Here is a 230,686-nt window from a genome sequence, read left to right as displayed (position 1 = left end):
GTGCTTGGGTATTTATGCCGTGTACCCATACACCCGCCAGCAACCAGAAAAGATTAAGATCTTTATCGAGCATCTATATCAGTGTTTTCAGCGTCGTAGCCATCAATTCTAGTGGCTCAATTTTTCACAAAGGAGTGATTCTCCTTTGTTCGAAGGAATTCGCTCTAAATTTTAAACTCTCCAATCTATCGACTTTCTTCATTAACCGACAATGTCACAGTCATATAACGCTGCTATAACGTCATGGTGTTCACATGTTGTGGTTTTGTTTTAACTGAATACTCGCTCGAGGTCTGATATATATAGCCTTGTTGACTCTTTCGACTTTCTTTTTCTTCGATATTGTGCACATTTGTTAACAATGCACTTTGCTATTGTTTCTTTTTGGAAACGATAAGTTTCTTTGTTGATTTTACAGTTCTAAGAATTTTAACTGATTGAATGTATGGGTAATTAGTGTGGTTAACTTTATCTGGGCGTCGTTATCGGACTTTGGTGGCATGGACGTACAGATTCGGACTATTTATATTGGCTGGACATAATAACTAGAGATACGGATATGAAACAGAAGCAGCTCATCGACGCGTTTGTCACCATTGTCGGGGAAGAAAATGTCCTTACCGATCAAATCAAAACCAAGTATTACCGCAGCGGTTTTCGCTCAGGAAGCGGCACGGCGTTGGCGGTGGTTTTTCCTAAGACTCTGCTAGAACAGTGGAAGGTCATCCAACAATGTGTGAACAATAATTGCATCATCATCATGCAAGCAGCCAAGACGGGTCTGACCGAAGGCTCTGCGCCAAGTGGTAGTGATTACGACCGCGATGTGGTGGTGATCAATATTACCAAGATGAAGCAAATCTATCTGTTAGACGGCGGTAAGCAAGCGGTTTGCCTTCCGGGGGCAAGTTTACATTCACTAGAAAAAGAGTTGCGAGCAGTTAATCGCGCGCCGCATTCGGTGATTGGTTCTTCTTCTCTGGGCGCAACCGTTGTGGGCGGTATTGCAAACAACTCTGGTGGCGCTTTGGTTAAACGTGGTCCTGCTTATACAGAGCTTGCCATATTCGCTCAGGTCGACAAGGACGGTAAGCTCAATCTTGTAAACCACCTTGGTATTGAAGGATTAGGCTCGACGCCTGAAGAGATCTTACAGAACATCCAGGATGGTAACTTCGACCCAGATAAAGTGATTCATGATGAACGCATGGCGTCGGACAAAGAATACGACGAACGTGTTCGTGATGTGGCTTCTGATATCCCATCGCGCTTTAATGCGGATGAGCGTCGTCTGTACGAGGCGAGTGGTTGTGCAGGTAAACTGGGCGTGTTCGCTGTTCGAGTCGATAGCTATCCTATTCCTGAGAAAGAGCAGGTGTTCTATTTAGGTACTAACGATCCAGATAAACTTACCAAGCTAAGAAAAGACTTCCTTACTCAGTTTGAAAACTTGCCAGAAATGGGCGAGTACCTTCATCGTGACATCTTCAACATGGCAGAGAAATACGGTAAAGATGTCTTCCTTTCTATCGATCTATTGGGTACAGACAATCTACCTAAGATGTTCTCGCTTAAAGCTAAGGTCGAAAACTTCCTAGAGCGAGTTCCGTTAGTCAGTAAATACCTGCCAGATACTATTCTCTATTACGCAAGCAAGTTGTTCCCGCAGCATCTTCCTAAGCGGATGTTGGAATACCGTGATAAGTACGAGCACCATCTTGTGCTTAAAATGAGTGACGGCGGTATTGCCGAAGCACAAAAATATTTTAAAGAAGTTTGGGGTGCTGAGCACGATAGTGACTTCTTCGAATGTACACCAGAAGAGGGCAAGAAAGCATATCTACACCGTTTTGCTGCGGCAGGTGCAGCCATTCGTTACGAAACCATTCACCGCAAGGAAGTGGAAGATATCGTTGCTCTTGATATCGCGTTACGACGTAACGATGAGGAGTGGTTAGAAACATTACCTGAGGAAGTGAGTAAGAACCTAGTTAAGTCCCTCTATTATGGGCACTTTATGTGCTATGTTTTCCACCAAGACTATGTATTCAAAAAGGGCACCGACACCAAGCTGATGAAGAAGCTAATGTTGGAACACCTGAACAGTCGTGGTGCAAAATACCCAGCTGAACACAACGTAGGGCATCTGTACGAAGCGGAAAACTCGCTGCAAACGTTCTACCATCAACTTGATCCGACCAACACCTTTAACCCAGGCATAGGTAAAATGGACCGCTACAAGCGCAACTGTAACTGTTGTGCATAGCGTTTTCATTGAGAGAGCTGATAGGGAGTCGCTAATATAGCGGCTCTATTTTTATGGGCGAGGTCGTTAAGATTGCGTGTGAGTTTTAATCGAATCGCTCAACTCCCATACATTAAGTAGTGTTTTTAACCATCTGAATCAAAAAGAATAAATTTATTGTTGACCTAGAAATATAATCCGTTAAAGTACACCTCGTTCTCACGGCTAAGGTCGTTAGAGCAGGTGGTGTTGCCATCGCATTGATTGCGTTGCCCTGGTGGTGGAATTGGTAGACACAAGGGATTTAAAATCCCTCGACGTTCGCGTTGTGCCGGTTCAAGTCCGGCCCGGGGCACCATCCGCAAATTGAGTGTGTGGATTTTATATCCCACCGTCGAGTTGACCGACCGAGTGTCGGACCATCAATTCCGGTCGGAGAACCATCTCTCATAAAGTGAGATTAAATAATCTCAGAGAATAACAATTCGGTAAGGCGCCTTGGCAGAGTGGCTATGCAGCGGATTGCAAATCCGTGGACCTCGGTTCGACTCCGGGAGGCGCCTCCATTCTTTTCGAAAGCTCGTCATTATGACGGGCTTTCTTCGTTTTAGCGCAATAGAATTGACGCGCCTCACTTCCTCTTTCTCCTGTTTATTAATTATCTCCTCCCTCGTTATTTGATCGGGATTCAATAATTGTGTTCAATTAGTCATTGATTTTATAAATGTTACGCAACTCAATAATTGTAGAGGTTGATTGGTGATAATTTCTCCATGATTGTAGTCCGAACTTTTTGTTGTACAACCGACGGTTAGTTGGATCTCTTCTACCTGTCATGTTAGCTCTCTAAGTTCGAACTTCGTTCTAAAACGTGAGAGAAAAATAATGAAAACATTCAACCTTAAACCCACACTTTTACCTTTAACTTTGCTGCTCAGTTCGCCGGTTATGGCGGCACAAAATGGAACCATGATGCAGTATTTCCATTGGTATGTGCCAAATGACGGCACACTCTGGACACAAGTTGAAAACAACGCACCAGCGTTATCTGACAACGGCTTTACCGCGTTATGGCTGCCGCCTGCCTACAAAGGTGCCGGTGGTAGCAATGACGTAGGTTATGGTGTTTACGATATGTATGACTTAGGCGAGTTTGATCAAAAAGGATCGGTACGAACCAAGTACGGCAGCAAAGACCAATACCTCGATGCTATTAACGCGGCACACGCAAACAACATTCAAATTTATGGTGATGTGGTGTTTAACCACCGTGGCGGTGCGGATGGTAAATCGTGGGTCGACACCAAGCGAGTCGATTGGAACAACCGAAACATTGAACTCGGCGACAAATGGATTGAAGCTTGGGTCGAATTTAGCTTCCCAGGACGTAACGATAAATACTCAGACTTTCATTGGACGTGGTATCACTTTGACGGGGTCGACTGGGATGACTCGGGTAAAGAAAAAGCGATCTTCAAATTCAAAGGTGACGGCAAAGCATGGGATTGGGAAGTCAGTTCTGAAAAAGGCAACTACGACTACCTCATGTACGCAGACCTAGACATGGATCACCCACAAGTCAAGCAAGAGCTGAAAGACTGGGGCGAGTGGTACTTAGACATGACGGGTGTGGATGGCTTTCGAATGGACGCGGTTAAACACATCAAATATCAGTACCTACAAGAGTGGATCGATTACTTACGTTGGAAGACAGGCAAAGAGCTGTTTACTGTGGGTGAGTACTGGAACTACGACGTGAACAACCTGCATAACTTTATCACTAAGACTTCTGGCAGCATGTCATTGTTTGATGCACCGCTACACATGAACTTCTATAACGCTTCACGCTCGGGCGGCAACTTCGATATGCGCCAAATCATGGATGGCACCTTGATGAAGGACAACCCAGTGAAAGCGGTAACATTGGTCGAGAACCATGATACGCAACCACTGCAAGCGCTGGAGTCTCCGGTGGATTGGTGGTTCAAGCCTCTTGCGTACGCGTTCATTTTGCTTCGTGAAGAAGGTTATCCGTCAGTGTTCTACGCGGATTACTACGGCGCACAATACAGTGATAAAGGACACGACATCAACATGGTGAAAGTGCTGTATATTGAGCAGTTGGTGAAAGCACGTAAAGATTATGCTTATGGCAAGCAGCACTCCTACCTTGATCATTGGGATGTGATTGGTTGGACACGAGAAGGGGATGCGGAACACCCGAAATCAATGGCGGTTATCATGAGTGATGGTCCTGGCGGAACAAAATGGATGTACACCGGTTCGCCGAGCACACGTTATGTCGACAAGTTAGGTATTCGCACCGAAGAAGTCTGGACTAACGCTAGTGGATGGGCGGAGTTCCCAGTAAACGGAGGTTCGGTATCTGTTTGGGTTGGCGTTAAATAATCTTGATTGCAGAATCGCAGGTGTGACCGATTTCGAAAATAGTGCGCATTTAATTAATGTCTCGTTTGATATTCATGAAACATATGCGTAACTTTATACCTGAGCATTATCAGTAGGCAGATTAAGGAAAGGAATCTATGGCTGACGTTTTGATTGTTGCGATTGTATTCAGTGCAATATTTGGTGGTGGTATCGTTAAGCTGGTTCTTAACCATCGTAAGGAAGTAAAAGCGTTAGAGATCTCTGAACGCAATCAGATGAGTGAAGAAGAGCGAAATGGTTTGAACAAGCAAGTCGCAGAGCTCAAACAGCGCGTTGAAGTATTAGAGCGCATCGTTACCGACAACAAATACCAACTTGATAAAGAAATTGCGTCCTTGTAATTCTGAACCAAGACGAAAGAGCCAGTTTAATACTGGCTCTTTTTGTATCCGTCCTTTAATCCCTAGAAAGCGAAGCAATGGATTACCGTTCATCAAAGAAGTCTTTATTTCGAATGTACTTACTCATCAAGTGATAAGAAAAAGGGCGTATCAACCAACTCACCAAAGAGCGTCCAAGCCGCATCAACGTTGGTGTGTTCTCGTAAATCCTACCGTTATAAAGCCAAAGCATTTTGCCCACATGCCAGTAGAGAAAAGGCACCGGAGGCATAAAGGTCACAATATCGATGTCGCAACAGATTCGATAGGTTTTGTGGCTTAAACGATAGCGTTTCTTGAATGTCCAATCACCAATCGCTGGTTGACCAAATGTCACGACACGTTTGATGCTTTTCGGGTACTTTCTTTCGATATAATCGGCAAACACGCTACCAATTGCGCCGCCCGATGAATGCCCAGTAATGGTGATGCGCTTGCCTTGTAGAATTAGAGGTACAATAGTGGCTTCTAATCGTTCAATTACACTCAAACCAAGACGATCTTCATTTCGAGAAGGTTGACTTTCTTGAAATAACAAATGGTAGAAGCCGGCATGGATTCGATAGTTTAGCCCCAAGCGCTTGCAGCTGCGTGTCCACATCGCGAAGTTCAACAACCAATCGGTCATGCTATGCGAACCTTTAATTACCACGACGACTTCCGTACGCTTCTTGCTCCATAAAACACGGACCATGGTTTTGCCAAACTCGTTTTTAATGATGCGCTGCCCATTAGGATCAAACCCATAGCGGGTCTGTTTAAAGACTCTGGGGTAGGCGAGATTACAAAGGACGGCGTAGCGTTCGTACTGATATCGTTTTAAAGGCTTCACATTATTTTTCTGTCTCTTGGTCAACGTAAACTCTAGATGTGAAATATGAAAAATAGATGAAGATGAGAAATGAACAGAGGTTGGCGAAGCGTTTTTACTCAAGGGCTTGTGAAAGCAGAGTACTGCGTCAGTATTCATTCAATGTAGGAGGGTTTTGAAGTTTTTTGTTTGTACAAGCAAGACCGGGATTAGGGAAGATGCCATTCGCTGTGTATATGAATTGCGCAAAATGATCGTAGATTGTGCATGTGAGTCGCCTTTTTAACCATATGAATGAAAAAGACAAAATATCTGTTGATCTAAAATCTGAATCCGTTAAAGTACGCCTCGTTCTCGCGGCACAGGTCGCTAGAGCAGGTGGTGTTGCCATCGCATGATTGCGTTGCCCTGGTGGTGGAATTGGTAGACACAAGGGATTTAAAATCCCTCGACGTTCGCGTTGTGCCGGTTCAAGTCCGGCCCGGGGCACCATCCGCAAATTGAGTGCGTGGATTTAACATCCCGCCGTCGAGTTGACCGACCGAGTGTCGGACCATCAATTCCGGCTCGGGGCACTATCTCTCGTAGATTGAGATTTTTAAAGTCTCAGAGAACAAAAATCGGTAAGGCGCCTTGGCAGAGTGGCTATGCAGCGGATTGCAAATCCGTGGACCTCGGTTCGACTCCGGGAGGCGCCTCCATTCGATTGAGTACCATCGCATCTCATTATCGAACGTACGATTTAGGTTAGTGTGTTTATTTAAATTATTTGAGGCTGATTTAGCTTCTAGAAAATTTGAATAGAATCTGTCGCATTGACCATCGAAAGGGTTAACCCTAACGAAAACCTCAATGTTTCTTCGTAGAAACGACAAAATGGCGCCTTGGCAGAGTGGCTATGCAGCGGATTGCAAATCCGTGGACCTCGGTTCGACTCCGGGAGGCGCCTCCATCTTCTCTTTAATACATAATCACTTCTCTTTAATACATAATCACTTCACTTAAGACCTCTGACCATTCACTCAATAAGTCAAAATTTAAGACGTTTGTTCATAAATTTACTCATCAGTAACCGATATTTATTGCGTCAAATTCGACGTAATCCTCATTTTCGACTTAACACCACAATTTTATGTTCCAGTTTTGCACATTCAACTCTATTAACAGAACGTTGTTAATTATAAACTTGGTGCATTACTAAAGGCTAATTGATAACATCATATATAACGTATTGTTAATATATGACATTGTTAGATTTTGGCTCAGGACGAGCCCATTGTTGTTTTAGGGAGAAAAACACGTGTTTAGTCGTAAAAGCAGGCGAATGCTAGCCTTGGTGTTAAGTGCTGCGTCTTGTTCAACTTTCGCTGCTTCAATGGCCAGTTACCCAGAAGAGTGGCTCGATTGGCCTGTTGTAAAAGAGTCACAAAACCTACCAGCAGACACGGTTCTACCTCCAGATACCTCTCTTTTTATACAAGAATCTGTTCGAGCTTATAGCTGGATCAATAATGGTCAGGGTTCGCCACTGACGATCCGAGTTAATCCAGCAAAACTAGAACAATATAAAACCCACGGACCATATATCGATGGTCCAACAGCCGTTGCCATTTCTGAAGTCGATGGCATCGTTTGGGTCACAGAGCACATTGGCGGTATGGCGATATACGGAAGTTATGATCGTCAAGGAAAAGACATCAGTCATACTCATCCATCTCTCGAACCTTCTTTTTGTCAAAGCTGTCACACGACCTATCAAGATATCTGTATCAACGGAACGTGTGCAGAGCCTGTCTTAGGTGTGTACAAAGACAAGTAGTAGCAAAAATGAGCACGCGAGTTTTTGGTTGGCTTACGATTAACCAGATGTTGTTTGTTTCGCATCTGGTGTTAGTGATGTCGATTATCTTTGGTTTGTCATTGACTCGGTTCCAGAGCGAATGGGATATGCGCATTGAACATGCTGCGACCATGGCAAAAACTCACCTTTCTTCTCAAATGACCTTTTTATCTGGATCGATCGCAGGGCGGAATTACGCAAACTTAATGATGCCATCTACTAAGGCAAATTTGAGTGCTATCGATGATTTGCTTTTCGTCGAAGTGTCTGGCGTATCGGATTACAAAACTCAAGAGGTAGCTGTGCGTTACCTCGCTCAAACCAACCAAGTATGGCGGATTGATGTCAGTGATTACGAAGTAGGTAGCTTAAAGGGACAAAAAGATAATCTACTTCGTATGCTTTCAATGACGCCTGATGAAGATGAGATAAAACGGAATAAGCTCCAATATCTGGTAAACAAAACGAGCATCGACCTCGATGCGTTGCAAGATAGCCAGCGTTTAAATAGGGAGACAGAATTACCTTGGAATAAGGATGTGCTACGTCAAACTGACTTCTATTACGATTCTACCTTGTCAGTGCTGCATGTTTGCCTACCACTTCGTAACAATAACGGTGGCTACATCTGGGCAGTGTTGGATGCAAGCCAGCTCGACCATATCAAGTTAAACCTCATCAAAGAGCTAAGTCGTGAAGCGCTCATTGCCATCTTGATTTCAATGATACTTATCTATGTCGTTACGATGTGGATCGTTAGCCCATTAAAGCGTTTGTCTACTTCGATGAAGAAAGACATTGAGAAAATAGATCAATCCCATATTCCGGAAATCCGACGTTCTGATGAAATTGGCGAGTTGGCACGCTCATATTCTAGCTTGATCACCAAGATCAAAAATCAACTTCGTGTGCTTCGTCAACAAACAGATACTGATACGCTGACAGGGGTTGGTTCTCGGTTTTTGTATAAACGTAGCGCGCCGTTCTTTGTTCGAGATTCACTCAAGACTATGGAGTACGTCTGCTTTGTTCTGTGTGATATCGATAACTTTAAAAAGTTTAACGACACCTATGGCCATACCGAAGGGGATAACGCACTTTGTGACGTGGCGGAAGTATTCCGTTCACAGCTTGGGGCAGACCAGCCGTCTTATCGTTTGGGTGGGGAGGAGTTTGCTCTGCTCGTTTATGGTAACAATCCTGACGTCCTGAATTCTAAAGTCGAACGTTTAAGGCAGGCTGTAGAAACACTCTCTATACCACATATGAAGAATCAACCATCTGGTGTAGTTACTATCTCTGTTGGCGCTGTTCCAATAACACTCTCAGCACAAGAACCAACCTTTGAATCCTGTCAGGCAGCACTAGAGCGTGCTTTTGAAATTGCAGATAAAAACCTATACACCGCCAAAGACACTGGCCGAAATACGGTGATCATGGCGAAGCCTATCCAAATTTAACTGGTATTTGTCCAGTTTTTCACCGGCCCACGCTGGCCAAACTAAATTCAAAAAATAGCAAAGAGAAAGGAGTCTCCATGCATCATCTTGGGGAAGATAAACAGTTTTGCGGCTCACAAACACGTTTATGGGTGGATACTGATATCACCATTGGTCACAAGAGTGGTTTAAAGCCATGTGATGTCGATGACGGGTATGCACTGGGCTTGTTACTTCGAAGCCAAGAAGTGGATATTGTTGGAGTAAGCTCTACATTGGGTAACTGCGACGATATTGAAGTGACGACTGAAATCGCACAGTCTTTTATCCAAAAGTTTGGTCCGACATATCTGAGTGTTTCAAAGGGAAGTGCAAGCTTCTTTGACTCTGCTGTGGGGGTTCCAAAAGCCGTTACCGATCTTGCTGATCAACTAAAACAAGAGCCTCTGACTATTTTGGCAATTGGTGCGTTAACCAATATTGCACTGCTGATTAAACATTACTCTGATGTGCTTCACAACATCGAAAAGATTGTTTGTGTTGCAGGCCGCCGCAGTACCGACCAGCATTTTGTCGCGAGCAAACATCAAACGCGTCCATTTCGCGATCTCAACTTTGAGGTCGACGAAGCGGCTTTCGAAGTACTTTTAAGTAGCGATGTACCTTTAACATTGGTTCCTTTTGAGGTGTGTGCGGATGTCTGGGTGAACTTTTCTGAACTAAGAGCCATGAGCCACGCCAGCAGTTTAAGTCACTTTCTGGAACAACACTCAATGATTTGGTGGACAGAGTGGAAGCTGATCTTTGGTGCAAAAGAAGGGTTCATTCCTTTCGACATGGTTGCTGCAGCTTATGTGGTAAATCCAGAATGGTTTGTATCTCATTCTTGGGAGGCCAAGCTGGAGATCGCGGCAAGTGATACGGACAAACACAAAGAGAAAGCCTATCTGGTTTGCAATGAATCGATAGAGCAGGGACGAGAGGTCGACTATGTAGTTGAAGTATCGCCAGATGCTGAACCGGAAATGCTCAAGCGTTTAGCGGAGCGCGACATTGGTGCATTTGTACTTGGGTTATCTCATATCAATGTCATTGTCGATGATGTTGATGCTGCGGCTGATTACTACCAGCGAGTACTCGGCTTTGAACGCGCACTTGATGCTCAGCGGCAAAAAATGGATTACCGCGGTGTGAGTATGGCCGAGTTTAACCAAGATGCAGGTTTAGCTGGACAAGATGTTGTCGTTGACGTGCTGTTTGTGAAGCATCCTTATGCGTCGGTCTATCTTGAATTGATGAAATATCACACACCAATCGGGACAAAAGACATCCCCCCTCAACCAAAAACTTATGACTTAGGCGGCCCTCGTCATGTCGCGCTAGAAGTTTCAAACTGTGGTGAAGTCTTCCGTTACTTAAAACAACAAGAAGGGGTAACCATGATCAATACGTCGGATGAATATCATCCTGAAAAGCTCGACGGATTCCCTATTTCCTTCTTCTACTGGATAGACAAATACGGCATTCAATGGGAAATGGAAGAAGGGCGGAGGGTAGGTACGTCTCGAGGCATTGTCTAATTGACTGAATTTAAATAATTTTTTGAACAGAGAAGGCAAGCATTTTGGTGCTTGCTTTTTGTTTGTTATTAAGAAATATGACAAAAAGGGTGATCTTATTTTATTCGGGTTACATTAATTTTGTTTAAGTTACGAAAGCAAAGGTTTAAATACGGGTTAAAAAGTGCTCCTACCCCTTTAGGGTAGTTTAATTCCGTAATTGATTTACATCATGTATTAATTTTCTTTCACAATTAACAATGCAGACAGTTAAGAACCTAACCCTTAGGAAGTACAATGAGCAAGTTGAAGCTAGTAGTCGTCGGTAACGGTATGGTAGGCCACCGTTACATCGAAGACTTAGTCGAGAAAACCGATGTCTCTAATATGGATATCACGGTTTTTTGTGAAGAACCTCGAGTCGCATACGACCGTGTGCACCTTTCCTCTTACTTTTCTCACCATACTGCAGATGAACTTTCTTTAGTAAAAGAAGGCTTCTACGAGAAACACGGCATCAATATGTTGATCGGCGAGCGCGCGATTAACATCAACCGTGAAAACCGTATTGTTTATTCAAGCACAGGTCGTGAAATTAAATATGACAAGCTGATTCTTGCTACTGGCTCATTCCCATTTGTACCGCCTATCAAAGGTCATGAAAGCAAAGACTGTTTTGTTTACCGCACTATCGAAGATCTAAAAGCGATCGAAGCGTGTGCGAAGAAAAGCAAATCTGGTGTGGTTATCGGTGGTGGTCTTCTAGGCCTTGAAGCTGCAGGCGCGTTAAAAGCTCTGGGTGTGGAAACTCACGTGGTTGAGTTCGCACCAAAACTGATGGCTGAGCAGCTTGACCTTGCTGGTGGTAATCAGCTTCGTCAAAAAATCGAGCGTATGGGCGTGAACGTTCACACCAGCAAAAACACGCTTGAGATTGCAGCAGAAGGGGAAAGCGCACGCAACGTTATGCGTTTCGCTGACGGCACTGAACTAGAAACAGACTTCATTGTATTTTCGGCAGGTATCCGACCTCAAGACAAACTGGCTCGTCAGATGGACCTAGACGTTGCGCCACGTGGTGGTATTGCCATTAACGACTACTGCCAAACGTCTGATGAAAACATCTACGCTATCGGTGAGTGCGCATCTTGGAACGAAATGTTCTACGGTCTTGTGGCTCCTGGCTACAAGATGGCGACGGTTGCAGTGGATCACCTACTTGGAAACACGGAAAGCAAGTTCGAAGGCGCTGACATGTCTGCGAAGCTAAAACTGCTTGGTGTGAAAGTTGGTTCTATCGGTGATGCGAACGGTCGCACTGAAGGCTGTAAGAGTTACGTTTACCAAAACGAAGAACAAGAAGTTTACAAACGTCTTATCGTATCGGAAGACAACAAGAAACTGCTAGGTGCAGTAATGGTTGGCGATACGTCTGACTATGGTGATCTTCTACAGCTTATGCTGAACGAAATCGACCTACCAGAACACCCAGATGCGTTGATCCTACCAGCACACGCAGGGGCTGAAAAACCTTCTTTGGGTGCAGACGCATTGCCGGAGAGCGCGGTTATTTGTTCATGTTTCGACGTGACAAAAGGCAAGATCGCACAAGCAGTTGCTGATGGTCACCACACATTGGGCGACATCAAAGCAGTAACAGGCGCAGGTACAGGCTGTGGTGGTTGTATTCCTCTAGTGACCTCTGTTCTAAATGCTGAGCTTGCTAAATCTGGTATCGAAGTGAAGAACGACGTGTGTGAGCACTTTGCATACTCACGCCAAGAGTTGTTCCACCTAATCCGCATTGAAGAGATCAAAACGTTTGATGAGCTTCTAGAGAAATACGGTAAAGGTTACGGCTGTGAAGTTTGTAAACCACTGGCTGGTTCTATCTTGGCTTCTTGCTGGGGTGAGCACATTCTTAAGCCACAACTGGTTAAGCTGCACGACACGAACGATAACTTCCTAGGTAACATCCAAAAAGACGGTACTTACTCTGTTATCCCACGTATGGCGGGTGGTGAAGTAACACCTCAAGCATTGGGTGCGCTAGCGAACGTTGCTGCAGAATACAACCTATACACCAAAGTAACCGGTGCTCAACGTATTGGTCTGTTCGGTGCTCAAAAAGACGATCTTCCAGAGATCTGGCGCAAGCTTATCGACGCTGGTTTCGAAACAGGTCAAGCGTACGCAAAAGCACTTCGTATGGCGAAGACATGTGTTGGCTCTACTTGGTGTCGTTACGGTGTTCAAGATTCTGTTGGCCTAGGTTCTTACATCGAGAATCGTTACAAAGGCATTCGTACACCTCATAAGATGAAGTTCGGTGTTTCTGGCTGTACTCGTGAGTGTGCGGAAGCACAAGGTAAAGACCTTGGCATTATCGCGACTGACGCCGGCTGGAACATGTACGTATGTGGTAACGGCGGTATGAAACCTCGTCATGCAGACCTACTAGCGAGCGACTTAGACAAAGAGACTCTGATCAAGTACATCGACCGTTTCATGATGTTCTACATCCGTACTGCTGCGCCACTACAACGTACATCAGTTTGGATGGAAAACATGGAAGGTGGCGTTGACTACCTACGCGAAGTGATTGTTAACGACAAACTTGGCATTAATGCTCAGCTAGAAACTGATGTTGCGAAACTAGTCGATGAGTACGAGTGTGAGTGGACTGCAACCATCAATGATGAATCACAGCTGACTCGTTTTGCACACTTCGTTAACTCAGACAAACGCGATGACAATGTTGTGTTTGTACAAGAACGCGAACAGCACCGCCCAGCAACCTTCACGGAGAAGCACCCTGAAGCGAAAGGCGACATCCTACACGTAGCGATTACAGAAGCATAAGGGAAGGTTGATTATGTCATTTGAAAAGATTTGCCAAATCAGCGACATCGTACCGGGCACAGGTGTTTGTGCACTGGTTGATGGTCAACAAGTAGCGGTATTCCGTCCAACTGAAGCGGAAGAAGTGCTAGCGATTAGCAACACAGACCCTTTTTTCCAATCAAACGTGCTCTCTCGCGGTTTGATCTGTGAGCACCAAGGCGAGCTTTGGGTGGCAAGCCCACTTAAGAAACAACGCTTTAACCTGAAAACAGGTGCGTGCATGGAAGACGAACACTTTAACGTGAAAGCGTACAAAACGCGTGTAACAAAAGGCAAAGTCGAAATCTCAGCATAAGAGCTTGGTTAAATTCCCTTCTCTTCGGGGGAGGGAATGAACCGAAATCTAGATTTAATAGGTAAAGGCTTTTCGATGTTCACCTGCGGGGGACAAGGAAGCAAGGTGTTACTGAGTTAACGGGAAGCCTTTCTCTATTCAATCTTTAATTTTTAACTTTCAACTTTTGAATAAGGACACATTCATGTCTACAGACTTTAAACCTGCTGAATTCGTACAAACCATGATTAATGTGGGTGAAGCGAAAACAAACACCAGCACTCGCGATTTGCTACTTCGCGGCACAATGGCAGGTATTATCCTGTCACTTGCGGTCGTTGTTGCGATTACGACTATCGTTCAAACTGGCGTTGGTATTGTAGGTGCACTTGTCTTCCCTGTTGGTTTCGTGATTCTAAGTGTGATGGGTTACGACCTCGTTACTGGCGTATTCGGTCTTGCTCCTTTAGCTAAGTTTGCAAACCGTCCAGGCATCACTTGGGGCCGCATCTTCCGTTGTTGGGGTCTTGTCGGTTTGGGTAACCTTATCGGTTCTCTAATTGTTGCTTACCTAGTTGCTATCTCTCTAACAGGTAACTTCTCTCTAGAATTGAACGCAGTAGCGAAGAAATTTGTCGCTGTTTCTACCGCGCGTAGCCTTGGTTTTGAAAACATGGGGATGGACGGATGGATCACGTGTTTTGTACGCGGCATCTTCTGTAACCTAATGGTGTGTCTGGGCGTTATTGGCAACATGACTGCCCGTTCAGTATCTGGTCGTGTGGCAATGATGTGGTTCCCAATCTTCATCTTCTTCGCATTAGTATTTGAGCACACAGTAGTAAACATGTTCCTATTCCCACTAGGTATGATCCTAGGTGCTGATTTTGGTATCGCGACTTGGTTGAACTTCAACCTTATCCCAACCATCCTAGGTAACATTGTTGGTGGTCTAGTGATGACTTGTATTCCACTGTACCTAACTCACGCAAAAACTGCGCCTTCTATCAATGCTGAAGAAGAAGTAAAAGCACAACCTGCAATGGCTAAATAACCATTAACGGGTAACTCGCTTAATATGGTCCCGCTTCTGGATGGGCGGGACCATTCACCAACCTGGATTTCAATTTTTAACTTTCGCTTTCGCGACATATTTATTGGTTTAGCTATAAAAAGTAATAACTCCTTAGAGTGGTTTTAACCCTAAGTGCATAACGCGAGTGTTACTCTTTATATCTAAATTTTTCGATAGGCGTTGATATGACTACTGTTAACTCATCTTTAAACAGCGGCTTTGTTTCTCTTGTTGGTGCCGGTCCTGGTGACCCAGATCTGCTTACCGTAAAAGGCTTAAAAGCCATTCAAGCGGCTGAAGTTGTGGTTTACGACCGATTGGTGTCGAAAGACATTCTGGAATTGGCTCACGCATCAGCAGAGATGATCTATGTTGGCAAGAAGTTGGACTTTCACTGCGTACCTCAAGATCAAATCAACCAAATCTTGGTGCAGAAAGCGCAAGAAGGTAAACGCGTTGTGCGTCTAAAGGGCGGTGATTCATTTATCTTTGGCCGTGGTGGTGAAGAGCTAGAAGAGCTGGCAGAATTTGGCATCAAATACGAAGTGGTGCCGGGTATTACGGCGGCGGCGGGTGCAACGGCTTATGCCGGAATTCCATTAACGCACCGTGACCATGCACAAAGCGTACAGTTCATCACGGGTCATGTACAAAAAGATGGGCGCGAAATTGAATGGCGTTCTCTAGCACAATCCAATAACACACTTGTGTTCTACATGGGTTTGAAGCAAAGCGGCCACATTATGGATAAGCTGATCACTCACGGGCTAGATCCTGAGATGTCATGCGCCATTATTGAAAACGGTACGCGACCAGAGCAGCGCGTGTTCCAAGGAAAGTTGAACGAGCTATCGAGCATGGCAGAGCAAGCCGTGAGCCCGGCATTGATTGTGGTGGGTAGCGTTACTCAGCTGCACAACAAATTGGATTGGTTCGGCAAGTAATCAAAGACGTAATCTTAAGCACTAGATCGCGCAAGGACTGCGTTTCTGCTGCATCTCCCTTTTACGCATTGGCATTTCATCGATCAGATTGTTGATGAATTGCCAATCGGTTTTCGCTCCCCAGCGGTGTTTCTCTTCACCATCTTTACCTAATAGAATCGCCGTGTGTTGGCCTTGTTTCACTTCGTAAAGTTTGGCTAGCATCTTAAGGTCAAACTCTTCTTTCAACCAAGACGGTTCTGTATACCCATCTTCAGCAATGACGAGCGTTATCACGTCTCTGTCTTCAAGTTCACACTCATTCATTAAAGCCTCTAGCAAAAACTGTTTCACATGATTGTCGTTTTCTGGCGCAAAATATAAGACGCTGCGGTGTGGCCAATATTGAGAGTGGGCAGGGTAACCAAACGCGGCACTTGATATGAGGCATGAAAGCAACAGGGCTATAGTAGGCTTGTTCATGGTTTCCCTCCTTGAAACGCGAAACTCCGATTATCAGGTTATACGATAAGTTTAGTGGAATTAGTTCATTGTGCTTTGGCGCAAGTTCGCTTAGGGTATGGCACAAACAAATAAGGCATAGAACTTGATGAATTCGGAAAGCAAACAAAAGATCGCCATCTTGGTTGATGTGCAGAATGTGTATTACACCTGCCGCGAAGCGTACCGCAGCAATTTTGATTACAACCAGTTTTGGTATGTTGCGACACAAGGGAAAGAAGTGGCGAGTGCAAAAGCTTATGCGATTGCGAGTAATGACCCGAAGCAGCGTCAATTTCATCATATCCTGCGTGGTGTCGGCTTCGAAGTCATGCTTAAACCGTTTATTCAGCGACGTGACGGTAGTGCAAAAGGCGATTGGGATGTGGGTATTACACTTGATGCCATCGAAGTAGCACAAGACGTAGATGAAGTCGTATTGGTCTCTGGTGATGGTGACTTTTGCTTGCTGGTTGAGCGAATTCAGCAGCGCTTCAATAAGAGAGTCACAGTGTATGGTGTACCTAGGCTTACGTCTCAAACCTTGATCGATTGTGCCGATAACTTCGTCGCTATCGATGAAGACTTTCTTCTCTGTTCTCGCCTAGCTGTATAGCTTCGAGAATCAAAGAAAGGGCGAGTCACTTCAGGCTGTACGCAAACGTACAATGACTCGCCCCTTATTTCTGATTCAGATGATTTACGAAGGAATGATCATTTGTCCTAGTAAGTAACCCAAACAACACGCACCAATCACGCCGATTAAACCCACAGACATGAATGAGTGGTTGAAGTACCACTTACCAATCTTAGTTGTACCTGAGGTATCGAAGTTCACAGTTGCGATATCCGAAGGGTAGTTTGGAATAAAGAAGTAGCCGTAAACCGCTGGCATCAAGCCGATAAGCAGTGCTGGCTCCAAACCTAGACCTAAACCGACTGGCAACATCATACGCGCTGTCGCTGCTTGAGAGTTCACCACAACCGATACGATGAATAGTGCAAGAGCGAAGGTCCAAGGGTAGCTAGTTACCATCTCTACGATGCCGGATTTAAATTGAGGCATTGCGTATTGGAAGTAGGTGTCTGACATCCATGCGATACCGAAGATCGCAATCGCCGCCACCATACCGGATTTGAAGACCACGCCGTTTGGAACATCACGTGGATCGGTTTTTGTCGCAAGCAGAATGATACCGCCGAAGCAGAGCATCATCATTTGGATAACCACCGCCATACTGATTGGTTTGCCGCCGTCGACAATAGTTCGAACTTCCGGCCACATAGCAATCACTACAATCACGAGAATCGATAGAATGAATAGCAATACTGAATTACGTGCGCTTACGGGCAATATTTCATCGAGCGAAGTTGCGGTTGTATTCAGGATCTTGTCTCTCCAAACCGGATCTTTTAGACGTTCTTGGTATTCTTCATCGTCTTCAAGTTCTTTACCGCGTTTTAAGCTGTAAAGGGACATCAGCAAAGTACCGAACAATGTGGCAGGCACAGTAACGAGTAAAATAGAAAGTAGGGTGATCTCGTGTTGGATATCAGACAATTGTGCAAGGTAGTAAACCACTGCTGCTGAAATCGGTGACGCAGTAATGGCGATTTGAGAAGCAACCGATGCTGCTGCCATAGGGCGCTCAGGACGAATGCCGTTTTTAAGCGCAACGTCGCCAATGATTGGCATGATAGAGTAAACCGCGTGACCAGTACCAAGTAGGAAAGTCATAAAGTAAGTCACGAACGGCGCAATAAGAGTGACGCGTTTAGGGTTCTTACGTAATACGCGCTCTGCCACCTGCAACATGTATTTTAAGCCACCTGCGGCTTCAAGAATGGAGGCACAAGTGACCACCGCGAGGATGATCAGCATTACCGTCACTGGCGGAGACGTTGGAGGCATCTTGAAGATGAAAACCTCAATGAACAAACCAATACCAGAAACGACACCAAGACCAATGCCGCCATACCGTGAGCCGATATACAGCATCACGAGCAAAAATAGAAACTCAAGATACAACATGTTTAATTTCCTTATTAGAAACAGGGACTTCTATTGTTTCGGTATTCAAGGAAAAAATACTTAGCTTTGTTCACATTCTGTTTTATAGGAAACAGCAATGTCCAATAATTGGGAATAACTCACGCTGAGCCGTGTCAGTGTTAATGGTGCATTGAAAGGGTGTTGTTGGAATGTTTGAATCGTCCGTGTCTAAGGTTAAACCTGACCATTTTGGTGCAAGGATTTTCAGTCGTTCTGAGCGCTTTTTAGTCTAGGTGATAATTTAAACGATAGGCGTTAGATTTTCAGGTGATGTAATGCCAAGTTAACCTTTGTTAAAATAAGAAAAGCCGCGTTATGCGGCTTTTCTTATTTAAGCTTCATCAGTGGTTTGCGTTTCAACCACATTTTCAGACGTTTGTTCTGCCGTCTGGTTTTGCTCTTCGGCTTCCATCTTCGCACGCTCTGCTTTTGAGATGTAGCGAGGCTTGTTGCTCTTATGAAGCTTTGCATTTTGTTTTTTCAACTTCGCTTTTAAGATCGAGTTGATTTTCTTCTTGCGGTTCATGGTGTTGGTCCTTTAATTTAGCGGGGCAGGATAGTGATTTTTCCACCAAGTTACAAGCCTAATGGATTCCTTATGAAAACACTTATTACAGAACGCCTGACACTTCGCCTTGTTAGTGTAGAAGATGCGTCTTTTATTTTAGAACTCTACAATCAACCTGACTTTTATCGTTTCGTCGGTGACAAGCAGATTCGCACCTTAGAAGAAGCAAAACGCTACATTCAAGACAACATGTTAAGGATGCAAGAACTCAAGGGCGTCAGTTTGCTGGTGGTAGAAACCAATCATGATAGACAACCTATAGGCATTTGTGGTTTGGTCAAACGCGACACATTAACGGCGTTTGATATTGGTTACGGTTATCTACCTAGCGCTTATGGCAAAGGTTACGCAAAAGAAGCGGCAAGTGTCATGGTTGATTTTGCTCGGGGCGAGATGAAAATAGAAAACTTGGTCGCCATCACCAATAATGACAATAATCGTAGTATAAGTTTGCTAGAAAAGTTGGGCTTTCAGTTTGAACGTATTGAGCAGACTTACGATAATGGCCGAACTTTACAACTCTACACCATGACGCTGTAATCAAAGGGTGAACAATGAGCGACATTTTACTGGGCAAACTCGCCACTGAATTTAAAACCGTTAAAGCTATGGTTGAGGTCTATTGCAAAGATCACCATGGTACGAAAGGTGAGTTGTGTACAGAATGTCGTGAATTATTAGAATATGCAGAAGTGCGCCTTGATCGTTGTCCTTACGGAGAAGACAAGCCGACTTGCAACAAATGTCCGATTCACTGTTACAAGCCAGAGCCTAAAGAACAAATGCGTTTAGTGATGCGTTATTCAGGGCCGAGAATGTTGCTTAAACACCCAATCTTGGCAATTCGACACTTGATGCATGAGAAACGCGAGGTGCCTGAAAAACCTGCTGCCAATGCGTCGAATCGCCACAAACGGATGAGTGCAGAGCGCGAGGGTAAGAAATCCTAGCCAACATAAGAATTAAGAAGTTGTCACTACCGTTAAATTCTTAATCCAATACTTTTGCGTGTATCTGCGATAACACAATGCTAGTTTCACCACTTCTTCGGCGATCATGAGCGCATAAACGTATTTGAATTCCCAACCTAATACAAACGCAGCAACCGCACACAAAGGTAAGCCTGTCATCCACATCGCGATAAAGTCCATACGCAAACAAAATACATTGTCTCCGCCAGCACGGATAATACCGTTGATGATAATCATGTTAAGCATGCGTAGCCAAATCGCGCTGCATAAAATCACCACCGCAGGTGCTGCAAGTGGGTAGAGCTCAGGGTTGTCTAAGTTCAAAGCAGCAATGATTAATTCTCGGTTTAGTAGCAGTAACGCACCAATCGAAATACCAAACACAAAAACCGCTTTAATGAAGAAGCTTGCCATGTACTGAGCTTGTTCAAAAGCATCACGCCCTAACGACTGGCCAATCATCACAGAGCACGCGACCGATATACCAAAGAAGATGGAATAACATAGCGACTCAAACGGGCCTAACATGCTGAATACCGCAAGTTCTGTTGTGCCCATATGCCCAAAGATCATTTGATACACCATAGTGCCAATTGCCCAAAGCAATGCACCTAACGTCATTGGAAGCGCCAAACGGCGATAAGAGAGCCACAAAGAAGGGCGCTCAGAACCTTCTTTCACTTCTAGCAGCCAATGTTTGCGCCAACGCATGTAGCCTAACATCGCAATCACTTGGAATAATCGAGAGATCGTCGTTGCTAACGCCGCACCTGCAACGCCCATTGCTGGTACACCGAAACCACCTTTGATGAGCCAGAAGTTAAGTGCGATATTCAGAACAATCGTCACCGCCCCCAAAAGCAAAGGAGTGACGGCGTCACCAGAAGAGCGCATGCTCGCTTCTAAAACAATGATGATATGAGTGAGTAACAGAACAGGAAATGCATACCAAAGGTAAGTGGAGCCGAGTTCGATGACTTGCGTATCGTTGGTTTGTAGACGCATGATAAGTTCGCTACCGACTGTGATTATCAGGGTAACAGGAATCAAGACTTTTAAACCAAATCGAATCGCTATACCAGTAACGGTTTTGGCGCTTACCGCGTCTTCACGTCCCCAATATTGAGCAACGAGTGTGCCGTTTGCCGATGCTAAGCCAGCCATAATCATGATTGCAACAAAGTGCCATTTTGAGGCAATTCCCACAGCTGCGGTTGCTTCTTTACCAAAGTCACTAACCATGAGAACATCAGCCAAGGCGAGAATAGCCACCAACGCACTCTGGATCGCGACAGGGAAACCCAAGCGGACGATCTGCTTAAGTAGCCCGCTAGATAAAGAGTTGTCGCTGTTTTTGATGCCAATATTGTTCGTCATAGTTGCTCCTCGAAATTTGTGAGGAATATAAAGCCAATAGGGACAGAAATACATGTGCGAAAAACCACAAAACCTGTGCAAATCCGTCATCGAACAATTTTCCATCAAAACAGAGTGGCACGACGATGTGCATTTAGCACCCGCATGTAAAGAACGATTCCTGACTCTAACTGAAATCCCCGAATGGAAACGAGCTGATATCTTTATGGCGGGGCTTGCTGAACTGCGCGATGGTTACCATGTCGAGCGAGACAAAGTGGGCGTTCATACCTTGCTGTTTACCATTGAAGGTGGCGGTGTTTTGATTACACCGGGTTTCGTTAAAGAAATTGAGCCTTATACGCTGACTATTTTGCCTGTAGATACGTGTTTTCGATTTGAAATGAATCCAAGCAAAGGGCTCTGGAAGATGGTTTGGCTTCTGCCACAAAATACCGAGGCTTGGCAGCATCTCTCTGACTTGGGGCAAACCGTGTTGCCGTTTAGGGGCTCTGAGCAGGTATGGTCACTGATGACCTTACTCTACAACGAAATAGGGGGACGAGCGGGGTTTCGTCAGTTGTTGATCAGTGAAGTGCAACGATTGGTAAAAAGTGTTGAAACCCCAATCAGTACATCGCTATCGCGCGTTCAAACACTCTTTAACGAAGTTGAAGGTCAGTTACACTTGCCGTGGACCATTGCCGAAATGGCCAAGCAGTGTTTTATCAGTGAAGAACAGTTCAACCGTTTATCTAAACAGCTTTTCAATATGAGTCCGAGAAGCAAGTTAATTGAGCTTCGTATGCACAAGGCCGCAGACTTATTGCAGTATCCAGCTTGGTCAGTCGCTATGATTGCGAACCGATTGGGTTATCGCGATCCTTACAACTTCACTCATCGATTTAAAAAGTTCTACGGCACTTCGCCAACACGTTATCGCAAGAGACTATTGGAGAATCAAAACCAATGAGTCGTTTTGATTTCTAATGATCACCTAATAATCGATAAAGTAGAGAATTCAGAAACAAAAAAACGAGGGCATTGACCCTCGTTTTTGTTTGTCTTTTTGCAGAGGTTTGAATTACAAACCTGCAGCCATTTGATGCTTTGATTTTGTTGCAGCGATGAGCATGTAGATGCAAGTCGCAAGCAAAGCTGCAAATAGATAGCCCAACAAGCCGTGCATTTGGCCCATGAACTTATCAGCAACCACAGGACCAGCAACTGAGCCGATGCTGTAGCTAAACAACATCACTTGTGTTGCGGATACAATGAAACGCTCTTCTAAACCTTCACAACCCAAGTTGATTGCAATTGGATACAGTGCAAATGTTGCCATTCCCAATAGGAACAGCGCTACTGCTAGAACCACCGCTGAGGTAGAAACAAACGTCAGACCAATAGAGAAAATACCCAAAATACAGAAGAACGCCATCAAGACTGTACGAGCCATGTATTTGTTTAATGTGGTCACCATAGGTTGAACCAACATGCCGCCAAGGATGACAAGTGCCATTAGGGTACCAATATCTTGGTGACTAATTTTACGGTTTGCTAGCTCTACAGGCATTAAACCGTAGATTGCACCCAAGGTTAAGCCAGAAACAATACAACCAATGATTGCAGCATGGCTTAGCTTAGAAATTTGTTTAAACGATAGTGCGGTTGATTCGTGGCTGTTTGGTTGTTCACAATCGATGAACAACAATACTAGCATTGCCATTAGGATCAACGTTGTGATTGCGATAAAAGGTACACCGCCGCTTACACCAAGGATACCAATACCGAACTGACCAAGTGCAGAACCACCGTACAAAGAAAGCATGTACAGGCTTAAACGTTTCGCACGAGACGATTCATCACCAGACATTAGCCATGATTCAACAATCACAAACACGCCAGCGACCGCCATACCTGCGATAAAGCGGGCAACAAGCCATACCATACCGTTTGGAAGAATAGGCATTGCCATAATCGTTAAAGAAAAGGTCGCCAAACATCCAACAAACGCTTTGCGGTGCCCAACGGTTCGCACGACACGCTCAAAGAAAATTGCACCAACCAATAGGCCGCCATAGAACACACTCGCCAACCAACTCGCGTAATCAGCAGAGATGTTGTACTCACCAAGCATGAGGGGAATCAAGCTCATCAAATAGCCTGATGCCACTGCATAAAGAGACAGTGCTACGACCGGAACTGTGACTCGTGGTGATGCTGCGGGAACGACTGTGTTTTCCAATGTTTTGCGCCTATTAGTTAAGTAAATTTAAGGGGTTATTCGGCGCGAATATGAGGCTAATTAATAGGCAAGTAAAACGATATATTTCAGTCGTTTCGATAAAAGATATTTATCGAAATTCTATGAAGAAATGCTGCATAAAAACGCCAGCCTGTAAACGAGGCTGGCGAAGTGGATTATTTACTAAGTGCTTGATTTAACCACTGAACGAATTCAGTTTTCGGTAGTGCTCCGTTGATCATGTCAACGCGCTGGCCATTCTTGAAAACCATAATGGTTGGGATGCTACGAATACCAAATTGAGCGGCAAGCTGCTGTTGCGCTTCGGTATCAATCTTGACAAAACGAGCGTTTCCGGTCTGTTCTTGTGCCACATCCGAGAAAACAGGCGCAAAACCAACACATGGATTGCACCACGGTGCCCAAAAATCCACCACAACTGGCGTGTTACTTTCTAGCAGCGCCGAGAAGTTATCGACAGTACCTTCTATCGGTGCACCATCAAACAGGGCGTTTTTGCATTTACCGCAACTTGCAGCTTCTGCAACTCGCTCATTAGGGACACGATTTAAACCGCCACAAGACGGGCAACGAGTTTTAAACGATGACATGACTTCTTCCTTTATGACAACTTGATGAAAACATGACTTACCAGTCAGCCTCATAATTTGTATACTTATTTTTTAGCCTGCCGAATTATAAGACGGCAAGTCTGTATTTGGACCCGAACAGGTTCTAAGAAATTTCATTAAAATACAACAATAAATAGGTCTGCGATGACAAATTACTACGCTGAAATTACCGGTTGGGGAAAATGTCTTCCACCAGCCACGCTCTCTAACGATGACCTTAGCACTTTCCTTGAAACTTCAGATGAATGGATTCGCACCCGTACTGGTATTGAAAACCGTCGCATCAGCCACGTAAACACGTCTGACATGGCAACGGTAGCCGCGCAACACGCGATGGCTCGTGCAGGTGTAGAAGCGAGTGACATCGACCTGATCATTGTTGCGACATGCTCTCCTGACTCTCTTATTCCAAACATTGCTTCTAAGGTTCAGCAAAACCTTGGTATTCGCTCTGCTGCTGCATTCGATTTAAACGCGGCATGTACTGGGTTCGTATACGGCCTTGAAACAGGCACACGTTTGATTCAATCGGGCAACTACCGAAACGCAGTCATTATTGGTGCTGAGCGTCTTTCTTTTTACATTGACTGGGCAATGCGTGACACTGCTGTGTTGTTCGGCGATGGTGCCGGGGCAGTTGTTCTGACCCGTACAGAGCAAGAAGCCGGTCTACTGCAATCGCAAATTGGTTGTGATGCAAAAGGGCGCGACATCCTTTCCGTGCCTAAGTTTGGTACATGCATGGATCGCTTTGCGGAAGACAACGGTTACTGGGACTTCAACTTTGTAGGTCAAGAGATCTTCAAACGTGCCGTAAAAGGCATGGGTCTAGCGGCGAAAACGGTTTTGAAAGCTTCAGAACTAACCACAGATCAAATCGACGTGGTAATCCCGCACCAAGCAAACATCCGTATCATCCAAACACTGTGTGACCTTTCTGGTATCCCGCAAGAAAAAGCGTTTGTGAACATCCAAAACTACGGCAACACTTCGGCAGCGACGGTGCCAATTGCATTGTGTGAGGCGCTAGAACAAGGCCGTGTTAAGCCAGGCGACAACATGCTATTAGCAGCGTTTGGTGCTGGCCTAACATGGGGTGCTGCGGTGCTGAAGTGGGGTGACCGCGTAACGCCAATTGCAGAAAGCGACGCTGTGTTACCTGAGAGTGACAAGTCTGCACTTGAGTTACTAGAGCGTGCTATTAAGCTTTGTAACGAACGCCCACGTGGTGAAGACGCATAACTAGCGCGCGCGGTTAACTGGTCAAAACAAGCAATAAGCGAAAGGGAGCACAAGGCTCCCTTTTTTGTACCTATTTCTTCGCAGGTGTTAAGACATAAAACCAAGATTTGATGAAGAGAAACTTCGAATGTTTGGGAACACATAATCTAACGCTGCATTGTCACCAATCCCCATCCATTGTGCGAGTGTAGCGCCAACTTGATCCGCTGCTATTTTCGGAATCAAACGACCTTTGGAATAGTCATCTTCGCCCCCTAAGACCAGCTCAGGCCAAGTTCCAATAGGTTGGGAACCTTTTACGGCTCCGCCAATTAATAACTGATGCCCGCCCCAGCCATGGTCGGTACCGTTACCATTATTTGTCATTCTTCGCCCAAAGTCAGACATCGTAAATGTCGTGACATTGTCACTCAATCCCAAGCGTTCGATAGCTCGATACATAGCAAAGAGGTTTGTGGCGAGATCGCCAAGTAATGCAGGGTGCTTAGACAGCTGTGAATCATGGACGTCATAACCGGTGTGCTTAACAAAGAAGACTTGACGTTGTTGATTCAACACTCCTTGACTCGCAATCAATTTATAGACCGTCTGCATTTGTTTCCCCAATGTACTGGAGGTAAACAGAGGGGCGTTATCGACATCATTTAACTGTTGAGATAAAACACCGCTCATGGTCATCGACTCATCTACCATGAGATTGAAATGGCCACTGAATGGATTGTTTGTCGGTGTCGATTGAAGTTGGTCGTAAATCTCTTTGTATAAAGGATTGCCCAAGGCACTTAGCTGTACTGCTCGGTCTTTTTTCAATACCGTTTGACGTTGTTCTAATCCTCGCAGCCAAAGTGAATCACCATGCACGCTATAAAGAGGCGTTATTTCAGAAGAAGGGCTCATTACATCCAACATTCTGCCTGCCCAGCCAAGGTTGGTAAATTCGTCCATGCCTCCGCGCAACCAAGAGTTTGTTTGAGAATTATGTGAGAACAGTTGGTCTGGTAACGGGACATCACCCGATTCGATCGCCTGTTTCGTCATTGGTTGTTCTAGAATTCCGCTATTGAGCACGACGGTGGCGTCACCGTTATCAAACATCTCAGATAGTCGTGCAAGTTTAGGGTGCATTCCTAAAGGGACGTTATTACCTTTGTTGTCTTTTGCATTGAGGCCAATCGGAATGACCGTATTTTTAGCGACAGACAGTTTGCCTCTGACATTCGCATATTGGTCATAATGAAAATCAGACAATGGCAATATGGTGTTAATCGCATCATTACCACCCGCTAAATAAACACAGATTAACGCTCGAAAATCGTTGTTTGGTGAGGCAAGTGTGTAACCTGGTAGCCCAACCGTTGCCAATGCACCAAGAGAAGCGGTTCCTTTGATAAAGTTTCGACGTGAAGTATCCATAATTCGCTCCTAATCTTGAATATAAAATTCATTGCCAGATACCGCAGTGAATATCACCAAGGCAAGTTTGGTTTTGGGTACATAGTTGGTTTGATAGTTGTCGAGGACATCGAGCATTACTTGCTTCAATCCAGTAGACGCTGTGTTAGCAAAGAAACGCGCATCAATCGCGTCTACTAGCGCGGGGTGGTTGTCTAACAAGCTGTAGAGCTCGTCCATATCAAGCGTATAAGTGGCGCCGGATTCTTTGCGTACGCTATAGAGCATAAAATTGACCAGTTCACTGTAGACAGACCAGTCAAACAGTTCATATTCGGGTGAGACCATACCTGTAAAGACGAAATCCGATGAAGGTTGGTAATTGGGAGAATAAAAGTTGAATACAGAAGGAGAACGCAAAGGTCCTTGGTTTGCAATGTTCATTAATGTCACTGCGCCATCGTATCGCGTGGCGGTTAGGGTGAACCCCGCAGCGCGATGAAAGTTAGTAAGTACGAGGATTGGTTCTTTGACTTTCATGGGGCGATGAGCGGTTAAACCTCTGGCTTCGTCATCGAGCAAAACGGCTTTGATCACGGCATTCAAGTCGCCTTTCACTCCTTTACCATTGTTGTTAAACACTGAGGCGACTCTTGCGATGTATTCTGGCGTTGGGTTGGAAGTCACAAATCGTTGAATCAACAACTTAGACACAAATGGCGCAATGTTGTCGTGCGCCATCAAGAGATCAACAACTCGATTTAGTTCTTCCTCTGCTGTCAATCCGGTTGGGATGATGGTGCCCAATACCGTTTTTTCGCCCGTATCGTGACGGCCGTTAATGACGCGCATTGGCTTCACAAACAAAGTATCTGACTTGTTCCAACCTGTAAGGGCACGAGCCAATTCTTGTATGTCTGCTTGCGAATATGTTGCAAGCGGTTGTCCGGTTTCTTGGTCAAATCTAACACTACCATCAAGGTTGAGTTGGTATAACCCAATAGTGAAAAGCTGCATCAATTCGCGAGCAAAGTTTTCATCAGGTAGGGCGCCTGTCACGGTATTTTCTTTTGCACTGCCCATCATTGAGAGATAGTTGCCCATCACTGGATGTTTCGCCGTATGTAAAAGCAAATCTCGATAGTTGCCAAATGCATGCTCAACCAACAAATCGTAATAATTGATTAAACCATCGGGTTTGCTAGAAAGAATTCCTCCATAGCGGGACACGACCAAAATTTGACTAAGTGCGTATGCCATTCGCTGTCTCAACTGATCATCCGCGGTGAGAACGGTTTGATACCACGCATTTTCTCGATTAGCTTGCGCACCTTTGCTAAACGACGTGGAGTAAAGATCATTGTGAAAAGTGGGAGGCAAAAGAATTTGTTCTGTAATCCAATCTTGGTAACTGCTTCGCTTAACCTGTTCGATTAACTGAGGTGTTGGACCAAATGTGGTTTGATAGATAAAGCGGGCATCGGCTAAATCTGGGTCATCTTCATCAGCTGAAACCGGACCAACAAAGAAGAGCAGCATTGCGACAAAGCCAAGCACCCAACAAGAAATTTCGTTTTGTTTCTGACGTCTCATAGTTAACTCGCTTACCCAAAGGAACGACTTAAATCCATTTAACGGGAGTCATGAAGCTCGAAATGAGCTAATTAATAAATTTAGTGAAATCAAGCAGCTGCAAGACGGATTATAGACGGTAAAAATCACTATCAAAGCTATCAATTACAGAAAATAGTCTGGCTAGGTCTTAATTTAAGATAAGAAAAAACGGATAAGTGACTGAATAGTATTGCTACCAATCCGTTGTGATCGAACTCAAATAAAATGTGAAACTTTTTTGAATACGTAGAAATATTGGACGGGGTAACATGTCAGAAATTACGTCTGACTTCATACTGATATAACAGTTAGTTTGATGATTGTGAGCTTTTAAGACAATTGGATCTATAAAAAACATGCCAGAGTGATTACTTTACTGATCGATTTATTAATTAAGTTGCATAAAGCGTGAATAAGCTCACGATTGTACATAAATTACACAAACAAATGCGACCAATAGCTAACATTTACCGGGTCGATTAGTTCGACACAGTTCAATCCGCAGCTAGTAAAGAGGAGAGGTAGTAGCTGCACCATAAATGTTGGATAGGAGAGCACACATGGAAGCTCGCAAAACTATGCTTGCTGTTGTTATTGCATCTACGGTCGCTGCGTGTGGCAGTGATGACAATGATGAGAGCGCCAGTCAAACGTACACACTTAATGGTACCGTCGTGGATGGGTACATCTATAACGCTTTAGTCTGGATGGACGTCGATAGAGATGGTGAGCCAGACGCCGATGAACCTCAGGCAAACACTGGCCTTGATGGTACCTACTCATTTCAAATTTCAGAAGCACAAAAGGACGCCTTAGTGGGTGTACCAATTTTGGCTCAGTTAACGAACGACTCTGTCGATGTGGGAACTGAACCCCCAACCACGATGGAAGAGTTAGAGCAGAAAATCGCTGCCAATGAAGCAGAGAAGGTCTTTGAAGATACTGAAGAAGGGCACGCCATTGTTCTTGGCATGCCCCCTTTAACACAAGCCGACTTTGATGATCTTGAAGATGGCGAACTTGATGGTCAGGTTATTAACCCTTTTACTACCCAAGTTCATGAAGAGCTGACGTCTCGAATAAGCGCCGTTCTGGAAGATCAAAACCTCGATGAGTTGAGTGATGAGAAAATAGCAGCGCTGCTTGTTTCGCTTGGGAGCCTAGTGAACCAAGCAATTGACGATGCAGTCGACGAGTTAAAAGAAGAGCTTGAAGATAGCACCTTGACCGATGAAGAGCTTAAAGCCCGTTTGATGGGGGATTTTATCGCTGAAGGCGACACAGGCGAAATCCTCGAACTAGCTGAAAGTAAAGTCGACGAGCGCGTATCGGATGAACGAGTCGCCGAGGAACTGGAAGATGAAAACCCCGATGGTAAGGTGACCCATTACTCGTATACCGACAGCTACTACGGTGTGCCAGATAACATGGATATCGCTTTAGACTTTACCGTGGAAGGCAGTGAAACGGAAATTGTCGATGAAACCGCGAACACATTGACCTATCAAGCGACTGCTACAGAGTATTATCAACGAGCCGGTGTAAAAACGGTGTTCAGTACATTCACAGAGGAAGCGGTGCAGAACCTTGATGACGGTACTTTCACGGCCAAGATAACGTTTAAAGCAGACTTGAACTTCGATGGCGAGTTTGATTTCACCAGCCATGTATATGATGTCGGTGTTGCAGATGAGGGCGAGACTCGCGGTCAGTGGGAGTTTACTCGTTACATTGATGAGTCTAACCCCGCAGACTCTGGTGGTGACAGCGTCACTACCGATGACCCAGAGCGAGAGTTAAGCTACAGCACGGTTGATTTGTTCGCAGAAGCCATCATGGCTGGTGACATGTCCGGTGTGGACTTGTTGCAAACCATGGTTGAGGTAGAAGAAACAACGGCAGAACATGATTATGAATCTCGTGAATTTAAAGAGTACGACCTAGACGCTGCAGTTCCTCTAGAAGCGGCCACCTATGCGCAAGTTCGTGAACGATGGGACTATGTGGATGGTGGTAACAAAGAAGTCATCATGCACGATTGGGATGCAGACGGTTCAGTTAATGAAACGACAACAAGTATGAATAATGCCGATGGCTCCGAGTCATACACGAAAGCAGGCCCAGTTTGGAACTGGGATGGTTCAGTTAGCTTCGAATACCAAGTCAATTATTGGGAAGAATATACCTATACCAAGGGTGTCAACGACGACAGTCAGAAAATCGAAACGAGTGTCGGTGGCAAATATATTCTCGATGAAGCTAACGCGGTCAAGAAAGTTGATGAAAATGGCGATGGTATGATGTTCAACCGTTGGGACGAAGTGAAAACTTATTGGTCAGAGACAGATATTCGTACTCATGTTGAATGGCAACACTTTGCAATTGAAGGGTATGACTACACCTTTAATGATGGTGGACAAAAATACAGCACTCTAATCAACGACAATTACACCGGTTATCCTGAGTACGTTGGTCCTTATATTGAAGACTTAGACGATCTGGTCGACGGTTGGATCGAAGAAGGACTGTCCGAACAAGCGATATGGTTGCGAGTCATTGGTGAGTCTATTCGTGGCGTGAGTCGCAGTGAGGGTTACGATTACTGCGAGGTCAATGCGACTGGTGCATCAGTCAATGCCGCGTTGTTGGCGACAGAGCTGACAAACTGTGGTGGCCTTCAACCATTAACGGTGGATGACGTTGTCGATTCAAGGCTGACGAGACGCAAAGGAAACGGAGTCGAAGTTCGTTTCTGGGACATCTATGAAGGTGGTATGGCCGATCGCGAGACTTGGAAAGCCGAAGGTAATACTGAAAACCTCGGTTGGGATTGGAGTATCACCTCAGAAGGTTACTTAAGGTTAAGCAAAGGAGACGATTTTGTCCGTTTGATTGCGCCTTACTTCAAAGGTGAATATGGCGCTGCAGTTATTATCTTTGACGAGTACTCAGATACAAGTATGAACGAGATGTGGAGTACGTATTTTGTCGATACTGTGGATTTATACATACCACCGCAACCTGAGTAAAAAAGCCAAGTTGCTTGTAGTATCGATAACGAAATAAGCACAAGAGCTTAAACTAAAAAGCCGCTCACTCATTGCATTAGCACGAGTGCGCGGCTTTTTGTTTTAACGAATTAGACTCAATGGCTTATTTTCTCGCGAGCTTATGATGCGCTCTAGAAAAATGATCGGCACAGAATGCACCAACAATGGAAAGCTCACCAGCCAAGCATAGGCCGGCAGCGACTTCTGCTAACGCTTTTGCTTTGCCATTGCCGTGCAAACCAAGTATATCCAAACACGCTTTCTGAGTTGGTAGGCCAGTACCGCCACCAACGGTGCCAACCATGATGTTTGGTAAAGTGACTGACGTATACAGGTTGCCGTGGGAATCCACATCCATTCTAGTAATACCAACCGCAGATTCTGCAACGCACGCTGCATCTTGTCCGCAGGCGATGTACAGAGCGGTGAGGGCATTGGCGTAGTGCGCGTTAATACCGATAGTGCCGCTTAGTAATCCACCTACAGTATTCATTTTGCCAAACTTCACCATCGCATCTGGTGTGGTGTGCAGGTATTTCTCGACCAAAGCTGCAGGAATCGTCACTTCAGCTGAGACTTTTTTACCGCGAACAGAGCGTAAAGTGTGGGCGTTGGCTTTCTTATCACCAGATAAGTTACCGTCAAGGTAAGCATCAACCGGCGCGACTGGACTGTGTTCAAGAATGTAATGGAAGACTTTGTGTGTCGCGATGGTCACCATGTTCTGACCAGATGCGTCGCCCGTCACGTATTCAAACACCAAGTAAACATGATTGCCTTCGATGTTGACGTTGATGTCTTTAAGCTTACCGTGCGTGGTGGTGGATTCTGCTTCTTTACGGAAGATATCGTATTGAGTCACCACCCAACTGACGAACTGCGCTGCTTCTGCAAGTGATTGGAAACCAAACACCGGAGTACGACTCACGCCTTCGCTGATCAAAAGCGTACTTGCGCCACCAGCTGCGGTAATCAAGTTCGCGCCTCGGTTATAAGAGGCAACGAGAGCGGCTTCTGTTGTTGCGAGTGGTACTAGGTAGTCGTCATTCGCGAACAAGCCGTTAATGCGAAGAGGCCCAGCAACACCGACAGGGACGTTAACGGTACCAATAAAGTGTTCAATGTTGTTGGCGTATTGGTCGTAATGCGATTGTGTGAAAGGATCCAGCAGAAGATCTTTGTCCGTCATCGATTCGAGTACTTTCCAACGGCGTTCAATGTGCTTTTCCGTCAGACCCGCACTGAGGCAAAGTTTCTTTTCTGGCTTGTGGTATTTCGGTTCTAATGCCGATTGTACTTTTTCGCAGGTTTCATTATCAGAGAGTGCAGAGCTATTCCTTGCGCTGTCTAAATTTAATTTCGGCATACAAACGTTTCTTTATTCATTTGGTTTGGAATTGTAGTGATACAAAACGTGATTACAATCCCGCGTATACGTTTTGCAACAAAAGGCTGCTTAACTTCAAACTCACTGAAATCTTACTTGGCGAATAAATAGCCCTTTAAATGCGTGGTATAAAGCGTCTGGTTTTTGCGCCATTTTTCTCTATCTTATTGAAAATAAGAGAAAAATAGGACTGATTTGAAAGGTTGAAATCGAGCAATGAAGAGCTCAAATAGAAATTCCTTCTTTCTGTAAAAATTGTGCAAAGTGGGTGAACTACTCTAATTTGAGACTTCAAATAATGAGATTGGAATGTGGTCGGGTGGCGTAAAATGGTAAATAACTTGGTTTGCGCCACGGCATAATAGCCCCACGTTTTCAATTGAGGGTAACGTATGATTGTTTACTTTCGAGTTCAGGACGTAGAAGTGCTGTGTGATGAAATAGACCTCGCAACACTGATGCAAGCCAAGCTCAAACAATTACCAACTACCAAGCCTCAAATGGACTGAGCAGTATAACGTCACGAAGTGCTGGATGCGTTCAGCGCAATAGACTGTTTATACACTTTAGGAGATAACCCGGACACTCTTTTAAAGGCGCGCGAAAAGTGCGAAATACTGGTGTAGCCAAGTTGATTGGATATATAAGTGAGAGAGTGTCCTTCTTCCATCAATTCGCAAGAAACAGAGAACATCAATGACTCTTTAATATGCCGAAAAGAAGTGCCTTCATTCTTTAACTTTCTTTGAAAGGTTCGGACAGAATAGCTCAGCAACTGAGCCGCTTCTTCTATCGACAAATTACGCTCTCGCACATAAGGGCGCAGGAGTTCAAACACGCTATCGGTAAAACTTGTATGCCACTGGATCAGACTCGGTTCAGCGCCTAACTGTGAGTCCGATATTTGGATTGGTACGTTAAGAATGTCCGCGGGAATGTAAACACTGGTCTTCTCTTGACCCACAAATATCTGGCACTGGCTAGGAACAACACTTTTTACGATATCACTGTTGCTGCCTTGCAGGCGTACCTTGCTTGGATACCAAGCGGTTTTGGTCAAAATGCTAATGAGCTCAATGATGTAAATCACAGCAAATGCTTCAGACCAGTTAGCGATTTGTGTGTCTTTTTGTTCCGAATATCGACAGAACCAGGCATGGCCATGATGGGTTTCAAAAGAAACGTTACTGCCAGGCGAGTCTAAACTGAAGATTTCATCAATGTGCTGCATTGACTCACCGATGGTTTGAAATGGCAAAAACTGATGCAAGACATTGGGTATAACGCGGCGACGAAAGACTAACACCAATAAGTCGGTGAATTTCGTTACGCCAAGTTGGGAAGAAGTAAGATGAATCAAACGTTTTATTGATTCAGACGGAATGTAGTCGCTCTCGGTTTGGAATAAGTCCGCAGGTAAGCCAGCGTCACTAAGGAGCTTATGCTTGTCCAAGCCATAGTCGGCAAAGACTTCGACCAGAATACGAGCATAGTTAGTCTGAATGACAGGTAAATGAAACGTTTGATTTGGCATTGTGGTGATACTCCTTTATCAACGACTAATCTTAGCGCATAACGGACGGTTTTTGATACAGCTCGCTATTTATTATTCAATTAATTGAAGGTTGGGCAGGACGGTATATTATTAAAATGTTCAATCTATTCAATGGCAAGGGGATAACATGTCCGAGAACGAAAAACAAAAACAGCCAACGGAAGTGGCGGAAAACAAAGAGACGAATAAAAAAGACAAAGTAAAGATGGTCACCAACTATTTGCTTTTGTTCATTGTCGTCATGCTCGGGTTCAGCATTGTGTCAGACCGCATCATTCCAGTGACTGACAATGCGCGCGTTAAAGGCTATATCGTGCCGATAAAACCTCAGGTTTCTGGCAACGTTTTAGATATTAAGGTTCGTCCGAACCAACTTGTTGAAGAAGGTGATGAGCTCGCCGTTCTCGACAAGTCAGATTATGAAATTGCAGTGAAGCAAGCCGAAGAGAATCTTGAAATCGCAGGGCAAAACGTTGGAGCGCAAACCGCGTCAATCGCTTCGGCACAAGCAAGGTTAACTTCAGCGATTGTTGAACGCCAAAACACAGAAGCGCAAGCCAACCGTGTTCTTGCCATGGCAGAGAAAGGCGTAGTGTCGAAATCGGATGCAGACAAAGCGAGAGCATCACTGGCAACCGCAAGAGCGAACGTAGTAAATGCGGAAGCGGATCTTGAAAAAGCGAAGCAACAACTGGGTGCCGAAGGCGAAGATAACAGCCAAGTAAAAGCGGCATTGCTGGCACTTGAGCAAGCTCAGTTGAACTTAGAACGTACTGTTATTCGTGCGCCAACTCAAGGCGGTGTTTCGAACTTCAGTTTGACCGAAGGCTTTTACGCTTCTGCAGGTCAGCCAATCATGACGTTTGTGTCGACAGAAGACATCTGGATTGAAGCGTACTTCCGTGAAAACAGTTTAGGCAACGTCAGCATTGGTGATGAAGTAGAAATCGCCCTCGATTTTGTTCCTGGCAAAGTCATCAAAGGCAAAGTCAGCAGCATCGACTGGGGTGTTGATTGGGGACAAAACCAACAAGCGGGCAAGCTCGCGCAAGCCAACCAACAAACAGGCTGGTTACGCCAAACGCAAATGTTACCAATCGCTATCGAGTTTGATCGTGAAGAGGTAACAGGAATGCTACGCGTTGGCGGGCAAGCAGACGTGATTGTCTACAGCGGTGACAACTTCGTGTTTAACACCCTTGGCAGACTTTGGATTCGTCTACTGAGCGTACTGTCTTATGTCCGATAATCTGAGCATTGATAACGCAACTCAACGCCGGATTTTGCGCTTCACCATTGGTGTCGGTCTGGCGGTGTTTCTCGCTGCTTGGATTAATTGGCAACTGGCGTTTGTCGCGCCGGTATTTACCGCGAAGTTCTTGGTCGATAAGCCAAATCTTCACAGAGAGACGATTTACGAGTTGCTGCTGGCATTGATTGCCACTATGGGATTGGGACTGCTTCTTTCAGGAGGCATTACTCAGTACCCAATTGTTCTACTGATTGCCGTCGGTTTGATGATGGCATGGGGTTACTACTTGTTTACTGACCCCAAATGGAATCTGTTCGCGACCATTTTGTTGATTGCGGTATTGATGTTGCCATTTATGGCAATAAATAACCCAGCAATTTCTGTTGTGCTCGCGAGTGGTTTGGCAATTTCTGGTGCGGTATCGGTGGCGATTTTTGCTCTGGTTCATATTTATCTACCAGAGCCAGACAGTGAGTTCGCTGGCTATGCGACTCCGCCAATTGGCAGAGAACAACGTTGGCATGCGTCATTTCGAGCCATGTTGATTTCGTTTCCTGTGGTGTGCTTCTTCTTTATCTTTCAGATTTCAGAAGCGCTACTCACTATGATGTTTGTCGCGTTGCTGTCTTTGATGATTACGTCAGAGAAGTCAGTCAAATTAAGCGCGTTCTTAATCATCAGTAACGGTATCGGCGGGATACTTGCCATCTTGGCTTTCTCGATTCTCGCCATTGTGCCAAGCATATTCTTTTATACCGCCTTTATTGCGTTATTGGCGGTATTGATAGGGAAGAAGATTTACACCGTGCCAGAGAAGGCACCGATATTCGCCACGGCGTTCAGTACCTTGCTTGTCTTAATCGGCAGCACGCTAATGAGCTCTGGCGATATCGACAGCAATACATTTATTCGAATCTTCCAATTGGTGTTGGTCGGGACATACATGATCCTCGCATCACTCTTTTTGGAAACCAGACAATGGAAGTTTTTGCAAACATAACACTTAACAGACAGTGAAAAGGTAACGCTATGAAAGCTTCAAATGATTTCTCTAAACAGGCGATAGACGCCGCTATCAAGATCGGAGCCGTAGCGTTACTGATCTGGTGGTGTTTCTCTATCCTTAGTCCGTTCATTATGTTGGTCGTGTGGGGCGGCATTATTGCCATCGCGCTCTACCCAGTCATGATGTCCCTTCATAATCGCTTAGGTATCTCAAAAGGTAAGGCGAGTGCGCTCATCAGCACTATTGGTGTGCTGTTACTTTTAATCCCACTTATCGCGCTCTCATCTGGTCTTTATACCAGTGGTACCGAGGTCGTCACTGGGTTGCAAGATGGCACTTTAGTTGTGCCTAAGCCACAAGAAAGCTTAAAAGAGATCCCTGTCGTGGGCGACAAGCTGTTCGTTGCGGTTAACTACGCATCGACCAACATGGAAGGCTTCCTAGTTAAGTATGGCGAACAAGTAAAAGGTTTCCTTTCTCAAGCAGCATCTATCGTGGGCTCGGTAAGTGGTGGTTTCATTCAGTTCATCATTTCGACCATGATTGCTGGTGCGTTCATGAGCAATGCTGAAGTTTGCCAGAAAGGTTTTACCAAGCTAGCAGACCGCCTCACTAACAAGAAAGGCGAAGCGTTGATTGATCTTTCTAAGTCGATCGTTCGCAGTGTGGTTCAAGGTGTGATTGGTGTTGCACTGATTCAATCTGTCATGGCGGGTGTTGGTATGGTCGCGGTTGGCGTTCCTGCTGCTGCGCTTTGGATGGTTGCCGTGATTCTGGTTGCGATTATTCAGCTACCACCAATTCTGGCGTTGATTCCTGCGATTATTTACGTGTTTAGCGTCGAATCGACACTGGTTGCTGGCATCTTCCTCGTCTGGTGTATCTTGGTGAGCGCGAGTGATGCGGTACTGAAACCTGTTCTTCTAAGCCGTGGTTCTGACACGCCGATGCTTGTGACACTGTTGGGTGCACTGGGTGGTATGGCAATGTCTGGTATCGTAGGTCTGTTTGTTGGTGCCGTGGTTCTGAGTCTGACTTACCAATTGATGGTGAACTGGTTAGATGAAGATGACGCGGAAACAAACAAAGCACTGAGCATTGAGCAAAAAGCGAAGGAGGAAGACAAAGTAGAGGTGGCATCATGAAACCGATGACCAGGGAAGATAACTTCTACTTTTTGTTTTTCGCACTCATTGCGTTGTTTTTCGGCTGTGCTGTGATGCATCAGTTTTATCCAGATGGGCAGGAATTTGTTCTTGCTCTTTTGGTGGTGACACTAGGCGTTTCGATTGCAGGCATCAACAAGAAAAATAAAACAAACCGAACATGGTATGGCGTGTTACTGATTGTGGCCGTCATCTCCTATGGGATGTCGTTTTTAGAGCATTTAGATCTGTCCATTTTGACGCTAAGTGCACTATTGGTGTTCTTGTTTTCGCACATATACTCGGCGCTAAAGCAGGTAGTATTAACCAAGTCAGTAACGACAAACCACATCATAGGTTCGATTTGTATCTATCTGCTCTTAGGGCTGGCGTGGGCGGTGATCTACTTGTTGGTGTTGGAGTTTTTCCCAAGCTCTTTCACTGGATTAGAAGCAAAACCTTGGCTGTCGAACTTGTTTAACACCTTGTACTTTAGCTTTATCACGTTGACGACGGTGGGCTATGGTGACATTTCACCGACGGTTCCAGTGGCTCAGTTCTTCGTTTTCTTCGAGGCGATAGTTGGGAGCTTTTACTTGGCCATCATGGTGGCAAGTTTGGTGAGTATTCGTTTGGCTCAAGCACAGAGTGAGTAAACAAATGAATGGTTTGAATGGCGGAGCTGAAAAGTCTCTGCCATTTTTGTTTTAAGAGGAAATGAACTTAGCTATTAAATGCACGAGCGACGCGACCTTCGCAACGGATTGTGTAGTTACCTACATAAGCAGGAATGAAAGCCGATTGCCCTTTGCCAAGCACCAATGTTTCGCCGCTTTCTGCAAGTAGCGTTACGTCCGCATCGATTGGCATCAAGATTTCTGCACTGCTCATCTCAACTTGTTGATCTTTTGGCTCTTGGAAGACAGAGAACTTGAAGTCTTGTACAGGGACAGGGAAGTGATGCTCACAGCCTTTGATTTCTGCTTTGGTTAGCAGCGTATTTATTGGCTTTGGAATAAAGTCGGTACACTTAACCAGTTCTTCCACATCCATGTGTTTTGGTGTTAAACCAGCGCGAAGTACGTTATCTGAGTTCGCCATGATTTCCAGACCAGTACCTTTAATGTATGCATGAGGCGTTCTTGCGCTTAAGAACATAGCTTCACCGGGTTTTAACGTAATAACATTCAGCAGTAATGGGGCAAACAAACCCACGTCATTCGGGTATTGCTTAGCAAGGTCTAAAATCAATTCGCACACAGGGCGTGCTTGGTTGGCTGCTGCGTAACTTAATAAGTGATCCACGGCGTTAATCTTGCGCGCTTCTTCCATAGAAAGAATCTCCACGAAGAACTGACACAAGCCGTCTTGATTTGGATTGCGCTCAAATTGTTCTAGGTAGCCGTTGATTTCAGGAATGTAACACAGGCGGAACTCAGCGATGATTTCATCAAATGGACGAAAGCCGTTCATCGCTTGGTATTCAGTAAGTGCGTAAACCAGTTCTGGCTTATGGTTGGCATCTTTGTAATTACGATTGAATGCGTTCAGCGGGACACCTAACTGTTGTTCTTTTGCATAACCTAGCTCCGCATCTTGCTTGTTTGGGTGCACCTGAATAGACAAGGCTTTATCCGCCGCAAGAATCTTGAAGAGGAAAGGTAGATCACCAAAGGCTTCTGCCGTGCTTTGCGATAGAAACGCTGACGGATCCTGGTTGATCAATTCTGATAATGAAACATTTGTACTCGAAGCAGTAGTGTTTCCTTGTGTAACGATAGAGCAACCATTCGGATGCGTGCCCATCCAAACTTCGGCTTGAGGTTGTTGAACTTCGTTAGCAAAACCAAACAAATCGTGGATAGCAGTGCGACTTCCCCAGTCGTAGTTTTGGATTTTATTGTCCATTTTGAAGAAGCATTTTGATGAAATAGTATTCGAATTCATGAATTTTACCCGTAGAAAACCCTCCGAACTGAATCGGAAGCAAAAAATAGTGGAGATTGGACGGGTGAGCGGTTAACTCACCCTAAGAGGTGTAGAAGTCGCTTCTACAATCAGATGTCTACAACCTAAGCTTGGGAGCGAGCGGCTTTCTCGAAGGTTGAGCCTGCAAGAACGGTAACAACAGCAAGCCAATAACGGCTGCGCATACCGAGATGGTGATAAAGAATCCAGTCCAGCTGTATTCTTCAAGAATCAATGCCAATGGGTAGCCAGAAAGTGCGGCACCCATGTAAGCAAACAAACCAACAAAGCCCGTTGCTGCACCAGCAGAATCTTTGTGTGAACATTCCGCTGCAGCCATGCCAATCAACATTTGTGGACCAAACACAAAGAAACCAATTGAGAATAATCCCGCCGCTTGGAACGCGAAGTTGGTTAACGGCATCAACCACAGTGCGGCGACAGATAGGAATATACCTGCGGCAAACAATAGGTTCATTGGGCCTCGGTTACCACCGAACAATTTATCCGAGCCCCAACCAGCCACTAGAGAACCAACAAAGCCACCGATTTCAAACATCGACAGCGCAGCGTTAGCATTGATTAGGCTGTAGTGATGTTGTTCTGTTAGGTACAAGTTACCCCAGTCATTGATAGCGGTGCGCACGATGTAAACCAGAACATAGCTAAATGCGAGCAACCAAATGTACTTGTTGTTGAACACGTACTGTTTGAGGATTTCTTTATAACTCAGACCTTGTCCGTGATTTTCTTGAGCGAGTTCTAACTTGTCATCTCGCCATTGACCAACCGTTGGTAGCCCTTGAGTGGTCGGTTTATCACGCAAACGCCAACACACAACCACACCAAGAATCACGCCTATTACGCCCGGTACGATAAAGCCTTCTCGCCAGCTGTAATGGAATGTGAGAAACCCAACGAGTAGGGGAATTAACGCGCCACCTACGTTATGAGCCGTGTTCCAAATTGCCCACAAAAAGCCACGTTCTGAGCGCGAATACCAAGTGGTAAGTAACTTAGAGCACGAAGGCCAGCCCCAACCTTGGAACCAAGCGTTCATAACCCACAGGGCTGCGAGTGCAACCAAAGAGCTAGAGAAGCCAAATGCGATATTGATAAGGCCCGTCGCGATTAAACCGACACCCATGAAAAAGCGAGGGTTAGAACGGTCGGAAATGGTGCCCGAAATAAACTTTGATAAACCATAGGTAATGTAGAAAAGCGTACCAATCATACCGATATCGGCTTTATCAAGACCCAGATCAGCGATCATCGCGGGTGCGGCGTAGTTGAAGGTTTTACGAGTGAAGTAAAAGCCCGCATAACCAAGATACATGCCCAGCATGATGTGCAGACGCCAATAACGATAGCGTTCATCCACTTGGTCTTTGCTAAGGGGAGCTTGGTTGTAGCTCGGAGACTGAAATAATCCAAACATACTCGTTACACCTTAGGTAATGTGATGGCGATTTGAGTGCCTTCCACATGATCGTTCAAAGAGTAGATATACATTTTTCCGCCAAGCGCTTGCACGCGCTCTTGCATGCCACGAACGCCCATGCCTTTCATGCAGTCTTCGGTTTTGAAACCAATGCCGTTGTCAGCGATGTTCAACGAAATGTTCTCGTCAATAGACAGCTCGATAACAATAGACGTCGCACTCGCATATTTGGCAGCGTTGTTTAAAGCTTCTTGGCACAAACGGAATAGGGTGACTTTCAGCGTGTCGCCTAAAGACTCATAGTCACCTTGCCAATCAAGCACAACGCGAGTGCCATGATTGTCGAACTCCATTTCACGGGTTAACTGGTGAACGGAGTCTTTCAAATCCAGATCGTCGAGCATTTTCGGACGCAGTTTGCTCAGCAAATGTTTGGTGGTGTCATAAACATTGAGTGATAGGTTTTCGATCATGTCGGCACAGCGTGTGTTCATTTCGGCATTATCAACCCGCTTAATGATGCTCGCTTGGGTACGAATAGCTGTGATGTTCTGACCAATCTCATCGTGCAGCTCCCTTGCCACGTCACGACGTACCGACTCTTCCGCTTGAATGAGTTGTCGGGACAAAGTTTGGTTTCTCGACAATTCGCCACGCAGCTTTTGGTTAAGATCTTTTTGTTTCTGCACCGCTAAACCGAGCATGATGCCAGTTAATGTTTGTGCCGAAAGGGACAACAGCAGGTCAGTGATTTCTAGGTTCGATACACCACTTCGCGCAGCGATCAAGGCAATACTGTTTAACATGGTCGCAAGCAGTGCACCTTGCCAGCCGTAGCGCAGTGCCAAGACGATGATTGGGATCGCCATACAGAAAGGTGCAAATCGAGCCAGTTCATCAGGCAAGCTGGTTTGAACCAAAATGCTGGCAATCAACAGCACGCTATAAAGCAGAATATGACGAACTTTGAATTGAACTTCGTTGGCTAACAAGTTCGAGGTCAGCGGTGACCAAGGGCTTTGGAAGAGATAATTCCAGAGCAAGTAACACATCGGCAGCACCAACAAACCGCCCGCAATGCTCGCTAACCATGCCATATAGGCAGATTGAACATGATAGCCAACCGCAAGTACGTTAATGCAAGACGTCACGAGCAACACGACCGCCATCACCGCTAAATGTTGGTTCTGATCGCCTTTGTAATAACGCTTAGCAAGGTAAACCACTGGAATACTCAACACGCTGGCCACCAACACCATCAACCATTGTGGCTGTTCAAGAAGTAGAGCGAGTGCAACGGTCAGCCCCCATTCGGCAAGGTAAATCGTTGCCCAATACTTTGTGCGCGTGTGCAGTGTTAACCCCAAACGCAACGCGAAGGGGAACAACAAGATCGCAAGCTCGGCATCGTTCACAAAGTAATAGGCGATCACCCACAGACAGAACCACGAGCATCCTGTCATGAATAAACCGCAAATGGAGGTGATGGTGTAGCTACGCATTAAAACGACTCTTGAGAGAACAGTTTGGCGAGCTCAACGTTGTTCTTTACGCCAAGCTTATCCATGGCGTTTGCACGGTGAACGTGAACGGTTTTATGGCTTAAGCCAAGCTCAGTGGCGATAGACTTCACATCCAAACCACGAGCCAGCAATTGGCACACTTCGTTTTCTCGGCGTGTCAGTTGAGTCAGCGTCGCCGCTTTGTCACTTGGTGTGGCGAGCTTCAGCGCAATATCCGGCGTTAGGTAACAACCGCCTGAAGCACTGGTTCTGACTGCTTGAATTAACTCGTCAGGGCTACAACGTTTACTTAGGTAACCTTTTGCGCCGAGTTTAAGTGACTTTTCAACCATTGCCGGAGAGTCATGCACGCTTAGCATGACACAAGCAATGCCTGAAGGGATTTCGGAGAGTAGGGTAAGCCCACTTTCGTCTGCCATCGAGATATCTAGAATAACCACATTTGGCTTGCACGCAGGTAATCCCACTCGAGCTTCTGCTACCGAGCTAAATTCACCTACAACATTCATGTCTGGCTCAAGGCTCAACAACTGAGCAAATCCAGAACGAACAATGACATGGTCATCAACAAGCGCTACGTTAATCATCTTAAATACCAAACTTCAGCAATACACAAACGAAAATGAGCTCTCAAAGAGCCCAACAAAAACCTACTATGATACTAAATTGACCAAGTTTATTTAATGATCTAGCGCGCTTTGACTTGCAAAGCGCGCTGTTTGATTAAGCTTGGTTTTCTGCGAGTTCAAGCTTCTTCTTGTTTTGACGGATCTTTTTCTCTTCCGCGATAGCAACGAAAGCCAGCAAAACAATACAAATCATTGCGGAGGTATCTAGGGCAGCAAACGTGCCTTTCCAACCCGTTAGACCAAAGATTGGCGTGCCGTCTGCAATCATACCCAGACCCAGTTTCGCGAAACTGTCACCAATTAGGTAAGCGAATGTGCCTTTTACGCCATCTGCAACACTGATTGCTTTTTTAGGAACAAAGCCAACCGCAGCAACACCGATAAGCAGTTGAGGACCAAACACTAGGAAGCCTAGAACAAATAGCGACGCTAGGTACATGAACTCGCTCGTTGCGTGTTGGTAGAACTCAAGTGATACGATGATCAAACCCAAAGAAACACAAGCCACTAGCGCACGGCGACCGTTCGCAAGGTCAGACAGGTAACCCCACATCAGAGTCCCCACAAGCGCACCCACTTCGAATAGGGTAAAGCCAGAGATTGCTGTTTCTTTTGATAGACCGAGTTCTTGGTAAGCGTAGACCGTTGACCATTGGTCGATGCCGATACGCACGATGTAAAGGAAGATGTTTGCAAAGCAAAGTAGCCAGATAACTTTGTTTTTCAGTACGTACTCAACAAAGATTTCTTTCTTGGTCATTTGATTTTCTTCAGCCGCTTCGTCTTCTTCGCTGACTGCTTCATCAAATAGCTCTTCAACTTTACCTAGACCATATGCTTCTGGAGAGTCGTTACCAAAGCGCATGCCAATGAAACCAACGATGATCGCAATGATAGAAGGGAACACGAACATGCCGATTACGTGACCGTCGAACAAGTAGTTTGCACCAAACAGAGCTACACCTGCGGCACCCGCACCACCTACGTTGTGAGACATGTTCCAAAGACCTAGATAAGAACCACGCTTGTTACGCGGCGTCCACTTAGTGATGGTCGAGTAACTAGAAGGACCACCAGTACTTTGGAAGAAACCACTCAGTGCATAGAATGCGACCATCATGAACAAGCTCGCGCTACCGCCACCCATGCTGAAGCTGAAACCAAGCATCGCCAGACCAGAAAGGAGAAGCATAAAAGGGAGGAATTGCTTGGTGTTCTTACCATCGGCGTAGTAGGAGACTACGGTCTTACCGATGCCGTAAGTGATCGAGAAACCGAGACCAATCAAGCCTAGGTCTGTCATCGACAAGCCGTAAGTTGAAATCATGTCATTTTGCGCGACGTTGAAGTTTTTACGGATCAGATACATGGTCAAGTAGCCAATAAATACCACTAGGTAAGATTGGATAAATGGCTTAAACCACATTTTTCTACGTGCTTCGACAGGAAGGTCGAGGGTAGGCTTTCGGACTTGTTCAAGGAATCTTAACATCGTGAACTCTCTTGTATTAGTGTGATGCACTTGCGTGCTCGCTTTCTTTTAACTGTCGACGATTGTAGAGAGTCCTCTTTTGAACCACATGAGAGGAGGGCTTAGATCGACTAGGAAAAATTCCTAGAAAACGATTGCTGATTTAGAAAGCGTGAAAATCATCACATTCATAGATATATAAATAGCGTTCAAAAAGCGGATAGAACATATCACGTGGCGTGAATTGGCAAGTATTCGAACAGGCAATGATCTATGTTGAAGACCAATGTGTGTTGGCTCTTCTGCTCAGAGTGAGTCGCCTCTCATTATCAAATTGCACTTGGATTGTGACTAATGACAGCTCGGAAGTTTGTGCATAAACTAGAATAATCCTTGGTATTTTAAGATGATAGCTTGCATGCCCAATACAGATATTCCTTTGGTTCACTCGGAAGAAGTAAAGCTTTTTGCCACTATGCTCAATGAGCTTGATGGTGATATTCACTCATTACTTGAATCCGCCCGAATGCCACAGGATATCTTGTCTAACCAACCCCTTGACGCGTTTGTTCCCGAGAGCGCGCTAAAAGCAGTCTTCCAAACGTTGGGGGAACGTGCATCACCAGAGAAGTTTGCCTTGCTTACTTGGACGCTTTGTCACGACATCTATGTGCCTAGGTTTGCGAATCAAATTACTCAAACTCACTCGCTAAAAGCAGCGCTAGAAGAGGTATCCCAACTGCTTAAACAAATCTCTGATAACGTCAGTATTTCTGTTCAATCGCGCGGCGGGAAATGGTGGCTAGTGAGAGAAAAACAGAACGCAGAAAGGGACTGGTTCCGTTACGCAGAAATGTTTTCCGCGATGTTCATGAATGAGTTGCTCAAAAAGCTTGTTGGCGCCCAATGGCGATTGGCAGAAGTCGGAATTCAAGATGTAGAAGCCGAACCTTTCAATTTTTTGCCGGGTATGAAGAGTGCGCAGTTCTTTACTGGTCGACCGGTTACTGCAATCTCAATTCCTAATGAATGGATTAACCAGCCGATTGCTTTCACACCATCTCAAACGGCGCCAAATACAAGTTTTCGTGGTGAGGATGATAAGTTCAGCGATGCCTTAGCAAGGGCGCTCACGCCTTATCTCTCGATGGGTAAGATCTCTATCCAGTTTGCTGGCGAGTTGATTGACATGAATGCTCGCACCATACAAAGGCGGCTAGCCAATGAGGATACGACGTATAGAGAAGTGATCGAAGGTTTGGTGCTGAAACAAACGCTAGAGCTTTTAGCGGACCGAGACCTGAGTATCACCCATATTGCGCTCAAAACAGGCTACTCCGATTCTGCTCATTTCACCCGTGCATTTAAGCGAATGATGAAAGTCACACCTAAAGCGTACCGTCAATCCTTGTCATAATTATTAGGGTCTGTTTATCTTTCGTAGTTAAATTTTGTTCGGATGGGGACGCCTAGTCAAAAGCGTTTTAATCGCGGCGAGTCGATTGAAGCCTAGTGGTTCTAAGTAAAATTGACTCAACAAAGAGTAAAACGCTTTTAGTCGGGGGCGCCTAGCCGAACCCTTTGGGCAGCGTTTGTAGGTGCTTTCTACTGCGTTATCGGCTTATCAGGTAGAATAACTACATATCAAAGCCTCTTCCTTGCATAAAACACCTACAAACTGCTGCAAAAATCATCACGAAAGGTCAACAGACCCTGACACATAAAACCTCTGAATAATCGGAGGTTTTCGTCTCAACTCACATTCCTATAACAATATCCGCATGTTGTCGTGTAAAGGCAATTAAACCACCTTGAAAGTCGTCATTATGACTTCTATGTTTTTAACGTAAGTCGTCTGTTTCATATGTATTTTTATCTGATCAGTTGTTTTTGGTGAACACTGAAATAGATGCCCTCATAACACCGCTGTTTAAACAGGGAGGTTATAGGAAATGGACCCCAACAATCCAAAAACATAGGTGTAATAATGACAATTTCTAAGAAGAACCTTTCTTTAGTTGCGCTATCTTGTGCGTTCGCCCTCAATGCCAATGCAGCCTCAACGCTGTTTACCAACGTCGATGTTTTCAATGGCACGGATGAAAAGCTACTGCAAAACCAGAACGTATTGGTTGTCGATAACTTAATCAAAGAGATTTCGGCTAAACCGATAAAAACCGACAAGCAAACCACAACGATTAATGGCGAAGGCTTAACCATGATCCCTGGCTTGATCGACATGCACTCACACATGTGTATTCAGGAAGGCATGTTGGTAGGTCGAGATGGTTACGACCAAATGGCGATGGGTGCACGTGCTCACGTTTCCATGATGCAGTACCTCGACCAAGGCTTTACGACGGCTCGTGACGCAGGCTGTAATATTCTTGGTATGGCAAAAGCCATCAACAATGGTTTGCTAGAAGGCCCAAGACTCTTCCCAGCAGGCGGTTTCTTGAGTCAAACAGGCGGCCACGCTGATACCGGCAGCTTCAATGATGTACCAGGACGCATTGACGATCTCGAACGCCACGGCTTTGGCTATATCGTTGATGGTGAAACAGAGGCTCGTCGTGCTGCGCGTCAGAACCTTCGCTCGGGGGCAACTCAAATCAAGATCATGGCTGGCGGCGGTGTCGCAAGTGAGTTTGACCCAATCCATATGACGCAATTCTCCAAAGAAGAAATGGAAGCGATTGTGGGTGTAGCGGAAGATTATGGCACTTATGTCATGGCCCACGCTTATCATGACCGTTCGGTTAATCGTGCCATTGATGCTGGCGTGAAAGTTATCGAACATAACTTCCTTATCTCTGAGGAAACCATCAAGCGAATGAAAGAGAAGGGCGTAGCGCTCTCTGCTCAAGCAGTGATGTCTCTTGAAGCCTTTGCAGAACCAGAAAAGATCACCTTCTTCAGTCCCGATCAAAAAGCCAAAGCGACCAAAGTAAACGAAGGCGCGAAACAGATGTTTGAGTGGGCGCGTAAATACGACTTGTTGATTGTAACGGGCGGCGATATGTTTGGCCCGTCTTACAATACGCGCCAAGCAGACAACATGGTTTGGATGGAGAAAGTCGGATTTACCCCTTATCAAATCATGAAGATGGGCACATCGAACGCAGCAGAAGTGCTTAGTTGGTCGGGTGGTATGAATCCATATAAATACGGAAAGCTCGGAGTTGTAGAGCCGGGGGCTTATGCCGATGTGGTGCTGGTGGATGGAAATCCTTTGCAAGACATCACAGTTCTTAACGATTACCAAGATAAATTCAAAATAATTATGAAAGACGGCAAGATCCACAAGAACACCTTGTAGTAAACTCTTTCGACTATTTGGGGACGAAGGCTGTCCCCAAATTTTCTCTAAAAGACAAAGAACGATTCAAGGGAACGTATGAAGAAGTACCTATTAGCTGGCTTAGTTTTGCTGGCTTCATCAAATGTATCCGCCGACCAACTTAGTTGGCAGCAATTATTGCCAGTCAATGTTCCTCAAATTGAAGACCCATTTGTAAAACTTACCGATCAACAGCTTTTCGAACTTGGTTCTCTTGCAAGATACCGCGATTCTCAAAATCTTAATGAGCAACAGAAGCAAACCATGAAAGAGTTAGAGGACAGTTTAAAAGCTGACGACTTAGACATTGAATGGTTGTTCAAAAAGCGAAACGAAATTACTGAACATCGTCGTATGTTGGCATCAATGCCAAACGCAACACTTACCGAAAATACTTATGAAATTCCAGGCTTTGTAACGCCAGTAGAATTTAACAATGACGTTGTCACAAAATTCTTCCTTGTTCCCACCATGGGCGCATGTATCCATACACCACCACCTCCAGCAAACCAGATTGTGTTGGTTGATTACCCGAAAGGTTTGAAACTGACTTCTCTTTACGAACCAATTTGGGTGAAAGGGGATCTGCACGTGAAAAAGACCAAAGCAGACGTTTCATACTCTGATGGTGCTGCGAACGTAGAAACTATCTACCAAATGGACGAGGTTTCTATCCGACCTTACCAATAAGAGTCTATTATCGAAATGACATAAAGCAGTGAGCTGTCGCTTAATGGCAATTTTCAAAACTCTGAATCATTAAAATCTCTTTCTAGAAATCAATTTAATGAGAACCCAGACATGAAAGTAACTGTTCCCAAGCTTAGTTTTATCGCTCTTTCACTTGTAATGGCGTCATCGGTAAACGCGGCGAACTTTGGTAGCCCTGATACGGTAGACAATACTATTGCAGAAAATGCTCGAGAAAAACGCTCATGGCGTGAGTCATTAGCTGAAGAACACAATGTTACTTTCGGTCTGGATTATCAATTCCTTGGACTAACGGCCTCAACTCCTCAAAGTGGTGGTGAAGATACGGCAAGTGCTGGTGTTGCTCGCTTTTATGGTAGCTGGGATCTGATCGGTCTTGATTCTGGCAATACAGGCGGTCTGGTTTGGAAAGTCGAACATCGCCATGCTTACAACGATTTGTCACCAAAAGAGTTCAGCTTTATCGGAAATGGGCTTGGTTATGCAGGCATGATTGGTCCAGCATACAGCGATCAAGGAGCTCGTCTAACCAACCTATACTGGAAACAAAAACTGAATGATGGCAAAACTTCCTTCATGGTGGGTTTCCTAGATACGACTGACTACGTTGATGCCTATGCATTGGCAAGCCCTTGGACCGGATTTACTAACCTTGCATTCAGTACTGGTGGAGGCTCGATTGGTCTACCGGATGATGGGATTCTCGGCTTAGCCGTGGGACACATGCTGACTGATAACTTCTATATGGTTGCAGGCGTCGCAGATGGTAAAGGGCGTTCAGATGAGCCATTTGATGGCTTCGATACCTTATTCAACGATCATAAATTGTTTACCACGTTCGAGCTAGGTTGGACGGCGTCACAAGACCAAATCTATACCGATAATGTTCACCTAACGGCTTGGCATTTAGATGGCGACACGCAACATAACCTAACGAATAAAGACAGCGGACAGGGTATTAACTTTTCAGCAAGCTACTTTGCTACAGAGCAATTAATGCCATTTGTTCGTGGTGGCTTTTCGGAAGGTGATGTGGCGCTTTATGATCGCTCCCTAACGGTGGGGATTGGTTATTTTGGTTTAGGTAAGCCAACCAACAACCTCGGCTTCGCTGTTAACTGGAGCCATGTTAACGATAACCTAGAGCAAGCCTATGGTGTGGATGACTCTGAACAGTTCACTGCCGAGCTTTACTACAACATGCAGTTAAACGACTACATTCAAATTACCCCTGATATTCAATACATCAAAGACCCAGCATTTTCGAACAAAAGCAGCACTTGGGTATTAGGTCTTCGCGCGAGAATATTCATCTAGATGATTATGTTTATTTGCCTTACTAAGAATAACTGTATATAAATACAGTTATTCTTGTTTTGGGTTAATTTTGCTATTGCGAAAAGAAAGGGAAAGGCAATGAACATCGCGTTAAGAGACAAAATCATTCAGGTGTGTAAGAAGAAAATAGAGCAGAAAGGCGACAATGTTGGTGTGTCCTTTTATGCCTTTTTCGCCAATAAGAATGACAATCCTGAGTTATTGATGGAAGCGGCGACTTGGTGGATTCAAACTCATCAACTCGATCACTTCGAAAAAGCGACCAAGATTATTCAATTAGTCGAATCCGAGATGTAGAAAGGGGCACATTACGTGCCCCTTTTTTATTTTCAGCCCTAAACCTTAGATTTTTAGAATCAGCGATTAAGCTTGTGCGAACTTATAAGTACGGTAACCGCCAAGTAGGTTACGTGCTTTAAACCCTGAGTTGACCAGTTGACGATAAGCGACGTTACCGCGCAAACCGACCTGACAATAAATCACGATCTCTTTGTCTTTCGGCAGTTCACTCATACGTTGGCGAAGCTGGTCGACAGGAATATTGATCGCGCCTTTAATGAAGCCTACAGATTCCAATTCTCCCGGATTACGAACATCAAGCAGCACCTGGTTTTCTGACAGGTTGTCAATCTCATCAAAATGAATCGCTGTTGCGTCACCTTTAATGATGTTGTTCGCAACGAAAGCCGCTTGGTTAATCACATCTTTCGCTGAGCCATAAGGTGGCGCGTAAGTTAGCTCAAGGTGTTGCAGCTGTTCTACCGTCATGCCAGCACGCTGAACAACTGCCATTACGTCAATACGTTTATCAACGCCGTCTTTACCTACTGCTTGCGCACCTAAAATCTTTCCGGTTAATGGATCAAACAGCATTTTGAACGACACAGTTTCTGCGCCAGGGTAGTAACTCGCGTGGCTAGCTGTGTGGACATACACTTTTTCATAAGCGATGTTTTCACGTTTAAGCTGCTTCTCGTTTTTACCAGTAGAAGCAACGGCTAAATCAAAGATCTTACAGATCGCCGTGCCTTGTGTACCTTGATAAGTTTCTTGGCGGCCAAGCATGTTGTCTGCTGCCATACGACCTTGACGGTTTGCCGGACCTGCCAACGGAACAAGTGTTTGTTCGCCAGTGACAAAGTCTTTCTCTTCAACCGCATCACCAACGGCATAAATAGAAGGATCGCTGCTCTGCATATACTCGTTGGTGTAAATACCGCCTAGCGCACCAATTTGAAGACCGGCTTCTTGTGCAAGTTTTGTCTCAGGGCGAACACCGATCGCCATGATTAGGATATCGGTATTAAGTTGGTCACCATTGTTTAGAGACAGTGTCAGCTTTCCTTGAAGGTGTTGGTGCGTGTCATCTTCACCCGCTTCGTTGTTAGCGACAGATTGGTTCGCAATATATTCAACAGAAGATAGAGCAACGCCTAAGCGCAGGTCGATGCCTTTCTCTCGGATTTCAGCATGAGCAAAACCAGCCATTTCTCGGTCAATGGGCGTCATCACTTGATCCGCCATTTCAACCAATGTGGTTTTTACGCCAAGCTGGTGGAAGGCTTCCATCATTTCCAAACCGATAAAACCACCACCAACGACTGTAGCATGTTCCACTTTGTTGGTTTCGATCGTCTTAATGATGCGATCCATATCTGGAATATTGCGCAGCGAGTGCGTTAACGGGTTATCAATACCCGGAATAGGCGGCACTACTGGACCTGCACCAGGGCTGAGTAGAAGAAAGTCGTAGCTCTCTTGGTATTCAGAGCCATCAAGCAGGTTGTTAACCGTAACCGTTTTGTCTTGGCGGTTAATAGAAACCACTTCGTTCATCACACGAACATCAACATTGAAACGCGCTAAAAAGCTTTCAGGCGTTTGAAGAAGCAGTTTGCTGCGTTCTTGAATATCGCCACCAATGTGGTACGGCAAGCCACAGTTTGCAAATGACACAAATGGACCGCGTTCAAACATAATGATTTCTGCGTCTTCACTAAGACGACGAGCGCGAGCTGCTGCAGATGCACCGCCAGCAACACCACCAATAATCACGATTTTGCTCATGGATTTCTCCTACTGAATGATCGAAAACGCCTACACCTTACTTAAATAAATTAGCTGTGTCTAATGTTAATTTAGCTACATTAGCATTGACTTAATAATATTAATTAGTAATATCTAATAAAACTTAACGTATTGATGAAGGGACATAAGAATGGGCGACAGTATGCTACAAAGCGCGACCGAAGCGAGTGAGCTACTTAAAATTATGGCTCATCCAGAGCGCTTAATCGTGATGTGCAAGCTGATTGAAGGCGAAAAAGGAGTCGGTGAACTGTTTGAAGGCTCAACATTAAGCCAATCAGCCTTTTCACAACACCTCACCGTATTGAGAAAACACGACATCATCAAAGCTCGTAAGGTATCTCAGCAGGTATTTTATTCGATTTCTGATGGGAGAGTCGCTCCGCTGATCGAAGCGTTTAACCAAGTTTTCTGTAAGCAATAATTCAGACTTTATATTGGTGGTTGTTATGTTTGAAGTTCCTTGGATGTCGCTTTTAGGCGGCGTCATGGTTGGCGCATCAGCGGTAATATTGATGCTATTCACAGGTAAGACAGCGGGAATCAGCGGGATCTTAAATGGCGCGATTGAGAATGCAGACCGCGTTTGGCGAATTGTCTTCTTAATTGCGATGGCATTGGGCGGTGTGTTTGCTGTTTATGCCCTTGGCGGGCATGTACCAACTGAGTACAGCAGTTCTCTTGTCTTAGTTGTCGTTGCAGGTTTACTTGTTGGGGTCGGTACTCGTATCGGTAATGGTTGTACGAGTGGACATGGCATTTGTGGAATGGGGCGCTTCTCTGTCCGTTCTGTTGTCGCGACGTGTACTTTTATGGCGATAGCCATGCTAACCGTCTTGCTAGTATCGTGAGGAATAGTGTCGTTATGAAAACTGACGTAATGAAAAATGCTAAACAAACTTCCATTGTCGCATTTTCTGGTGTGCTCTTCGGCATTGGTATGGTGATTTCCGGTATGGCTGATCCGGCAAAAGTGATCGGCTTCCTAGATATTACCGGCGCATGGGACCCAAGCTTAGCCTTTGTTATGGGCGGAGCTCTTGCGGTGTTCGTTCCTGCTTACCTTTTATTAATAAAGCCAAGAAGCGAATCTGTGTTTGGTGATAAGATTTTATGTCCAACTTCTAAAACGATAGACAAAAAGCTAGTTGGTGGTGCAGCTCTGTTTGGTATTGGGTGGGGCTTACTGGGTGTGTGTCCTGGCCCTGCGGTTGCCAGCCTTTTTACTGGCAACATACAAGTTCTGCTTTTTATAGCGGCAATGTTGGTTGGGTCATTCACCGCTAAAAGAGTGGTTCGTCATTAAAAAGAGAGCGTCGTAGACACCGGGCAATGGTCACTCAGTTTGTAGTCGAGCACATCTTGTGTTTTGAAAACGGTTTGAACACCAGACGACGCCTTTAAATCACCACTCATAATGATGTGATCGATCACCGAGCGGAATTGGTGGGTTTTATTCGGATTACGATTAGAACGCACTTTGCATTCAGCTTTGGTGTTTTTGGTCACTAACTTAGCATCGGTATTGTCCGATAGCACTTCCCATAACCAATCTCCGCGATACCCCAAATTGTGGTTAAAGTCGCCAAGCACGACATAGTGTTGTTTATTGTCCTCGCGCGCTTTTATCCATTTTGCTAGTGCCTGTCCTTGTTGTTTCACTATCTTACAATCGCGGTTATTGCGATACGCACCACTACAACCCGCTTTTAGATGTACAGAGAGTAAGTGAGTTTCGTTGTCTTGGTTAGGATTCAAAACAAGGTAGCTGGCGAAGCGGAGCTTGCTGTTGCCTCGTGTGATAGAAAAGTCAGGCTTGTCCAATACGTTTACGCCATTGCGTACCGCGAAACCTGTGTACTGGTTGGTATCGTTGAACTGAAGATGTCGATTAGAAGTGCTCGCACGATCAGACAAATAAATAGTGAAGTCTTTACCAACCGTTTTTTGGATTGCAGCTGCACTTTCGACTTCTTGAAAAGCGAGAATATCAACTTGTGTGTTATCCACATAGTGGGCCAGTTTTTCAAAATCTTGTGGTGTTCTCGAAACTTTACCACCACTTATAGATAACCATTCTATATTCCAGCTGGTTAAGTTGACGGAATTTTGAGCAAATGAAAAAGAACTAAAAAGTAATATCGTCGTAACAAAAAGTGATCGCATTTTGGTCTATCGCACTCCTATCTTTCAGTGCATTCCTTTCCATCCTTTATCCTATAAGACCTCTAAAAAAAGCAAGTGGATTTCGCTCCAATTTTGCAATTTTCACAGTTTTCTTCGCAACTGAGATCAACGCCAATAAGATCGATTTGTTCTTGTTCGCTACCCATTTTTTATTGATCAAAATCAATGTTTTCAATTGGTGCTTCTCGTTAAATACGCCACAATATATTGTGTCATCAGAATAAGAAATAACCCCATATAGTGTATTTGTGGATAAGTCTGTGAGTATTTTGGGGTAAGGAGAAAAAGTGAAACCAATCGTAATCAAGCGTGACGGCTCAAGAGCTCCGTTCAACAGGGATCGTATTCAAGCAGCAGTAGAAGCTGCAGCGGAAAACAAAGACAAAGATGTCGCCATTTATGCACTAAATGTTGCTCTGGCAGTTGAGTTACAGCTTCAGGATCACGATGAAGTTCACATTCATGAGATTCAAGACTTAGTCGAAAATGAACTCATGCAAGGTCCTTACAAAGCCCTAGCTCGTTCTTACATTGAATACCGCCACGATCGCGACATCGCTCGTGAGAAGCAAAGTGCACTAACTCGCGAAATCGAAGGTCTAATTGAAGAAAGCAACCTAGATCTAATCAACGAGAACGCGAACAAAGACGGTAAAGTGATTCCGACTCAACGTGACTTGTTGGCTGGTATCGTAGCGAAACACTACGCGAAGACACACATCCTTCCACGCGATGTGGTTCAAGCGCACGAAGTAGGTGATATTCACTACCACGATTTGGATTACGCTCCGTTCTTCCCAATGTTTAACTGTATGCTTATCGATCTTAAAGGCATGCTAACGCACGGCTTTAAAATGGGTAACGCTGAGATTGATACTCCTAAATCAATTTCGACTGCAACAGCAGTAACGGCACAGATCATTGCTCAAGTAGCGAGCCACATTTACGGCGGCACAACCATCAACCGTATTGATGAAGTTCTAGAACCGTACGTAATCACAAGCTACGAGAAACACCTAGAGATCGCAAAAGAGTGGAACATTGCTGAGCCAGAAGAGTTCGCAAAAGCGCGCACAGAGAAAGAGTGTTACGACGCGTTCCAATCTCTAGAATACGAAGTAAACACGCTACACACAGCGAACGGTCAAACACCATTCGTTACGTTCGGTTTTGGTCTTGGTACAAGCTGGGCATCACGCCTTATCCAGAAGTCTATTCTGAAGAACCGTATTGCAGGTCTAGGTAAGAACCGTAAAACAGCGGTATTCCCTAAACTGGTATTCGGCATCAAAGATGGCTTGAACCACAAATCAGAAGATCCAAACTACGACATCAAGCAACTTGCGCTTGAGTGTGCGTCTAAGCGTATGTACCCAGACATTCTTAACTACGACAAAGTAGTGGAAGTAACCGGTTCATTCAAAACACCTATGGGCTGTCGTAGTTTCCTTGGTACTTACGAAGAAAACGGCGAGCTGATTCACGAAGGTCGTAACAACCTAGGCGTAGTAAGCTTGAACCTTCCTCGTATCGCTATCCGTGCAAACGGCAGTGAAGCGAAGTTCTACGAGCTTCTAAACGATCGCCTACGTCTTGCTCGTAAAGCACTAGAAACACGTATCTCTCGTCTAGAAAACGTGAAAGCACGCGTTGCTCCGATCCTTTACATGGAAGGCGCATGTGGTGTTCGTCTGAAAGCGGACGACTCAATCGCAGATATCTTCAAGAACGGTCGTGCGTCAATTTCTCTTGGTTACATAGGTGTACACGAGACAATCAACGCGCTATTCGGTACAGAAGCGCACGTTTACGACGACGCTGTTCTACGCGAAAAAGCAGTAGCTATCATTAAGCACTTGAAAGACACAGTAAACGGCTGGGCAGAAGATACCGGTTACGGTTTCAGCCTATACGCAACGCCAAGTGAAAACCTATGTAGCCGTTTCTGCCGTATCGATGCGAAAGAGTTTGGCGTAATCAAAGGTGTAACAGACAAGGGTTACTACACTAACAGCTTCCACCTAGATGTTGAGAAAACAGTAAACCCATACGACAAGATAGACTTTGAGATGCCTTACCCAGAAATCTCAAGCGGCGGCTTTATCTGTTACGGCGAGTTCCCGAACATGCAACGTAATGTTGAAGCACTAGAAAACGTATGGGATTACAGTTACACCCGCGTACCTTACTACGGTACAAACACACCAATTGATGAGTGTTACGAGTGTGGCTACAACGGTGAGTTTGACTGTACAAGTAAAGGCTTCACTTGCCCAAGCTGTGGCAACCATGACTCAACTAAAGTGTCAGTAACACGTCGTGTTTGTGGCTACTTAGGCAGCCCAGATGCACGTCCGTTTAACTTCGGTAAGCAAGAAGAAGTTAAGCGTCGAGTTAAGCACCTGTAAGGTTCACTTAAGCTCAAACCCAATAATGAAAATCAACCTGTCGTGGGTTGATTTTCTTTTCTAGCCAGCAAAACAAGGCACGATTATGAACTACCACCAATATTATCCAATTGACGTTGTTAACGGACCAGGTACACGCTGCACGCTATTTGTGTCGGGCTGTGTACACCAGTGCCGCGGCTGTTATAACCAGTCGACGCAACGCTTGGGCTCTGGTGTGTTATTCACGCAAGAAGCGGAAGACAAAATCATTGCAGACCTAAACGACACGCGCATCAAACGCCGTGGTTTATCTCTGTCTGGTGGTGATCCTTTGCATCCAGCGAACGTGCCGCACATTCTTAAGCTTGTAAAACGCGTAAGAGAAGAGTGCCCAGGCAAAGATATTTGGGTTTGGACAGGTTACACGCTTGAAGAATTAGACGATGCACAGCGCGAAGTGACTCAGTACATCGACACATTAATCGATGGCAAATACGAGCAAGATAAACGAGACCTCAATCTAGAATGGCGAGGCAGCTCGAATCAAATTATCCATCGATTCACTGAGCTTTAAGCGTGAAACACAAGAAAGCTAAATATGAAAAGGGCACATTCGTATAATTCGAATGTGCCCTTTTGGTGTGAGTCCTTTTAAAGCTTTGCTCGATAGATGAGTCGCGCTGTTGTGATCTTACTATAGCACAACACTTCAGTTACGCTGTCACAGTGGAATCATCATCAACCATGTTATTAATCCATCGCTTAGACTGAATTCGGTGAGTTGTTAGAATGCCTTTTACCAATTCTTCGACCAGTAGAGACATCAGCACCCAATGCAGTGGTAAACCTAACACCATTCCAGTGTAGTAGGTAAGCGGAATACCAATCGCCCATTGACCAAACGTGTCGATGAAAATGCTATAGCGAATATCAGCGCCACTCTTTAATACGCCCCCAATACCAACCATGTTAAACACACGCAGTATCATGCCTAACGCAAGTACTAAACATACATTCAGCGCCATTTGTGTGTCTGTGAGCGGGCTCATTTCCAGTAAATTCAATATTAAAGGCGAGCTAACCCATACAGCAAAAAACAACACAGTTGCGAGCACGGCGCTGGTTAAGACATACCACCAAGCGGTCTTCTCAACACGGTCATATTGCTGAGCGCCAATGTCATTCCCAAGCAACACAGACGCGGCAACAGCGAATCCCATAAAGGTTGAAATCAATACGCCTTCAATCGGCGATAGGAAAGAGATGATCGCCAGTTCGGTTACGCCTAATTGACCGTAAATGATGCTGTAGATAATCAGGCCGCCGGTCCACAACGCATCGTGGATCAGCATTGGCATAGAGACTTTGAAATATTTGTTCCGATACTTCTTTATTGTACCTTCACGCCAATCTGAACGGGTAGGGAGCAGATACGCGTATCGACGACAGAAGAAATAAACCAGAATCGCCGTTTGAAAGAATCGAGAAATCAAAGTCCCCACAGCTGCGCCAAACACGCCCCATTGTGGAAAACCAAGTAAACCGAAGATCAAAACTGCATTGAGGAAGATGTTTACAACAATGGCAGCAATACTGACGTAAGTCGGCATCTTAGCTTCACCGACTGATCTCAACACCGATTCAATGGGAACAACGACAGCTGTGCCAATCAAACTCAATCCAGTTACCACCAAGTATTCCCTCGCGTACCCAACATACTCGGGGTCGTCCGCCATAAAAGAGACAATCTCTTTGTCGTAAACCACATACAACAAGATAAACGGCAAGGTCACGACCAACGAAATAAACCAAGATTGAGCGAGTGTTCGTCTTATTCCCGCAAGGTTCCCCGAACCATAATATTGAGAGGCTAAAACCGTTACAGCCCCACACAAACCAAACACCACAGCAAGGTTAAAGAAAAAGATTCGGTTACCGACACCCACCGCTGCGGTAGCGGACTCACCAAGTTGACTAACCATGAAGATATCCACGGCTCCGAGCAACGAAAACAGCATAGATTGGAGCGAGACAGGAACGCCAATCGCAACCAGTTTTTTCCAAAATGCTTTGTCTATGTATTGACGTGTTAAGAGCATCGCATTTCTCCTCTAAGAATAATGCGAGTAGTTTATCCACATGATTTAGCGGTGTATTTTTCAAAGACATCCAATAGTTTTGCGAAACTATCCAGTCTCTGTGGGAGTTACTCTAACTCCGAGACGAAAGTACCTTAGTGAGTCGATGAATCATGGAAGAAAAACAAGAACGCTACACCATTTCAGATAAAACCTATCAAGAATTCATCGATCATACCCGTGTACTTGCGCTTGAAGAACGCGGTATTGTCCAATGTGGAATCGCTACTTGCCGAGATTTTTTTTCCGTTTATCGCAAAAACCAAAAAAAGCACATGTTGTTATACACCGTCCGTGGAAGAGGTTGGCTAGAGAGCGGGGCATGTCGATATGAGTTAGAACCGGGGTCATTAGTAATTGTTCCAGCTGGAACGGAAAATGGATTTGGGATGGAAGATGAAACATGGCAAATCGCTTGGGTTTTCCTTTCACAAGATAAAGAATGGCCAATGGTTAATGAAGAGATCGAATACCAACTGACCCCTGCACCAGAAGTGCTGTATTCCTGCATTCAAACGCTACTGCGCAGTATCAACTTGCCTATTGACTACGGAGGTGAGGTAGGAGCTCACAGTGTTGCTCAATTAGAGCTTATGCTAAATATGCCACACTCAGATTCCCTTTCGCGTAATCAATTAAAACTACGACGTGTGTTCGATCTAGTGCAACGGCAACTTCATAAAGATTGGACAGTTGAACAACTCGCAGCGTTATATCCTTGTTCTGAGCCGCACCTTCATCGTTTAACTCAGCAACAATTTGGAAGAAGTCCGATAGCACATCTCACACGCATGCGGATGGAATATGCAGCTCGATTGTTGCGTTCGACAGAATGGTCAATTCAACACATTGGTGAAATCGTGGGGTATCCTACTAGTGCGAACTTCAGTACCCGTTTTAAAGCCTGGTCGAGCATGACCCCACGTGAATTTAGAAAGAATGGTAAACTTGACTTAAACTCGGATGAGTGAATCGTTCTTTTTATAACCGATTGAGATCATAAAACGCGTTCGTTCCCAGTATTTTGTCCTCTAATTGATGAAATCCGTTAAAAATCCTTTCGCCATTTTTAACGAAAGTGTTACCGTGAGGTTCGATACTTGAATTTCAAAGGGTTATGACTTTCATGCTTTCTAATCTACCAACTCCTGTATTAGATCCTATTTTATCTCTTTCCGTCGCATACCGCGGCGATGAACGCCCTAACAAGGTTGACCTTGGTATTGGCGTATACAAAAACAGCGCTGGCGAAACACCAATCATGAAAGCCATTCAAATGGCACAAGAAGTGGTCGTTGAGAACCAAAAGACTAAGTCTTATGTTGGTCTTGCAGGCTGTGAAGAATTCAACCAAAGCATGATCGACCTCCTTCTAACGGGAACATCAGCCACAGATCGCGTTGCTGCTATTCAAACGCCTGGAGCAAGTGGTGCATTGCGTATGCTGGGTGACCTAATGAAGGTCGCACAACCAGATACAACGGTTTGGATTTCAAACCCTAGCTACGTAAATCACAAACCAGTGATGGAAGCGGCTGGGCTGAAAGTTAAGTTCTACCATTACTTCTCTTCAGAAACCAAGCAAGTCGATACAGCAAAAATGCTCGAAGACCTTTCTAAAGCTGGTCCTTCTGATGTAGTACTTCTGCATGGTTGTTGCCACAACCCAACGGGTGCAGATATTGATTTTTCAGCGTGGCAGACAATCACTGAGCTTTCTCAAAAAAATGGTTTTACGCCATTCGTAGATATTGCTTACCAAGGTTTTGGTGACGGCTTAGAAGAAGACGCAAAAGGTCTTCGCTTTATGGCTGACAACGTTGAAGAAATGCTGATCACGACTTCTTGTTCTAAAAACTTTGGTTTGTACCGTGAACGTACCGGTGCAGCGATTGTGATCGGCAAGAATGCAAAAGATGTGGCGAATGCGAAAGGTAAACTGCTTACGCTAGCACGTTCAACATACACTATGCCGCCAGATCACGGCGCAGCATTAGTAAAAACTATTCTTCAAGATGCAAGCCTCACTTCCGTTTGGAAACAAGAATTGAACGAAATGCAGCAGCGCTTGTTGAATCTTCGTCAAACTTTGTGTAACGAATTGAGAAACAACCATAATACAGATCAATTTGATTTCATTGAGAGTCACAAAGGCATGTTTACTGTGCTAGGCTTTAGTGAAAACCAAATGGCGCAACTGCGTGAAGATTATGGCATTTATGGTGTCGGTGATGGTCGTATCAACATCGCTGGTTTAACCGAAACTCATATTCCTTACGTTGCTGACGCGATCCAAAAAATATCTCAACGTTAATTGGGAGAGTTAATGAAGAACTGGAAACTGATTCTGCCGCTAATGATGAGCGGCGGTCTTATTGCTTGTACGTCGACACCGACGACCACTGAGCCTGTTGAGCCAGAAAAACCAGTCGTGGAGCAGCCGGTAGAAAAACCGGATGTAAAACCAGAAGTAGACCCAAAACCCGAGGTGAAGCCGGAACAAAAACCGGAAACTAAGCCCGAGAAGAAACCCGATCCTAAACCGGCAAAACCACCGCAGGCAAAGAAAACACCTGATGGCATGTTGATCCTTGGTTCGGAAGAGTGGGTTTATGTACCAGACATTGACCAAACATTTAAAGGTCGCGTCGATACCGGTGCAACCACATCATCAATCAGTGCGACAGAAATAGTGCCGTTTGAACGAGATGGTAAAGACTGGGTTAAGTTCAAAATCGATATTAATGGTAAAGCGAGCAAAGAGTTCAAGTTACCTGTTGAACGTTGGGCAAAAGTTCGTCAATCCTCTTCAGAAGAAGTAGATAAGCGCGCTGTTGTTGTGGCTTACATTCAAGTTGGTGACCTAAAAGAGAAAACGGAATTCACACTGGCTGAGCGAGGCCACATGAATTTCCCAATCCTACTTGGTCGAAGCTTCTTCCGCGACGTTGCTGTTGTAGACGTATCTAAGAAGTATGTTCAAAACAAGCCAAGCGGCAAGTAAATCTTTGCTTCACGTAGCACGCAAAAAAAGCCTCTCACCCGAGAGGCTTTTTTACATAATATCAATACGTTACTGAACTTTAATATCGAACAACTTAGTAGGCAAAGCGTGCTGATAAAACAAGCTGTTGGCCGTAAGTACCGTTATTTTTTAAATCCGCACCCAACGACAGTTGTTGCGTAGAGTGAAAGCGTGCACCTAGGTTATAGATAGTCTTAGAGTCATCGTTGTCAATCAGTTGGCCAATACGACCATGTAGTTCAATGTTCTGCATAAACCAGACTCGAGTGCCGATGTTTACTTCTGTTTTCCACTCATCACCGTCGCCATTGTCTTGTTTGATGTTGTGAACCAACATTTGACCATAAATATCAGCAAATTGGCCTGCAGGACCATTGAAGCCAATACCGCCTGCAACATCCCAATCACCACTGAATTCACTATCAGCACGTCCAATAAAATGCGTATTTTCAGTAAAGTAGGTTGTGACTTCCCCACCAAACGTACCTGGGCTGGTACCCATGCGGAATTCCATTGTGTTGTAGTTGAAATTGTTTGCGTGAGCAGAAAGTGGCAAAACAGCGCACAAACCAAAGGCAGCAACCTTTAGAGCTTTACCTAGCATGGGTGTCTCCGGGCAAGAAAAATAATACGAACGAAAAAAAGGTCTGCAAAATGCAGACCAATATTTACAAAATATCATTTCAGGTGTTTCCCGTCACCTTAAACACTAGGACAGAGTGCTTATGATCATGGTGATGACGCCCAATTAAGCGGCAAGAGAGCAGTGCTTACATCACCACTAAGTGTTCAACTTCGATCTCTGGCTTACTACCGCCTTCAAACTCACCAAATAGACGAACTTTTATAGTCTGGTCAATTGGTGTCGCTAGACGGATGTCGTCGTCCAACTCAACCATGATCTCGCCAGAGCCATCGCTAAAGATAAACTGGTCTGAGCGTGTTTGACGAAGTAGGTTGCCTTCTACAACCACGTCTTTCTCAGTGAACATGCTTGAGTCTTTAATCAATGCATCGACTTTTTCAACCGTTACAGGACCATTAAATTGAATGCTTGATTGACCGTGGTTGTGGTCTTTAGCCATTGCAACAGTAGGAGCGATAGCAAGTGCAGCGATAGTAGCGATAACAGTGTTTTTCATAATTTGGTTTCTCTATTAAAGTGTTCGTTTTGATGGTGCTATTAAAACAAACCTTATTTGAACCATTACTGATTCGAACATTCATATTCGATTCATTTTCTTGAGTCCTATGCTGAGATAACGTTATGATTGTTCACCTTCTTTTTTCTCTTAATAAACGTTCATGAAATCACCAATCCCTTCATTAATGGTTCAAGGCACAACTTCAGATGCCGGAAAAAGCGTCCTTGTGGCAGGTTTATGCCGTGTATTAGCTCGTAGAGGGATAAAAGTTGCCCCGTTCAAGCCGCAGAACATGGCTTTAAACAGTGCAGTAACGAAAGATGGCGGTGAGATTGGACGTGCTCAAGCCGTTCAAGCGCAAGCCTGCAACGTCGAGCCTACGGTTCATATGAACCCTGTGTTGATTAAGCCAAACAGCGATACGGGCGCTCAAATTATCTTACAAGGTAAAGCATTGTCCAATATGGACGCTGTCGGCTTTCACGATTACAAAAAAGTCGCAATGGGCACGGTATTAGACTCTTTCTCTAAACTGACCGAAGAATTCGAATCCGTGATGATTGAAGGCGCTGGCAGTCCAGCAGAAATCAACTTAAGAGAAAATGATATCGCCAACATGGGATTTGCCGAGGAAGCAGACGTTCCCGTCATTATTATTGCAGATATCGACCGCGGTGGCGTGTTTGCCCATCTTTACGGGACGCTAGCGTTGCTATCCGAATCTGAACAAGCGCGCGTTAAAGGTTTCGTAATTAATCGCTTCCGTGGCGACATCAGCTTGCTTGAATCTGGTCTTGATTGGTTAGAAGAGAAAACGGGCAAACCTGTACTCGGAGTATTGCCGTACCTTCACGGGTTAAACCTTGAAGCAGAAGATGCTATTACGGATCAGCAAGAGCTGTCTTCACAAGTGAAACTCAATGTCGTGGTACCAGTTTTAACGCGCATTAGTAACCATACTGATTTTGATGTGTTGCGTCTAAATCCAGACATTAACCTTCGCTACGTTGGCAAAGGTGAGAAGATCGATAAAGCCGATCTCGTTATCTTGCCGGGTACTAAATCAGTCCGAGACGATTTGGATTATCTACGTAGCCAAGGGTGGGACAAAGACATTCAACGCCACATTCGCTTGGGCGGCATAGTCATTGGCATCTGTGGCGGCTACCAAATGCTTGGCAACGTAATTGATGACCCAAATGGTGTAGAGGGCCGGCCTGGTCGTAGTGAAGGCCTTGGTTTGTTAGACATCACAACAACTCTAACCGATAGCAAACAGCTTACAAACACACGAGCAGAGCTTTCTCTTAACGGCAAAAAAGCTAATGTGAAAGGTTATGAAATCCATGTGGGAAGAAGTGAAGTGCAGGGCGCTCAACCTATCAAGTTAAATTCTGGCGAAGCAGAAGGCGCGCTTAGTGAATGTGGCCAAATCATGGGAACCTACCTACACGGCTTCTTCGATGAGGCAGATGTCTTGAGCCTTGTTTCAGAATGGGTAAACGGCACTCAAATCAAACAACAAGACTTTGAACAGCTCAAAGAACAGGGCATTAATCGAATTGCAGATGCGATAGAACAACATATGAATCTTGACTTTCTGTTCAAATAAAACCAGTTTTTAACTGTCTGAAGCATAAATAAAAGTGGAGATTGCTTTCCACTCATTCATCTTCTGCCTGTCTAGCACCGGAGTGTTTTTATGAAAGCATGGAAAATTCATGCTTGCCTAGTGGCAATATTGAGCGTTTCATCAGCAGCAAACGCGGCAACTGACTTAAAAATTTATGCAGCGTCGTCAATGACTAATGCGATTGATGATATTGCTCAAAAATTCGAGCAAAAATACGATGTATCAGTCACACCTGTATACGGTGGTTCATCATCCATTGCTCGCCAAATTCTAAATGGCGCACCAGCCGATGTGTTTATCTCTGCAAACACTAAATGGATGAATTACCTAGTAAAATCAAAATCCGTAAAGAGTGACAACGTCACTACTTTAGTGCAAAATTCCCTCGTTGTCATTGCGCCGCAAAATAGCAGTATTGCAACATTTGATTTCTCTGATGCTGATGCTTGGAATGAGGCACTGGACGGCAACCGCCTTGCTCTAGGCAATCCAGTGTCCGTTCCTGCCGGAATGTATGCAAGAGAGTCTTTAACTAACCTTGGCGTGTGGAAAGTACTAGAACGTCAAATTGCTCCAGCAAAGAACGTTCGTCTTGCACTTGCGCTAGTAGAGCGAGCGGAAGCCCCGTTGGGAGTGGTCTACAAAACGGATGCACAATTGACAACTAAGGTGAAAATAGTTGGAGAATTTGCAAGCGATACCCACGCAGACATCGTTTACCCAGCCGCGATTGTGAAAGACTCAATACAATCAAAACAATTCTTCCAGTACTTGAAGTCGGATGAAGCAAAACAAGTCTTTGCTCATTACGGTTTTCAATAAAAGGGATCAGAGTGTCAGAACTTGAATACCAAGCCTTAATGCTAAGCCTAAAAGTCGGCACCTATGCCGTCGTTTGGTTGATTCCAATAGGCGTAGCTCTCGCTTGGTTACTGTCTAGAAAAGAGTTTATCGGTAAGTCCATATTAGATAGCTTGATTCATCTTCCACTCGTATTACCTCCTGTGGTTATTGGTTATTTGCTACTGATCTCTCTCGGTCGTCAAGGATACTTGGGTGGGTGGCTATATGAACACTTTGGTTTAATATTCAGTTTCAACTGGAAGGGGGCCGTCATCGCCTGTATCGTCGTGGCCTTACCATTAATGGTCCGTTCGGTCCGATTGAGTTTAGATACGGTTGACCCCAAATTAGAACACGCAGCGTCAACCCTCGGAGCGTCGCCGTTAAAAGTCTTTGTCACAATTACGCTTCCGTTAACTATTCCTGGAATCATCACTGGTACCATGCTCTCGTTTGCACGCAGTTTAGGAGAGTTCGGTGCCACTATCAGCTTCGTTTCGAACATACCAGGGGAAACGCAAACCATCCCACTAGCTATGTACAACTTTATAGAAACGCCTGGTGCTGAAATGGAGGCCGCGCGCTTGTGCATCATTTCTATTGCCTTAGCTCTGTCGACGTTAATGATCTCAGAATGGTTAAATCGTAAAGCCGCAGCGCGTCTGGGGGCCAAGCGATGAGTATAGAAATTCAATTTAAACAATCACTTGGTGAAACCAACTTTGACATTAATCTATCGTTACCGCGTAACGGAATAAGTGCGCTATTTGGTCGTTCCGGCGCCGGAAAAACGACTCTAATTAACGTTATTAGTGGATTAGTTACACCACAGCAAGGCAAAGTGGCGATTGGCGAGCACATCCTTTTCGATAGTGATGCGGGTATTAATCTACCGACGCATAAGCGCAAAATTGGTTATGTATTTCAAGATTCTCGCTTGTTTCCGCATTATTCAGTAAAAGGAAACTTGCTCTATGGTGTTGTAGAAAAAGATGAAGAGTATTTCGATAAGGTCACAGAATTACTTGCTATTAAACCACTATTAAAACGCTTCCCAGTTTCTTTGTCGGGCGGTGAAAAGCAACGTGTAGCCATTGCGCGAGCACTACTTTCTAAGCCTAATCTGCTTTTGATGGATGAACCTTTGGCTTCCTTAGATATGCCACGTAAGCGAGAAGTCATGCCATTTTTAGAAGAGTTGTCTGAGCAGGTCAACATTCCGATCGTGTACGTTACGCATAGCTTGCAAGAAATCCTACGCTTGGCCCAACACCTTTCGATTCTCGACAAGGGACGAATCATGACGTCAGGTAAGCTTGAAGAAGTGTGGGCGTCTCATGCGATGCGTCCATGGCAGTCATTTTCCGATCACAGTAGCTTGTTTGAGGGCAAAATTGCGACCCATCATGACAAATACGCGTTAACGTGCGTAAAGCTCGCACCGAAGGCTTGTTTGTGGGTTCAAAAGGTCGATGGTGAGCCAGATACGTCAATTCGCCTGCAAGTGCGTGCCAATGATGTCTCTATAGCTTTGGAAAAACCAGTTGCGACGTCTATTCGTAATGTACTGTCAGCGACCGTTGCATCCATTGAAGAATTCAATGCTGGCGAAGACAAACAAAGTATTACGGTATCGCTGAAGTTAGATACTGACTGCCACTTATGGGCGACCATTACGCCTTGGGCGTTGGATGATTTGAATTTAAAAGTCGGTGACATGGTGTATGCACAAGTAAAAGGGGTCAGTGTAACGCAGAGAGATATCTCGTTGGCGCATCACTAGCACGTAACCAGATTATACGAAATAAAAAAGGCCGCAATTGCGGCCTTTAACTTAACTGAAGTAAATGGGAAGAATTACTTCACAAATACTTCTTTAAATTCACGCTTAAGAAGAGGATCGCGACGCGCTTTCTTAAGTTGCTTAACCATGTCTTTCACACAGTTGTGAAGAACATTGTCAAGAAGTTGAGAACGGTAGTCTTCTTTGTCTTCATCTGTCATATTTTCAGGCAGATTAAGCGTTGGGAATTCTTCCATTACGTTTAGACCAGCGAATGCTTGGCCAACCGTTACTAGAGCGTGGAATTGCTCAAAGTTGTCCAGAATGTTTTGTGCACTTGCAGGCATTTCGTCCCAAGACGCACGAACAGCTTCTTCAGACACTTCATGGATAGAGGTAACCATCTCGAACATTTGCTCTGGAACTTCGTCAAATTCGATAACTTTACGTAGTTCAGGAGAAATGGTTTCTAGATCGATTTTTTTGCTTTCGTTGTTAGTTGCTTCTGACATGGTGTGTCTCTCGTTACAAAAGGCGGGAATATTAATACCAAATGCATCAAATAGCTACCATAAGAAGCATTTGATTCCGTGACCACTCAACAAAAAAATATAGCACTAAATGAGTGGCGTAATGCAACAATCTCGTGAGTATGATATATGTTTAATAAAGACTTACAAAAGAATGGGACGCGCTATGCAACCGACAGGGACATCGATGCGCATTCTACTGGTTGATGACGTTCAGCTGGATCGAATGCAGTTGGCTATCCGTTTGAAACAACAAGGTCATATTGTTAAAGCCGTTGGAAGTGGTCTAGAAGCATTAAATACTTATGAAAGCTTCGACCCAGAACTGGTTCTGCTAGATATCGCTATGCCAGACATGAATGGCTTTGAAGTATCACTTCATATCAGAGAAACGTTCCCGGACTGGATCCCAATCATCTTCCTCAGTAGCCATGAGGAACCAGAAATGATCGCCAAAGCTATTGAGGCCGGCGGGGATGATTACCTCATCAAACCTGTCGACAAGCTTGTTCTTAATTCTAAGTTGATGGCAATGCAACGTATTGCTCACATGAGACGAGAGCTGAAACAGGCGACCGCACAACTAGAAGAGATGAACTCAAGATTACAACAGCAAGCCAATGAAGATGGTCTAACGAAGTTGTATAACCGCCGCTATATCGATCAAAAGTTTGAAACCATGATTGCTTGGCATGGCCGTCATCATATGCCAATGGCCCTCATCTTACTCGACGTTGATTTCTTTAAGCCGTTCAATGACAACTATGGGCACATAGAAGGGGATCGCTGTCTGCAAGCTATTGCGAATCAACTCAAAGCAACGTTCTGTCGTTCTGGAGAGTATGTCGGGCGTTATGGTGGGGAAGAATTTGTCATTCTGCTCAATAGCACGGATGCGAAAACTGCAGAAAGGGAAGCTGAACGCGTGCAAGAGGCCATGTACTTCCTCGACTATCCACATGCATACTCTAGCATTGCAAATAGAGTGACGGTGTCACAAGGGGTCTTTGCCTTTCAACCCACAGGTAAAGACAACATAGCAGAATTGTACGCAACGGCAGATAGAGCGCTTTATTCGTCAAAGTCTCTAGGAAGAAATACATACACTGTGGTAAATGCTAGTTGATTCAGAAGTTTAATTGCAAAACCATCGCTGTGACAATGTCACTTATCTCTAGTTTTTGTCACGCAAATCCCGTACAGCAAACGCTACAAAAAGAGTTTGAGCGCAACTTCGCGATTGGCATTGTGCTCTCTGACAGTGATGTCTTTACCTTAGGCTTTCATGATTTCGACCCCAATAAATATCTTAATATTGATAATGAAGATATTGGTACCCAAGACTCTGTCGACCTGAGAAAACAGGTTGCGCTGTCCACACTTCCTTATCACTTATCTCTTTCTGAAGATAAAACTGCCCCAGTTAAATATAATCTCAAAGGTCGATTATATGCGTTAGGTATCGACCAAGATGTGACCGTCAATGAAGACAAAGTGCCCGATCGAAACAAAGAGCTTATCTTAGGGTCTTACACCGAAATTGAACAACAAAACCAACTCACAGAACATCTATCATTGAGTGGCGCCGCCGGAGCTCACCTGATGTATTACCGCAACGAGTATTCCTACCGTAGTGATGCGCTCGATAACCTTAAGCCATATATAGAGGGAGTTTACCTCAATACCGATGCTTGGGCGTTGGTCGGAGAGGTCAATGCAGAACTCAAGTACCTCGAAAATGAAAATTGGGGGAAATGGTACGTTTGGTCGTCGCCACATTACTTTTATGGAATGGGTTGGGGTGAAGGAAATAATGGCGATATAGGAAACCCAGAAGGCTGGTATTGGGTGAACGGCGTCAAATTGTTTTACGACATCACCAAAGTGGGCAGAACCGTCCAGTCTGTATACACCAGTTTCAATCGAGTTGATGTTGGCGGTGATACGAGTAAACCGATGAATACCTCACACTACTATGAAGCAAGCTTTGGTTGGTTAATGACACCACCGTTTAAAAGCGAATGGATTGATAACATAGGTCTCGGCCTGTCCGTCAATTACGGCAGTGCACTAAAAGGCGGAAGCCTTGTTTTGTTCTTTAATCAGGAGTAATTCCGCAATGGCAAAGAAAACCATTGCATTTCCTCACTCGGCGAGCCAAAATCGCGCCCCATTTTGCTTAATAGGAACATAAGCACATAAACCAAGTCATGGAACGACAATAACAAACCTATAAAAGTTATGCGTAAGTTGGCTTGTTTGGCGATGTGTTTCGCTTCTACTTCATCTTATTCCAGCACCGTTGAAAAGCAGCTGCAAAAAGAGTTCGATTATAACTTCGCCTCCAGCATTGTCCTTTCAGACAGTGATGTGTTCACCTTTGGCTTCTCAAACTTTGACCCTAACGAATACCTCAATCTCGATGATGATTCTTTAGGTGATAACGAATCCGTCGACCTTCGGAAGAAAATCTCCGTATTGTCGTTGCCATTCAGTATTCCGGCGAGCAATTACCGTTATTCCCCATACCAGACAAACGTGAACGGGCGAGGCTACCTGCTTTCTTCTCAACAAAAAGTGTCCGCGTTAAATGCCGACATTCCTGACGACCTTGATGAGCTTGTTTTGGGTGGCTACTTAGAAGTTGAGCAAGAGGCTTATTTGAATCGCAATATCACGTTGGGCGCAGCGGCGGGAACGCACATCATGTACTACCAAAATGATTACGCTTATCGTAGTGATACGTTGGAGGATTATCGTGACCAAATCGATGGTATTTATGTCAATACCAACGCGTTAGCAATGGTCGGCGAGGTCAATGCGACACTAAAATACAGCCCTTATGGTCATTTTGGTCAATGGTACTTTTGGTCTTCACCACATTACTTTAACGGCGTTGGTGTCAATCTCGGAAAAGGTGACAACGTAATTAACCCTGAAGGCTGGTATTGGGTTAATGGCGTAAAGGTCTTTCACCGTCTAGCGATATGGCAAAACATGGTTCAGTCGTTTTATACCAGCTTCAACCGAGTTGACATAGGTGGCGATACCAAGAAACCGTTAAACACGGATCACTACTATGAAGCGAGTATGGGTTGGCTTATGACACCACCGATTAAAATCCCATTTGTGGTGAACATAGGTGTAGGGATGAGTCTCAACTATGGCAGTGCGTTTAAAGGGGGTAGTTTGGTCATGTTCTTCAACCAAGTTTAACGCTTTTCAGATTTCAACGACTCTTGTAAGCAGAAAATAGGACAATTAAGCGTGGCAGAACTTCACACAGTTTCGGCCCGCTTTTTTGGCTTTATACAGGGCGTCATCAGCAAGTTTAATCACGTCAGTTGGGTTTCGTGCACTACGGCTGTCTGCAACCCCAAAACTCGCAGTGACAGATACGGTCTTTTTCTTTGAATCAGCACTTCCGCGCTTTTTGCGGCCTTGTTTGTTGTCATCAGGTCGACTGTCTTGATCGCGTAGAATCATTTCATATTCAGCAATCAATTCGCGAACTTCTTCCACATGAGCTTCGCAGTCTTCGGTGTACTTACCTTTAAAGACAATGGTGAACTCTTCACCACCAAAACGATACACCTTTGCTCCACCTTGTGTCTTCATTAGGCGCGAAGCCACCATCTTTAACACATCATCACCGGTGTCGTGGCCGTAGGTGTCATTAAACTTCTTAAAATGATCAACATCCAGCATCGCAATGGTGAACTTACGTCCCATATGCTTAAGGTCCAGATCCAACGCACGACGGCTAGGAATGAGCGTTAAGCTATCAGTAAAAGCCAGTTGATGGCTCGCCGATGTGGAGTAAATGATGATCAATAGGCCCGTTAGTGTAAACATGGTGCTAGAGATATATTGGACGTCGAAGAAGATAAACGTCGCCGAGGCTAACACCATCGCAGAGTAAGTCATCGCATGAATGATCTTATTCTTCTTCAGCACCAAAATGCCAAGGAAGCACACAATACCAACGCAATAGAGCACAAGTACTAGAGGAAGTTTGGAAACCTTGGGAACAATAAACAAGATGCCATTGGTCCACTCATCGAATCCACCTTCTACGTAATAGGTCAGCGTCACATAGGACCAAAAGACAAACATAACCAGCACAAAAATGTAGGCTAACGTGGCTTTGGAATCGAAACCTTCTTTATTGAACAGAAACACCGCTAGGAAAGAGACGGGTAAAAGACTCGCTAAAATGGTGAGCTCTAAAAGCGCAGTTCCCGTTTGAAGCGGAACTTGTAGGCGATGTTGGATTACGAAGTAGGCAAGTAGCATGGCAATGCAAACCATAGACTCGCGACCTTGCTTGAATGAGTAACACATTAACAGCGCACAGCCCAACAAAATATATGGCAAATTCGAAGCAATGCCCCAGTTAGACTGAGTCATCTGAATGATGCTATCCATACCCAAGCTGATCATACCCAACAGTATTATTGGAAATAGAAACCGAAAGCCTGGAGAGGTCATTAAAGATGAAGCCATCTACTACAAATCACCTGCAAATAGTTGAGTATATCTAAAGAGTTACATTAAGCATTCAATTAATACCGTGTGTGGGCAGTATATATTCTGACGCTTTCAAAACTAACAAGAATACGTGTATTTGCGAATTTTCCAAGTGTTTTACAGTCGATGATTACAAAAAGAGAGAGGTTGATTAAATTAAGACCAATCAACAAGTTGCACGATAGTTGTGACTGCTATAATTTCGTAGTGTTGAGCAAAGGAGAAAAATCGATGCAAATCAGTTCAGATGTACACAATTATATGGAGACCCTCGTAGGGCAAGAACTCTCTTCAGAGCGATACGTCGATCAGTTTGATCATGAACAGTTAGCTGACATCGCTTGCTTGGCGCTGATCCAATTAAAACCAGTTTATATCCGCCATGATATCGATTTTCTGTCTGCTCTACCTGAGCGTAAACTGACGCAGTTTAAAGATAGTGTCTATATCGCGGTAGAAAATGCAGCAGCAATGGTGCAAGAAGATCGACGCACGAATCGTAACAATGATGTACCTGTAATTTTCTCGCATACCAGTTATGATGAAGACAAAGAACTGGATTGGTTTGAGAAGCCAATTCTCAACGTCAACATTAAGTAATGAGTGTCTTAATCAGTCTTAAATAGATAAGGCATGCCCAAGGAGGAATTGTGGGATTCTTTTCGCGCTTGTTTGGTGGTGGTGATAAAACTGCCGCAGTTAAAACCGTAGACCCCGTCGAATATAAAGGCTTTTTGATTTACCAAGAGAGTATTTCAGAAGGTGGTCAGTACCGCATTGCAGGACGGATTGAGAAAGAGTTCGATGGAGAAGTGAAAACCCACCGCTTTATTCGTTCCGACTTGATAGGGTCAGAACAAGACGCCAACGAGCTGATGCTGAAAAAAGCGCAGATGTTCATCGACCAAATGGGTGAAAAAATCTTCAATTAAGAACTCACTGCAACTTGATTCGAATCATCTCCAAGAGAGCCATTAGTGTATATGCTGATGGCTCTCTTTCTTTTTATGGCTTAATTACCTGTTAAATTAACCACTTAACATTCATCTGGTTAGACCTCTGTCTAGTGGCGCTAATCGTTGTTATTTTTCAGTGCGAAGTAGAGAATTATTCATTACTTAGCGTTATATGTAATGAAATTTAGTATTTTTATTACAAAATACTTGAAGTCATGATGGACGTTCGTTAAAAACAGAAGAATAACAGGGCTGTTAGTCAAGATTTGACTGTGCAAATGGGTGACCCAAAACACCATCATTCGTTTGCGTTTTCTTGCGTAGTAAACAGATAGAAATAAAAAAGAATTAGAGTAGAGCAACGCTCTGTTTTGGGACTAATTATTGATATGTATACAAGGAGTATGCGTTTTGCAAATCGGTGTACCTAGAGAAATACTCGCGGGTGAATCGCGAGTAGCTGCATCACCTAAATCGGTTGAGCAGTTAATTAAGTTGGGGTTCGATGTCGCAATCGAATCACAAGCGGGGGTGCTAGCCAGTTTCGACAATGCGGCTTATGAAGCAGCAGGGGCGACAATTGTATCTAGCGACGAAGTATGGCAATCAGGCTTAATTCTTAAAGTGAATGCGCCTCATGTTGATGAAGAAAATGGCATCGATGAGATCGCGTTGTTACAAGATGGCGCAACATTGGTTAGCTTTATCTGGCCAGCGCAAAACGCGGAGTTAATGGAACAGCTCTCAAGCAAGAACATCAACGTTCTCGCAATGGACTCCGTTCCTCGTATCTCACGTGCGCAAGCATTAGACGCACTCTCTTCTATGGCTAACATCGCCGGTTACCGAGCAGTGGTTGAAGCTGCTCATGAATTCGGTCGTTTCTTCACTGGCCAAATTACTGCCGCTGGTAAAGTACCACCGGCTAAAGTGTTAGTTGCAGGTGCAGGTGTCGCAGGACTAGCAGCAATCGGTGCGGCTGGTAGCCTTGGTGCAATCGTTCGTTCGTTCGACGTTCGTCCTGAAGTGAAAGAACAAGTCGAATCGATGGGCGCTGAGTTCCTGACGGTAGATTTCAAAGAAGACTCAGGCTCAGGTGACGGTTACGCTAAAGAAATGTCTGATGAGTTCAACAAGAAAGCGGCTGAGCTATACGCTGAGCAAGCGAAAGATGTTGATATCATCATCACTACGGCGCTAATTCCTGGCCGCCCAGCACCGACGTTGATCACCAAAGAAATGGTCGACAGCATGAAAGCGGGCAGCGTGATCGTTGATCTGGCGGCTGCCAATGGCGGTAACTGTGAATATACAGAAAAAGACAAAGTCATCACGACATCCAATGGCGTAAAAATCGTTGGTTACACTGACATGGTAGGCCGTCTGCCAACGCAATCTTCTCAGCTCTACGCAACCAACCTTGTAAACCTTCTAAAACTGTTGTGCAAAGAGAAAGATGGCAACATCGATATCGACTTTGAAGACGTTGTGTTACGTGGTGTGACCGTCGTGAAAGAAGGCGAAATCACTTGGCCGGCACCACCGATTCAAGTTTCTGCTCAACCACAAGCAAAAACCCAAGAACCGGTCAAAAAAGAGCCGAAAGTTGAAGAGCCAACTTCACCAGTTAAGAAATTCGCACCACTGGTTATTGGTTTGGGTGCGTTTGGCTGGGTTGCATCAGTCGCTCCGGCTGCATTCCTATCACACTTCACCGTTTTCGTATTGGCGTGTGTGGTAGGTTACTACGTAGTTTGGAACGTGACTCACGCACTGCATACACCACTTATGTCGGTAACAAACGCGATTTCCGGCATCATCGTAGTGGGTGCGCTACTGCAAATTGGTCAAGGTAATGGTGTAGTTACCTTCCTATCATTCATTGCTGTTCTCATTGCAAGCATAAACATCTTTGGTGGCTTTACCGTGACCAAACGTATGCTTGAAATGTTCCGCAAAGACAAATAATAGGAGTTACCAATGTCTGCAGGATTAGTACAAGCGGCATACATTATTGCTGCGCTATTTTTCATCTTAAGTCTCGCGGGACTTTCTAAACAAGAATCAGCACGAAATGGTAACTACTACGGTATTGCTGGTATGGCAATTGCGCTTATTGCGACAATTTTCAGCCCAAGTGCCGAAGGCTTTGCATGGGTCATCATCGCGATGGTGATCGGTGGTGGTATTGGTATCCACTACGCGAAGAAAGTAGAAATGACAGAAATGCCAGAATTGGTTGCGATTCTACATAGCTTCGTGGGTATGGCCGCGGTACTTGTTGGTTACAACAGTTACCTAGAGCCACCAGCACCAGTATCAACAGATCTTGCTGGTATTCACGCAGAGCACGTTATCCACCTTGTAGAAGTATTCCTTGGTGTGTTCATCGGTGCGGTAACCTTTACTGGTTCTATCGTAGCGTTTGGTAAGCTTCGTGGGATCATTTCTTCTTCACCACTTAACCTACCTCACAAACACAAGATGAACCTCGCTGCGATCGTTGTTTCAACACTGCTTATGATTTACTTCGTAAAAGCAGACGGCAGCATGTTCGCACTGATCTTGATGACACTGATTGCTTTTGCATTCGGTTACCACTTAGTGGCATCAATAGGTGGTGCAGATATGCCGGTTGTTGTTTCAATGCTGAACTCATACTCCGGTTGGGCGGCTGCGGCAGCAGGCTTCATGCTAGCAAACGACCTATTGATCGTGACTGGTGCGCTGGTTGGTTCTTCAGGTGCCATCCTTTCTTACATCATGTGTAAAGCAATGAACCGCTCGTTTGTAAGCGTAATTGCAGGCGGCTTCGGTCAAGAAGTAGTGATTTCAAGTGACGAAGAACAGGGGGAACATCGCGAAACATCAGCTGAAGAAGTTGCTGAAATGCTGAAAAACTCGAAGTCCGTAATCATCACCCCAGGATACGGGATGGCAGTGGCACAAGCTCAATACCCAGTACATGAGATCACAGACAAGCTACGAGCTCAAGGCATTGAAGTTCGCTTTGGTATTCACCCAGTAGCTGGCCGTCTACCTGGTCACATGAACGTTCTATTGGCTGAAGCGAAAGTACCGTATGACATCGTACTAGAAATGGACGAAATCAACGACGACTTCCCAGCAACAGATACGGTTCTGGTCATCGGCGCAAACGACACAGTAAACCCAGCGGCACTAGAAGATCCAAACAGCCCGATTGCTGGTATGCCAGTATTAGAAGTTTGGAATGCGCAAAATGTCATCGTATTCAAGCGTTCAATGAATACAGGTTACGCAGGCGTTCAAAACCCACTGTTCTTTAAAGAGAATACATCGATGTTGTTCGGTGATGCGAAAGAGAGCGTAGAAGCAATCTCTAAAGCACTGTAAGCGTAGGGGACATCAGCATCTGCTTCGAAAGGAAGTATTTGCTTTAAAACTCATCAAGGCCAGCATTCGCTGGCCTTTTTTTGTGGGCTTTCAATGTTATAGTACTGCAAATCCTTAAGCTGCCTAATGTCATTTGTTTTTAGATTGATGTATAGTTCTGGCTAATGTAACAAGTACCGGTAACAGTTTGATTAAACAGTTTTTGCTCCGTTCTGCCTTAATGCTGCCACTTTTCTCGGCAAGCGCATTTGCAGATTCATTACCAGAACGAATAGATACGTTTACAGAGCTATTTAATTATGAAGTGGCTCTTAAATCGTATGATATACGCATACTGCAATCGAACTACCCAACCAAATTGCTTTCACCGGACTCAATGTTGCCACAAACGGCCGATTATCCGCTAAAAGACATTCAACAGCTGTATCGCTTGGCGAACACATGTCGCGGAAAACTGCCGTTAAGTCCTTTAATTACGGAACCTTTGGTGTTTACTCGAGCCTTATGTAAAGGAACGCAACTCACACCACGTTGGTTTTCTCGTAGTGGGTTGATTCACCCAGGAGGCGGCACTTACGCAGCTCGTTACGCTGAGAAATATCCAGAACTGCGCCCTAAGCTTGCACAGTACATGCACATTAAAGAGCGCACTAACGATGATGGCGATGAACTGCTAGAAAGCTTGCAAAGCATGGATGATGATGCAATAAACGCACTCATCGCTGGTGCGAGCATGTTCATTGAAGGGAAGGAGCTTTGGCTACGCCGCGGTGATCACTACTTCGTTTTCTCTAAAAATGTTTGGCAAGAAAACGTTGCGAATGCTGGTCTGTCTTACGGGCTCGCATCAGAAAGCCGAAGCTGCTTTGTGAAACGCGGTAACATTTGTTGGGATGTAGAAGATCACTCGCAAGTGTTGCGGATCAGCATGATCATTCTTGTGATTGCCAACATCTTATTGGTGATCGGCTGGGCAGTGTACCGCTGGAACAGCAAACGAGAAGAAATGCGCAGTCGCATGTTGGTACTGCAAATTCTTACTCACGAACTAAGAACGCCGATTGCGTCTTTGTCTTTAACCGTTGAAGGTTTCCGTCGTGAGTTCGAACATCTTCCAGAAACCGTTTACGACGAATTTCGTCGATTATGCGAAGATACGCGCCGATTACGCCAGTTAGCAGAGGCAAGTAAAGATTATTTGCAATCTGATAACCAAATGCTTGCAACAGACTGGGTTCCTTCTGTTGCAGAATGGCTAGAATATAAGATTGAAGAAGAATTTGATAACGCTGTACTTTTCAAAATAAACGAAGATGTAGCTGCTAAAGTTAACGTGTATTGGCTCGGAACCTGTATCGATAACTTGCTACGAAACGCATTGAAGTACGGTAAAGCACCGGTCGAACTATGTGTAGAAACCAGTGCGGATAAAATCATTATCCAAGTCATAGATGCCGGCAGTTTAACTGCAAAAGATTGGGCAAACCTAAGAAAGCCGTTCGTAAGTAAGAGCGGACTAGGGCTTGGATTAACAATAGTTGAATCAATGGTAGGCCGCATGGGCGGAAAAATGTCCCTAATGGGACCACCTACAACCTTTATATTGGAGATACCTTGTGAAACAGACACTGCTTCTCGTTGAGGACGATAAAAACTTGGCTGACGGCCTGTTAGTAAGCCTGGAACAAGCAGGATATGAGTGTTTACATGTGGAGCGTATTTCAGACGTTGAGCCACAATGGAAAAAGGCTGACTTAGTCATTCTGGACCGCCAACTACCAGACGGCGACTCAGTACAATCTCTTCCTGAATGGAAAAAAATTAAAGATATCCCTGTAATCCTTCTTACTGCACTGGTTACTGTAAAAGATAAAGTTGCGGGTTTAGATTCTGGTGCGAACGATTACTTAACAAAACCATTTGCAGAAGCGGAACTGTTTGCGCGTATCCGAGCACAACTTCGCGCACCAGATTCAGCGGAACAGGGTAATGCAGACAAAGTGATGACCAAAGACCTTGAGATCGACCGCGCAACTCGCGAAGTCGTATTCCAAGGTGAAATGATCACTCTGACTCGTACCGAGTTCGATCTACTGCTGTTCTTGGCATCTAACTTAGGACGCGTATTTACACGTGATGAATTATTAGATCACGTTTGGGGTTACAACCATTTCCCAACAACGCGTACTGTAGATACTCACGTACTTCAGTTACGTCAAAAGCTACCGGGTCTAGAAATAGAAACGCTACGTGGCGTTGGTTACAAGATGAAAGCGTAACGGCAAAGAATGAAAACACTACTTCCTGTAGTTCTCTCATTGCTATTAGTGAAACCAGTCCAAGCTACGGACTGGTTTCAAACTAATACACCACTGACACAAGCTCACCAGCATCTGCTCGAAGATGACCTTGGTGGCATGTTCAATTCCCTTGTCGAACTATGGCAAAGTGAACCAAACAAAGAACTCACACCGCACCTCAATGATTTATTAGCACAATCACTTTCTAGAGACTGCGGCAAATCATTAACAGGTGTCACGCTTCCTGATTGGATAAGCGGCATTAACGTTATTCGACAAACCATCCAAAGCCCAGGCAGAGATACTTATCGACTTGTCGTTAAGCTGCGTGCAACAACGGATATTGAAGACATCTCTTTCCGCCGTTGGGTCGACAGTACGATCTCTGCAGACAGCTCATTCAATTTTGAAGAGCAACCGGAAGGCGCAGAACTGGCAAATGAACGCAGCTTTTTAAAACGCTACAATCTAACAGGCAAGTTGGATGCGGGCTTATATCACTTATCAGTGACGACAAAAGACAAACGTACTTACCGTACATGGGTGATCTTAGGCGATTCAAACTCGACACAATATGTTCGTTGGACTTCAAAAGAGAACTGGAAAGTAGAGAAGAGCGCGTTACGGAACCCACATTGTCCGCTACCACAGCTAGAAGTCGGCCTTTATGATTATGTCGAAGGTCAATATGACCAAGTATGGAAAAAGACATACGAATCTAATTACCCAAATTCTCTCGAATTAGATGGAATCCCTAATGACCGATATGTGTTAGCTGTGAGCATTAACAGTCGACGTTGGCAAGGTGACATTATTGTTGAGCAGGCTCAAACTATTAGCCGAACTTATGATGTTTCTCTCGAAGAATAGCTAAAGAAATTACACTTGTGCCGATATAAGTTCAGGACGAACGAAATCACAAGTGTAGTATGAAGACACAATTCAAAATTTTAACCACGACCATCACAGCAGCGTTATGCTCTAGCGCTGCTTTTGCTGGCACTTACGCAATCGAAGCTCGTAGTGACGCAATGGGTGGAGTCGGCACCGTATCAGCCTCTTACCTAACTGCACCATTCTTTAACCCGGCATTAACGGCAATCTACCGTCGTAATGATGATGCAGGTATGATCGTGCCAAGTTTTGGCGTTAACTATAACGATCAAGACGGTTTAATCGACGAAATCGAACGCATAGGTAAGCTGACCGATCCAACAGAAATCGTAAATTCCTTAGACGCGATTAACGGGCAAAAGATGGATTTTGACCTTGGTGGTGTCGTCGCCGTTGGTATTCCTAATAAATTCTTATCTGCAACAGCTTACGGAAAATTATATACCGAGTCTTTCGTTGAACCGACTATCGACACGGCAAGTGGTGACCCGTTAAATGATAGCTACGTGCGCGGCGTCTCTATTGGTGTGGCAGAAGCGGGGATCTCCCTCGCTAAATACACCAACTTCATGAATCAGCATTTGTCGTTTGGTATTACACCAAAACTACAGCGCATCTACACTTACTCTTACGCAACAAGCTTTGCTGCGTTCGATACCAAAGATTTGCGTGAAAATGAAACTGCAGAAACCATGTTTAACCTTGATGCGGGTGCATTGTGGTTCTTTGGTCCTTACCGTTTAGGTATTTCAGCGAAAAACTTAATCGGTCGCGACGTGAAAACAAAATCTTTCACCTACAACGGCGATACCATTCAATCCTACGAATACAGCATGCGACCAGTCTACACCGTAGGTGCCGGATATGTCGCAGATTACTTCAGCTTCAGCGTTGACTACGATTTGAATGAAGAGAAGAAGTTCTCTACCTTTGATGACAACACGCAAATGGTTCGAGCCGGTTTTGAAATTGACGTACTTCGTCAGCTAGCACTGCGTGGGGGATACATGAAGAACCTTGCACGTTCAGGTGACGAGGGAACGATCACGGCGGGTATTGGTTTGTCACCTTTGAACTTAATCGAACTTGATATTGCAGCGCAATATACCAATGAAAACGCAATGGGTGCTTCGATTAATTTCCTTGCGACCTACTAAGCGAGCCGTTATAGTCAGCTCCTCATATTGAGGAGCTTTTTTATGTTTGACGATTTACCACCTCTGTCTCATCAAGAACAGCAACAAGCTGTAGAACGTATTCAAGAATTAATGCAGAAGGGTACCAGTACCGCAGAAGCGATTAAGATCGTAGCCCAGCAAATTCGAGCAGAATACGCCGCGAAGAAACAAGACTAAGAAATTACAAAGAGCAGGGCACAGACCCTGCTTTTTTACGCCCCTCACATATATCGCTAAATCAAACAACTCCCCTTCTTTTCACCACACTACCTTAAACAAATTCAACGTTACCACGTAACCAAGCAGTTCAAAAGTGGAGTAGAAACACCTGCCATAATAAGTTAGTAAAATTTTACTAGACACCATTAACCATCACTTTGAAATGCAGGTAAAAACACTGCGCAAGCACAGCAAGTTAAACATAATCCTTTAAATACAAACACTTAACTCAGGATAATCATTCAAGCAATAAAACACTCCCACCTCGTTCTGTAATTTAATTACAGTAACGAATTCAATGGCCATATCCAATAGTGAAATATTCTGCAAAAACATAAAAGAGACGCCGTCACTTTGATTGGCAGAAAATTTAGACATATAAAATGGTACTTATGAAAACAGTGAGTACTTGCGGACTAAAACCGAACCAAATCTGAAACCGTACTTAAAACAGAAAAAGAGAATGAGTAAACGGTGTTTTTCAACGTGAGATTTAGATGGAATGAGCGCAACTTTTTTCAAAAAATGATCACTGGCCTACATTGGAGATATAAACGCAATTTTACTTACGTATTACACTGTAACGTTATAAGGTAAAAGTGAGATGCTGAATGGGGTGAACTATTGATGAGTAAAGTTTGCAGTTAATTCTTAAGCCTTTTGCTGCATGGTAGATACTTAGTTCGTTAGTGTTGAGGGCCAAATAAAAACGGCAGGAGAGACGAGTTATGTATAGTGTGTCTAAACAATATGTAAGTAGAATCTAATAAGCGCTTAAACCTTTCGATCTAGTTCAGACCTGCACTAATGATGATTTACACAACGTGCGCTGAACCGATACCTTAGGCACGTCTATTGACCTAGACGGCTTCGAAAATGTTACTACATACGTTTCCATGATCAGTGAGAAGCCAACTAAAAAGCCGAACCCTTGGCGATGGGGTTCGGCTTTTTTAACTCTATGGTATCGAGAACCGAGTAAAACTAGTTACTACGGGCGCAGACAAAACCAGTAACCCAAAAAAGGAAAGTGACAGTGAAGTTTCCCGAAATCGATTATCAATTCTGGTACACGACCTGGTATGAGACCGTAGGAAAAAAGACAACTTATTCCAACGTTAACTCTAGAAAATACATGCATTTCAATGGTGACTTAAATGCCTGTATGGACGAAATTTTTTCCATGATCAGTAAAAAGCAATTCGACAAATCAACGATACTTAGAATCGTTGATCTCATTTATTGCTGGGGTGGTCCATCTGGAAGGTTGTTTTATGTACCAATGAAAGGGAAAGATGCCCCACGACAAGTGCTAGAAGATGATGTAAGAGCATTTGAACAGTACATGCTTGGGGTCCAACTCGCAGTCGATGGCAATATCAAGTGCATAGATGAGTTCTGTAAGCTCGACGGAATTGGCAAATCGTTCGCAACTAAGCATGCTTATTTTTGGAGCCACGACAGTGCGTTCCCTTTAATGATCGTAGATTCCAAGATTTCCGGTGCCCTTGGATTTACAACAACGCAGCAACTCGAAAAAGCATACTCCAATGAGCAGTTAGTGACCGCATTTAGAAAGAAGGCAATGGAAGAGTTCGGAGAGAATACTCCTTCAATGGTAGAACGTGCTCTATTCGCGTTCCATAACAACTATTTCTTGAATGACAATTCGAACTGGAAAAACAAAACTACGCATCGTGATAGTCATGTCGCCACCGGTTTGGCAAAAACATTGTTTGATACTGAAAACAGCTAAACCTTTTTGTTTTTAAGGCAAGTCACTCTGGGATAAATAGCTTATATTGGTAATTCACTATCCGTGGTAAATCGCCAAAACCATATAGAAGTGTAGGGTGCTTGGGTAGAACTAGCCCAAGTTAAAGTCTTATTCACTTGTGATGTTTGCGCTGATGGGGATGAATCTGAAATACCAGATGGTTACTCATCAAAGGACTGCAAGACGTTCGAGAAAGCGTATTGGTTCTAAAAGCTTCGCGTAATGTTGGCGCATAAAGGATTAAACTCGACCCCACACTAATGACGATTTACATAGCGGGCAGGGAGCCAATACATTTGGCAGGTCGATTGACCTCGACAGGCTTCCAATTCGTTTTCATCGACGTCCACCAAAATCAAGAAGCCTACAGAGAAGCCGAACCTTAGCGATGGGGTTCGGCTTTTTAATGCACAACCTGATAAGCACCCTGTTTTATAAACCTAGAACTGTGATGAAAGCTGCAATAATTACATGGATATAAAATTAAAATCTCATTGAAACAAAAATAAGAGGGTTAAATTTTGCGTTTACACAGTATTACTATAAATAACTTCCGTAAGTTGAAAGACTGTACTATTACATTCAAAGATACGACGTTTCTTATCGGTTCTAACAACGCAGGGAAATCGAGTGTTTTTGCAGCACTAAACAGTCTACATGGCGACAAAGCAATGCAAAGAGAGGATTTCTCTAAATCGTATGATGAAGAGCGTGAAGATTATACATACGAAAAAGAAATCTCTATCATTGCGGAGTATCAGGACGTTAGCCCTGAGACTGAGAAAATGCGAGGGTTTAAAGGACGTGTCGTCGATACAGAAGACACTATGGTAGGAGAGACTGGGCGTTCAATCTTTTACAAAAAAGTATGGACACTGGATGCGACTAAACCAAAATTCTATCTAAAAGAATACCCAAGAACGGTAAAAGCGGAATATTCGGCACTAGACAAAGTAAAGGATCTTGTGTGTGATGCAATTCCAGAGGAGCGCCTTTTAGAGGTGTTTACAGCCAAAGAGTTTGATAAAAAGCTTAATGCCGCTGCTATTAGCAAAAAGTTATTTGAACTAGATGAATATTGGGACATTTCTTCCAATGAGGAAGCTAATTGGGTCGAAAATCCGGGTGGTATTGCTGGTAACGTACTAAAAGGATTGCCAAAAGTCGTAATCATTCCAGCTGAATCTTGCGTTACTGAACTAACAACAAAAGGAGGCGCATTACAGACTACACTCGAAGAGCTCTTCACTTCTGTACGTGAAAAGTCTCCGCATTATGCAGAAGCTCAAATCCTATTGAACAAATTGGCAGAAGAACTAAACCCGAACGATATCGAAACTGATTTCGGCAAATTGATGCGTGATTTGAATGAAATGGTTACTACGCTATTTCCAGATTCAGCGGTTCACGTCAGTGCCGATTTAAACCAACCAGATAAAGTAATTAAACCTGAATTTAATGTAGAGTTGGAAAGCAATGTAAGGACAAGTGTGGGCTACCAAGGACACGGTATGATTCGAGCCACAGCTTTCCAGTTATTGCGTTTTGTTCGAGATTTCTTCAATAAGAATGCACAGACTAAAAGGCATACTATTTTTTGTTTCGAAGAGCCTGAACTGTTCTTACATCCAGCTGCAGCGAATCAAATGAGAGATGCATTGTATGATCTAGCTGGAGAACATTGTCAAATCGTTGCTACAACACATTCTCCGTATATGGTTAACCTTGGAACAGATAAAAGTGTAAGCCTGACTAAGTTCAAACTTGAAGATACATTCTCAACAACCAACACATTCAATCTGACAGGAGCATTTGAGGCTTTGCAAGGAGATGAAAAGCAGAACCTCAAAATGCTCTTAAAAGTTGATGATTACATTTCTCGAATGTTCTTTACCAACAAGAGTATTTTTGTTGAAGGAGACACAGAAGAAGTTGTAGTTAGAGAAACCATTAAACGCTTAGAGAAAACAGACAAAGCACAAGTAATCGGTAATTGTGAGTTTCTTCGTGCACGAGGTAAAGCAGTAATGATTTCTTTAGGAAAATACCTTAATGCCTTAGATATCAATTACATATTTATGCACGACCGAGATAAAGGTACAGCTAAAGCTGAGTCCATCAATCAACCTATTCTCGAAGTTACTGGTGAAGAGCGCAGAGTAATGATCAATGAGTGTATCGAGGACTTACTTGGATACCAAGCCCCAAGCTATGAAAAACCATATACCGCATTTAAGTTTATAGACGAGAACTGGGGGGATAAGTTCGACCAATTACCTCAGGATTGGACAAATACCTTTATCAAACTTTGCTCTCCGTACATAGATAACCTTAAACCTTAAACTTAGTTTTACTTGGTATCCACTCGGCGGCTTTCATTCGACGGCCGCCTTTAAAAGGCATCACATTTTCTTTAGCAGGATAGACCTTTGGCTGGTCTATATGCCCAAACTTCTCGACTAACTGACGATGCTCGTCACGCCAGAACACAAAACTTTCCAATTCTTTAGGGCTAAACTCACGGCCAGACGGCGTGATGATGATAGCTCGTTGTTCACAAACACGAAAACCAGACCAACGAATATCATTGGGCAAGTAACCAAGTGATTTGATGAGTAGAAGTTTTTCTGCCATTGGATTAACAGGCATCGTGCCATCAAGCCAACGAACAACGGTTGGCTTGGTTACGTGAAAGTAATCTGCGCCTTGCTTAATAGATTTAAACTCACGCCAAAAGAGTGTGCGGAATGATTCGTGAAACATGATAACGCTCGCATATTGGATAACTGACTAAAAATATTTTTCTTGTTGTTTTCGCCGTAACCGAACGCATCATAATGTGGCGGGCGGGCATTTAGGCGTTTTTAATGGACTGTGTAAAACAATCGTCAGCAATAGTACAAATGACTTAAACGTTTAAAACTAGCAAAATTAAAAATTACGACTTGGTTATCAGACACTTATGAAAGGCTTAATCAAATAGTTAGCCTTTGTTAACAAAACTCGATTTTGTCAATCCCATTTTAAAATGTCCTCTTTTCTCCCAAGTAGAAATGTCCCTTTATGAGCTAAATAGAGTAGGTGAGTTAGGTTTTACTGTTAGAAGCTTTGAAGGTTTCTGGTGTGATGAGAACTGGGTTTATCGCCCTCAGTTGTTCCTGAAGCGCTCTTTGTTGAGCTCTGCGTTTAGGCGCTTTTTTGCTCCTGGTGCGTTTCTGTTGTCGATCGAATTCTTCTTGCTGTTGCTGAGCAAACTTTAGGACTTGGCCTAATCGTTTGTTGTCGACAATTTGGGTTTGCTGAACATGCTCAAGCTTATCGAAAATTTTGAATTCTAACTTTCTGTGGCCATACACAATCGCAATGTCTCCGTTGGGATAGTCTAAGACTTTGACATGCTCGTGAACTAAGCGAGTATTTTCTTCATTTGGTTCAATGAGATAAACCACTTTGTCATATTGAAATGTTAGCGATTTAGAGAGCTTACGTATTTCCTGCCAACTGAAAATATCGTCAAGTTCCTGCGGGGTTTCGCGCACTTTTCGATGCATGTTTTTCGGATACATTGCCGGCTTAGCAAAGCGTCGATTGAAATCAGCAATGAAGTAGGGAAGCCAAGCATTCGCTTCTTCGATGGTGTTGATTCCCTGCAAGCGCATCTCTTTGACGAGTCGGTCTTGAAGCGTCAAGTTTACTCGCTCCACACGACCTTTAGCTTGTGAGCTATTCGCACATATCAGTTCGATGCCTAACTCTTTTAAGGCTCGGGCATATTGAGTTTGACCGACTTGTTTTTGCTTTTCCTGATTCACTCGAAAAATCGAATGCTTATCGCTGTAGAACGCTACAGGTTTGCCGTGTTCATTAAGATATTCTCTCGTTGTTAACATGTAATCAAAGGCCGATTCGGTTTCGCTGAACCTTAAGTTCATCAGGCAGCCAGTCGCATCATCAATGAAGACCAGTAAGCAACATTTGTCAGCGCGTCCTTCAAACCAATCATGGTGAGAGCCATCAATTTGAATGAGTTCGCCTAAACAGTCACGTCGGTAACGGGGTTGGTAAATTCGAGGTTTTCTCTTGGAATGTGGAACCCAAAGAGCATCAGAGATCATCCATTGGCGAAGCGTTTCTAAGGAGATATTAAATCCGTGAACCTCTGTAAGCTTTTCATGTACGAGCGTTGGGCCAAAATCTAGATAGTATTCTGAGATAAGTTTGAGTACGTGGAGCTTGGTGTCATCGCTGATGCGATTACTCGAAGGTTTACCGCGGTTGCCATGAGCTAGGGATTCAACGCCAAGTTCCTTAAAAGCTTTAAGTATGCGAGACAAGTGTCGATAGCTTATTCCAAGAATGGATGTGGCATCTCGGCGCTTTAACTTATTGTTTAATACATCTTGGATAATGGAGAAACGTTGCAACTCATGGTCGTTCATCGTAACTAACATCCTAAATACCTCCAAGCAAACATAGGACAGATTCACTTGGAAATATTAGGACATTATCGCTTTGGGTTTACAGATTTAGTGCGCATTATATCTGTTTATGTTCAATTCAGTTGCATATCTATTATTTATAGAATGTCCCGCTTTTGAGGGACAATTCAATGAAGTATCACGAAATGACAAAAAACTATATTTTTCGTGAGTTTGAATGTGGTTTAACCGTCGAACAAGCTGCTGAACTTTGTTTAAAAACTGTGAGAACAGTCAAAGAATGGGACAAGGGAAAAACCATACCACCAGAGTGCAAACGGTTAATGCGGATGACTAAGGGTAGGGAACTTAGTTCATCGGGACAGTGGGAACACTTTAAGATGCACCATGACAGATTGGAGTTACCAACAGGTCAACTTGTTACAGCTCAACAAGTTTTGACAGGGATTGCTTTATTAGAAATTGGGGCTTTGACTGACCTAGAGGCGGCTGGGCAAGTACTGAAATATGCTAGGGCGCTTAAAGAAATGATGTAAAAAAGGGCTCCATAATGGAGCCTTTAAATCACGCGTAATGGGCATTACATATAGTTAAAAATTCACTTTTAACTTGGTCATAAAAAGGGTTGTTCAAAAATCTGGTTCTTTGCTTAATGGCAGTCTTCACACAAGCAAGGTTGTTTTCATATTCTTCTATTTGTTGCTTGGCTTTCTTACCGACGTTTGCTTGATATATCTTAGAACGCTGGTTTGCAATCATGGATATACATAGTGACACACAAATGTTTGATATGAAGCGGTTTTCTAGATCATGCCCCCTATAGTAAAAGTTTACATTTTTCTCGTCAAAACCTTTACTTTTTATTAAAACTAAGAAATCTTCGTAATCACTGTCAAAAGTAAACAATTTATTAAGCTCATTTAAATGAGCTTCTACTTTAGATTCAAACCTAGATAAAAGTACTGCAAATTTATTTGCATTAAGCTTTCCAGAAAAAATACTCTCCATAGAAACATTTAACTTTTCGAAGTGCTTTTTGTAATCTTGATGCTGTTTTTTGTAGCGAAGGTATATTATTTTTGTGTAGAGTTCAAAAATAGCTCGAGACCATGCTTCTACATATGAAATTATGCAGAAATCAATATGTAATGAAGTGCAAGCAGATGATTCGCATATTTTTTCAAGCTCTGTAGTCGTATAATAGTGATTCTCTGCTGAGTGAGTATAAGTTTGAAACGTAAAGTCGCTGTTATAAAATTTACCTTTCTTACTTTCAGGCTCACAACCAAACAAATGGTCGAAATCGCTATCGACACAAACAATGAGGTTTTTTCCCAGACTCAACCGACCTTCTGAGACCGAGTTAATAAGTGTAGCCTTGCCGTTAGCTTCACTATCAAGAGAAGGGACTTTAAATTCTATCTTGATGTTTTTACTCGCTATTACATCATTGTCAAGGACGTTGCTCCACAGCCTTTGATCGTCATAGGATTCGACATAAGCAACAATAACTTCTCTTTGATCAGAACCAAAACGACGTCTAGCCGCTATATATGCTGAAGGAATTTTCATTCAGCATCCTTATCATTCATTATGGTTACATTGTCTAACCAACCATCCATAATGAGAGCTGGCGAGTGGGTTGCAATCAAAAACTGAGCTTCAGGCGCGATGAAGGTAAGGTCTTTTATTAATCGTTCTTGCCACTCTATATGAATCGCTGTATCTGGTTCGTCAAAGATAAATAAACTAGTTTTATCTTTATATAAAAAGGTTACAAGAAATAAATATATTAAAGTTTTCTCGCCTCTAGAAAGGTTATACCAATGAATTCTTTCATCTGTTCTATTAATTTTTAACTCTAATCTTTCAGAAGAATCTTTACTAATACTTTTCCCTAATGGTTTGAAATAAGAATTTAGTACAGAAAATAGCTGCTTCAAGCTTTTACTTGATTCTTCATGGCGCTTAATTATCTTTAGTATTTCTTTTCTGTTCAGATTATCTTTTGCATTAATAATCTGTTCAGATAACAACTTATTATTTCTCGCTTCATAAACCTGTAATTTATCCAGCACATAAATTAGTTTTTGATCTAGTTCAATACCATATACATTCCAATATTGGCCATCAAAATCAACTGACGAATTAGACATATTATGCATACATCTTCTTTCATCCTGAAATAAAAATGGTGCATCTATAGGGCTTGTTCCATTATAGTCTTCAATAGAAATTATTCCGGTATCTTTACTTTCGTACAGATTATATCTTGCGCTTTCTATCTTACTCTCATAAGCATCTTTAACCGCTTGGATACCTTCATAACTAAATACAGTTCCCTCAACGTATTTATCTAGGTCTTCAGCAATATCGATAGATTGTTGTGTGTGCGGCAAACACGCTTTTGATAAGTAAGAACCATCAGAAAAACGAACAGTACATGCCCAAAACCTGTGTTTGGATGTTGAGTAATATTCCTTGCTTAACGTATCAAAAAGGATATTAAGTACTGTACTTTTACCGCTACCATTGTACCCCAACAGAAAAGTTACATTTTCCTTTAAATCTATGTCTGTTACCTGTCTTTCCCATAGATTATAGATTGTAAAACTTTCAATCTTGTTCACTAGCTTCAACGCCTTATCGTTAGTCGTTTTTAAAAATTCTACACTATTCTAAAATCTTTTAAACGCGAAAAATGCCCATAAGAGAGCTCTTTTCGCAAATTGTCTCCATATGTATGACGAAGTGCCAACAAAAGCATCACTCAATATGTAATAAGTGTTTTAAAAGTAAGTATTGTGGACGAATTTACCCCCGTAATACAGATACGGGGGTTTGGCCTTTACCTCCCGCGCTCGCTGCTTAGTCTGCGCGACTCTCGCGGTCGGAACAGGCCAATTGTGTTAAACAACCTCTAATGATTCAGGCCAGATGAAGTAGGGGCCGAAACGTTTACTGTATTTGAACTCACCACCAGAAGATTTACCCGCATCCGTCAATGAATGTTTTCCTTCATCAAACGATAGATAGCCTTTGGTTACACAAAGCTTAAGGAAGTCATCGGTTTTAAGCTTGTGCTTCTTAGCTAACTTGGACGAAGTGATCTTGCTTTGGTCTTGTTCTGGCTCTGATTCTTCGCTGTTCGCAGTCTCAACGACAGCAGCTTGAACTTTCTCGAGTGAGATTCGAACCTCGTCACTAATACGAATAATGCGTTGAGCCTCTTCGTATGAGTCTTTGTAAATCTCTGCATCTTCGTCACGGTCAATGAAGATACCCATTTCATTGTTGTTTACCTGACTAAACTCATACAGGTTTAAGCTCGTGATGATACATGAGCTTTCGTTCATGTAGCATTTGGCGTGAAGGTTCTTACAGAAACTCGTACGCACGAAAGATAACCCCTTAAGCCAGTTAATTTCATCAGGTTGAAGTTCACTCTTGCCATAGACAATTCTGATATCGATCTTTAAACGATCTTTGTCTTCTAGCAGTTCTTTGATGCGGTCGTTTAGCTTTAGAAAAGGGCTGATTAGAATCAGTCTCTCTGATGCGTTCTTGATGAGTTCTTCGAGGTAGTAGTTTGTAGCACTTGTATTTAAAAACTTAGCCATTTCATATCCTTGACATATAAAACCTAGCGCACAAGAAGCTACGTTTAATTGGAATGGAGATCAAGGACTACGAATGAGAAACGAAGCCTAACTCAAGGTTCGATGGGTTGCTGTAGCAAAACGCACCTCTCTCGTGGTTAGGCTCTGGAAGGTTGGCTTAGCAGGAAGTGGGGAGTGGTCAGCCATTTAGGTAAGGAGGCTAACCGCGCCGATTAGCTATTGATGCAAAAATATGGGTTCCGTGGGCGGCTTGGTGCTTCGCTTGCACTTCGTGCTTTGCTTATCCCTGCGGGGCAACGTCACCAGTGACAGGTGTTATTTAGTGCATTGATACCATGCGACCCGTGTTTATATTCTTGAGTACACCAATTGTTAGGCTTTCATCTTCACACATGGCCGATGCAGCTTGTTTTACATCGGACTCTTTATCAGAAGGCACCCAAATCGTTATCTTCTTAAAACCATTTTCCTTCATGCGTTGTTCGTACCGTTTGTTTCGATTCATACGTTAGCCCTCATTTAAGTTGAAAATATCAACACCACTTTGAACACCCGTTAGCTGCATTTCTTTGTCGGGTTCGTTTGCGTCATAGTTAATGCTTGGTGGACAAGTTAGCAGCGCGTTGATGGTGCTAGATTTCACCATCACTAAGCATTCATCTATCAAGTCAAACTCATAACCAAACTTAACTAACGTCCCTGAGCGTAAGTAATAGGTATCTCGACCTTTATCGATACGAAACAAATAATCATGTTTATTTGCTACTGAGTTGATACCCGTAAGATAGAAAGACTTAGCATCGTTGAACATGGGAAAGGCTTCAAAGAACGGGTTTACACCATGAGGAACAGTCGTATGACTAGCTTGAGTATTAGCATTGCCAGTATCCACCCCAGAAGTGTCCGACCGAGCCAAACCAGTATCGGCTTGAGGTATTGATAGAGTAGTCGAAGTAGGTAAAGAGGACGTTGAAGAAGTTTCAACTTGCGCAGGAACTGTTTGAGCCGAATCCACATCACTATTAGATAATACATACAAATCCCAGAAAAATTTTAGAATGGCCAACACGCCAATGAGCATGGCCAAAAGGAACTTTGGCGACTTTAAGATAGAGATATCTGACTTAGTTTCATTGAATCCACCCGTACCTGTAGATTGATACAGTGCGAACACATCGACCGGAATCTTCTTACTGCTGCAACTGGCGTAGTCAGCTTTGGTCGTCGGGTCTGTCTTGGTGGCTTTAGGGCGATGGTTATAGATGCGAGGCTTGCGCTTACGAAAGAAGGTGTCGGTAGAACGATGCGAATAAGCTTCACCCGCACAGCCTTTTAACCATGTTGGGATAGCGCTGTAATCCGGTGTCAGCATGATCACATCCCATTGGTATTTTCGGTGACGCATGAAAGCACCGTAAAAATCGAACGGGTAGAGCAGACGGTTGTTCTCGTCCAGCTGCGTACGCTCGCAATCGTCTAAGTCACTCTCATCGAGTGAATCAGGGTCAATAGGGAGCCAACGAGAATGGAATAGCTCACTAAAACCCTTTGGTAAGATGTCTTCGAACTCTGAGAACGGACGAGCTAAGAACTTCTCACGTTTAAAACCTGCTTCTGGACAGTATAAGTCCTGGCACTCATCGATAACAACCAATGCTCCCGTTGGCATCCAGTTAAACCAGTTCTGCCAAAGGTGAACGCCCTCACTTGATCGGGTAAAGATCCTTATAAGCTTGGCACTGGCCGGAAAGGTTTCCCCGAGTATTTTCTCGATAGATTCTTTAGGACGTAAGCCTTCAATGTTGGTGACAACCAAGCGGCCTTCACGCAGTGCAGGGAGGATTTCAAACCAAGTCGCATAAGCAGACTTGTAAGAACCATTAGAGCCGTGACGAAAGATTACAGCCATAATCACCACCCCATAATGCGAAGAACAAAGGCGGTAGCCAATCCATCGATAACAATTCGAATGGCATCGACAACACCGAGTTGATAGGCCGCGTGTCTGAGGTCTGGCGCTAGGTTGTTAAACGCTGCGTTAAGAACGGTATAAACTTCGTAGTCCGTCAGTATCATTGAAGCAATTTCGTAGGCCATCTCAACCATAGAGATTTTGATGGCGAGATACAGTTTGATACCCCAGTACCAAGCATAGGTAAAGACTTCCAATATTAAGTCGGGAATAGACATGAAGAAGTCGAAGATAGAGCCAAACACGTTTGCTATGTATTGAAAGGCTTCGTAGATGAAATCCATGTTAACTTCCTTTGCGTCCTGACGATAAGATAATGAAAGCGGCCATCAACATAGCGGCAAAGATGATCACATTACGAATGGTGCTTGTGTTCGTGCCGAGTGTGTTGAATAGGTTAAAGCGCACATCCACATTCCAAGATGCGCGTGAAAGCGTGAAGGTTTCACCGGAATAATTGCCATCATTGAAGCTCATTTGGCCGAGATTAATAGGGGATTTGGATTGCATGTCCTTGAGATTCGTCTTGAGTTTATCGATGTCATCAATCAGGCCGTCAACCGCCTCACCAATTACCGTACCGTGTGACCAGCCATCGCCCGTTGTTGGAGCATGAAATTGACCACCGTCATTGAGTCCGTTTATCGCATCTTGAATACCATCCAGTGATTGTCCAAGTTGATTGCCGAGTTGTTCCGTGGTGCCTTGAAGTTCGCCAAGTTTGCTAACAACGTCTGAGTTATCCCCACCAGTAGAACCTGAGCCGTCAGCACTTCCAATGGCTTCTTCAATTCGGCTTAGAATGGTATCGAGAGAAGCGGTTTGATCTTCAATGGCAGTCTTAACAGCATCAACGGATTTGGTCGTAGCTTGAACGGCTTTCTTTGTGTTGGTGACTTCTTTCTTAATGTTATTGGTGTTGGTTTTAATGCTGCGAGTATCACTACGAATACCATCACGGAAAATACGAGTGTTCTGGGAACCGCTTGCCATGCGTTGCTCGATGTTCTCTAAGATTGGCGTGACTTGGTATTTGATAGCGCCTGTATTGTCAGCCACCAAATCAAGTTGCTTACGCATGGCATCTAAGAACCAATAGGTGCCGGATGTGTGCTTTTCAATTTCAGATGTGCTGGCAATTAAAGGCGACAAATCTACATTGCTGCTAGAACCACTAGGCGTCTTACGATCAATCGAGTTCATGGTATCGAGTAAGTCTTTTAGCGTTGAGTTGGTTTCATAGAACTCATGCGTAATGCCACGAACGCCTGTTTTGATTTCGTTTCGATAGTTATTGGTGCTGACTTGTTCAGTGCTCAAATGGGAATAGATATCCGTCAGCCTGTTAGTAACCGAGGCATTCATTTCGATAATCTCATTGGTATTGCGGTTTAAAAGGTTGTTAGAAATCACCTGTTTTTCTTGGATTGAGCGCAAGTGGTTTATCGGGTGCGAACTGTCAGGATAGGCGGCACCAGAGTTACCGCCATTACCACCGCCACCATGATCGAGGTCATCACCGCCATTGTTATCACCATCAGCCCCGTCACCTGTTTCACTTCCTGTATCACCACCGGAATCGGTACCAGAATCACCGTCAGAGTTACCATCATCAGGTTCGGTCCAAGGAGTGTCGCCAGTGTACTCACCAATGCTAGAACACGTTGCGCCTGTATATTTAAAGTCGCCTTGCCAGAAAGCCGAACCGTTGACTTGAATGGTTATGCCTGTACGACTCAATTCGCAGCCAACAGAACCAGAGCCTCGACAATAGCCAGTGGGAGAATCACCCCACACAGTGCCATCCCAACGCATACCGCGAGGACTCGTATCTTGAGCCAAGATTTCGCAAGTAGTGCGGCATTGGCCTTGATACATTTGTTCACCGTCAGGGCACTCATCAGCAAAGGCCAGTGGTGAAAGAAGTAATAAGAAGGGAGCTATAAAACGCATGGAATCACCTTATTACTGAGAAGAAAAAAGGGAGCTTAAAGCTCCCCTTAACCAGATATAACGCCTGTATAGACCCCGTATAAAAAGGATAGAGATATTAACGAGGCTAAAGCGATAGAGAGGATCATTATTTACGTAGCCACGCAACAACCATCCCCAAACCGAAGCCAAGAGCAGCGATACCGATAACGCCAGAAGTGGTCAAAGACACCATCTGTTTACCGCCATCGATAGCACCGTTAATGGCTTCAACGTTAGCGTTACCTTCTGCAAAAGCTGGAACAGAAAGCGACATTGCCACACCCGCTTGTGTGTATTTATTAGTGAAGAAGCTCTGTACTTGATTCATGTATTTCATGCTGTTTTCCTATTATTTTCCAAAGTATTTAAGTACGCGGCCTAAGACATGACCGCCGATGAAAGTGACAAGGGACTGGCCTAAAACGTATTCGTACAGTTCCTTGTCAAATTCGAGTAATGACCAATCAAATTGACCATCAACTAACTGCGCAACTTGTTCTTTTGACATCAAAATGAGCTCACAACTGCCATTGGTTGCTTGCTGCAAGACACCATCGATAACCGTTACGCAAATAGACATAGAATCTCTTAGTTAGCCTTCATTGAAGCTTCAAAGTGCTTCTTAATTTCTTGGTCGACAGGGATAAGCGCTGTCACGATGGCACCCGCCAAAGGATCTTCTGGATTGATTTCAAGTTGTAGCTCGTACTCACGACGAGGAACGAGAGCACCGGTGCGCTCAAGGAGCAGGGCGTAACTGTGTTCAATCATCAAAGGTTGATCCCATTGTGGATTCACATCACCAGACTCACCGATGGTGCGACGTTTGAATTTCTCCGAGTTAATTTCACGTAGTGGACGCGAGATATTCAGTTGAGCACTGTCACCACGTGCCGAGTTCCAAGTAATGTCCATGCCAAGAACGAAAACAGATTTAGCCATTTGTTAAGTCTCCAATATGTGAGTCACCAACTTTCCGTAGGTATCGGGGAAGGTGAATTTGGTTCCATCACGGACAAGGGAACCGACAACGGTTTCAATGTCTCCTTCATGGAATTCGATTAAAGAGTTGAGGATTTTCCCGTACTGGCGGCGCATCCAGTGGGCTGAAGCCAATAGATCTAATGCCGCGCGTTTAGTCGGGACAGGTTTGGTATTGAATTTTCTTGCAGTAGAAATCGATGCTGCGAAATCGTTAATGGCCGCAAATGCGCCAGCTGGATTCAACAGAACATCGATGTTCCATTTTTTGAGTTCGACTTCTGAGCGATACCAGACAAGACCCGTGTTCGCGAGTTTCTGCTCAAGTGCCTTGTTATAGACACGCCAATAGATGCGAGAAGTACGAGAGCCAACCGAGTATTGCTCTTTGGTGTAATCAGGGCGGCCATCACGATAGCCCGCAATCGTATGATCAACATGTAGAACTGGATTACGGCCACGTTCGGCAGTGCGGAACGCGTTATCATTCCAAGCTTTGCGCGCGTATTCACAATCAAAGATACCGTCATAGTCATCATAAGCGAGGTCAACACGCGCCAGTGTTTGAACACCGAGAACGTTAGTTAGCCAATCATGCAGTGACCAAGGTTGACGACGAGTAAAGACGTGTTTGCAACCCGTACCATTAATCTGAAAGTGCACCGTGTCATTGTTACCGCCGATGCCAATAAAACCACAGAAGTCTTCGCCGTCTGATGAGGTCAACTTCATGGATTCCGAATAGAACTGAAAACCGAGACCACGAGGTGCAGAAAGCGACAAACCAAGCACCTGATTAGTGAAGATGCGCAAGCAATCTTCCAAGTAGTTGCGGTAGCAGATATCAAAGGCGCTGTTGTACGCTTCAATCTCTTCAGCCGTCTTGGCAATGGTCGGATTAAACTCAGGTGGAGCAGGGAACTTAGGTGCCTTACAGTGACGTTGTAACAATGATTTAGGCGCTAAACCTCTGTATTCTTCATGCTTATGAAGACGTTGAAGCGCGTTATGACAGTGACGTAAGTCCTTGACTGCAAATGTAAAACATAGGTAGTCAATATGAACAGACTGCTCTTCAAATTTCTTGAGGATGTTAGTTGCAGTAGTCATCGAAGACTCCTAAATCTACACGTTCTTGGTAAGTCGTGTTGGTGATCAACACCAACTCATAAGAGACAAATTCAGACGAAGCCCAAGACTCAAGATGAGACATCGACTTAAGCAAATCCCATTCTTCATGGCCTTTGACCAACACAGAAACCGTGTAGTCAGGGAGCAAGTCGTAATAGATGGTTTGAGCTTCGTTCATGGGTTAAGCCTCTGAATTAGGCTTGGTGACGCCGTCACATTTTTGATTGTTTTGGTTTTCAATCTGTGAGTTAACAGCGTGAATCAACCGACGAGTCATTTCGCAATCGGCCAAAGCTCGGTGCGCGGTTAAGTCAGACACATCAACGTGTTGTTGAGCACAGGCGTTGGAAAGTGATTGCCACTTGTAATCTTCATGGTGTTCATTCCAAACACCGAAGAACTCTGCGTACCAAAACATTGCGCACTGAGGAACACAAAATTTGAAAAACAAATCGTGAACGGATTGGACGTAAGCAGCGTTACAGTGATTGTCCAAAGATTGGATGATTAAGCGCGTATCAAAATCTGAGTTGTAGATGATGATTGGACGACCGTTAAGAAGCGGAAGAAAGTGATTTGAAAAGACCAAGTGAAAGTCGGGCGCGTCTTTAACGTCTTCATTGGTGATGCCATGAATAGCTGTTGCGTCAGCAGGAATAGAACAAGTTGGTTTAACCAATTCGTTCACAATAACTTTGCCAGAATCAGCACAGATAGCAGTGAACTCAACAATTTCTGCGTCAGAGCCTAAGCCAGTAGTTTCTGTATCGATGATGATCGCATTTTCAGTAGACAGTTTTTTCATAGCAACACCTTGACTGTTAAGAGTGACCACCAAGGCCAGACGAGAGCGTCAAGGGCAAGCGCCCGAACCAAGGTAGTCATAAACTTTGAGTAACCAAATTTGGTTATTAGGCTAATCACCAATTTTGGTTAGCGCAAGTCACCAAAAATGGTGATTGATAAGCTAAACTGTGTGAAACGGAGGAAACTGCATGTACCAGAATCAACTATTAGATGCCTACAAAAAGGCTCAAAGTTACGTACAAGACAAGCAAATTGCAGCGGATATGAATGTACCGCCGCAAAGAATCAGTGATTTTCGCAAAGGAAAGCGCTATATGACTGATACACAAGCAATTTTTCTAGCAGAACAATCAGGTTTAGATCCTGAAATTGCTTTGTTGGGCTGTCACGCTGATCGCAACGAGAACCCACAGATAAAAGCAGTATGGGAAGGCATAGCAAAAAAGTATAACGGGCTTGGATTAACAGGTATTTCAATGGCTTGTACAGGATTTGCCGTAGCATTTTCAAGCCCAGTGGAATCCTCGATTCAGTGCGCATTATATGTGTTATGTTAAATGAAATGCAGACGTACGCCAAATCTTCTCTACATTGGTCTCCTATCCCTTTCAGATTTCAAATTCAGACATCGTTTGTTAGGTTCATTAAACATAATGGTGATTTACCATAAAATAGCTAATATGGATCTATCAATCTACGATTGCTCGCTCTGCTATTAGCTCGTTTGTCTTTTAGCTTACTAATCACTGCTTGTTCTTTGGTATGTTTCATACGCATTACAACTTTTGCGGACACAAACCACAGATACAAAAAGAGCGTCTGTTTGAGACGCTCTTTAAAATCTTTTGCTTAGTTTAAATTAACCGCCGGCCAACTTAACTGTCATGCCTTTCTTTTCAAGATGAGCTTTGATTTTATCACGAGCATCACCTTGAATTTCAATGGTTCCATCTTTTACTGAACCACCGCAGCCACACACTTTTTTCAGTTCTGCGGCTAACAACTTTAGCGGAGCGTCATCTAAATCCAAACCTGTGACGATACAAACGCCTTTTCCTTTGCGACCTTTAGTTTGTCGTTGAATACGAACAACACCGTCGCCTTTAGGACGTTCGACTTTTTCTTCTTCAGGTTTGATTCGACCAGTTTCTGTTGAATATACGAGAGACATACTCTTATTTCTTTTGCTGTTGTGCTTGCATCGCTTTTTGCTTTGCAACTAAATACGCTTCGATATGACGTTGAATTGCGGCTTTCGCACCTTTAATCAACTTGCCATTGAACATACAGTACCAAGCATTTAGCTCTCCTGTATCGTTCTTTATCGTGTAGCCATTAAATACTTCAGATTGAGGGTTGCCGGTGCTTTGCGTTCGTTGACCTAAAGAAGAAAACTCTTTGGGGTCGATAATAGACGCGGTATCACACCACCAATCAATGCTCTTTTTTACCGCCGTTAAACTGCCTTGTAAAACGTGGTTTTTGATTTTAACCTTCCAAACGCTACCATCGGATCCGCCTGATTGCAGGTTAAAACCTCTATAATTTGAAATTGCCATACCACTGAGCCATCTATCTAATGCTTTGATACAATCATAATTATAACCGAACAATATTCAAACACTAATGCCTTACAAAAGTTCGGTTATTCTTATTTCTACCACAAAACGAATGACGGTAACGTTAGTTAGCTTGCAGTATTAATACAATCAGCTAAAAATTCGTGGAACTGATGACCATTATTTTGCAGCATTTTAGGGAACATCGAGATCGGCGTCATACCTGGGAAAGTATTTACCTCATTCAAATAGATTTCATTGTCTTCCGTTAAGAAGAAATCGATACGCGATAAATGGCGAAGATTCATTTGCTTAAAGACTGTCTGTGAAGCTTCAAGAATCGCATCCACCTGCTCTTCTGTTAAGTTCTTTGCTTCAACTTCTGTCAGCGAATGACTCGCACTGCTGTACTTCTCATCGTAAGAATAGAAGGCACCATCAGGCGCGATTACCTCACCTGGTTTGGTAATGTGCAGTTGGCCACCCATCTCATAAGCTGCGACTTCAAGCTCACGTGGTTTCACTGACTTTTCAATCAACACCTGCTCAGAAAAACCGAAGGCATCGTTGACTGCTTGTCGTAATTTTGACTTTTCAGTGACACTGTAACACCCAACAGAAGAACCTTGACGAGCAGCTTTGACAAACACTTTTCCCCATTTATCAAATGCTTGTTGCGCTTGCTCGTGGGCGTATTCATCATTACGAGTCAGAAATAAGTATGGAGTGTTTGGGATACCAATTGCATCGTACCAAAGCTTAGATGTGATCTTATTGAAGCTGTTGCTGCTCGCCTCAGGACCGCAACCAAGGTATGGAATGCCTGCGATTTCAAACATGGACTGAATATCGCCAGTTTCACCAGGGAAACCATGAATACAAGGAACGATAAAATCGACGGCTAAACTCGAGGTATCTGAACAAAGTTGTTTTGTGTTCAAGTCTAGGTAAACCAACTCATTTTGGTTTGTTACCCAACCTTCATTTTTGATTTCTACGCGCGTTACTTTAACGTTTTCAATCAAATTTAATTGCTGCTCGACGAAGTTTGCAGACAATAATGAGATCTCGTGTTCCGATGAACAACCACCGCATAGAAGAAGAATATTTTTAATCATGAATCAATCTTTCCGTGATTTTAAAAAGATACTATTCAGTATGATAAACTTTTGGTTAGCAACGTACAGTAATTTTACTGTGAAGAATGCTGTTCGAATAGGATTTAACCAAAGAAAGAAGGGAGCAATTTGCTCCCTTCTTTTTGTGTTATTAGTTGAGTTTATTAAGTGTTGGGTATGCCGAGTTTTTAATGGCATCGATACTCTTAACAAACGGCTTCAACTGCTGAAAATGCCCAGGAAGCGTCGATATTGCTTGTTGTGCTTCAGCGCTAGTGGCGTAATCGCCGTAAAGCACTGAGAACCACTTAGTGCCATTGACTACTTTGTAGTTTTCCCAAATAGGTTGGCTGTTCTGTGGAAGCTTGCTCGCGAATTGGTCTACTTTCGCTTGGCTGCCGACGGCAACAACTTGGATGGTGTAACCAAAGCGTTGAATGCTCGCTTGCTTTTTACTTGGTGGAATGATCTTAACTGGCTTCGCTTGATCTTTAGGGGTTAATTTAACCACCTTCTTCTCTTCTGGCTTCGCAGTCATTTTGACAACGGTAGGCTCTACGTCTTTTTCTACCACTGCGTTTTCAGAAGACATAATTGGCTTAGAGACAGCCTGAGATTGGTAGTCTTCTTGGTAACTTTCTGATGTCACGTCAGTGATGTAAGTTTCCGAGGCACAAGCAGAAAGTAGTACTGACAAGCCGATGATTGCGATTTTTTTCATGAAGTAACAAACGCTCTGAACAAATATTACGATAAATCATGCCGATAGCAGGCTATTTTATCAAGCACCAAACACAATAATCTTTGAATTTGATGTGATGAGTGACACAAACTCTACAAGCATGGTTTAGATTTGCACCAATGTCTGGCTTATTCATATTTAAACAGAAAGTTATTCGTTTATGATTGTATAAGGACTAACCACTCGCTTTCGACGTCTATGGCCAAGGAGTAACAATGAACAAACTACAAAAACTCTTCAAACCGAATTCTGTTGCAGTGGTCGGCGCATCACAAAAAGAGCTGCGAGCTGGGCAAATTGTGATGCGTAATTTACTCCAAAGTGGTTTTGGCGGTGCCATAATGCCAGTCACACCAAAATACAAGTCGGTATCTGGTGTCATTGCTTATCCGAACGTAGCTTCCCTACCCTATACACCTGATATCGCGATCCTCTGTACAAACGTTTCTCGTAATAAACAGCTTTTAAAAGACCTTGATGCTCGTGGTACTGCATTCGCTATTGTTATTTCTGACGACGCTGAAAGCATCGATATTTCAGAGCTGAATATTCGTGTTTTAGGTCCAAATAGTCTTGGCATTATTCTGCCTTGGCATAACTTCAATTGCTCTTTTTCTCCCGTTGCTGCACGACCAGGAAAGATAGCTTTTATTTCACAGTCGGCAGCAGTATGTACAACCGTTCTTGATTGGGCCAACGACAAGAACATCGGTTTTTCTTCCTTCATTTCTATTGGACAAGGTCAAGACATCGATTTTGCGGAACTTCTCGACTATTTAAGTATGGATGGAAAAACCGAGGCAATCTTGCTCTACGTTGATTCAATTAAAGATGCTCGACGTTTCATGTCCGCTGCTCGAGCTGCCTCACGTAACCGAAGAATTTTGGTCTTAAAAGCTGGCCGCTCTAAACAAGCTCGCTCTTTAGATGAAGAAAGCATCGATGCGTTAGATATCATTTATGATTCTGCGATACGTAGAACTGGTATGTTGCGCGTTGGCAATACACATGAATTGTTTGCAGCTGTAGAGACGCTCACTCATTCGGTGCCACTTCGCGGAGAGCGCCTCGCCATTGTGACGAATGGTGGCGGGCCCGCAGTGATGGCCGTTGACACGTTACTAGAACTAGGGGGAAAACTCGCCTCTCTTGATGAAGAGTCAATCAACCAATTACAAGCCGCTTTGCCCAGTAATTGGCGAGGAATCAACCCTATCGACTTAGCTGGAGACGCGACGAAAAAGCGTTATGTCGATACGATCAATGCCATCATGAATAATGATTGTACTGATGCAATCTTGATCATGCACAGCCCTTCAGCGGTATCAGATTCATTGGATACCGCGAATGCCGTTATTGAAGCGATTCAAGCACACCCAAGGCACAAGCATTTCAATATCCTGACAAATTGGTCTGGCGAACAAACCTCTAGAGAAGCACGTTTGGCGTTTACTCAGGCCGGTATTCCCACCTACCGTACACCTGAGAGTGCGGTCGTCGCATACATGCACTTAGTCGAGTACAGACGCAACCAAAAACAGCTGATGGAAACACCAACGACGGCAGAACCACTGCACTCAGGCAGCGTCAATCTTGCCCGTGATTGGGTTAATGACCAACTACTGGATAAAAAATCAGTAGTTCTCGATACGCACCAGACAAGTCCATTATTCGAACAGTTTGGCTTTAAGATGCTACCGACTTGGATTGCCTCTGATGTAACAGAAGCGCTTCATATGGCAGAAAATATTGGGTATCCAGTAGCAGTAAAACTGCGTTCTCCCGACATTCCTCATAAATCTGATGTTCATGGCGTTGCGTTGAACCTAAGGAACAGCCAAGAAGTATCAAGTGCAGCACAAGCAATCCTTGATACAGCGAAACTGAGTTATCCATCTGCAAACCTTCAGGGTCTTCTCGTACAAGGCATGGCTAAGCTTGGTAGTGCGGAAGAACTGCGGGTAAGTATTGTAGTAGACAGCGTATTTGGGCCCGTAATTCTGCTTGGTCAAGGCGGTTCAGATTGGAACATCACCCAAGATGCTGTTGCCGCTTTGCCTCCTCTAAATATGAATTTGGCACGCTACTTAATCGTGATAGCACTCAAATCTGGCAAAATACGATTACAAAAACACAAAGATGCCATCGACATTACCGAGTTGTCTAAATTCCTAGTTCGAATCTCACAAATGGCGGTTGAGCTACCTGAAATAGAAAGACTGGATATTCATCCAGTACTTGCATCAGGTAGTGATTTTACCATCATTGATGCCGACTTAACGCTCAGGAAGTACCAAGGGGATGCTCAAGAACGTTTGGCTATCCGCCCTTTCCCTGCAGAGTTTGTGGAAACCGTTACGTTAAGAGATGGGCAACCAATCTTACTTCGCCCAATCTTGCCAGAAGATGAACCCATCCATGCACAGTTTATTAATAGTGTGTCAAAGGAAGACTTGTACAATCGCTTCTTCTCGGACGTTGGCGAGTTTAATCATGAAGCGCTTGCGAATCTAACTCAGATTGATTACGACCGTGAAATGGCGTTTGTTGCTGTTGCTTTTGATGAGAATGGACCTTCTATCATCGGTGTAGCAAGAGCGTTGATTACACCTGACAATAGCGATGCTGAGTTTGCAATATTGGTTCGGTCTGACTTGAAAGGTAAAGGGCTCGGTAAAGTTCTGATGCAGAAAATCATTAGTTATTGTCAAGTCAAAGGGACCAAACAGATGTCAGGAATGACAATGCCGACTAACCGAGGCATGCTTTCTCTAGCACAAAGTTTAGGCTTCGAACTTGATGTTCAGTTTGCTGATGGCACTGCAGATATGGTTTTGCCATTAAATTAGCCTTGCTATGCCGATATGGTTTAAGAGCTCAAAGTTGTCACAGCGGATAGAGTATGTGCACAGCAAACCTCGAATCTGACAGAAAAAACAAGGGACGTTGTGCGCGTCCCTATTGATTTCTATGCGTCTGCGTTATTAGTCATAAGCATGACAATGTCACTTTAATTTCCAGTTTTTCTTCAAATACTGAACGCACCATGACTTCGCTTCTCCCATGGCGTTTCTGCGCCAAGCAAGGATTATCTCGATGGGTTGCTCTTCAGTACCTTCGATACGTTTTAGTAGCCCACTCTCAAGCATACTCTGTGCGACTTGACTAGGAAGCGTCCCTATACCCAGTCCAGAAGCCAATGCTTCTACTTTTGCAGGAAAGTTGGTCACTGTCAGCCTGGGCTGCTTTTGCATAACATTGATAGACAGCGCTGGTTGCTCTCTTGCCGTATCGGCGATTGCTATCACTCGGTACTTTTCTCTCGCCGCATCATCGAAATCGCCATTGCGCTTATGTACGTAATGATCAGCCGCGGCAACCCAAACCATGCTCATTTTGCCGATCTTTTCCGCTTTCACATCATGAGGAAGTGTATCAAGTGCTGGGCACACTAATAGATCAGCTCTGCCTGTATTTAATGATTCCCAACTACCCGCAAGTATCTCTTCTTGCAAGCGCACTCTCGTACTACTCACATTGGCCAAAGCATCCACCATCGGGAAAAAATTGGAAATGGGAATGATGCCATCAAAAGCGACAGTAATGTCCAACTCCCACCCGTTAGCCAGCAAGGTCGCATCATTTACTAACTTTTCACTTGCTTGAAGAATTGCTCTACCACTTTCAAGGATCAGTTTCCCGGCTTCTGTAAAATGTGCTTTGTGCCCTGAACGATCGAAGATGATGATATCAAGGTCTTGTTCAAGCTTTTGGATCTGGTAACTGAGAGAAGAAGGAGCACGTTCCAGCTCGTTCGCAGCGGCAGCAAAACTCCCCCTTCTATCAATCGCATCGAGGATATGAAGTGCTTCTAAAGTGATTGGGCTTTGCACATGAATTTCCTTTTATGTGATTTTAATCACAGTAGTGGCATTTGAAATACCATGTTAAAAAATGACTTTAAACAATATAACAGATTGATAATTAAAGACTACCTTTGGCGTAGCACAAATTACTTTTGACAAAAACAACATTAAACAGCAATGGTAATGATAGTAATTACCATTTAGATAAACTAAGATACCGCACGTTGTTATTGCCTATTATGGATTTAAGGTATTGAAGCCAATGTATAAAAAATCAATTTTGTCAGCCTCTATTCTAGTTGCCCTTTCTCAAGGTGCTTACGCAGATGATACTTCAACATTTAATGAAGTGGTTGTATCCGCTACCCGTACAGAGCAAAACATCAATGATGTTTCAGCTTCTGTTGAATCGGTATCTTCTCAAGATATCGAGCGCTCTCTTTCTAAAGATCTGTATGATGCAGTTCAATACACTCCGGGCGTTGAAGCTACCACTTCAGGTCGCTTTGGCATCTCTGGCTTTAACATTCGAGGCATGGAAGGCGACCGAGTAAAAATCGTCGTTGATGGTGTTCAGCAAGCTACTCCATTCAACCCAGGTGGTGGCGCTGTACAAGCTATTTATCCAAACGCGATTGAGCTTGATACACTCACAAGTATCGAGATCAGCAAAGGCCCATCTTCAACCCTTTACGGTTCAGATGCAATGGGTGGCGTGGTTGTTCTAAAGACGAAAGATCCATCAGACGTTTTGAAAACAGACGGTGATGAAAACCGTTTTGGTATTAAATCAAGCTACTACTCTGTTGATGAGCAATTCAAGAACACATTAACTTGGGCAATGCGCCAAGGTAACCTTGAAACGCTATTAATGGGTACATACGCTACCGGTAGCGAGCGACAAACTTACGGTGACGGTTCTGATATTGATGGTAGTGATCGCGGATTAGAAAACCCTGCAGACAAAGACCTAAACAACATTCTTGCTAAAGCCTACTACACACTAAATGATACGAACAAAATTGGTGTCGTCTTTGAGCGTTACAATTACCAGTACGATGAAAACAATCGCAGTGGTAACTACACACTAAACTTTGGCCCTATGCCTGGTGTCACTTATGCTGATGCAAAAAGCAGTGATGAGACGACACGTACGCGCTACGGCATTAACTACGAGTTAACGAAAGCTAACCCAGCCTTCGACGGAATGAAGCTAGACTTGAACTATCAGGTTACAGAAAGCGAAAACTCTAACTTCTCTAACGTGACTGATCATTTAGGCTACATTGGTTACGAAGGTGACCGAACTCGCCTGCGCCAAGCTGAAGATAAATCGCTCCAGTTTGATGCACAGTTCGATAAAGTGATTACCACGGACAATGCTATTCATGAGCTAACCTACGGTTTGAACTCTGTACACACTGATTTTCAGCTGACTAACGTTGATATCTTCCATGACAATGGCACAACAAAACCTGGTTCAACCACTATCCCAGACGCAACAGTAACTGAATGGGGCGTTTTCCTTCAAAACAACGCATTCTTACTAGAAGATATGCTTGTTCTTAACGCTGGTATTCGTTATGACTCATTTGAAGCAGACCCTTCTTCAGATGAAGGCTTCACAACTGAACGTAAGAAAAACAGCAACGATGCTTGGACGGGTAAACTTGGTGCGGTATATCACATTAACGATAAGCTAAGTACATTTGCTCAAATCAGCCAAGGCTTTAAAGCGCCAACGGTCGAGCAGCTTTACTACGAATACGACACGGGTGCTGAATTCGTTCCAAACCCAGATCTAGAAGCGGAAAAGAGCCTTTCATACGAGATCGGTTTCCGAGGTCAAAACGACTTTGCTCAGTTTGAATTGACCGGCTTTATCACGCAATACAAAGACTTTATTGACGCTGAAGACCTGCCAAGCATCGATCCAAACAAAGATCGTATCACTATCGTAAACCGTGACGAGGTGGATATTTCTGGTGTGGAATTTAGTTCAACTCTACTGCTAGATGAAAGCTTCTCAGCACCTAAAGGTATGTACACTAAGCTGTCTGTGACTTACCTAGACAGCGAAGACAAGTCGACAGGTAAACCTCTTGATTCTGTAGCACCGCTTTCATCAGTCATTGGCTTAGGCTACGACAATGTTGAGCACAACTTTGGTGCACTAGCCTCACTAAAACTTGCGGCGAAGAAAGACGACTGGTCTGATGAAGACCAAATCGATTCATCAGGTTACGGTGTAATGGACATTACCGCTTACTACATGCCAGTGAAAGACCTGACAGTATCGGCTGGTTTGTTCAATGCGTTCGACAAGAAATATTGGACATACCAAGACGTTCGCGGGCTTGATAACACCGACAACACCGATTTTTACAGCCAACCTGGCCGTAACTGGGGTGTATCTGTAGACTACCAATTCTAATTTACTTTTTAGCGATATAATGAAAAGCGCCTGACAGTGTCAGGCGCTTTTTTATTCTATGTAAACTCTTAAAAGCTGTAGGTTTAACGCATTTTTGATGCTTTACAGACTTTTCTAAGTAAAACATTTCTTCCGCACTACAAAAACAAAAAAGCCAGCATTATGCTGACTTTTTACCAGTACTTTCATTTCTAAAATGTTAAGAAAAGAATGAAAAATGAAAGATTATTGTTTTGCCATCTCTTTCTTCACCATAACTGCTGCAGCAACGATGAATGCGATGATTAAACCAAGTTCCATGAACTACCCCGAATAGTTTAAAGAAAATTTACGACCTAAATTAAGAGTCGGGCATAGTTTAGCACTTCTATAATTACGTGCTACCTTTTAACCACAAATTTACGATTTTTTCCGATTTAGATCAAAAAAGGTGCGATAACGCACCTTTTTGTTACTATTTTGTAAAATGGTCACTTTTAGGCGTCTGGGTAACCTTGTGGGTTATTTGACTGCCAACGCCACGTATCACCTGTCATTTCTTCAAGTGTTCGCCCTGCCTTCCAACCCAGCTCATTCGCTGCTTTTGAAGGGTCAGCCCAACACTCAGCAATATCACCAGGACGACGATCTACCAGCTTAAATGGAACCGGTTTACCAGAAGCAGCTTCAAACGCTTTCACCATTTCCAGTACGCTATAACCATTACCTGTACCTAGGTTGTAGATATGAAGGCCTGCTTTGTTACCTACTTTGTCTAATGCCGCAACGTGACCGTCAGACAAGTCCATAACATGGATGTAGTCACGAACACCCGTACCATCTTTTGTTGGGTAATCGCTACCAAATACCGACAAAAATTCACGACGACCTACAGCAACTTGAGAGACGAAAGGCATCAAGTTATTTGGAATGCCTTGTGGGTCTTCACCAAGCTCACCTGTTGGGTGCGAACCTACTGGGTTGAAGTAACGCAGCAACGTGATACTCCAGTCAGGGTTCGCTTTTTGGAAGTCAGTTAGACATTCCTCGACCATCAGCTTACTGCGACCATAAGGGTTAGTTGCACTTGTTGGGAAATCTTCTGTAATTGGCACTGTTGCAGGATCGCCATATACCGTTGCAGATGAACTAAACACGATAGATTTCACACCAGCGTCACGCATGGCATCGACCAATACGAGCGTACCGTTAACATTGTTGTCGTAGTATTCTAATGGTTTCTCTACAGATTCACCCACCGCTTTGAGACCGGCAAAGTGAATCACTGCTTCAATGTTATGCGTCTTCATCGCATCGACTAATGAGGCTTTGTCGCGAATATCCGCTTCAATAAATACAGGAGTCACACCGCAAACTTTCTTTATACGTTCTAGTACTGTCGGTTTGCTGTTGTAAAGGTTATCGAGAATAACTGGCGTCATACCAGCTTCGATCATTTGAATACAAGTGTGGCTGCCAATGTAGCCCATACCACCCGTAACAAGTACTTTCATTTTATCATTCCTTCTGACGCGAATCGGGCTAGTTTAAAGGTTTCTAGCCCGTTTTTAAACAGTCTCTGGGGATTCGCAACCCATTAAAATCGCTTGGCCTTTACCCGCTTTCTTTGCTTGGTACATGGCCGTATCGGCGCTTTTCAATATTCTTGTGGCATCACGTTCATTCACACCGACCAACTTAACACCGATACTGACACCGACTTTCAGTAAGGAGCCTCTGTATTCAATCGGCGCACAAATACTCTCGAGTAAGTGCTCAGCGATGCGTGTCACTGCTTTTTGATTTGCAGGATTCACTAACATCACAAATTCATCACCAGACAATCGCGCAATGAGATCGCTGTGTCGCGTGGTGGACGTCATACGCTCAGCAACTTGCTTAAGCACTTCATCCCCGGCATCATGCCCGTAAGTATCGTTGATGGCTTTAAAACCGTCCAAGTCGAGATAAAGTACCGCAAATTCATCTCGTAAGTAGCCTGATCTTTGTACCAATTCTTCCAGCTCCAAATGAAATTTGGAACGATTAGCAAGGCCGGTAAGTGCGTCATGATGAGCAAGGTATTCAAGCCTTTCCATTTCCTTTGCGCTCGAAAGATCAGTCAAGATGATCACCATATCATACGCATTATTATCTTCACTTTTCACAATGCGATTTACTTTTGCAAACAGAGGAATGAGTTGCCCGTTGTGGTTTTTCTCAATGACTTCCCCCTGCCACATGCCGTAATTTTCGATCGACTCTAAAATGCTTGGCATCATCGCTTGTAACTTGCGCCAACGAATCGATTTGATAAACGGCTTTCCAATCAACTGTTCCATCTCAAGGCCGGTCAGTTTCGTAACGGCGGGGTTTACCATCGTAATAATGCCTAAGTGATTAAGAACCACCAAACCATCCTGACTGCTCTCAAACACACGTCCTGCAACTTTTTGACGATTCATCGCCTCTTCGATGGCGGTTATATCTTGAATCGCAAACAACAAATATCCGTGTTTAGATAGGCGTCGACTCGTAAGGCTCAATTGTTGCTCGTTCAAATCACTTTGTAGATGTATATCATCACACTCTAACCCGCGGCTCAGAATCTGACTAAGTTCGTTGGGGGTTTTGGTTTTAATCAAGTCGCAGATGTTCGCCGTTTCCAAATTATGGAACGTTTCTTTAAATATATGGTGAGTCATCTTGTTGCAATGAATGACCCTTCCTAAGTTATCCGTCACAATGAGCGCGTATTGAATCGAGTCAATCACTTCTTCTGAAAACGACTTACGGCGCTCAAGTATATCTAATGTGTGTTTACGCTGTTTCTCACGTTTTTGTAGCTTATCGACCATGAGGTTAAATGAAGCAACGAGATCCCCCACTTCATCTTTTGCTCGATGATTAATACGTCCGCTCAAATGGTGACCGTTAGCAAAATCCTGTAATGCTCTGTTCACTTCAATCAGTGGACGAAGAACTCGTCGTTCGACACCAAAGTAAAAAGTCACACCACCAGCGAAGAGAATAACCAAGAACAATAAGCCATCTTGTAACAGCGCGTCTCTTACTTGCATCATCGGCAATTGAGATAACGTTACACGAATACTACCGATAACTTGCCCTTCATGAATAATTGGCTCTAATACATAAAGGAAATGAGCCGATAACGCATACCCTAAGGAATGCAAGCGGCTGCGCTCTTTAACTGAGGGGCTCGGTGCAGAAAAGCCATCAAGCGCAAAAACGGCAAACGGCTGATTGTTTTTGTCATACAACTTGACGAGTGATACGTTTGGCTCCATCAAAAAATCAGCCAAAATGGTTTGTGCTTTTTGCTTGTTCTTTGTGGCGAGCGCATCTTTAATGGAATGAGAGACATCATTAATAAGAACTTTCGTCTGCTCAACGAGCTCATGTTTGGCGGACTGGTACGTGATGTATGACGTGTAACTCTGAGATGTAACAAAGATGACCGTGATGAAAGCGAGTATCGGCCATATTAGCTTTGCTCGTATTGACATATATATTCCTGTCGCAAAAGACAACCCAAAAGACACAATGGTTGCTATGCAAGCTATCACACAAAAAGAAGAGTCAAGACTAACACGACAATCGATGAAATGAACCTGTAATTCTCAGATATTAGACTGATAAAACATGATTTTCTTGAAACTTCGGATCATTTCAAATTACTAAACGATCTTTATCGATTATCATCTGCTAGTCTTCTACCTGAAAAATGAAGTTAGTCACTGAACTTAAACGTATTTTCCTGCATTTTACATGCATAGTTCGGATTTATAGAAACGTATGACATTGAATAAACAGCAACTGACACTTAACTGCGACATGGGCGAAAGCTTTGGATCGTGGAAAATGGGCGCCGATGAAACGGTTATGCCACATATTGATATGGCTAACATCGCGTGCGGATTCCACGCCTCCGACCCAAATGTCATGCATGATACGATTACCCTAGCCAACCAGCACGACGTAGAAATTGGAGCTCACCCTGGCTATCCCGACATTCAGGGCTTTGGCCGTCGTAGTTTGGCTATGAACAACGATGACATTACCAACATGGTGATTTATCAAGTTGGCGCGCTGCAGGCACTGTGCAAAGCGCAATACACCGACATTGGTTACATCAAACCTCATGGTGCGTTATACAACGATATGATGGCAAATGACGGTGTTTTCTTGGCCTTAGTCAAAGCGGCCGCATTGTTCAAAGTCCCTTTAATGATCCTTGCTTCACAAGAGAATGAAAAATACCTTGAGATTGCTGATGATTTCGATGTTCCTTTGCTCTTTGAAGCGTTTGCAGATCGACGTTATCAAGACGACGGTTTACTCACTCCTAGAACCCACCCTAACGCGGTATTAAACACAGAACACGCCATTCTTGAGCAAGTTAAAATGCTGGCAGAATCAGGCAGAGTAAAAACGGCTTCAGGCCAATACATTCTCTTAGAGGCCGATACCATTTGCGTACATGGAGACAATGAAGAATCGATCACGTTGATACAAAAAATACGTCAGAGTCTCTACACTGGAGGAAATTAATGAATCAAGGGCAGTTTTCTATCTCACCGATATCAGAGTGCAGTATTCTTATTCGCTTCGAAGAACCTATTACCGTTGAGCACATTGGCGAACTCGCACATCAGATTGTTGACAAGTTAAATATGATCGTCATGAACGTGGTCCCATCTTACCGCACCATCTTGATAGATTATTTGCCCTTTCGAATTCAAGAAGCGTCGATTTTAAATGAGCTTCAACATCTCATCTCTCGTTTCGACGTTCAGTCCATGGACAACAAACAGCCAAATTACATTTCTATCCCAGTCTACTATTCGGAAGAAACCGCTCTTGATCTTAAGCGGTTTGAACTCAAAGGGTTAACGCTGACAGAGCTTATCGAACAGCACACGCAAGTGGTTTATACTGTCTCTGCAATTGGGTTTGCCCCTGGCTTTGCATTCCTTTCTGACGTAGCAGAACGCATTCAAATACCAAGGCATCAAACCCCAAGAACGCACGTTCCTGCTGGAAGTGTCGCAATCGCTGACTCTAAAACAGCGGTGTATCCTTCTGATAGCCCTGGAGGTTGGAACGTCATCGGCAGAACCCCTATTTCCCTCTTTGTGGATACCCCTCCCTTTATCCCTTTCGAAGTAGGAGACAAGGTCACATTTGGTGCAATATCAAAACAAGAATTCCTCAACTTAGGAGGTATTCTATGAGTCGAATAGGATTATATGTAGAAAAACCAGGGGCGCTCTCTCTGATTCAAGATTTTGGACGCTTTGGCTTAGCTCATATCGGAATCACTCAAGGTGGGCCGGTGGATGATTACGCATACAGTTGGTCTAATCATCTACTCAATAACCCTGTCAATTGCTCAGTCATCGAAGTTACTCTCGGTAACGCGAGCTTTATAGCATTATCGGATTGTCACCTAGCAATTTGTGGTGGGGATTTAAATGCTTCTGTTGAAGGTTCACCTATCGCCAATTGGTCTGATTTCACATTAAAAAAAGGTCAAACACTTCGATTTGGTATGGCAAAAAATGGACTGCGCGCTTATCTAGCAGTCAAAGGTGGTTTTAGCGTCAGTACGCATCTTGGTAGCAGTTCAACGGTCGTTCGTGAGGGGCTCGGAGGTTTGCAAGGAAACGGTGAAGCGCTTCAAGTTGGTGATATCGTTGAATGTCACCCTCATTCACTGCCGAATACTAAACCTAAGCAGATGACGTTCCGATTCAAACCTGATTACAACCTACCGATTAAGCTAAGAGTGATCGAAGGCTATCAACACGAAGATTTCTCCCAACAATCTGTCAACGATTTCTATTCCAGTCGTTTTTCGATTTCAACGAATTCAAACCGTATGGGCTATAGATTGGAAGGCAAAACGATCATGCCGCCATATGACGGTATTTTATCTGAGGGCATTGCACTAGGCTCAATTCAAATCCCAAATGATGGTAATCCCATCGTGTTGCTGAATGATCACCAAACAATTGGGGGGTATCCAAAATTTGGCTGCGTTGCGAGAATTGATTTACCTCGCTTAGCACAAGCAAAGCCAGGTCAAGCAGTGAGTTTTGTTAAGGGAGATAGAAAAGGCTTGCAGGATGTTTGGTGTCAGTGGGCTCAGTTTTTCGGGTACTGAGCCCTAACTTCGTTAAACATTATCCATGAGGATATTTGCAGTAAAGTCAAATTTACATGCCGTAGCGCTCAGCTAATGCTTGTGGGTAACCACGTTGTTGAGTGAGCTTGATAGCAAACTGTTCGACTTCTTCTGCGGTCCACTTGACCGCATCAGGATGTTGACTCTCAACATGGCTACTTGGCTCGATATCAAACCAGTATTGCGCCATTTTTTGCGCTGCTAGTAAGGTCGATGAAGCTTTAACCACCTCAACACGTGCATAATGGTTATCTTCAAACGTAACATCAGCAGCACGAAGCACAGGATCAGTGCCCGGTATCTGCTGAGCACCAAATAAAGCTTTACCACCTTTTATCGCGGTATTGTAATCTGGAATAAATTGCGCCATATGCTGAATCGCATTGTCAGTGCGCTCTTCAAGAACCTCTTGCCGCCAACCGTTGCGTATCTTAGAAAGTAAGCGTGTTGGTAACACCGGTTGCGCAGACTCAGCACTACTCTCGACCAAACCATCATCAAACAATGTGATGCCTTTCGTCATACCATGCAATTGAAAGTAGCCGTTACCGTAAGGCGTCAGTTGCGCCATACCTTTGTCTGTTCCCCGAGGGCCATGGAAGATAACTTCTGGCCACTGCTGATGACACGCTTCCCAACGAGTCACATAAGCCGCTTTAAATTCAACAAGTCGATCTCGTTTTACGCCGATGGAATCATCAACTTCACCGGTTTCGAAGCCGCAAGCATTGATGAGATAGTCGCAATACAATTGCTTATCTATTCCGTCTTGTTGGAAGCATAACGACCATGTATCACCATTCCATGCCGCATCTTTCAGCTCAGCTTGAGTATATACCTGAACATTCGGAAGCTGTGCCAGCGTCATGTTGGCAACAGCAGCTAATCGGAAAACACTCCAACCATACTCTTGTACTGCGACCACTGGGTACTTCAACGTGTCTAGATCAGCATGTTGTGCAAATGGAATACACCACTCATCGATCGTTTTAGGGTTCTCTGGTTGAATACCGTCAGCTAAAGCTAATAACGCTTCTTTTGAATAGAGCTTGTAATACGCTTCTGGATCTCCCAAAACTTGATTTCGGGGGTCTTGCTTAACAAGAGACTGATAGGCGCTTTTGATGGTCTCTAAACGAGGGATGAGCGTAGTAGGGTCTCCACCATCGGAGTGAGGTACTGCAATGACGGTTGGTCGAATATTCAATGAGTGAGGATACAAACGAATTGTATCAATAGACTGCGTTAAAAGATCTAGGCACTGTTGCTCAGAAATTTCCCGATATAGGTTACCACCAGCATGTAAATGACAGATGGGTGGGCCATTAACGAGCGAAACACCCTTCTCGATCACTGATACCTGAAAACCTAGCTCTGCAAAATGGATAGCAGCGGTTGCCCCTGCAACGCCACCACCGATTACTGCGATATGTTTATCTTTACGATTTGGAAACTCAGACTTCATTGCTTCACTGAAATTTTTATAAGGAGAAATCTTTACTTAATGTTGATTCTACTCGCCTTTGAGCATGATTAAAATCACAAAAAGTTCATGGGTTTGCATTTGTTAACGGTATACGTCAAAAGTTACTTTTAAGAGCAAAAAATTTCGAAAAAAAATGCTTGACGAGGTTGTTGAGAAAGCGAATTTTTAGGGGCATGTGCATAATAATTTTGCTCCAACACCCATGGTGTAAAGCCTGCGGAAACACCCTACTTTTCGACCACTTCAGTTATCCAAAAAGTTATCCACTGTTTTTGTGGATAACTAAAATAAAACTGTCATAGAGCGCTTCCGCTGTGACTAACTCACGTTGCATTAAGTGTTTACAGGGGTTAACAATCTTTTCAATAAACTCATCACCACTAAGGCTAGAACAGCAAACGTACCCAGAGGCAAAGCTATCCACAATTCTGGGTGGATCTGTGGGTTCAGATCAAAGCCATATTTCATCACAGCAGCGACACAAAGCTCTGCAGCTATGACGGCTACACCACTCGCAACAACGGCCATGATCCCATACTCCGCCCACAACGTGGTGTTGATCCGTTTTTTACTTGTTCCTAAGGTACGATACAAGCGAATTTCTTGCTGTCGTTGAGAGAGGCTCAGCCTTAACAGCGTAAAGATCAGTAATAAACCAGCAACAACACCCAATAGAGCAAGAATAGTAATAGCAGAGACGATTTGTTGTACGAGTTCTTGTATCTTGTCTCCCATCGTACGAATATCAAGAACCGAAACCGTTGGATGAGCGCGAGACATTGAAGTTAGTAACGAATCATCATCTTCACTAATACGATAACTGATCAAATAGGAGCCAGGTAAGCTAGCCATGACATCCGAAGAAAAAATGAAGTAGAAATTGGGCTTCATATCTCGCCATTCTACATGTCGGATACTATCAACCGTTGCATCGAAATTCTGGCTGTTAATCACAAAGCGAAGTGTATCACCCAGCCCTATCCCTAAGTCCTCTGCAACTTTAGCTTCGACTGAGACGCTGTCCTTATTCGTCCACTCACCAGAAAGCACTTCGTTGTATTCAGGTAACACATCGCCCCATGTCAGGTTGAGTTCACGACGAATCGCATCAGACCCTTCGCCTTGATACTCGATTTCCTTAACGTTCTCGCCATTAATTTCGGTCAATCTACCACGAATAATTGGGAACGCTTGTGACCGTGTCACTTGGTTTTTATCTAACGTTTCCAGATAGCTATCTAACTCATAGTCCGCAATATTTAAAGCAAATACATTCGGGGCATCAGCTGGAAGAGTCCTCGCCCAGTCAGCCAGAATATCGCTACGCACCAACCAGATAATAGAAAGCAACATTAGAGATAAAGATAATGCACCAAACTGAAGTCCACTCGTAAGAGGCGTTCTGTTGATACGACTTAAAGCCAGTTTCATTGCAGGGCGTGTTGATAGACGTGCAAATAATTTGGTGAGTCCAACGCTCACCGCCGCCAACACAATAAATAATTTCGCAATACCAGCTAAGACTATCCACACCAACGTGTTATTGGCATAAATAACCAATAGAGGAACCACTGGGACCAAAACTAACAACATACGCTTCCATGAACGTTTTGCAGTCCCTTGCTGGAGCACTTCTAAGGCGGGAGTTTTGATAAGGCCAAGTAGTGGAATCCCAAGTGCAGGCACCGTGATCAATATGGCAGAGGCGACAGACACAAGTATTGGTGTGACGCCGTAACTAGGTAATGGATTTGGCAGCAAGTCTTTCAGTGGGATTCGCAATAGGTACTCTAACCCACTGCCAAGCAAGATGCCGACGACACTTGCACTCACCAACAGAATCGTAACCTGTATTAAAAGCCATTTTTCGATCCAGCGACGACTTGCCCCTAAGCTCTTTAACATCGCAATAGTTTGCGTACGGCTGTTCACGTAACTTTGACACGTTAATACTAATGTAGTTGCCGCCATTATGATGACAATAGCAACGGTAAGAGATAAGTATTGAGTCGTGCGGTCGAATACTTCATTACTGCGACTTGCGGTGTCTTGTGTTCGCCAACGGTCACTGGGTGAAAGCTGGGTGCTGTCTTGCAATTTAGTAAGAGTCGCGTCGTCACCTTTCAGAAACAATCGGTATTGTACTCGACTACCAACTTGTATTGCGCCCGTTTTGACCACGTCTGACGAACTTATGTAGGCGGAAGGCATTTGTTGGAAAGGATTAAAACTCAGCCCCGGTTCCATTAATACAGCGCCTGAAACCGTAAAATCAGCATCGCCTATCGTGACAATGTCACCTTTACTCACTTCTAGCTGGGCCATAATACGTTCATCAAGCCACAGTTGGTTCTGCGTTACATGACCTGACTCATTACTATCCAGTACTAGGTCACCCATAAGTGGGTAGTTTTCATCAACCGCCCTTACGGTAATCAACTGCATCCCATTCTCACTAAAAGCCATGGTCGCAAACCGCGTCATAGTTGAACGTTCTAGCGCTTGTGTGCTCGCTAGAAGCGGTTCTGGGATCGGATTGGCAGAGACAAAAACAGCGTCAGCAGTTAACGCATCCTTACCTTGTTTAATGATCACCTGCTCCATTCGCTCCGCCAGTGCCGATAATGCGAAAATGCTCGCGATCACCAATACCAATGCCACACTGATGGGCCATAAGTTACCTTGACGTATTTCACCTAAACTCCAGCGGATAAGACTCTTATTTGGTGATTGTTTAGGGTTAACGTGCCCTTGGTCGGAACCTTGTTCGCTTGAAGAAATTACGGACATGCCACCTCCTCTATCATTTCACCCGCTTCCATTCGATAAACACGGTCACAACGGCTTGCTAAATGACTGTCGTGGGTGACAAGAATCAAGGTCGTTCCATGTTGCTCGTTGAGGTCGAATAACAGCTCGATGACTTTCTCTGCGGTTTGATGGTCTAGGTTACCAGTTGGTTCGTCAGCAAATAACAACTCCGGCTGGGTCATAAACGCTCTTGCAAGTGCGACGCGTTGTTGCTCACCCCCTGATAGTTGGCTCGGTAAGTGGTCAAGTCGCTTTTCCAAACCAACAGCGGTTAACAATTCAGTCGCTCTTGCATCATTCTCAGCCTCACCACGTAGGAGACAAGGAAGAGTGACATTACGCAACGCGCTGAGACTTGGGATAAGAAGAAAGCTTTGAAATACGAACCCCAACGAATCTGCTCGGATTTTAGCGCGAGCTTCATCGTCCAATTTGGAAAGCTCATGCCCTAATAATGTAATTTCACCCGATGTTGGAGTATCTAGGCCAGCAAGCAGTGTCATCAGCGTCGATTTACCCGCTCCCGACGTACCCACGATGGCGATTTTTTCTCCCTTTCTAATGTCGACGTTTACATTTTTAAGGATTGTTAATTGTTCTTGATTAGTAGAAACTTGTTTAGAAACCAAATTCGCTTGAACAATAGGTGCTTTAAGTACAGGTGTTTGCATGATTCGTATACTTTCCTTAGTTCTCTTTCTTAGTCTTTCCGCGACCGCTATGGCGAGCGAAAAGCTTCTTGTATTGGGCGACAGTCTGAGCGCTGGCTATCAAATGCCGATCGAGGAGAGTTGGCCTAGCTTACTCCCAGACGCGTTATTAGAACATGGCCAAGATGTAAAAGTTGTTAACGGCAGTATCTCTGGTGACACCACGGGAAACGGCTTGGCCCGCTTACCCCAGTTATTGAAGCAACACTCTCCTGACGTTGTACTCATCGAGCTAGGCGCTAATGACGGACTTCGAGGCTTCCCACCTAAGCTTATTACGTCGAACCTATCGAAAATGATTACCATGATCAAAGATTCTGGTGCGAATGTGATCATGATGCAAATCCGTGTACCGCCTAATTATGGTAAACGCTACAGTGACATGTTCTACGATATCTACCCTAAGCTCGCAGAACATCAACAAGTTGAGTTGATGCCTTTCTTCCTAGAGCACGTAATCATCAAACCAGAATGGATGATGTCCGACGGCCTACACCCTAAACCAGAGGCTCAGCCTTTTATTGCCGACTTTGTCGCGGAAGAATTGGTTAAACATCTCTAATTTTACTGGTCTAGCTCAATAAGTTTTACCTAACTTTACGTTACTCTTATCTGAATCTTATTCACCAAGGTCACATAATAAAAATGCAAATAGAACCGTTAATTCAAGGTGTTGTAGCTCGTTCGTCGCATCCATATGGTTGCCGTGCTTCCATCAAAGAGCAAATTGATTTCGTAAAACAAGCGCCACAAATCAAAAAAGGCCCAAAGCGGGTTTTGATCATTGGTGCTTCCTCCGGCTTTGGATTGGCCGCTCGTATCGCCCTAACCTTTGGTGGCGCAGAAGCTGACACGATTGGCGTATCTTTTGAACGCGGCCCGTCAGACAAAGGGGTTGGTAGCGCAGGTTGGTACAACAATATCTTTTTTAAAGAAGAAGCAATACATCATGGCCGTACAGCCATCAACATCGTTGGTGATGCCTTTTCGGATACAGTCCGTAATCAAGTGATTGAAGCGATTGAAACCTACTTTGAAGGTGAAGTTGACTTAGTTATTTACAGCTTGGCTACGGGTGTTCGCCCTATGCCGAATTCAGAAGAGTTTTGGCGCAGTGTCATCAAACCTATCGGCGAGTCAGTCACTGGCGCTTCAATTATGCTAGAGAACGATCAATGGGTTGAATCGTCGCTTGAACCAGCAACCGAAGAAGAAGCGGCAGCGACCATCAAAGTCATGGGCGGTGATGACTGGGAAAGTTGGATTGATGCTTTAATCAACTCAGAATCGGTTGCTGACGGCTGTAAAACCATTGCTTTCTCTTACATGGGCCCAGAAGTAACTCACCCTATCTACCTTGACGGTACGTTGGGCCGAGCAAAGGTAGACTTACACCAAACCAGCCATTCGTTGAATTTGAAAATGGCTAACTTCGGCGGTAGCGCTTACGCGACGGTGTGTAAAGCTTTAGTCACCAAAGCGAGTGTATTCATACCGGCGTTGAGCCCTTATCTACTAGCGCTTTATCGCGTGATGAAAGAGAAAGGCACACACGAACGATGTATTGAGCAAATGCAACGTTTATTCACAACTAAGCTGTATGACCAAGAAAAAGTACCCGTCGATGGTGAACGCTTGATCCGTATTGATGATCTTGAGTTAGATCCACAAGTTCAACAAGAGGTCTCTGCCATCCTTGAACAAATGAACGCAGACAATTTTAAAGAGCTTGGCGATTATGAAGGCTTCAAAGATGAGTTCATGAAGCTGAACGGGTTTAACTTTGAAGGCGTGGATTACTCACAAGACATCTCTTTAAAAACATTAAAAGCACTCAAGCCGTAGCCAACAGCCTGTCTCATAGATGAGATAACGGTAAGTAATTCAAAGTCCTGATATGTTTTCAGGACTTTTTTTTGTTTCGAAATCTCCCCCCCCTATACTTAATCTTAACGAGTGGTTAAATAGCAGCCTCAACACAAGAATAAAAACAAACCTCCATTCACAGGAAGTGAACGTTCGGGAAGGATACCTTATGGGAACATTGCAAACTTTAGATTATAAGATCCCGGAGTCCATGCAGAAAAGTTGGCAAAACATCGTCAACCTTCTCGCACAAATTGCTAATGTTCCGACCACGCTCATCATGCGCATCCACCCTAACCATATCGAAGTCAACACCACCAGCGAGACACAAAATAACCCTTACAAAGTCGGTGATAAAGAAGGACTTGGACACGGCCTCTATTGCGAACATGTCATTGAACACAAAAGGGAGCTCATGGTACCCAACGCTTTGCTCGATGACGAATGGAAAAATAATCCTGATATTAAGCTTGGTATGATTTCTTACTGTGGCTTGCCCCTTTACTGGCCAAATGGGGAAACGTTTGGAACGATCTGCATGCTCGACTCCAAAGAAAATCAATACAACGCAACTTATCGGCAGCTTTTAAATACTTTCAAAGAGTCCATCGAAGCGCAGCTTGCGGTCGTTTTTCAACAACACAAGCTGATGAGACTAAACAGTGAACTTAAAAACCGAGTCGAAACTCGGACCACTGACCTAGCACAACTCAGCTATTCCTTAACCAAAGAAATCGACCGCCGTAAAGCCGCAGAAAAGCAAGTGAGTTACCAAAAAACACACGACCAAGGTACAGGCTTTTTAAACCGTTCCGCATTAGAGAAAGTCCTCGATAGCACGTTAGAAACATTGAATCATGAACACGAAGCGCTTGCCGTGATTAACGTAGGATTCAGCAACGCACGAAGCATACAGACAAAATTTGGCTTTGAAGGTTTTGATGAGGTACTCAAAGAATTTCGCTTTCGCTTGGGCCATAACGAAACCAGTTATTTTGTCACGGGTCGACCAAGCTCCAATGACCTTGTGATTGTCGTATCGGGAGAAGGTGTCGAAAACAAAGTCCAGAAACTGCTAGAAGATATCACACATGTAAGTGTTGGTAATTTCTACATCGAAGATACCGAGGTCCATTTACACTCTTACATTGGGGTTGTTCAAGCGCACAGAAACAGCCATTCCAAACAACTGCTACAAAACGCTTGCTACGCGATGCTGCTCTGTAAAGAGTCAGGTGAACCCTACAGTTACTTCTGCGAAAGCCATACACAAGAACTCAATAACCATAACCAACTAGAAAGCTACCTACTCCAAGCAGTTAGAAACGACGACTTAATGCTTTATTTTCAACCCAAAGTACTGCCCCATACTCACAAGTGGATCGGTGCAGAAGCCCTACTGCGATGGCGTCATCCAGTATTAGGCGATGTTTCGAATGAGGCTCTCATTCATATGGCAGAACAAAATGGTTTGATATTTGAAGTCGGTTCGTTTGTACTACGCACCGCCATCGATAAAGCTAAGCAATGGTCTGAGTTAGTGGATAACTTTAAGATTGCCGTTAACGTATCACCCATCCAATTGCAGAACGTCAACTTTGCGGAACAAATTGAACACCTTCTTGAAACCTTCCATCTGCCCGCTCACTTTCTAGAACTTGAAGTCACCGAAAGCGCTCTCATTGCTGATGAGGTTGTTGCTCGTAATACATTGAATAAACTCCACAACTTAGGCGTGACACTGTCACTTGATGATTTTGGAACAGGATACGCGTCGTTCAGTTACCTAAAGAAATACCCGTTTGATGCGATTAAAATCGATAAAAGCTTTGTTCAGCAAATGGATAAGTCCGATGATGACCGTGCCATTATTTGTTCTATCATACACATCGCTAAAAAGTTGGAGTTACAAGTCGTCATAGAAGGCATTGAGTCCGCCCAGCAAGAACAATTTTTAATTGGCGAGGGCTGCGACATTGGGCAAGGGTTTCTTTATGGCAAGCCTATGCCTTGTAACGAATTTGAGCAAAGTTTGTTTAATCAAAACCTCTTGGGTGGTCAATACACCTATTCTTCCTAAGCATTTGCTTTACTCTGCTTGCGGTGGTTTCTATAATCGCCGCCCGCTTCCAATAAAAAGGCCAATATCTTCATGGATCAGTTGACTGCCACGCTAAAAAAAATCGAAAAGCAGAACTACCGCGCTTACCAGCAAATCAAGGGTCAATACGACTTCGATGATTTCAATCTGTACATTGATCATGTACAAGGCGACCCATACGCTTCTGCTTCTCGCTTGCGTGCAACTCGTGCTTGGTCACTCACTGGCCTTGAATGGCTAAAAGATGAATCTCCAGCTTTCCAACGCGCAGCGCGTGATTTCATTGCACGCAGCTTTGAGCAATTTGCGAAACAAGAGAATACGGTAACTATCTCGCTAAGCGGCCAGACCGTGCTAGACAACACGGCAGTCCTTTTTACTGAAGAAGGTATTGAATTACGTTTCCGCGTGAATCTTCCTGCGGAAGGACGTCAAGTGCTTGGTAAAAAAGCCAATAACATTCTGACTTTCCATCTACCAAAATTCATCCGCCGTGCAACGCTGGAACGTGAGCTAGACAAAGAAGCCTTGTTAGAGCACTGCCAAGTGGTGGAAGATCAAGCGGCGCTGCGTGAACAGTTGGAAGTGAACAATCTCGTAGCTTTCGTTGCTAATGGAAGCATTCTTCCTCGTATAGCAGGTAACTGCGATCTACCAATGAAAGAAGCGGTCGAATTCAAAGCCCCTGAAGACCTTCAAGTTACACTCCACGCCCCTAACAAAGGCTACGTAACAGGCCTAGGTATTCCAAAAGGCATTACATTGATCGTTGGTGGTGGCTTCCATGGTAAATCAACGTTATTGAATGCAATTGAGCGTTCTATTTACGACCACATTCCAGGTGATGGCCGTGAGTACATTGTTACCGATGCAAACGCGATGAAGATTCGTGCAGAAGACGGCCGTTGTGTTCATCACTTGAATTTGTCGAACTACATCAACCACTTACCAATGAGCAAAGATACCGCCGACTTTTCTACTCAAGATGCATCTGGCTCAACCTCTCAAGCCGCTTGGTTGCAAGAGTCAATTGAAGCCGGTGCAAGCTCACTGCTTATTGATGAGGATACGTCAGCGACTAACTTTATGATCCGTGATGAGCGTATGCAGGCATTGGTTGCAAAAGGTGATGAGCCAATTACTCCCCTTGTGGATCGTATTGGCCAATTACGTAATGAGCTGCAGATATCAACCATTATTGTTATGGGGGGATCTGGTGATTACTTAGACGTTGCAGACACCGTCATTCAAATGCACGATTACCAAGCGGTTAACGTGACAGAAAAAGCCAAACAAGTGATAGCTCAGCACCCTACTCAGCGTCATAACGAATCTGAAGAGCCTCTGCAAACGTTCCGTCCGCGTGCACTTAATCGTGTCGCGTTAATGAACATTTTGATGGATGGCAAATTCCGCGTAAATGCAAAAGGCAAAGATTCACTTCGCTTCGGTAAAGAGTTCGCTGATTTAAGTGCTTTGGAGCAACTAGAATCCGCGGATGAAGTGAACACCATTGGCTGGCTGTGGTTCCAGTTAGCGCAACTTCCAGGTTGGTGTAACAACCCTGCGAAAGAGATTGATGACATGCTAGTTGGCGAATGGCACGCAAACTTACCTAAGCAAGGCGATCTAGCTAAGCCACGTACGCTTGACGTAATGGCAGCGTTAAACCGCATGCGTAAATCTCAGTTTAAGCCAACCAACTGATTCTATCGTTCAAGAACCTAAAGAAGAATTAAATAAGGCAGCGTTTCACCGCTGCCTTTTTATGTTCAACTGTTTTCTAGTTAACTATCCGTTTCTTAATACGTTCCACGCATCACACAGCACACGAAAGCGTTCTGCGCTGCCGTTTTCTCTATCTGGATGCCAACGCAACGCTAATTTTCGCCATTGCTTACGGATCTCCACTCTTGTCGCGTCACGCCCTAACTCAAACAGACTCAACGCTTTGGCCCTATCAATACAAGAACTGGATGAGCCACCAATGAAGTGTTGATAGCGATTCCAAAAGTCATTCAGCAATCGGCGTACCTCTCCTTCGTTGGCTTCATAATTACTCCAGTCGAGGTAGTATTCTCGTAACGGATTCGTCGTATCGACAGTATGGCGCGTAGCTTCTAATGAGGACATTAACACGATGTCCATGGCTTCAACTTGCAGCCAACCTTCTGGATATAACGTTTCTTGTAATTGATAGAGCGCATTCATCAACAAGAAGTTACGTTTGAAGAGATCTTTATCTGGAGATGAGTCTAATTGGGCAATGTAACCATGCTCACTCAATTCATGAGCTAGAGTATGCACTTTCCAGCCTGAAGGTTTCTTTTTGAGGATTTCGAGGATCGGCCATAACAATGGGTTTTCCATATCATGATGACCACGTTGGCAAACGTCATGTTGTTCGTCCATGTATCCTCTTTGTTTTCACGGTATATTCTCTAAAGCTAGTCAATTTGTACCATAAACACAAAAAGGCCGACAGCAAGAAACGATCGGCCTTTTGAACGAAGATCTCATTGATTTAAATAACGCCGAGTTCTCGTAGTCGTTCCATCAGGTAACTATGTGCTGTGTAACGTTCCGAAAGCACTGTATCAGGCTTTGGATGGAGGAATAACGGCAAAGAAATGCGGGAGTTCTCTTGACGACCACCCGTTGGGTTGATGACTCGGTGTGTCGTTGATGGGAAGTAACCCCCTGACGCTTCTTGTAGCATGTCACCAATGTTGATGATCATATTACCAAAGTCACAAGGCACATCTAACCAATCACCTTCTTTGCTCTTAACTTGCAAGCCCGGCTCATTTGCCGCAGGCAGCACCGTGAGTAAGTTGATGTCTTCATGAGCCGCAGCGCGAATTGCTCCCGGTTCTTCTTCACCCGTCATTGGTGGGTAATGCAAAACGCGTAGCAATGTTTTGTCGCTATTGTTGATCATTTCAGACAGCGCAATAGAAAACTTCTCTTGAACCTCTTTCGGTGCGTACTCTTCTACCCAGCCAAGTAATTCTTGAGCAAATGCGTTCGCACGTTCGTAATACTCTAAGATTTCTTTTTCTAGCTGCACAGGGATCTGACCCCATGGGTATACATGGAAGTACTCTTTGATGTCTTTTACGCTGTGGCCTTTCGCAACTTCAGAAACGGAAGGTGGAAAATAACCGTCTTGTGTTTCAACATTAAATTGGAAATCGTTTTTTTGCGCTGAGCTGAAAAACTCGTACCAGTTTTTGTAAATTGACTCGACCAGCTCTTGTGGGATTGGGTGGTTTTTTAATACACCGAACCCAGTTTCACGTAGTGAGGTGACGAACTGTTGAGCAGCATCGTCAGCAAGATAATCGACAGTTTCCAGTTTCATGACTTTACTTCTTTTTTATTAGACTGAGTCGTGAATTCTATGGATGGGCATGTTGTAAATCAAACTTTAATGAAATGTTTCCGCGCAAACGTTTTATTGTTGAGCAGTTTGCCAATATATCAACAAAAACAGTAATCATTATTTTGACAAAACAAACAATTGCACAGCGTTCAATTAAGTGTGATCATAACGTCAGTATTTAATTGAAGGATCAATTTCTCTATGAAGAATACTTCTACCTTATTGGGTTTAACCATTTTCTATGCCGTCGTATTTCTGTTTTCAGCGTTAGAGCCGAGCTCTCGAGCGGTGTGGTTTGCCGAAATCGTACCAGCCATTGGTATTCTCATCGCGATTTGGGCACTGTCTATTCGTTACCAATTCAGTAACACCGCTTACGTATTGATGTTCATTTGGCTTTGCTTACATACCATTGGCGCAAAATACACGTTCGCAGAAGTCCCCTTTGACTGGTTTAACAATTTGATTGGATCTGAGCGCAACAACTTCGACCGAGTCGCGCACTTTTCTATTGGCTTATACGCATACCCAATCGCTGAATATCTGATTAATAAAAAGAAAATCAGCGCAAGCTTCGCTTCTTGGTTTGCTTTGTTTGCAATCATGTCGTTAGCGGCTGGCTACGAGATCATTGAATGGTGGTACGCCGCGATTGCAGGTGGAGATGAAGGCATTGCCTTTCTGGGATCACAGGGCGATATTTGGGATGCCCAGAAAGACATGTTGTGCGACACCATGGGTGCGATAGTTTCTTTGTTATTACTGACAACTCAACGTCGATTGGCGAAGCCATTCTAAATACGGATTAAACCCTTCGACAATTGGGACCTGTACGATTTGAGCAACTTCATATTCGTGCAGGTCTTTTATTTTGTCTTCCACTAATGCATACAAATCACGCCGCGTCTTAATCACCATGAGCCATTCGTTATCGCTGCAAATTTCCCCTTTCCACACATAATGACTTTCTATTGGCATAGTTTGAATGCACGCAGCGAGTTTAGCCTCTAGTAGACCTTTGATAATTTCATCTCGGTTTTGTTGTGTACCCGCTGTACTCAGTACCATGCAGTAATCGTGTTGTTCGCTCATAACTGACTCTTATTTCATCGTGACCTTACCGCCAATCATCTTGAAGGCGGGCGTTCCTCTTACCAACGTATCTCGTGCAAACTCTTGCTCGCAACCCGGACAAACACAAGGCACTTTAGTGAAGTCTTCGACAATACGTTCTTTAAAACATTTGACCAAAGCACCCTTTCCTCCTTTACGGTATTTAAACAGCTGAGCTTTGCATTTTGCGCAGTATATTTCGACGGTTTTTGTCGGTTGTTTTTTATTCGGTTTCGCCATTTTTCTCTATTTCTGGTTTTACCCATACATTGCTAAAGTCGAACCAGCCTAGTGCGTTGCATTTGGCGTTTTGTAATGCGCCACTGTGGTCTTTATTTACGCCAAGCCAGCAGTGGAACATCGGGATGACTTGGCAACTTTTCACTAATTGTCGACCAAGCTCTCGTGCAGGAAAATCATTGTGTTGCCCTGCTCGCCACTGATCCACCAGCGTTGCCCATCCAGTAAAGTCGTACCCTGCGCTAAATTTATCGATATCACTGTAGTCTAGTAGCCAACCTGCTAGTGCGTCATTGCGATTTGTGGCAATGCCCATGGCTTTAATCCAAATATCCACTTCTTCTGGGGAAGGCGGCTGAGTATCATAGCGAATGAAATCTACATCGATACCATGCGGCTTTAACAGTGTTTTAATGGCCTTCCCGATGACCGGAAACATTGGGTGTTTTTTCTGATAAGCAACACAAATCGTTTTCTCTTTTTGAGGCGCATCACCTCCCATTGTCGGCTTAAGATCTATCCAACCAGGTTTCAATCCAAATGCTTGAAGCACTCCGAGTTCGATGACCTTATCTTGTGGCACAAGAGAGTAAATTTGATAGCTGTTCAATACCTGACTTAGGAACTCTGCCCAACGTGGATCTTTCGCTACCCCTTTGTTTTTATTGAGTAGTAAAAAGGTACAGCCTGGGTCCAGTTCGACTTCGTCGGTGGAGGCTTGTTTGTCCATTTGTGGTTTTGACAAGCTTGGGTAAACCATCGAAGAGTACGCTTCATCAATCACCCAGACTTCGACTTGGTCAAGTAGCGGACGTAGTCCAAAATAACCGTCAAACGCTGTTAATATTAGTCGTTTGTCATCGTTTACTTTGACTTGAAATGGCCCTGTACCGACGGGTTTTCGATCAAACTCTTCTGAGCGAAGCGTCTTGGGAAGCAGGACTTTCGCCTGAGACTCACTCAACGCGAGGGGCAAATACTTATCAGGACGTACAAGATGGATGTCCACCGTCCACGGTTCTGGTGAAATCACTTTTTCTATATGAGAAAACAGATTCAAGCCACTCAATGCAGAAATGCTTTCAATAACACAGTCCGTCGTGAGCAACTCTCCATTATGGAAACGAACACCTCGGCGCAAATAAAAACGCCAATGGGTATCGGATAGCGCTTCCCAATAGTGCGCCAAATCCGGCTGCAGTTGTTCGTTGTCGTCGAGCTTAGTCAAACCGCTGAATACTTGTCGGGCAATATGTTGCTCAGACCGACGCATCGGTTTCTGAGGATTCAACATGGCTAATGGCCGATAGTAAGGCAAACGGACGACTTGCTCACCCTGACGGTGCTGCAAACCAAGGTAGCCTTGGATTACCTGAGTCAGTTTGGCGGCATCATTGTCTAACGCTTCTAAAGCTTGCCCAATTTTTCCTTCATCAAGATAACGACGAGCCAAGTTTTCACTCACGTCACTGCGATTACGTTTAAAGACAAGTTTAGAGAGTTTTCCTCGACCAGCGGCAGGATGCCACTCAATCCACCCTTCTTCCTCTAATTTATTGAGAACGATTCGGGCATTACGTCGAGTACAAAAGAGCGCTTCGGTAATGTCTTCGAGTTGAACTTCCGTGTCATTACCAGAAAATTTTTCAAACAGTGTTTCGAATTGAACACGTAAACGAGGACTGCTCATAAAGAGGAAATTTTAGTTTTCATTGCGATAAACTAAGTTTCCTCATTTTTTGCAAAAAGTGCAAACCTCGGGAGTGAAATTATTGAATGTCGATACCAATTTCTTGCGCTACTTGGCGTAATTGATCTTCATCGTCGAGTTTGATCGACCATTTTGTTTCTGCGCCATGTGCTAACACCACATTCGCACCACGACCAAGCAATTGAATTGCATCAGTTTGGGCTTGCATCGTAACCATACCCGAACCGGTTAACTTGATGACAATTTCACGTTGGGTTGCGATGATCTTACCCAGAGAAAATTCGATAACCATGCCTTACCTTCGTTGAATTACGCTGTCTTTTCTTTTTGATGTTTGACTGCAATGGTCAAACGACTGGTGCAAACCAAACGTTCTCGTTCGTCGGTAATATTGATCTGCCAAACTTGTGTAGATACGCCTAAATGCACTGGTGTAGCCGTCCCAATAACGTAACCGCTTCTCATCGCACGCACATGGTTGGCATTAATGTCTAAGCCAACGCAGTAACTGCCTTCGCCCACACAGAAATTAGCGGCAAGTGAGCCTAACGTTTCTGCTAACACAACCGATGCACCACCATGAAGCATCCCTAATGGCTGATGAGTAAAGCTGCACACAGGCATGGTCGCGGTAAGCGAGTCGTCAGTGAAGTCGGTATAGACGATTTGCAGATGTTCCATCATGGTGTTCTTAGACGTAGCGTTAAGAACCTCCAAGCTCATTGGCTTTTTCCAAATACTCATGTTTTCGCTCTTATTCTAACCAGTTACAACCACTGGTAATCTCGATTTGAAGTGCCTCTAGGATAGTCCCGATCGTAACATCACTTCAAGACGAAACACATCCTTCAACGTGATCAACATAATGGCTTAAAGTTTCTTTACTAAGCGTTATACTATTGGTACAAAACAGAAAATATTTATATGGACCCCACTATGAGAACATGGATTAAAGCATCAGTGCTTTTCACTATAGCTGGCTTAACAGCGTGCAGTTCTTCCCCTACTGGCCGCAATCAGATTTTAATGTTTTCTGATCAAGAAATGTCTTCACTTGGTGCAAAATCGTTTGATCAAATGAAGAAAGAGATCCCGATCAGCAAAGACAAGAAAACCAATGCATACGTTCAATGTGTTGCAAAACAAATCACTGATACCATTCCACCACAAGCTGGGTTTAAAGATTGGGAAGTGGTTGTCTTTGATAGTGACCAAGTGAACGCCTTTGCGTTACCCGGTGGCAAAATTGGCGTATACACAGGACTGTTGAAAGTCGCTAAAAACCAAGACCAACTCGCAACCGTTATTGGCCACGAGGTTGCTCACGTCCTAGCGGATCACAGTAACGAACGCCTCTCTCAAAGCCAACTCACCAACGCAGGGTTGTCCCTTGCTAATGTTGCAATTGGCGCCTCTGAATACAAGCAATACCAGCAAATGACCATGGCGGCATTAGGTGTTGGTGTTCAGTATGGTGTGATTCTTCCTTATGGTAGAACTCAAGAGTCGGAAGCGGATATTGTTGGCCTTGGCTTTATGGCAAAGGCGGGATTCGACCCGAATCAGAGCGTCGATCTTTGGCAAAATATGGGCAAAGCCGGTGGTGCGCAACCACCTGAGTTCTTCTCAACCCACCCATCGCATAACACTCGTATCAGAGATTTGCAGGCTACCATTAAAACCTTGCCAGCTTCTACCGTGAAAGCTCCAAAGTGCGGGTAATTTAATGTTTTAGGTTGTATTACGTAAAAATACATAATTAATCTAACACCAAAAACACGAAAGCTCCGTTAGGCTAAAACCTACCGGAGCTTTCTTTTTAGTTCTTGCCTTTATGGCCCCTGCTTCAGATGAGATTGGTCAGCTCGAGAGCGAAAATTAGGTGCCCAGAATTTGCAATGGCAAACTGAGTAAGCTATCTCCTAACCCAGCAAAGTACCAAATGATCGCCACAAAACCACCGACGGATACTAAGTACCATGCAAACGAGAACAGTTGGCCATAACGGGTTAACGGCAATAAGTGGCTATGATGTCGCGTTCGCCATTCCATTACCACTTCCAACATGCCCATCATTAATAGAAACCCTAATAACGTTAAACCAAACGTGTAACTGATATAGATTCCAAACAATGCTGCAAGAATACTACCGACAAGCCCGACCCAAGTGTTCATTGAAAAGGTAATACTTTTTAAGACGTGACCACCATCTAAAGGTAGAATCGGCAATAGGTTGAAAAGGTTTAACAGTGCATTAAACACTGCCAACCCTGCGAAGATCATTTCTCCAGTCATCCAGTAAAGAACGGTGAAAATGATACTAAGCACCAAGCCAAAGAACGGCCCCATTATAGAAATAACCACGTCTTGCCATCGAGTATTTATCTTTTCATCACTCAGCGCTAAACCACCAAGAAACGGGATGAGATAAATTCCTTTGGTCTTCATGCCGAAGTACTTCATCGCCTTAATGTGCCCGTATTCGTGAAAAACAAGACACGCCAACAATGCCAAAGCAAACTCAATGGAAAATAACCAGGAGTACGCTGCTAGACTTGCCGATGCAAGTGCGACCTTGATGACTTTCGCACTCTTCAGTGCTTTCATCCCCAGTGACACCATACCAATTAAACTAAAACGCTTTTCGGTTGGCGGCGCTTCAACCGGTATCTGACGCTCAATGTCTTTTTCGTTTCTTGTCCCTTCGGTAACCAAAACATCGTCGATAAACGCTTGATATTTGAAATCAAACGGTTGCCAATTTAGCTCACAGTCGAGTTGGCAAGATAAGATCTCTTCCGCTGAAGAAAGCTTAAATTGATGTGAGGTTTTGCCTGAATCATCCTCACTGGCATCAATTTGCGATACCAAAGTGTTATCCCAAAACAACTGCTGCCATCCAGCCATTGACCCTTCTAATCTCAATGGTCTCCCAAGAAATTCAATGTGTAGTAATTCCACGCTATTCCCAATGCGATAAACACGAAGTGCGGATTATGCCTGTAAAGGAATCGAACGAAAAGCATGTTAACAACTAGTGTTTGACTATCATTTAACCATCAGATTTACAAAAAAACTCTGGTCGTACCATTTGTTATAAAAATATCACCATAATACATGGCCTTACTAAATGCCATTTGACCTATGCATCAAATTTAAAACGTAATATAGGTATGATCTTTGACAAGTTAATAAACATACAATTAACATTATCGTTACATCACAGTTGTAATTCGAACCGACAACAGCTGGTGTAATCGCTACACAACAATTACAAAGACTTCGGTCTAACATAATGACACCCTAGGAGGGTCAAGGATGAACAAGAAGCACTGCTCTCTGCTTACAATTTCAATATTGTTTGCGTGTAATGCCCAATCGGCGGGCTTTCAGGTTGCTGAGCACTCGGCATCTGGTCTTGGTAGAGCATTTTCAGGTGAAGGCGCGGTTGCGGATAATGCAAGCGTATTAGCACGTAACCCAGCTGCGATGACACTTTTTAAAGAAGCTCAATTTTCAGGTGCACTGTCTATTGTCGACCCTGAAGTTAACGTCTACGACACTTACCATAAAGAGCACGCTGACGACGTGGCTCCGCTACAAATCGTTCCAGCGGGTTACTACATCAGCCCAATCAATGATCAATGGGCTTGGGGTATTGGTATGTTCACTACCTATGGTGTTGCGACTGATTACCCAGATGATATCTCTGCCGGTGATATGGCGGGTGATACCTCCCTACTTTCCGTCAACCTAAACCCTAATATCGCTTATCGCATTAACGAGCAATTCAGCGTTGGTGGTGGTATTAACTTGGTATACGCACACGCAGAGTTAACTCGCCACAAAGGTGCACTTGCTCCGCTATTTGGTCCTGACAGCAAGAAATCAGACAACCTCATTGGTATGGAAGGCGACACGTTTGCTTGGGGTTGGAACATTGGCGCTTTATACGAGCTGAATGAAAACAACCGCTTTGGCTTTGGTTACCGCTCTAAAGTGGACCTTGACTTTGATGAAGGTGAATTCAGCAGCTATGACTCTGGTGTCGCCAACGCTGCAAAAGTAGATGGCCGTCTGCAAATTTCTCTTCCGTCTATTATCGAACTTTCTGCATTCCATCAGTTAAACGAAACGTGGGCGATCCACTACGGATGGCAACAAACGGACTGGAGCACATTTAAAGAATTAAAAGCAACCAGTAAAGATTGTGCTGGTGGTGTGTGCTTCTTCAAACCTGAAAAATACGAAGACAACAACCGTTACTCCTTCGGTGGTACATACACTCTGAACAACCAATGGACACTTCGCGCGGGTATCGCCTATGACGAGCAAGCCGGTAAAGCCACATTGAGTATCCCTGATAGCGACCGTTTTTGGTACAGCGCAGGCGTGACTTATGCAATGAAAGAAAACCTAACCTTCGATGCAGGTTTTGCTTTCGTCAAGAGTAAGTCTGGCTCGTTTACTGAAACCAACGCCGCGGATCAAGAGATTACTTTTGATTCAGAAGGTACGGCCTACATCAGTGCTGTACAAATGAACTACACGTTCAAGTAATTAGGATTAACGGAGTAAACCAATGAAACATACGTTTAAACTATCACTGCTTTGTTCTGCAATCCTACTTGCAGGTTGTGGTGACAATACATCGAGCTCTGGTACATCAGATACACCGACGTTTGAGCCTGAAGTACAAGCGCTACTTGACCGCAACACATCGATTAGCTTTACATTGCAAGGTGCAGATGCAGACGTTCCTGCGCCATCTTACTTATTGATGGATAGCACAGACGGAACGCTTGGCCTTCCAACAGGCGGGGACGATGCATTAACTAATCCCCTAGCTGCCATGAACACAATGGATGGTTGGTCAACGTCTATGCCAATCGTTCTTAACTTCAATGGCGATGGTTTTGCTGACGGCCTTGTTACTTCTGGTATCAGTGTTATTAAAATAAACCAACGTCTTACCGATTGGGATGGCGCTTCAAACCCAATCGAAAAAGTACTTACGCTGGGTACTGACTACGTTGTACAAGCGAGCGGCAATTCTCTGTACATTCAGTTTATGAACTCTTTGGACGAATCTGGCGAATACATCTTCGCGGTAACTCAAGCGATTCAAGACGTAAACGGAAATCCAATTGGTACGTCAGGAAGCTATGCGACAGGTAAAACGAAAGAGATCGTTTATGAGACTGGTGACTTAGCTTCAGTACAGGCAGCCACGACAGCAGTAGAGGGTATTTTCGGACTCGCAAGTGTCAACCCTGCTGATATTGTTTACTCATCATGGTTTAGCACACAATCTGTAGGCGATACGCTTGCTGCTGTGAAAGGCGTCACGGCAACCGGTTTTGCTACTGGTGCTAATACGTTAAATACTGTGTACAAAAACGACGCAAACGAAGGTGCTATTGACCTTTCTACCGCATACACTCTGACAATGGGGACGACACAAGACTTTGTTACAGCACTTGACGCTGATGAAGACTTTAACAAGTACGTTAGTGACCTGGATGCAGCTAAAACAGCAATCAAAGGTTTATATGCTGGCGCTAACGTGGCGGTCAATGTGACACAAGGTGTTGCAAAACTGCCTCATTATCTAGAGAAAGGCGCTGACTGGAACATGCAACCAATGGTTTCTGCAATGCCTAGCCTTGCTAAAGTCAGTGCTGCACTAGCGGATGAAGGCGAACAAGCGAATATGGTTCAACAGCTTTCTACAGGTGTATTTGCCGATGATCCTGTAGATGTCACTAAGTTAGCTACGGACCCGACAGAGCAGTTAAAGCTTGTTGGTTCGACTCTGTATCTAACGGACGGAACACAACTGGATAGCGACCGCATTATCACTCGTTATTCACCTGTACCAGTGGTTAAATCAATCGAAGACGTCGAGTTCTTGTTGTTTACACCGCAAACTGGCACACCTACAGATGTCGTAATTTACCAACACGGTATTACATCAGCTAAAGAAAATGCGTACTCTTTTGCGTTTAATATGGTAAAAGCAGGTGTTGCTGTTATTGCAATCGATCTACCGATCCATGGTACTCGTAGTCTAGATGACCAACGCTCAGCCAACGCAGATGTACTGGCTTACCTGAACCTTTCTAACCTAGCAGTGGCGCGTGATAACCTTCGCCAAAGCGTGCTCGATGTGCTGGGTTTACGTGCAAGCTTAGTTGTTTCAGCGCAAGCTGGCCTTCTGGCGAGCAGCCCGCTTCAAGGCTTTAACCCGATGACGGGTTCAAAAGTGAAGATGCTTGGTCACTCATTGGGTGGTATCGTCGGTACTTCTGCAGTAGCAGCGGCGAACAACACATTGGGTAGCCCAACGGCAGACGCGTTGTACACATTCAGCGGCGCATCAATTCAAAACGCAGGTGGCCAAATTGGTAACCTACTGCTTGGTTCGTCTAACTTTGGTCCACAGATCAAACACAACTTGGCTTATGCAGCATCAACTGAGTACGTGAGCTACGCTGATGCATCTTGTGCAGAGCTATCAGATAAAGCGTGTTACGAGGCATTTGAACAAGTAGCAAGCGACGCACAACTAGCGGCACTTAATGCTGGTTTCTCTAGCTTTATCTACGCTGCGCAGACGACGCTAGATACGGTTGATCCATTTACTAACGCGAGTGACCTAATGGCTTCAGGTTCGCTTTCAACACCATTCTTTATGACAGAAGTCGATGGTGACGATACTGTGCCAAACAACGTAGCCAATGCACCGTTTGCGGGTACTGAACCTCTAGCAGCGAAACTAGGACTAACAACGGTGAACAGTTCGAGCACAACCGTGTCTCCTTCTGCGAGCTTTGTACAGTTCAATGCAACTGCGACACACAGTACATTCGCTTCTCCTGGCGGTACGTTAGCGGACCTAGACCATCATGTAGAGATGCAGATGGAAAATGCTGACTTCCTAATGGACGATATGCTAACGGGTGTAACTAACACCGCTGTACTTAAGTAAGCATCGTTACTAAACCAAAGCCCAGTTTCGACTGGGCTTTTTCGTTTCAGTGCTATTCAAACCCACTCATATTTCCTCTGCTATAGTTAAGTCGATGTCTTTGTCTAACTCACTTGTTTAAAAAGGAAAACTCTATGCGCGTATTGACCGTGATTGCCACTGCACTACTTCTTGCCGCTTGCGGTAGCAGCCAATATCTTATGTCAACGAATGAAGGGAAAATCATTACCTCTTACGGCAAGCCAGATCTCAATGAAGATACTGGTATGTACGAATATGAGGACGTAGATGGAAAAGAAATGAGCATTTCTAAAGACCAAGTTGTACAGATCATTGAACGATAAAACACCGTGCCCTCTGGAAAACAGAGGGCACTTCTCATTCACTCTGAATAACTCAACTTGAAACTAATAGCCTTTATCAATGCAACTAATTCATCATTCAAAACAATCAACACCCTTATTTATATTCTCACTATTATTTGGTTAGCGAATATTTTACATCTTCACTCCTTTCAGGTTGGAATATTGTAAAATCTCGCCTTTAATTCTCTAACACCCTTTTATTTCTCAGGATAAAGTGGATAATACCGCCACCAAAAAAAACATTACTAAGGTGAGTCCTTATGTCTATCGAAGCTACTTTGCTTGCTCGCTGCGAGTCAAAATGTGAACTGTGTTCTTCTGAATCTCAACTAACAGCATTTGCTGTTCCACCACACGGTAACGTGACTGTTGATACTGCTATCATGGTTTGTGATAAGTGTCATGGTGAGATCGAAGACCCTAAAGACATTAACCACTGGCGCTGCCTAAACGACAGCATGTGGAGCCAAGTACCTGCGGTACAAGTCACTGCATGGCGCCAACTTACTCGCCTAAACTCTGAAAGCTGGGCTCAAGATGCTCTTGACATGATGTACATGGAAGAAGAGCAAATGAACTGGGCAATGAAAGGTATGTCTGCTGACGACAAAACGGTTGACTGCAACGGCACTGAACTTAAAAAAGGTGACGACGTAACCGTAATCAAAGACCTACCAGTTAAAGGTACAAACCAAGTAATCAAACAAGGTACTGTTATTCGTGGTATCAGCCTTGGTGATGATCCTAAACTTGTTTCAGGTAAGGCAAACGGCGGTCAGTCAATGTACGTGATCGCTGAGTACTGCCGTAAGAAGTAATCTCGATATTACTTTCGAAGTTTAACGGGGTTCCAATTGGGACCCCGTTTTCGTTTCTAACTTCCGCTTTCTTCTACTTATCTATTTTATCGCTGTCATTCCTCGCTTTCGCTCTCAAGCATTTTCGATTATGGTTCGAGAAGGAACAAATTAAGATGGATTGTTGTATGAAGAAGTTAACCATTCTTGATGGTGGTATGGGCCGTGAACTCAAACGCATTGGGGCACCTTTCTCGCAGCCACAATGGAGCGCTCAAGCTCTGATTGAATCTCCCGAGTACGTCTATCAGGCGCACCAAAGCTTTATCAATGCTGGGGCGGAGATCATTATCACCAACAGTTATGCTTGTGTACCGTTTCATCTTGGTGAAACACTCTACGAACAACGTGGTAGTGAGCTTGCTCGTCAAGCGGCTCAGATTGCACAAGAATGCGCAAATCAATCACCAAACGACATTGTCGTCGCAGGCTGTATTCCCCCCGCATTTGGTAGCTATCGCCCTGACCTATTTGAAAAAGAGCAAGGCGAACAGATCTTCGAAACGTTACTGAAAGCACAAGATGACTATGTCGCGATCTGGATTGCGGAAACGATCTGCAGCCTAGAGGAGCTCACTTGTTTGCAAAACGTCTTTAATAGCTGCAATAAACCGGTCGTTTATGCCTTTTCTCTCAACGACGACGTGTCAAGCACCGCACTCCTTCGTTCCGGGGAAACCGTAACGCAAGCCATTGAACAAGTGGTGGCCAATGCTTCGGTTAATACACGTGGTATATACTTCAACTGTTCGGTACCAGAGGTAATGGCAAAAGCGGTCAGCGACACCAACGCTATCTTAAACAAACACAAGAGCAATATTGATATTGGCGTTTATGCAAATAACTTTACTGCAATTAAATCTGATCATGAAGCAAATAGCGCACTTCAGTCCATGCGCGAACTTACTCCTAAAGAATACGTCGAATTTGCGAAAGAATGGTATGTAAAAGGAGCAACCGTCATTGGTGGATGCTGCGGTATCGGCCCAGAACACATCAAAGCGTTGGTGGATTGGAAAAACGCAGTGTAAACATTCTAATCAATTTCTCCTGCAACCGTCTGTACACGGTTAAAGGTACCAGGCTCAGTTACCCAAGCCGCAGCGGCATCAATATTATCTAATGGTTGACTGAGCTTAAACGTCCACTGTCCATTCTCTGTACGACTTTGTTGTTTCTCTAATACCACAAAATTATGCTCAAGGACTTTACCTTTATTCTCACCCCTTTTCACTGGTGTGGTTTCATTGTTTGAGAGAAACACAATCGTCGCATCATACATACCCACCTCTTCAAATCGCAGGGTGAATTGGTTGCCAGATCGCTCTAGAACCAAAGATTTGGCTTTATCATTGTGGTTGCTTGGTAACACACGCTCACGCCAGTTGAAGAAGCCGCGCCATTCTTTACCATCAACGACAAATGCCGGAGTATAAACACTCCCTACCGCGCCATAAGCACGATACAAACGTTGCAGCTGAGAGAATTCAGGCTTTGCAAATTTGTCTTTCCAGCCAAGATAGTCCCAATAGTCAACGTGGTAGGCAACGGGAATGTACTTTCCCCACAAATCAGGGTTGGATTCGAACGTGGAAAGGTATTTGTCTGCAGGTGGACAACTAGAGCAACCTTCTGAAGTAAACAGTTCGATGACTTGGGCAGGCCGCCCCTCATGAGACCATATTTGAGAAGCAGAAAGGCTCGCTAGAATAGACAAAGTTGATATAGCAATCATAGACAGTTCCTTCTTGTAACTACTGACTATGACCGTGCTACCTAAAGATAGCTTTCAATACTGTTTTAGAAGTGTAGATTTCAGATACAAAAATGCCGGCAAATTAAGCCGGCATTTCGAATTCGCTTTATGTTCAGATTAACGATACATACCGATATCTTTCTGAATATGTGCTGACAAATCTTCTGCGTAGTAGCTGCGAGGTGCAGAATTGTCTACAAAAAGAATGTCTAGTAGGTGAGCAATCAATCCTTTGAAGTTAACCGAGTAGGTTTTCTTATCCATAGAGGTTGGTAAAGCTACATTTGTCATTTGCATTGCTTGTGCCATGATTGCCTCTCTTTAAAAGCAGTAATTTGTTTCGTTGGTTGTATATTAGTCATTTTTTCATTCAGCAAAAAATGACAAAATTTGCTCATTCAAATTAGTTTTTCTAATGAAACAAAGTGTTTACAAACACCAAGAATACAAAAGCCACCAAAATGAATAGTTATTCATAAATTGAAATCTTTAGTTGAATAACTTGGATTTACGTAGGTAAACCCAAGTTCAAATGCAACATTTTTTTAACTGAAATCGTTTTCCAGTGTTTTTGAATTTACAAAATCATCAAGAGTTCTGATTAGTAATATTAACGCTAGAATTATCGTTAGATTTGTTCTTATAAATAGATGCAATAACCGCCGCCGTCATGACCGTAACCAAGAACGTTAATGACCAAACCGTCGGGATTTCATATTGAGTTCCGACTAGCAGCATCTTGATACCGATAAAGATCATGATGACCGACAAGGCTGGTTTTAGATAAACAAACTTATCCAACATCGCTTGAAGTACAAAGTACAATGAACGTAAGCCCAGTAGAGCAAATACGTTTGCCGCTAAAACTAGGAACGGTTCACGTGTGACAGCGAAGATCGCAGGGATAGAATCCAGAGCGAACATAACGTCCATCACCGCAATCACACCAACAACGATCAACATTGGCGTTGCAACCCACTTACCTGCTTGTTTTAAGATCAAGTGGTTGCCTTGATACTCGTCTGTCACTGGTAAGAACTTGCGAATGAATTGCTCAGGATAAGGGTTCACCTCTTCTTCTTCGCCTTTATCTCGCGCTAACTTGATACCAGTCCAAATTAGGAATGCCGCGAATAGGTAAAGCACCCAGTGGTATTGAGCCAACAACTGCGCACCAACAGCAATCATGATTGCACGTAGCACTAACGCACCAATGACACCCCACAGTAAAGCACGAGGACGTAAATGTTCTGGCACCTTGTATTGCGCAAAGATAATCGCAAAAACAAACAAGTTGTCGACACTTAACGATTTCTCAAGCAAATAACCCGTTAAGAATGATATGGTCGCCTTTTCGTGAGTATAAACGCTATGAGGCGCGTAATAATCCCAAAAGAAATAGATAGAACCTGCAAAGACAAACGCTAATAAGAACCAGAATACGCTCCAACCAATCGCTTTTTTCATGGTAATCACGCCGCCACGAGTCTGATAGATATCGAGAGCGACTAACACCAAAGTAAATAGGCCGAATACACCGTACATTGTCAGTGATTCTTGCAGTGGAACAGACTGGGATAATTGGGTGGTATTTTCGATAAGAGACATGCTTCCTCCCGTGCGGAAGGACATTATTCGGGCTGACCTTCCGCAAACAATACAAACCAGCAGTCACATTACCCATGTGTCTGCTAATCAATGAATGCGTTGGTCTCGTTGAAGTGACGACTTGATGAATCAAGTATCACCTTTATTTACCGGATAAGCTGATGCTTAACGAGATGACGATAAATAAACTTGCGCTAACTACTCCCCAAACGCCGCCATCATACCCCTGCCTGCAGCGATCTCCAACAAAAATTACTTATCGATAAAAACAAAGTATTTTGTGAAGAACAGTTATCAGCAGCACCTATCAACTGGATGATAAATACAAAAAAAGAGCACTGCTGTGCTCCTTTTTGATGACTTATCGGGTTTACAAACCAGTTAATGGTACAAAATAAACCAGTGTTGACCAAACCGCGACCCACGCAACGACGACCGCTGCATCAGCCCAATCTTTTTTCCACATACTCTCTTCCCTCTTAATCGCATGTGCAACAGAAAGAGAGCAAAAAGGATACCAATAAGCTTTACTGGTTCTTTTGGGAATAAACTTTGTGATTTTCGTTCAAACAGTTTGGTTCATCGGTCAGTAATTCAATGAAATAATCGGCCATAGAAAGGTTACTCACAAACCCTTCACCTTTCATGTTTAACAAGGCTTCATAACCTTCTTTACCTTTCATTGTGTAGGCCGAGGATGCCCCGCGATACCACTCTTCTTCTTGAATCAGTGACCAACGATCCCCATCAAAAATTTCTAACTTTTTAATGCGTTGTCCTTTGGCCGCACCCGCATCGTATTCAAAGCTCAAGTTATGCGTATATGGGTAGCTACCAGAACCAGTGCCTTCAACGCCATTGTTGAGTGCATTATTGATTGCGCCTTCCAATGCTAGACGAATCGCTTTACCTTGCACATCATAACAGCCGATTGGCACGGCAAATGGCAACAATCGTCCGGCAACATCTGCCACGGTGATCTTTCCCGGATTGAGAGAAGTGCGCACCCCACCTGCATTATGAATTGCAAATTGAACCTGATGACCACGTTTGTTCAAACTATAAAGAAAGGAGTGTGCAACGGATGGCGCAAGCTCGCTACCACCGAATTCATCGGGCACTCGAACATGACGCTTTTTCTGCACTACGTTTGCAATGACTTGTGCTTGCAACTTGCGCACTCGCGGAATGTATTTATCACTCAAAATTGCCTGTGTTTCAGGGTGCTTCTTACACACCACCACATTTGGCTGACCATGAATAAAGTCACACGCTTCCTCAAACACACCTTGATCGAGCTGCTCGTTTAACGTTGAGTCCCAAAAGATTCGACGTCCAAGCAACAACTCATTTTGGCCATTTAGCATGGTCGGTTTGCCGCTTTCATCAAACTCAAGCACACAATGTCCCATCGTCAGCGCATGATAACCAGCTTGCACAACGTAAGTGTCATTAACTTTAATGCCATAAGGGTCGTCTTGACCTAGACCAATAGCGGTAAAGTCACCCTGCAACCTATGACTGTGACCACCGACAATAATGCCAATACCTTCTACTTTGGATGCTAATTCAAGATCGCCTTCGTAACCTAAGTGGCTTAAAAGAATGATATTTTTGATACCCGCTTGGTTAATCTGTTCAACCGTATGCTTTGCGGTTTCAATTGCAGATATGAATGGTGTATCCGCATCTGGGTTTGCAATGTCGCTCATCTTATCAATAGACAAACCGAAAATGGCCACTCTCTCGCCATCAAATTCCTTGATCAAATATTGCGCACTTTGAGTTGCAGTATCGAAGCTCAGTACATTGTCACAATCACTCATACGGTGATCTTTGCTCGATAACTCATTCGACAAATCCCAATTGCCCGCAAGCAGTGGAAAGTGAGTACGTTGACAAAACAACGCGACTGGCTCATTCCCCATATCTAATTCATGATTGCCTAAAGCCATGGCATCGATGTTTAGAGCATTCAACAGATCAGCGTTTGCTTTGCCTTTAAATAGGGAAAAATACAACGTGCCTTGAAAACAGTCACCAGCATGAAGGAACAACATGCCCTGACCTTGGCGTTGAGCATCATCGCGAAGCTGTTCTACGCGCGTTGCAATACGCGAAAAACCACCAGCGCTCACGTAAGGCTCCAGTGTACGTTCGTTATCGATATTGAGTTTTAGTTGTAATGACGTTGGTTCAAAGTAGGAATGTGTGTCATTGATGTGCGCCAGTTTGATTCTGACTGGCTTATGATTTTTATTCATTGTCATCTTCTCTCTTTTCATTCCTTTTAATTATTAGAATTGAATCATGACAGAATCATGAATTTTATGAAACAGAGAAATTGTCATTTCATTTTAACGTGATCAAGATTCATCTTGCGTACAATTATGAAAGCGACTTTACGCCTAAACGGTCTGCATTCCTAGGGTGAATGCTCTTAATTTTGTGAACTGAGCTTAACTCGATTAGACCAATTTCATATATGCTTAGGAGAAGCAAAAGAACTCTCTATAATTCAAATAATTGCAAGGAGGAGTGAGATGAGACTAGAACGCATCGAAATCTCTGGGTTTAGAGGCATCAAACGCCTGTCACTCTCTTTTGACGAACTCACCACCTTGATTGGTGAAAATACTTGGGGCAAATCATCATTACTTGATGCACTTTCGCTTGCCCTTCCTGCTGACGGTTCTCTTTATCAGTTTGAGATGACTGATTTCCACGTTGACTACGCCATCGCCCATCCGCAATCGCAGCATTTACAAATTATCCTGTGTTTTAAGGCGCAAGATAAACAAGAAGTGAATGCTGGTCGTTACCGTCGTATAAAGCCGACATGGTGTATCAATGCAGACAATGAGCACGTCATTTATTACCGTATAAGTGCCACGCGAGACGGCCATAACACGACGACAAAGTACGCCTTTCTAGATTGCGACGGCGAACCAAAACAACTGCACCATTCAGAAAAGCTCGCGGTTGAACTCATGACGCTGCATCCAGTGATTCGTTTACGCGACTCACGTCGTTTCCCTGCTCCTCCCACCAATGGAGACAGCAAAAATGCACGTATTGAAAAACGGATTAACAACACTTGTCGTCGTTTAGTTGCCATGCCCGGCCACGTCAACAAAGGTGAGGTACGAAGTAGTCTAGGCTCCATGCAAACTTTGGTCGAACACTACTTTGCTTTCCGAAGTGTTAAAAAAGGCAACCCAAGAAAGCCACGCGACGGATTGTTCTATGCGAGCCCCTCCTCTGAAAAAGGCCTTGCGCAGTTTCTTAAAGAAACCAACAACAAACAAAGTCGATTGCTTTTAATGGGCTTACTAAACGCGTATTTGCAAGCAAAAGGTCCAACCGACTTGAGGCGCTGCGCTCGCCCTATTTTGATCATTGAAGATCCGGAAGGTCGTTTACACCCTACCCACTTATCGCGTGCTTGGAGTTTGTTGCAGCTATTACCAATGCAGAAGATTCTTACCACCAACAGTGCCCGTTTGCTCGGTTCTGTTCCATTGGCCTCTATCCGACGTTTAGTTCGTTTATCAGACAAGACCGTTGCAAAGTCACTCAATACTAACCGATTTAGTGTCGATCAATTGAGACGGATTGGCTTCCACATTCGCTTCCACCGTGCTGGTGCACTCTTTGCGCGCTGTTGGTTATTGGTTGAGGGAGAAACTGAAGTATGGCTATTTAACGAACTCGCCCGTCAATGCGGATATGATTTAGCGGCGGAGGGTGTTCAAATTGTTGAGTTTGCACAGTCTGGTTTGAAGTCACTCATCAAAGTGGCCAAAGAGTTTGGGATTGATTGGCACGTTGTTACCGATGGAGACCCTGCGGGGAAAAAATACGCACATACGGTTCGAACGCACTTAGATAATGATCAGGAACGCCATCGCTTAACCGAATTGCCAGATCGAGACATTGAACACTTCTTGTATAACAACGGGTTCGAATTGTTCTTTAAAGACATTGTTAAGATCCCTCATGACCACCCGATCCCTGCGAAAAAAGTGGTTAATCGTGTTTTGAAGAAACAAGCAAAGCCAGATTTAGCCCTTGCTATCGTTGCCCATTGCGAAGAACGAGGTGTCGAATGCATCCCTGTCTTGCTTCGTTGGACCCTAAAACGAGTAGTAACGATGGCGAACGGCAACACCTGATCGTGCCGGTGACTTATGTTGCTGATAAGCGAAACGGAAATACAAACATAAAAAAAGCACACCAATTTGGTGTGCTCGTATCAAGAATCAATAATTTTGATTAACTGTATTGAGCGGGATAAGTCTCAATACACAGCGGATACAAATAAGATCGGGGGTTCACTACTGTACTTGCTCAGCAAGCGAAGAAGTAGCGGCTGATTTCGCATGTAACCAAAGTCCCGTCGCTTTCATCAGGTAACCAAACACACCACCTAAGATCAGTGATGGAACGACAAGTTGCCAGTTACCATCAGCAGCGAAAGTCGCGCATGATCCAATGAAAGTACCAGGGATGTACGCTAACCAAGCTTGCTTGGCTTGAATACACATGAAAAACGCAACAACAGCAGTAATTACGTAGCCAAGAATCTCTAGCCCTGCGTAAGTAGAACCATAGATGATCACCATTGCCCAAAAAACACCACTCAAGTTGGTAATTAAGCTAATTCCTAAGCCTTTTAAGCCACTTGTCGGGGATGCAAAGTAACTTGTACAGCCAAGAAAGCCAGCCCAAGATAACAGGCCTAGGGAGATCGCGATCCAGCCCCACACGCCAGAGAGAATGCCAGTAGTAATAGAGATTGCTAAAAGTGTTGTCATGGTATTCTTACCCGCTTGCTAGTTCGTACCGAATTGGTTTGAGAACTGCCTTCATACATTGAAATCAGGCAGTCAATACTAGGCATATAGTCCTATCACTTCGGTGATTAAGATCACATTAAACTTCATATCGTTTCATTTTTTACACGTTAAATTTGACGCAACCGATAAATCAACAGATTTCGAAAATAACAAAATCATAATGAATTGATCAAAAATCACAAAAAAGGCCCTGCCTAATGCAGAGCCTTTTGAAAAATTCGGTCAATTTATATCAGATATCGTTTAAAGCACCGAAGGTTTACCTTTCATCATTCGTAGACCTTCACGCTTGATGCAATCAACCAATGGGTTTTCCGCCATATCCGCACGCCAGATAAACGACAACGTTCGATCCATTTTTAGTTCAGGTACGTTTAGTGCCACCAGTTCACCCGCTTCGATGTATCGCTCTACATCAAGGTAAGGTAAACAAGTAAGATATTGACCGTTCGCTACTAAGCTGCGTAGCACTGGGACGTGTTCATATTCACGCCAAACATCGAGATCTTCAATGAGATGGTGAATAGAGCTATCAAAAATCTTGCGAGTACCAGAACCATGCTCACGTAAAACCCATTTTGCATGTTCTAACTGAGCAAGACTAACCGAATCGTTACGAGCAAACGGATGGTGAGACGCTGCGACTACAGTAAGATGATCACGACACCAAATTTCTTGGTGCAAACGGTTATCGTCACAACGCCCTTCAATCACGCCCAAATCGTATTTGTAATCCAACACTCCATCAATAACGGCTTGCGTACTTTGTACTCCAAGTGAGATTCGCATCTCTGGAAAGTCGTTATCAATGATACTGATAAGGTCAGGAACCAAGTGTTCTGCCGGAGTTTGACTGGCACCTAATCGAATGTGCCCACTCAGCAAATGCTGCTCATAAAATCCCATTTCTATTTGCAGCGCGTCTTGTAATAAACGCTTAGCTTTTGGCCTTAACCACATCCCCCAATGCGTTAGGGCCATTTGCTTGCCTTGCCTTTCAAACAAAGGTCTGCCAAGCATTTTTTCTAATTGCGCAAGCGACATACTTGTCGCTGATTGTGTTAAAGCCAGTTTATCTGCGGCCTGGCTTACACTGCCGGTGTCTGCAACTGCGTCAAAAACCGCTAATTGCTTAAGTGAGTAGCGCAAAGTTGTCTCCCTAATTGGCGAGTATTCCTCATACCCTCGCGACCCCAAAATCCATGCGTAAATACGCAATGAGGTTCATTTTACCTACCCTACAGAACTTATCAAATAATTTGATGAGGATTCTAAATATTATCAATTTTACCTGTACGTCCTGAGTGCTTAATCTGGATATGCGGTTCGGGAACACCGCAACAAAACACAATTAACACCTTCATTTTCGAGCGCATTAAATACCTCGATTTCATTAACTAAGGAGTTTCTATGGAACCACAAACTAAGGAGTCAACATGGCGGTGAGCAGCTCTGAAAATCATCAATACTTTTCTCCAAAAGAAATGATGGCTGAAGCTGAGAAGTTTGCGCTAAGTAAGGCAAATAAAACCAGCGGCATGACACTGGGTTTGGCCATCATGGCAGGCGCATTTATCGGATTGGCTTTCCTGTTCTACATCACAGTAACAACAGGCAGTGCTGACGCTGGTTGGGGTCTTAGTCGTCTTGCTGGTGGTTTAGCGTTCAGTATGGGCTTAATTCTCATCGTGATTTGCGGCGGTGAGTTGTTTACCAGTTCTGTGCTTTCGAGCATCTCTTGGGCAAACAGACAAATTTCATTCGGCAAAATGCTTTCGATTTGGGGCAAAGTTTACGTTGGTAACTTTATTGGTGCCATGTTCTTGCTGGCTCTCGTTAGTGCGGCAGGCTTGTACACAATGGACGCGGGTCAGTGGGGCTTAAATGCACTGAACATCGCACAACATAAATTGCACCACACCTTAGTACAAGCATTCGCACTAGGCATTCTTTGTAACTTACTTGTTTGTTTAGCTATTTGGCTGACATTCAGCTCTGCAAATGCAATGACTAAAGCCGCAATGACCATCATGCCAGTTGCCATGTTCGTCAGCAGTGGTTTCGAGCACTGTGTTGCAAACATGTTCATGGTACCGCTGGGGATCGTTATCGCAAACTTCGCACCGGAGTCGTTCTGGACTGCAGTCGGTGTACCAGCTTCTCAATACGCAGATTTAAATGTCGGTCACTTTATTACTGCAAACTTAATTCCAGTGACACTTGGCAACATCGTCGGTGGTGCCGTCTTAGTTGGCTTGGCTAACTGGTGTATTTACCGTCGCCCAGAATTAAAAGCAGCAAAAGTTGCATCAATTACAAACACTACAACACTCACGTCAGTTAAGGAAAGCACTATGAAAAATGCATCTATCGTTAAAGAAATCATGAACCCAACGCCAGTTACGCTAAGCGTAGAAATGCCAGTAGCAACTGCACTTGATACCCTATTGGATAACAATCTAATCAGTGCACCTGTTGTTGATGTTCAAAACCGTCTAGTTGGCTTCCTTTCTGCTCATGATGTGATGGTTGAATTGTGGTGCCAAGACTACATTCCTGCTAACGAACAGAAAGTCGTAGATTTGATGAGTCGTAATGTCGTGGCAATTGATGCCAATGACCGTCTAGTTGATGTCGTTGAATTCCTTTGCATTGACAAAGAACAACTATACCCGACAACAAGTATGGGGATGGCTACACGCTTAACGTCTCTTTCTCTAGAAGAGCGAGCAAAAAGCATTAAAGTAAGCAAACCTCAGGTACTCCCTGTTCTAGAAAATGGGTTGATGGTTGGCGTTGTAACACGTAATGAAGTGCTTAAAGCTCTGCGCCCAGTTTACGGCGAACGCTTAAACCTTGTTGAAGATAACGTTCTAGAAACCGCATAAACAATATAAATACTGACAATATACGGTTGGCACCAATAAAAAAGCGCTCTAATTAAGAGCGCTTTCATCATTTGGAAACTCTGTTGTACTGCAAGAAGGTTACTTTTTGATACCTTCCACGTGCAGTTCCATATCCACGTAGCTAGAAGACCCCATTACTGGGATTTCGAAGTCAGCAAGTTCTAGACGAGTTTGACCAATAAAGCCCGCACGCTCACCACCCCATGGGTCGCTCCCTGCACCAACAAATTCAGCAGTAATCGTAATTGGTTTTGTAACACCATGTAGCGTTAGGTCACCTATTACATCTAACTTACCGTCGCCTTTGTCGACAACTTTGGTGCTCTTAAATGTGGCTTCGCCAAACTTACCGGCATCAATAAAATCACCGCTACGGATGTGTTTGTCGCGCTCTGCATGGTTTGAATCAAGGCTTGTCGTATCAACCACTACATTTACTTTCGAATCTGCGATGTTGTTTTCATCAAAAGAAAAGTCACCAGAAAATGTATTAAAACGACCTTTGATGAAACTGTAACCTAAGTGGCTAACTTTAAAGTTAACTGATGCGTGAGCACCTTTCGTATCGATAACGTAATCTGCAGCGTTAGCACCAAAAGGTAGTGCCATAGCGATTGCTAATCCTGTAGCGAAAAGTGACTTTTTCATTTTGAAGCTCCTAACATTTTTCTTAATGTGTTGTCTTTATCGATAAAGTGATGTTTGAGTGCAGCAGCTGCGTGTAAACCTGCCATTAGGATTACTGCCCAAGCTGCATAGAAGTGAATTTCACCTGCAATATCCGACTGACCGGGAAACAATTCCCCCGCCCCTGGCACCGTAAACCAATTAAATACTTCGATACCGCGACCATCAGATGTTGAGATGAGGTAACCTGAAATAAAGATGGTGATGAGCAATAGATACATCACACCATGTGCGGCTTTCGCTGCTACTACTTCATAAGGTTTCCCTTCCACTTTTGGTGACGCCGTCACATGCTTCCATACGATGCGTACCAAAGTGAGGGTTGCTAATAAAATGCCCACAGAGCGGTGATAATGTGGTGCAGTGCGATACCATTCGCTGTAGTAGCTAAGGTCGACCATCCACAAACCCACAGCAAATAAACCGATGATGCAAAGAGCAGATAGCCAATGCATAAGTCGTGCAGTTAGGTTGTAATTCTTTACCAGTGTATCCATCTCACGTCCTAGATATATTCCTAAGTTGATGTTGAGCAAGAAACACGACATTAACTTATTTACCTTGTATGCAACAGATTATTTACCATCCTTTACATCTAACCAATAACACCTTTTTAAACAAGTTGTTCGAAAAATTAGAAGGAACTTCAGATCATTTAAAAAACTGACACTTAGATATCAACTTCTTGCTCAATTTCATACAACTCATCGGTCATTTCTAGCATGCGTCTTTCAATCACTGACTTCGCATCCTCAATTCCTTTGTTGTAATAAATCGGAGCAAGCTTTTCTGTTACGAAGTCGATTAAAAACTCACTGTCGAATTGGCCGATTTCCACACTCAATTCATCCTGCATATAATCTTGAATTGCGCAAGCTAACGCTTCTTTTTGTGCTCTTTCTAGTTTGATCATGTTCTACCTATACTGTTCCATTCTCAAAATTGATGTTTAGATCAAGAAGTTGCCTCTCCAAATTAGTCTATCCTAAAAGGACTATGCTAACCTTTCGCCGTTCATTTTGTTAACCGTTAAGGGATATTCTTTGCTACTCGACTTAGTCATCCAAAGTGTCAATGATTTTCAGGACGATTGTCTCAAACTCTGTGAGAAGCATTATCCTGCGGTGCATAACCAAGGCATGAGTGAACATCACCTTGGACTCGCGTTTGCAAGACGTATGGAACACACCTTCCGCCATTTTGGCTATAGCAGTGTCATTAAACCAATCGAAGTGCTCGATGCACCAGATTTACCTCATCATTATCGTATTTCTTCTGAAATGGGTACGGTTTGGGTACTAAGCCACCATATGGTGAGCGCAGGAAATTCTTGCCGAGAAAACCTGCTCTCCTCTATTACCGAATGGCAAAGTGAATATGGGTATGCGCTACAACCCAATGATTTGTTGTTTTTGGTCAGTGACCATTGGATTAGCCGCAGTAAAACCAGTCGAGAACTTTTACACTGGTGGATGGGTGAACTTCCTGAGCCAATTAATGAATATACCGAGCAAGGAATCACGCTCTTTACGAGCGAATCGCAGTTGAGCAATTCTTTGGATGGTAGGTTTGGGATTAGCCCTTGCTACATTAAATTTGGCCACCCTTTGCGTCGTTCAAACAAACAACAATTGGTCAGAAAATACCTCCAACTTTATGCGGTATTACAGTGGTAGTATCAAATTGCAACGGGTAGATTATCAGCCTGTTCATCCATTTGTTTGATGCTGGTCGATATTTCTGTTTATCGAGTGCTAACTCTCTTGCCTTGGAGCAAGCCCCCGCTTAGATTCAAACTACTGAAGTAAAACTAGATGCACAACAATCAGTTAAGCATCAGTAAAGAGCATTGGTCTAGGTTACAACAATAATGATGAGTATTTCGCAGCTGCTTGGCTGCATATCGAAGCAACCCGATGGGCAGTACATAGCACAATACAATCAACTCACGTTGCGTAGTGTGTTTCAGCCTATCTATAAACAAGATCTTTCCATCATCGGTCTCGAAGCATTGGTTAGAATTAGTAACCAAGAAGGATTAATGATCAGACCTGATCAGTTCTTCCATTCAAACACTATCCCCGCCCAAGACCAAATCAATGTTGAACGTCTCAGCCGTCTCATTCACATCAGTAACTTTGGTCAATCAAAGTTTTGTAATAAGAAGCTGTTTTTGAATGTTCTGCCTAAAGCCGCGGAAATGTTGGCAAAAGATGTTTCATACAGCAATCTACTCAAACAAGCGATTATTGAAGCTGATTTAAGGCGGGAGCAGATCGTCATGGAATTGGTGGAATTAGACGCCAGTGATGAAGCTTTCTTATATAAAGCCACGAAGGAGTTGAGCAACAATGGTTATCTTCTGGCGATTGATGATTACGGAATTGACGCTTCTACCATTGAGCGAGTTCGATGCGTAAAACCGAATATTATTAAAATTGACCGGTCACTTTTACTCAGATATGAAAATGGGGACTTTTCTTGCTTGATGGAAGCACTCAATCTCGCAAAAGATATTCGTTCAAAAACCGTTATTGAAGGAATTGAAACCGAGCATCAACTTAACTTAATGAAAAAACTCGGTTTCGATATGTATCAAGGTTACTTATTGGCGATGCCTCAACCCCTTGAAGCCTACCAAGAAGCTAAGACGGCGTAATCAGAGTTACTGATAGACGCCATCACCTTTTCTATCGGCGGTTTTTACCACGATTTTTATGAATCGCTAATTTCGCTTTTAGTTTACGTTTTTCTGATGAACGGCTCTTACGTCGGCCACCACCATTATTGTTTTCAGGTTCCACTTCTTCAACTAGACTCGGCTCGAAACCTTCTAACCATTCTTGTGGTAAACGTTGATCGAGCAAATTCTCAATAGCGTGCAACAAATACTCTTCATCTCGGCTCATCAAAGACACAGCTAAACCAGATTTACCAGCTCGGCCAGTACGACCAATTCGGTGAACATAATCTTCAGCTTTGAAAGGCATATCAAAGTTCACTACTTGTTCTAGTTGCTGGATATCCAAGCCACGGGCGGCGACGTCAGTTGCAATCAAAGCGCGAACTTTGCCTGATTTAAACTCATCAAGTGCACGCTGACGAGCACCTTGCGACTTGTCACCATTAATCGACACAGCTTTGATACCATCCAACTTAAGCTCTTTCGCCAGTTCGTCACTACCTTGTTTGGTTTTAGTGAATACCAACACTTGTTGCCAGTTACGAGATCCAATCAAATACGCCAATAGTTCACGCTTGCGCTTCTTATCAACTGGGTACACCATTTGCTTTACCGTTTCGGCAGTCGTATTTGGTGGAGACACTTCGACTTCAACGGGTTCATCCATCAATTTATAAGCAATGGTTTTAATGCGTTTTTCAAATGTCGCAGAGAATAGCATGAACTGTTTGCTCTCAGGTAAGCGACGAAGAATACGTTGCAGATCTGGCCAGAAGCCCATGTCTAGCATACGGTCGGCTTCATCAAGGACAAGTATTCCCGTTTTTGAAATGTTTACATTGCCGTTAAACAAGTGATCAAGTAAGCGTCCAGGAGTCGCGATAAGAATATCAGCTCCTTCTTCAAGCTTATTCTTTTGTACGCCAATGCTTGTGCCACCATAGACACAAACGATGCGGAGCTCAGTGTTGGTAGCGTATTGCGTTAGATTATCGAAAACCTGTTGAGCAAGTTCACGCGTCGGCACCAAAATCAGAGCTTGAGGTGTTCCGTTCAGTTTCTTTTGCTGCACGGCTTGGATAATTGGCAAACCAAATGCGGCGGTTTTACCTGTGCCTGTTTGAGCTGCAGCAAGTAGATCTTTTCCGGCCAAGACATGCGGGATAGATTTTTCCTGCACAGGTGTTGGAGTAACGATATTTAAACCAGTTAACGTCTCCACCAAATGTTGTTCAATGCCAAGATCAGCGAAATTAACGGACATGATAAACCTCATAATTTTTGGAGCGCAGAGTTTACCAGAGCCTTGATAGTCCGACTACCTTTAGACTCTGCCAATCTATGAATTGATCAGTTGTTGGTAGAATTCTCGCGATTCACTCAGAACATCTTGATAAAGCGCAGGAAACTTTGCTTCTAACGTTGAATACTCTTTATCCAATACTTCAAACGTTGTGGTGAGATCCGCCATACGAGGCGTACGTTGAGACATTCGATATAACGCAAACTCTATGTTTTCCAATTGGCGATAAGATTGTAACCACCCACCACTCCACATTCGGTTATGTATCAGTAAAAACCTTGATGGCAATGAATCTGTGATTTGGTTATCGACTTGTTTGAAAGCTTTGTGGACAAACGAATCTAACGATTCAGAAGAAAAACTGTCCCAATGTTTGGCCAAACAATGATCCCAAAACATATCAAGCGCAATAGGCGCAAAACGACGGGCGACACCAGTAAAGTGCGGCTTACATTCTTCTACTATGGGGTGATGATCTGTGATGCGGTCAACAAAGCGATGGAGTTTAATGCCATTGGAAATGTCAGTTTGATACTGCTTGCTTGGATCTCCCTTTACGAAATCTCCAAGCAAGTTTCCCATTAAATGGCTATTACAATGTTGTGCAATATGCAGGTGGGCTAGAAAGTTCATTAGACGCTGTGAGTGGCCTTTTGGCTCGTCTTACATGAACTTATTATAACGTCTGTTGTGACGCGGTGAGAGTACTAATTGTACTTATTCGGCTTCGTCTTCTGAGCCTACGTATTCCGACAAGTTAATACCGATTTCAAGTGCATCTAGCAACTCTAGGCATTCGTCGTTTTGGTATTGGTCGCTCATTGTGACCTCCTTTGTTTTACATCTCCTGAAGCAACCCGCTTCAATCTTCACTGTCATTTCTTTTCTTCATCGATGACAGCAACTCCTTTTTATACACTTTATATGACACATTCATGACAGCGAGAAGTAAAGATTTAGAAAGCTATGACAGGAATCATAAGTAAACGTTTGCATCGATTGTTCTCTTCTATAACCCCCTCCGCCCAACTGACTCCATAAACACAAAGGCTCATTGTCATGGTTAATCAATATTTCTGTCATTAAAAGATACGACAAACCGTTTATTGTGAATTTAGATCTCATATTTTGAAATACATCAACTGACTGTTACATATTTTGCTGATTCCTATCGCATATTTTGTTTCGATAGTCGCATAACTTGTACACCATCCTTTTCATCTCAAATGGAGTAACAAATGAGAGAAGTAGAGTTTAGAACGATAGATAAGCTATTCATTAAAATGTCTATCAACGACAAAATGTGGGCCATTTTCCTCCTGTTTCTGGGAGCTCTAACTTCAGTGGCAGGAAGCCGATATTTCAATGACATACAGGCATTTGAGCAACGCTCGATTGCTTCTGCACAAGCGACAATTTCTGGTGTGGTGCAAGCCCAACCCGAAAATTTGCGTAATATAGGCGGGTTGGTAAACGTCAGCGCTCAAAACAACCCAAAATTCAATAATGGTACGGTAACGGTATACTCTCAACTCGAATCCGGACAAGCGATTCAGTTAACGCAAAACTTATCTAACCAATATAAACAAGCTAAAACAGACGCTTTAACAACTTTCCTTCTTAGCATGTTATGGATTGTCCCATTTGGTTTGTTTTCGTATTGGGTCGCAACCTTTATCGGCGGCGCACTGTGGGTACTGTATACGACGACTGAGAAAATCGGCGATGGCGATCTAACTTCACGTCTTGGTTTTCATCCTGGCCGAGACGAGTTTGGCACAATCGGCTGCGCACTCGATAAATCGATGGATACGTTGACTGACCTAGTCAACAACGTAAAAAACAACGCACACACATTGAGCGAGACTTCAACGGCCTTCGAAAAAGACATGCGTCGGAGTGAGACACAGATTACGCACCAATATCAAACGCTTGATTCTGTTGCGACGGCAATGGAAGAAATGACAGCATCCGCAAAAGAAGTATCGAATATCTCTCAACAAGCGATGATGCAGTCCGATCAAGATACACAACAAATTGAGACGAGTCGTATCCGTGTTCAGAGTGTCATATCTGAAATTGAGACATTATCAAACTATATTGAGCAGGCGTCTGCTTCAGTTGGAAGCCTCAATGAAAACACCACTCAAATTAACGAAGTGATTACCACAATCAATGCCATTTCTGAACAAACCAACCTACTCGCTTTAAACGCAGCAATTGAAGCTGCCCGTGCTGGTGAACAAGGCCGTGGTTTTGCAGTGGTAGCCGATGAAGTACGTACGCTTGCAAGTCGAACACAACAAGCCACCGTTGAGATTCAATCGATGATTGAAAAACTACAAACGGAAAGCCAAAACATTGCCTCGATCACCAACCGTACCGTTCAACAAGCACAAACAAGCAGTCATTTGATTGATGAGATAGGTGGCGATGTAGCTTCAATTGCGAGTTCGGCCCGCTCATTAATGGACATGAGTATTCAAATATCGACTTCAGCGGAAGAGCAAAGTGCTGTCGCAAATGACATTGCCTCCGAGCTGGCCGATATCCGCTCCCAATCAAACACCATCAGAGAAGTCGCCGAGCAATCAACATCGGGAGTCACCAATCTGACCAAAGCATCAAACTCTTTAGGTGAAATACTAAAGCGTTATCGTACCGCTTAGAGCAAACCGCTTCCTACGACAAGGGCTTCCAATTGGAAGCCCTTTTTCTTGTTTATTACGTTATCTATTCATTATTACCACTAAGTTTCGTCATTTCTTTTTCGTATCAAAAGTGGGAGAACTTAATTAAATTGAGTTTAAAGAAAGCACCGATATAATTTAGTTTGAAGTGAATCGAAATAATCTTCTGTATTTGATGAAAGAATGTTCAAAGGATAGGCGTTCAGCTATTCTAGATCTTGCCAATCAATTTTGCTGCTGGTGAATAATATGAATAATTACAACAAAGCTCACAACGCTGAAGATCTTCAGTGTCCGCTCTGCCAATGCGATGAATATATGATTTCATCAGATGGTGAGAAATTCACATGTGCTTCTTGCGGGTTTCACACTAAAAACTTCTCTTCCATCCAATGCTTACATCAAACACCACTATTACAAACTAAATTCAAGCATATCCACAGTTTGAGTAACGTATGTCACTAAACGGAGCAGCCTAAGAGCTGCTCTTTTAGTTCATCAAGGTGCTGAATACGAATGACTCGCTCATCGTCGACGAGATTTACAGCAGCACCGTTATACAGCTGAACGGTCTTGATACCCGCATTCAATCCGGCTTCAACGCCTTTTGGTGTGTCGTCGATGTACAGGCAATCACTTGGTAAAAATCCCATGCTCATTGCGCTGTACATGATCAAATCAGGTTCTGGCTTCCAACTGTTTGCATCAAAAGCGGAAAAGACTTTCCCCTTAAATGCCCCCAACAACCCTGTGAGCTCTAAGGCGTACTCAATCTTATCTTTCGGGCCATTTGAAGCAACGCAATACTCAATATTGTGCTCATCGAGAAACTGAATCAGTTTTTTAGCGCCATCCATTGGTTGTAGGTGACGAACAAACAGTTTTTGCAACTCAGTACGATATTGTGGCTCTAGCACATCAATCGATACGTTAATATTCATCAGAACCTTAGCATCGCGTAGAATATCGGCCAGTTTACCGCCCTTAAAATGTTCAACACACTCATCAAAAGTCATCTCTGCCCCATACTGGCTAAAAACATTAACCAAGGCTTGGCAACACAGACGCTCACTATCCACGAGCGTGCCATCGCAATCAAAAATGACACACTTAATATTGTTAATAGCCATGACTTCCCCCGACGCTAAATAATAAAAAACACTAATAACCAATTTATTTGATCTTATTGACTTATTTATTGGTACTAAATATGTTTCTTCATGATAGATAAGTTTAAAAATGTTTAAACGACTGAGTTGGCATTTCGTGGAAATGAGAAAGAGGAATTAACGATTTTCTAAGCAAGATCACCGAATGAAGATCCAAATTGAAGAAATATGAAACTTCACTCGGTAGGTATGGCTTGCTTACACCTCGTTATCTGGGAATAAGTAACGAACCTCTATAAAGTCGTCAAGATTATCGAGAACTAACTGACACAACGCGGGGTCAAAATGCTTACCTTGCTCACGTTTAAATAACTCTACCACCTCATCGATTGTCCAAGCGCGCTTGTAACAACGTTCACTCAGCAATGCATCAAACACATCTGCGATAGCAACGATACGTGCAAATAGATGGATGTCCTCACCTTTCAATCCATTTGGGTAGCCAGTACCATCCCACCGTTCATGGTGCTCATAGGCGATGATAGCGGCAAGTTTAGTCAGTTCACCTTCGCGGTTATTTAGCAGCTCATAACCTTTCACAGTATGTCGCTTCATCACCTCCCATTCTTGGGGGGATAATTTGCCCTGTTTATCTAAAATAGATTCAGGCACCGCAATCTTACCCACATCGTGCATTGGGCTTATAATTTCAATCATCTCGACTTCACGATGACTCAAACCGCAGAACTCAGCCAATGTCGCGGATAACCTCGCGACACGTTTAACATGCTGCCCGGTCTCACCCGAGCGGGATTCAATCGCTTCACCAAGCACGTGAATCATTTCTTTTTGAACGCTTAAGGTACGTTTTTGCAACGTCACTATCTTACGATTTTTGCGATCAATTTCTTTACGTTGGCGTATCGTCATAAACTGACTGACAATCACCATAAACAACAAAATAATGAGGGCGCAGGCGAACAGCAATAGCTTTACGTTGACTTGAATTGCTGGTGGTGGCGCGTTAATGATGTGGGCCGTTCTCGGTATATCGAAGCGGCTGATGCCGTATTTTTGAATAGCAACGAAATCGAGCACTGCTTCAGAGATAAGCTCATCATCCACCTTTGTTATCGACAAACCAAGTTTACCTGACATCAATTCTGCGGCTTCATATCCATATTGCTTAGAGCGATTGACAAAGCCACCTAATATTCCGGGTTCTTCCAAGTACATTTCCCACAACACAAATACTGGCGCTCCACTTTTTGAGCCAATAACATGCGCGACTTCTTGATATGAGTGGTAATGTCCGTGCTCAGCTTCGGTATTATAGTGCGTCAATAAAACTGCATCATTTGGGCTTACCTTTGCCAACATGCTTGAAGCTTCAGCGAGTGTTTCATCACGCAGCTCAATCAGATTTATCTGTGGGTACTTCTGCATTTCTTCAACAACACGTTGGTGAATTAATTCAGAGGTCATGCTTCGATCAGCTAAGTAATACAAGTTTTTGATTTGTGGGCGTACTTGATTGATTAACTTAATGTTCTCGACAACACGGTCTTGCTCATAGAGCACACTTCCGGCAGAACTCAAGGTATCTAAGTTTGCCGAAGTATCGTTGATACCGACCGCCACTAAAGGCGTTGAACGTTCAGCGTTAGGTAAATATTTCTTGGCGAATTGCAAGGCAGCGTCATCAGAGATGATGACACCATCAAATTCGTAGTCTTGATATTTCAGCTGTAGGTAGTTGGCCATCCTTTGAAAATAGCCATCGGAGTGAATACGTTTAGCATCAAGATATTCAATAGACAGTTTAACTTCGCTGTTGGTCTGTTCGAAACCTTCTTCGATGCCATTTTGAATATCACTCGTCCATTGATAGGACGGTTCATAAGAATGTAAAACCAGTACTCGTTTGATTTCCCAATCAGTTTCGTCAGCATTGACTGCAGCCGTCCCTAGGCACAATAAAAGAGCCAATAAACGCGTCAAACGCTTAACCATGTGATACCCAGCCGAGAAGAAATGATGTTGCACATACTAAATGTCGAACTCTTAACTGAGCACGACATTGATCAATTTTCTACTATTATTGTTTCATACAACTTTTGATCGTCGTTCAATTTTTTTGCTAAATCCGCGATAAAGTCTGATTTATCTAACTTTTGAGAAACAGCGATATCAGAGATGAGGGTATTTTCCTCATGTTGGCTAACAATCGCCGCTCCCACAGCTTCACCCTCTTTGAAGCCAACATACAGTTCAAAATCCGGGGTCAGAATGATTTGAGTCAGGTACTCAATGATCATTTCTTGGTCGTGCTTATCCGCCCAACGTTGTGACTGAAGAATAGAAAACATCACAGTAAGTCGATGAAAATCAACAAGGAAAATATCGTCTTTGCCTAACGCGTTATCACTATCGAGTAACTCTGATTTACCCATAACTTGGTATTCTTGCGTCTCAAGAGCACGAAAGTAAGTCGCTCGTCCTTCTAAGCTTTCCTTAGTTGGAAACTCGACCTCGACCAAGTCATGTAGCCATGCATTTTTACGTTGAATACTTTCTAACTGTTGTTCGTTCATTTTATTACCTTCAGAGCTACACGCTATACATTGGCAGCGAGTAAAGACGGGACTTTGATTAGAAATATAGGCGTCACCCGTTATGGAACGGTACATTAGCATGAAGCCTCTTACAAACCTAGCTAAACTCCTGAGGTAACGCCAAATTTTGTTTTAACTGCGTACGTCTGATAAATTGATTCGATAAATTTGCCTATTTAAGGGATGAAAAAATGAAAAAGAGCTTGCTTGCTTTGGGTTTGGTGACGGTATTAGCTGGATGTAGCGATAACGAAGTTGGGGATGTTTCACTGGGCATGTTCACAATGAAAGATATCAAGATCGGTCATCTTCAAGATGAGGTCGTTACCGGTGTGACTTGTCATATTGCCTCTATTGAAGCAAACCTAAGCTTGTCTGATCCAAGTGACAGCTCCATCTCATGTCGTCAAACAGGCGATATCACACCAGAGATGATTGCAAAAATTGACAAGAGCAAATCGGGTGAGGTGGTCTTTAAAAAGTCAAAGAGTATCTTCTTCAAAACCATGAAAGTACGTCGTATCTACGATCCAGAAAACCAAACATTGCTTTACTTGTCTTACACGACCAAAGAAACAGAAGGCAGCTTCAAACACAGCCTGTCTACTGTCCCTCTTTATGGAACAAAAGCGTATGTAGAACCGACGGTAAATCCGACAAATTAAGTCTAAATTGTTTGTAAAAACAGCAGCCCGTTGAATTTTTCAGCGGGCAAATTTCTTTGCAATAAAACGGAACGATTTTCAAAATTTTGTGATACAATCCCGCCTCTTTTTTTCTCACTCAAGAACAAGCATGAAGTTTCCTGGTCAGCGAAAATCTAAACACTACTTCCCAACTCACGCTCGAGATCCATTAGTAAACCAAATTCGACAAGCACCTAAATTGTACCGTCCAACGGTTGTCGGTGTTGGTCAAACCATCGTAGATATCGAAGCGCGTGTAGATGATGCGTTTTTAGAAAAATATAACCTAAGTAAAGGTCACTCTCTCGTTCTTGAAGAGAGTAAAGCTGATGCACTGTACGAAGAGCTCGTTGAACAAGGCCTGATTACGCACCAATACCCTGGTGACACAATCGGCAACACGCTTCACAACTACTCGGTACTTGCAGACAGTAAATCCGTACTTCTTGGTGTGATGTCTAAAAACATCCAAGTAGGTTCATTCGCATACCGCTACTTATGCCGTACCTCTTCTCGTATGAACTTGAACCACCTACAAACCGTAGATGGTCCGATTGGTCGCTGTTACACACTGATCACTCAAGATGGTGAACGTACGTTCGCAATCAATGAAGGTCATATGAACAAGCTCTCTCCAGAGAGCATCCCGGAAGAAGTATTTACCAAAGCTTCTGCTCTTGTGGTTTCTTCTTACCTAATGCGTGGTAAAGAAGAAGACCAGATGCCGCAAGCCGTTCAACGCGCTATCGAGTTTGCAAAGAAACACGAAGTCCCTGTGGTACTGACTTTAGGCACTAAATACGTTATCGAAGGTAATGCTAAATGGTGGCAAGAGTACATTCGCGAGAACGTATCAGTTGTCGCAATGAATGAAGAAGAAGGAGCAGCGTTAACAGGTGAGAATGATCCGCTTGCTGCTGCAAACAAAGCTCTGGAATGGGTGGACCTTGTTCTTTGCACTGCTGGTCCAGATGGCCTTTACATGGCTGGCTACACGGATGAAAAAGTGAAGCGTGAAACCACTCACGATATTCTCGAAGGCTCAATTGAAGACTTCAACAGGTTTGAGTTTAGCCGTGCAATGCGTAAAGACGACTGCCAGAATCCAATGAAAGTGTACTCTCACATTGGTCCATACCTTGGCGGCCCGCTTGAGATTAAAAACACGAATGGAGCTGGCGACGCTGCGCTCTCTGCACTGTTGCACGACATGGCAGCTAACTCATTCCACAATAAAGAAGTGCCAAACTCAGAGAAACACGAAGTACGTTGCCTAACCTACTCTTCTCTGTCGCAAATTTGTAAATACGCAAACCGCGTAAGCTACGAAGTACTGACACAACACTCACCTCGTCTATCACGTGCGCTACCAGAACGCGAAGATAGTCTAGAAGAGACCTACTGGGATCGATAAGAACCAAGTACTTAGAGCAATAAATATGCGAAGGTCACCATTTGGTGGCCTTTTTGTTTTGATCTAGCGCAGTAATTAGTGGTTTTTGTTATGATGTAGCACGCTAAGGCGCACGAACTGCTTTACACCTTATTTTTTACCAGTATTATTCTCGCGCAAACGTTTGCGCAACAACAAGGCCGCAGCTCAGATGGCTAATGTTGCTCGCTACGTGTTAGCCATTTTTTTGGAGTATCCATGCAGTCTGATATTGAAATTTGCCGAAACACACCGTTATCTTCCATCGCTACCGTTGCCGCAAACGCAGGCCTTTTACCGCACGAATTTGATACACACGGAAAATATAAAGCCAAAGTTTACCCTCAGTGCCTTCAACGCCTTCATACAAATCAAGACGGTAAATTGGTATTGGTTACTGCAATCACGCCCACCCCTCTTGGTGAAGGTAAAACCGTTACCACTATTGGTTTATCACAAGGCCTTTCCAAGATTAACCAATCGGTCATGGCATGCATTCGCCAACCTTCAATGGGGCCAGTCTTTGGAGTCAAAGGTGGTGCAGCTGGCGGTGGTTACTCTCAAGTCGCCCCTATGGACGAACTAAATCTTCATCTCACAGGCGATATTCATGCTGTTACCGCAGCACACAACCTTGCTTCTGCAGCATTGGATGCACGTCTTTACCATGAACAACGAGAAGGCTATGAGGCATTTGAAGCACGAACGGGTTTAACTGCGCTTAAAATCGACGTTGAGCGTATCACGTGGAAACGTGTTATGGACCATAACGATCGCGCACTGCGTATGGTGAAAATTGGTCTGAACGAAGAAGGTAAAACCATTAACGGCTTTGAGCGTGATGAAGGGTTTGATATCTCTGCCGCTTCAGAGCTGATGGCGATACTCGCGCTTGCAAAAGATTTAAACGACTTACGCCAGCGTATAGGTCGGATTGTTGTCGCTTACAACTTAGAAGGCAAACCGATTACGACGGAAGATCTACAAGTCGCAGGAGCTATGGCTGTCACACTAAAAGACACCATTGCCCCAACACTCATGCAAACGTTGGAAGGTGTACCTACGTTGATTCACGCAGGCCCTTTTGCCAACATAGCCCATGGCAACTCCTCTATCATTGCCGATCAAATTGCATTAAAACTTTCTAGTTACGTTGTCACTGAGGCGGGTTTTGGTTCTGATATGGGTTTCGAGAAAGCGTGCAATATTAAAGCTTCGGCAGCGAATCGAGCCCCGGACTGTGTGGTAATCGTAGCAACACTCCGGGGCCTAAAAGCCAATTCGGGTCATTATGATCTTCGCCCAGGTATGGCGATTCCGGATTCAATCTTTAACCCTGACCAAGCCGCATTAGAAGCAGGATTTGAAAACCTAAAATGGCATATTAACAATGTCCATAAATATGGTATTCCTGCGGTCGTCGCTATTAACCAATTCCCTCAAGATTCGTTAGAAGAACTTAATGAGTTGAAATCATTGGTTAAACGTTTCAATCCGGATGTAAAAGTGGCCGTGAGCACGGCATTTGGCCAAGGGGGTGAAGGCACGATTGAGTTGGCACAACATGTTGTCGAAGCCTGTGAGCAGCCCTCATCATTCCGTCCCCTTTACACGCCAGAGCAGCCTCTAAAAGAAAAATTGATGGCAGTGTGTGAAGCGGGTTATGGGGCGTCAACTATCGACATGAGCGAGCAAGCGAAAAAACAATTAGCACACTTTGAAGCGCTCGGCTTTGATAACCTAGCGGTCTGTATTGCTAAGACACCATTGTCGATCACAACCGACTCTGCCATTAAAGGGGCACCAAATGGCTTTAGCGTACCAATTCGAGAACTGCGTTTGTGCGCAGGCGCTGGCTTTGTTTATGCGCTTTCAGGTAATGTTATGACCATGCCAGGCTTACCAGATAAACCAGCATTTATGAATTTGGACCTTGATGATCAAGGCAATATTATCGGCCTGTCTTAAGGTATGCGAATTTAAAAATAGAATGGGAGTGTTCAACACTCCTATTTTTCCATTTATTCCTCTTAATCCTCTGTTTTTAAATAGCTTTACAGTGTAAACCAACACCAAGGTCCTACTTCCACACCTCCCTTTCACCAATATAGTGCACGGTATATTCCTTAACTCCCTAATGTAGTGCAACCAATCTTCCATTTTGTTCAAAGCGCATTGATTCTATTAGAAAAATTCTGTGGCTCGAATCTTGTAATGCGTTATGTAGCATTACATAACGTCAAATATAAGCACGCAAGCAGTTGGCTAACTCCTCAGGCTTATCGCTGCTTCAGGACACGAAGAACAAGGGAAAGGGAATATTATGCAAGATGCACTCGCCGTAATTTTAGCTGGAGGAATGGGTTCTCGACTCAGTCCATTGACCGATGATAGGGCAAAACCTGCGGTCCCCTTTGGAGGAAAATACCGAATCATCGACTTTACGCTAACTAATTGTCTTCATTCAGGTTTAAGAAAGATATTAGTTCTCACTCAATACAAATCCCATTCATTACAAAAACACTTAAGAGATGGATGGTCCGTTTTTAATCCCGAACTTGGTGAGTACATTACCGCTGTCCCACCCCAAATGCGCAAAGGTGGTGCATGGTACGAAGGCACTGCGGACGCTATTTACCACAACATGTGGCTTCTCGACCGTAATGATGCCAAGTACGTTGTCGTTCTATCCGGTGACCATATCTATCGAATGGACTACGCGGCAATGCTCGAAGAGCATAAATCGAACGGAGCAAAACTAACTGTAGCTTGTATGGATGTTCCTGTAGAAGAAGCAACCGCTTTTGGTGTGATGGGAACAAATGAAAGTGGTTTGGTGCAGTCTTTCATCGAGAAACCAGAGAGCCCACCTACTCTGCCTGATGATCCGACACAGAGTCTCGCATCGATGGGAATTTACATCTTCAATATGGATGCATTGCAAGACGCTCTCGAACAAGACTCGCAACTCGAAGAGTCGAACCACGATTTTGGTAAAGATATCATTCCTAAGCTCATTGATACCGAGTCGGTTTACGCGTACAAATTTTGTGGCAGCAAAGGCCGGGTTGACAAAGACTGCTATTGGCGCGACGTGGGTACGATTGACTCTTTCTATGAAGCAAATATGGATTTGTTAGAACCCGTTCCACCGATGAACTTGTACCAACCCAATTGGGCCATTCGAACCTATGAAGCTCAATTTCCACCAGCACGAACCGTTTCTTCTGCTACTGGCAATGAAGGTATTTTCATTAACTCCATCATTGCAAACGGCGTAATCAACTCAGGCGGTTCAGTTCAGCACTCGGTTATTGCATCGAATGTGCGTATCCATGATAGCGCGACCGTAGTCGACAGTATTATCTTTGACGATGTCGAAGTTGGTGAAGGTTGTCAGCTGGTAAGTTGTATCATCGATAAACATGTTTGCATCCCACCACACACTCAAATCGGTATGAACAAGATCGAGGATGCAAAGCGATTCCACGTATCGGAAAAAGGCATCGTGGTTATCCCTGAGGGGTATGAATTCTAACTGACTCGCCATTGGTAACACTATTTATCTCCCATAATAAAAAGCGCGCGCTTTACATCGCGCGCTTTTCCATAACCGATTAAAACGGATTAGATGTTACATACTGTCGCCCAGCTACCATCGCTACCCGGCTCAGATGCTGTCCACCAATTTGCTTGGTACACCACACCATTGTGAATCACTTTATCACCTTGGTTAGCGTGGCTTGGGTTACCTTGCCAATCTGTTTGTGGAAGATCAGGGTAAGTAACTAGACCCGCAGTGTCACAAGTACCCGGCTCAGTACCACCGCCGCCGCCAGTACCAGAGTTTAGGTCACCAATTGGTAGGTCTGGTTGCTCAAACTTAAACGCAAACTCTTTACCGCCAGAAATCACCGTATAGTTAGCTGGGCCAGAGATTGGTAAGTAGTAAACCATATCAAGCTCGTAAGTGCCGCCCGCAGGTAGGTCTTTCCATGCTGGTAGCGAGAAAGATACGCGGTGCATTACACCATCCAAACCACCAATGTTGTTCGCACGAGTATGGCCAGAAGCAATCACACTTAGACCGCCGCCAGACTGATCTTTCGCGTTATCCGGAGCAGATACAGGAATATCGAATTGGAATTCCGTACCACCAGGGATAGCTTGACCCGTGTTGTTGGTGAACGTGATCTTAGGGTTGATTGGGTAGTTTTGGTCACCAACTTTGAAACCACCAACACTCACTGCAATGTCTACTGCTTCGGTTGGGATTGCACCAGTTGCGATCTTGTTACCGTAAGGCGTTGCAGACTTAAACTTGTCGTAAATCGCTTTAGTCATAGTGTTACCCATGTGGTACTCACCATTGCCCGCCGCACAAGCCTGTTCTGTAGCGTCGATTGCAGTACGGTTGCCATTTGCGTCTAGTACATAACAGTTGTAGTCACCTGCCAGTTCCCAGAACATAATGCCACCGATTTCTTTGTCGATAACGTAGTCCGCTTTCACTTGTACAGACGCTTTATCTTCTGTCGATAGGAAAACGCTCTTCTCAGCATTCCATAGCCATGGTGCAACCGCAACATCATCATAGTGACGAGTGTAAGAACCAACAAACTTGTCCGTTGGATCGTTCACAGGGTCTAGGCCGTAAGCTTGAGCGTAAGAACCCCAAATACCTTTCTCTAGGTTCTTCGCATGCCACATTGGGTTAGAACCTGCACCCATTTCGTTGCCTTTAGGGTCAGTGTCATGCCACATGTTATCGATACCGATAGCGCCGTGACCACAATTGTTCTTCTCACCTTCACCAGTGCCAGGAGCACATTCAGATTGGTTAGGAAGTGCTGCTCGGCCCCATAGGCCATTATCACCACCTGTTACACCTTGCCAACCACGAGTGTAGTAAGGAACACCGATGTTAATTCGACCTGCTGGCATAGAACCACGGAAGTAGTGATACGCCCAGTCAGTATTCAAGTAACCGATACCACCGTATGCCGCCGTGCCGTATACGTTCCACTGTGCCAACTCAGAATCTTTACCAGTGTCGTACAAGGCAGCGTTGTGACCAACGTGATCATTCCAAGCACCGTGCAAGTCGTAGGTCATGATGTTTACGTAATCGAGGTACTTAGTAACGTCGAACGTTTCCATACCGCGCAGTAAGTAACCAGAAGAAGGCGCCGCGATTGTTAGCATGTAGTGGATGCCGTCTTGCGAAGAAGCCGCATCTAGTTTCTCACGTAGAACTTTCATCAGCTCTTGGTAAGATGCCCATAAGTAAGCACGACGTGGTTCCATGAAGTCTTTATCGTAAGGGTTACCAGCACCCGCCATTGACGTTGGGTACTCGTAGTCGATATCTAGACCGTCAAACTTGTAGGTACGCATCATTTCAACGGCAGACGTTGCAAACTTCTCGATACCAGCATGGTTGATAGAGCCATCAGCATTGGTCGTCATGGTGTAGAAACCACCGTCAGCAACACGATTACCATCAGCACCGAAGTGACCGCCGGTTTCAGCCCAACCACCAATTGAAATTAGCGTCTTAACATCGTGTTTTTGCTTATAAGTTGCAAGTGCACCGAAGTGACCTTTAAAGCCCAGTGCTGGGTCAACTTCAACACCTGGCCATGTTTTACCTGTTGCTGGGTTAGTTGGATCTGTTACATCGCCCACATTCACTTTACCGTCTGAGCCAATGCTCACGAACGCGTAATTAATGTGTGTTAGCTGATCCCAAGGAATGTCTTTCACTAAGTATGCAGCTTGCGGGTCATCCCCACTACGCCAGCTTGTGAAGTAACCGATAACACGACGCGGGTGATCTGTACCCATTAATTCACGACCATCTTCATCGTAAATAGTACAGTAAGGAACGTCGACACCTGCCGTTTGATACAGACCATCTGGACGACAGTTTGAAGTAACCGCACCGCCATTAACCACTAACGATACAAGAGAAGAGTCTGTAGTCGCACCAGCATCGTCTGTCGCTTTCGCGTAAATTGAGATGTTGCCTGCCGTTGCTGCAGTAAAGTCAACCGAATAAGGAGCAGCAGTTGCTGTACCAATCAGCGTACCTGCTGCGAAGAATTCCACTTTCGCAACCGCACCGTCAGCATCAGCTGCATTTGCAGTCACCGTTACCGTACCACCAAGATCCACAGTCGTTGCAGAGAGCGCTACGTCAACGGTTGGTGCTTCATTACCAGGCTGACCGGCATTAACAGTGAGGGTTACAGCACTTGCAGCACTCACTGCGTTTTTATCATCGTAAGCTTTCGTTGAGAATTCATGCGCGCCTTCAGTCGCCGTCCATGATGCTGTGAAAGGTGCTGCAGTTGACGTACCCACTAGAGCGCCATCAACAAAGAATTCAACTTTACTGATGGTTCCATCCGTATCTGCCGCATCCGCAGCAAGAGTAACAACATCACCTGCTGTAATTGAAGCCGACGCAGAAGGTGAAGTTAATGAAACTGTCGGAACTTCATTCACTGGTGGGTCAATTGGGCCACCATCACAAGCGCCAAGGTTTTCCCACTCCCCCCATTGACCGGACTGTGCAGGGTTGTTGTTTTGCGTCCAGTAGCGCGCTTTGTATGCGCTGTTTTCGTGTTGAACTTGGTCACCGCCGTTGTAAACCTTTGACGAATCCCAAGCCGCTAACGGCGTACAATCAACGGCTGCATAGCTGTTGAAGGCCATTAGACAAGATGCAGTTAACGTACTGAGTGTAAATACACTCTTTACTGCTTTCCCGTTTCTAAGGTGCATATTGCTCTTCCTTAAGTTATTGTTAGTACAATACAAAATACGCTTTAAATACTGCGCATCATTACTTTTGTTTCGACGTAAAATAACTTAAGTACAAGTACAGAGTTTCACACTAAGAATTTATAGATTTTCAGCAACACCTCTCAAGAATCCACTAAAACCTTGCAACGAATGACATCTTATTTTGCACCGATAACTAATTTTATTACTCAAATAAATATATCGATCGCAAATAATTAAAAAACACAAAAAAAGTCCTAATTTTGAAATATAGATCACTAAGCCTTTGTTGATCTTGGCGTTTCGTTAAAGTGCCGCTTGTACTCACGACTAAACTGAGAAGGACTGCTATAGCCCACTTGTCTCGCGGCGTCATTCACTCTTCTTCCTTCAAGCTGAATCAATTCACGAGCTTTATTCAAACGCACCTTTTTGATGTATTGCAACGGTGACTCCAAAGTCACACTCCTGAACGCTTGGTGAAACGCGGATACACTCATGTTCGCCTCTTCAGCCAACGTTTGTACATTGAGTTGTTCATGGTATTCCTGATGAACGCGGTTTAATGCTTTTGCAACCCTCGCATACGACCCCTCTTGATGTGCGAGCTCAAAAAGAACATGGCCGGATTCACTCACCAAAGTACGGTAGACGATCTCTTCTAGAAGCATGTCGCCAAGCATTGCGACTTCAAGATCGTTGCACAATGCCGTCATTAGACGTTTGCACGCATCCAGCATTAGATCGTTCATACGAACCGATTTCAACCCACAACGAGCAGCGTCCTCACAAGTATTACTAAAGTGTTGCGACTCCAGTTTTTTGACCAACTTTTGAAGCATGGCGGGAGAAATATCAATGGAAATACCCAACAAAGGCTCGTCGTTAACAGAAATTGCTTCGCACTCAAGTGGCATAGGCACCCCTACAACCAAATAATCGTCAGGGCCATAACGTACTGGCGTTTGGCCAATATGAATATTCTTGTAACCTTGCCCTAAAACAATAATCCCTGATTGATAAACAAAAGGTTGACGATTATTGCCTTTGCTACTGCGATAAAACCACACACCATCAATGGCGGTTTCTTTAATGCCTTCTAAATCATCTAAACCATATTTAGTGGCGTACTGCTGCATGATCTCAGCAAGTGTCTTCATCTTGTCACTCCAATAGTTATGCACGCACTATACTTGGAGTTCCGATTACAGTTCCAGCACAAGAACGGTATATTTGTAGAAATAGGCAATAAATTTGCAGAAATCGGTCTACTCAGCGCCATTAACGCATACTAATATGCATGTATTAACCATCCTCACATTGGAAGCAAGAGGTCTAATAATGAACTTTTCATACGTCAACCCTACTAAAATCTTCTTTGGCCAAGGCCAAATTGCCGCAATCAAAGATGCAATCCCTGCAGACCAAAAAGTACTGGTTATCTACGGTGGCGGTTCTATTAAAAAGAACGGCGTGTACGACCAAGTTGCACAAGCACTTGAAGGTCGCGAGTGGCTTGAATTCTCTGGCGTAGAGCCAAACCCAACGAAAGAAACCTTGGATAAAGCGGTAGCGACCGTTAAAGAGCAGAATGTTGATTTTATTCTTGCTGTTGGTGGTGGCTCCGTAATTGATGGTTCTAAATATGTTGCAGCAGCGGCTAAGTACGACGGTGACGGTTGGGACATCATGGTAGGCAAACATCAAGTAACAGAAGCAACGCCGCTTGCTGCGATTCTTACTTTGCCTGCAACAGGTTCTGAGTCAAACATGGGCGCAGTAATCACTAAGAAAGAAACCCAAGACAAATTGGCATTTCTAGCGCCTGCTGTTCAGCCAAAATTTGCTGTGCTTGACCCAGACGTAATGAAAACTCTACCAGAGCGTCAGCTTATCAACGGCCTAGTTGATGCATGGGTACACGTATGTGAGCAATACCTAACGCTGCCAACTGGCGCAATGGTTCAAGACGGTTACGCAGAAGCGCTACTTAAAAACCTAAAAGTATTGGGTGATCAATTCGCAGAACGTGATAACGACCAATGGCGTGCGAACCTAATGTGGACAGCAAACCAAGCATTGAACGGTCTAATCGGTAGCGGCGTTCCTCAAGATTGGGCAACGCATATGATTGGCCACGAGCTGACTGCACTATGGCACGTAGACCACGCTCGTTCACTAGCGATCATTCAACCATCTCTACTTCGTAACCAAATGGAATTCAAACGTCCTAAGCTTGAGCAAATGGGTCGTAACGTATTTGGCTTAGCAGAAGGTGAAGATTTGGCAGAACGCACAATCCAATCGATTGAAGCTTTCTACCACCAGCTAGAAGTCGCGACTCAACTTGAAGGTTACGGTGATGACCGTCAAGCAGCTATCGATGCTGTGATTGATCAACTGAACAAACACGGCATGACGGTTCTTGGCGAAAACCAAGCAATCGACCTAGAAAACAGCCGTAAAATTCTAGAACTTGCCGTTGCATAACGACTCGATCTATTAAATTACTGCCTTTTTTGACGGCATTGTGTCTACACGGACACAATGCCGTTTTTTTATGTTAATTTAGCGCAACATTGACAACTCGATAAATATTGAACTTTTCTGCTAGAAAACTAACAAATAAGCGATGGTTCGATGTTGTTATGTAAGCCGATGACCAAAACAAACCAAGTGCTTACTATTCGAAGTGTCATTTTTTAGCTTGCTCATAAAAAGATGAGCGTTTAGTCGTCTATTCAAGAGTTATTCGTATGTGGCTGATTGTCGTAGCTTGCGCGCTCATACATATCATCAGTATCAAGACTGGCCCTAAGTGGTTATTCTTTTTGACCAAACCGCTACCCATCACAGCAATGATTGGGATGCTAATGCTGTCTCCGGCAAGCCACCTCCCCTACACCCAGTGGATCATTGGCGGTCTCTCATTGTCACTCATGGGTGACCTAATCTTAATGCACCCAAAAGACAAATTTGTTGCGGGCATTAAACTGTTTTGTCTTGCCCAAATTAGTTACGCTTTGGGCTTCATCAATATGGCAGCATGGCACTTCACACCTTGGTTGCCATTTGCCGTATTTGGCGTAGGCGTCTGTGCCTATTTCTTCTTTAAACCCGATTTGGGGAAAGAAAAGTGGTCGGTAGCTAGCTATATCTTTGTTTTGATGACAATGCTATGGATGGCGATGGAGTACTACGCCAGTGGAAAGACCCAATCATCGGCCTTCGCGGTTCTCGGCAGTTTCATCTTCACTATGTCCGGAGTTGTCCTTGCCTTCGAACGATTTGGCAGTACATCGGTATTTTCGCGCCAAGTGGTGATGACAACCTACTACTCTGCACAGTTTCTTATCACGATGTCTGTCTTCGCAATTGTGATCCGTTTTCTCTAAAACTGACTATATTGTTGATTAGTTTTATCACGAGTTATTTGCTCACCAGTTGGACAGTTTATGCTTGATTAACAGGTGCAATACGGTTAATAACTTGTTATTGTAGAAAGAAATTTATTCTAAAAGTTGGCAGCCTTGAAAGAGAAAAATATCGTTGTTGAGTTCAGCGGCGTAAACAAGTGGTATGGTGAATATCACGCCCTCAAAGACATTAATTTTTCAGTACATACCGGTGAAATCGTTGTTGTTTGCGGCCCTTCTGGCTCAGGAAAATCCACGCTAATCCGTTGCATCAACCACTTAGAATCCATCCAAGAAGGTGAGCTCAGCGTCTTCGAACAACCTGCCAATTCTAAAGCACAAAAACCGGGTAAAGTCGGCATGGTATTTCAGCACTTTCACCTGTTTCCACATCTCACGGTGTTAGAAAACCTCACTCTTGCCCCTATCCGCACGCTAAAGCTTTCTAAGCAAGAAGCGGAAAAACGTGCAATTCATTATCTCAAGCGCGTTAACATCGAAGAACAAGCCAACAAATACCCAATTCAACTGTCTGGTGGTCAGCAGCAGCGTGTGGCTATCGCACGCTCGCTCTGTATGGAACCAGATTTACTGCTATTTGACGAGCCGACTTCGGCGCTCGATCCTGAAATGATCAACGAAGTGTTGGACGTGATGGTAGAGTTAGCACAAAGTGGCATGACCATGATTTGTGTAACGCACGAAATGGGATTCGCCAAAAAGGTCGCCAATCGAGTGGTCTTTATGGATGAAGGTGAAATCATCGAGATGAACTCCCCTGTGGCACTTTTTGAGACACCGCAGCACCCTCGGACGCAGGCATTCTTAAATCAGATTCTGAGTTACTAAATACATGGTCTATAGAATCTTCAAACCTGTCCTTCAAGCGTTACTACAAATCACTATCCTTCTCATCGCTATCGCATGGGTATTAGATTCTGGTGCTCAAGCAATGGGGTATCAATGGCAGTGGGAGCGTGTACCTGACTATATCGCCTTCTACGAAGATGGTGAGTGGTGGCCGGCAGAATTAATCGAAGGACTTATCGTCACGCTAAAGATTTCTGCGATTAGTCTATTCTTCACTTTAGTGATTGGATTGGTGACTGCGCTATTAAGGCTTAGCGATTCCAAAGTTGGTAATGCGATTGGAACGACGTATGTCGAACTTATTCGTAATACGCCGCTACTGGTACAGATTTATCTACTCTACTTCGTCTTTGGTCCTGTCATTGGCTTGGATAGATTCAGCACCGCAGTCCTCGCATTGTCTTTATTCCAAGGAGCCTATACCGCCGAGATCTTCCGTGCTGGCTTAAACAGCATTCCAAAAGGTCAGTTTGAAGCTGCGAAGACATTAGGTTTATCGCCTTTCTTCGCCTACAAAGACGTCATACTTCCGCAAGTGTTGCAACGCACCTTGCCACCTTTGACGAATGAAGTGGTTTCTCTTATTAAAAACTCTTCAATTGTCAGCGTCATGGCAATCTTTGACTTAACGACCGAAGCGAGAAACATCGTATCGGAAACGGCCATGCCGTTTGAAATCTGGTTTAGCGTAGCAGCAATCTACCTTGCTCTTACACTATCACTTTCTGGCCTATCCGCTTGGCTAGAACACAAACTAGGAGCCAGTTGGCGCAAATTATAAGGAGATAGCATGAAGTTATTCAAAGCGACCATTACTGCATTATTGGGGCTTGCGATTGCTTTGCCTTCGCTTGCAAAAGAAGAAGCCGCGACCCCAAATGTTGATCAAATCAAAGACCGCGGCACGCTTCGCGTTGGTATGTCGACATTTGTGCCTTGGGCAATGCGTAACAAACAAGGTGAGTTAATTGGTTTTGAAATCGATGTAGCGAAACGCCTAGCCGCAGATTCAGGCTTACAAGTTGAATTCGTACCGACAGCGTGGGACGGCATCATCCCAGCTCTTCTTGCTAAGAAGTTTGATGTAATCATTGGTGGCATGTCGATTACGCCAGAACGTTCAAAGAGCGTATTGTTCACAGAACCGTATTCTCACTCAGGCGTTCAAGTAGCAGCAAGCAAAGAGCTAGCTGCTGGCTTTAGTGAGTTTTCAGACTTTGACTCTCGCCGTATAAAAATTGCCGCTCGTCGTGGCGCGTTCACAGTGCAAGTAGCGCGTGAGACGTTCCCTAAAGCGAAGATCCTGCAATTCGATGACGATGCTCAAGCATTCCAAGAAGTACTAAACGGCAATGCACACGCAGTCATTGCATCAAGCCCGAAACCGGAGCATGAAGCGATCAAACACGCAGATAAGCTGTTTATCCCATTTACTGAGCGCTTATCAAAAGGTAACGAAGCCTTTGCGGTTCGCTTAGGAGAAGAAGACAAAAAAGCCTTCTTTAACAAGTGGATTGAAGCTCGTACCCAAGATGGTTGGTTAGATGAGCGCTACGAATACTGGTTCTCAACGCTAGATTGGCAAGACCAGGTGGCACAAGGTCAATAACCTTAATCATCGCACGAATTAACAACACCGACTCGTACTGCGGGTCGGTTTTCTTCTCTACTATCGGAGTCAAACTTTGAGCGGACAAACCACCACTCGCGTTGCACCAACCAAAGCAAAATCAGGCTTTTTCTTAAGTCGTTTTAACCTACTCGATTGGGTACTGCTTGCCATCTGCGCGTTGGCTGGGGTTTGGCTCTATCATCGTTCTACCGTTGGCGTAAACTACATCTGGCATTGGAAAGAAGCCATTGACCTCTTATTCACCCCAAGAGCAGACGGCGGCTTGCCGTATTTCTTCCAAGGCTTAATCTCAACGCTGCGCTTAAGCCTTTGGGGGATCACCTTTGCTCTCGTATTGGGCACGCTACTTGGTTTAGCTCGTTTCTCAGGCTCAGCTTGGTTGCGCACACCTGCCAACGCTTTTATTCAATTGGTACGAAACATTCCACCTTTGGTATTCGTATTCATCTTCTATTTTTTCATCTCGAACCAGTTAATCCCATTACTTGGGTTAGAAGATCTTCTGCGCAACTATCGCGGAGATACAAATGCACTGCAGAACTTCTTATTTGGTCCACCAAACCTATGGGAAAACTTGGCCTCTGGTGTGCTTTGTGTCGGCTTACTGTCTTCCGCTTATATTGCTGAAGTGGTTCGCGCTGGTTTGCAAAGCGTGGATAAAGGCCAGTGGGAAGCTGCAGATTCACTCGGCTTATCTCGCTGGGTCAAATACCGTTTTGTAATTGCCCCACAAGTACTCAAAGCAATTACACCTGCCCTCGCCGGACAAACCATTTCACTGGTTAAAGACACTTCTATCGTTTCGCTGATCTCGATTCAAGAAATGACCTTTGTCGGCACAGAGATGGCCAATTCATCAGGCTACATTTTCGAAATTTGGTTAATCGTCGGCTTCGTTTACTTTCTGATTTGTTTCGGTCTATCAATGATTTTTAGATACATAGAGAAAAAATCGGAATCTATTTCAAATTAACTTAAAAGCCCTCATATTTAAGACTTTGTAAGCCTTCAAATCGGAACTCCATCCTGTTACAGTCATTGCCATGCTAGTTTTTTGGCGTTTTTCATGGAGTTAAAGCAGCAGTCCGACTACGAGCAGTACATAAGACAGGACAGTCTTGGTGAATACTATGTCGTGCTCAACCAATATACGTTTTACAGTGTTTATCAACCTATCTTCGATAAGCATAGAAACATAATCGGTATGGAAGCCCTACTCCGCATTCGTGGTGTAGACGGCGCTAACATTCGGCCAGACCTATTCTTTGCTGATGCAAGTATTGATACCTACTTTCGTCTATGTATCGAGTTTTTATCTCGTGCTATTCATATTCGTAACTTTGCCAAGCACTTCGCAGGTTCAACAATTAAGTTATTTCTTAATGTCATGCCTCAAACGCTGCTTACCCTAACTAAAGATATGGGTTTCAAAGATAACGGCCTTCTGTACAAACGCTTAGAGGAGCTTGGAATGCACCCCTCTGACGTCGTATTTGAAGTAGTTGAAGAATCTTGTGGTGACACTGAGCTTTTGATAGAAGCCGTCCAATTGATGAGGACGAATGGCTTCTTGTTCGCTATTGACGACTTTGGCTCTCACCATTCAAACATGTCTCGCGTTAAACATCTTTGCCCCGACATCATCAAGATAGACCGTTCTTACCTTCTCGATTATTGTTCAGGTGATACGCTGGCGATTGCAAACGCAGTAGAACTGGCTGAAGAGATGAATGCGAAAGTCGTGATAGAAGGTGTAGAGGAAAACATTCAGCTTTCCGCCATGCAACGATTAGACTTAGATTATTACCAAGGTTTTTACCTCGGCAAGCCTAACGCAATCCACCATTGGACGAATCAGGTTAATAGTAATAAGCTTCTGCATTGAGCTCATACGAGCATCCTCGCCCACTCTACAAATAAAAAGCGCCAACTTAGTCACACTAAGTCGGCGCTTTTTAGTTATTCGAATCTATCGAATCAAACCAACATCAATTAAAAGAAGTCGATTGAGTTACGGCCGCTGTTCGGATCGCGAGTCGCTTTAGGCTTATCTTCTTTTTTGCCTTTCTTAGCCGATTGAGATAAGGCTTCTTTCTGTGCTTTACGCTCTTTGTGCGCGGCTTTACGGCCTGTTGATTTCGGCCCTTTAACGTTCGCTTTGTCGTTCTTTTTCGAACGAGACTTTTCTTTGCGAGCCGCTTGTGCTTCTTTCTTCGCCTTTTTCTCTGCTTTTTCTTCAGCAGATTCAGGTTCAGTTACTGGCGCGTCACAGACAACAACATAATATTCTTGGTTGAACTCGAAAAAATCACCATCGTACATTTTGCGACGCTTGCGCGTTTCTAATTCACCATTTACCGCAACGTAACCTTCTTCGATGATGTGTTTTGCTTCACCACCGCCACTCACCAAGTTTGCGATTTTAAAAAGCTTATACAGTTCAATTGGGTGCGCGTCGACGTCGATGCCAATCGCTTCGATTTCAATTTCTTCGCCTTCTAAATACTCTTCGTTTTCGTAATCTTGGGTCATGTTCGGTACTCATTAATCTTGATGCACGGAGTTTAAACGGAATGCGTACAAATAGAAACGTGATCTTCACTCATCTCTGCTATTTGGGTATATACTCACCCAATAACTCCTTGAACGAGCGTCATTTTGTCTAAAACGAGCCAAATCACCTTCGCCACGGCGAATCTATTTAACTTTATCGCCCCACCCAATGCCTATTATGATTTCGAGAACATCTACTCGACAGAACAATGGCAAGACAAACTCGCTTGGACAAAATCACAAATCGAACAGCTCAATCCTGACATCATCGGCTTGCAAGAAGTGTTCAGCATTGAAGAAACCAAAAACTTCTTTGCTGAGATCGGTTACGAACACTTTGCCTGTGTCGATACGCCACATGTCGAAGGCGATTATATCTACTCGCGTCCTGTTGTCGCCGTCGCTTCGCGTTTTCCGATTGAACATTATGAAGCAGTTACGTTCGACAAAGAAACACTCGCTGCCTTTGGCGACCTCACCGCGCCCCCTTTCAGTCGAAAACCGGTTAGAGCGAGCATTGTGCATCCCGTTATCGGCCACATTACGGTTTATGTGACGCATTTAAAATCTCAACGCCCTGCGGACACAGAAGCCCCCGAACAGGCAAGCAGACCAATAGCCCGTTGGCTCTCAACTCAACAACGTGGCTGGGAAGCGGCAATGTTGCGTGATGCCATGCAAAAGCACTATGCGAGTAGCCCGATGCCAACGGTATTAATGGGCGACATGAACCAACCCATCACTGATGCCAGTGTGAACAAGGCGTTGGTTGAACAATATGGTGACAGCGTCACTGATTTGCGACTCAATGACGGATGGGAATTGCAAGTAACGCCCTCATTGGAGTCACGACCAGCAACGCATTATCACTTTGCGAAAGGAAACGTGTTGGATTACATACTGTTGTCGCAAGAGTTCGATTCTCATGAAGATGTATCAATCGCGGAAGTCACGAGCTACCAAGTGCACGATACGCACCTAATCAACCCGTCTTTTGAGAGAGATAAAAACGCCAGCGACCACGCATTTGTGGCGCTGACGGTAGAAATTAAGCTTTAGGGTCGGTGTGGCGCTTAACAATCTTACGCGGAATCAGCTCTACACCCGCTTTATAGCGTTTAGCTGAGGCATTAAGCGCCAACTCCATTGCGCTGTCGGCGATCAGCTCAAACTGCTGTGGAAGAGAGTTGATTTTGATTGGAAGAAAGTCGAGCAAGCGGTTATCACCAAACGTGGCCAAACGTACTTTGCCCATCAACTCTGGCTTTTCTAGCATCACGTCTAACACGCCTTCTAATAAGGTGTAAGACATGGTCACCACAGCATCCGGCAGCTTGCCCTTTGCGATCCAACCTTCTAACACCTTCTTGCCTTCTTCACGAGAGAAGTGCTGACCATAACCTACTAATGCCTCGTTACCTTTTTGCTGGCATGCAGAACGGAAACCCAGTTCACGCTCTTTAGAGACTTGCAGTTCTTCTAATGCGCCAATCAGGCCGATGGACTCAATCTCAGGCGACAATACTGATTCTGTAAGCTCAAACGCCGCATCAAAATCTTCACTGATCACACAACAAAAGTGTTCATCATCCATAGGACGGTCAAGTGCGATAACGGGCGTACCCGAGTTTTGCAGCTTAAGATAATATTCGCTGGCTGCTGGCATACTGCTCGCCACGAATAGCGCATCAATACGACGACTCACGAGCGCCTCTGCAACCTTTTGCTCCGTCTGCGGATCATCATCAGAACAGCCGATCAAAATTTGATAGCCCGCTTTACGCGAGTTCTGTTCAATCAGTTTTGCTAAACGCGCGTAACTGGTGTTCTCTAAATCTGGAATGATCAAACCGAACGAACGGGAGTTGCCCGCTCTTAAAGAAGATGCGGCGTGATCCGGTTTGTAATTGTACTGCTCAACCACCGCCATGACTTTCTTTTGAGTCTTTTCGCTGATGCGGTATTTCTGCGCTTTTCCGTTAATCACATAGCTTGCTGTGGTCTTCGAAACCCCAGCTAATTTTGCTATTTCATCCAGTGTCATATTCTAAGCCCTGTTCTGTGCGCGGGATCATATTAATACATCAACGATCCTTCGATAAGTTGAATTATATGCTGAACCGATTCAGTATAAAAGCTGAAAGGATTCAGCAAAACTTAAAAATTGACGAGAGTCACCAAAATCACGCAATACAGGCTCCCTTTGCTAGGCTTTAAAAGCATAAAGCCATGAGTGGTTAAGTTTCGATTTTAGAAACAGTTTCGCTGAGTGTTTTAAAAAATTTGACCAAAAGCTGAATCGATTCAGTTTCTTTTGTTAAGCAAAACAGATAAACGACGTTACGCAAACCAATCTCTGCGTAGCCAAGATGAATTAGAAATAGATACCTTAAGGCTGGAGAAGCACCATGCTTAAGCTAAGTAAGAACGACATTACCCTATCTCAATCCGCTACAGATAAGTTTGAAGCGATCAAAAGCATCGCGAAAAGCCTGACAGACAAAGGTCTGGTTGAACAAGGCTATGTAGAAGGCATGCTAAACCGTGAAAACCAGAACTCTACGTTTCTAGGTAACGGTATCGCGATTCCACACGGCACGACTGACACGCGCTCAATGGTGAAAACCACCGGCGTTGCTGTTCACCACTTCCCAGAAGGCGTTGAATGGGGTGATGGCAACACAGTTTACGTTGCTATTGGTATTGCTGCGAAATCAGACGAGCACTTGGGCATTCTTAAGCAGCTAACAAAGGTACTGGGTGCGGATGGCGTTGAAGAGCGTCTGCGTGATGCGAAAAACGAAGACGACATTATTGCCCTGCTTCATGGCGACGTTCAGCTAGAGGCGGATTTCGATGCTTCTCTCATTCAACTGCTATTCCCAGCAAGCGACATGATTCAAATGAGCGCGGTTGCTGGCGGCCTACTTAAAAACACAGGTTGTGCAGGTACAGAGTTCGTTGCAGACCTAGTAACAAAAACACCAACGCACCTTGGTCAAGGTCTATGGCTTGTTGGTAGTGATAGACAAGTAACTCGCACTGGTGTTTCTTTTGTATCAACAGCAAATGATTGTGAATTCGAAGGTGAGAAAGTGCGTGCTCTAGTTGCATTTGCAGCTTGCAACAACGCTCACCAATCTATCCTAAGCACGATTTCAAAGCTTGTGTTTAACAACGAACACAGCAAATTACTTGATGCTTCTGCTGAACAGATCCTTGCACTATTCAAATGCGAAGAAATGGCAACAGAAGCGGCTGAAGATGGCAACACGGCAATCTTTAAGATCAAAAACGCCCACGGCCTACACGCTCGTCCTGGCGCAATGCTAGTTGCTGAAGCGAAGAAGTTCGAATCTACCATTCGTGTGGCAAACCTAGATGGCGACGGCAAAGCAGTGAACGCGAAGAGCCTAATGAAAGTTATCGCGCTGGGTGTGAAACACGGTCACCAGCTTCAATTCTCTGCTGAAGGTCCAGATGCTGCACAAGCACTTGAGTCAATCGGCAAAGCAATCGCATCTGGTCTTGGCGAAGGTTAAGGGGCGAGAGAATGACAGCATTGAAAACAAACAAAGTCGTTACCATCACGCTTAACCCTGCCCTTGACCTAACAGGTTCGCTGGACTCAATTAAAGTGGGTTCTGTCAGCCTAGTTGAAAAGAGCAACCTACACGCCGCTGGTAAAGGCGTAAACGTAGCGAAAGTGCTTAGCGACCTAGGTGCAGACGTTACAGTGACGGGCTTTCTTGGCAAAGACAACCCAGAGCTCTTCCACCAGCTATTCAGCGATATCAAGGTTGAAAACGAATTCGTTGAAGTAGAAGGCGCAACTCGCATCAACGTGAAATTGGTTGAAGCAGATGGCCAAGTGAGCGACATCAACTTCCCTGGTGTTCAAGTCACAGCAGAAGAAATCGCGCGCTTTGAAGAAACCCTATTCCGCCTTGCAGAAACACACGATTACTTTGTATTGGCAGGCAGCCTACCGGGCGGTGTTACTGCAGAGCAATGCGCGGCATGGATTGAGAAGCTGCATCAGCAAGGCAAGAAAGTCTTGTTCGATAGCAGCAAAGCGGCACTACGTGCAGGCATCGACGCTCATCCTTGGTTGATCAAACCAAACGACGAAGAGCTAAGTGACTTTGTCGGCGAGCACCTTTCAACGCCAGAACAATGCCAAGAAGCAGCGCAAACGCTAAGCGATAAAGGCATTGAGAACATCGTAGTTTCTATGGGTGCAGACGGCGTGATGTGGCTTAACCAAGGTGAATGGTTACGTGCTCAACCACCACGAATGAATGTAGTAAGCACTGTTGGCGCTGGCGATACGCTTGTTGCTGGCTTGTGCTGGGGTCACATGCAAGTGATGCCGAAAAACGATTTACTGCGCTTCGCTACTGCGCTTTCTGCCCTAGCAGTGAGCCAAGTTGGCGTTGGCCTAACCAGTCAGGAAGAACTGGAGAACATCAAGCTCCAAACGCAAGTAACCGAGCTTTACCCTAATACGAACTTAGACAAAAACTAAGGAACAGAAGGTTATCAGTATGAATATTGCCATTATTACAGCTTGTCCAAGTGGTGTTGCGAACAGCATCATTGCGGCAGGTCTACTAGAACAAGCAGCGTCGAAGCTGGGTTGGAACGCAAAGATTGAATGCCAATCAAGCGTGGTTGAACCAACACTGCTGACAGACGCTGACATTGAACAAGCAGAAGCGATCGTAATTGCGGCTAACACTCCAGTTGATACTTCTCGTTTCGTAGGTAAAAAAGTCTACCAAGCAGATATCAGCACCGTAGCGAAAGACGCATCCGCTTTCTTACAAACTGCTGTTGAAAGTGCAGCAACGCTAGAGCAAGCAACCACAGTTGCGGCACAAGTAGCAGCACCAGCAGAAAGCGCCTCTGAAACTAAAAAGATTGTTGCTATCACTGCATGTCCAACCGGCGTTGCGCACACCTTCATGGCAGCAGAAGCGCTAGAAGAAGAAGGCAAACGTCGTGGTCACCAAATCAAAGTGGAAACACGTGGCTCAGTAGGTGCGAAAAACCAACTGACTGACCAAGAAATCGCAGACGCAGATTTGGTCATCATCGCAGCCGACATCGAAGTACCTCTTGACCGCTTTAACGGCAAGAAGATGTACCGCACTAAAACCGGTCCAGCGCTGAAGAAAACAGCGGAAGAAATGGACAAAGCGTTTGAACAAGCAAGCGTATACCAACACTCTGGTTCTTCTAGCGCATCATCAGCGACAGAAGAGAAGAAAGGCGCGTACAAACACCTAATGACAGGTGTATCTCACATGCTGCCAGTTGTGGTAGCTGGTGGTTTGATCATCGCCCTATCCTTCGTATTTGGTATAGAAGCGTTTAAAGAAGAAGGTACGCTAGCAGCAGCGCTAATGAACATTGGTGGTGGCTCTGCATTCGCCTTGATGATCCCAGTTCTTGCTGGTTACATCGCCTTCTCTATTGCTGACCGTCCGGGTCTGGCTCCAGGTCTAGTTGGCGGTATGCTTGCTAGTTCAACAGGTGCAGGTTTCCTTGGTGGTATCGCAGCAGGTTTCATCGCAGGTTACGCTGCTAAGTTCCTTGCCGACAAAGTAAGACTGCCACAATCAATGGAAGCGCTTAAACCGATCCTTATCATCCCGTTCGTGGCGACACTGTTCACGGGTCTAGTGATGATTTACATCGTGGGTGGTCCAGTATCTGGCATCATGAACGGCCTAACTGATTTCCTAAACAACATGGGTTCAGACAGTGCAGTTCTACTAGGTATTATCCTTGGCGCAATGATGTGTTTCGACTTAGGTGGTCCAGTAAACAAAGCTGCTTACGCATTCGGTGTAGGTCTATTGGCTTCGCAAACTTACGCACCAATGGCTGCAATCATGGCCGCGGGTATGGTTCCTGCACTAGGTATGGGTCTTGCGACGTTCATTGCTAAGAACAAGTTCGAGCAAAGCGAGCGTGAAGCAGGTAAAGCCTCATTCGTGCTTGGTCTGTGCTTTATCTCTGAAGGTGCAATCCCATTCGCAGCGAAAGATCCAATGCGTGTTATCCCATCATGTATGGCGGGTGGCGCACTAACTGGTGCTCTATCGATGCTGTTCGGTGCAAAACTGATGGCACCGCACGGTGGTCTTTTTGTACTGCTTATCCCTAACGCAATCTCGCCAGTACTAATGTACTTGGTTGCAATCGCAGCAGGTACAGCGGTAACAGGTTTCACTTACGCTTTCCTAAAGAACAAAGCAGAAGCGAAACAAGAAGCAGCTGCTTAATCGTGACTAACTCGCTTAGACGGTTCTAAGCAACGATTAACAATGCCTCCCTCGATTTGGCATTCGACACCTCCCTCTAGCCTCGGCATTGGGAGGTGTTTTTTATTGAGCGATAATCGGAGTCTAACGGGCGCTAAATCCGATAGCAGATAAAGTTACTCTCTTCTGTTTCGCTCTGATTGAAAAAGAACAGTTGTTCGTCCTCTACTTTGTAGATGAAGTCCGTTTTTGTGCCCACATACGAGTTCATGTCTCTTACGAAAACTTCACTCTCCGTTGGCTGTTCATTCCAACTGACTTTCTGATAATCCACCGTCAGCGCATGCCCATCCACTTGATACTTGCCGTTGTAAACCAGTTCATACTCTTTGCTTTCGCCCTTTTTCGTCAGCAGCGACCCTTTCTGGAAAATGTACATATCTCTATCCGAGCTAAACACCACGACGGAACGGTCACTGATGTTTTCATAACGTCGGTAACCTCTAGTAATAAAGTCTTCTTCAAACGTTGCACACGCCCAGCGCGAACCAGTAATTTCATCGGATTGGAAATACTTTTGGTGAACGACCACGCCCACTAGGCCAATTGCCAACGCAATATTGAGTACGAGTAGTTTGTTTATCTGCATATTGCATCCGCCCTGCTCATGCTCTCTAAGACCGTTTCTTTCAAGGTGTCGATATCGAGAGAAAATTTAATGTAGTTGACGTTCTTATTGCTGTTTTTGGCGAAAGCAAATGCACGCAAAATATGCGCTCCTTCTTGATAAGCCGATTCAGACACACGCAAATATACGATGGCCGGACACACCGGAAATACCTCATCGTTGAAGCTCTTTGCCAAAGCCGAAAGATCTAACTCGTCATGATTTTGATCGTAAAAGTAGAAGTCCGTTTCTGACACAGAAAAGTGTTGGTAATCCGAATCATCAAGAAAATCAGGATGTGGCACAAACGGACGAAAATAAAGCACAAAGACAATCGCAAAAAGCAAGAAAGCCGTCATCAGTATTGGGGTTAAGCTAAATGCCTTGTCTCGCGATTCAGCTTCTTGCTTGGGCGCTGCTTTGACTTGATGCTCAACATCATCAATTTCGAGCGTTTGGAGTTCCGGTATCTCAACTTTCTGTTTGATGGGTTTAACATCCGCATCAACTTCCAGTAAATAGCCAATTTTACTTACCGTTTTTATCTGTACACCTTGCGCCTTCAACTGAACAAGTTTCTTTCTTAAACCGGAAATGACATTGGTCAATGCTTGATCGGTAACAACTGAACCATCCCAACAGGTTTCGAACAACTCTTCGCGAGTTACATGTACGCCCTGCTTTTCAAGCATCAAGTTCAGCACTTGGTATGGAAGTGGCCTTAGAGGAACATCATTACCGTGTGAATTGGACAATGTCCTTGTCGTCGGATCGAGGACCAAATTGGCGAAATAGATTCTATGCATACAGGCTCACTGCTTTCTCAACTCCTTGAATTATAGGTCAGGTTTGCTGAACCATTCTAAAAACCAAGTCATCTTCATCACACCACAATGCAGCACTCAGTTTTTAGTAATGAAGGATTCAAACATCAATTTTTAACTCTGCATACCTTCCGAGCACACAAAAAACACACAATTGCCTAAGTCACTAAATCAATAGGAATTATTTGGTTTTTGTTTACTTTTTGTTTAGTTTTTCAGCGCCTCATTTAGATAATGAACACTGTTTTAAACACAACAATACAGACAGTAATACAGAGGTAAATAACAATGAAAAAAGCAGCCACCCTTATCGCCGTACTTGTTAGCATTCAGGCTCATGCAAATAGCTCACAGGATGTATCAGGGTTTTATCTGGGCGGGGGTATGGGTAACACCACATACAGTGATGATAGTCCGTTTACACATTTGGATGCTGATGGCACAACTTTTAAAATTATTGGCGGTTATCAATTCAATCGTATCGTCGGTATAGAAGCTCAATACACTGACTACGGTGATATCAAAGTAAAGAACACGCCTTTTGATCTCAACGTAAATAGTGCGTCTGTTGCTGCAAACATTGGCTACACATTCGACAATGGGTTACGACCATTCGCGACGCTAGGTTTGGGCTACATTTCGGTGGATGTGCCTGAATTTCTCGGTGAAGACGAAAACGAGCTGCTACTTCGCGTAGGGGCCGGTCTTGAATACTCGCCGCATCAGTTTAACAACATCACTTTCCGAGCAGCGTATGAGATGGACCACTTCAATGTCGGCTCGAAAGGCTCGAACTGGGACACCAACATTCAGGTCGGCTCTTTCTATGCGGGTGCAACTTATAAGTTTTAATAAAAAACAAACGCGGACACATAGAAAGTACAAAGGGCGAACGCTTACGATAAGCGTTCGCCCTTTCTTGTATAACGTGCCGATTTATTGCATCGGTTCAGATTCGATATCCACGTCACCGCTGTTCAAGTTCACCATCGCGTTGTAAACATTTTGCGGATCACCATGGTGTTTAAAGGTGAAGTGATACACGTTGGCCGGCGTCCAAATCTCTTTGTCATCGACGGGCATAATATCGTAACCATCTTGCTGGTATAACTCTGTCGCCATCACATACGCTGTCGCTGTCTGAACTTGAGTGCTGTGGTCGATTTTAGGTTCTACTGACGGGTTACTTGGGTAAGATTCACCGTTGTAACTCATCTGACGATAAGCACCATTACTCCACACAACAAAGTCTTGCCAACCGTTGCTGTAGCTGTCTATTAGTGCAATCGGTGTTCTTGTTACCGACATGCGGTTCAGCACTTTACCGTTATTATCGAACATATATGCCGTGCAGCCACCACTTCCGCAGAAGAAACGGTCTTGGAACAACACCAAATGTTCTGCTGTACCATCACTGTTCAAATCAGCAGATCCCGTAACATAACGAATTTTGTCCGTTTCTAAAGAAAGACCCTGTGGCATCAGAATACTTTGGTCAATCCACGTTGCGATGGTCGCTGCATCTGCACTTTTTAGCTCTACAGGAACTTGAGAATCTGTATTATCAGTAGAAATGCCGTCTGTGGAAGAACAGCCAATTAGCGTTAGTGAACCTAAAAGGAAGAGTCCATGTAATCCGCGATTGTTCATTTGCGTTCGCTCTTTTATTGATGATGTTTCTTTAGTATACGCAAGATTTATCAATCTCTTGTAAGAAAATCATAAAAATCAGTAAGGTGTACACCAAACCACCAGCCTTCCTTTTCGCCCTTATCTTTTTCTCCAGCCTCTCTTCTTCTCTCTTTTGCTTCTCACTTCTATTCTCTTTTCCCTCTCGTATCTTGACTCTCCCCGATCAAAAAAGCCCTGAGGAAAGTCCCCAGGGCTAGGCAGGAATCTGACAATAATAAAAGCCAGGAAGTCCCTTATGCAGTGGTTGGTTTGATCTTAAACAGAATTGCAAACATGACTGGTACAACAATCAGAGTCAAAACTGTAGCAAAACCAAGGCCTGCCATAATCGTAATCGCCATTGAGCCGAAGAACGCATCTGATACCAGAGGAATCATTCCCAGAATCGTCGTCAATGCCGCCATACTCACTGGACGAACACGGCTGATCGCACTGTCGACAATCGCTAAGTAAGGATCCTTACCTGATGCTAGCTCTAGGTTAATCTGGTCAAGAAGTACGATACCGTTTTTCAGAATCATACCGCTCAAGCTCAATAAGCCTAGGAACGCAGTAAAGCTAAAAGGCATGTTTGTCGTCAGAAGACCAAATGCCACACCAATGATAGACAGCGGTACAGTGAACCAAATAACCAATGGCTTCTTCAGTGAGTTAAACAGAAGCATCGTAATGATGAACATCAACAAATAACCCATTGGCAATGAGCCAAACAGACCTTCTTGTGCATCTTTCGATGATTCGTATTCGCCGCCCCACGTGATTTCATAGCCTTCAGGAAGGTGCAAAGCCATCACTTTAGGCTCAATGCGAGAGAATAAACTTGCGGGTGTATCGTCACTAAGCACATCATGGTCAGCCAATACCGTTAGAGTACGCTTACGGTCACGACGCTGAATTAACGGCTCATCCCAAGCCAGCTTCACACCATCGATCACTTGATCAACTGGGATATAAGATTGTAACGATGGACTCCAAATATTCACGTTTTGCATTGATTCGAAATCTACACGCTCTTCTTCTGGTAAACGCGTCATGATAGGTAGTGTATCTGTACCATCACGAAGGAAACCAAGCGTGCTACCCCCAAACGCCATTTGTAACGTGCTTGAAAGATCTTCTTTCGAGATGCCCAAGCGACGCGCTTTTGATTCGTTGAATACCGGTACGAGCTCTTTAGTGCGCTCACGCCAGTCGTGACGAATGTTACGAGCACCTGGGTCAGTATGAAGAATGTCTTCTACTTGCACCGCGAGATCACGAAGCACTTGTGGATCTGGGCCAGTAATACGCGCTTCAATCTTAGACGCCGGCGACGGGCCGAATTCCATCAACTTGAACTGGAACGTGGGTTTATCAAACGTCTTCGCTAGGTTGTCATCCAACTTATGCAGCAGTTCAAACATGTTCTCACGATCTGTCGTACGAACTTGGAACTGCGCGTAAGCTTCGTAGCTTTTCTCTGGTTGGTAAGTCAGAGCGAAACGCTGCAAGCCTTGACCAATCGAAGCTGAAACAAAATCGACATCATCTTGTGAACGAATGTAGCTTTCTACTTCTTCCGCTTTCTTGATGGTCTCGCGAATGTCTGTGCCTTCTGGCATCCACATATCAACGTAGAACATCGGCGTGTTTGATGGCGGGAAGAACTGTTGCTTCACACTACCAAACGCAACCACAGCACCAACGAGCAATGCCACCATACCTGCTACCGTTAACCAACGGAAACGCAACGCAAATTTAAGAGATGCACCAAACGCGACAAACAACCAACCTTTGTACGGATCTTCGTCTTCTGCTTGTGTATTTTTGTCTTCTTCTTTTAGCAGAAGGTCTGCAAGGAATGGCGTCAAACTAATCGCAGTTACCCAGCTTAGAAATAGTGAGAAACACAATACCCAGAACAGAGAGCCCATGAACTCACCAGTCGCATCTTGTGACAGACCGATAGGCGCAAACGCGGTAATAGCAATGACTGTCGCACCAAGCAGCGGCCACTGTGTTTGTTTCACAATGTCTGTTGCCGCTTGAACTTTGGTTCGCCCTTTCTTAAGGCCAACCAATATCCCCTCGACCACCACGATGGCATTATCCACCAGCATACCGAGCGCAATGATCAACGCACCAAGTGAGATACGGTGCAGCTCAATGTTGTTGTAGTTCATCAAGATGAAGGTACCGAATACCGTCAGCAACAGCACCAAACCGATGATCACGCCACTGCGTAAGCCCATAGTGAACAGCAGTACGATGATTACGATAGCAACCGCTTCTGCCAAGCTAATAACAAACGCTTTAACTGAATCGTCTACTTCTTGCGATTGGTTGTAGAAGTAGTTCATATCCAAACCAGCCGGCTTGATGGTCTCAAGATTCGCCAGTTCAGCTTCAATACGTTGACCGACTTCTACTACGTTTACGCCAGACGCAAACGAAATACCAATGTTGATTGCTTTCTTACCGTTATACAGCAGCACATTGCCCGGCTTTTCTTGAATGCCACGGCTGATGGTTGCTACGTCTTTCAAGCGAATCAGATTACCGGTGTCACGACCGTGAATGATCAGGTTTTCTAGTGCTTCTACGGTGTTTAATGTACCGCTTGGGCGAATAATAAGGCTCTCGCCGTTTACCATCACCTCGCCCGCAGAAACCACATTGTTCTGTTGGTTCAGCAAGCCAGAAATCACGTTCATGTCGAGGTTCAGAGCTGCCAAGCGATCCAATGAAATCTCAACAAACAGCATTTCTTGTTGGTCGCCTGCAATGTCGACTTTACCCACGCCATCGATCAACTCGAGTTCACGCGTGAGCTGGTCTGCGTAACGTTTCAGTTCTACGTAATCGTAGTCGTCACCCGTTAACATCAGCATTACGCCGTACACGTCACCAAAGTCATCAATGATTTGCAGAGATTGAACGCCTTGCGGCAAAGTTGGTTGCAGATCGTTGATTTTACGGCGCATTTCATCCCAGATTTGCGGCAATTCATCCGGACCGTAGTCCATCTTCATGCTCACCATAATCTGTGACATACCACTTGAGGACGTCGACGTAATCTTATCGATATAAGGCAGCTTACGAATCTCTTTCTCAAGCGGATACGTCAGCTCTTCTTCTACTTCTTTAGAAGTCGCGCCGGGATAAGTCGCCACCACCATCGCATCTTTGATAGTAAATGCCGGATCTTCCAATCGGCCCAACTCTAGGAATGACATTACCCCGCCAACCGCGAGAATAACGATGAACAGCCAGCTGATGACTTTGTTCTTAATTGAGTATTCAGCAATGCTCATTATTGTTGTTTCTCCACCACATCCACTGACTTACCTTCGCGTAACTTACGTAAGCTGGAATTCACTAATACATCGCCTTGTGCAACGCCTGATGACACAATCGCGCCTTCACCGTTGATTTGATCAATCGTCACCGCCACTTTTGTGACCGCGTCACTGTTTAATTTCCACACAAAGAACTCACCATCCTTGTTACCCGCTTGAAGCGCAGTCATTGGAATGTTGTAGCCATCAATCGACGTTATACCCGCTGCCACCATGTCTACTGCAACGCTTACACTAGTACCCGGCAGAATCTCTTCCTCAGGTTGTGGCATGGTTAAATACATTTGGTATGTTTGTGTCTGCGCGTTTGGCTCACTGGTGTGCTCCAAGTAATCCAACGCATAAGATTTCACGTCACCCGAGAACGTTGCTTGAGGTTGGTAGCTCATGCTTTGTGTATTTGGGTTTACCATCGCAAGCACGTTGTCTGACAGCTCGATACGAACGTACACTTTGTCGCTTTGGTACAGGTTGAGAACCGGCTCACCAATCGCAACACGCTCAAAACGCTCTTTGAATACATCCGAAACCTTGCCCGCAAACGGGGCAAATAAACGTGTGTAGTTCAGTTGGTTTGTCGCGTTGTAGAAGTTTGCTTCCGCCAGCTCTTTATTTGCCGTTAGCTCATCCAACTCCGCTTTAGAAATCATTTGGCGGTGATGCAGTTCTTCACCACGTTTAAGCTGACGAATCGCAAGCGTGTATTGTGCTTCTGCATCGTTTACCGCTTGCTTCTCTTTGCTGTCGTCTAGCTTGGCGATCATCTGGCCTTCTTTAACCGTGTCACCCGCTTTAACGAGCACATGCTGAACTTCGCCTGCACGACGGAATGCAATTGGCGTTTGTTCCGCAGGCACGACTTGCCCTTTAAATGTGCGGTATTGGCTTTTTACTGGAACATCAACAGCAACCGTAGAAACATACAAAGGCTGCTCTGCGGTGACTTCGTCTGTGCTGTTACAACCGGTTAGTACGGCCAATGCGATAGCCGATACTGTGAATAATGAACGTTTCATTAGATACCTTCCTCACGAACCCAAGCTTTCACCACTTGGCCTTCTACTAGGCGTTCAACACCTGCAATAACAACGTAATCATTCTTGTCCAGACCCGACTCCACAGCACCATTCGCACTTAGTGACAAGGTCACTTTATTGACTTGCTGTGTATCGCTGTCCATTACCCAAACTTCACCATGAGCGGCGTCTTTCGACACCCAAGCCGCATTTGGCAGCATCATCGCGTTCGATACGTTTTGCTTCGCAATGTGTACTTGGCCTGTCATGCCCGTTAGCAAGTTGCGATCAGAAGGACGAGTAATCGTCACGATCGCTTCGTAGCTGTTGGTGTCAGCATTGGGTTGGGTAGATATTTCTTTGAATTGGCCCTGGATGCGGTTGTTTGGTTCGCTGTCCATCGTCACCCACATCTCTGCGTCTTTAAGTGAGTTCAATGACACCGCTTCGGCGTAAGTCACAGGCAAAGTAAACGACACATCCAAAGTGGTGTTGTCGATTAGGTTTAGGATTTCTTGCTTAGCAGCAACCACTTGGTATGGCTTCACGTAGGTATAAGACACCACACCATCAAACGGCGCGTGAATCTCTGTGTAGCTCAAATCGGTTTTCGCTTGCTCTAAGTTTGCCAGTGCCGCTTTGTATTGCGTTTCTTGTTGGTCGTAACTGTCTGTACTGATCAGCTTCTTGTTGTACAAACTTTTCGAGCGTTCCCATTGGGTTTTCGCTAATGCGTACTGCGCTTGTGATGCATCAAGAGCTAACTGCAAGTCTTTTGGGTCTAGCGTTGCAAGTACATCGCCCTGCTTCACCTCTTCACCCATTCTCACGATCAACTTCTCAATTTCGCCACCTACCTGAAATGAAAGTTGGGCTCTGTACGTTGCATCTATTCGTGCAAGGAATGCATCGGAATCGGCAACAGTCAGATCATTAACAGCAAGTAATTTTACAGGTTTGACTAATGGCTCAGACGGTTCTGATACGGCTTTGTTACACCCTGTCAGCATCGTGGCGAGGCTCAATGCCACCGCTGCTCCGACAAATGTGCGCTTTAAGTATTGTTTTCGCACTGGCTTTCTCCATCGACTTTATATTTACTACACAGGTGTGCAGTATATGTGTAACGAAAAAATGATCAACATATTTTCCACGTGGATAATAAAATAATTAGGCAAACTGTCCGGTTTCTGGTAAAAATAGGCGCGTTGATTAATATTCGGGAAAATTCGAACTATGACAGAAAGAAAGCAAGGCCGTAGAAGTGCTGAAGCCGCTGAGCAAACTAAGTGCCTGATTCTAAGAGTCGCGGCAGATATGTTCTGTGAGTTAGGGTACGAACGTGTCTCGCTTCGAAACATCAGTGAGAAAGCTGGTGTGTCCCATAGTTTGATTCGCCACCACTTCGGCAGCAAAGAGAAAATCTGGCAAGCCGTTAGTGATGGCATGGACGAATTCATGCAAAGCTACATGGCGCAGTTGGTAAGCGAAATGCCAGCGAATACGCCATCGAATCAAAAAATCTACCTGTTCATGGTAAGAATGCTAGCGTTTGCACTCGTTAACCCTCACCCAGTTCAAATGATTGCCGATGCGATTCGCCAAGGCGACGATGCATTGCTGCAATACTTCTTACGATCAAAAGATGAGTTCGCGGCAATCTTTACCGACCTATTTGCTGACTACAACGTTGAATACCCAGAGCATCGTATTGACCAATGGGAATCAAAGTGGCAGATGCTGGTGTTTGCACATGGTGCGATTAGCCTAGCGCCTATGATGCAAGAGACGTGGCCAGAAGATGCAGACAATCGCGAGAAAATGCTGATCAACCACTGGGAATTGTTCAATACCATCATGGCAAGTCAGTTTAGCGTGAACAAAGAAGACATGATTCACCCAAGCAAGCTGAGTGAAGTTGTGATTGAAATGTGTTGCCCTATCGAAGAGCTCACTGCATAAGTTGAGCTTTCAAAAGAACATAAAAAATGCCGAGCACTGAGCTCGGCATTTTTGTTTGTGTTTATCGATTCAGAAAAAAAACGAAGAGGAATCGACTTTAAAGTTGCTTCGACACTGCAGTTACACAGCGCGTGGGAGGTAGATTCCTAGTCTCGCTTTGGCTCGCTGGAATGACGAGCTTTAATTAACCACGGTAGTAGCGTTGTGGTACGAACGGCATTTTTTCTACCGTCATTGGTAGCATCTTGCCACGTACTTCTGCAAACAGCTCTGTACCGATAGCCGCTAGATCGGCACGCACGTAACCCATTGATACTGGCTTACCTGCATTAGGGCCTGCTGTACCACTGGTTACTACGCCAATCTTGTTGCCATCTGCATCGTACAGCTCAGCGCCTTCACGAACTGGCGCCTTGGTTTGACCAACCAAGCCAATACGCTTACGTGCAACATCTTTCGTTTCGATCTGCTTAAGAATGATGTCAGCACCAGGGAAGCCACCTGCACGTTCGCCATCAGCGCGACGTACTTTTTGGATGCCCCATAATAGGCTTGCTTCAACAGGCGTTGTTGTTGTGTCTAAGTCATGACCGTACAGACACAGACCACATTCAAGACGAAGTGAGTCACGAGCACCAAGGCCAATCCACTCTACTTCTTCTTCACCTGTGAGTTTACGAGCAAGCTCTTCTGCTTTGTCCGCAGGAACAGAGATTTCGTAACCGTCTTCACCTGTGTAACCACTACGAGAAACAATGCACTCAACGCCCAGTAGTTCAACTTTGCGAACATCCATAAACAGCATCTCTGCTACTTCTGGTGCGAAACGCGCTAGTACTTCTGCCGCTTTAGGGCCTTGAATCGCAAGCAGTGCGCGGTCATCAATGATCTCTAGCTCGATGCCAGAAGGAAGATGCGCCTGAAGGTGTGCAATGTCTTGCTCTTTACATGCTGCGTTCACGACAACAAACAGATGATCGCCAAGGTTAGCCACCATCAAGTCGTCCATGATGCCGCCCTGCTCATTAGTAAAGAAAGCATAACGCTGCTTGCCCGCACCTAGGTCAACAATATCAACCGGAACCAGTGTCTCTAAGAACGCTGCTGCACCATCACCAATCAAACGAAGTTGACCCATGTGAGAAACATCGAACAGACCTGCTGCATCACGAGTGTGTAAGTGTTCTTTCTTTACGCCTAGTGGGTATTGAACTGGCATGTCGTAACCCGCGAACGGGACCATCTTTGCGCCTACTTCTACGTGAAGTGCATGCAGTGGTGTTTTCAGAAGTTCTTGAGTCATTTTCGTCTCCATTTAGATAGACCCGATGATGCTGTCGGCATTCGTTGTGTTTCCAATAATAAACACGCTTGATTCAATTTTGCACGAACAAGACATCACTCGACTTTCAAAAGTGTGACTTTTAACATTTTAATCACAACAGAACGCACAAAAAGGCGCTCTGTTGAGTGAAATATCATCAACAGAGCGCCATCATAACGCATTCAAAACCGATAGCAAACGTTTGCTTTCACTATAGGAAATTTACAACTATTTATCACTATTTGGCAGTCACCCACAAAATGTGCGCGTCTTCCTCACTCACACTGGTCAACATATGACCCATGTTCGCATCGTAATACACACTGTCGCCTTCGCTTAATATAACAGGCTCATAGAACTCAGAATAAAACATCACCTCACCTGATAAGATGAGTAAAAACTCTTCCCCATCATGACGAACCCAGTCTTTGTATTCGTCAAAACTACGGGCACGAATTTGGCTCTTAAAAGGCATCATTTTCTTATTGGAAAGTTGAGTCGCCAACAGCTCGTGTTCGTAGGTTTGGGTTGGGTGTGGTTTACCCTCTTTTTTCTTGGTTACATCCCTGCGCCCTGTCGCGACCTTTTTTCTCGGTGGTTCAAACAGTTGCGGCATATCAATTTGCAAACCATGCGCTAATTTTTGCATCGCTTGGAACGTTGGAGAAATCTGTTCATTCTCGATCTTACTTAGCGTAGAACGCGCAAGGCCAGTTCGTTGGCTCGCCTCTTCTAACGTAATACCAAGTTTAGAGCGGATATCTTTAATGCGCTGACCGAGCTTAAGCGGTTCAATATTCTGGTCTTGCTGCTCTTTCGCCAACGTCATTGACGGGTATTCATCGTAAATACTTTCTGCCATAAATCCCTCTGTAAATATCCTTTATTCCTTCCTATTAGCATTGTGCATGAAGCCTATAGTGGATAAAAGTCCACCGAGTTAATTAAAGCGTGCTCTTGTTAACAAAACCAGAAATCTCGTTTCCTATAGGAAATTTTTGGTTGATTGTTCGTGCCGCAAGCGCTATGTTACCAACTTGTTAGATGTAGAGATGCACATTTCCGTAAGAGATTGGACAAGAGAAACCACAATCCGACGGAGTTTTGCCCACTTATTCGGGCCCGAAAGTTCACTCTGTTCTGCTATGCAGTTCAGCTGTTTTGAGGACAAATGAGCCACCATCGCAATCAAACAACTATTTCACTGCGGGTTCATTTTAAGATTTGGAAGGTCAACTACCATGAACAAGAGTTACCCTAACCACAGCTTGGAAAACTTTTTCTCTACCAACCTCTCTGCGACAGATGACGCTGTCTTTGCTGGAATTCAGGCAGAATTCGCTCGCCAAAACGAACAAATCGAACTTATCGCTTCTGAGAACATCGTGTCTAAAGCGGTAATGCAAGCTCAAGGCACATGCCTAACAAACAAATACGCTGAAGGTTACCCAGGTCGCCGTTACTATGGTGGTTGTGAGCACGTAGATACAGTGGAAGCCATTGCTATCGAACGCGCGAAAAAACTTTTCAATTGTGAATACGCAAACGTTCAACCACACTCAGGCGCACAAGCAAACGGCGCAGTAAAACTGGCACTACTTCAGCCTGGTGACACCATTCTAGGTATGTCTCTAGACGCAGGTGGCCACCTAACACACGGTGCACGCCCTGCACTTTCTGGAAAATGGTTTAATGCAGTTCAATACGGCGTTGACCGCGAAACACTAGAAATCAACTACGAAGACGTTCGCCAACTGGCCCTTGAGCACCAACCTAAAATGATCATCGCAGGTGGTAGTGCAATTCCACGTACTATCGACTTCGCTAAATTCCGTGAAATCGCAGACGAAGTAAACGCGATTCTTATGGTCGACATGGCGCACATCGCCGGTCTTATCGCAACAGGCGCGCACCCTAGCCCGCTTCCTTACGCACACGTTGTTACGACTACAACGCACAAAACATTGCGTGGCCCACGTGGCGGTATGATTTTGACCAACCACGAAGACATCATTAAGAAAATCAACTCAGCAGTATTCCCAGGTCTACAAGGTGGCCCACTGATGCACGTGATTGCTTCTAAAGCAGTGGCGTTCGGTGAGGCGCTTGGTCCTGAATTCAAAACTTATATTGATTCAGTGATCAACAACGCAAAAGTCATGGCAGAAGTATTGCAAACTCGCGGTTGCGATATCGTAACTGGTGGTACAGACACGCACTTGATGCTGGTTGACCTTCGCCCTAAAGGCTTGAAAGGTAACAAAGCAGAAGAAGCACTAGAGCGTGCAGGCATCACATGTAACAAAAATGGCATCCCATTCGACACAGAGAAGCCTATGATTACATCGGGCATCCGTTTAGGAACGCCTGCGGGTACAAGCCGCGGCTTTGGCGCTGAAGAATTCAAACTCATCGGTAATTGGATTGGTGACGTACTGGACGGTTTGGTGAACAATCCTGAAGGTGACGCAGAAGTAGAAAAACGCGTACGCAAGCAAGTGAAAGAGCTTTGCAGTCGCTTCCCTCTTTACCAGTAAACGATTTTTTATATCAGAATAAATCCTGACAAGTTATTTGGAGATTAAGCAATGGACAAAACACTGAAGTTTACAGATAGCCACGAGTGGGTACGTGACAACGGTGACGGCACAGCAACTATCGGTATTTCTGAGCACGCTCAAGAAATGCTAGGTGACGTGGTATTCGTTGACCTACCAGACGTGGAAGATGAAGTCGAAGCAGGCGAAAGCTTTTCTTTGGTGGAATCTGTAAAAGCGGCTTCAGACATCTACTCACCAATCACTGGTGAAGTAGTTGAAATCAACGAAGAGCTAGAAGACAGCCCAGAGCTAATCAACGAAGAACCATACGAAGGTGGTTGGATTGTGAAAGTGAAGCTTTCAAACCCATCTGAGTTGGAAGACTTAAAAGATGCGGAAGAATACCTAAGCTCTATCGAAGAAGAGTAATTAGGATGAGACGAAAGCTGTCCCCTTAACACCAAGTGGGCAGCTTTTTTTCTAGGTTCGGACGTATAATTTAGATTATCAGTAGCGTTCATCCGTTACCCGAACCAAGGAGTAGGTAAAGGACAATGACTGAATTACTTCAAAGCCTCAGCACACAAAACGAGTTCGTTGCTCGCCACAACGGACCAAACAAATCTGACAAACAGAAAATGTTGGAAGCGATCAACGCAGTTAGCCTAGATTCGCTTATCGACGAAACCGTACCAGCACAAATTCGCCTAGAGCAACCAATGAGCTTGGCAGAAGCGAAAAGCGAAGCAGACATGCTGGCAGCAATGCGTGAGTTCGCCGATCAGAACCAAGTTAAACGTACATTCATTGGTCAGGGTTACTACAACACCTTCACGCCAAACGTAATCCTACGTAACGTGATGGAAAACCCAGGCTGGTACACCGCTTACACTCCTTACCAACCAGAGATCTCACAAGGTCGTCTAGAAGCCCTTCTAAACTACCAACAAATGGTGATGGATCTTACCGGAATGGAAATCGCGAACGCGTCATTGCTTGATGAAGCAACGGCAGCCGCAGAAGCGATGACACTTTGTAAGCGCGCGGGTAAGAGCAAGAGTAACGTATTCTTCGTTGCTGACGACGTTCACCCACAAACCATCGAAGTGGTAAAAACTCGTGCGAAATTCATCGGCTTTGAAGTCCTAGTCGGTTCACTAGAATCACTGCCAGAGCAAGACGTATTCGGCGCACTAGTTCAATACCCAGGTACAACGGGTGAAGTTCGTGACCTAACGGACATCATCGCAAAAGCGCAAGCAAACAAAACGCTAGTAACGGTAGCTACTGACCTATTGGCTTCTGCCCTACTGAAACCTGCGGGTGAAATGGGTGCAGACGTAGCAATCGGCTCAGCACAACGTTTCGGCGTACCTATGGGTTACGGCGGTCCACACGCAGCCTTCATGGCAACACGTGACAAGCACAAGCGTACAATGCCAGGTCGTGTAATCGGTGTTTCTATCGATACCAACGGCAACCACGCACTGCGCATGGCAATGCAAACGCGTGAGCAGCACATCCGTCGTGAAAAAGCGACATCCAACATCTGTACCGCTCAAGCTCTACTAGCGAACATGGCGTCTTTCTACGCGGTTTACCACGGCGCAGAAGGTCTACGCACCATCGCTCGTCGTACGCACCACATGACGGCTATCCTAGCTGCTGGTCTAACGAAAGGCGGCTTCGAGCTTGCTCACAACAGCTTCTTCGACACCATCACCATCAATACTGGTGCACAAACTGAATACCTATACGCGAAAGCACTGGCAGCAGACCTTAACCTACGTAAGTTAGGTACTCAGCTAGGTGTGAGCTTCGACGAAACCACAACCGTGGCAGACGTAGAAGCGCTATTCGCAGTATTCGGCGTGAAAGAAGAAGTGGCAGCACTATCCACTGAAATCGCAGGCAACGAATTTGCAGCGATTCCAGAAGCACTGCGCCGCACAACAGAATACCTAACGCACCCTGTGTTTAACACGCACCACAGCGAAACGCAGATGATGCGTTACCTAAAACAGCTAGAGAACAAAGACTTCTCGCTAACGCACGGCATGATCCCACTGGGCAGCTGTACAATGAAGCTGAACGCAGCAGCAGAGATGATCCCAGTAACTTGGCCTGAGTTTGGTTCAATCCACCCGTTCGCACCAGAAGAACAAGCAGCCGGTTACGCAGCGCTAGCAAAAGATCTGAAAGAGAAGCTATGTGAAATCACAGGCTACGATGCATTCTCACTGCAACCAAACTCTGGTGCATCGGGTGAGTACGCAGGTCTTATCGCGATTCAACGCTACCACGAAAGCCGTGGCGAAGGTCACCGCAACGTATGTTTGATCCCAAGCTCTGCGCACGGTACTAACCCTGCGACAGCGTCTATGGTGTCAATGAAAGTGGTTGTGGTTAAGTGTGATGAAGAAGGCAACATCGACGTCACTGACCTAGCAGCGAAAATCGAGAAGCACAAAGACAACCTATCAAGCATTATGATCACTTACCCTTCTACGCACGGCGTATACGAGGAGCAAGTGAAAGAAGTGTGTGAAATGGTTCATGCAGCGGGCGGTCAGGTTTACCTAGACGGCGCAAACATGAACGCACAGGTTGGTCTAACAACGCCGGGCTTCATCGGCTCAGACGTTTCTCACCTAAACCTACACAAAACCTTCTGTATCCCACACGGTGGTGGCGGTCCGGGTATGGGCCCTATCGGTGTGAAATCGCACCTAGCGCCTTTCCTACCGGGTCACATTGAAAACGGTGCAGACGGCGAAAACTTCGCAGTATCCGCAGCGGATATGGGTAGCGCATCTATCCTGCCTATCTCTTGGGCTTACATCGCAATGATGGGCGAAGCTGGCCTAACAGACGCAACGAAAGTAGCGATTCTGAACGCAAACTACGTGATGGAGCAATTGCGCCCTCACTACCCTGTTCTTTACCGTGGCTCTAACGGCCGTGTAGCGCACGAATGTATTATCGACATTCGTCCACTAAAAGAAGAAACAGGCATCAGCGAAGAAGATATCGCGAAGCGTCTAATGGACTACGGTTTCCACGCACCAACCATGTCGTTCCCTGTAGCGGGTACGCTAATGGTTGAGCCAACGGAATCGGAAGACCTAGAAGAGCTAGACCGCTTCTGTGATGCGATGATCGCAATCCGTGAAGAGATGACGAAGGTTAAGAATGGTGAATGGCCGCTAGATAACAACCCGCTTGTTAACGCGCCACACACTCAAGTTGACCTAGCGAAAGATGAATGGGATCGCCCATACTCTCGCGAGCTTGGCTGCTTCCCTTCTAAAGCAACCAAATCTTGGAAGTACTGGCCAACAGTAAACCGCGTAGATAACGTATACGGCGACCGTAACCTAATCTGCTCGTGCCCAAGCATCGACAACTACGAAGATTAATTTTTGTAGAATCTAAATAGACAAAGGCGAACCGATTGGTTCGCCTTTTTGTTGGATGAGGATTATTTATAGAAATAATGAAAACTGAGGAGTTTTATTAATCAGATAAATTATATTCAACGACTTATATTACATTGCAAAAAACCTTACCTCAGAACAGGTGCGCCTATGAGAATCGTTACCTACCTCAAGAAGCGCAGAGCATAAATGCTATGCTGCTGAGGTGAAAACAGATTTTTCTTTACAAATATCTTCGTATGATTCTAAGTAACTAGGATCGATTATTGGCCATGACCTAAACATTTGAAGCTTCGTTAAATCTTGTTCAATATTTAATTTAATAAGCCTTTTAGCATCATTTACTTGACCTAAAAGAATGTAAGCACAGATCTTTACATGATCTGAAGACTCATTTGCTACGACTGTTCTTAGTTTTATCTTATCTACATCCTTACCTGAAAACTTAGACGCGGCTTGGGAGTTCAAAATCAAAACATGTTTTTCATTAGACTCTTGAATTCTATCTAGATTATTTTCCACGAGAGCTAGTAACTTTGAATATTCTTTTTTCTTTAACAAAATAAAAGATTTATTTGTTAGATATGAGTCTGTACTCATGCCAGATTTATAGCTCCTTTCACACATTTCTAATGCTTCATCTACTTTTTCCTCATATAAAAGTATTTCTCTCATTAAGCTTTGATATTCGAAGGGTGCGATGGAATCTTTTATTCCTTCAACATACTCACGGCAAAATTCAGAGTCACGGAGATTGTGAAGGCCTAAGTTAACAATTTTTTGCCCTAACTCATAAGAATCTTTACACTTGCTTGCAGATATCAAATGTTCTCTAAATGAATCGAAATCCTTATCTACATTAAAACTTAAAATTGCTTGAATAACTCTGTAGCTAGCTAATCTATCTTTTTCCTCTAGGTCAACAACTGAAGGAGAGCTCAGATAATTCTGCAAACTTTTCTTATGGTCGACTTCCTTATCGGCGGTTGATAATAGGTCTATATATATTCCACATATATAATCTAATAGGTTTCTTTTTCTACTCAAACGAGAAGATTTATAGCTTTCCATTATGTCATCTAATGTGTCTTTGAGAGCATTTGGAATAAAGCGTTTAACCAAAGTGTTATTACGTATTCTATAACAGTTTATGTGATTACGATTAATCAACTTTGATTTTCTATCAATATCTTCTACTTCAGCCTTTAACTCTTTAACCGACTTTTGGTCCTTTGGATTACTGTGCTTTATAGCAAGTGCATCAAGTTTTAATAACCATGCGCTATTGTCTAGTGAAGGATCGAGAGTCAGGCTTCGTTCTATTATTTTTAAAACCTCATCTATATTAAAAGCTGGCGCATCAGAACTTCTAATATCTTTTATTGCCCTTCTAACCACGTGATTATTAAAAGAGTACACATTTTCAAACCTTTCAACAAATGGTTTAAGAAACTGACACGACTCGTTTAGAGCATCATAGAGACTAGCTTTTAATATGTAATATTCATTGTTAAACTCATCAAGAGAAATTAGAGTATCACAATATTTAAAAGCATCTTTTTTATGCCCCATCACATCAGAAATATATACAAGCTTTCGCAGGTATCTAATTTTCAAATGCGAACTTTCAGCATTTGAAAGGTGACTCTCTGCTAATGATTTTGCATACTCATACTTTTCAGATTTAACTAAAGTATCTATCTTTAAAAGAAAGTTAAACTCAGATTCCGATATATGACCAACATCATTCTCATCGGTGTTGTTTAACTCTCTAATTGAGTTTGAGATATCTAATTCATTCTTGTGTTTTTTCAGGTTTTCTATGTCTTCATAAATATATTGAGAAGACAAAGCTAATCCACACTTATCTCTAGTAAAGCTTTCTACAATTCTTTCTTGTTTTGATTCTGACAAATTGTCTTTAATTGGTAACGTGCCTTTAACTTTGTGATGAATCTCAGCGAGGACATGGTCAAAGCCCTCAATTTCAACCCAATACACACGCTCTCGCCAGAGTAATTTACGTAATTCTGGGCTTATTTCATCACCAGCTCTCACACACCAATAGATGCCATTTTTGAAGTATTCTTCAGTTTTCAATAAGTGATTAATCACATCCATTATTGAACGATCGTGACCCGCGTACCCTATCACTATTAACCCATACTCTTTAGAAAACTCAATAAACTTGTTCTTTATGTTTGATTCTAGTGACTCAGTTTCGCGTAATGTAGATTTTATATCATCAAATAAGTAATCACCGTGTAGCTTAATAATTTTTGGCCTTGTAGAGCTAATACTAAGCGACTGCACGCTAGAATCATGCGCACAAACTAACGGGCGATGATGTGAGAATTGGTAAAACGCCTCATTGATTAGATCATCGAAGTTTGTAGTGAAAATTGTATCAAAGTAACGATCATTAGCGTTTGCGAGAGAAGCAAGGTAGGCATATCCTATGGATGGAATTGCTCTATCAACCTGCATTTCTACAAATCTTCTTCGCTGGGAAGGTAGGTCAAACTTTTTCTCAAAGAGAGCTGAGTACTCATTAGCCTCTGTATACCATGCCCCCTCCTTCGAAATTAAGTACTCTTTAGCTTTTTCATCACTCTCAAATGGCTCGCGACTAAACATCTCATATAAATCTTTTCTCCATTCTTTAACTAGATCTTGTCCACTCCTTATCCCAGAGGTGACAGATGCTCCAGCTCCAAGTAAAAGGCTGTAGTTTGGACAAGTTTCACTAACTCGAGTCTTAAGGTATGAAGTTAAATCTTTAACGCTGCGCTCTTTATGGGACAGTTCTTTTCTTAAATCGTTATATTCCATTGTGCATCTCGATGATATTACATTTGGGCATATTAAATAGGCAAGAAGTCTATTTAAAGAACTAGGAAGAAAAAATGATATATGTCATAGTTCATTGATTATTATGTGGAATTTACCAAAAAATATAGTACGAGGATTGCCACGAACAGTTCAGCCTAAATACTAACTCCCTAGCACACTTCCTGAGATTCCTAGTCTCGCCTAGGCTCGCTGGAATGACCCACCTAAAGCGCCGCGTGTAGTGGTTCAGCTTGTACGTCTGAAATAGATTAAACTATGAACATCAAACCCCAAGACCGATAAAGGCGAACCACATGGTTCGCCTTCTTAGTAGTGCATGAGATAACTGATTTAGGATTTAGAGGTTTAACGAGTATAACTGAAGCCAATCACGGGTGGCTTGCTTCTACCTCCCTTAGCCAGAGCTATTGTCAAATGTGGTGTATGGAAGATCATGCAGTAGCTTGTTGATGAGTCTCCATTTCTTTCACTCCATTGATGAAGCGAACATCTTTCACAACATCCGCTAGGAGTGCAAAACCTCGTAGACGACGCCACTTCGTCTCTGCACTGCGCATTAACTTGTAGGCCATCATCAACGTAGTCTTTCTGTTTCCACAGTTCTTCGTCTTGTTCGTGCGTAAACGTACTGTGGCGAACATCGATTCTATTGGGTTGGTTGTCCTGATATGAACCCAGTGCTCTGCTGGGTAATCGTAGAACGCCAGCATTTCAGCTTTATCTTTCACCAAGCAGTCGGTTGCCTTTGGATACTTGGCTTCGAAGCGCTTCTGGAAGGTTGAGAAGGCGTGATAAGCATCATCTCTAGTCTCTGCCATCCAGATATCTTGCAGTGCTTCCTTCATTCGTGGTTGTACGCTTTTGGGCACCTTGTTAAGCACATTCGCCGTCTTATGTACCCAGCATCGTTGCTGAGTCGTTTGAGGCCAGCACTTAGCAACCGCTTTCCAGAAGCCAAGCGCGCCATCTCCGATGGCGAGCTTCGGTGCTAACTGTAATCCCTGCGCTCGTAGCTGCTCAATGAGTTCCGTCCAACTTGCTTCTGACTCTCTATGACCATCCAGAACGCCAAGGACTTCTTTGCGTCCAGTGTCATCGACACCAATGATGACGAGTAAGCAGAGCTTATCGTCCATCCTAACGTGACAGTAAACACCGTCAGCCCAAATGTAAACATAGCGGCGCCTACCGAGGTCACGCTTACGCCACTGTTCGTACTCCGCATACCAGCGCTCTTTGAGGCGACAGATGCTGTTGGCTGACAGGCCTTTCGCATCCTTACCAAGCAGAGACTCCAGAGCAGGCAGCATATCGCCCGTAGATATTCCCTTGAGATAGAGTAACGGGAGCAGTGTTGCAACGCTCTTTGTTCGCTTGAGATACGGTGGTATCAAGTTGCTATTAAATTTGACGCCATGCCCTGAGCGATCTCTTACCTTAGGAATTTGCACTTCGACATCACCGACACCGGTTTGCAAGGTTCGCTCAGGTAAGAAACCGTTGCGAACGATAGCTTGCTTGCCGTCAACCATAACATTCTGGTGTTGTGCAAGTAACTGTTGAAGCTCAGCTTCAACAGCTTGTGCAATCAAATCTCTAGCCCCTTGACGTATCAGTTCAGTAAGTGGGTCTTGTGGTGTATTCAGTGAAACAACAGTATTATCAGTCATGCGGTGTACCTTTCTGTTAATCGTTCTGGGGAGAACTGCATCAACAGATTACACCGCAACTTCCTTTCTCTTCCATACACCAGAAATCAGCATAGCTCCCTTAGCCATCAGCCAGGTTATTGCTCTTTACCACCGCAAGGTAGCTCTCAATCACTGGGTGATCAAACTGTTCCGATTCGTACATCACCCAACGTTGGGCTACGGTGAGATCAGTAAATGAACCATCCTTAAAATCGCCGCGCCATCGAACATCAAATTCAGCGGCATATTTACCTTCACCTAGGTAAGAGACTTCAATACTCTCGATATCGTGGTCGTCGGACTGCAATAAGTCATGTATCCAATGGTGTCATTCCATAAGTTCATTTTAAGCGATGCTTTAGTTTGAAGACGAACTTCGCAGCTCACATTGCAGTTGTATCAACCATCGAGCCAACGACGTTGATGTGAGTTTTAAAGCGAAAATGGGCTTGGTATGCCTAAAACTTGCCGTATTGGGTGACTATCAATCTAAATAAGGCTGCTCGGCTTCGAAAACGAATTGCACAACAAAGCCAACCATGAAAGTAATGGAGATATTATTTACATTATTTTTTAAAGTGCGCCTAGATATAAGATTTAGCATGACTTAATTTGAAAACTGGGGCAGTCCTAGGCTAGCACTTGAGATCATTAGGACATAGTATCGCCTCACGCATGGGGATAGGCTGACCTATGTACGATATTGGCAAGCGAATGACTAAAATACAGGTTTTCCTTATGAGTGCCACAATATTATTGCTCTCTACAGGTTGTAACGCAGATATGTTTAATTTCTTCAAATCAAAAAAGTTTCAATACACACTTAAACGGGAAAGCGTTTACTAGCGAGGTAGTTTATCTACACACGGCTTTTTCTAACAACCGTTATATCACCGAAACTATAACGTCAGAAAAGGGGGATTTTCATTTCGAACCCACATACCACTATCAGACGTTTAAAGAATCTGCCCTTCATGAATCCTCTAGCTACATTGGCATTTACATTTTTATAGATGGCAAAAAATACTACTTACTAGAAGCTCGATTTTCTGATGTGAAACCCTATGAATTTATTTCAGATAATCTTCTTGGTTTAAGTTGTGAGATTAATTCGGACGAATATCATTACTTTTTTAAAAATAAATTTGTTGAGAATGGTCTCGATCTTGAAGTTTTTAGTAGGTGCGATTTGAAAGGATTTTCTGAAAGAGTACTACTAAACAAGGACACGTAATAGTTGATATTAAATAGATTGAATGACCAATTGCTCTTACAAACACCGTACTACGCCTCCTTCCAAGCTGACGATGCGGGTTTGATTCCCACAGCACGCTTAGGGGGATTCCTAGTCTCAACCAGGACCGCTGGAGTGACCCCATTGGAAACGCCGAGTGTAGTAATTCAGCCCTTGAGTCTGAATTAGAGCTACCCCCTGAACACCAAATCCTAAGAGTAAAAAAGGCGAACCACTTGGCTCGCCTCTTTTGTTAGTTGTTTTTCGTTAGCTCGCTTTCGATGCCGCGTGCTGTTCTACCATAAACGCAATGACTTCTTCGTTTAAGCAAGATTTGCTGATGTATTGGCGTTGTTTACCAAGATGAAGGATAAAGCCCAAATCAGTTTGTTCGAGTTGGTCGATTTCATTCCAAGCGAGGCTGCGATCGATTTTACCGCTTTTGTAGCGTACTCCGTCTGCATTCACTTCAAACACCACTTTACTGCCACGGCTTGAGCTGATGGTTTGACGCCACAGCCACCACGTTCGCTTGCAGTACACGCTGAACGCTTCAATCACACTCAATACGATAAAGAACCAACCCACATAACCGTTAGGTAGTAATTCAAACTCCAATAAAACCACACCAAAAATAAGAAACAAGATCCCTTTCAAATACGCATGTGGGAACTTAACTGGTTGGCTAGTTTGATCATAACACTCGGCAAAGAAAGGTTTGTCGAGTGTGTATTCTGTAGTGAATTCGAAATCTTTAGACATGTATGGTTACTTCAAGGCTTCTGTAAATGAGTAATCTTGGTTGCACTCTCGCAACGCATGCATTGTAGCGCTTCTCGGGATTTATCTTTAGTCCTTTTGATTCTGTTTTGTAAATCAATGATACCGAAAAACGAAGACGGTTCGATATGCCGCCTACTCGGCGTCCCAGCCATCGGCTTTTTGGACAATGAGTTCAACGACACCAGCAAGCTCTTTACCTTTTGGGGTTAACCCATAATTCACAGTAACAGGAATGGTGTCTTGTTGTTTTCGCCACACAAATCCATGCTCAGACAACAGCTTCAAACGCTCAGTAAGCACTTTGCTTGAGACCAGCGCTAACTGTTTGCGAATTTGACCGAATCGCATCTCTTCTTGTTGCCCGAGCAACCATACGATGTGCGCTGTCCACTTTGTCGATATCAAAGTTAAATATTTATCGACACTGCAATAGCCATCTGGCTGTACTCGATGATTTACTTTCGTCGGCATCGTCCTTTCCCAATTCATTCTTTGCTAAGTAAGTGTAATCAAACGCGACCTAGCAGACCAATAGTTACCTAGGCGTAACTAGTTACCTTTAGGAAGCTAATTTTAAATTGTAACCGACTTATTTATTGTGAAAACACAACAAGGCGGAGGCACAACTGCAACCTAAGCCAATATCAAAAGGATGAAGTTATGCGTTACGTTTTACTGTTTATCTCTTTTCTATCCCTTGGCTTACACGCTGAGGCTCTTTATTCAAAACCACAAACACCTTCTGAGTTACATGCGTTATTTGGGCAGTATTTTGCAAAGAAAGATTTGGATGGATTAGGTACGCTTTTTCACCCAGACGCCGTATTTGTTTTAGATAAAAAAGGCAATCAAGCCAAAGGCAGAGAAGAAATTAAGCAGGTATTGAAAGGCTACATGAATGGCGATGTAGACATGCTCACCAAAAGCGTTTCTATTCACATTAATGACGACATTGCCATGGTGCGATCTGATTGGGAAATATTGAACGCTTCGCAAGGTAACAACATTCAAGGAACAGCATTAGAGGTGATGCACTATGTGGATGGTGGCTGGGTCTATGTGATTGACAATCCCAACGGCTATTGACGCCTAGATCAAACAAGGCGAACCATTTGGCTCGCCTTGTTAATTAATAATCGTTGTTATTTCTTCAGGTTTTCTATTTTAGAGGGTCGTTGTCTGGCAACGCACTGTGAATCCAAAGTGCCAGTCTGTGTTTAATGTTTGCGCCATCTAATTTGCTATCCGGCAGTGGCGTGATCTGTTTAGCATCAACCAAGAACAGGTAAATCGCTTTTACTCTTACTGGTTGTGGTGACTGAGGAAGGTCAAAGCCCTGCATCTTTGCCATCTTCCCGGCAATCTCTAGTGCTTTTTTAACCAGTTTATCTTCATTGTGAAGCTTGGAGCTTTTTGACATTGATAAAATCCTCTTGTTCGCTTGACCTCAGAATACATGAAGTAACGCCAGTGACGTGTTAATAAGCTCGCATATTGATAAGTTTATGCCTTATTACCGAGTAACTGATTGAAAAATGACCTTAATTCGTCATCATCAAGGTTGAGCAGGTAGTCGCCAACATACCATTCAATAATGGATTGATTTGGATGTGCCGTGACTTGCGGGTTACCAAACCAAATGCCCTTTTCCGTGGCAAACGTGTGTTGGAGTTCTTTCAGCTCTTCACAGCTAAATGGCAGGATAAGGTGCAACATGTTTGCTTGAGGCTGAGTTGGTCTCACCGCCAAAGATGGGAACTCTTCAATGATTTTGTAGAGCTGTTTTGTTCGCTCAAACAGAGCCGGCATTTGTGACAACCTTTCATCAAACTGCATTGCCGCAGACACCACATAAGGTGTTCTGTGATACAGGTTGCCACCTTGTCGCTTCATCCACATTGAAGCCAGTTCAATGAACGACTTTGAGCCAAGCAACATAGATCCGCCCATGCCGTTGATGCCTTTGTAGAGTGAAACATAGGTCGTATCAAAACCAGCGGCGATCTCACGGTATTCTTTTTGATAGTACGCTGCGGTTTCCCATAGTCTTGCGCCATCCATGTGGAGATGAATGTCATTTTCGGCGCAGTACGCTTTGATTTCTTCCAGTTCTTGCCATGAAGGTAGCTGACCGCCAATTTCGCGCATCGGGAGTTCATAAAGAACGGCTGCGATTTCATCCGGCCACGCAGTGAGATCCTCAAGCTTCCATGTTTGGTAAGGGTTCCCTACTGGCAAAATATTAAAGCGATGTTGAAGTTGATAACCTTGTTTTTCATGTACCGGAATATGACTAGATGCGTGCATAGCGACAATAGGATTGCGCTTTTGTCTTGTAATAATTTCGAGCACTGTTGGCTGTGTCATCGTCCCTGTTACAACAAAAAGCCCTGCCTCGTAACCCAGCAGATCGGCAACCTTTTGCTCAAACGCTTGAATCGTTTCTCCCTCGCCGTAGACATCGTGATTCACGTTGTTTTCTTCGCACCACTTTGCCATTTTCGCAAAGTGTTCGGCTGGAGAGTCTTCTTTATTATCTGGGAGATGGGTATGACAAAGCTGTTTTAGGTGGGCACTCATTGTTCTGTCCTTTGAATCAAAGCTTCAACAATGTAACTTGTTAATACGGAGGCGTAAACTGCATTTTCGCGATGTCTTTCTGCGTATGCCTTTAACTATTCTCTCTGAGTGATAATGAGTATGTAGCGTGGTTTGTGCTGTGCCGTATTTTTCTCAATAACTAGGAGGTTTAATTCAAAAAAAGGCTCAACAGAACAACAATGTGCTTTTATGGTTTGAACCAAACGCAGACAAACCGCGTAATAAAGGAAGGTTCTAAGTAAAGGATTTATTTATGTTTTCTTTCTTCAAAAACAATTCTGTCAAGAAACTCAAAAAGCGCCACTCAATGCTGCTTGAACAAGCGATGCAAGCGCAAAGACGAGGCGACATACGTACCTACTCATTGTTGACGGCGGAGGCCGAAGAGCTTTTCGAGCAAATAAAAACCGCTCACAAGCCCCAGAGTTGAGTCCTACGTTAAGCTCGATGATCGATTAAGGTTGGATCAGCAACCAATAAAAGTATGAAGGTGAACGGTTTGGTTCACCTTTCTGTTTTTAAATGGCGAAACGACATTATCTTTTTGCTAGTGGACGACTTCATCAACATAACCAGTGCCTGCTTACGAGCAATATCATGTTCTAACGATGAAAGAAGAAGAAATTCCATTGGATTCGATATGTTCATATATGCTTATGCCTGTGAACTATAATCAATAAGATTTCACGCAATCTATAAATAACAACAAAGGACTGTGTTATGCCACAAACGTTAGATCAGGCTGTTCAGGTTTTAGACCGAGATTTAGAGGAGTTTTTACTTCGCTTCCCACTATCCATTACCAGCGCGGGCCAATCGAAAGGTGCTATGAGGTTTTACTTGTATAGCCATGGCGATACCGCTTTCGGAATAAATCAGGGGGTTAAGATGAAGGAGATGCGTTTTCGCCTTGGCCCAAAATCGTTAGTTAAAAACGCGAAAGCACTTCAATGTATTCATATCCCCGTTTCTCCGTTTGAACAACTTAAACCCGACTCCATTTCTAAAGTCACCCACTATGATGCTGCTGACTACTTGGTAACCACTCAATTGACCGGCTGTACCTTTGCAATCCGTAAAGCAAAAGGAGGCGGGCTTGAGTTTTTGCATGTTCAACCAAAGGGGGACTTTAACGGCATGGAAGTACAACGTGCTGTCCAGAAGGAGTTTCAAGTCTCTTTTGGCAGAGGGTCTGGCACGGACAATTCAACTTATGGTGAAAATACTCGGGTTACGGTTATGGGCGCGCGAACCAACGGCCTATGGGTCGTTTATGCTCAATATCAAGACTCGAGTGGCAGTGTGACAAAAGTAGACTGCATTTATAAAGAACCAAGCTCTGTGGCGTATGTGGATTAACTTCATCGCTGTTTAGGTTCTTCACTCACTGCCACACAAGTAAAGAATGTGAGTCGACCAATAGGTTGACTCACTTCCCTATCCCTTCGTTACTGCCGCACCTTTTAAACTCTTCTCGTCGCTTAATGTTCTACTCAAAAAGTTATCAATATTAGACGCCAACACTCTGCTGCATAAACTTGGCTTCTGCCTTTGAGTAACACAGCTCACCAACGTAGATTTCGCTTTCTAGCAAATACATACCTCGCTTACTCTTAATGCAATGCGCTTCCACTCGGATAGAACTATTGAGAGGGATCGGTTTTATAAAGCGCACCTCCAGCTTAGCCGTCATAGCGCAGATATCTTGTGCGAAAAGACAGTGTGTCATAGCAGTATCGTGCAGCGCACTGATGGCACCGCCTTGCATCACGCCTTCATAACCTTGAACCTTTTCTGTCGGCACGATTTGCCCTTGCACGCCACCACTCGGCATTGCCGTAAATTGAATCGTATCGTGCGCGTTGAAAAATGGCTGGCAGCAGACTGCGCAGTGTTGGTGGTTTTTAGGAGCGTGAATAGACATAAGTACCTCTGCGTTTGAGATTGTCTGTGGAACAAAACAGAATGAATAAAGAGAACAAAGAAAAGAAGCGTTAGACTTGGCGAGCAACTGACATGGTGAATTCCTTTATCTACTTAGGCTGTCACTTTATGCTCTGTAATTAGCATATGCCAATAACAAAAAGTGAGAAATTAGGTTCCATCGAGCTGAATGCCTTGGCGGAAGGATCACTCTGTTATCGAAACTGACTCACCACTGGTTTCACGTACCAAAGTCGCTTACTATGCCAAGTACCTATAACGCTTTGTGAGCCACTCATGAGCAGTAAAAATAATAAAAATCTCAGCATTCTTCTTAAACTCAACACCTTCGTTTCACCTTATAAATGGCGCGTTGCTGCGGCTTTAGTTGCCCTCATCGCAACAGCCAGCCTGACGCTATCCGTCGGTTACGGCGTGCGCATTCTTATAGACCAAGGCTTTGCTCAGCAATCGCTGCAAGAACTCACCAATGCGATTCAATTTATCGTCGGTGTGACGCTGTGCATCGCAGTGGGGACATTCTTCCGTTTCTATCTGGTTTCTTCTGTGGGCGAACGCGTCAGCGCAGACATTCGTCTTGCGGTGTTTAACCATGTAATTACGCTGCATCCTAGTTATTTTGAGACCAATAGTAGCGGCGATATTATGTCTCGCCTCACCACAGATACGACGCTGTTGCAAAGCATTATTGGGTCGTCGTTTTCTATGGCGATGCGCAGCGCGCTTATGTGTATTGGTGCGATCATCATGTTGTTCGCAACCAACTTTAAGCTCACTTTGATTGTGCTGGCTTCTGTGCCATTCGTGTTGGTTCCGATTTTGGTTTATGGAAGACGAGTACGTGCCCTATCACGCCAAAGCCAAGACACCATGGCCGATGTCGGCAGCTACGCAGGCGAAGCAATTGAACACATCAAAACGGTTCAAAGCTTTAGCTCAGAGCAACATGAACGCGCGGCGTTTGCTGTCGAAGTAGAAAAAGCTTATGAAGTGGGTAGACAGCGAGTAAAACAGCGCGCAATTCTGATTTCTGGCGTTATCGTTATCGTGTTCAGCGCCATTGCTGGCATGCTTTGGGTTGGCGGAAGTGATGTGATTCACGGCAAGATGTCTGCCGGCGATCTAGCGGCATTTGTGTTCTACGCCATCATGGTTGCGTCTTCCATGGCAACGATTTCCGAAGTCATGGGGGAACTGCAAAGAGCCGCTGGTGCAACAGAAAGGCTGATTGAGATCCTTCAAGTGGAAAGCGACATCAGCGCACCAAACAATCACCTTCCTATTACCGATGATATGCCAGCGGAAGTGACGTTTGATTCAGTGAACTTCAACTACCCTTCTCGCCCCGACCAACCCGCTATCAAAGGGTTAAACCTGACTGCAGAGAAAGGTAAGGTGTTGGCTTTAGTTGGCCCTTCTGGCGCTGGTAAAACGACCTTATTCGAATTGCTGCAACGCTTCTACGACCCGCAACAAGGCCAAGTATTGTTTGGTGGAGAAGACATTCGACAGTTCGAACCGAATGATCTTCGCCGTCAAATGGCATTGGTTCCACAGCAACCCGCTTTGTTTAGTCACGATGTATTCCACAACATTCGTTACGGCAATCCAGACGCTACTGACGAGCAAGTGATTGAAGCGGCGAAGAAAGCACACGCGCATGAGTTTATTGAGAAGCTACCGGACGGTTACCATAGCTTTTTGGGTGAGCGCGGCGTGAGATTATCTGGCGGTCAAAAACAACGTATCGCGATTGCTCGTGCGATTCTGAAAGATCCAAAAATCCTTTTGCTTGATGAGGCCACCAGCGCACTGGACAGTGAAAGTGAGCACCATGTTCAACAAGCACTTGAAGCATTGATGAAAGACCGCACGACTCTGATCATTGCTCACCGACTTTCAACCATCCAACACGCCGATAAAATTGCGGTGCTAGACGGTGGCGAGTTGATTGACCTTGGCAACCACCAGTCACTGATGCAAAGCTGCGAACTCTATCAGCGCCTTGTCGCGTTGCAGTTTAAGCATTTGGAGTAACAGCGGCTTTTTATTAGTTAAGAAGTAAAACAATACTGCTAAGCCACTCCACAACAACAGAGCGAATCCTCACAATACCAAATGTGCGAAGTTAATACGTATAGTCCTGCGGCAATCAGGAAGCTGAAGGAATTAAGTACTTCGAACATTATTGTGAGGATCGCCTCCCGTAACTTCCTCGATCTATGCACCTTCTAATTTAGAAAACAAAGTAAGTACGCTATCGCAAGAGCACGTCCTAAAAGTTACTGTTAAGGCGTTTGCCCTATCTCAAATTAATCCGCTCAACCATTAAAACGCTTAATCGCCTCATTTACACCTCCATATAGACGTCTAAGCATCTTATTGAAAATCTGCCTAATTGTTTTATAAGTCAAATCTATAACAATTGAGCTAGCCGCACCTGAAAATACCAACATATGACCAAGTAATCCTTTTACTTGGGATGCTGCTGTTTTTCCTGCTTCAGCTATTTTTACCAACGTTTGTGCAATAAAGTCGTACAGCGTCGCACCTGAGCTAATCGCTCCTTGAGCAGCAACTAGCGAATAGTACCCAGTATCCTTAAGTAAGGTGATTAAAGCAGCGCTTAAACGGTCAGTCCAAAAATTACTATAGTTAGCCTGATTACGTTTATTATAATCCAGCCGTACTGGGAGAAAAAAATCACTAGCCGCCCTTTGTAACTCCTGCCAATCTTCGCCCTTTGCTGTCGCTAGATATCCTGGAACAGCTCCTTGATCAGGATCCATGCCATGAGCGCTAGTGCAAATGCCTTGCCCACTGTCGAGACGAAACTCAAAGCCTTTATACGGCGAATGAAAAAAGGGCCAGAGTGGTACTTTGGGCACCACATCCGCGCCATGCGTACAGCGATAAATATCATTGATTCTGTTTGTATTTGCACTAGCAAAACCTGACAAGCCCACCCTAGGTGCACCAAACGTGTACAGTTTCACGTTATTGCTATAAGAGCTAGTTGCGACCCAGTCGGCAGTCAACGTAGCCAAAGCCCCGCCTAAACTATGTCCAATGCAATGCACAGTTCCTATCTTTGAATTTTTTCGCCATTCATCTAAAAACTTTTGTAATTGTGGGCGTAACAATGAAAATGTACGCTGAAAGCCAGCATGAACTGCTTGTCCATTGGCACTCCCTTTCAAACCAATTTGTAAGTTAGTTCCCCAATCATGACCTGATGTCATTTTAGTTCCGCGAATAGCGATAATAGCGTCTCCACTATATGGACCATCACCGTAACCTAACGCTGCAAACCCCGTCTCTTTATTGAAAAGATAGCCTCCCGTTTTACTAGTCAGATTATCTTTACTTTTAAAATACCTACGAACAGAAGGTGGAGGGGTGACACTACGCTGTTGCTCTCGTATAGAATATGCGAAAAAAGCAAGTTCCGAGGCTAGCTTTGGAGAAAGGGTTCCCATTTTAATCCCTTAAATTAGTCCATTAATGTTGCCGTATTTTTCTAGATCTTGAAGTTCACCAAACGCTTCAATATCAGCAGCTTTCTTTTTCTCTATTTCTGAGCGAACAGGCCACCTGCAGATGCTTACGATCGTGTAATTAACTACCCCACTTGGAAAATCAGAGTTGTAAATATCAACAATTTCTTCCTCGTTAGCTAAGTCACAGTTTAATTCCGAGAGCATTTCAGAAAAATAAGAGTTATGTGTTACACCACGAGAGTTTGCATCCCAAAGGTAAGTTTCATCCTTATTCGTATTGTTTCGATTAGCGTCAATACGAATACCTTGCCAAATAACATTGGTTCTCAATGGGTTGTTAGCATGAAGTGATTGTATAGTTAGCTCTGGAAAGCTAAAGTGCCCCTCACTATCGGTTGTTGTATAGTCGTGAATCTCACCATCCGTTATATCGATAAACTCATAACTTCGTTTCAGCTTAATACCAACCAACGGTTTGCCATTGTCAGTGATCCGTCCACTTACTGCTGGAAATAGCTCGACGGTTTCCTTTTTAAACATTTCTCTCTCCAATCCATAGGCTTCAAATGCAAAAGATAAGAGGAAAATAACAAGCACTTGCGATGAGGGACTCTCAATTATACGCATCACACCACATAACCAATCAGTTGCACTTGAGATGATACTATATACTACATTCTGTACTATCAATGCAGATGTACTTTAGAGGCATCTTCATTTGAATAATTCTTAATTTTTGGACTACATAGATCTTTGGAATAGTGTTGTCTGTCGAAAATCCAACACGCCGATAAAATTGCGGTGTTAGACGGCGGCGAGTTGATTGACCTTGGCAACCATCAGTCGTTAATGCAAAGCTGCGAACTCTATCAGCGCCTTGTCGCGTTGCAGTTTAAGCACCTAGAGTAACCTTCCATAAAGCCCGCTGAATTTAGCGGGTTTTATTTTTAAACAATTCATCGCAAATATACCCCCGTTAGTATAAACACTACCCCCCAGTATAAATTCGGTGCTACATTACCGACTAACTCCTCTCTCCTGCCAATTACATTGAGTACAGATGCTATGTCACATACAGCCAAAGATAAGAAAAAGCTAACGGCCCGAGTCAGCAAGATACAAGGTCAGGTCAACGGTCTTAAAAAGATGTTAGATGAAGAGCAAGAGTGCCAGGACGTGTTGCAGCAGATCGCCGCGATTCGAGGCGCGGTAAACGGTTTGATGAAAGAGGTCATCAAAGGCCATCTACATGAGCACCTTGTTCTAGAGGAAGACAAAGAACAACGAGAAGCGGATATGGACGTGGTGATTAAAGTTATCGACTCATACATTAAATAAAGCCCAGTTTTACTGAGCTTTCATTTGAGACATTCTCTTTTGCAGATCTTTTTTGAGAGCATTGATGGCGTAAGGCTTCATCGACTTCCAAGCCTTACATTCTTCTCGCGTTCTTCCACACCCAGCGCACCACCCTTTGTTATGGGAGAAATCACATACATCAATACAAGGGCTTTTCTGCTTTTTCATTTATAACCTATCCAGCACCTTGTCGATGCTTGCTTCTAGCGCACGCAGTCGGTTGAACTCTTCAAACAAACGTTGTTCTAGGTTTTTAAAGTTGAGCGGCAGCGTTCGCTGGCAAATACCATAGCTGTTATCCAGTGTTTTATACCCTTTCCAACCAGCAATACGGCTCCCTTCTAGCTCTTTGAATTGACGTACAAATTCAGCTTGGGATGGACAGTCTTCTTCCGCATGCATACAAATCGGAAAGGCTTTTTGCTTAACTTGAGGCCCTTCGATATACGTTTCGAAATGCACACCACCTTGGTTTTCGTTGAACCAGTTTTGCTTATACAGCTGCAGGTACTCTCCTCGATTATAAATTTCCCAACCATCTTCAAACCAATTCGCATTTTGCAGCATTTTTTCTAGGTTACGAAAAACACCCTTTACGTCTTTCATACAGTGACACTTCCCAGTGAGTTATGTTTTTAAAAACTATACTCCCCTCCAGTATATAATACTACCCCCTAGTATATGTGGTTATTTGGGTGGGACGCGGGAGAAAGAGTAATGACGTTATTTATAACTCCAAGGAAACAAATCCAACATGCAGCTTTAAGCCACTTAAAAATACAAACGAAAAAGGCGAACCAGTTGGCTCGCCTTTCATGCTATATCTTTTATCCCCAGTAAGACTTAACCTTCTGGGTTTTCCTTCGCGTTGATTTCCGCGTACGTGTGTAGAAGCTCTGTTAGCGTCTTCACCCATGCGAACACGTCTGTCGGCGTGTTTTGTAGAAGCTTTTCTACTTGCTCACAGTGCGTTTCAAGTGTGATTGCTTCTTCTAGACGGAATGAAATTGCGTAGAAGTGCCAAAGCACAAGACGCGTCATACGTTCGCTGTTTTGCTTCGCGTTGTCAGAATCATCAAACGCTTGCTGAATTTCACTTAGTGCGATTGCGGTCATGCGTAACATCGCATCTAGGCGCGCTGACAACATGCGGTCTTCACTGTCTACTTCTTCTTGGTCGAAGGTAAACAGTTCGTTCATCACATCTTCTGGCACCATTTTACTGATCATGCGAGCGCTAAACTCTTCCAATTCATGGCGCGGCATAGTCACAAGACAATCGAATGTGTAATCACGAAGCATAAAATCACTCTACATCTGTTATTAACTTTTAGTTTGCGCATTCTAAGGGCTGTGATTTCAATTACCACTTTTTATTTGTTTGGATGTGCAGATAAAGTCTAGTAGCAGCGCGTTACTCTGAGGATTTGCTTTTCTGGAAGTACTGAACCACTTTCCAGATCAGGAAGCCTGCGACACCGACGAGCAGCACAGAACGAAGGAGAATAGGCGCATCGTGTTCAAGTTGGGTTGCGTGAGGGACAATACTTGCAAACAACCGACTGGTAAAAAGCAGCCCCATCACCAACATAACAATCTTGTTCATACGCGCTACCTTTTAAATTCAAGCACTGCGTACTAAACGCAGCTATCGAGTTGTTTGCGAAATAAGAGCCTTGGCCCTGAGTGAACGTAAAAGGATGCGCGTCGTAGGTGTGATCGTCAATGGATGAGGCAGTAAGCTAATATTGCAAAAGTGAAGATGCGCTCGACGATTCCGCCCAAATAGCCTTAAGAACAGCGCTTAATTGCCTAAGTATTGATCCTCCCGAGTGTCCAACCACAAGTCATAGTTTTTCATCACTTTGGAGAACTGAGGACTTTGAATATAACCATTCAGCCATGCTTTTAGTTTTGGGTAAGGGCTTTGTCTAAACCATTGTTTATCGATACGTGCGTACTTACGGATGAAAGGCAGAATTGCGATATCGACCAAGCTTTCTCGTTCCGTAAACAAAAAGGAGTGCTGCGTTAAAAGAGACTCAAGCGTGATGAGTTCCCTTTCACACTTTTTACGCAGTTCATCTGCATTATCTTCATGGTAACGCTTCGCACAGCCAAAAGCGTTCATCGCGGGTACAAAGTGCGATTCAAACTCTCCAATCACTTCGAGCATTTTAGGCAATGCTTCTGGATGATCGCTATCCAAAAGATCATTCGGGTCACATTCAGAAAGCGCCCAAACCATAATGTCTAAGCTTTCTTCAAGTATCTGTTTTTGAGGTGTAGTGTCCATTTGAGAACGCTTGGGAATGACTAGTACAGGCACACTGCCCTTCGGCGATACCTCTAGCATTTCTGATGGCTTGTTATCGAGCTTGATAGAACGAATAAGCACGCATTGCTGGGCTTTGAGCAACGCAAATCTTGCACGAATCGCGTAGGGGCAATTGTGCAAAGAATAAAGAATGGGTGCCGTACCGTTCGTCATATTTAGTTCCATCAAGCCGTGGCCTTTGCTTCTATCTATTACTGTCTCTTCTAACTATTTTACTTTCTAACCATTTCAATTTCAGAGTAGCAAGTTCTGCTTTTTCTATTCCATATAGAAACCATGAATCTTCATTTGAAATAACATTACTTTCAAAAAGAGGAAATCAATTTGAAAAAAGTTCACCGCATTTTGTGATGCGGGCTGTGGTTAAAATTACCGTGAAATCCAGCAATACAAAGCAACACCATTATGAACAACGAAGCGAAACAACTTTTTCATTACCTCTGTAACCAATACGATGAGTTATCTAAGGACTTTGAATCTCGCCCTTTCCCTGAGTTTTCAGAAACCATTACTCACCCGTTGGGTTACTGCTTTGTCCGTTGTCCTATCGGGAGTCAGCGCTTTTCCATTGTGTCGATCAACTTTGATCCTTCGGTACGTGGCCAAGGGGTTTTAACCGCGTTTATCAACTACGTAAGAAACAACCCGTATCACTATCAAGGTGTTGAAGTTGCCATCATTGAAAACAAGAACCTAGCGAAAAGACTGCTGTCTCTTGGATGGGAATACAAATCCTTGTTTAGCAAACTTTTCTTCTCCAAAAAGCCAACATTGATTAAAGACTTTCAGTGCGCTTAATGACGCAGAGTCACCCTCAGTCATTGCCTTTCAGCATATCGATAAATGCTTGTCTTGATTCTTGGGAAGTGTCTCGATGTGTTGTGTAGGCGGCATGGGTGTTTTCATCAGCAGATTGCGAAAGCTCAATGCCCCACAAGGCTTTTATTTGGTTTGGAACCATTGAGTAACGCACGTCTATAATGCGCTTTTCATCGTCCGGATCACGCGCGACAAAGCCATCAGAGAACCAACGAAATCGCTCAATATCTAAGGCCTGCTGCGATGTTGAGCTTAACCAAGGGAAGTCTTTCCCGATGTCCAGTTTGGCAACCGATTCTCCAGTATAGATTTTGGTCGCAGTCCCTACTCTTATGGCGTCTACGTAATACTGGCCCTCGGCTTCGTAGATGACTTTCCAAACCAAACTATTCGCGAACGTAGGTTTGGCCTCTAAGCGCACTGGAGCATGTTGCCTTGCTTGTGCAAGCTCCCATCCTGCTTCTTCCGCTCTTTCTCTTTGAATCATACCTAACGTAAGGTAAGCAAACGCCCAAACTATCGAGATTCGTGCATACCAAGGGTTACGTTTCAACAGAACAAACACGACGCCTACTAAAACAGGAAGCGTGAAGGCAGGATCAATAACAGAAACGGTATTCCACGCATACCGCTCGTTGGTAAACGGCCACAAAAGCTGAGTGCCGTAACTGGTACACGCATCCAATAAACCGTGTGTGGCACAGCCGAGCGCACAATACCACCAGCTTTGTGTGAACGATAAACCAAGCCTTTTAGCAAAAAGCGGATAGAAAACAAAAGCGCAGAGTAAGCTGCCAATAGGAATAAACAGCAACGAGTGGGTGAACTGTCGGTGATATTGCAAAAACAACAGCGGATCATTGGAAGAGCGAATCAATATGTCCAAATCTGGAGCCATACCAGCAAGCATTCCAAGGACACCTGCCGCCACCAAGTGCTGTTTTTTGCTTACTGATAGAGACAATGACGCCCCAACCAACCCTTGCGTTAACGGGTCCACGGCGAAATCTCCCAATCATGCTTGAAAACCAGAAATGTTTGCCACATAAAATATCCGTATTTCGATGACTCAAACCCATTGGGTGGAATCACATCAAAGCTATTGAAAATCAAAGCGAATAAAACGAGTGTTAGTTTTAGTGTAGATGGATTGGACAAGTTCGCGAGCCTGCGTAAAACGAGATATGACGAAATCTCTGACTCTGCCTTCTATTGCGGTATAATCTGTCGTCTTATGTTTTGAGTATAAGTTTCCACTCCTTCAGCACCACTTCGAGGCATGTCTTGCAGTTAACCAGTTTTAAATACAAAACGCGTAAAGGCCCTGATTATCGCCATGGCGACCAAGTGTCGTTTGTCGACATCAAAGAAACATTTGGCATCGGCGGAATTCGTATTGGTAAGTGGGTGAACAAAGAAGAAAAAGACCTCGCAGCAAACTTAATATTCGATTCTCTCGCAGACTTAGCGTACATCCTTGCGCTACCGCCTTCGGCGATTGGACTTCGTGGTAATTTGAGCCTTGCTTTTGGTACTGGCGGCCGCAAAGGCGTTCAAGCGCATTACGCTCCGAATCAACGTGAATTAGCCTTGGCAAAGAACGCAGGTGCAGGAGCGCTTGCTCATGAGTTTTGGCACGCGTTCGACCATTACATTGCCGAGAAAGCTTTCGACATTGGGGATCGTTCAGGGCCACAACGCCAAATCTTATTTGCGAGTGATTGCTGGCTGAAAAATGCCGATCATTTCCCGCACCCACTCAACGAGCGATTACTGAAGATATTTGACGCCACATTGCTCACGCCAGATGGCCAAGATCGACATGACTATGTATCCCGAAGTGTAAAAGCAGACCAAGCGATGGGTTCAAGCTACTTTTCACAACCCACCGAGATGATGGCACGAGCATTTGAAGCCGTTGTGGAGTCTTGTTCTGGCATTGAAAACGCATACCTAGTTTCTGGCACAACGAAGCCTGACACCCTGCCTCTTTACCCAGATATCGCACACAGAAACGCTATATATGAAGCGCTTCAAGCGTACTTTCGTCCACTGGGTGATGCGTTGAGTCGTTAGCTAAGGAATAGCGACTATTCAGAAAATCTCGCGATTTCAAAGCACAAACCTTTCCCATCAATCTAAAAAAGGTTTATACATAACGTTATGTTATTCATATTGCTGAATGTTTCATGACGCTGAAAGAAATCCTCAAAATCCGTAACGTTCGCTGCTTCCTCATGTTCCGAAGTAGTTACTTTGCGCGCTTCTATTACCCCGTATTCACGCTGCTCTATTTGGATTACGGATTAACGCTGTCTCAATTCGCCATGCTCAATGTTGTTTGGGCTGCGACGATTGTACTTGCGGAAGTCCCTTCTGGCGCTTTTGCCGATACCTTAGGGCGAAAACGACTGGTGGTGCTGTCGTCCATCGTCATGTTCATCGAAATCGCAATGATCGCCTTTGTCCCTACTGGGAATCCCACTTTTGTTTTCGTTGTGTTTTTGATTAACCGAGTGCTGAGCGGCTTAGCAATGGCGTTAGCAAGTGGCGCAGATGAGGCATTGGCTTACGACACATTAAAGGAGCAAGGCAAAGAGGAATTGTGGCCGAGAGTGTTGCAGATTCAACTTCGTATTGCCTCTAGCGTGGGGATTGTGGTCACACTTGTAGGCGCTGCCATGTACGACGTGAACTTTATGGCCAACGTGTATCAGTTCCTTGGATTCGACAAGCCAGAAACCACGCAAGACATCATGCGCATCCCTGTTTACGCGACTTTGTTTGTTGCGTTGATCGCCATCTACGCCGCATTCAGCATGAGAGAAGAGAAAAAGGTAATACCAAGCAGCGAAAGCAAGTTGGCTTCTACCATGGCCAGCATGAAGCTCACACTCAACACCGCCAAGTGGGTATTATCTACGCCTTACGTACTATTCATTCTGCTCTACTACAGTTTGTTCGAGCACACTTCACGAATGTTTTTGACCATGAACAGTCAGTACTACCGTGCGATTGATATTCCAATTATCTACTTTGGTTTAATCGGCGCTGGTATTAGTCTCTTGCAGATTATCTTCGCTGGCCAAAGCCGTCGTTTGGCAGAGAGTATGGCACCGAAGACGTTCATTTTAGTCATGGGCATCGCAACGATGGCAACCTACTATTGGATAAGCTTAGGCTGGTCAATATACGGAGTAATTCCTGCGCTGATTCTGATCTTTATTATCATGACGATGAACATTTTCATCAGCTATCACTTAAACAAGAAAACAGAATCTCACAACCGAGCGACGGTATTAAGCTTCAAAGGTTTGATGTTCAACTTGGGCTACGGCTTGATAGGTATGCTCTATGCCTACTACTACAAACTGCTCTCGCAAAACTACACCGAGGCACAAATAGAACAACACATCGACTTTATCGCATCGCTGTCTTCGTTCTTCTACTATTTCACATTCTTGTTCATCGCTATCAGCGTCTATTTCTATATCAAAGATAAAAAACAGGCGATCTTCTAGATCGCCTGTTCCATTGTCTGTTTACTGTTCCACTAACTATCTACTTCTACCACGTTCTGTCTAAGTCTTTTGCATACAGAGATATCGCACGCTGATACTCTTTAATTGCCTCACTGTTCGTGGTTGAAAGCAGCAACTCTAGTAGCAACGACGTGGCTTCTTTATGGCGACCGAGGTTATATAAGCACATCGCGTAAAACGGCTGAACTTCGAGCGAATTTGGGTATTCGTTTATGGTTTGCTCAAAGTAACTCCGTGCTTCTTGGTATTTTCCAAGGCTACGGTAGGTACTCGCTAAACCAAATAAGGCATCAAACCTTTCATCTACAGTAAGTATCCCCGCAACAGACGCCGTATAGTGCTCAATAGCCTCTTGCTCTTTGCCTTCATTGTCGTATGACCAAGCAATATGCAGGTGTGCTTTTGCAGCGTAGTTTTCATCACTTAATAACGGAGTGAGTAACGCTCTAGATTCCTGAAACTTTGATGCTTTACGCAACTCGATTGCCTGCTTGATGATCGATTCCATCACCTTCTCCCTCGGCGTTTATATATCGTGTGTTTATGACATAGATACATTAAATCACATCATCATGCCAGTTCAGGTTTCTTAACATAGTAGCGGTAATAACCGACAAGATTACTGGAGATAAACAAGACTTCCATTAGTACGGCTGTTGGTGAGCCAATAAGGTAGTTGTGAAGCAACCAGAAGGATGTGCCGACAATCATCAGCTGACGCAAGCGACGATCATCCTCTTGAAATGCCGCCACTGTTTGAAAGACAGAACCAAAACAACTCACGATGCTCGTCACACCGGTAAACGTCATCGCCGTTGCAATGACAGACGCTCCGCAGAAGAAGTATTTTAACTTTGAAGATGTAGAGAAGATGCTGGTCAGATAACGCAAAGTAGCGATACCCATTAAAGAAGCCCCTGTCCATTGTTCTAATAATGCAAAGTGACTTGATATTAAAACGCCCGCACAGAATAAGCTGGCAACAATCTTCTTTCTCTCTTTAAATTGAAACGACAACAAATCGAAGCAAATGGCAATTGCTACGAGTACCTGTGACAAGAAAAACGCATCCATACTTACATCCACCGTTACAAATTCTTACAACTGACGCAGCGTATGATCGACTTAAAACTGACACCACCATCTTCGTGCTACAAGATAGATAAATGTGAACGTCGATCACAAGTATGGCGTATTAAATTCGAACAAAACGGATGAAGAGAAGCCTCTTTCAAGGCTTCACGACCCAGTAAATAATACTAGCGCACTGTCGCAGTAATAAACTTATCGACCTCGACATAAAAAGTCTTAGGATCGTTTTGAACCCAATGGTTGGCACCTTCAAATGCAACATTGTTAATCGAAGAGATAAAATCGATAGCGCGATGGCATCCCGCTAAACTCTGTGTTCCCCAAAAATAAACTTTTGGAATCGATAAGTTCTCATAGATTTGCCCCCACTCCACAACACCTCTTTCATCCTTTGTACTGTGTTGTGCGTAAATCTCACTGGCCGTTTCACCTAATACTATTGGTTCACATCGTCTCAATGACGAAAGGTATTTTATACCTGCTCCATGCTTCCAAGACATCGCAAAGCGCTTGGCAAAACCTTCCCCTTTGACCCACGCTTGGAATTCAGGCTTATTCAGTTTCACGTAATGCTCAGCGATGATTTGGGATAGGATAATACTCTCCTCATGCAATCCACCTTCAGCATTAATGAAACCGCGTATGACGCCTTTGCTGTCGAAGTGACACACTAGAGTTGATGTATCACCACCCCAAGAATGCCCCAGAAGGAAGCATTGTTTTATATCTAACTGCTCTAAAGCTTTTAAAATTCGTTTGGCTTGAACATCCGTTGCATGTGATATGTCGGAAGCTGGAGAATAACCATAACCACATAAATCAAACATGACTAGGTTGTAGTTGGGTAGCCAATCCAGTGCATCGGCGAAGCACAAATGTGATTCCCCCAAACCATGGATAAGCACTAATGTTTCTTGAGATTCTATGATTGGCGTGGACAAGCAATACAACTTGTCGCCTTCGATGTCTATCCACTGTTCTACTAACACACAACCCTCGCGTTTCGACTACTGAACTAGGATTCATCATAACGAATTCACCCTGCAACAAAAGGTCTGTTTTATAAAAACCTGCAAATTGGCAAAGTAGAGTTATCTGGCGACCTATCCCATGAAGGCGTTCTCGGTGATGTAGATAAGTAAAGCGCTCAAAATGAAAAAGGCGGCACTGTGGCCGCCTGTACCTGTATCGATTTATCGTTATTGGGTTAGCGCAATGTACTCTTGTTGCGCAGCTTGTAAGTCCTCAGCAAATTGTTTATCTGCCTTTAGCTTATCAAACACGATGTGCGCTACTTTTTGCCCTGCTTCTACATCACTCATCCAGTGAGCGTTACAAACGACTCGACTGTAGCCGTAATCCGCACCTCTCTCTGTCAGTGCTTTTGCACTGTTCGGCGCAATTGCTGCCGCAACGAGTGAAACCCCGTAGCCTGATGCTGTATGACCAGAAGGGTACGATCCGTCTTTAGATAGGTAGTCTTCGGCATAAGGTGTACAAGAAGGTAAGCCGTTTACCGCAAATGGACGCGCTTTGTTGTAGTGCTTTTTAGAGTCAGATGTCGCAAGACCAAAAGAAGCAATGCTACGTCCTAAAGCGGTATACATCGCTGGGGTGTCTTCCTTAGTAATCTTCACGCCCAATACATCACCATAAATCTTGGCAAAGTATTCTGGAGTAATACGCGCGTCTTGTGTCGCTTGAGCCATTCTCGTTGGGTCATCAACTGAAAAGTCGATAGCACCCACACGCTTGTCTTCGAGATCTTGTTTGTTGCCTTCTGCTGGTGGCGGTGCAATCAAATCTACCGTGTGTACCGTTTCAATGTATGGTTGGTAAAACTGATAGTTTCCGTAGTCGATACGTTCAAGCGAATTGATGTCTGTTGGTGCAGAGAACACGTGAAATGCAGGCAAAGTTAGCGCTACGCAAATTAGAGCTTTCTTCATTTGCTTTCCCTCCAGAATTAAAGGTTTGTAGGAATATTCTTAACAACTGAATCCAATATTATCCGCAGCCCTTTAGTGCTGGAAGTTATAACGATTATTCCTAAAAGTTAATAATGGAATGAAGCAAAGCAACTAAATCATACTGCCACTTGGGCAACCTTGTGACAAAACACTGCCGTAGCTGGTCGTTGGAGTAAATAACATGATTAAATCAGCAGGCAGGAATACAACATCAGTAACCAATGACAAAGGCATATCCACAAAAGAAATAGGATATAGAGCGTAAGACACGGCTGAACCATCCAAGAAGCACGGCTGGCGCGCAACCGACAACGCCGTACCGGAAAATGGTTTACCGTAACCACCCCTAGCATGTGCATCCATAGATGAACATCCTACCGTCAAAGAAGCCATTGCAATAACGGTGAGTACTTGAAGTTTTTTGAGAAGATTGTTTTTCATGTCCGATAGATTCCAACTGATTGTTATTGATATAAATTATTATTCGACAACAGTAATCCTACCTGCATTTATAAAACAAGCCATCTAACTAATTTGATTGAGAATAAATCAATTTTCGTGACAAATGTATCGCTTCTACCTTGGGTAAATAACAACTTATAAACGTCCATTCCCTCGAGCCAATACACAAAGGCGAACCAATTGGCTCGCCTTGAATATGTGAGGAAAGGATAAAAACTACGCCCGTTACAGCTTATCTGCATCAACAACTTTAATCGTTGTCCAGTTGGTGTTGGCATCTTGAATAAAGCTTTGCGTATCTTCTAGCCAGCGCTTCTGTACCGATTTATCCAAGTTTAAGTACAGTTTGCCACCTTCAATCTTCCATGCCTCTGGGTCAGTTTCAAACTTTTTGCCCATCGCAACACCAAATGCACAGTAACCACCGTATTGCGGCGCATACGCTCGAGGATCAGCTTTAAACTGGTCTCGGTTTGCAGCATTCACAAAGTGATAAATCGCATTGTTGTACGTAGCTGAATACTCGGCCTTTCCTTGAGTCGGGCCATTATCCGTGAAGTAAGCCACCGGATCGTAGCCCTTGATAGCGAGATCATTTACATCAACGCTCATGCCTACATCCGCAGCCATCAGTGAAAAACTGGTTCCGAGTAAAGCGGTCATTAAAGTGAGTTTTCGACCAGTTGATTTAATGCGTGACATAGTAAGCTCCTTGTCTGTGTTTGTTTGCCGTGTGTGAATAAATTAGCTAACTCTTCCGGTCTATAAACGGACAAAAGACCAAAAAAGTACGCGAATCGTTCGGAGGTAACATGGATCTGTTGTCACAGCTGATGAAGCATTTCTCAATACGCACAGGTGTTTTCTATTCTGGACACTTGTGTGGCATCTCCTCGTTCCAAGCAGAGCACAGTAACCGAGGCCATTTGCATGTTTTGAATGCTGGCGAATTGATACTGACAAGCGCAAATGAGAAGGCTAAAAAGCTAACAGAGCCTTGCATCATTTATTTGCCAAACAATACGCCGCATAGAATTGAAGGAAACGAAGAAACAGAATTGGTTTGCGCCAATGTGGATTATCGAGGTGGGCAGATCAACCCTCTATTGTCTGTCTTGCCGGATGTCGTCGTTATCCCTTTTAATGCGGTGCCGAGCCTAACTCCGGTCTTGGATATGCTGTCTTCGGAAGCAAGGGGAAATGGCATCGGACAAGAGTTTTTATTGGATAAGCTGAGCGATACCTTAATGGCATTGATCTTTCGTTATCTTATCGAGGAAAAGCAAATTGAACACGGCTTGTTTGCTGCGCTCGCCCACCCACGTCTAGCTCCCGTTATGACCGCCATTCATCAGCTCCCTGCCCGTCATTTTCATCTTAATGAATTGGCATCATTGGCGGCCATGTCTCGTACTCAGTTTATTGAGACGTTCAAACAAGCCGTTGGGGAGACTCCTGGAGATTATGTACAAAAATGGCGTGTATCCGTCGCCCAGTCTTTATTACTGCAAAATAAACCGCTCAACTGGGTGTCTGACGAGGTGGGATACAACAGCTACTCGGGCTTTTCTCGTGCTTTCCAAAGTGTATCTGGTATGTCACCTCGCCAATGGATACAAAGCCAAAAGGAAGACGAGCTTAAAGCAAGTTGATACCAAATTGTTTTGCGATCAAATTCGTTATCGCAAAACAAATTACGGATACAACACAACTAATCAGCAAGGTAATCCAAAAGGAATACTTGCTCAGTAGATAAGGGAAAAGAAGAAACATTGGCAATGTTGGTACAACAAACCAAAAGGTATAAAACGCGTGGTTAGACAGCTTCTCTGTGCCTTGCCCTTCGATATACATCCATACCAACGCCAATATGGTCACGGTTGGCAATGCAGCCACGAGCGCCCCTAACCTATCACTTCGCTTCGCAACTTCAGAAATGAGAACCACAATCGCGGCGGTGGTTAAGTACTTTGTCACAATCCATAGCATTTTCGCTTCCTTGCTTACTTCGGACACTAATTAATCGACATTCTAGAAACCTACTCCAGTTGATTCTAGATGTTTTCTAAAGACTTACGGTACACCTTTGTCACATAACCAGACGGATCGTAAGCGTCCTCTATTCTATCCCAACCAAATTTTTCATAAAGACCATCGTGGTCAGTCGTTAGATAAAGGCTTTGGAAGCCCATACTTTTAGCAGCATTCAATGCATGATTAAACAGCAATTCGCTCAATCGTTTGCCACGATGTTGTGGTTCGATAAACAAAGAGCTCAACCAAGGATATAAATCATGTCGGCTGACGAAATCATTAATGATCAGGCCAAAGCAGCCAACAATCTCACCTTCAGTGACCAACACATAAAACTGAGGGATGGCGTCTTCTTCCTTACTTGAATGCAGAATCGCATTTTCAAAGTACGCGTAATTGTCTTCCGAACCCCACTTTGTATGGATGTACTTAATGCACACTTCCACACCCTGTGGATATTCATTCACGTTTAAAACTTGGTACATGTTTATTCCTGTCAGATTAGGTGTGCGAGTGTTTTTTTATGCAGCTCGTTTTGAATTGCTAAACATCATGCCGACTTTTTACTTGCACTTCAAAGCAATAACCGTGGCTTAGTTTGGAAATGAGAGGGTGTGTTTGTGTTTTTCTTACTGATGAAGAACAGCGCATCAAGTTAGCGATCAGGGAAGAGATAAAAGCCAAAGTTGGTGGATGAAGCGATAAAAACCCTCTTCAAGTTTAAAGTGAAGAGGGTTTGTGTTTTGAGGCTAAGCAATCAGTTCTCGTGCTTCTACAGATGCTTCCGATTCTGGTTGCGAAGCTGTCTTGCCTTTCAGTTCCATCATGAGTTGCTTAACCAAAATTCCGTAGATAAACATCATCGGTAGTCCTGCCACCACGCACAAAGACTTAATGGTATTGATGCCACCACCCGTAAGGAAGACGCTAAAGCTGATAAGTGCAATCGCGCCTGCCCACATCAGTTTGACCTTGTTGTCTGGGTCTCCGTTTAGGGACAGTTGATTCGTGGTCAACATCGAGGTGGCCACACTAGCACTCGACATCGTAGTCAACATCAAAAAGAACTGAATCACCAAAAAGACCGCAAGAACCACATTGTTTGCTGGCAAAGTTTTGATCAACGAAACAACAGCAAACGTCAATCCACCATTGCTCATCCATTCTTGAACGGGATAACCACCTAATAGCTGCGCCCAAACCGCATAGCCTCCAAAGATTGAGATAAAGAATGCGCATCCCAGAGCCCCCATCGAGATGGTATACAAGATGACTTCACGGATAGTGCGGCCTCTCGATATACGAGTAATGAACAGCCCCATCATGATTAAGTACGCGTAGTACCAAAACCAATAATATTGAGTCCATGCTTGAGGGAAGCCACTCTTCTGCACTGGATATGTCCAAAGAGACATGCGGAAGAAGTTATCTAACATGACTCCGAGTGAATCCGTTACGTTGTTCAGTACAAATTGGGCATTTGATGAAAACAACACAAACAAGGCGAAGATAATTGCAGCGATGACGGTGTAATCGGATACCTTACTGATGCCTTTGTTGAAACCCACCAGCGTCACTGCGAATAAAACCAATACGAACAAGAAGATGATCCCGCCTTGAAGCAACAAGTTGTTCTCTATACCAAATAACTCTGCCGCTCCTGTACTCAGCAGGGTAACGGTTAACGCCAATGAACTCGCAAAAGCCGCGAGTGTTCCGAAGATAGCCAAGAGGTCGACGCATTTACCCACGATTGGATTCTTACCCAGCACGGGTTCACATAGCGTGGAGAGCTTCAATGTACGGCGTTTTTGTACATAGAAAGCGTAAGCAAAAGGAATTGCAGGAAAACAGTAAATCGCCCACCCTGTTATTCCCCAGTGGAACATTGAATAAGTGACTGACCACGCCGCTGCAGTGTAGCTGTTCGCTTCGGCAAATAGTGGTGGAGATTGCAGGTAGTACATTGGCTCCCCAATCCCCCAATAAATAAGTGATGCACCAACACCAGCCGTAAAGATCATGCCGCCAAAAGAGAAGTTCGAA

212 protein-coding genes and 5 tRNA genes (2 of these 217 only partly in view) are annotated in these 230,686 nt (G+C 44.2%); 110 read left to right on the top strand and 107 right to left on the bottom strand.

Translation table 11 applies throughout. The annotated features are described in order from the left end of the window. The 6 genes from ITG12_RS20175 to ITG12_RS20150 form a co-directional block, all read left to right on the top strand. Positions 1–112, top strand: partial view of a LysR family transcriptional regulator gene (locus ITG12_RS20175; protein WP_042601506.1) — the 3' portion only. It extends 791 nt beyond the left edge of the window; the window shows 112 of its 903 coding nt (coding positions 792–903); the start codon falls outside the window, past its left edge; it ends in the stop codon at positions 110–112. Positions 113–559: 447 nt separating this feature from the next. Further along, positions 560–2,266, top strand: coding sequence for a D-lactate dehydrogenase (dld, locus tag ITG12_RS20170; protein WP_042601504.1), 1,707 nt, complete (start codon positions 560–562; stop codon positions 2,264–2,266). A gap of 250 nt (positions 2,267–2,516) precedes the next feature. Then, positions 2,517–2,603, top strand: a tRNA-Leu gene (locus ITG12_RS20165). A gap of 134 nt (positions 2,604–2,737) precedes the next feature. Continuing rightward, positions 2,738–2,811 (top strand) — tRNA-Cys (locus tag ITG12_RS20160). Positions 2,812–3,130: 319 nt separating this feature from the next. Then, the gene (gene amyS, locus ITG12_RS20155) at positions 3,131–4,654 is read left to right on the top strand and encodes an alpha-amylase (protein ID WP_248874889.1); all 1,524 of its coding nucleotides are present in this window, start codon (positions 3,131–3,133) and stop codon (positions 4,652–4,654) included. A gap of 137 nt (positions 4,655–4,791) precedes the next feature. Next, a complete protein-coding gene (locus ITG12_RS20150; protein WP_038874046.1) occupies positions 4,792–5,037 on the top strand; it encodes a hypothetical protein in 246 nt (81 codons plus the stop codon). An 82-nt stretch (positions 5,038–5,119) separates the two neighbouring features. Here the strand turns inward: ITG12_RS20150 and ITG12_RS20145 are convergent, their stop codons facing one another. After that, positions 5,120–5,908, bottom strand: coding sequence for a lipase (locus ITG12_RS20145; protein ID WP_038880870.1), 789 nt, complete (start codon positions 5,906–5,908; stop codon positions 5,120–5,122). Positions 5,909–6,292: 384 nt separating this feature from the next. On the opposite strand from ITG12_RS20145, the gene ITG12_RS20140 reads away from it, so the two are divergent. From ITG12_RS20140 to cobA, 10 genes are all read left to right on the top strand, one after another. Beyond that, positions 6,293–6,379 (top strand) — tRNA-Leu (locus tag ITG12_RS20140). Between the two features lie 135 nt (positions 6,380–6,514). Continuing rightward, positions 6,515–6,588, top strand: a tRNA-Cys gene (locus tag ITG12_RS20135). Between the two features lie 177 nt (positions 6,589–6,765). Further along, a tRNA-Cys gene (locus ITG12_RS20130) sits at positions 6,766–6,839 on the top strand. A 372-nt stretch (positions 6,840–7,211) separates the two neighbouring features. Next, positions 7,212–7,706, top strand: a complete 495-nt coding sequence (locus ITG12_RS20125) for a hypothetical protein (RefSeq protein ID WP_248875066.1) — start codon at positions 7,212–7,214, stop codon at positions 7,704–7,706. Positions 7,707–7,834: 128 nt separating this feature from the next. Continuing rightward, the gene (locus ITG12_RS20120) at positions 7,835–9,187 is read left to right on the top strand and encodes a diguanylate cyclase (RefSeq protein ID WP_227742650.1); all 1,353 of its coding nucleotides are present in this window, start codon (positions 7,835–7,837) and stop codon (positions 9,185–9,187) included. A 77-nt stretch (positions 9,188–9,264) separates the two neighbouring features. Then, positions 9,265–10,746: a nucleoside hydrolase gene (locus ITG12_RS20115; protein WP_248874887.1), complete on the top strand. Its 1,482-nt coding sequence runs from the start codon at positions 9,265–9,267 to the stop codon at positions 10,744–10,746. A 276-nt stretch (positions 10,747–11,022) separates the two neighbouring features. Next, positions 11,023–13,587: a nitrite reductase large subunit NirB gene (gene nirB / locus ITG12_RS20110; RefSeq protein ID WP_063344324.1), complete on the top strand. Its 2,565-nt coding sequence runs from the start codon at positions 11,023–11,025 to the stop codon at positions 13,585–13,587. Between the two features lie 13 nt (positions 13,588–13,600). After that, positions 13,601–13,924 (top strand): nitrite reductase small subunit NirD, encoded by a 324-nt coding sequence (gene nirD, locus ITG12_RS20105; RefSeq protein WP_038877303.1) that lies wholly within the window; start codon positions 13,601–13,603, stop codon positions 13,922–13,924. A 184-nt stretch (positions 13,925–14,108) separates the two neighbouring features. Next, the gene (locus ITG12_RS20100; RefSeq protein WP_038865796.1) at positions 14,109–14,957 is read left to right on the top strand and encodes a formate/nitrite transporter family protein; all 849 of its coding nucleotides are present in this window, start codon (positions 14,109–14,111) and stop codon (positions 14,955–14,957) included. A 206-nt stretch (positions 14,958–15,163) separates the two neighbouring features. Further along, positions 15,164–15,922 carry a uroporphyrinogen-III C-methyltransferase gene (cobA, locus tag ITG12_RS20095; protein ID WP_061034725.1) on the top strand — a complete coding sequence of 253 codons (759 nt, stop codon included), beginning with the start codon at positions 15,164–15,166 and terminating at the stop codon, positions 15,920–15,922. A gap of 21 nt (positions 15,923–15,943) precedes the next feature. Here the strand turns inward: cobA and ITG12_RS20090 are convergent, their stop codons facing one another. After that, a complete protein-coding gene (locus ITG12_RS20090; protein WP_042604246.1) occupies positions 15,944–16,384 on the bottom strand; it encodes a DUF4174 domain-containing protein in 441 nt (146 codons plus the stop codon). Positions 16,385–16,511: 127 nt separating this feature from the next. Between ITG12_RS20090 and ITG12_RS20085 the strand changes: the two genes are divergently transcribed. Then, positions 16,512–17,018 carry an NYN domain-containing protein gene (locus ITG12_RS20085; RefSeq protein WP_248874885.1) on the top strand — a complete coding sequence of 169 codons (507 nt, stop codon included), beginning with the start codon at positions 16,512–16,514 and terminating at the stop codon, positions 17,016–17,018. Between the two features lie 84 nt (positions 17,019–17,102). Here the strand turns inward: ITG12_RS20085 and ITG12_RS20080 are convergent, their stop codons facing one another. Both ITG12_RS20080 and ITG12_RS20075 read right to left on the bottom strand, forming a co-directional pair. Further along, positions 17,103–18,434 carry an anaerobic C4-dicarboxylate transporter gene (locus ITG12_RS20080; protein ID WP_248874883.1) on the bottom strand — a complete coding sequence of 444 codons (1,332 nt, stop codon included), beginning with the start codon at positions 18,432–18,434 and terminating at the stop codon, positions 17,103–17,105. A 352-nt stretch (positions 18,435–18,786) separates the two neighbouring features. Beyond that, complete coding sequence (locus ITG12_RS20075; protein WP_045420274.1) at positions 18,787–18,981, bottom strand: DUF2986 domain-containing protein; 195 nt, start codon at positions 18,979–18,981, stop codon at positions 18,787–18,789. A gap of 72 nt (positions 18,982–19,053) precedes the next feature. On the opposite strand from ITG12_RS20075, the gene ITG12_RS20070 reads away from it, so the two are divergent. Together ITG12_RS20070 and ITG12_RS20065 are read left to right on the top strand one after the other, a co-directional pair. Continuing rightward, positions 19,054–19,563 carry a GNAT family N-acetyltransferase gene (locus ITG12_RS20070; protein WP_248874881.1) on the top strand — a complete coding sequence of 170 codons (510 nt, stop codon included), beginning with the start codon at positions 19,054–19,056 and terminating at the stop codon, positions 19,561–19,563. Between the two features lie 14 nt (positions 19,564–19,577). Further along, positions 19,578–19,973, top strand: a complete 396-nt coding sequence (locus ITG12_RS20065; protein WP_039976558.1) for a nitrous oxide-stimulated promoter family protein — start codon at positions 19,578–19,580, stop codon at positions 19,971–19,973. A gap of 12 nt (positions 19,974–19,985) precedes the next feature. Here the strand turns inward: ITG12_RS20065 and ITG12_RS20060 are convergent, their stop codons facing one another. Then, a complete protein-coding gene (locus tag ITG12_RS20060; protein WP_248874879.1) occupies positions 19,986–21,371 on the bottom strand; it encodes an MATE family efflux transporter in 1,386 nt (461 codons plus the stop codon). A gap of 52 nt (positions 21,372–21,423) precedes the next feature. Between ITG12_RS20060 and ITG12_RS20055 the strand changes: the two genes are divergently transcribed. After that, complete coding sequence (locus tag ITG12_RS20055) at positions 21,424–22,323, top strand: AraC family transcriptional regulator (protein ID WP_248874877.1); 900 nt, start codon at positions 21,424–21,426, stop codon at positions 22,321–22,323. 111 nt (positions 22,324–22,434) lie between these two features. On the opposite strand, the gene ITG12_RS20050 is transcribed toward ITG12_RS20055, so the two are convergent. Further along, positions 22,435–23,595, bottom strand: a complete 1,161-nt coding sequence (locus tag ITG12_RS20050; RefSeq protein WP_038877322.1) for an MFS transporter — start codon at positions 23,593–23,595, stop codon at positions 22,435–22,437. A gap of 176 nt (positions 23,596–23,771) precedes the next feature. Beyond that, a complete protein-coding gene (gene trxC / locus ITG12_RS20045) occupies positions 23,772–24,206 on the bottom strand; it encodes a thioredoxin TrxC (protein WP_042603344.1) in 435 nt (144 codons plus the stop codon). A 165-nt stretch (positions 24,207–24,371) separates the two neighbouring features. Between trxC and ITG12_RS20040 the strand changes: the two genes are divergently transcribed. Continuing rightward, entirely contained in the window at positions 24,372–25,469 is a 1,098-nt protein-coding gene (locus tag ITG12_RS20040; RefSeq protein WP_248874875.1) for a ketoacyl-ACP synthase III, read from the top strand. A gap of 87 nt (positions 25,470–25,556) precedes the next feature. Here the strand turns inward: ITG12_RS20040 and ITG12_RS20035 are convergent, their stop codons facing one another. Both ITG12_RS20035 and ITG12_RS20030 read right to left on the bottom strand, forming a co-directional pair. After that, complete coding sequence (locus tag ITG12_RS20035) at positions 25,557–26,882, bottom strand: DUF1501 domain-containing protein (protein WP_248874873.1); 1,326 nt, start codon at positions 26,880–26,882, stop codon at positions 25,557–25,559. A 9-nt stretch (positions 26,883–26,891) separates the two neighbouring features. Beyond that, positions 26,892–28,454 carry a DUF1800 domain-containing protein gene (locus ITG12_RS20030; RefSeq protein WP_248874871.1) on the bottom strand — a complete coding sequence of 521 codons (1,563 nt, stop codon included), beginning with the start codon at positions 28,452–28,454 and terminating at the stop codon, positions 26,892–26,894. A 581-nt stretch (positions 28,455–29,035) separates the two neighbouring features. On the opposite strand from ITG12_RS20030, the gene ITG12_RS20025 reads away from it, so the two are divergent. Beyond that, a complete protein-coding gene (locus tag ITG12_RS20025; RefSeq protein WP_248874869.1) occupies positions 29,036–31,504 on the top strand; it encodes a hypothetical protein in 2,469 nt (822 codons plus the stop codon). 124 nt (positions 31,505–31,628) lie between these two features. On the opposite strand, the gene ITG12_RS20020 is transcribed toward ITG12_RS20025, so the two are convergent. Together ITG12_RS20020 and ITG12_RS20015 are read right to left on the bottom strand one after the other, a co-directional pair. Continuing rightward, positions 31,629–32,891 (bottom strand): hydroxymethylglutaryl-CoA reductase, encoded by a 1,263-nt coding sequence (locus ITG12_RS20020; protein ID WP_104036532.1) that lies wholly within the window; start codon positions 32,889–32,891, stop codon positions 31,629–31,631. Positions 32,892–33,432: 541 nt separating this feature from the next. After that, the gene (locus tag ITG12_RS20015) at positions 33,433–34,446 is read right to left on the bottom strand and encodes an AraC family transcriptional regulator (protein ID WP_248874867.1); all 1,014 of its coding nucleotides are present in this window, start codon (positions 34,444–34,446) and stop codon (positions 33,433–33,435) included. Between the two features lie 148 nt (positions 34,447–34,594). Here ITG12_RS20015 and ITG12_RS20010 point away from each other — a divergent pair, with 148 nt between their 5' ends. The 4 genes from ITG12_RS20010 to ITG12_RS19995 are packed head-to-tail and all read left to right on the top strand — an operon-like array spanning position 34,595 to position 38,526. Further along, positions 34,595–35,716, top strand: coding sequence for an HlyD family secretion protein (locus ITG12_RS20010; protein WP_248874865.1), 1,122 nt, complete (start codon positions 34,595–34,597; stop codon positions 35,714–35,716). Further along, a complete protein-coding gene (locus ITG12_RS20005) occupies positions 35,706–36,719 on the top strand; it encodes a DUF2955 domain-containing protein (protein WP_104029543.1) in 1,014 nt (337 codons plus the stop codon). The genes ITG12_RS20010 and ITG12_RS20005 overlap by 11 nt, the downstream gene beginning before the upstream one ends. 29 nt (positions 36,720–36,748) lie before the next feature. Then, positions 36,749–37,870 carry an AI-2E family transporter gene (locus ITG12_RS20000; RefSeq protein ID WP_248874863.1) on the top strand — a complete coding sequence of 374 codons (1,122 nt, stop codon included), beginning with the start codon at positions 36,749–36,751 and terminating at the stop codon, positions 37,868–37,870. Continuing rightward, the gene (locus tag ITG12_RS19995; RefSeq protein WP_038877347.1) at positions 37,867–38,526 is read left to right on the top strand and encodes a potassium channel family protein; all 660 of its coding nucleotides are present in this window, start codon (positions 37,867–37,869) and stop codon (positions 38,524–38,526) included. Before ITG12_RS20000 ends, ITG12_RS19995 begins: the two co-directional genes overlap by 4 nt. Positions 38,527–38,593: 67 nt before the next feature. Here the strand turns inward: ITG12_RS19995 and manA are convergent, their stop codons facing one another. The 5 genes from manA to uhpT form a co-directional block, all read right to left on the bottom strand. Then, positions 38,594–39,817 carry a mannose-6-phosphate isomerase, class I gene (manA, locus tag ITG12_RS19990; RefSeq protein ID WP_248874861.1) on the bottom strand — a complete coding sequence of 408 codons (1,224 nt, stop codon included), beginning with the start codon at positions 39,815–39,817 and terminating at the stop codon, positions 38,594–38,596. A 118-nt stretch (positions 39,818–39,935) separates the two neighbouring features. After that, positions 39,936–41,276 carry an MFS transporter gene (locus tag ITG12_RS19985; RefSeq protein WP_038877356.1) on the bottom strand — a complete coding sequence of 447 codons (1,341 nt, stop codon included), beginning with the start codon at positions 41,274–41,276 and terminating at the stop codon, positions 39,936–39,938. 5 nt (positions 41,277–41,281) lie between these two features. Further along, complete coding sequence (gene uhpB, locus ITG12_RS19980; RefSeq protein ID WP_248874858.1) at positions 41,282–42,781, bottom strand: signal transduction histidine-protein kinase/phosphatase UhpB; 1,500 nt, start codon at positions 42,779–42,781, stop codon at positions 41,282–41,284. After that, positions 42,781–43,389, bottom strand: coding sequence for a transcriptional regulator UhpA (gene uhpA / locus ITG12_RS19975; RefSeq protein ID WP_009696638.1), 609 nt, complete (start codon positions 43,387–43,389; stop codon positions 42,781–42,783). The genes uhpB and uhpA overlap by 1 nt, the downstream gene beginning before the upstream one ends. Before the next feature lie 136 nt (positions 43,390–43,525). Continuing rightward, the gene (gene uhpT / locus ITG12_RS19970) at positions 43,526–44,923 is read right to left on the bottom strand and encodes a hexose-6-phosphate:phosphate antiporter (protein ID WP_248874856.1); all 1,398 of its coding nucleotides are present in this window, start codon (positions 44,921–44,923) and stop codon (positions 43,526–43,528) included. 397 nt (positions 44,924–45,320) lie between these two features. Here uhpT and ITG12_RS19965 point away from each other — a divergent pair, with 397 nt between their 5' ends. The 5 genes from ITG12_RS19965 to ITG12_RS19945 all read left to right on the top strand — a co-directional run bounded on the left by ITG12_RS19965 (position 45,321) and on the right by ITG12_RS19945 (position 50,588). Continuing rightward, complete coding sequence (locus ITG12_RS19965) at positions 45,321–46,319, top strand: helix-turn-helix transcriptional regulator (RefSeq protein WP_248874854.1); 999 nt, start codon at positions 45,321–45,323, stop codon at positions 46,317–46,319. 570 nt (positions 46,320–46,889) lie between these two features. Next, a complete protein-coding gene (locus ITG12_RS19960; protein WP_248874852.1) occupies positions 46,890–48,221 on the top strand; it encodes an amidohydrolase family protein in 1,332 nt (443 codons plus the stop codon). 78 nt (positions 48,222–48,299) lie between these two features. Then, positions 48,300–48,932 carry a DUF3299 domain-containing protein gene (locus tag ITG12_RS19955; RefSeq protein WP_248874851.1) on the top strand — a complete coding sequence of 211 codons (633 nt, stop codon included), beginning with the start codon at positions 48,300–48,302 and terminating at the stop codon, positions 48,930–48,932. A 111-nt stretch (positions 48,933–49,043) separates the two neighbouring features. Then, the gene (locus tag ITG12_RS19950) at positions 49,044–50,270 is read left to right on the top strand and encodes a carbohydrate porin (protein ID WP_038870670.1); all 1,227 of its coding nucleotides are present in this window, start codon (positions 49,044–49,046) and stop codon (positions 50,268–50,270) included. Between the two features lie 99 nt (positions 50,271–50,369). Next, positions 50,370–50,588, top strand: a complete 219-nt coding sequence (locus ITG12_RS19945) for a DUF6500 family protein (RefSeq protein ID WP_005446898.1) — start codon at positions 50,370–50,372, stop codon at positions 50,586–50,588. A gap of 66 nt (positions 50,589–50,654) precedes the next feature. On the opposite strand, the gene ITG12_RS19940 is transcribed toward ITG12_RS19945, so the two are convergent. Then, positions 50,655–52,358, bottom strand: a complete 1,704-nt coding sequence (locus ITG12_RS19940) for an FAD-dependent oxidoreductase (protein ID WP_248874849.1) — start codon at positions 52,356–52,358, stop codon at positions 50,655–50,657. A 151-nt stretch (positions 52,359–52,509) separates the two neighbouring features. On the opposite strand from ITG12_RS19940, the gene ITG12_RS19935 reads away from it, so the two are divergent. From ITG12_RS19935 to ITG12_RS19925, 3 genes are read left to right on the top strand one after another with little or no spacing between them, the layout of a single operon-like run. Next, positions 52,510–52,803: a metalloregulator ArsR/SmtB family transcription factor gene (locus ITG12_RS19935; RefSeq protein ID WP_005435229.1), complete on the top strand. Its 294-nt coding sequence runs from the start codon at positions 52,510–52,512 to the stop codon at positions 52,801–52,803. Between the two features lie 10 nt (positions 52,804–52,813). After that, complete coding sequence (locus ITG12_RS19930) at positions 52,814–53,230, top strand: YeeE/YedE thiosulfate transporter family protein (RefSeq protein WP_349292940.1); 417 nt, start codon at positions 52,814–52,816, stop codon at positions 53,228–53,230. 14 nt (positions 53,231–53,244) lie between these two features. Further along, complete coding sequence (locus ITG12_RS19925) at positions 53,245–53,685, top strand: YeeE/YedE family protein (protein ID WP_248874845.1); 441 nt, start codon at positions 53,245–53,247, stop codon at positions 53,683–53,685. On the opposite strand, the gene ITG12_RS19920 is transcribed toward ITG12_RS19925, so the two are convergent. Then, the gene (locus tag ITG12_RS19920) at positions 53,682–54,545 is read right to left on the bottom strand and encodes an endonuclease/exonuclease/phosphatase family protein (RefSeq protein ID WP_248874843.1); all 864 of its coding nucleotides are present in this window, start codon (positions 54,543–54,545) and stop codon (positions 53,682–53,684) included. The two genes, ITG12_RS19925 and ITG12_RS19920, sit on opposite strands and share 4 nt — an antisense overlap. A 308-nt stretch (positions 54,546–54,853) precedes the next feature. On the opposite strand from ITG12_RS19920, the gene nrdD reads away from it, so the two are divergent. Beyond that, positions 54,854–56,974: an anaerobic ribonucleoside-triphosphate reductase gene (nrdD, locus tag ITG12_RS19915; RefSeq protein ID WP_248874841.1), complete on the top strand. Its 2,121-nt coding sequence runs from the start codon at positions 54,854–54,856 to the stop codon at positions 56,972–56,974. An 85-nt stretch (positions 56,975–57,059) separates the two neighbouring features. Next, on the top strand, positions 57,060–57,530 hold the full coding sequence (nrdG, locus tag ITG12_RS19910; protein ID WP_248874839.1) for an anaerobic ribonucleoside-triphosphate reductase-activating protein: 471 nt from the start codon (positions 57,060–57,062) through the stop codon (positions 57,528–57,530). A gap of 139 nt (positions 57,531–57,669) precedes the next feature. On the opposite strand, the gene ITG12_RS19905 is transcribed toward nrdG, so the two are convergent. Then, entirely contained in the window at positions 57,670–59,055 is a 1,386-nt protein-coding gene (locus tag ITG12_RS19905) for an MATE family efflux transporter (protein WP_039977765.1), read from the bottom strand. Between the two features lie 152 nt (positions 59,056–59,207). On the opposite strand from ITG12_RS19905, the gene ITG12_RS19900 reads away from it, so the two are divergent. The 3 genes from ITG12_RS19900 (at position 59,208) to ITG12_RS19890 (ending at position 62,098) form a co-directional block, all read left to right on the top strand. Beyond that, positions 59,208–60,065: an AraC family transcriptional regulator gene (locus ITG12_RS19900; RefSeq protein WP_061034706.1), complete on the top strand. Its 858-nt coding sequence runs from the start codon at positions 59,208–59,210 to the stop codon at positions 60,063–60,065. A gap of 155 nt (positions 60,066–60,220) precedes the next feature. Continuing rightward, the gene (locus tag ITG12_RS19895) at positions 60,221–61,408 is read left to right on the top strand and encodes an amino acid aminotransferase (RefSeq protein ID WP_061034705.1); all 1,188 of its coding nucleotides are present in this window, start codon (positions 60,221–60,223) and stop codon (positions 61,406–61,408) included. Between the two features lie 12 nt (positions 61,409–61,420). Then, a complete protein-coding gene (locus ITG12_RS19890; RefSeq protein ID WP_038870689.1) occupies positions 61,421–62,098 on the top strand; it encodes an ATP-dependent zinc protease in 678 nt (225 codons plus the stop codon). 94 nt (positions 62,099–62,192) lie between these two features. Here ITG12_RS19890 and ITG12_RS19885 read toward each other — a convergent pair whose 3' ends face one another. Beyond that, positions 62,193–62,723 carry a hypothetical protein gene (locus ITG12_RS19885; RefSeq protein ID WP_038870690.1) on the bottom strand — a complete coding sequence of 177 codons (531 nt, stop codon included), beginning with the start codon at positions 62,721–62,723 and terminating at the stop codon, positions 62,193–62,195. A gap of 166 nt (positions 62,724–62,889) precedes the next feature. Beyond that, positions 62,890–63,261 (bottom strand): NirD/YgiW/YdeI family stress tolerance protein, encoded by a 372-nt coding sequence (locus tag ITG12_RS19880; protein WP_248874836.1) that lies wholly within the window; start codon positions 63,259–63,261, stop codon positions 62,890–62,892. A gap of 163 nt (positions 63,262–63,424) precedes the next feature. Here ITG12_RS19880 and ITG12_RS19875 point away from each other — a divergent pair, with 163 nt between their 5' ends. The 4 genes from ITG12_RS19875 (at position 63,425) to modC (ending at position 67,523) form a co-directional block, all read left to right on the top strand. Next, on the top strand, positions 63,425–64,876 hold the full coding sequence (locus ITG12_RS19875; protein WP_248874833.1) for a cobyric acid synthase: 1,452 nt from the start codon (positions 63,425–63,427) through the stop codon (positions 64,874–64,876). Between the two features lie 90 nt (positions 64,877–64,966). After that, on the top strand, positions 64,967–65,719 hold the full coding sequence (modA, locus tag ITG12_RS19870; protein ID WP_248874831.1) for a molybdate ABC transporter substrate-binding protein: 753 nt from the start codon (positions 64,967–64,969) through the stop codon (positions 65,717–65,719). 11 nt (positions 65,720–65,730) lie between these two features. Beyond that, positions 65,731–66,420, top strand: coding sequence for a molybdate ABC transporter permease subunit (gene modB, locus ITG12_RS19865; protein WP_039977772.1), 690 nt, complete (start codon positions 65,731–65,733; stop codon positions 66,418–66,420). Further along, positions 66,417–67,523, top strand: coding sequence for a molybdenum ABC transporter ATP-binding protein ModC (gene modC / locus ITG12_RS19860; RefSeq protein WP_038877381.1), 1,107 nt, complete (start codon positions 66,417–66,419; stop codon positions 67,521–67,523). Before modB ends, modC begins: the two co-directional genes overlap by 4 nt. 74 nt (positions 67,524–67,597) lie before the next feature. Here modC and ITG12_RS19855 read toward each other — a convergent pair whose 3' ends face one another. Then, positions 67,598–68,035, bottom strand: a complete 438-nt coding sequence (locus tag ITG12_RS19855) for a DUF3069 domain-containing protein (RefSeq protein WP_038870697.1) — start codon at positions 68,033–68,035, stop codon at positions 67,598–67,600. Between the two features lie 184 nt (positions 68,036–68,219). Between ITG12_RS19855 and ITG12_RS19850 the strand changes: the two genes are divergently transcribed. The 3 genes from ITG12_RS19850 to ITG12_RS19840 all read left to right on the top strand — a co-directional run bounded on the left by ITG12_RS19850 (position 68,220) and on the right by ITG12_RS19840 (position 71,269). Further along, on the top strand, positions 68,220–69,179 hold the full coding sequence (locus ITG12_RS19850) for a diguanylate cyclase (RefSeq protein ID WP_038877400.1): 960 nt from the start codon (positions 68,220–68,222) through the stop codon (positions 69,177–69,179). A gap of 35 nt (positions 69,180–69,214) precedes the next feature. Beyond that, positions 69,215–70,165 carry a Solitary outer membrane autotransporter beta-barrel domain gene (locus tag ITG12_RS19845; protein ID WP_063344336.1) on the top strand — a complete coding sequence of 317 codons (951 nt, stop codon included), beginning with the start codon at positions 69,215–69,217 and terminating at the stop codon, positions 70,163–70,165. A 129-nt stretch (positions 70,166–70,294) separates the two neighbouring features. Beyond that, positions 70,295–71,269, top strand: a complete 975-nt coding sequence (locus ITG12_RS19840; RefSeq protein ID WP_248874829.1) for a Solitary outer membrane autotransporter beta-barrel domain — start codon at positions 70,295–70,297, stop codon at positions 71,267–71,269. Positions 71,270–71,314: 45 nt separating this feature from the next. Here ITG12_RS19840 and ITG12_RS19835 read toward each other — a convergent pair whose 3' ends face one another. After that, the gene (locus tag ITG12_RS19835; protein ID WP_038870701.1) at positions 71,315–72,559 is read right to left on the bottom strand and encodes a GGDEF domain-containing protein; all 1,245 of its coding nucleotides are present in this window, start codon (positions 72,557–72,559) and stop codon (positions 71,315–71,317) included. 255 nt (positions 72,560–72,814) lie between these two features. Here ITG12_RS19835 and ITG12_RS19830 point away from each other — a divergent pair, with 255 nt between their 5' ends. From ITG12_RS19830 to ITG12_RS19780, 11 genes are all read left to right on the top strand, one after another. Further along, positions 72,815–73,183, top strand: a complete 369-nt coding sequence (locus tag ITG12_RS19830) for a late competence development ComFB family protein (RefSeq protein ID WP_038870703.1) — start codon at positions 72,815–72,817, stop codon at positions 73,181–73,183. A 50-nt stretch (positions 73,184–73,233) separates the two neighbouring features. Further along, positions 73,234–73,515 (top strand): HlyU family transcriptional regulator, encoded by a 282-nt coding sequence (locus ITG12_RS19825; protein ID WP_038877383.1) that lies wholly within the window; start codon positions 73,234–73,236, stop codon positions 73,513–73,515. A gap of 435 nt (positions 73,516–73,950) precedes the next feature. Next, positions 73,951–75,507, top strand: a complete 1,557-nt coding sequence (locus tag ITG12_RS19820; RefSeq protein WP_038870707.1) for a Re/Si-specific NAD(P)(+) transhydrogenase subunit alpha — start codon at positions 73,951–73,953, stop codon at positions 75,505–75,507. 12 nt (positions 75,508–75,519) lie between these two features. Continuing rightward, entirely contained in the window at positions 75,520–76,914 is a 1,395-nt protein-coding gene (pntB, locus tag ITG12_RS19815) for a Re/Si-specific NAD(P)(+) transhydrogenase subunit beta (RefSeq protein ID WP_038877385.1), read from the top strand. Positions 76,915–77,134: 220 nt separating this feature from the next. Next, a complete protein-coding gene (gene vxrA / locus ITG12_RS19810) occupies positions 77,135–78,556 on the top strand; it encodes a sensor histidine kinase VxrA (protein ID WP_161625078.1) in 1,422 nt (473 codons plus the stop codon). Continuing rightward, a complete protein-coding gene (gene vxrB, locus ITG12_RS19805; protein WP_038870712.1) occupies positions 78,531–79,193 on the top strand; it encodes a response regulator transcription factor VxrB in 663 nt (220 codons plus the stop codon). The genes vxrA and vxrB overlap by 26 nt, the downstream gene beginning before the upstream one ends. 9 nt (positions 79,194–79,202) lie before the next feature. After that, positions 79,203–80,084 (top strand): DUF2861 family protein, encoded by an 882-nt coding sequence (locus ITG12_RS19800; protein WP_038870714.1) that lies wholly within the window; start codon positions 79,203–79,205, stop codon positions 80,082–80,084. A gap of 59 nt (positions 80,085–80,143) precedes the next feature. Next, positions 80,144–81,265, top strand: a complete 1,122-nt coding sequence (locus ITG12_RS19795; protein WP_054755312.1) for a conjugal transfer protein TraF — start codon at positions 80,144–80,146, stop codon at positions 81,263–81,265. A gap of 42 nt (positions 81,266–81,307) precedes the next feature. Continuing rightward, the gene (locus ITG12_RS19790) at positions 81,308–81,463 is read left to right on the top strand and encodes a YoaH family protein (protein ID WP_080774323.1); all 156 of its coding nucleotides are present in this window, start codon (positions 81,308–81,310) and stop codon (positions 81,461–81,463) included. A 1,078-nt stretch (positions 81,464–82,541) separates the two neighbouring features. Continuing rightward, on the top strand, positions 82,542–83,261 hold the full coding sequence (locus ITG12_RS19785; protein ID WP_248874827.1) for a hypothetical protein: 720 nt from the start codon (positions 82,542–82,544) through the stop codon (positions 83,259–83,261). 542 nt (positions 83,262–83,803) lie between these two features. Next, the gene (locus tag ITG12_RS19780) at positions 83,804–85,624 is read left to right on the top strand and encodes an AAA family ATPase (RefSeq protein ID WP_248874825.1); all 1,821 of its coding nucleotides are present in this window, start codon (positions 83,804–83,806) and stop codon (positions 85,622–85,624) included. Here the strand turns inward: ITG12_RS19780 and ITG12_RS19775 are convergent. Together ITG12_RS19775 and ITG12_RS19770 are read right to left on the bottom strand one after the other, a co-directional pair. Further along, positions 85,614–86,045: a phage protein gene (locus ITG12_RS19775; RefSeq protein ID WP_248874823.1), complete on the bottom strand. Its 432-nt coding sequence runs from the start codon at positions 86,043–86,045 to the stop codon at positions 85,614–85,616. The two genes, ITG12_RS19780 and ITG12_RS19775, sit on opposite strands and share 11 nt — an antisense overlap. 323 nt (positions 86,046–86,368) lie before the next feature. Beyond that, positions 86,369–87,721: an ISNCY family transposase gene (locus tag ITG12_RS19770; protein ID WP_248875064.1), complete on the bottom strand. Its 1,353-nt coding sequence runs from the start codon at positions 87,719–87,721 to the stop codon at positions 86,369–86,371. Between the two features lie 170 nt (positions 87,722–87,891). Between ITG12_RS19770 and ITG12_RS19765 the strand changes: the two genes are divergently transcribed. Then, positions 87,892–88,257 (top strand): regulator, encoded by a 366-nt coding sequence (locus tag ITG12_RS19765; RefSeq protein ID WP_248874821.1) that lies wholly within the window; start codon positions 87,892–87,894, stop codon positions 88,255–88,257. A 28-nt stretch (positions 88,258–88,285) separates the two neighbouring features. Here ITG12_RS19765 and ITG12_RS19760 read toward each other — a convergent pair whose 3' ends face one another. The 13 genes from ITG12_RS19760 to ITG12_RS19700 form a co-directional block, all read right to left on the bottom strand. Next, positions 88,286–89,293, bottom strand: coding sequence for a DUF4435 domain-containing protein (locus tag ITG12_RS19760; protein WP_248874819.1), 1,008 nt, complete (start codon positions 89,291–89,293; stop codon positions 88,286–88,288). Continuing rightward, complete coding sequence (locus ITG12_RS19755; protein ID WP_248874817.1) at positions 89,290–90,351, bottom strand: ATP-binding protein; 1,062 nt, start codon at positions 90,349–90,351, stop codon at positions 89,290–89,292. The genes ITG12_RS19760 and ITG12_RS19755 overlap by 4 nt, the downstream gene beginning before the upstream one ends. A gap of 279 nt (positions 90,352–90,630) precedes the next feature. Continuing rightward, positions 90,631–91,341 (bottom strand): phospholipase D family protein, encoded by a 711-nt coding sequence (locus ITG12_RS19750; RefSeq protein WP_248874815.1) that lies wholly within the window; start codon positions 91,339–91,341, stop codon positions 90,631–90,633. Positions 91,342–91,660: 319 nt separating this feature from the next. Beyond that, positions 91,661–91,846 carry an antitoxin MazE-like protein gene (locus ITG12_RS19745; RefSeq protein ID WP_042605489.1) on the bottom strand — a complete coding sequence of 62 codons (186 nt, stop codon included), beginning with the start codon at positions 91,844–91,846 and terminating at the stop codon, positions 91,661–91,663. A 3-nt stretch (positions 91,847–91,849) separates the two neighbouring features. Beyond that, a complete protein-coding gene (locus ITG12_RS19740) occupies positions 91,850–93,250 on the bottom strand; it encodes a zonular occludens toxin domain-containing protein (RefSeq protein WP_102388848.1) in 1,401 nt (466 codons plus the stop codon). Between the two features lie 2 nt (positions 93,251–93,252). Next, positions 93,253–93,597, bottom strand: a complete 345-nt coding sequence (locus tag ITG12_RS19735) for a hypothetical protein (protein WP_248874813.1) — start codon at positions 93,595–93,597, stop codon at positions 93,253–93,255. Between the two features lies 1 nt (position 93,598). Further along, positions 93,599–95,266 (bottom strand): hypothetical protein, encoded by a 1,668-nt coding sequence (locus ITG12_RS19730; RefSeq protein WP_248874811.1) that lies wholly within the window; start codon positions 95,264–95,266, stop codon positions 93,599–93,601. A 127-nt stretch (positions 95,267–95,393) separates the two neighbouring features. Further along, the gene (locus ITG12_RS19725; protein WP_025534453.1) at positions 95,394–95,615 is read right to left on the bottom strand and encodes a hypothetical protein; all 222 of its coding nucleotides are present in this window, start codon (positions 95,613–95,615) and stop codon (positions 95,394–95,396) included. A gap of 21 nt (positions 95,616–95,636) precedes the next feature. After that, the gene (locus tag ITG12_RS19720) at positions 95,637–95,867 is read right to left on the bottom strand and encodes a transcriptional regulator (RefSeq protein WP_248874809.1); all 231 of its coding nucleotides are present in this window, start codon (positions 95,865–95,867) and stop codon (positions 95,637–95,639) included. 8 nt (positions 95,868–95,875) lie between these two features. Further along, positions 95,876–96,229, bottom strand: a complete 354-nt coding sequence (locus ITG12_RS19715) for a DUF1293 family protein (RefSeq protein WP_042605495.1) — start codon at positions 96,227–96,229, stop codon at positions 95,876–95,878. A gap of 3 nt (positions 96,230–96,232) precedes the next feature. Beyond that, on the bottom strand, positions 96,233–97,378 hold the full coding sequence (locus tag ITG12_RS19710; protein WP_248874807.1) for a replication initiation factor domain-containing protein: 1,146 nt from the start codon (positions 97,376–97,378) through the stop codon (positions 96,233–96,235). Further along, entirely contained in the window at positions 97,362–97,577 is a 216-nt protein-coding gene (locus ITG12_RS19705) for a hypothetical protein (RefSeq protein WP_248874805.1), read from the bottom strand. The genes ITG12_RS19710 and ITG12_RS19705 overlap by 17 nt, the downstream gene beginning before the upstream one ends. A gap of 3 nt (positions 97,578–97,580) precedes the next feature. Next, positions 97,581–98,204, bottom strand: coding sequence for a 3'-5' exonuclease (locus ITG12_RS19700; RefSeq protein WP_248874802.1), 624 nt, complete (start codon positions 98,202–98,204; stop codon positions 97,581–97,583). 190 nt (positions 98,205–98,394) lie between these two features. Between ITG12_RS19700 and ITG12_RS19695 the strand changes: the two genes are divergently transcribed. Continuing rightward, positions 98,395–98,763, top strand: coding sequence for a DUF3693 domain-containing protein (locus ITG12_RS19695; protein WP_248874800.1), 369 nt, complete (start codon positions 98,395–98,397; stop codon positions 98,761–98,763). Positions 98,764–99,065: 302 nt separating this feature from the next. Here the strand turns inward: ITG12_RS19695 and yciH are convergent, their stop codons facing one another. The 4 genes from yciH to ITG12_RS19675 all read right to left on the bottom strand — a co-directional run bounded on the left by yciH (position 99,066) and on the right by ITG12_RS19675 (position 101,604). Further along, positions 99,066–99,377 carry a stress response translation initiation inhibitor YciH gene (gene yciH / locus ITG12_RS19690; RefSeq protein WP_038870723.1) on the bottom strand — a complete coding sequence of 104 codons (312 nt, stop codon included), beginning with the start codon at positions 99,375–99,377 and terminating at the stop codon, positions 99,066–99,068. A gap of 4 nt (positions 99,378–99,381) precedes the next feature. Continuing rightward, the gene (locus ITG12_RS19685; RefSeq protein WP_248874798.1) at positions 99,382–99,765 is read right to left on the bottom strand and encodes a DUF3319 domain-containing protein; all 384 of its coding nucleotides are present in this window, start codon (positions 99,763–99,765) and stop codon (positions 99,382–99,384) included. Positions 99,766–99,893: 128 nt separating this feature from the next. Beyond that, the gene (locus tag ITG12_RS19680) at positions 99,894–100,883 is read right to left on the bottom strand and encodes a D-alanine--D-alanine ligase (protein ID WP_042602264.1); all 990 of its coding nucleotides are present in this window, start codon (positions 100,881–100,883) and stop codon (positions 99,894–99,896) included. A gap of 151 nt (positions 100,884–101,034) precedes the next feature. Beyond that, positions 101,035–101,604: an SPOR domain-containing protein gene (locus tag ITG12_RS19675; protein ID WP_038870728.1), complete on the bottom strand. Its 570-nt coding sequence runs from the start codon at positions 101,602–101,604 to the stop codon at positions 101,035–101,037. A 236-nt stretch (positions 101,605–101,840) separates the two neighbouring features. On the opposite strand from ITG12_RS19675, the gene ITG12_RS19670 reads away from it, so the two are divergent. Then, positions 101,841–104,474 (top strand): bifunctional acetate--CoA ligase family protein/GNAT family N-acetyltransferase, encoded by a 2,634-nt coding sequence (locus ITG12_RS19670; RefSeq protein ID WP_061034696.1) that lies wholly within the window; start codon positions 101,841–101,843, stop codon positions 104,472–104,474. 156 nt (positions 104,475–104,630) lie between these two features. On the opposite strand, the gene ITG12_RS19665 is transcribed toward ITG12_RS19670, so the two are convergent. Beyond that, the gene (locus tag ITG12_RS19665; protein WP_248874796.1) at positions 104,631–105,518 is read right to left on the bottom strand and encodes a LysR substrate-binding domain-containing protein; all 888 of its coding nucleotides are present in this window, start codon (positions 105,516–105,518) and stop codon (positions 104,631–104,633) included. Positions 105,519–105,753: 235 nt separating this feature from the next. Between ITG12_RS19665 and ITG12_RS19660 the strand changes: the two genes are divergently transcribed. Continuing rightward, positions 105,754–107,925 carry a TonB-dependent hemoglobin/transferrin/lactoferrin family receptor gene (locus ITG12_RS19660; RefSeq protein ID WP_248874794.1) on the top strand — a complete coding sequence of 724 codons (2,172 nt, stop codon included), beginning with the start codon at positions 105,754–105,756 and terminating at the stop codon, positions 107,923–107,925. Between the two features lie 476 nt (positions 107,926–108,401). Here ITG12_RS19660 and galE read toward each other — a convergent pair whose 3' ends face one another. Beyond that, the gene (gene galE, locus ITG12_RS19655; RefSeq protein WP_038870736.1) at positions 108,402–109,418 is read right to left on the bottom strand and encodes a UDP-glucose 4-epimerase GalE; all 1,017 of its coding nucleotides are present in this window, start codon (positions 109,416–109,418) and stop codon (positions 108,402–108,404) included. Positions 109,419–109,472: 54 nt separating this feature from the next. Next, positions 109,473–111,431 carry a diguanylate cyclase gene (locus tag ITG12_RS19650; RefSeq protein WP_039977823.1) on the bottom strand — a complete coding sequence of 653 codons (1,959 nt, stop codon included), beginning with the start codon at positions 111,429–111,431 and terminating at the stop codon, positions 109,473–109,475. A 289-nt stretch (positions 111,432–111,720) separates the two neighbouring features. Between ITG12_RS19650 and ITG12_RS19645 the strand changes: the two genes are divergently transcribed. From ITG12_RS19645 to ITG12_RS19635, 3 genes are read left to right on the top strand one after another with little or no spacing between them, the layout of a single operon-like run. After that, the gene (locus ITG12_RS19645) at positions 111,721–112,476 is read left to right on the top strand and encodes a 5-oxoprolinase subunit PxpA (RefSeq protein ID WP_039977825.1); all 756 of its coding nucleotides are present in this window, start codon (positions 111,721–111,723) and stop codon (positions 112,474–112,476) included. Then, positions 112,476–113,159: a carboxyltransferase domain-containing protein gene (locus ITG12_RS19640; RefSeq protein ID WP_038877894.1), complete on the top strand. Its 684-nt coding sequence runs from the start codon at positions 112,476–112,478 to the stop codon at positions 113,157–113,159. The genes ITG12_RS19645 and ITG12_RS19640 overlap by 1 nt, the downstream gene beginning before the upstream one ends. Continuing rightward, the gene (locus tag ITG12_RS19635) at positions 113,156–114,091 is read left to right on the top strand and encodes a biotin-dependent carboxyltransferase family protein (protein ID WP_038877896.1); all 936 of its coding nucleotides are present in this window, start codon (positions 113,156–113,158) and stop codon (positions 114,089–114,091) included. The genes ITG12_RS19640 and ITG12_RS19635 overlap by 4 nt, the downstream gene beginning before the upstream one ends. Positions 114,092–114,143: 52 nt before the next feature. On the opposite strand, the gene ITG12_RS19630 is transcribed toward ITG12_RS19635, so the two are convergent. The 3 genes from ITG12_RS19630 to ITG12_RS19620 all read right to left on the bottom strand — a co-directional run bounded on the left by ITG12_RS19630 (position 114,144) and on the right by ITG12_RS19620 (position 119,080). After that, positions 114,144–115,577: an FAD-dependent oxidoreductase gene (locus ITG12_RS19630; RefSeq protein ID WP_248874792.1), complete on the bottom strand. Its 1,434-nt coding sequence runs from the start codon at positions 115,575–115,577 to the stop codon at positions 114,144–114,146. Between the two features lie 354 nt (positions 115,578–115,931). Beyond that, positions 115,932–118,388: an FtsX-like permease family protein gene (locus ITG12_RS19625; RefSeq protein ID WP_038877900.1), complete on the bottom strand. Its 2,457-nt coding sequence runs from the start codon at positions 118,386–118,388 to the stop codon at positions 115,932–115,934. Continuing rightward, positions 118,379–119,080, bottom strand: coding sequence for an ABC transporter ATP-binding protein (locus ITG12_RS19620; RefSeq protein ID WP_038870743.1), 702 nt, complete (start codon positions 119,078–119,080; stop codon positions 118,379–118,381). Before ITG12_RS19620 ends, ITG12_RS19625 begins: the two co-directional genes overlap by 10 nt. Between ITG12_RS19620 and tesA the strand changes: the two genes are divergently transcribed. The 4 genes from tesA (at position 119,079) to ITG12_RS19600 (ending at position 124,793) form a co-directional block, all read left to right on the top strand. Next, entirely contained in the window at positions 119,079–119,681 is a 603-nt protein-coding gene (tesA, locus tag ITG12_RS19615) for a multifunctional acyl-CoA thioesterase I/protease I/lysophospholipase L1 (RefSeq protein WP_038877902.1), read from the top strand. The genes ITG12_RS19620 and tesA overlap by 2 nt on opposite strands. Positions 119,682–119,764: 83 nt before the next feature. Next, a complete protein-coding gene (gene fabV, locus ITG12_RS19610) occupies positions 119,765–120,964 on the top strand; it encodes an enoyl-ACP reductase FabV (protein ID WP_248874789.1) in 1,200 nt (399 codons plus the stop codon). Positions 120,965–121,154: 190 nt separating this feature from the next. Further along, positions 121,155–123,065, top strand: a complete 1,911-nt coding sequence (locus tag ITG12_RS19605) for an EAL domain-containing protein (RefSeq protein ID WP_171373999.1) — start codon at positions 121,155–121,157, stop codon at positions 123,063–123,065. A gap of 72 nt (positions 123,066–123,137) precedes the next feature. Further along, positions 123,138–124,793 carry an ABC-ATPase domain-containing protein gene (locus ITG12_RS19600; RefSeq protein ID WP_061034690.1) on the top strand — a complete coding sequence of 552 codons (1,656 nt, stop codon included), beginning with the start codon at positions 123,138–123,140 and terminating at the stop codon, positions 124,791–124,793. A gap of 84 nt (positions 124,794–124,877) precedes the next feature. Here the strand turns inward: ITG12_RS19600 and ITG12_RS19595 are convergent, their stop codons facing one another. Beyond that, positions 124,878–125,498 carry a DNA-J related domain-containing protein gene (locus ITG12_RS19595; protein WP_045465675.1) on the bottom strand — a complete coding sequence of 207 codons (621 nt, stop codon included), beginning with the start codon at positions 125,496–125,498 and terminating at the stop codon, positions 124,878–124,880. Positions 125,499–125,610: 112 nt separating this feature from the next. After that, positions 125,611–126,450, bottom strand: coding sequence for a 2OG-Fe(II) oxygenase family protein (locus ITG12_RS19590; RefSeq protein WP_038870749.1), 840 nt, complete (start codon positions 126,448–126,450; stop codon positions 125,611–125,613). 222 nt (positions 126,451–126,672) lie between these two features. On the opposite strand from ITG12_RS19590, the gene ITG12_RS19585 reads away from it, so the two are divergent. Continuing rightward, positions 126,673–127,269: a DUF2238 domain-containing protein gene (locus tag ITG12_RS19585; protein WP_038870750.1), complete on the top strand. Its 597-nt coding sequence runs from the start codon at positions 126,673–126,675 to the stop codon at positions 127,267–127,269. On the opposite strand, the gene cutA is transcribed toward ITG12_RS19585, so the two are convergent. From cutA to ITG12_RS19560, 5 genes are all read right to left on the bottom strand, one after another. Then, on the bottom strand, positions 127,231–127,563 hold the full coding sequence (cutA, locus tag ITG12_RS19580) for a divalent-cation tolerance protein CutA (protein ID WP_038877912.1): 333 nt from the start codon (positions 127,561–127,563) through the stop codon (positions 127,231–127,233). The genes ITG12_RS19585 and cutA overlap by 39 nt on opposite strands. Before the next feature lie 9 nt (positions 127,564–127,572). Then, positions 127,573–127,824, bottom strand: a complete 252-nt coding sequence (locus ITG12_RS19575; RefSeq protein ID WP_038870753.1) for a hypothetical protein — start codon at positions 127,822–127,824, stop codon at positions 127,573–127,575. Next, on the bottom strand, positions 127,808–129,514 hold the full coding sequence (locus tag ITG12_RS19570) for an SgrR family transcriptional regulator (RefSeq protein ID WP_248874786.1): 1,707 nt from the start codon (positions 129,512–129,514) through the stop codon (positions 127,808–127,810). The genes ITG12_RS19575 and ITG12_RS19570 overlap by 17 nt, the downstream gene beginning before the upstream one ends. A 79-nt stretch (positions 129,515–129,593) precedes the next feature. Then, positions 129,594–129,827: a DUF3389 domain-containing protein gene (locus tag ITG12_RS19565; protein ID WP_038870757.1), complete on the bottom strand. Its 234-nt coding sequence runs from the start codon at positions 129,825–129,827 to the stop codon at positions 129,594–129,596. Between the two features lie 17 nt (positions 129,828–129,844). Then, positions 129,845–130,279 (bottom strand): hotdog fold thioesterase, encoded by a 435-nt coding sequence (locus ITG12_RS19560; RefSeq protein ID WP_038870760.1) that lies wholly within the window; start codon positions 130,277–130,279, stop codon positions 129,845–129,847. Between the two features lie 192 nt (positions 130,280–130,471). Here ITG12_RS19560 and ITG12_RS19555 point away from each other — a divergent pair, with 192 nt between their 5' ends. Then, positions 130,472–131,257 carry a M48 family metallopeptidase gene (locus tag ITG12_RS19555; RefSeq protein ID WP_038870761.1) on the top strand — a complete coding sequence of 262 codons (786 nt, stop codon included), beginning with the start codon at positions 130,472–130,474 and terminating at the stop codon, positions 131,255–131,257. Positions 131,258–131,413: 156 nt separating this feature from the next. On the opposite strand, the gene ITG12_RS19550 is transcribed toward ITG12_RS19555, so the two are convergent. Further along, the gene (locus ITG12_RS19550) at positions 131,414–132,442 is read right to left on the bottom strand and encodes a site-2 protease family protein (RefSeq protein ID WP_050568835.1); all 1,029 of its coding nucleotides are present in this window, start codon (positions 132,440–132,442) and stop codon (positions 131,414–131,416) included. Between the two features lie 411 nt (positions 132,443–132,853). On the opposite strand from ITG12_RS19550, the gene ITG12_RS19545 reads away from it, so the two are divergent. From ITG12_RS19545 to ITG12_RS19525, 5 genes are all read left to right on the top strand, one after another. Further along, positions 132,854–134,095, top strand: coding sequence for a porin (locus ITG12_RS19545; RefSeq protein ID WP_248874784.1), 1,242 nt, complete (start codon positions 132,854–132,856; stop codon positions 134,093–134,095). Between the two features lie 22 nt (positions 134,096–134,117). Next, entirely contained in the window at positions 134,118–136,526 is a 2,409-nt protein-coding gene (locus tag ITG12_RS19540; protein WP_248874782.1) for a VolA/Pla-1 family phospholipase, read from the top strand. A 134-nt stretch (positions 136,527–136,660) separates the two neighbouring features. Further along, complete coding sequence (locus ITG12_RS19535; protein ID WP_005435119.1) at positions 136,661–136,870, top strand: YgdI/YgdR family lipoprotein; 210 nt, start codon at positions 136,661–136,663, stop codon at positions 136,868–136,870. Positions 136,871–137,151: 281 nt separating this feature from the next. Further along, positions 137,152–137,709: an alkylphosphonate utilization protein gene (locus ITG12_RS19530; RefSeq protein WP_038870769.1), complete on the top strand. Its 558-nt coding sequence runs from the start codon at positions 137,152–137,154 to the stop codon at positions 137,707–137,709. 167 nt (positions 137,710–137,876) lie between these two features. After that, positions 137,877–138,779 (top strand): homocysteine S-methyltransferase family protein, encoded by a 903-nt coding sequence (locus ITG12_RS19525; protein WP_038878141.1) that lies wholly within the window; start codon positions 137,877–137,879, stop codon positions 138,777–138,779. Positions 138,780–138,784: 5 nt separating this feature from the next. On the opposite strand, the gene ITG12_RS19520 is transcribed toward ITG12_RS19525, so the two are convergent. The 4 genes from ITG12_RS19520 to ITG12_RS19505 all read right to left on the bottom strand — a co-directional run bounded on the left by ITG12_RS19520 (position 138,785) and on the right by ITG12_RS19505 (position 143,382). Continuing rightward, entirely contained in the window at positions 138,785–139,483 is a 699-nt protein-coding gene (locus tag ITG12_RS19520) for a DUF1223 domain-containing protein (protein ID WP_248874780.1), read from the bottom strand. A 138-nt stretch (positions 139,484–139,621) separates the two neighbouring features. Beyond that, positions 139,622–139,813 carry a hypothetical protein gene (locus tag ITG12_RS19515; RefSeq protein WP_005424996.1) on the bottom strand — a complete coding sequence of 64 codons (192 nt, stop codon included), beginning with the start codon at positions 139,811–139,813 and terminating at the stop codon, positions 139,622–139,624. A 279-nt stretch (positions 139,814–140,092) separates the two neighbouring features. Beyond that, positions 140,093–141,112: a TerC family protein gene (locus ITG12_RS19510; protein WP_042604192.1), complete on the bottom strand. Its 1,020-nt coding sequence runs from the start codon at positions 141,110–141,112 to the stop codon at positions 140,093–140,095. Positions 141,113–141,639: 527 nt separating this feature from the next. After that, complete coding sequence (locus ITG12_RS19505) at positions 141,640–143,382, bottom strand: bifunctional UDP-sugar hydrolase/5'-nucleotidase (protein WP_248874778.1); 1,743 nt, start codon at positions 143,380–143,382, stop codon at positions 141,640–141,642. Positions 143,383–143,655: 273 nt separating this feature from the next. Here ITG12_RS19505 and ITG12_RS19500 point away from each other — a divergent pair, with 273 nt between their 5' ends. Next, a complete protein-coding gene (locus ITG12_RS19500; protein ID WP_248874776.1) occupies positions 143,656–145,287 on the top strand; it encodes an ATP-dependent endonuclease in 1,632 nt (543 codons plus the stop codon). A gap of 162 nt (positions 145,288–145,449) precedes the next feature. Here ITG12_RS19500 and ITG12_RS19495 read toward each other — a convergent pair whose 3' ends face one another. Further along, on the bottom strand, positions 145,450–145,929 hold the full coding sequence (locus ITG12_RS19495; RefSeq protein ID WP_038877926.1) for a DUF1097 domain-containing protein: 480 nt from the start codon (positions 145,927–145,929) through the stop codon (positions 145,450–145,452). Positions 145,930–146,214: 285 nt separating this feature from the next. Beyond that, positions 146,215–147,120: a LysR substrate-binding domain-containing protein gene (locus ITG12_RS19490; protein ID WP_038870783.1), complete on the bottom strand. Its 906-nt coding sequence runs from the start codon at positions 147,118–147,120 to the stop codon at positions 146,215–146,217. Positions 147,121–147,407: 287 nt separating this feature from the next. Between ITG12_RS19490 and focA the strand changes: the two genes are divergently transcribed. Beyond that, complete coding sequence (gene focA / locus ITG12_RS19485; protein WP_038870786.1) at positions 147,408–148,859, top strand: formate transporter FocA; 1,452 nt, start codon at positions 147,408–147,410, stop codon at positions 148,857–148,859. 99 nt (positions 148,860–148,958) lie between these two features. Here focA and ITG12_RS19480 read toward each other — a convergent pair whose 3' ends face one another. The 3 genes from ITG12_RS19480 to ITG12_RS19470 form a co-directional block, all read right to left on the bottom strand. Next, the gene (locus ITG12_RS19480; RefSeq protein ID WP_038877928.1) at positions 148,959–149,528 is read right to left on the bottom strand and encodes a YceI family protein; all 570 of its coding nucleotides are present in this window, start codon (positions 149,526–149,528) and stop codon (positions 148,959–148,961) included. Continuing rightward, positions 149,525–150,064 carry a cytochrome b gene (locus ITG12_RS19475; protein WP_038877930.1) on the bottom strand — a complete coding sequence of 180 codons (540 nt, stop codon included), beginning with the start codon at positions 150,062–150,064 and terminating at the stop codon, positions 149,525–149,527. Before ITG12_RS19475 ends, ITG12_RS19480 begins: the two co-directional genes overlap by 4 nt. Before the next feature lie 173 nt (positions 150,065–150,237). Next, positions 150,238–150,480, bottom strand: a complete 243-nt coding sequence (locus tag ITG12_RS19470; RefSeq protein WP_038877932.1) for a DUF2164 domain-containing protein — start codon at positions 150,478–150,480, stop codon at positions 150,238–150,240. Positions 150,481–150,610: 130 nt separating this feature from the next. On the opposite strand from ITG12_RS19470, the gene ITG12_RS19465 reads away from it, so the two are divergent. Both ITG12_RS19465 and ITG12_RS19460 read left to right on the top strand, forming a co-directional pair. Then, on the top strand, positions 150,611–151,243 hold the full coding sequence (locus ITG12_RS19465) for a hypothetical protein (RefSeq protein ID WP_038870794.1): 633 nt from the start codon (positions 150,611–150,613) through the stop codon (positions 151,241–151,243). A 194-nt stretch (positions 151,244–151,437) separates the two neighbouring features. Further along, entirely contained in the window at positions 151,438–152,226 is a 789-nt protein-coding gene (locus ITG12_RS19460) for an EAL domain-containing protein (protein ID WP_038870795.1), read from the top strand. 31 nt (positions 152,227–152,257) lie between these two features. Here ITG12_RS19460 and ITG12_RS19455 read toward each other — a convergent pair whose 3' ends face one another. Continuing rightward, entirely contained in the window at positions 152,258–153,514 is a 1,257-nt protein-coding gene (locus ITG12_RS19455) for a DEAD/DEAH box helicase (protein WP_038870796.1), read from the bottom strand. Positions 153,515–153,589: 75 nt separating this feature from the next. After that, on the bottom strand, positions 153,590–154,186 hold the full coding sequence (locus ITG12_RS19450; protein WP_038877936.1) for an ACP phosphodiesterase: 597 nt from the start codon (positions 154,184–154,186) through the stop codon (positions 153,590–153,592). Positions 154,187–154,791: 605 nt separating this feature from the next. Here ITG12_RS19450 and ITG12_RS19445 point away from each other — a divergent pair. After that, a complete protein-coding gene (locus tag ITG12_RS19445; RefSeq protein WP_038870800.1) occupies positions 154,792–156,222 on the top strand; it encodes a methyl-accepting chemotaxis protein in 1,431 nt (476 codons plus the stop codon). Between the two features lie 270 nt (positions 156,223–156,492). Next, complete coding sequence (locus ITG12_RS27810) at positions 156,493–156,708, top strand: hypothetical protein (RefSeq protein ID WP_095760689.1); 216 nt, start codon at positions 156,493–156,495, stop codon at positions 156,706–156,708. Here ITG12_RS27810 and ITG12_RS19440 read toward each other — a convergent pair. The 3 genes from ITG12_RS19440 to ITG12_RS19430 all read right to left on the bottom strand — a co-directional run bounded on the left by ITG12_RS19440 (position 156,705) and on the right by ITG12_RS19430 (position 159,946). Then, positions 156,705–157,373, bottom strand: coding sequence for an HAD-IA family hydrolase (locus ITG12_RS19440; RefSeq protein ID WP_038877938.1), 669 nt, complete (start codon positions 157,371–157,373; stop codon positions 156,705–156,707). The two genes, ITG12_RS27810 and ITG12_RS19440, sit on opposite strands and share 4 nt — an antisense overlap. Before the next feature lie 237 nt (positions 157,374–157,610). Next, positions 157,611–159,365, bottom strand: coding sequence for an HD domain-containing phosphohydrolase (locus ITG12_RS19435; protein ID WP_039976774.1), 1,755 nt, complete (start codon positions 159,363–159,365; stop codon positions 157,611–157,613). Between the two features lie 71 nt (positions 159,366–159,436). After that, on the bottom strand, positions 159,437–159,946 hold the full coding sequence (locus tag ITG12_RS19430; protein ID WP_038870806.1) for a hypothetical protein: 510 nt from the start codon (positions 159,944–159,946) through the stop codon (positions 159,437–159,439). 212 nt (positions 159,947–160,158) lie between these two features. On the opposite strand from ITG12_RS19430, the gene ITG12_RS19425 reads away from it, so the two are divergent. From ITG12_RS19425 to glgC, 4 genes are all read left to right on the top strand, one after another. Continuing rightward, positions 160,159–160,632, top strand: a complete 474-nt coding sequence (locus ITG12_RS19425; RefSeq protein ID WP_038870808.1) for a CreA family protein — start codon at positions 160,159–160,161, stop codon at positions 160,630–160,632. Between the two features lie 130 nt (positions 160,633–160,762). Further along, positions 160,763–162,067 (top strand): inosine/guanosine kinase, encoded by a 1,305-nt coding sequence (locus tag ITG12_RS19420; protein WP_038877942.1) that lies wholly within the window; start codon positions 160,763–160,765, stop codon positions 162,065–162,067. 237 nt (positions 162,068–162,304) lie between these two features. After that, positions 162,305–164,053, top strand: a complete 1,749-nt coding sequence (locus tag ITG12_RS19415; RefSeq protein ID WP_038877944.1) for a formate--tetrahydrofolate ligase — start codon at positions 162,305–162,307, stop codon at positions 164,051–164,053. A 313-nt stretch (positions 164,054–164,366) separates the two neighbouring features. Then, positions 164,367–165,623 carry a glucose-1-phosphate adenylyltransferase gene (gene glgC, locus ITG12_RS19410; RefSeq protein WP_152436642.1) on the top strand — a complete coding sequence of 419 codons (1,257 nt, stop codon included), beginning with the start codon at positions 164,367–164,369 and terminating at the stop codon, positions 165,621–165,623. Positions 165,624–165,712: 89 nt separating this feature from the next. Here the strand turns inward: glgC and ITG12_RS19405 are convergent, their stop codons facing one another. Both ITG12_RS19405 and ITG12_RS19400 read right to left on the bottom strand, forming a co-directional pair. Beyond that, positions 165,713–168,874 (bottom strand): glycosyl hydrolase family 18 protein, encoded by a 3,162-nt coding sequence (locus tag ITG12_RS19405; protein ID WP_248874774.1) that lies wholly within the window; start codon positions 168,872–168,874, stop codon positions 165,713–165,715. Between the two features lie 278 nt (positions 168,875–169,152). Continuing rightward, positions 169,153–170,034, bottom strand: coding sequence for an AraC family transcriptional regulator (locus ITG12_RS19400; protein WP_038877948.1), 882 nt, complete (start codon positions 170,032–170,034; stop codon positions 169,153–169,155). 181 nt (positions 170,035–170,215) lie between these two features. Between ITG12_RS19400 and ITG12_RS19395 the strand changes: the two genes are divergently transcribed. The 7 genes from ITG12_RS19395 to ITG12_RS19365 all read left to right on the top strand — a co-directional run bounded on the left by ITG12_RS19395 (position 170,216) and on the right by ITG12_RS19365 (position 176,678). Continuing rightward, the gene (locus ITG12_RS19395) at positions 170,216–171,364 is read left to right on the top strand and encodes an iron-containing alcohol dehydrogenase (RefSeq protein WP_038877950.1); all 1,149 of its coding nucleotides are present in this window, start codon (positions 170,216–170,218) and stop codon (positions 171,362–171,364) included. 266 nt (positions 171,365–171,630) lie between these two features. After that, on the top strand, positions 171,631–172,269 hold the full coding sequence (locus tag ITG12_RS19390; protein ID WP_038877952.1) for a lysoplasmalogenase: 639 nt from the start codon (positions 171,631–171,633) through the stop codon (positions 172,267–172,269). A 135-nt stretch (positions 172,270–172,404) separates the two neighbouring features. Continuing rightward, positions 172,405–173,139: an amino acid ABC transporter ATP-binding protein gene (locus ITG12_RS19385; protein WP_061034759.1), complete on the top strand. Its 735-nt coding sequence runs from the start codon at positions 172,405–172,407 to the stop codon at positions 173,137–173,139. A 4-nt stretch (positions 173,140–173,143) separates the two neighbouring features. Then, entirely contained in the window at positions 173,144–173,941 is a 798-nt protein-coding gene (locus ITG12_RS19380; protein ID WP_248874772.1) for an amino acid ABC transporter permease, read from the top strand. A 9-nt stretch (positions 173,942–173,950) separates the two neighbouring features. Further along, positions 173,951–174,769, top strand: a complete 819-nt coding sequence (locus ITG12_RS19375; protein WP_038877956.1) for a transporter substrate-binding domain-containing protein — start codon at positions 173,951–173,953, stop codon at positions 174,767–174,769. Between the two features lie 76 nt (positions 174,770–174,845). Next, positions 174,846–175,766, top strand: a complete 921-nt coding sequence (locus ITG12_RS19370; protein ID WP_039976780.1) for an amino acid ABC transporter permease — start codon at positions 174,846–174,848, stop codon at positions 175,764–175,766. Positions 175,767–175,859: 93 nt separating this feature from the next. Continuing rightward, positions 175,860–176,678: an EAL domain-containing protein gene (locus ITG12_RS19365; RefSeq protein WP_045405301.1), complete on the top strand. Its 819-nt coding sequence runs from the start codon at positions 175,860–175,862 to the stop codon at positions 176,676–176,678. A 107-nt stretch (positions 176,679–176,785) separates the two neighbouring features. Here ITG12_RS19365 and ITG12_RS19360 read toward each other — a convergent pair whose 3' ends face one another. Then, positions 176,786–177,325 (bottom strand): RNA-binding S4 domain-containing protein, encoded by a 540-nt coding sequence (locus tag ITG12_RS19360; RefSeq protein WP_038870841.1) that lies wholly within the window; start codon positions 177,323–177,325, stop codon positions 176,786–176,788. Between the two features lie 126 nt (positions 177,326–177,451). On the opposite strand from ITG12_RS19360, the gene ITG12_RS19355 reads away from it, so the two are divergent. Next, positions 177,452–178,405, top strand: a complete 954-nt coding sequence (locus ITG12_RS19355) for an endonuclease/exonuclease/phosphatase family protein (protein WP_248874769.1) — start codon at positions 177,452–177,454, stop codon at positions 178,403–178,405. Here the strand turns inward: ITG12_RS19355 and cra are convergent. Further along, positions 178,395–179,390, bottom strand: a complete 996-nt coding sequence (gene cra / locus ITG12_RS19350) for a catabolite repressor/activator (protein WP_248874767.1) — start codon at positions 179,388–179,390, stop codon at positions 178,395–178,397. The genes ITG12_RS19355 and cra overlap by 11 nt on opposite strands. Before the next feature lie 364 nt (positions 179,391–179,754). Here cra and fruB point away from each other — a divergent pair, with 364 nt between their 5' ends. Genes fruB through fruA form a run of 3 tightly spaced genes read left to right on the top strand, consistent with a single transcriptional unit; the run spans position 179,755 to position 183,639 of the window. Further along, entirely contained in the window at positions 179,755–180,888 is a 1,134-nt protein-coding gene (gene fruB, locus ITG12_RS19345; protein WP_248874765.1) for a fused PTS fructose transporter subunit IIA/HPr protein, read from the top strand. An 11-nt stretch (positions 180,889–180,899) separates the two neighbouring features. After that, complete coding sequence (gene pfkB, locus ITG12_RS19340; RefSeq protein ID WP_248874763.1) at positions 180,900–181,874, top strand: 1-phosphofructokinase; 975 nt, start codon at positions 180,900–180,902, stop codon at positions 181,872–181,874. A gap of 19 nt (positions 181,875–181,893) precedes the next feature. Beyond that, entirely contained in the window at positions 181,894–183,639 is a 1,746-nt protein-coding gene (gene fruA / locus ITG12_RS19335; protein WP_248874761.1) for a PTS fructose transporter subunit IIBC, read from the top strand. A gap of 133 nt (positions 183,640–183,772) precedes the next feature. Here fruA and ITG12_RS19330 read toward each other — a convergent pair whose 3' ends face one another. Then, on the bottom strand, positions 183,773–184,267 hold the full coding sequence (locus ITG12_RS19330) for a hypothetical protein (RefSeq protein WP_045477917.1): 495 nt from the start codon (positions 184,265–184,267) through the stop codon (positions 183,773–183,775). Beyond that, a complete protein-coding gene (locus ITG12_RS19325; RefSeq protein ID WP_283102947.1) occupies positions 184,258–185,091 on the bottom strand; it encodes a winged helix-turn-helix domain-containing protein in 834 nt (277 codons plus the stop codon). The genes ITG12_RS19330 and ITG12_RS19325 overlap by 10 nt, the downstream gene beginning before the upstream one ends. A gap of 306 nt (positions 185,092–185,397) precedes the next feature. Between ITG12_RS19325 and ITG12_RS19320 the strand changes: the two genes are divergently transcribed. Then, positions 185,398–185,961 carry a porin family protein gene (locus tag ITG12_RS19320; protein ID WP_248874759.1) on the top strand — a complete coding sequence of 188 codons (564 nt, stop codon included), beginning with the start codon at positions 185,398–185,400 and terminating at the stop codon, positions 185,959–185,961. Between the two features lie 84 nt (positions 185,962–186,045). On the opposite strand, the gene ITG12_RS19315 is transcribed toward ITG12_RS19320, so the two are convergent. The 4 genes from ITG12_RS19315 to ITG12_RS19300 form a co-directional block, all read right to left on the bottom strand. Continuing rightward, entirely contained in the window at positions 186,046–186,759 is a 714-nt protein-coding gene (locus ITG12_RS19315; RefSeq protein ID WP_248874757.1) for a hypothetical protein, read from the bottom strand. A 275-nt stretch (positions 186,760–187,034) separates the two neighbouring features. Continuing rightward, entirely contained in the window at positions 187,035–190,094 is a 3,060-nt protein-coding gene (locus ITG12_RS19310) for an efflux RND transporter permease subunit (RefSeq protein WP_248874755.1), read from the bottom strand. Next, positions 190,094–191,155: an efflux RND transporter periplasmic adaptor subunit gene (locus tag ITG12_RS19305; RefSeq protein ID WP_248874753.1), complete on the bottom strand. Its 1,062-nt coding sequence runs from the start codon at positions 191,153–191,155 to the stop codon at positions 190,094–190,096. Before ITG12_RS19305 ends, ITG12_RS19310 begins: the two co-directional genes overlap by 1 nt. Continuing rightward, positions 191,155–192,228, bottom strand: a complete 1,074-nt coding sequence (locus ITG12_RS19300) for an efflux RND transporter periplasmic adaptor subunit (protein ID WP_038877982.1) — start codon at positions 192,226–192,228, stop codon at positions 191,155–191,157. Before ITG12_RS19300 ends, ITG12_RS19305 begins: the two co-directional genes overlap by 1 nt. Before the next feature lie 163 nt (positions 192,229–192,391). Here ITG12_RS19300 and ITG12_RS19295 point away from each other — a divergent pair, with 163 nt between their 5' ends. Continuing rightward, positions 192,392–193,117, top strand: a complete 726-nt coding sequence (locus ITG12_RS19295; RefSeq protein ID WP_005441953.1) for a TetR/AcrR family transcriptional regulator — start codon at positions 192,392–192,394, stop codon at positions 193,115–193,117. A gap of 184 nt (positions 193,118–193,301) precedes the next feature. Here ITG12_RS19295 and gcvT read toward each other — a convergent pair whose 3' ends face one another. Together gcvT and ITG12_RS19285 are read right to left on the bottom strand one after the other, a co-directional pair. Continuing rightward, positions 193,302–194,420 carry a glycine cleavage system aminomethyltransferase GcvT gene (gene gcvT / locus ITG12_RS19290; protein ID WP_038870869.1) on the bottom strand — a complete coding sequence of 373 codons (1,119 nt, stop codon included), beginning with the start codon at positions 194,418–194,420 and terminating at the stop codon, positions 193,302–193,304. A gap of 259 nt (positions 194,421–194,679) precedes the next feature. Continuing rightward, positions 194,680–195,303, bottom strand: a complete 624-nt coding sequence (locus ITG12_RS19285; protein WP_050912958.1) for an XRE family transcriptional regulator — start codon at positions 195,301–195,303, stop codon at positions 194,680–194,682. A gap of 379 nt (positions 195,304–195,682) precedes the next feature. Here ITG12_RS19285 and ITG12_RS19280 point away from each other — a divergent pair, with 379 nt between their 5' ends. From ITG12_RS19280 to gcvP, 3 genes are all read left to right on the top strand, one after another. Next, a complete protein-coding gene (locus ITG12_RS19280; RefSeq protein WP_248874751.1) occupies positions 195,683–196,978 on the top strand; it encodes a serine hydroxymethyltransferase in 1,296 nt (431 codons plus the stop codon). A 51-nt stretch (positions 196,979–197,029) separates the two neighbouring features. Further along, positions 197,030–197,410: a glycine cleavage system protein GcvH gene (gene gcvH, locus ITG12_RS19275; protein ID WP_248874749.1), complete on the top strand. Its 381-nt coding sequence runs from the start codon at positions 197,030–197,032 to the stop codon at positions 197,408–197,410. A gap of 125 nt (positions 197,411–197,535) precedes the next feature. Beyond that, positions 197,536–200,400, top strand: a complete 2,865-nt coding sequence (gcvP, locus tag ITG12_RS19270) for an aminomethyl-transferring glycine dehydrogenase (RefSeq protein WP_248874747.1) — start codon at positions 197,536–197,538, stop codon at positions 200,398–200,400. 210 nt (positions 200,401–200,610) lie between these two features. On the opposite strand, the gene ITG12_RS19265 is transcribed toward gcvP, so the two are convergent. From ITG12_RS19265 to ITG12_RS19245, 5 genes are all read right to left on the bottom strand, one after another. Continuing rightward, positions 200,611–203,250, bottom strand: a complete 2,640-nt coding sequence (locus ITG12_RS19265; RefSeq protein ID WP_248874745.1) for an SIR2 family protein — start codon at positions 203,248–203,250, stop codon at positions 200,611–200,613. 452 nt (positions 203,251–203,702) lie between these two features. Continuing rightward, positions 203,703–204,941, bottom strand: a complete 1,239-nt coding sequence (locus ITG12_RS19260) for an IS256-like element ISVa19 family transposase (protein WP_038874549.1) — start codon at positions 204,939–204,941, stop codon at positions 203,703–203,705. A gap of 100 nt (positions 204,942–205,041) precedes the next feature. Next, entirely contained in the window at positions 205,042–205,269 is a 228-nt protein-coding gene (locus tag ITG12_RS19255; protein WP_248874743.1) for a hypothetical protein, read from the bottom strand. Between the two features lie 1,194 nt (positions 205,270–206,463). Then, complete coding sequence (locus ITG12_RS19250; RefSeq protein ID WP_104024910.1) at positions 206,464–206,958, bottom strand: YcxB family protein; 495 nt, start codon at positions 206,956–206,958, stop codon at positions 206,464–206,466. A 153-nt stretch (positions 206,959–207,111) separates the two neighbouring features. Next, entirely contained in the window at positions 207,112–207,450 is a 339-nt protein-coding gene (locus ITG12_RS19245) for a helix-turn-helix domain-containing protein (protein WP_248874741.1), read from the bottom strand. Between the two features lie 189 nt (positions 207,451–207,639). On the opposite strand from ITG12_RS19245, the gene ITG12_RS19240 reads away from it, so the two are divergent. Continuing rightward, positions 207,640–208,065: a nuclear transport factor 2 family protein gene (locus tag ITG12_RS19240; RefSeq protein ID WP_061009195.1), complete on the top strand. Its 426-nt coding sequence runs from the start codon at positions 207,640–207,642 to the stop codon at positions 208,063–208,065. A gap of 73 nt (positions 208,066–208,138) precedes the next feature. Here the strand turns inward: ITG12_RS19240 and ITG12_RS19235 are convergent, their stop codons facing one another. Continuing rightward, positions 208,139–208,399, bottom strand: coding sequence for a DUF5062 family protein (locus ITG12_RS19235; protein ID WP_038870892.1), 261 nt, complete (start codon positions 208,397–208,399; stop codon positions 208,139–208,141). Positions 208,400–208,482: 83 nt separating this feature from the next. Beyond that, complete coding sequence (locus tag ITG12_RS19230; RefSeq protein WP_248874740.1) at positions 208,483–209,559, bottom strand: beta-eliminating lyase-related protein; 1,077 nt, start codon at positions 209,557–209,559, stop codon at positions 208,483–208,485. A gap of 274 nt (positions 209,560–209,833) precedes the next feature. On the opposite strand from ITG12_RS19230, the gene ITG12_RS19225 reads away from it, so the two are divergent. Together ITG12_RS19225 and ITG12_RS19220 are read left to right on the top strand one after the other, a co-directional pair. Continuing rightward, positions 209,834–210,010: a DUF6435 family protein gene (locus ITG12_RS19225; RefSeq protein ID WP_009704518.1), complete on the top strand. Its 177-nt coding sequence runs from the start codon at positions 209,834–209,836 to the stop codon at positions 210,008–210,010. Between the two features lie 290 nt (positions 210,011–210,300). Further along, positions 210,301–210,939: a hypothetical protein gene (locus tag ITG12_RS19220; protein WP_042602829.1), complete on the top strand. Its 639-nt coding sequence runs from the start codon at positions 210,301–210,303 to the stop codon at positions 210,937–210,939. A gap of 151 nt (positions 210,940–211,090) precedes the next feature. On the opposite strand, the gene ITG12_RS19215 is transcribed toward ITG12_RS19220, so the two are convergent. Further along, a complete protein-coding gene (locus ITG12_RS19215; protein WP_248874737.1) occupies positions 211,091–211,504 on the bottom strand; it encodes a PaaI family thioesterase in 414 nt (137 codons plus the stop codon). A gap of 296 nt (positions 211,505–211,800) precedes the next feature. Here ITG12_RS19215 and ITG12_RS19210 point away from each other — a divergent pair, with 296 nt between their 5' ends. After that, positions 211,801–213,561, top strand: coding sequence for an ABC transporter ATP-binding protein/permease (locus tag ITG12_RS19210; RefSeq protein ID WP_042602831.1), 1,761 nt, complete (start codon positions 211,801–211,803; stop codon positions 213,559–213,561). Between the two features lie 284 nt (positions 213,562–213,845). Here the strand turns inward: ITG12_RS19210 and ITG12_RS19205 are convergent, their stop codons facing one another. Both ITG12_RS19205 and ITG12_RS19200 read right to left on the bottom strand, forming a co-directional pair. Then, a complete protein-coding gene (locus ITG12_RS19205; protein ID WP_248874735.1) occupies positions 213,846–215,003 on the bottom strand; it encodes a lipase family protein in 1,158 nt (385 codons plus the stop codon). A gap of 9 nt (positions 215,004–215,012) precedes the next feature. Next, positions 215,013–215,564, bottom strand: a complete 552-nt coding sequence (locus ITG12_RS19200; RefSeq protein WP_038878007.1) for a carboxypeptidase-like regulatory domain-containing protein — start codon at positions 215,562–215,564, stop codon at positions 215,013–215,015. Between the two features lie 525 nt (positions 215,565–216,089). On the opposite strand from ITG12_RS19200, the gene rcnR reads away from it, so the two are divergent. Beyond that, positions 216,090–216,362, top strand: a complete 273-nt coding sequence (gene rcnR, locus ITG12_RS19195) for a Ni(II)/Co(II)-binding transcriptional repressor RcnR (protein ID WP_038878009.1) — start codon at positions 216,090–216,092, stop codon at positions 216,360–216,362. A 9-nt stretch (positions 216,363–216,371) separates the two neighbouring features. On the opposite strand, the gene ITG12_RS19190 is transcribed toward rcnR, so the two are convergent. From ITG12_RS19190 to ITG12_RS19170, 5 genes are all read right to left on the bottom strand, one after another. Then, the gene (locus tag ITG12_RS19190) at positions 216,372–216,551 is read right to left on the bottom strand and encodes a DUF1289 domain-containing protein (RefSeq protein WP_038878011.1); all 180 of its coding nucleotides are present in this window, start codon (positions 216,549–216,551) and stop codon (positions 216,372–216,374) included. Beyond that, positions 216,552–216,989, bottom strand: coding sequence for a hypothetical protein (locus ITG12_RS19185; protein WP_005440697.1), 438 nt, complete (start codon positions 216,987–216,989; stop codon positions 216,552–216,554). It lies immediately after the preceding gene. A gap of 237 nt (positions 216,990–217,226) precedes the next feature. Further along, positions 217,227–217,685 (bottom strand): hypothetical protein, encoded by a 459-nt coding sequence (locus tag ITG12_RS19180; protein WP_009704523.1) that lies wholly within the window; start codon positions 217,683–217,685, stop codon positions 217,227–217,229. A 112-nt stretch (positions 217,686–217,797) separates the two neighbouring features. Beyond that, positions 217,798–217,989 carry a hypothetical protein gene (locus tag ITG12_RS19175; protein ID WP_038878013.1) on the bottom strand — a complete coding sequence of 64 codons (192 nt, stop codon included), beginning with the start codon at positions 217,987–217,989 and terminating at the stop codon, positions 217,798–217,800. Positions 217,990–218,187: 198 nt separating this feature from the next. After that, positions 218,188–218,874, bottom strand: a complete 687-nt coding sequence (locus tag ITG12_RS19170; RefSeq protein WP_038878015.1) for a glutathione S-transferase — start codon at positions 218,872–218,874, stop codon at positions 218,188–218,190. A 252-nt stretch (positions 218,875–219,126) separates the two neighbouring features. On the opposite strand from ITG12_RS19170, the gene ITG12_RS19165 reads away from it, so the two are divergent. Continuing rightward, the gene (locus tag ITG12_RS19165) at positions 219,127–219,519 is read left to right on the top strand and encodes a hypothetical protein (protein ID WP_038878017.1); all 393 of its coding nucleotides are present in this window, start codon (positions 219,127–219,129) and stop codon (positions 219,517–219,519) included. A 16-nt stretch (positions 219,520–219,535) separates the two neighbouring features. Here the strand turns inward: ITG12_RS19165 and ITG12_RS19160 are convergent, their stop codons facing one another. After that, positions 219,536–220,540 carry a metal-dependent hydrolase gene (locus ITG12_RS19160; protein WP_038878019.1) on the bottom strand — a complete coding sequence of 335 codons (1,005 nt, stop codon included), beginning with the start codon at positions 220,538–220,540 and terminating at the stop codon, positions 219,536–219,538. Between the two features lie 284 nt (positions 220,541–220,824). On the opposite strand from ITG12_RS19160, the gene ITG12_RS19155 reads away from it, so the two are divergent. Together ITG12_RS19155 and ITG12_RS19150 are read left to right on the top strand one after the other, a co-directional pair. After that, a complete protein-coding gene (locus ITG12_RS19155; protein ID WP_038878020.1) occupies positions 220,825–221,616 on the top strand; it encodes a CLCA_X family protein in 792 nt (263 codons plus the stop codon). Positions 221,617–221,729: 113 nt separating this feature from the next. Beyond that, on the top strand, positions 221,730–223,061 hold the full coding sequence (locus ITG12_RS19150) for an MFS transporter (protein ID WP_038878023.1): 1,332 nt from the start codon (positions 221,730–221,732) through the stop codon (positions 223,059–223,061). A gap of 46 nt (positions 223,062–223,107) precedes the next feature. Here the strand turns inward: ITG12_RS19150 and ITG12_RS19145 are convergent, their stop codons facing one another. The 6 genes from ITG12_RS19145 to ITG12_RS19120 form a co-directional block, all read right to left on the bottom strand. Then, on the bottom strand, positions 223,108–223,590 hold the full coding sequence (locus tag ITG12_RS19145) for a tetratricopeptide repeat protein (RefSeq protein WP_038878025.1): 483 nt from the start codon (positions 223,588–223,590) through the stop codon (positions 223,108–223,110). 62 nt (positions 223,591–223,652) lie between these two features. Next, the gene (locus ITG12_RS19140; protein ID WP_038878028.1) at positions 223,653–224,156 is read right to left on the bottom strand and encodes a YgjV family protein; all 504 of its coding nucleotides are present in this window, start codon (positions 224,154–224,156) and stop codon (positions 223,653–223,655) included. A 185-nt stretch (positions 224,157–224,341) separates the two neighbouring features. Beyond that, the gene (locus ITG12_RS19135) at positions 224,342–225,163 is read right to left on the bottom strand and encodes an alpha/beta fold hydrolase (RefSeq protein WP_038878030.1); all 822 of its coding nucleotides are present in this window, start codon (positions 225,161–225,163) and stop codon (positions 224,342–224,344) included. Positions 225,164–225,373: 210 nt separating this feature from the next. Then, positions 225,374–226,123 carry a phosphatase PAP2 family protein gene (locus tag ITG12_RS19130; protein ID WP_038878032.1) on the bottom strand — a complete coding sequence of 250 codons (750 nt, stop codon included), beginning with the start codon at positions 226,121–226,123 and terminating at the stop codon, positions 225,374–225,376. Between the two features lie 132 nt (positions 226,124–226,255). Beyond that, complete coding sequence (locus tag ITG12_RS19125; protein ID WP_038878034.1) at positions 226,256–226,585, bottom strand: YceK/YidQ family lipoprotein; 330 nt, start codon at positions 226,583–226,585, stop codon at positions 226,256–226,258. Positions 226,586–226,831: 246 nt separating this feature from the next. Beyond that, positions 226,832–227,308 carry a YHS domain-containing (seleno)protein gene (locus tag ITG12_RS19120; protein ID WP_038878036.1) on the bottom strand — a complete coding sequence of 159 codons (477 nt, stop codon included), beginning with the start codon at positions 227,306–227,308 and terminating at the stop codon, positions 226,832–226,834. Positions 227,309–227,418: 110 nt separating this feature from the next. On the opposite strand from ITG12_RS19120, the gene ITG12_RS19115 reads away from it, so the two are divergent. Further along, positions 227,419–228,258, top strand: a complete 840-nt coding sequence (locus ITG12_RS19115) for an AraC family transcriptional regulator (protein WP_038878038.1) — start codon at positions 227,419–227,421, stop codon at positions 228,256–228,258. On the opposite strand, the gene ITG12_RS19110 is transcribed toward ITG12_RS19115, so the two are convergent. The 3 genes from ITG12_RS19110 to ITG12_RS19100 form a co-directional block, all read right to left on the bottom strand. Beyond that, on the bottom strand, positions 228,245–228,595 hold the full coding sequence (locus tag ITG12_RS19110; protein ID WP_005440716.1) for a DUF3147 family protein: 351 nt from the start codon (positions 228,593–228,595) through the stop codon (positions 228,245–228,247). The two genes, ITG12_RS19115 and ITG12_RS19110, sit on opposite strands and share 14 nt — an antisense overlap. A 65-nt stretch (positions 228,596–228,660) precedes the next feature. After that, entirely contained in the window at positions 228,661–229,125 is a 465-nt protein-coding gene (locus ITG12_RS19105; RefSeq protein WP_038878040.1) for a GNAT family N-acetyltransferase, read from the bottom strand. Positions 229,126–229,389: 264 nt separating this feature from the next. Further along, positions 229,390–230,686: the 3' portion of a BCCT family transporter gene (locus tag ITG12_RS19100; protein ID WP_248874733.1), read on the bottom strand. It continues 239 nt past the right edge of the window; only the last 1,297 of its 1,536 coding nucleotides appear in the window; its start codon lies off the right edge, out of view; it ends in the stop codon at positions 229,390–229,392.

It is taken from the genome of Vibrio sp. ED002 (assembly GCF_023277445.1).
Classification (GTDB): domain Bacteria; phylum Pseudomonadota; class Gammaproteobacteria; order Enterobacterales; family Vibrionaceae; genus Vibrio; species Vibrio jasicida.
Note: the sequence above shows the minus strand (reverse complement) of the source record. Positions and strands in the feature narration are given on the sequence as shown.

Coding starts and splice junctions, on each gene's coding strand:
- ITG12_RS19180 (WP_009704523.1), bottom strand. CDS start 217,685: ATGCTTCGTGATTACACATTCGATTGTCTTGTGACTATGCCGCGCCAT.
- nirB (WP_063344324.1), top strand. CDS start 11,023: ATGAGCAAGTTGAAGCTAGTAGTCGTCGGTAACGGTATGGTAGGCCAC.
- ITG12_RS19545 (WP_248874784.1), top strand. CDS start 132,854: ATGAACAAGAAGCACTGCTCTCTGCTTACAATTTCAATATTGTTTGCG.
- ITG12_RS19305 (WP_248874753.1), bottom strand. CDS start 191,155: ATGAAACGTTCATTATTCACAGTATCGGCTATCGCATTGGCCGTACTA.
- ITG12_RS20040 (WP_248874875.1), top strand. CDS start 24,372: ATGACAAATTACTACGCTGAAATTACCGGTTGGGGAAAATGTCTTCCA.
- ITG12_RS19855 (WP_038870697.1), bottom strand. CDS start 68,035: ATGTCAGAAGCAACTAACAACGAAAGCAAAAAAATCGATCTAGAAACC.
- ITG12_RS19695 (WP_248874800.1), top strand. CDS start 98,395: ATGTACCAGAATCAACTATTAGATGCCTACAAAAAGGCTCAAAGTTAC.
- ITG12_RS19110 (WP_005440716.1), bottom strand. CDS start 228,595: ATGCTATGGATTGTGACAAAGTACTTAACCACCGCCGCGATTGTGGTT.
- ITG12_RS20120 (WP_227742650.1), top strand. CDS start 7,835: ATGCGCATTGAACATGCTGCGACCATGGCAAAAACTCACCTTTCTTCT.
- ITG12_RS19190 (WP_038878011.1), bottom strand. CDS start 216,551: ATGAAAAAGCAGAAAAGCCCTTGTATTGATGTATGTGATTTCTCCCAT.
- ITG12_RS19365 (WP_045405301.1), top strand. CDS start 175,860: ATGGAGTTAAAGCAGCAGTCCGACTACGAGCAGTACATAAGACAGGAC.
- ITG12_RS20055 (WP_248874877.1), top strand. CDS start 21,424: ATGTGCGAAAAACCACAAAACCTGTGCAAATCCGTCATCGAACAATTT.
- ITG12_RS19800 (WP_038870714.1), top strand. CDS start 79,203: ATGAAAACACTACTTCCTGTAGTTCTCTCATTGCTATTAGTGAAACCA.
- amyS (WP_248874889.1), top strand. CDS start 3,131: ATGAAAACATTCAACCTTAAACCCACACTTTTACCTTTAACTTTGCTG.
- ITG12_RS19500 (WP_248874776.1), top strand. CDS start 143,656: ATGAGACTAGAACGCATCGAAATCTCTGGGTTTAGAGGCATCAAACGC.
- ITG12_RS19175 (WP_038878013.1), bottom strand. CDS start 217,989: ATGAACAAGATTGTTATGTTGGTGATGGGGCTGCTTTTTACCAGTCGG.
- focA (WP_038870786.1), top strand. CDS start 147,408: ATGGCGGTGAGCAGCTCTGAAAATCATCAATACTTTTCTCCAAAAGAA.
- ITG12_RS19250 (WP_104024910.1), bottom strand. CDS start 206,958: ATGTCTAAAGATTTCGAATTCACTACAGAATACACACTCGACAAACCT.
- ITG12_RS19520 (WP_248874780.1), bottom strand. CDS start 139,483: ATGATTGCTATATCAACTTTGTCTATTCTAGCGAGCCTTTCTGCTTCT.
- ITG12_RS19920 (WP_248874843.1), bottom strand. CDS start 54,545: ATGCGATCACTTTTTGTTACGACGATATTACTTTTTAGTTCTTTTTCA.
- ITG12_RS19140 (WP_038878028.1), bottom strand. CDS start 224,156: ATGGATGCGTTTTTCTTGTCACAGGTACTCGTAGCAATTGCCATTTGC.
- ITG12_RS19225 (WP_009704518.1), top strand. CDS start 209,834: ATGTTTTCTTTCTTCAAAAACAATTCTGTCAAGAAACTCAAAAAGCGC.
- ITG12_RS19830 (WP_038870703.1), top strand. CDS start 72,815: ATGCAAATCAGTTCAGATGTACACAATTATATGGAGACCCTCGTAGGG.
- ITG12_RS19900 (WP_061034706.1), top strand. CDS start 59,208: ATGGAAGAAAAACAAGAACGCTACACCATTTCAGATAAAACCTATCAA.
- ITG12_RS19205 (WP_248874735.1), bottom strand. CDS start 215,003: ATGGGAACCCTTTCTCCAAAGCTAGCCTCGGAACTTGCTTTTTTCGCA.
- ITG12_RS19415 (WP_038877944.1), top strand. CDS start 162,305: ATGCAGTCTGATATTGAAATTTGCCGAAACACACCGTTATCTTCCATC.
- ITG12_RS19570 (WP_248874786.1), bottom strand. CDS start 129,514: ATGAGCAGTCCTCGTTTACGTGTTCAATTCGAAACACTGTTTGAAAAA.
- ITG12_RS19240 (WP_061009195.1), top strand. CDS start 207,640: ATGCGTTACGTTTTACTGTTTATCTCTTTTCTATCCCTTGGCTTACAC.
- ITG12_RS19905 (WP_039977765.1), bottom strand. CDS start 59,055: ATGCTCTTAACACGTCAATACATAGACAAAGCATTTTGGAAAAAACTG.
- ITG12_RS19295 (WP_005441953.1), top strand. CDS start 192,392: ATGACAGAAAGAAAGCAAGGCCGTAGAAGTGCTGAAGCCGCTGAGCAA.
- ITG12_RS19885 (WP_038870690.1), bottom strand. CDS start 62,723: ATGCTAGGTAAAGCTCTAAAGGTTGCTGCCTTTGGTTTGTGCGCTGTT.
- ITG12_RS20060 (WP_248874879.1), bottom strand. CDS start 21,371: ATGACGAACAATATTGGCATCAAAAACAGCGACAACTCTTTATCTAGC.
- ITG12_RS19390 (WP_038877952.1), top strand. CDS start 171,631: ATGTGGCTGATTGTCGTAGCTTGCGCGCTCATACATATCATCAGTATC.
- ITG12_RS19560 (WP_038870760.1), bottom strand. CDS start 130,279: ATGAGTATTTGGAAAAAGCCAATGAGCTTGGAGGTTCTTAACGCTACG.
- ITG12_RS19955 (WP_248874851.1), top strand. CDS start 48,300: ATGAAGAAGTACCTATTAGCTGGCTTAGTTTTGCTGGCTTCATCAAAT.
- ITG12_RS19525 (WP_038878141.1), top strand. CDS start 137,877: ATGAAGAAGTTAACCATTCTTGATGGTGGTATGGGCCGTGAACTCAAA.
- ITG12_RS19215 (WP_248874737.1), bottom strand. CDS start 211,504: ATGTCTATTCACGCTCCTAAAAACCACCAACACTGCGCAGTCTGCTGC.
- ITG12_RS19705 (WP_248874805.1), bottom strand. CDS start 97,577: ATGAACGAAGCTCAAACCATCTATTACGACTTGCTCCCTGACTACACG.
- ITG12_RS19170 (WP_038878015.1), bottom strand. CDS start 218,874: ATGACGAACGGTACGGCACCCATTCTTTATTCTTTGCACAATTGCCCC.
- ITG12_RS19895 (WP_061034705.1), top strand. CDS start 60,221: ATGCTTTCTAATCTACCAACTCCTGTATTAGATCCTATTTTATCTCTT.
- ITG12_RS20035 (WP_248874873.1), bottom strand. CDS start 26,882: ATGGATACTTCACGTCGAAACTTTATCAAAGGAACCGCTTCTCTTGGT.
- ITG12_RS19725 (WP_025534453.1), bottom strand. CDS start 95,615: ATGAATCAAGTACAGAGCTTCTTCACTAATAAATACACACAAGCGGGT.
- ITG12_RS19575 (WP_038870753.1), bottom strand. CDS start 127,824: ATGGCGAAACCGAATAAAAAACAACCGACAAAAACCGTCGAAATATAC.
- ITG12_RS19770 (WP_248875064.1), bottom strand. CDS start 87,721: ATGAACGACCATGAGTTGCAACGTTTCTCCATTATCCAAGATGTATTA.
- ITG12_RS19950 (WP_038870670.1), top strand. CDS start 49,044: ATGAAAGTAACTGTTCCCAAGCTTAGTTTTATCGCTCTTTCACTTGTA.
- ITG12_RS19235 (WP_038870892.1), bottom strand. CDS start 208,399: ATGTCAAAAAGCTCCAAGCTTCACAATGAAGATAAACTGGTTAAAAAA.
- ITG12_RS19660 (WP_248874794.1), top strand. CDS start 105,754: ATGTATAAAAAATCAATTTTGTCAGCCTCTATTCTAGTTGCCCTTTCT.
- ITG12_RS19550 (WP_050568835.1), bottom strand. CDS start 132,442: ATGGCTGGATGGCAGCAGTTGTTTTGGGATAACACTTTGGTATCGCAA.
- ITG12_RS19925 (WP_248874845.1), top strand. CDS start 53,245: ATGAAAACTGACGTAATGAAAAATGCTAAACAAACTTCCATTGTCGCA.
- ITG12_RS19845 (WP_063344336.1), top strand. CDS start 69,215: ATGTCACTTATCTCTAGTTTTTGTCACGCAAATCCCGTACAGCAAACG.
- ITG12_RS19645 (WP_039977825.1), top strand. CDS start 111,721: ATGACATTGAATAAACAGCAACTGACACTTAACTGCGACATGGGCGAA.
- rcnR (WP_038878009.1), top strand. CDS start 216,090: ATGTCACATACAGCCAAAGATAAGAAAAAGCTAACGGCCCGAGTCAGC.
- ITG12_RS19590 (WP_038870749.1), bottom strand. CDS start 126,450: ATGAAACTGGAAACTGTCGATTATCTTGCTGACGATGCTGCTCAACAG.
- ITG12_RS19405 (WP_248874774.1), bottom strand. CDS start 168,874: ATGCACCTTAGAAACGGGAAAGCAGTAAAGAGTGTATTTACACTCAGT.
- ITG12_RS20020 (WP_104036532.1), bottom strand. CDS start 32,891: ATGCCGAAATTAAATTTAGACAGCGCAAGGAATAGCTCTGCACTCTCT.
- modC (WP_038877381.1), top strand. CDS start 66,417: ATGAGTATAGAAATTCAATTTAAACAATCACTTGGTGAAACCAACTTT.
- ITG12_RS19995 (WP_038877347.1), top strand. CDS start 37,867: ATGAAACCGATGACCAGGGAAGATAACTTCTACTTTTTGTTTTTCGCA.
- ITG12_RS20080 (WP_248874883.1), bottom strand. CDS start 18,434: ATGTTGTATCTTGAGTTTCTATTTTTGCTCGTGATGCTGTATATCGGC.
- ITG12_RS19700 (WP_248874802.1), bottom strand. CDS start 98,204: ATGAAAAAACTGTCTACTGAAAATGCGATCATCATCGATACAGAAACT.
- ITG12_RS19775 (WP_248874823.1), bottom strand. CDS start 86,045: ATGTTTCACGAATCATTCCGCACACTCTTTTGGCGTGAGTTTAAATCT.
- cutA (WP_038877912.1), bottom strand. CDS start 127,563: ATGAGCGAACAACACGATTACTGCATGGTACTGAGTACAGCGGGTACA.
- ITG12_RS19450 (WP_038877936.1), bottom strand. CDS start 154,186: ATGAACTTTCTAGCCCACCTGCATATTGCACAACATTGTAATAGCCAT.
- pfkB (WP_248874763.1), top strand. CDS start 180,900: ATGACAGCATTGAAAACAAACAAAGTCGTTACCATCACGCTTAACCCT.
- ITG12_RS19380 (WP_248874772.1), top strand. CDS start 173,144: ATGGTCTATAGAATCTTCAAACCTGTCCTTCAAGCGTTACTACAAATC.
- ITG12_RS20115 (WP_248874887.1), top strand. CDS start 9,265: ATGCATCATCTTGGGGAAGATAAACAGTTTTGCGGCTCACAAACACGT.
- ITG12_RS19130 (WP_038878032.1), bottom strand. CDS start 226,123: ATGAAGAAAGCTCTAATTTGCGTAGCGCTAACTTTGCCTGCATTTCAC.
- ITG12_RS19330 (WP_045477917.1), bottom strand. CDS start 184,267: ATGCAGATAAACAAACTACTCGTACTCAATATTGCGTTGGCAATTGGC.
- ITG12_RS19400 (WP_038877948.1), bottom strand. CDS start 170,034: ATGAAGACACTTGCTGAGATCATGCAGCAGTACGCCACTAAATATGGT.
- ITG12_RS19605 (WP_171373999.1), top strand. CDS start 121,155: ATGGGAACATTGCAAACTTTAGATTATAAGATCCCGGAGTCCATGCAG.
- ITG12_RS19120 (WP_038878036.1), bottom strand. CDS start 227,308: ATGTCACGCATTAAATCAACTGGTCGAAAACTCACTTTAATGACCGCT.
- dld (WP_042601504.1), top strand. CDS start 560: ATGAAACAGAAGCAGCTCATCGACGCGTTTGTCACCATTGTCGGGGAA.
- ITG12_RS19285 (WP_050912958.1), bottom strand. CDS start 195,303: ATGGCAGAAAGTATTTACGATGAATACCCGTCAATGACGTTGGCGAAA.
- ITG12_RS20150 (WP_038874046.1), top strand. CDS start 4,792: ATGGCTGACGTTTTGATTGTTGCGATTGTATTCAGTGCAATATTTGGT.
- ITG12_RS19475 (WP_038877930.1), bottom strand. CDS start 150,064: ATGGATACACTGGTAAAGAATTACAACCTAACTGCACGACTTATGCAT.
- ITG12_RS19760 (WP_248874819.1), bottom strand. CDS start 89,293: ATGAAAATTCCTTCAGCATATATAGCGGCTAGACGTCGTTTTGGTTCT.
- ITG12_RS19435 (WP_039976774.1), bottom strand. CDS start 159,365: ATGGTTAAGCGTTTGACGCGTTTATTGGCTCTTTTATTGTGCCTAGGG.
- ITG12_RS19730 (WP_248874811.1), bottom strand. CDS start 95,266: ATGCGTTTTATAGCTCCCTTCTTATTACTTCTTTCACCACTGGCCTTT.
- ITG12_RS19425 (WP_038870808.1), top strand. CDS start 160,159: ATGAAAAAGAGCTTGCTTGCTTTGGGTTTGGTGACGGTATTAGCTGGA.
- ITG12_RS19230 (WP_248874740.1), bottom strand. CDS start 209,559: ATGAGTGCCCACCTAAAACAGCTTTGTCATACCCATCTCCCAGATAAT.
- ITG12_RS19105 (WP_038878040.1), bottom strand. CDS start 229,125: ATGTACCAAGTTTTAAACGTGAATGAATATCCACAGGGTGTGGAAGTG.
- ITG12_RS19430 (WP_038870806.1), bottom strand. CDS start 159,946: ATGAACGAACAACAGTTAGAAAGTATTCAACGTAAAAATGCATGGCTA.
- ITG12_RS19515 (WP_005424996.1), bottom strand. CDS start 139,813: ATGGCACAAGCAATGCAAATGACAAATGTAGCTTTACCAACCTCTATG.
- ITG12_RS19375 (WP_038877956.1), top strand. CDS start 173,951: ATGAAGTTATTCAAAGCGACCATTACTGCATTATTGGGGCTTGCGATT.
- ITG12_RS19710 (WP_248874807.1), bottom strand. CDS start 97,378: ATGACTACTGCAACTAACATCCTCAAGAAATTTGAAGAGCAGTCTGTT.
- ITG12_RS19715 (WP_042605495.1), bottom strand. CDS start 96,229: ATGGCTAAATCTGTTTTCGTTCTTGGCATGGACATTACTTGGAACTCG.
- ITG12_RS19220 (WP_042602829.1), top strand. CDS start 210,301: ATGCCACAAACGTTAGATCAGGCTGTTCAGGTTTTAGACCGAGATTTA.
- ITG12_RS19555 (WP_038870761.1), top strand. CDS start 130,472: ATGAGAACATGGATTAAAGCATCAGTGCTTTTCACTATAGCTGGCTTA.
- ITG12_RS19685 (WP_248874798.1), bottom strand. CDS start 99,765: ATGGCAATTTCAAATTATAGAGGTTTTAACCTGCAATCAGGCGGATCC.
- ITG12_RS19445 (WP_038870800.1), top strand. CDS start 154,792: ATGAGAGAAGTAGAGTTTAGAACGATAGATAAGCTATTCATTAAAATG.
- ITG12_RS19620 (WP_038870743.1), bottom strand. CDS start 119,080: ATGCAAACACCTGTACTTAAAGCACCTATTGTTCAAGCGAATTTGGTT.
- uhpB (WP_248874858.1), bottom strand. CDS start 42,781: ATGCGTAGCTACACCATCACCTCCATTTGCGGTTTATTCATGACAGGA.
- ITG12_RS19935 (WP_005435229.1), top strand. CDS start 52,510: ATGGGCGACAGTATGCTACAAAGCGCGACCGAAGCGAGTGAGCTACTT.
- ITG12_RS19280 (WP_248874751.1), top strand. CDS start 195,683: ATGAACAAGAGTTACCCTAACCACAGCTTGGAAAACTTTTTCTCTACC.
- ITG12_RS19265 (WP_248874745.1), bottom strand. CDS start 203,250: ATGGAATATAACGATTTAAGAAAAGAACTGTCCCATAAAGAGCGCAGC.
- manA (WP_248874861.1), bottom strand. CDS start 39,817: ATGAATTCGAATACTATTTCATCAAAATGCTTCTTCAAAATGGACAAT.
- ITG12_RS20065 (WP_039976558.1), top strand. CDS start 19,578: ATGAGCGACATTTTACTGGGCAAACTCGCCACTGAATTTAAAACCGTT.
- ITG12_RS19585 (WP_038870750.1), top strand. CDS start 126,673: ATGAAGAATACTTCTACCTTATTGGGTTTAACCATTTTCTATGCCGTC.
- ITG12_RS19315 (WP_248874757.1), bottom strand. CDS start 186,759: ATGAACAATCGCGGATTACATGGACTCTTCCTTTTAGGTTCACTAACG.
- uhpA (WP_009696638.1), bottom strand. CDS start 43,389: ATGATTAACGTAGCGCTTGTTGATGACCATGTCATTGTTCGTTCTGGA.
- ITG12_RS19680 (WP_042602264.1), bottom strand. CDS start 100,883: ATGATTAAAAATATTCTTCTTCTATGCGGTGGTTGTTCATCGGAACAC.
- ITG12_RS20010 (WP_248874865.1), top strand. CDS start 34,595: ATGTCCGAGAACGAAAAACAAAAACAGCCAACGGAAGTGGCGGAAAAC.
- ITG12_RS19740 (WP_102388848.1), bottom strand. CDS start 93,250: ATGGCTGTAATCTTTCGTCACGGCTCTAATGGTTCTTACAAGTCTGCT.
- ITG12_RS19145 (WP_038878025.1), bottom strand. CDS start 223,590: ATGGAATCGATCATCAAGCAGGCAATCGAGTTGCGTAAAGCATCAAAG.
- gcvT (WP_038870869.1), bottom strand. CDS start 194,420: ATGACTCAAGAACTTCTGAAAACACCACTGCATGCACTTCACGTAGAA.
- ITG12_RS19360 (WP_038870841.1), bottom strand. CDS start 177,325: ATGACCCAAGATTACGAAAACGAAGAGTATTTAGAAGGCGAAGAAATT.
- ITG12_RS19125 (WP_038878034.1), bottom strand. CDS start 226,585: ATGAAAAACAATCTTCTCAAAAAACTTCAAGTACTCACCGTTATTGCA.
- fruA (WP_248874761.1), top strand. CDS start 181,894: ATGAATATTGCCATTATTACAGCTTGTCCAAGTGGTGTTGCGAACAGC.
- ITG12_RS19635 (WP_038877896.1), top strand. CDS start 113,156: ATGAGTCGAATAGGATTATATGTAGAAAAACCAGGGGCGCTCTCTCTG.
- ITG12_RS20000 (WP_248874863.1), top strand. CDS start 36,749: ATGAAAGCTTCAAATGATTTCTCTAAACAGGCGATAGACGCCGCTATC.
- ITG12_RS19165 (WP_038878017.1), top strand. CDS start 219,127: ATGAACAACGAAGCGAAACAACTTTTTCATTACCTCTGTAACCAATAC.
- ITG12_RS19735 (WP_248874813.1), bottom strand. CDS start 93,597: ATGGATTTCATCTACGAAGCCTTTCAATACATAGCAAACGTGTTTGGC.
- ITG12_RS19640 (WP_038877894.1), top strand. CDS start 112,476: ATGAATCAAGGGCAGTTTTCTATCTCACCGATATCAGAGTGCAGTATT.
- ITG12_RS19495 (WP_038877926.1), bottom strand. CDS start 145,929: ATGACAACACTTTTAGCAATCTCTATTACTACTGGCATTCTCTCTGGC.
- ITG12_RS20100 (WP_038865796.1), top strand. CDS start 14,109: ATGTCTACAGACTTTAAACCTGCTGAATTCGTACAAACCATGATTAAT.
- ITG12_RS19470 (WP_038877932.1), bottom strand. CDS start 150,480: ATGATCAAACTAGAAAGAGCACAAAAAGAAGCGTTAGCTTGCGCAATT.
- gcvH (WP_248874749.1), top strand. CDS start 197,030: ATGGACAAAACACTGAAGTTTACAGATAGCCACGAGTGGGTACGTGAC.
- ITG12_RS19745 (WP_042605489.1), bottom strand. CDS start 91,846: ATGAATCGAAACAAACGGTACGAACAACGCATGAAGGAAAATGGTTTT.
- ITG12_RS19965 (WP_248874854.1), top strand. CDS start 45,321: ATGCCCAATACAGATATTCCTTTGGTTCACTCGGAAGAAGTAAAGCTT.
- ITG12_RS20090 (WP_042604246.1), bottom strand. CDS start 16,384: ATGAACAAGCCTACTATAGCCCTGTTGCTTTCATGCCTCATATCAAGT.
- modA (WP_248874831.1), top strand. CDS start 64,967: ATGAAAGCATGGAAAATTCATGCTTGCCTAGTGGCAATATTGAGCGTT.
- ITG12_RS19540 (WP_248874782.1), top strand. CDS start 134,118: ATGAAACATACGTTTAAACTATCACTGCTTTGTTCTGCAATCCTACTT.
- gcvP (WP_248874747.1), top strand. CDS start 197,536: ATGACTGAATTACTTCAAAGCCTCAGCACACAAAACGAGTTCGTTGCT.
- ITG12_RS19530 (WP_038870769.1), top strand. CDS start 137,152: ATGTCTATCGAAGCTACTTTGCTTGCTCGCTGCGAGTCAAAATGTGAA.
- trxC (WP_042603344.1), bottom strand. CDS start 24,206: ATGTCATCGTTTAAAACTCGTTGCCCGTCTTGTGGCGGTTTAAATCGT.
- nrdG (WP_248874839.1), top strand. CDS start 57,060: ATGAACTACCACCAATATTATCCAATTGACGTTGTTAACGGACCAGGT.
- ITG12_RS19595 (WP_045465675.1), bottom strand. CDS start 125,498: ATGGACGAACAACATGACGTTTGCCAACGTGGTCATCATGATATGGAA.
- ITG12_RS19510 (WP_042604192.1), bottom strand. CDS start 141,112: ATGTCTCTTATCGAAAATACCACCCAATTATCCCAGTCTGTTCCACTG.
- ITG12_RS19750 (WP_248874815.1), bottom strand. CDS start 91,341: ATGGCTAAGTTTTTAAATACAAGTGCTACAAACTACTACCTCGAAGAA.
- ITG12_RS19210 (WP_042602831.1), top strand. CDS start 211,801: ATGAGCAGTAAAAATAATAAAAATCTCAGCATTCTTCTTAAACTCAAC.
- yciH (WP_038870723.1), bottom strand. CDS start 99,377: ATGTCTCTCGTATATTCAACAGAAACTGGTCGAATCAAACCTGAAGAA.
- ITG12_RS19840 (WP_248874829.1), top strand. CDS start 70,295: ATGCGTAAGTTGGCTTGTTTGGCGATGTGTTTCGCTTCTACTTCATCT.
- cobA (WP_061034725.1), top strand. CDS start 15,164: ATGACTACTGTTAACTCATCTTTAAACAGCGGCTTTGTTTCTCTTGTT.
- ITG12_RS19505 (WP_248874778.1), bottom strand. CDS start 143,382: ATGACAATGAATAAAAATCATAAGCCAGTCAGAATCAAACTGGCGCAC.
- ITG12_RS19115 (WP_038878038.1), top strand. CDS start 227,419: ATGGATCTGTTGTCACAGCTGATGAAGCATTTCTCAATACGCACAGGT.
- ITG12_RS20015 (WP_248874867.1), bottom strand. CDS start 34,446: ATGCCAAATCAAACGTTTCATTTACCTGTCATTCAGACTAACTATGCT.
- ITG12_RS19720 (WP_248874809.1), bottom strand. CDS start 95,867: ATGTCTATTTGCGTAACGGTTATCGATGGTGTCTTGCAGCAAGCAACC.
- ITG12_RS19600 (WP_061034690.1), top strand. CDS start 123,138: ATGGATCAGTTGACTGCCACGCTAAAAAAAATCGAAAAGCAGAACTAC.
- ITG12_RS19765 (WP_248874821.1), top strand. CDS start 87,892: ATGAAGTATCACGAAATGACAAAAAACTATATTTTTCGTGAGTTTGAA.
- ITG12_RS19440 (WP_038877938.1), bottom strand. CDS start 157,373: ATGGCTATTAACAATATTAAGTGTGTCATTTTTGATTGCGATGGCACG.
- ITG12_RS19460 (WP_038870795.1), top strand. CDS start 151,438: ATGATGAGTATTTCGCAGCTGCTTGGCTGCATATCGAAGCAACCCGAT.
- ITG12_RS19790 (WP_080774323.1), top strand. CDS start 81,308: ATGTTTGACGATTTACCACCTCTGTCTCATCAAGAACAGCAACAAGCT.
- ITG12_RS19960 (WP_248874852.1), top strand. CDS start 46,890: ATGACAATTTCTAAGAAGAACCTTTCTTTAGTTGCGCTATCTTGTGCG.
- ITG12_RS19325 (WP_283102947.1), bottom strand. CDS start 185,091: ATGCATAGAATCTATTTCGCCAATTTGGTCCTCGATCCGACGACAAGG.
- ITG12_RS19940 (WP_248874849.1), bottom strand. CDS start 52,358: ATGAGCAAAATCGTGATTATTGGTGGTGTTGCTGGCGGTGCATCTGCA.
- ITG12_RS19200 (WP_038878007.1), bottom strand. CDS start 215,564: ATGTTTAAAAAGGAAACCGTCGAGCTATTTCCAGCAGTAAGTGGACGG.
- cra (WP_248874767.1), bottom strand. CDS start 179,390: ATGACACTGGATGAAATAGCAAAATTAGCTGGGGTTTCGAAGACCACA.
- ITG12_RS19535 (WP_005435119.1), top strand. CDS start 136,661: ATGCGCGTATTGACCGTGATTGCCACTGCACTACTTCTTGCCGCTTGC.
- ITG12_RS19875 (WP_248874833.1), top strand. CDS start 63,425: ATGAAATCACCAATCCCTTCATTAATGGTTCAAGGCACAACTTCAGAT.
- ITG12_RS19795 (WP_054755312.1), top strand. CDS start 80,144: ATGAAGACACAATTCAAAATTTTAACCACGACCATCACAGCAGCGTTA.
- pntB (WP_038877385.1), top strand. CDS start 75,520: ATGTCTGCAGGATTAGTACAAGCGGCATACATTATTGCTGCGCTATTT.
- ITG12_RS19260 (WP_038874549.1), bottom strand. CDS start 204,941: ATGACTGATAATACTGTTGTTTCACTGAATACACCACAAGACCCACTT.
- ITG12_RS20070 (WP_248874881.1), top strand. CDS start 19,054: ATGAAAACACTTATTACAGAACGCCTGACACTTCGCCTTGTTAGTGTA.
- vxrA (WP_161625078.1), top strand. CDS start 77,135: ATGCTGCCACTTTTCTCGGCAAGCGCATTTGCAGATTCATTACCAGAA.
- ITG12_RS19650 (WP_039977823.1), bottom strand. CDS start 111,431: ATGTCAATACGAGCAAAGCTAATATGGCCGATACTCGCTTTCATCACG.
- ITG12_RS19565 (WP_038870757.1), bottom strand. CDS start 129,827: ATGGTTATCGAATTTTCTCTGGGTAAGATCATCGCAACCCAACGTGAA.
- galE (WP_038870736.1), bottom strand. CDS start 109,418: ATGAAAGTACTTGTTACGGGTGGTATGGGCTACATTGGCAGCCACACT.
- ITG12_RS19625 (WP_038877900.1), bottom strand. CDS start 118,388: ATGTCCGTAATTTCTTCAAGCGAACAAGGTTCCGACCAAGGGCACGTT.
- ITG12_RS19670 (WP_061034696.1), top strand. CDS start 101,841: ATGAACAAACTACAAAAACTCTTCAAACCGAATTCTGTTGCAGTGGTC.
- ITG12_RS19880 (WP_248874836.1), bottom strand. CDS start 63,261: ATGAAAAACACTGTTATCGCTACTATCGCTGCACTTGCTATCGCTCCT.
- ITG12_RS20025 (WP_248874869.1), top strand. CDS start 29,036: ATGGAAGCTCGCAAAACTATGCTTGCTGTTGTTATTGCATCTACGGTC.
- ITG12_RS20005 (WP_104029543.1), top strand. CDS start 35,706: ATGTCCGATAATCTGAGCATTGATAACGCAACTCAACGCCGGATTTTG.
- ITG12_RS19455 (WP_038870796.1), bottom strand. CDS start 153,514: ATGTCCGTTAATTTCGCTGATCTTGGCATTGAACAACATTTGGTGGAG.
- ITG12_RS20030 (WP_248874871.1), bottom strand. CDS start 28,454: ATGAGACGTCAGAAACAAAACGAAATTTCTTGTTGGGTGCTTGGCTTT.
- ITG12_RS19420 (WP_038877942.1), top strand. CDS start 160,763: ATGAAGTTTCCTGGTCAGCGAAAATCTAAACACTACTTCCCAACTCAC.
- ITG12_RS19245 (WP_248874741.1), bottom strand. CDS start 207,450: ATGCCGACGAAAGTAAATCATCGAGTACAGCCAGATGGCTATTGCAGT.
- fruB (WP_248874765.1), top strand. CDS start 179,755: ATGCTTAAGCTAAGTAAGAACGACATTACCCTATCTCAATCCGCTACA.
- ITG12_RS19850 (WP_038877400.1), top strand. CDS start 68,220: ATGCAACCGACAGGGACATCGATGCGCATTCTACTGGTTGATGACGTT.
- ITG12_RS19890 (WP_038870689.1), top strand. CDS start 61,421: ATGAAGAACTGGAAACTGATTCTGCCGCTAATGATGAGCGGCGGTCTT.
- fabV (WP_248874789.1), top strand. CDS start 119,765: ATGCAAATAGAACCGTTAATTCAAGGTGTTGTAGCTCGTTCGTCGCAT.
- ITG12_RS19150 (WP_038878023.1), top strand. CDS start 221,730: ATGACGCTGAAAGAAATCCTCAAAATCCGTAACGTTCGCTGCTTCCTC.
- ITG12_RS20075 (WP_045420274.1), bottom strand. CDS start 18,981: ATGAACCGCAAGAAGAAAATCAACTCGATCTTAAAAGCGAAGTTGAAA.
- ITG12_RS19675 (WP_038870728.1), bottom strand. CDS start 101,604: ATGAAAAAAATCGCAATCATCGGCTTGTCAGTACTACTTTCTGCTTGT.
- tesA (WP_038877902.1), top strand. CDS start 119,079: ATGATTCGTATACTTTCCTTAGTTCTCTTTCTTAGTCTTTCCGCGACC.
- ITG12_RS19945 (WP_005446898.1), top strand. CDS start 50,370: ATGAACATCGCGTTAAGAGACAAAATCATTCAGGTGTGTAAGAAGAAA.
- ITG12_RS19985 (WP_038877356.1), bottom strand. CDS start 41,276: ATGTTTGGATTATTTCAGTCTCCGAGCTACAACCAAGCTCCCCTTAGC.
- ITG12_RS19630 (WP_248874792.1), bottom strand. CDS start 115,577: ATGAAGTCTGAGTTTCCAAATCGTAAAGATAAACATATCGCAGTAATC.
- ITG12_RS19185 (WP_005440697.1), bottom strand. CDS start 216,989: ATGAAAGACGTAAAGGGTGTTTTTCGTAACCTAGAAAAAATGCTGCAA.
- ITG12_RS19835 (WP_038870701.1), bottom strand. CDS start 72,559: ATGGCTTCATCTTTAATGACCTCTCCAGGCTTTCGGTTTCTATTTCCA.
- ITG12_RS19310 (WP_248874755.1), bottom strand. CDS start 190,094: ATGAGCATTGCTGAATACTCAATTAAGAACAAAGTCATCAGCTGGCTG.
- ITG12_RS27810 (WP_095760689.1), top strand. CDS start 156,493: ATGAATAATTACAACAAAGCTCACAACGCTGAAGATCTTCAGTGTCCG.
- ITG12_RS20085 (WP_248874885.1), top strand. CDS start 16,512: ATGAATTCGGAAAGCAAACAAAAGATCGCCATCTTGGTTGATGTGCAG.
- uhpT (WP_248874856.1), bottom strand. CDS start 44,923: ATGTTAAGATTCCTTGAACAAGTCCGAAAGCCTACCCTCGACCTTCCT.
- ITG12_RS19480 (WP_038877928.1), bottom strand. CDS start 149,528: ATGAAAAAGTCACTTTTCGCTACAGGATTAGCAATCGCTATGGCACTA.
- ITG12_RS19395 (WP_038877950.1), top strand. CDS start 170,216: ATGAACTTTTCATACGTCAACCCTACTAAAATCTTCTTTGGCCAAGGC.
- ITG12_RS20125 (WP_248875066.1), top strand. CDS start 7,212: ATGCTAGCCTTGGTGTTAAGTGCTGCGTCTTGTTCAACTTTCGCTGCT.
- nirD (WP_038877303.1), top strand. CDS start 13,601: ATGTCATTTGAAAAGATTTGCCAAATCAGCGACATCGTACCGGGCACA.
- ITG12_RS19320 (WP_248874759.1), top strand. CDS start 185,398: ATGAAAAAAGCAGCCACCCTTATCGCCGTACTTGTTAGCATTCAGGCT.